The sequence below is a fragment of the Bradyrhizobium sp. IC3123 genome, from assembly GCF_020193625.1.
In the GTDB taxonomy this organism is placed as follows: Bacteria; Pseudomonadota; Alphaproteobacteria; order Rhizobiales; family Xanthobacteraceae; genus Bradyrhizobium; species Bradyrhizobium yuanmingense.
Genome location: NZ_JADYVF010000002.1, coordinates 392,877 through 612,367 on the forward strand (window position 1 = coordinate 392,877; position 219,491 = coordinate 612,367).

Sequence of the window (219,491 nt, forward strand, 5' to 3'; positions counted from 1 at the left end):
CAAAGCAGCTGCTGGCCGAATGGACGCCGGCGCTGACCTCGCTGCTCCCGACGACCTCGTTGTTGTCTGCGACACCGCAGCAAAGCGCGCCGGTCGCCGCCGCCCAGGCTGCGCCGCCCGCAGCGGAAGCCACGCCCAACCAAACCGCAGATCAAGCTGCGACGCCGCCCGCGGCTCAGCTAGCTGCGACTGCGCCCGCGGCACCACAGTCGGTCGACGCGGCGCAATCGGTGCAATCGATGACACGCGATCTCGCCGCCATGGCGCAGCAGATCGAGCAGCTCAAGGCCAACATCGCCGAGTTGAAAGCCGGACAGGAGCAGATGGCGCGTGAGATGGCGAGGCCTCCCGCACCGAAGCCGGTCACCGAGGCGAGGCCGCCGGTCGATCCGCGCGCACGTGCTGCCGCCCTCCCGCCGCAGCCTGCGGCGCCGCCGGTTCGCAAGCCCAAGCCGCCTGTGACGCGGACCTACATGCCGGCCTCTTCGCCCGCGCCGCTCGCGCCTCCGCCGCCGCTATCGCAGGCCGCCGCCGCCACGCCGCCGGCTGCGCCGACCACGACGACGCAAGCCGTTGCTGATGACGACGGACCTATCGTGCGCCCGCCGATGCCGCTGCGCTAGAGCATGATCCGAACCCGAAGGGCCGCGTAAGCGCAAAGTGCGCAGCGGTTTTCCGAAACGATCATGCTCAAACAACAACAACCTGAAGCGCGATGACGATTCATCCTGATCGCATCGCGCTTTAGAGCAACGACGCAGCCTTGCTGTCACGCGCTCACGCACGCTGTCCGAGTCGATGTGAAGCGTTAACTCCGGGCGATTACGGTGAGCGACGTCTCGCTCAAGAGAAAAGGCCGTCGGGATCTATGCCGGCGGCCTTCTCTTGCAGCTGCCGGTTCCCGGAGCCCGGTTCTGCTGCAATTCCATGCCTAATGATCGCGCGGGTATATTTAATAAACTCTTAACGAGCCCGCACGTTGCACATCATTTCTGCGCCATAAGCCCAGAGATTGCGCGCTCTGTTCATTCGATAGATGTCGACTCAGTGGTACCATCCGACATGTGTTGAGACTTGCACTGAAGCTCAGATCGTCACACCGGGGAATTCGCATGCCCTACTATTCTTTCGATCTCGTGGTTGGTGGTGAGTTCAAGAACCAGGGTGGAATCATCCTCGAAGACATCGAGGTTGCCTCCGATCGCGCCGACCAATTGGCTTGCGAGCTGTCGCAGGTGAAGCCCGAACTGCAGCAGAAAGGTTGCGCGGTGCGCGTCACCGATCGCGATCACAACGAGGTCTATCGCACGCCGCTCGATCCGGTGCCGGCTTGGCAGCGCTAGGCTAATCCAGCACCGGCGCCTCGAACCAGTTCGTCAGCGACAATCCGCCGTCGACGACGAAGGCTGCGCCGGTGACGTAAGCGGACAGCTTGTTCGACAGCACCGTGAGCGCCATCGGTGCGAGATCCCCGGCCTCACCGAGGCGTCCGAGCGGAATGTGCCGCGCCAGCGCGGGATCGGCGACGAACCCGCCGGCTGCGATCGCGCCGGGGACCAGCGCGTTGACGCGGATGTCGTAGCGTCCGAGCGTCTTGGCCAGCTCCTTCACCAGCATCGCCATGGCGGCCTTTGCCGTCGAGTAATGCGCCAGGTTGCGCGGCGTGCCCGCATGTAGCGAGGTCAGAAACAGGAACGAGCCCGGCCGCTTCGCCGCGATCAGCCGCTTGGCGAGCCCGCGCGCCAGGTGAAAGCCGGCATCGAGATTGACGGCATGCATCTCCTGCCAGGTGTTGCGATCGACTGCGAGCAAGTGATCCGCCTCGCGCCGCGGCGGCGAGGCGCTGTGGACCAAATGCGTGACCTCGCCCAGCGCGGAATGCGCTGATGTCAGCAGCTCATCGCAGGCCTCGAGGCTGGCAAGATTGCCGACCCAGGGCACGGCGAGACCTGGCCTCTCGCTCGCGCCGATCGCGGCACGCACCCGCTCCGCGCTGACATCCGCGAACACGGTGCGGACGCCCTCGCCGACCAGGCCGAGCGCGATCGCGCGGCCGATGCCGTTGCCTGCGCCGGTGACGAGCGCGGTGTCGCGTGTGGGATCGAACGGCGTGCTGAACAGGCTCATATCGCGCTCCGATGCTGGGGAGCGCAGGTTAGCCTACTGGGCCGATCGGCGACAATTGTGTCCCGATCCCATTGCCGAGCGGCGCGCCGGACGCTAGCCTCTCGATAAAATGGAGGAGGTCCCAGGGATGCGCACCGGTTTTCTGATGACGGGCCTGTTGCTGTTGGCCGCGCCGGCCCTCGCGGGCGATGCGCCGCCGCGATCGACCTATGTGACGATGGTCTTGCAGGCCTTCGCCGCCAAGGTCGAGTGCCCCAACACCGATCTCGCCTATCAGGACCTCGTGCAGAGGGCGCAGCAGATGCACCTGCCCGACGGCACCACCGAGAAGGTGCGCAAGGCGATCGCCTGGCTGCATACCGGCGGCAAGATGGGCGAGAAGCAGGACGATGACCTGATGGCGGAGGTCGCGATCGCGACCCAGGCGACCGACATGGACCAGCGCCGCCTCGGCATGTCCGGCTGGTGCGAAGCCCAGAAGACCAATCTCGCCGGCCTGATCCGCAGCAAGGGTGGCTAGCGCGCCGCCCCGTTAAGCACGCCGCGACGGAACCTCTGCCGCGGCCCAAAATCGTCATAATTTTTCACAGCATGCGGCCTCCTTCCGAATTCGAACAGGAGGTCCTCATGCGGAGTATCCATTTCGTTTTCGCCGGCGCGATTGCAGCCGCCGCGGTGCTGACTGCGCCCGCACTGGCGAGAAATTCCGACGCCCAGAAGGGTGGGGAAAAGTCCACCTCGCCGTCCTGCAGTGCCTATCAGCAGGCGCCGGACGGCTCGTGGGAACCCCTGCCCTGCAAGGAATCGGGCGAGCGCGCGCAGCCGCAGACACAGAACCGCAATTCCTCCCAAGGCGGCGATCGCGGCGAGCGTTGAAGGGGCTCGCGCCTTCGGATGTCAGCTCTGATGCGGGCCGCGCATGATCTTCATGGCGTCCACGATGTGACGCCATTCCCTGGCCTCATCGGCCTCGCCGCGGCCCTCGCAGGCCTGGGCCTGCTCAGCGGCCTTCGCGATGGCAGCAAAGCCGTGCTGTTCGAGCATCTGCCGGGCAAGTGTATGGACCTGGACCTCGGACATCATGGGCGCTCTCCCGTCTGACCTGCCGCGGTGCAACGCTGCCGCGGGTGGTTCACAACGATCGAGGCGCGGGGCGCGTTCCGTCCCAATCGATGTGAACGGCAAGACAAAGGCGGCCCGCCATGCCCGGCGGACCGCCTTCTCACCCACCCCAAAACGGCAGTCTGCGGGCCGCGTCCCCTACGCGACCGCCACCTTCTTGCCCTCGAAATCGTTGGGCACCTCGATGTCGACCTCGAGGGTCGAGACCTCGTCGCCGCGTTCGAGCCGGACGATGACCTTGGTCGGGTCCAGCGTCACATGTTTGGACACGACAGCGAGAATTTCCTCACGCAGCACACCGAGCAGGTCGGGCTGGCCGCGCATTCCACGTTCATGGGCAAGCAGGATCTGCAGCCGTTCGCGCGCGACGGGTGCTGTGGCCTTCTTGCCGCGGAGGAGTCGAAGCAGACCCATGCTCATGCAGCCCTCCGTCGCAGCAGCCGGTCCATAAATCCTCTGCGCTCGGCAGGAACGTGCATTGTCACGTTCTCGCCGCAGAGGCGCTTGGCGGCGTCCATATAGGCTCGTGCCGGCGCTCCATCGGCATTCGACAGAGTCACAGGCGTGCCGACGTTGGAGGCCTTCAACACGTCCTGGCTCTCGGGGATGATGCCGAGCAAGGGCGTGGCAAGGATCTCCAGGATGTCGTCGATGGTCAACATCTCGCCGCGCGCGGCGCGTGAGGGATCGTAGCGAGTGATGAGAATATGCTTCTCGACGCGCTCGCCCTTCTCGGCCCGCACCGTCTTGGAATCGAGCATGCCGATGATGCGGTCGGAATCGCGCACCGAGGAGACTTCCGGATTGGTGACGATCACGGCCTCGTCGGCGAAGCGCATCGCCATGGAAGCGCCGCGCTCGATGCCGGCCGGGCTGTCGCAGATCACCCAGTCGAACCGGCTGCGCAACTCGGCAATGACCTTGCCGACGCCCTCCTCCGTCAGCGCGTCCTTGTCGCGGGTTTGGGACGCCGGCAGCAGCCACAAATTCTCCAGCCGCTTGTCCTTGATCAGCGCCTGCGGGAGTTTGGCGACGCCCTGCACCACGTTGATGAGATCGAACACGACGCGGCGTTCGGCGCCCATCACGAGGTCGAGGTTGCGCAGGCCGACGTCGAAATCGACGACGACCACCTTGTCGCCGCGCTGCGCCAAGGCAGCTCCCAGCGCGGCGGTGGTCGTGGTCTTACCGACCCCGCCCTTGCCTGATGTCACGACCAGTACCTTACTCATCTGAAATGTCTCCTTTGCTGGTCAGTTCAGTGCTGTAATTCGCATGGTATTCCCCTGCAGCCAGGCCTGCGCCGGCTTGCCGCGCAGGGCCTCGTCGATGTCCTCGGCGGTCTGATAAAATCCGTCGATTGCAAGCAGTTCGGCTTCGATCTTCTGGCAATAGATGCGCGCGCTGGTGTGTCCATTGACGCCCGCCATGGCGCGGCCGCGCAGCGCGCCGTAGACGTGGATGGAGCCGCCGGCGACGACCTCGGCGCCCGAGCCGACCGAGCCGAGAATGGTGACGTCGCCTTCCGGGAAGATCACGGTCTGGCCCGAGCGCACGGGGGTTTCGAGCAGCAGCGACGTCGGCTTGGTCTCGACCTTCACCTCGGCCTTCTTCGACGCGCTCGGCTCGACCACGCAGCTGCGTCCGCCCGACAGCAGCGGCGGCATCGTCGGCGTCAGCCTTCCCTCCTCCACGCCCTCGATGCCGAGCACGCGGATGTTGCGGTCCTGCAGGCTGGTGAGCAGATGGCCGATGCCGGCCTGGCTGAGATCGACCGAAGACAGGTCGATCACCACCGGCCGGCCGGCGAAAAAGCCGGGCGAGCGCGCAATCGTGGCGTCGATCTCGTGCAGCCAGTCCTGGACCGGAACCGTCGGCGTGAACACGAAAGCCACATAGGAGCGCCCGCGCAGGCGCACCATCTGACGTTGGACCTTTGCTGCAGCCTCCATGGCGGCCGACTCGTTCCCTGTTATTGAATGGTTAACGATGCGGCCGATATGGTTAATGGCTGGTTAATGTCTCCGCGCAGTTACGTGAGTGGAGGCGCGGTCCCGTAGCCTGGATGGAGCCAACGGTCGGCGCGAAAGCGCCGCCCGTTTGTGCAATCCGGGTCTCGCGCATCACCCGGCACTCTCCCGGATTGCGCTGCGCTCCATCCGGGCTACGAAGCTGGGCGCGGCGTAAACACCGCGCCCTCGCCTCTTCCGCTCAGGTCTTGCTGCGCGTCTTGCTGAGCAGATAGTTGTCGTAGAAATTCTCCGCGATCTGCGTATAGAACAGCACCTCCTTCATATACGCGTCGTGGCTCTCCTTGGTCCGCTTGAACAGGTCGCTCTTGGCGGCGAGCTCGTTCAGATGGTCCTGAGTCGCATTGTAGCAGGCCTCCAGCACCGGTTGCGGGAACGCCTTCAGCTCGGTGCCGTTCGCAATCAGCCGCTTTAGCGCACCGGGGTTCACGCTGTCGTATTTCTCGAGCATCCACGCACCGGCCGCCGCGCCCGCCTGGTTGACGATCGCCTGATATTGCTTAGGCAGCGAATTCCATTTCTCGTCGTTGACGATCATGTGCAACATGGCACCGCCTTCCCACCAGCCGGGGAAGTAGTAGTATTTGGCGACCTTGTAGAAGCCGAGCTTCTCGTCGTCGTAGGGACCGACGAATTCGACCGCGTCGATCGTGCCCTTCTCCAGCGCCGGATAGATATCGCCTCCCGCGATCTGCTGCGGGACGACCCCGAGCTTTGCCAGCACATGGCCACCCATGCCGGCGATGCGGAATTTCAGGCCCTTCAGGTCGTCGACGGACTTGATCTCCTTGCGGAACCAGCCGCCCATCTGGGTGCCGGAATTGCCGCAGAGGATGGCGTGCGCCTTGAAGGGTTTGAGCGCTTCGTTGGTGAGGTCGGCGCCGCCCCCGAAGTGCCACCATGATTCCTGATGCCGATGGTTCATGCCGAAGGGCGCGCCGGTGGCATAGGCCAGCGCCGGCTCCTTGCCGATGTAAAAATAGAGCGGCGTCTGCGCCATCTCCACTGATGCGGTGCTGACCGCATCGAGCGCCTGCAGGCCGGGCACGAGCTCGCCCGCCGAGAAGGTCTGGATCTGGAATTTGTTGTCGGTGGCCTCGGCGACATATTTCGCGAAGGTCTGCGCCGTGCCGTAGATGGTGTCGAGCGATCTCGGGAAGCTCGACGTCAGGCGCCATTTGATCTCGGGCATGCTCTGCGCGATCGCAGGGGCCGCAACCAGCGTGGTCGCGCCGGCGACCGCACCACCTTGGAGGAATGTACGGCGTTTCATGATGGGTCTCCCTTGAACTCAGCGTCGAATGGATGGCCTGGGCCACGGTTTCTTGGCGAACCGTTTGCCCGTTCCGGGAGCGGAGTTCAAGCGACGGAAAAGAAAGGTCGGGCTTGCACCGGATACCGTGGACCAGCTGGACCCAGCATGTCGCGGCGGACCCGCCCGCTCGGCCCGGCCTCGCCTCAGGCGGCCGCTGCTTCCTCGTACAGGCCGGCGATGAAATCGCTGAACGTCGGTGCTAGCGGCAGGACATAGCCCCATTGATCGGACATCGCCTGCGCCAGTGTCCAGGGCTTTTCGTATTCGGCCATCTCGTGGTCCATGAACCAGATCTCGCCGAAATGGGCCTTGTCGATCGTCATGCAGATCGGATTGCCGCCGTGGTCGCTCATGATCCACAACAGCTCATCGACGGTCGGCCATTGCGGCGTCTGGCGCATCTGCACCAGCGAGCACTCGTCGGACCGCAATCCCAGGACCTCCTGCACCGAACCCGCCCAGTCCCCATGCGGCCAGTTGAAGTCGGCGCCCCCCTGATGATAGCCGCCGGCGCAGGCCAGCAGGAAGCGGCGATAGTCGTCCGGCAAGCGACAGCCGATGGACGTCTCGAAGGCGGTGAGCGCGGCTTCGGTTGGTTGCTCCGCGCCAACGTCGATGCCTGCAATGAATTCTGCCAATTTCATATTCCCTCTCCCTGGCGCGGACGCGCAAGCCTTCGTCGCACCCGCCTTGCAGTGGGTTCGAGGGCGACGGATCAGGCCAGAGGGAAAGATTCTCTCAGAGCAGCTTGGCGCTGACGAACAGCGCGCGCACGGCGTTGGTTGCCTGCACCGCCAGCATGGCGTTACCGGCGGCGCCTTCCAAGGCCGCGACGGCGTCCTCGTGCAGCGAGCGAAATTCCATCCACTCGACCGATTTGAAGTTGGTCAGGAATTGATAGGCCTGACCGACGGTCGCGATCGCCAGCGTGTCGCCGTTCAGCTTGATCTTGAACGTCGTGCGCAGCGGGGTCTCGGAATTGGATGGATCGCTCATGGGCTGCTTCTGGACGAGGACGGCTTAACGAAGGGGAAACGGCAGCCCCGCCGTCGCAGGCGAATATCAGGAATCGGTGCTCGCGCGCTGCGAGGCGGTCGCCGCGCCGCGCAGACTCGGCACCACGACCAGGCGGTTGAACTCGCCATTGTCGTAGGCCTTGATGAACCGATCATAGTCCTTGATCGAGACGCAGCCGTTGGAATCGCCGCGCGGCCCGAGCAGGTAATTGTGCGTGAGCAGCCCGACGCGGCCAAGCGCGCTGGTGCCTTCGACCGGGGTCATGCGCAGCGCACGGACGCCGTGGAACGGCTTTTCGCGCGGCTTCAGATCGTAGATCGCCGGCGGCGTCGCGCCGACCATCCGCCGGTCGACATGGTCAGGATTGTCCATCAAGGCGCCCAGGCCGGAATGGGCTTCCAGCGCCACGCCGCTCGGCAGATAGACCGCCTTGGCCGAGATGTCATAGACCGCGGTGCGCGAATCGTAGCCGAGCGCGGCGAGGTCCGGCCCCCTGCCGAGCAGGCCGTCGCCGGGCGTCAGCGAGGCCAGCTTGATCTTGTCGGTGAATTTTTCGAAGAAATTGCGGTTGTCGACCCTGAGATTGGTGTCCGCGTAGGCCTGGCTGGAGGCGATCTGAGCGGAGAAGTCCGCCTGGACCGGACGCGCGCGCGGCATGGGGATGGCATCGGCGCGCTGCGAGCGCCTCGCCTCCTCGGTCATGTACCGGTCGTCCTCGGTCAGGATCGAGCGCCAGTCGTCGCCCTGGAGCTTCTGGGCCAGCATCGCCTTGGCGTCCCGCAGCTTGAGCTGGGCCGCATTCACCGCGGAGCGCTCCAGCACCCGCAGACCAAGCTCGCGCGGCGACGGGCCGGCTGAGGCCGAGGCGAAACGGTCCTCGAATGAGGGGGCATTGGCCGGCGGCAACGCCGCGGAGACCAGCGGGGTCGAATCGCTGATATCGGCGACCCACGCGGCGGCGCCGAGCGCCAGCGCCATCGCGGCCACAGACAGCAGAATCGTTTCAGCCCGCCCGACACGGCGGCGCGACAACAGCCTCTCGGCGTGTGCTGCGTCGGAAACCATCAGATCCCCAAATCGACCCCCGGGGGCTTACCCACCCCCACCCGGAGAGACTCTATACCAGCTACCACATTGGGAGCCAAAAGTTAGGCATAATCGGGGCCGCGAAGGCCCTCCAAAGGTATCCCCTAAGGTATCCAATGACCGATCCGTTCGATCTCGATCGCTTTGTCCAGGCCCAAGACCCGGTCTATGGCGACATCTTGGGCGAGCTGACTAGGGGCCGGAAGCAGACTCACTGGATGTGGTTCATCTTCCCCCAGGTCGCAGGTCTCGGCGCCAGCGCCATGTCGCAGCGATATGCCATCGGCTCCCGCGCGGAGGCCGAGGCCTATCTCGTCCACCCTATCCTGGGCGGCCGGCTGATCGAATGCACCAGGCTGGTGCTCGCGGTCGAGGGCCGGACCATCAACGCGATCCTCGGCGCGCCGGATGACGCCAAATTCCGCTCGTCGATGACGCTGTTCGGCGCGGTCTCCGACGAGCCCGTCTTCGATCAGGCGCTCGCCCGATATTTCGCAGGCGAACGCGATGGCGCTACGCTGGATATTCTCGAAAGGCTGGATCAGGCTCGGCATTAGCAGGCGCCGATCAACGTCCTTGGAAGACGGCCGCGCGACGCTCGATGAAGGATTGGATGCCCTCCTTGGCGTCGGCACTGCCGAGCACACGATCGCGAATTTTCGGGATGTAGGCAATCGCAGCCGCTTCGCCAGCTTCGACATAGTTCGCCGCCGCTTCCTTGGTCACCTGGATGCCGAGTGGCGCATTGCGCGCGATCATGGCGGCGAGCGTCATCGCCCGCTCGATCTGCTCGCCTGCAGGCACGACCTCCTGGACGAGACCGATCGCATGCGCGCGCTGCGCCGAAAACTCGTCGCAGAGGAACAGATGATACATCGCATCGCCCCAGCCGGCCCGCGATAGGAAGCGGAAATGCGCGCCGCCCAGCGGTGCGATGCCGCGCCTCGCCTCCATTTGGCAGAAACGTGCATCGTCGGCCGCAACCACGATGTCACCGGCGAGCATCAGCTCGATGCCGATGGTGTAGACGATACCCTGCACTGCCGTCACGATCGGCTTGCGGCAGCGCTTGTTGAGCCCGAACGGGTCGACATTGCCGTCCTTGGTGTTGCGCTTCTCCGCGGTGGGACCGAAGAATTTGGGCATATCGAGACCTGCAGTGAAATCCCCGCCCTCGGCGCAGACCACGCCGACGCGATAGGCCTCGTTGTGGTGCAATTCGGTGAGTGCATCGGACAATTGCTCCATCATCGCAGGCGTGAACGCGTTCTTCTTCGCGGCGTTGGCGATGATGATTTTGAGGACGTGGCCGTGCACCTCGGTGCCGATCTGACCTTCGCTCATGTGCTCGTCTCCCGATTGTTGGTGTTGGCAGCAAGTCAGGCCGGCTGCTGAAGCGCCGCGCGGATCGCCTCGATCCGGGCCGGCGTGAACACGCCGGAATCCAGCAGCTGAAGGATCGAGAGCACCCCGCCGCGCGATCCCCAGCTTCCCTCATCGATGATCTCGAAATTGACCCACCAGGTCGGCGACGGCGCCGGCATGCCGCAGGCCTCCGCAAGTCGCGCCAGCACGTTGCGGATCACCTCGGCGCGCACCTCCGCCGGCCAGGCCGCGTTCATGACGGCGATGTTGACGGTGATGATGTCGCGCGGCTTGTCCTGGTCGCACAGCAACCGGCCGCCGATCGCCATGCTGTCGGGCGGCAGGTCGTGGAAATGCACCTGGAACCCCATTCGGGCCGCCGGCGCCTTCTGGCCGACCTCGGGCTCGAGCACGGCGTCGGTCAGGCTTTCCGCAAGCTGCCGGCGCTGCGGCAGGCCGAGCCGTCCGGCCGGTGCGGTGACGGTAATGATGGTCAAATCGGCACCTCTCCACGAATATGACACTCGTCATATCTCAGCACGGCTTGCCTATGTCAAGTGTCATAGTCTAGATGGAGATGGCCAATTGCAGGATTCCCGATGACTGCCACCACACGCGACAGGATGATCGCCGGCGCCGCCGACCTGATGAGCCGCCGCGGCGTCAACGCCACCAGCATGCGCGACGTGGTCCGCCACACAGCGACGCCGCGCGGCTCGATCAGCCACCACTTCCCCGACGGCAAGCCGCAATTGATCGCCGAAGCCGTGACCTTCGCCGGCCGGCAGGTATCCATTCCTCTGGAGAAAGCCATGAACGAACGCGGCGTGATCGGCGGCCTCAAGGCTTTTGTCGCATCATGGCGCCGCCAGTTGGAGGCAACCGGCTTCGAGGCCGGCTGCCCTGTGCTCGCCGTGGCGGTCGATCGCTATGTCGGTGAGCCCAGTGACAAGGACGACGCGGCCGCGCAGCAGCACCTGCTCGACCTCGCCGACGGCGTGTTCGCCGATTGGCGGCGGATCATGCAAGCAGCCTTGTTGCGCGAAGGACTGGCTGCCGAGCGCGCCGAGCGGCTTGCAACGCTTGTCGTCGCCTCGATCGAAGGCACGGTCGCGATGTGCCGCGCCAGCCGCAGCGCCGACGCGCTCGATCAGGTCCAGGAGGAATTGGAGATCGTCCTCGCAGCCGCCCTCGCCCGCACAAGCAAATAGATTGGAGACGCGCAATGGACTTGTCCCGACAACGCGAACTCGCCCGTCAGCTCGCCGATTTGCGTCGCGAGGGCCGGCAACAGAGCGGCCTCGACGAACGGCTGGTCCCACCGGATGCGGACACGGCGTACCAAGTCGCGCAGATGGTGGAAGAAGAACTCGGCTGGGATGTTGTCGGCTGGAAGATCGCGGGCATGAAGTCCGGGCTTCAGCGTCAGCTTCGCATCTCCGCGCGATCTATGGGCGGGTGTTCGCGCCCCTGATCAAGAGTTCGCCCGCCAGCGTCGAGCATGCCAGACAATGCAGCCCGATCCCTGAAGTCGAGTTCCAGGCGCGTCTCGGCGCCGATCTGCCGCCGCGCGCGAAGCCCTACCGGTGGACGAGGTCGGCGACGCCGTGGTCTCGTTGCATCCCGGCATCGAGCTCGCCGAGTGCCGCTTCATTCACGATGCGGCGTTTCCGCCGATGCCGGCGATCATGGCCGACGGCTCTGGATCAGGAACGATCGTGCTCGGAGAGCCCATCGCCGACTGGCGTAGCCGCGACGTCGCCACTCAAGATGTCGTCCTGAATTGCAACGGCATCGAGAGACGCCGCGGCTCCGCTGCAGAGGCGATTGACCATCCGCTGGTGCCGCTGGCCTGGCTTGCCAACGAGCTGTCGCGGACCGGCATCGGTCTCAAGGCCGGCCAGACGATCAGCACGGGCACGCTGACCGGTATGCTCCGGCCCAAGGCTGGCGAGACCTACGTTGCCGATTTTGGTCCGCTGGGATCGGTCAGCGCGACCTACAGCTGAGCCGGCCAGGGAGCGTAAACCGCAGATTAACATGGCCGCCCTATCGTCCGGGCAAAATACTTCTCCGTTATTTGCCGGACAGATCATGAAAATCGGTACGCTCCTGACCAGCGCCATCGTCTCGCTCTCGACCGTCGGCGGCGGTCTCGCCGTCTACGTCGCCGCGACGAAGTACCAGACCATGGAACGGATCACTGAAGCGCAGGGGCGGCTCGCAATCGTCCGTGCGGTCAGCGACATCCCGCGCTATCTCAATCCGGAGCGCGGCTTTTCCACCAACATCCTTTACGGACCCGCGGCCATCGACTCTGCGCTGCTGGCCGAGCAGGACAAGCTGCGCAAGCAGACCGACCGCGCCCGCGACAAGATGAATGCACTGCGCAAGGAGCTGCCCGGCCCGCTCGACGACGGCACCACGATCGGCAGCAACATCGACGGCATCAACGCGAAGTTCACCGCGTTGCGCGAGGCCATCGACAAGGCGCTGGCGGGTCCCGCCGAGGCGCGCAAAGACGCGGCCAAGAAGATCGTCGCCGACAATGCCGTGCTCAACGGCGGCGTGACTGCGCTGCTCAACGAGCAGGTCCGCCGCATGGCGATCCTGAACGGTGACGCCTACCGGCAGGCCAGCTACGCCAATGTCGCGATGACACTGCGCGACGTCGGCGGCTTCAACTCCAGCCTGCACAAGAATCTCCTCGGCGGAAAGAAGCCGGCGACCGACGCCGAGAAGGCCGACATTGCCCGCTCGCAGGGCCGCAACGATCAGGTCGTGATGTCGCTGCAGGAATTGCGCGGCAATCCAACAACGCCGGCGAATGTCGCGGAGGCCCTGGAGAAGTTCAACGCGATCTATGTCGAGGAGTTCGGCCGCGAGCTCAAGCTGGTGAAGGACGGCGCGATCACCGGCAAATACGAACACGACATGGACACCTATTACGCCGCCACGCAGCGCGGCCTCGGCACCATCATCGGCGTCCGCGACGCCTTCTACGACAACGCCGAGCAGATTCTCGCCGGCGCTTCGTCGGCCGCGCACACCAGCTTCACGATCGCGCTCGTCGGCCTTGTCGCCGTGCTGATCGCCAGCGCCGGCCTCATCGTGACGGTTCGCCGCCGCGTCTGCGCGCCGATCGTCGGCCTGACGACGCGCATGTCGCGGCTCGCCGACGGCGAGGTTGCGGAGAGCATTCCGGGCGCCGAGCGCTCCGACGAGATCGGCGCGATGGCCGCGGCCGTTCAGGTGTTCAAGGACAACATGATCCGCGCCGATCGGCTCGCGGCCGAGAAGCAGGCCGAGAACGACGGCAAGATGCGCCGCGCCCAAGCGCTCGACGATCTCACCCGCGCCTTCGAGGCCAAGGTGACCGAGCTGGTCGGCGGCCTGTCGCGGGCCTCTGCTGCAATGGAAAGCACCGCGCAGTCGATGACCTCGACGGCGGCGCAGACCAACAGCCAGGCCGCCGTGGTCGCCGCCGCCTCCGAACAGACCTCGACCAACGTGCAGACGGTCGCGAGCGCCACCGAAGAGCTGACCTCCTCGATCGCGGAGATCGGGCGTCAGGTCGCCCAAAGCACCGAGATCGCGGCCCGTGCCGTCGACAATGCCCGCCGCACCGGCGACACCGCGCGGACGCTCGCCGAAGGCGCCCAGAAGATCGGCGACGTCGTGACGCTGATCCAGAGCATCGCCGAGCAGACCAACCTGCTTGCGCTAAATGCAACCATCGAAGCCGCCCGTGCCGGCGAGGCCGGCCGCGGCTTTGCCGTGGTCGCCTCCGAAGTGAAGTCGCTGGCCGGCCAGACCGCCAAGGCCACGACCGAGATCTCCGAGCAGATCACCGCGATCCAGACCGCGAGCGACGAGACGGTGGCGGCAATCCGCAACGTCGCCGACGTCATCGCCGAGATCGACCAGATCGGCACCGCCATCGCCGCGGCGATCGAGGAACAGGGCTCGGCGACCAAGGAGATCGCCCGCAGCGTTCAGGAGGCTGCCCGCGGCACCCAGGAGGTCAACAGCAACATCTCCGGCGTGCAGCGCGCCGCCGACGACACCGGCGCCGCGGCAAGAGAGGTGCTGGGCGCGGCCGAGCAGCTCTCGACCCAGTCGCGCGATCTCGCCGGCCAGTTCGAGCGCTTCCTCGGTGAGGTCCGGGCGGCGTAGCACGCGAAGTCGTAGCCCGGATGGAGCGCAGCGCAATCCGGGACAGTGCCGTTGACGCGCGAGACCCTGGATTACGCTGTCGCTCCATCCAGGCTACGCGACCTCAATACGGCGGCGCCTTGCGCGCGCGCTGCGCTTTCGCCGCCTCGATCCACCAGGTCAGATCGTCGGCGAAGCGCGGGAACGAGCGCTCCAGGGCCTTGCCGCCATCGCCGATCGGCTCGCCGGCTTCCGACAGCGTCTGCGCGATCGGGCCGACACCGATGGTGCTCGATACCACCACCATGCCCATCTCCGAGAGGGTGCCGTGCCAGGCGGTCGCTGCGCGCGCGCCGGACAGCCGGCCGGCCGAATAGCTCACGATCGCGGCCGGGCGCCAGAACCATTCCTCCAGGAAATGATCGGTGAGGTTCTTCAGCCCGGGCTGGATGCCCCAATTGTACTCGCCGGTGACGAAGACGAATCCGTCGGCGCCGCGGATCTGCCCGGCCAGCTTCTCCAGCGCCTCCGGCGCCGAGCCCTTGGGATGTTCCTTGTACATGCGGTCCAGCATCGGCAGCCCGATCGCCTTGGCGTCGATGAATTCGACGTCCTCGCCGCGATCGCGCAGCCGGTTGATGACGAAATTCGCAAGGCGGATGCCCATGCGGTCGGAACGGTAAGAACCGTAGAGAACGAGAATGCGATTGCTCATGGCCGGACGGTAGCACGAAACCGGCGTCCAGCCCTACCCGATTTGTCGCACTACCTTCCGCGACCACGGCCCAGTGTTTGCGACGGCGTCTCGCCGAACTGGTCACGGTAACTTCTTGAGAAATCGCTGAGGTGCCAGAAGCCATACGCCAGCGCGACCGCCTTGACGCTATCGGCCCCGGCGAGAAGGCGCCGACGCACCAGCCACAGCCGATGCAGACGCAAATAGCGGTGCAGGCTCATGCCGCGATAGCGGCGCACGACGTCGTGCATGGTGCGAACGGACAGTCCGAGCCTGCGCGCGATCTCGTCGCTATAAATCGGCTCCGACAGGTCGTCAGACAGCAGCGCGCGGATGTCCTGGAATAGCCTGAAATTCCGTCCGTCGTTGGGTGCAAAGGTCCAGCGGGCCGGAACGATCGTCGCAAAGGCCTCGTCAACGGCTCCGAGCAGGGACTCCTTCATCGCCGCGCCCTTCAACAAGAGCTCCGGTGCCGAAATCGGCCCGGCCGCCTCGGCCAGCACCTCCCTAACCACGCCGCGCAACCGCTGCAAGCCGGCCGTGGAGATTTCAAAAATCTTGAAGCTCGAGAGCGTGGGCGGCCAGCCACGATCCCTCACCTCGGGCCGGAAAACCACCGAGGCGATTTGCCGCTGCACCTCCTCGATGGTGGTGTAGGCCGCCCCGCCGCTGCCAATGACCACGGCGGGTCGCGCCCGTTGCGAGCCGTTAAAGCGAATTGGCACGTTGAGATCATCCATCGTGAAGCCGATCGCCGTGCAATTCTCCACGAGTTGTGCGTCAACCACCCGCGGAAACGCGCGCGTCAAATTCACGTCGCAGCCCGGTAAGGCCAAGATCGTCTGCTCAGCCGAAATCTTCCGCACAAAAGGGGTGAATTCGAAATTCAGCCCGCGTATAGCGCTTCGAAATTCGTCGACGTCTGAAAAACGAAATGTTTTGAGTGCCGACCTCGGCACATCGTCAATGCTGTTCATGGAAATACGAAAAATGCCGCGCCGCTCTGAATGTGCGTCCGGCCGCGGGGTGCCGTTCGCTGCCTCCTTCGGTTTATTTCGTTAGAATCGATCCTAACGTGCCCTGATCAATTGGAGACGGGCCGGTTGAAAGAACAATCCGGGACAACCCTGTCTCGCCGAATTTCGATAGCGTTTCCTGCGATTGAGGCGGTGCGCCAATACCGAAGCCGTTGCCATTTAAGATTCAAATTAACGCCTTTGCGGCGGAATAACCGTCGTTTGATTGTGCAATTTATTTCATTTCAGGCTCCTGCCATGACGGCAAATTCGCCTGCCGACAAGCTGGCCGAATTGGAGAACGCGGTCGCAACGTGTTCGCTGGACCGGTGCGCCCGCATTCTCTTCGGCCTTTTGCAACTGCTCACAAGCAGCCGCGGTCGATCCCAGGAATTGCTCGCCGATGTGGTCGACGGCGTCCTGCTGCGACTGATCGAGCGGGTTGAGGCCAGCACGCTGATCGATGCCAGCACGGCGCTCGCAGAGCTCAAGGCGGCTCCGCCGGACACCGTGCGACGTCTCGCCTCGCACCGCGATCCGGAAGTCGCCTGCCCCGTTTTGCTCCGCTCGCAGTCATTGTCCACGGCCGATCTCACACTGATCGCAGCCGCGAGCGGCGTACGGCAGCAATGTGCCATCGCCGGCCGCGCGCCGATCGATCCACGGGTGGTGGAGACGCTGATCAAGGGTGGCACTTCCAGCGTTTGTCTTGCGCTGATCGGCAACAGCGAGGCAAGGTTCTCCGAAGCCGCTTACGTTGCGCTGGTTGAGAAGTGCCTGGTGGATGACGAACTCACCAAGGCACTGGCGCTCAGGCCCGACACGCCCGACACAGTCATGCGGAAGTTGCTGTCGGCCTCACCGGCGCCGAAATCCGGCATCGGCCCGAACGCCACCGTCTCGCTTCAAGCCGCAACGGCCGCACCCATCGTCACCAAGCTACCCTCCGCGGCGGCCTATGCGATCGCGCGACCGGAGATCGTTGCACTCAGCCGCATCGGCAAGCTGAACGATTCCACGGTGAACCGCTTCGCCATCCGCGGCGAGAGCGCCAACCTCATCACCGCGCTGTCGGTGCTTTCAGGCGCTCCCATCGAGATCGTCGAACATGTCATGACCGACGAGGATTGCGAGGGTCTCGTCATGGCCTGCCGCGCCTCGCGGCTGAACTGGCAGACCACGCTCGCCATCCTGAGCAACCGCTGCGGCACACGGCTTTCTTTCGCCGAGCGCGAACGCGCGCAGCACATTTTCGAGACGCTGCTGCTGTCGACCAGCCAGTGGACGGTGCGGTGGGGCGAAATTGCCGCAAACGCCAAGGAGTGCGGTCGGGGACATCGCGACGCAAAAAAGATGGGGGTTAGCCGATGAAGTTCGACGGTCGCAAAGCCTTTCGCGTGAAAATGGACCACAGGCAGCCGGTCAATCTCATGGGATCCGACGGCACCTGGCGGCGCAGCTGCGTCCTGCTCGACGTCTCACAGACGGGCGCGAAGGTCGAGGTCGAGGGCACGCTGGACGTGCTCCAGGCCAAGGAATTCTTCATGCTGCTGTCGTCGACGGGCCTGGCCTACCGACGCTGCGAGCTGGTCTGGATCGACGGCACCACCGCTGGCATCCACTTCGTCACCGCACAAAGCAAGAAGAAGCAGGCGATTACGCCGGCTGCCGCAGCGCAGAGCTCCGATCAGGCCAAATAGACCGAGAATTCGACCCATCGATTGGAGCCCGCGCTATTCCGGGGCATATCCGTGCAGAACGCGCAAACCACACTCAAACCCACCAGCCTTGGCGGCGTCGCGGTCGCTGCAGCGCCGCGCCCATTCGTTCATGTGCTGGCCGACACGTCCGACAAGCTGGCCGGTGTGTGCTCGCTCCTCGAGCAACGCTTCGCCGTCGCGGGCGAGCGGCTGGACGCCGAGGCCAAGCTGTCAGAGGTGCCGTCCGCCATCGTCATTCGCGCCGAGCTTCGCGATGTCGACAACATCGCGGCGATCAAGAAACGGGCGGGCAAGCTCGCAAAGGCGAAGAAACGGATTTTCCTGCTGGAGCACACCTCGCATGTCTCCGTTTCGCAGGCCTATGCGCTTGGAGCGACACTGGTCCTTCCGGGCACCATCAACCGGGCGAGGCTGCTGGCGGCGCTGTCTGATCCGCCTGATCCGCTCTCGGCTGCGTCGCGCGCGAGCGCGCAGTCGGACCCTGCCGTCGAGACCGCTGCGACCGCGATCGCATCCATGTTCACCTCCGTCACCCTGGGCCAGCCGCTTGACGTCAACGCCACCAAGGAAGCCGGTCGCCAGATCGCCGATCGCATCACCCGCCATGGCCTGACGGAGTGGCTCATGACGGTGCGGCGGCACCACGAAGGAACCTATCAGCATTGCCTGCTCGTCACCGGTGTCGCCATCGACTTCGGTCTGAGCCTCGGCGTCGGTAGGGCCGATCTGGAACGTCTCTACTCGGCGGCCATGTTCCATGACATCGGCAAGGCGCAGATTCCGCTCGCCATACTCGACAAGCCGGGCCGCCTCGATGCCGCCGAGCGCGCGCTGATCGAAACGCATCCCGCCGCCGGCTATACGTTTCTCAAGGACCATGACGGGATCTCGCCGGAGATTCTCGATGCCGTCCGCCATCATCACGAGTACCTCGACGGGAGCGGCTATCCCGATGCGCTCTGCGCCGAGAGCATTGGCGATATCGTCAGGATTCTAACGATCTCGGACATCTTCGCAGCCCTGATCGAGCACCGGCACTACAAGCCGACCATGCCGCGCGCGGAGGCCTACGACGTTCTGTGCGAGATGACAGGCAAGCTGGAGAAGGCGCTAGTCCGCGCGTTCAAGCAGGTCGCGCTCACGCGGTGAGCGCTGTGACCCGTCTCGAGCGCAGCCTAATGCGTCGCACGATGGCTGGCGCGGCGCGGGATGGAGCGGCAGGCCAGCCCGTCGGCCAGCAGCTTCATGTCCTCGTGCCGGCCGCTGCGAATCAGCCGACCGAACTCTTCGGGTGTGAAAGGAAGACTTGGATCATCGTCGATCTTAGGCCGCAGTCGCGGACCGAAGAACCGCCGAACCAGGCTAGCCAGCCGCCGCATATCAATTCCCTCGCGCCAGCAACAAACCTCTCAGTCCGCATATTGTTCCTCCCGCGACTTCGAGAATGCAAGAGGCCACTCGCGACACCGCACCAAAAATTTTCCGCCAGAGAATAATCTCCTCTTGCTCGTGCTAATCGGCAAAACCCACGTAACGCACGAACTGGTGGTTGTGCTCGCGGTCCGAGCGCACGGCGTTCGCGGCAAAGCCGTCGTCGGGATAGCCCATCGCGACACAGGTCATGATGACCTCGTCCTCCGGAATCTCGGCGACCTCGCGCACGATGTCGGAGCGCATGATGCCCTGCCCGTTGATGACCGAGCCGAGCCCGCGGTCCCACGCCGCGAGCACGATGCCGTAGCAGAGCGCGCCGAGATCGAAGTGGCAGACCGCGCCGGGATCGAGCACGCGGTCATAGGTCAGCACCAGCGAGACCGGCGCGTCGAACTGGCGAAAGCCGCGCAGCACCCAGTCCTGCCGCATCGGCTTGTCGTCGCGTGCGATTCCCATCGCGCCGAACAGCTTCTTGGCGATGTCGACCTGCCGGGTGCGATGCACGCCCTGGTATTCGCCATGGCTGACGATGTCGCGCTTGACCTTGGCGCCGCCGGCCATCTCCGACATGTTGCGGCGACGCACCTCCTCCAGCGGATGACCCGTGAGCACATGGACATGCCAGGGCTGGGTGTTCATCGACGAGGGCGCGCGCTTGGCGCTCTCGATGACCGCCTCGATCACCGCGCGCGGCACCGGCTCGTTCTTGAAGCCACGCACGCTGCGGCGCGACTGGACCAGCGTCTCGAATTCCACCTCGTGAACCTCCCTGCCCGTTCGTCCGGCCTTGCGACGCACGCCGGTTGCCGATGCGGCCCGCAAAACCTATGCTAAGGACCAAGCAAGACCAAGAACCCTGTGAGGAAAGTCCATGGCCGCACCGCTCGATCCCGTCATCGCCCAGATCATTCCGCTCATGCCGATGCGCGATCCCACGGTCATGACGCCACAGAGCGCCCGCGATTCCTTGCGCGCACTCGCTGCCTCGCGTGCCGCCATTCCGCCGCCGCCGGTCGATAGCGTCGAGGATATCAGGGTGAAAGGCGGCGCCGGTCTGCTTCCCGCACGGGTCTATCGGGTCGGCGCCGCGCCGGCACCGACGGTGGTGTTCTTCCACGGCGGCGGCTGGGTTGCGGGCGATCTCGAAACCCACGACCGGCAGGCGCGCAACCTTGCGATCGAGACCGGCGCGGTCGTCGTCTCCGTCGACTATCGCCGCCCGCCCGAGACGCGCTTTCCCGGCGCCTTCGAGGATGCTTTCGCCGCGGTCAGCGACGTGTTTGGCCGCGTCGCGGAATTTGGCGGTGACGCAACGCGCTTCGGCGTTGCCGGCGACAGCGCCGGCGGCAATCTCGCAGCGACGAGCGCGATCGCCTGCCGGGAGGCCGGCATCAAGCTCGCCGCGCAACTGCTGGTCTATCCGGTCACCGACGTCGTCGGCGCTTATGCCGATGCGCGCGAGAACGCGCGCTATCCCTCGCGCAGCGAGAACGCCGAGGGCTACTTCCTCACGCGGGCGACGATGGAATGGTTCTGCGGCCATTATCTCGCCGATCCCGCACACGCCGGCGACTGGCGCGTCTCGCCGCTGCGGGCCGCCTCCTTGGCCGGCGTCGCGCCCGCGGTCGTGACCACCGCCTGGTTCGATCCCCTACGCGACGAAGGCGCCGCCTATGCGCGGGCGCTGGAGGCCGCCGGCGTGAAGGTCAAGCACCATGAGGGCCCCGGCCTGATCCATGGCTATTTCGGCATGGGCGACGCCTCCGACGTCGCGCGCACTGAGGCGCAGCGCGCGCGGGCCGACTTCAAGGCGCTGCTGATGCGCGGCGCGTGAAGGCGATCAGGCGCTCTGCGCCCGCTGCGCCGCGGTGTGCCCCCAGGTCTCATCCCAGTCCTGGCCAGCGGCATCGACCACGCGGCCGTCGGCCTCGAAAAACTTGTTCGGCACCTGGAAGATCGCCAGAATCAACGCGCCGTCGGGGCACCAAGCGGCATGCCGGCTCCCCGCCTCGCGCCAGATGAATTCGCCGGCCTTGCAGGCAATGCCCTTGGCTGGACCGTCCTTGTCGACGAGCGCGCCTTCGATCACCCAGCTCTGCTCGATGCCGACATGTTCGTGATCGGGCAGCACCGATCCTGGCGCAAAACGCATCAAGGCGGTCATCAGCCCCGTACGGCGATCGAACAGTAGCGTCTTGGCCTCGCAGCCCGGAAAGCGCGTCTTCTGCCAATCCATGTCTTGGGGTCGAACCAGGTGGGAATGCCGATCGGCTGCCTGGTCGTGCGGGATCGCGGCGTCCATCACGATGCTTCCTCTCCATCTCAAGGGACCGACGCTAGCAGGATCGCCCGATGCGGTCAGCGAGCACTGCAACAGAGGCGACATCTTCCGAGCTGGCGCGCAAAAATCAGCGGGCGACCGGGCGGCCCAGTGCTCATCCTGCTTGATTGCGCCACGATTCCCGGCTCCACTCTCCCGGCCATTTCTGGTTCAGGAGACCCCCATGATGAAACGGATTTTCCTCGCTGCGATCGTTGCCACCTTCGCAGCGGGCTCGGCCCTTGCGCAAGAAACCTGCGAGAGCAAGGCCGTCGGCAAGGACGGCAAGCCGCTGGCCGGCGCCGCCAAGACCTCGTTTCTGAAGAAGTGCAAGGAAGACGCCTGCGCGCCCAAGGCCGTCAGCGCCGACGGCAAGCCGCTCGCCGGCGCCGCCAAGAACAGCTTCATGAAGAAGTGCGAGACCAGCGCGTAACGCGCAGTCCGTTCCCGGCTTTTTCAGCAAAGCCACAACCGAAATGCCGTCATGGCCGGGCAGAAGCGCGTCTTCGCGCGAGAATGTCCCGGCCATTTGCTTTTTGGTGCCTCCGCACCGCCAGTTTCCGACACGCGCCGAGCGCGTAAAGCAAGCGCGCCGCGACCCTGGACAGAACGCAGCGGCTGACAGATGATGCGGCGCTGAGCGAACCGGGGCGCATCAACGAGGCTTCCAGCAAAGGATGGACGAGATGTTGCAGTTCCGCGTGCGTGATCACATGATGGCGATAATGAGCGTGCTCTTTGCGCTGCTCATGATCGTTGACGTTGCCAACGCGAGAAGCCCCGGCCTGCCCAACGTCATGGTTCTCGCAACCGGCGGCACGATCGCCGGCAGCGGGGCGAGCAGCACCACCGTCATCGGGTATACCGCGGCCACGGTGGGCATCGAGACCCTCTTGAACGCCGTCCCCGAGTTGAAAACCGTGGCCAACGTCAAGGGCGAGCAGGTCTTCCAGATCGCCAGCGAGAATATGAACAATGATCATTGGCTGAAGCTCGCCAAGCGCGTCAATACGCTCCTCGCGCAGGACGACGTGGACGGGATCGTGATCACACACGGGACCGATACGATCGAGGAAACCAGCTATTTCCTCAATCTGGTCGTCAAGAGCAAGAAGCCTGTGGTCGTCGTCGGTGCGATGCGGCCATCGACCGCGATCAGCGCGGACGGCCCGATCAATCTCTTCAATGCGGTGATCCTCGCCGGCAGTGAAGAAGCCGTGGGCAAGGGCGTGCTCGTCGCCCTCAACGATCAGATCAACGCCGCGCGCGATGTCACCAAGAACAACACGTCCACGGCAGACACCTTTCGCACGCCTGAACTCGGCTTTCTCGGCTACATGCAGGGCAACAAGCCGTATTTCTATCGGCAATCGACCCGCCGGCACACGGCAGATTCTGAATTCGACGTGTCCAAGCTCGATGTCCTGCCGCAGGTCGACATCGTCTACGGCTACGCCAACATGAACCGGGTCGCGATCGATGCCTTTGTCGGCGCCGGCGCCAAGGGGATCGTCCATGCCGGCGTGGGTGACGGCAGCCTGGCCCGCCCGGCGGTCGAGCCGGCGCTCGACGAAGCCCGCAAGAAAGGCGTCGTGATCCTTCGCAGCAGCCGCGTCGGCAACGGCATCGTCGCGCGCAATGGCGAGGCCAAGGACGATGAGCACGACTTCGTCGTCTCCGATACGCTCAATCCCCAGAAGGCGCGCATTCTGCTGATGCTGGCGTTGACCAAGACGAGCGACACCAAGGACATTCAGCGGATGTTCTACACCTATTAGAGCCTAGTCGCGCTTGAAACGATAATCGAACGCCGCGCCGAACGGCTTGATCAGGCCAACCGTGGGCGTCGGAAAATGGATCGGCAGGATCAGCGTGTCGGTGTCGGCAACAGAGGCGAAGAACTTTCGTCGCGACACCGCCGACAGCTTCGCATCCCAATCCGGCTTCGCCGACCAATCCGGCTCACGACACTGAATCTGGTGGTGCATGAGGTCGCCCGCGACCACGGCGCGCTGGCCCTTCGAAAGAATGTTCACGCAACAATGGCACGGCGAATGCCCCGGCGTCGGCGTGAGCGTAACGGTGTCGTCGAGCGCGTAGTCGTCGTCGACGAGCAGCGCCTGCCCGGCCTCGGCGACCGGCCGGCAATTGTCGCGAAAGACGGTGCCAGGCGGATTGTTGCCCTTGGCATGCTCGGCTTCCCAGGCCGCATACTCGCCCTTGTGGAAAATATATTTCGCATTCGGGAACGTCGGCACCCAACGGCCGTCGCGCAGGGTCGTGTTCCATCCGGTATGGTCGATGTGCAGATGCGTGCAGAACACGTAGTCGATCTGCTCAAAGCCGATGCCGAGCGCAAACAGCTCATTGCGCCAGCGCGCCTTGCCGGGGAAATCGAACGGCGGCGGATGGCCTTTGTCCTCACCGGTGCAGGTGTCGACAAGGATGGTGTAACGCGGCGTGCGGACCACGAAGGTCTGGTAGGTGATCACCATCATGCCGCGCGCGGCATCGAACACCTCCGGCTCCATCGTCGGCAGATGGCGCTTGAAGACGTCTTCGTCATAGGTCGGGAAAAAGTCCTGGGGCCGCCGCCACGGCCCCTCCCGCTCGATCACCGCATCGATGGTGATGTCGCCGATCCGCAGCTGCTTCATGGTTGTTCGTTCCCATTTTGCGAAGCGTAACGAACGAACGGGAGGCATTCAAGACGCCGACCGTGCCGGGACGTCTTGCGCGGGGTGCCGCAAATCGACCTCAAACACTGAGGATGATGATCATGGAATGAGGAATGTCTGGTGGGCAGGAAACTGAAAGTGACCGCGGCGATCATGATCGCCGTCGCAGCTGCAATTTACGTCAACAATACAAGCCTTCTGGCGCCACATCGGGACGGCAAGCCGGTGCTGCTCGCCCATCGCGGCATGGCGCAGCGGTTCGATGAACGCGACCTGAAGAACGATACCTGCACCGCCGCGCGGATGCTGCCGCCGGTGCACGACTATCTCGAAAACACGCTGCGCTCGATGCGCGCGAGCTTCGCGGCCGGTGCCGACATCGTCGAGCTCGACGTGCACCCGACCAATGACGGCGAGTTCGCCGTCTTCCATGACTGGACGCTCGACTGCCGGACCGACGGCCTCGGCGTCACCCGCGCGCAGAGCATGGCAAAGCTGAAGACGCTCGATATCGGCTACGGCTACACCGCCGACGGCGGCAAGACCTTCCCGTTCCGCGGCAAGGGCGTCGGCATGATGCCGACATTGTCGGAGGTGTTCGCTGCCTTCTCCGACAAGCAGTTGCTCATCAACGTGAAGAGCCGGGACCCGGACGAAGGCGAGAAACTTGCCGGCGTGCTGACCGCGTTGCCGGCCGGGAGGCGCAGCACCATCATGGTCTATGGCGGCGACGAGCCCATCGACGTGATCCGTCGCCTCGTCCCGGATGTCCGCACGATCTCGCGCGCAGCCATCCGAAGCTGCCTGGTCCGCTATATCGGCTACGGCTGGACAGGCCTCGTCCCGCAGGCTTGCCGCAACGCGATGGTGCTGGTGCCAATCAACGTCGCCCCCTGGCTATGGGGCTGGCCCGATCGCTTCCTCGCACGCATGAATGGCGTCAACAGCGCCGCGTTCGTGCTCGGCCCCTACAGCGGCGGCGGGTTTTCTACGGGCGTCGACACGGCGGAATTGCTCGCCCGCCTTCCGCAAAGCTATTCCGGCGGCATTTGGACCAACGAAATCGAGACCGTCGCCAGACTGACGGGCAAAAGCCATGACTAGCTCCGCAACCCCGGCGCCTCCTGCCCGGTGCGCGCGACATATTCGGTGTAGCCGCCGCCATATTGGTGGATGCCCTCCGGCGTCAGCTCCAGCACGCGGTTCGACAGCGTCGCCAAGAAATGCCGGTCGTGCGAGACGAACAGCATGGTGCCCTCGAAATCCGACAGCGCGTTGATCAGCATTTCCTTGGTGGCGAGGTCGAGATGGTTGGTGGGCTCGTCCAGCACCAGGAAGTTCGGCGGGTCGAACAGCATCTTGGCCATGACGAGGCGCGCCTTCTCGCCGCCCGAGAGCACGCGGCAGCGCTTCTCGACGTCGTCGCCGGAGAAGCCGAAGCAGCCGGCGAGCGCGCGCAAGGAGCCCTGCCCCGCCGTCGGAAACGCGTCCTCCAGCGACTGGAACACGGTGCGCTCGCCGTCGAGCAGATCCATCGCGTGCTGGGCGAAATAGCCCATCTTGACGCTGCCGCCCAGCGCCACGGTGCCCTCGTCCGGCTCGCTCGCACCGGCAACCAGCTTGAGCAGCGTCGACTTGCCGGCGCCGTTGACGCCCATCACGCACCAGCGCTCCTTACGGCGGATCATGAAGTCCAGCCCGTCATAGATGCGCTTTGAGCCATAGCCCTTGTGCACGTTCTTGAGCGCGACGACGTCCTCGCCCGAGCGCGGCGCCGGCAGGAAGTCGAACGCCACGCTCTGGCGGCGCCGCGGCGGCTCGACCCGCTCGATCTTGTCGAGCTTCTTGACTCGGCTCTGCACCTGGGCCGCATGCGAGGCGCGCGCCTTGAAGCGCTCGATGAACTTGATCTCCTTGGCGAGCATGGCCTGCTGGCGCTCGAACTGCGCCTGCTGCTGCTTCTCGTTCTGCGCCCGCTGCTGCTCGTAGAATTCGTAATCGCCGGTGTAGGTGGTGAGCGAGCCGGAATCGATCTCGATCACCTTGGAGATCACGCGGTTGATGAACTCGCGGTCGTGCGAGGTCATCAGAAGCGTGCCTTCGTAATCGTGCAGGAATTTTTCCAGCCAGATCAGGCTTTCCAAATCGAGATGGTTGCTCGGCTCGTCGAGCAGCATGACGTCGGGGCGCATCAGGAGAATGCGCGCCAGCGCCACACGCATCTTCCAGCCGCCGGACAGCTTGCCGACATCCCCGTCCATCATCTCCTGGCTGAAGCCGAGGCCGGAGAGCGCCTCGCGCGCGCGGCCGTCGAGCGCATAGCCGTCGAGCTCCTCGAACCGGTGCTGCACCTCGCCATAGCGGGCGATGATCTCGTCCATTTGGTCGGCCTTGTCGGGGTCGGCCATGGCGGCCTCGAGCTCGCGCAATTCAGCCGCGACCTCGCTGACGGGGCCGGCGCCGTCCATCACCTCGGCCACCGCGCTGCGGCCAGACATCTCGCCGACGTCCTGGTTGAAATAGCCGATGGTGATGCCGCGATCGATCGAGACCTGACCCTCGTCGGGCAGTTCCTCGCCGGCGATCATCCGGAACAGCGTGCTCTTGCCGGCGCCGTTCGGCCCGACAAGGCCGATCTTCTCCCCCTTGTTGAGGGCCGCGGAGGCTTCGATGAACAGGATCTGGTGGCCGGCTTGCTTGCTGACGTTGTCGAGGCGGATCATGCGTGTCTTTTGGGGGATTTTTGCGTTGCAGCGTCATAGGCCATGCGGGGCGCGAGGGGAAGCCCGGGACAGGCCGGGATCGAGCCCATTCGCTCGTGACCGCTCGGTTCGGGGCCTACGGGCAAATGGGTCGGGCTAACTGCGTCCGGCACGGGCATCTATGCTTCGCTTGCCGGATATGTCGGCTTTTCCATCGGCTGGGTCGAAGGCCTGGAGATCAACGCCCGGTCTGTAAGAACTTTTCGCCGAACCTCGAAGAGACCTGAGACCGGCGCCGCCTCTCTATCTTACTGAGAACGGCGCCTGATACGGCCGCCCGAACGGCACGCCGTTGATGACGGTCTGGATCGGCTTGAGGTGGGCCTTCCCTTCCCTCCTGTTGTTGCGCGTGTCGACGAAGCTGACCGGTCCCTCCACCAGCTCCATGATCGCGACGTCGGCGGGCGCACCGACCTGCAGCGTGCCGATCTTCGGCGCGCGGCTGATGATCTTCGCCGGCGCGGTCGTTGCCATTGCGACCACCTGCTCCAGCGTGAAACCGAGCGTCATGAACTTGCTCATGACGTTGGGCAGGAAGGGAATCCCCGGCGAATTGCCGGAGAAGACGTGGATGTCCGAAGAGATGGTATCAGGAGCGCATCCGCCGGGGATCGCCACTTCCGCCACGGTGAAATCGAAGCTGCCGCCGCCATGCCCGACGTCAAACATGACGCCGCGCTGCTTGGCCGCGAGAGCCGCAGGCAGCAGCTTGCCGTCCTGAACGATATTCGTGAACACGCTCGACATGTTCGGGGCGCCCGAATAGGCATGCGTCAGCACGTCGCCCGGGCGCATCAGGTCGAGGATTTGCGACATCAGCTCCTTGGATTCGACGCCGCCGATATGCACCATCATCTTCGCCGGCCAGCCGCACATCTCGCACGCCTGGATGCCGCGCTTGAGCGGCTCGAGCCCATGCTTGAAGATGACGTTTTCCGACATGCGCACTTTGACCCCGAGCAGGAAGTCCGGATTCTCGGCCAGTGCCATGGCGCAGGCTTCGGTCTGCGCTGTATCGATGTTGTGGAGCTCGGCGACCGGGAACGCCGACAGGCCGTTGTTGGCGATGTGAACGAAGGCGTACATCCGCGCCCGCGTCTGGGCCACGATGAAGCGGCGCAGCGCCGCCAGATTGTTGACGCCGGCGTCGCCCGCCGACACGACGGTCGTCGTGCCCTGGAACTGGACCAGCTCGTCGGCGGGAATGCCGATGGCCGAGCCGTAGGGATAGACGTGACAATGCAGATCAATGAGGCCGGGCATCACCAGCTTGCCCGCGGCGTCGATGCTCTTCAGCGCGCGCTCCGCCGGGATCGCCTCCTGGATCGCCTCGATCGTGCCCCAGCGGATGCCGATATCGCGCCTGGCGCGCAGCGATTGGCTGGGGTCGAGCACCTCGCCGCCCCGGATCACCAGATCGTACTTGTCGTTCGGCCCCATCGCCCCGCGGGCGGGCGCGGCGAGGCCGACGGCGGCGGCCGCCGAAGAGAGTGCCAGGAAATCGCGGCGTGACAACGCAGGCATGATGATCCCCCTCTGTGCTTTTGTTCGCGGCAACGGCCGGGCTGGATGTCCAGATCTGCTTCCGCCGCCAAGGTCGAGTTCACAACGAACGGGATTGGAAATGAAGCCCGGAAGATCCGATCCTATGACGGCACGCGAGCCCTGAGGAGCCGCGAAATTTTCCAGAATCGCATCGGGCGGGCACCACTGGCTGAGGTCCGGCTGCATCTTTGCTGCGCCGCGACATGCGCGTGAATATCGAACTGCCTGGAGTCGAACGTCTAAGACCAATAATGCGACACCGGGGCTTGTCGGATGCCGGCAATGCGTCCAAACTGTGATCAAAGTCGCTGGAATGCGGCATACCTCCAGCGGTTCACAACGACAAGCGCGTCGAAACGCGTTCGAACAATCAGGCCGCCAGGGAGGACGTCCATGACTGCAAAGTCCGAAAAGACCAGAACAACTCGTCGCAAATTCCTGCTGACCGCCGGCGCGGCCGGCGCTGCCACCATCGCCATGCCGCAAGTCAGCCGGGCGCAGACAGCGACCCTGAAGATGCAGGGCTCGTGGGGCAAGGCCGATGTCTTCAACGAGATGGCCGAAGATTATGTGAAGCGCGTCAACGATATGGCCGGAGGCCGGCTGCGCATTGACTATCTGGTCGGCGGCTCGGTCGTGCATCCGTTCCAGGTCTTCGACGGCGTTCATGGCGGCCAGATCGACGCGGCACACACGGTGACGGTGTACTGGTACGGCAAGCACAAGGCCGCCTCGCTGTTCGGCACCGGCCCGGTGTTCGGCTTCAACGCCAACGAAGGCCTTGGCTGGATCCACAACGGCGGCGGCAAGGAGCTGTTCGAGGAACTCCAGACCAAGATCATGAACGTCAACATCAAGAGCTTCTTCGCCATGCCGATGCCGACCCAGCCGCTCGGCTGGTTCAAGAAGCCGATCACCAGCGACGCCGATCTCAAGGGCTTGAAATATCGCACGGTGGGTCTGGCCGCCGATCTCTTCCAGGCGATGGGCGCATCGGTCGCGCAGCTGCCCGGCGGCGAGATCGTACCCGCGATGGAGCGCGGCGTGATCGACGGGTTCGAGTTCAACAATCCGACCTCGGACCGGCGCTTCGGCGCGCAGGATGTCGCCAAGAACTACATGATGGGCAGCCATCATCAGGCGACGGAATATTTCGAGATCATGTTCAACCGGACGAAATTCAACGCGCTGCCGAAGGAACAGCAGGCGATCCTGCAATACGCCGCCGAAGCCGTGTCCTCCGCCAACGAATGGAAGGCAATGGATTATTATTCGAAGGACCTGCAGGAGCTGATCAACAAGGACAAGGTCAACGTCCAGCGCACACCGAAGTCTGTGTTCGACGCGCAGATCAAGGCGTGGGACGGTCTGATCGCCCAGCTCGGCTCGGATCCGTTCATGAAGAAGGTGATGGATTCGCAGAAGGAATGGGTGCGCCGCGTGGTTTACTACAACATGAACAACGCGACGGACTACCGCGGCGCCTTCGAGCATCACTTCCCGGGCGTGCTCAAGGTCTGACGGCTGTCGCGGGGGATCGCGTCAGGTCTTATCGCGAGGGCGGCGCAATTGAAGCGCCGCCCACGAGTTGGAGGGGGACATCCGGATGGACTGCTCGCAGCGAGTTCAGCTCGCATGACGAAATTCCTGTTCTTCATCGATGAGCTCAGCACGTGGGTGGGCAAGGCGTTCGCCTGGCTGATCCTCGTTCTCACCCTGGGAGTCAGCTACGAGGTGTTCGTGCGCTACGTGCTGCGTGCGCCGACCACCTGGGCTTTCGACATCAGCTACATCACCTATGGCGCGATGTTCCTGATGGCCGGCGCGTACACGCTCTCGCGAAACGGCCATGTCCGCGCCGACGTGGTCTACCGCCTCTGGTCGCCGCGCACCCAGGCGACGATGGACCTCGTCCTGTATATCCTCTTCTTTCTGCCGGCGATCGCGGCGCTGATGTATTCGGGCTGGAACTACGCCCAGATGTCGGTGCGCTTCCGCGAAGTCAGCATCTTCAGTCCGGCCGGCGTTCCGGTGTTTCCGCTGAAGGCGCTGATCCCGCTCACCGGCTTCCTTCTGTTCCTGCAAGGGGTCGCCGAGATCATCCGCTGTGTGCTGTGCATCCGCACCGGCCGATGGCCGCAACGTCTGCACGACGTGGAGGAGACCGAGAGCCTCGTCATCCGCGAACATCAGCAGCACGCGGCTGAGCCGCAGAGCGAGAAGGGACCAGGCGCATGACCGATCCTCAACTCGGCATGCTGATGCTGGGCCTCTTCATCTTCATCATCATGCTCGGCTTCCCGATCGCCTTCACGCTGATGGCGATGGGCGTCTCGTTCGGCTACTATGCCTACTACACCCCCGGTCAGGACTTCTTCCAGAACCGCATCTTCACGCTTCTGGTGCAGAAGACGTTCGAGGTCACATCCAGCGACGTGCTGGTGGCAGTTCCGCTATTCCTGTTCATGGGTTATTTGATCGAGCGCGCGAACATCCTCGATCGCCTGTTCTACTCGCTGCAGCTGTCGATGAAGAACGTGCCGGGCGCACTTGCCGTGGCCACGCTGATCACCTGCGCCATGTTCGCGACCGCCACCGGCATCGTCGGTGCCGTCGTCACGCTGATGGGGCTGCTGGCATTACCGGCGATGCTGCGAGCGGGCTACGACGCCAAGCTGTCGGCGGGCGTCGTCTGCGCCGGTGGCTGCCTGGGCATCCTGATTCCGCCGAGCATTCTCCTGATCGTCTATGCGGCGACTGCCGGCGTCTCGGCGGTCAAGCTTTACGCGGCGGCGTTCTTTCCGGGGTTCATGCTGGCCGGCTTGTACGTCCTCTATGCGATGACGCGCGCGATCATCAATCCCGCGCTCGCGCCGAAGCTGCCGCGCGAGCATACCGACGTGCCGACCTCGAAGGTCATCTGGGCGCTTGCCACGTCGTTCCTGCCGCTCGCGTTGCTGATCGTTTCGGTGCTCGGCGCGATCCTGTTTGGGCTGGCGACGCCCTCGGAAGCGGCCGCGGTGGGAGCCCTCATGAGCATCGTGCTGGCGGCCGCCTATCGTTCGCTCAACTACGAGATGATACGCGAATCCGTGTACCTGACCGTGCGCGCGACGGCGATGGTCTGCTACCTCTTCATCGGGTCCTGGACGTTTTCGGCGGTGTTTGCCGTCCTTGGCGGGCAGTCGGTGGTGGAGCAGTTCTTCACCTCGATGAACCTTTCGCCGATCCAGTTCCTGCTGCTGACCCAGCTCATCATCTTTCTGCTCGGCTGGCCGCTGGAATGGACCGAGATCATCATCATCTTCGTGCCGATCTTCCTGCCGCTGCTTCCGCAGTACGGCATCGATCCGATCTTCTTCGGCATCCTGGTCGCACTGAACACGCAGACGGCCTTCAACACGCCGCCAGTCGCGATGGCCGCCTTCTATCTGAAGGGCGTTGCGCCGCCTGAGGTGAAGCTGACCGACATCTTCTCCGGCGCGCTACCGTTCGTCGGCCTGGTCTTCCTCACCATGGCACTGGTCTACATCTTCCCGGGGATCGCATTGTGGCTGCCGAGCTATCTCTATGGGGCGCGATGAGCGGACACGGCAAACCGACGAGAGGCTGCGCATGAGTCTCAACGCGCTCGGCCTCGCGGAGGCTGCGGCCGGCATCCGCGAGGGCCGGCTCAGCTCGGTGGAGCTCGTCGGCGACTGCCTCAGGCGCATCGATGAGGTCGATCGCGATATCCAGGCGTGGGCGTTTCTCGATCGCGACCACGCGATGCGGCAGGCCGAGGCGGCCGACGATCATCGCAAGCACGGCAAGGCCACAGGCCCGCTGCATGGCGTGCCCGTGGGCATCAAGGATATCTTCGACACCGGCGACATGCCGACGGAATTCGGATCGGAGCTGTGGGCCGGACGCACGCCGCGGCGCGATGCGGCGGCCGTGGCGCGTCTGCGGGCGGCTGGAGCGGTGATCCTCGGCAAGACGGTGACCACCGAGTACGCGTACTACAATCCGGGCAAGACCCGAAATCCGCACAACCCAAATCACACCCCCGGCGGATCGTCCTCGGGCTCCGCCGCGGCCGTCGCGGCGCTGATGGTGCCGGGTGCCATCGGCTCGCAGACCAACGGCTCGGTGATCCGCCCTGCCGCCTTCTGCGGCGTGGTCGGCTTCAAGCCCACGCACGGCCTCATTCCACGCAGCGGCGCGCTCCAATTGTCGCGCACGCTCGATCATGTCGGCGTGTTCGGGCGCAGCGTCGAGGACGCGGCCCTGCTGGCGGAGGTCATGGTCGACTTCGACCCGGAGGATCCGGACACCCGGCCTGTTGCGCGCCCGCCATTCTCTGCGGTCGCGGCGAGCGAGCCGCCGTTGCCGCCGCGATTTGCCTTCGTGCGCTCTCCGGTCTGGGATCAGGCCGAGCCGGAGACGCGTGAAGCCTTTGCCGAGCTCGTCCCCGCTTTGGGCGAAGCGTGCAGCGAGGTCGAGCTTGGGCCGAGCTTCGACGGGGCCGTCGATATGCACCGCATCATCATGGAAGTTGATATGGCGCACAATCTGCGGCGCGATGACCAGCGCGGCGGCGACAGGCTGAGCACGCGGCTACGCCAGGCGATCGAGCGCGGCCGCGCGCATCTTGCGGCGGATTATTGCAACGCTCTGGCTGGGATTGCGCCGCTCAACCAGGCCCTGGACCACGTTTTCGATGAATACGACGCCATCCTGACGCCCGCCGCGCCGGGCGCGGCGCCCGGAATCGAAACGACCGGCAACCCGGCTTTCTGCTCGCTCTGGACCTATCTCGGCGTGCCCGCGATCAGCTTGCCCTTGATGCGTTCCGAAACGGGCCTTCCGCTGGGGGTCCAGCTCGTCGGCCGCCGCGGCAACGACGCCCGCCTCTTGCGCACGGCGCACTGGCTGATCAAGTCCATCGGGCGCACGCGTGGTAGCGGTCGGCGCAACGCCCCGAGCGCCGGATCGAACTCGGCTCCGGGCGCGGAGAAAAGGAAAGTGCGATGACCAATCTGATCACCGGACTCATCGGCCTCGCGCTCATGATCGCATTTCTTGGAATCCTGCTGGTCTGGATCAAGGCCATTCCGCTCATCATCATCGTTGTCTGCGTCGTGGTGCTGGCCGTGATCGATTTCGTGCGATCCCTGCGGACGAACGGCGCGCCTCGCTGAATGCCCCATGGCAAGAAGACGCTTCACTTCTCGGCATTGGCCGGAGCAGCCGGAATTACGACAAGAAGAGAGCTTTAGCGGCCAACCCGTTCGAGCTGCCACCTGGGATCGCCTGCGCAGCGCGCGTCGAGACCTTTGCTCAAGTCTGCGAGGCTCACCGCGCCCAACCGTTCGACCAGCAATGCTTCGGCATCGCGAAGGACATCGTCCACCGCTGCGTTGACGAGTTGCTCGATCGCACAGTCTGGATTGGAATGCTCGTTCCCGATCGCAAATAGCCGGGGACCACCAACCGCACGATAGACATCGAGAAGTGACACGCGCTCGAGGTCGCACGCGATGACCCACCCACCGCCATGCCCTTTGTCCGACCGGACATAGCCCGCATCGCGCAGCCCCGCCAATGTGCGGCGAACGACGACCGGATTGGTCCCCAGCATCGTGCCGATCGCCTCCGAGGTCATGGGGCCGTCATGTCGCGCCATGTGGAGCAGCACATGCAGCATTCGGGAAAGGCGGCTGTCGTTTCGCATCGGCTGATCTTTCGCATGCATCCCATCATTGGCAAGGGCACGCAGTCATGCTACATATAAAGTTACATGACACGGGAGCGATCGGAAGTGCGACAGTTCGAGGATCCGGACCACTGGGACAGCGCAGCCAGGCATTATCGAGAGACCGCGCACCCTTTCACCGCGCTGTTTGCGGAGGCTGCGCTGGCGCGCGTAACCCTGACGCCTCAGAGTCATGTTCTCGACGTGGCAGCCGGCACCGGCGCGCTCGCGCTGGCCGCCGCTCGCACCGGCGCACGAGTCCTGGCGACCGACTTCTCGCCCGGCATGGTCGGATGCATCGCAGCTGCTGGTCTGCCCAATGTGGAGGCGCGGGTCATGGACGGACAGGCGCTCGACCTGCCCGACGCGCATTTCGATGCCGTCTTTTCGATCTTCGGTGTCATCATGTTCCCCGATTGGCGCAAGGGTTTGGCAGAGATGCGACGGGTGACGCGCTCCGGCGGGCATGGCGTGGTCGCGACCTGGCAGGATCGGGGCGCGGCGACCTTCCTCCTGTTGGGCGAAGTGCGGCAAAAGCTGTTCCCTGATCGGCCGGGCATGGCAATGCCTGAAGCCGTTCAGGCCCTGAGCGATCCGGACGATTTCGCCCGCGCCCTCGTCAGTGCCGGCTATCGCAATCCCCGGATCGACACGGTGACTCATGATTATCTGCTCGACGTCGCGGCGCTCGACGCGCCTGACACGCTCTTTGGCATGTCGCCCGACTGGACCAGCCTGGACGACATCGAAAAGGCTGCGGTGATTGCCGAGGTGCGGGCCAGGGCCGATGGTCGTCCGGTGCTGCCGATAAACTCGACCGCACTCATTGGCGTCGCTGAACGATGAGGCTCAAACATAAAGCCTGGCGGGCCGTCACACTATCGGCCGATCTCTCGATCTCCCGAAACCGGAGCGTCTGACCAGTGAGCAGAAACTCGCGCCCGATTGCGACACATGGGTGGGGTGTGGTCAGTGAACTGGGGAGGGACAAACAACTATCGAGCCGCCAGCAAGTTTGATCCTTCCGGGAGATCAAAGCTTCATCAGAAGCGGCTTGTCTGAGCAGCGGTTGTCGTCCCAATCCATTTCTCAATGGTCAGAAGCATGCGAGTCGCAATCCATACACTAGGCACCCGCGGCGACGTGCAACCCTATCTCGCCTTGGCGCTCGGTCTGAAGCAGGCCGGGCACGAAGTGCTGATCGCCGCGCCCTCGCAGTTCGAATCGTTCGTCGTGAGCCGCGGCATCGCTTTCGCGCATCTTCCGAGTGAATATCTCGCCCTCCTGGAAACCCCGGAAGCCAAGGCGGCAATGGCGGGCGGTGCGGGGTTTATGGCTGGCTTCAGGATGCTGAAGCAGTTCAGGCCGATCGGCCGCCAACAGCTCAGCGCCGAATGGCAAGCCGCCCGACGATTTCGTCCAGAACTGATCATCTATCACCCGAAGGCCATCGCCGCGGCGCATATCGCAGAAAAGTTATCCTGCCCTGCCGTTCTGGCTTCTCCCCTGCCTGGCTTCACACCGACAGCAGCGTTCGCGAGCCCGCTCGTGCCGTTCCGCTCGCTTGGCCCCCTCAACAGACTCACGCACAGCGCGATGGCTCACAGCGCCTACGCCCTCTTTCGCGGGATGATCGGGGAATGGCGGGCCACCGAGCTCCACCTCGCAAACACGCCGGAGAAGAAGCTGCGGCCTCGCGCGACGCTCTACGCCTATAGTCCGCATGTCGTGCCCGTTCCGCCGGACTGGCCGAATACTGTCGCGGTGACTGGGTACTGGTTCCTGGGAGGCGACGACGTTTGGCAGCCTGACCCGCAACTCCAGCGCTTCGTAGAGGGCGATGAGCGGCCTGTTTATGTGGGCTTTGGCAGCATGCCAGGTGTCGACCCGACGTCCCTGACGAAACTCGTACTGGAGGCATTGGCCAAGGCTGGGAAACGCGGCGTTCTAGCGGTCGGCGGCGGTGCTCTTCGAGGCGATCTCGGAGCCAGTCACGTCCATTTCATCCAAGGCGCACCGCATGCGCAGTTGTTCCCGCTGATGTCGGCCTGCGTCCATCACGGCGGGGCCGGCACTACGGGGGCTGCGCTTCGAGCTGGCAAGCCGAATATCATTTGTCCCTTCTTTGGCGACCAGCCGTTCTGGGGAAGGCGCATCGATGATCTGGGCGTCGGACCAAGATCAAGAGGAGTGAGGAACCTTTCAGCCGATTGGCTGGCCGCCGCGATCGCAGAGGCCACCGGAAATCCGTTGATTCAGCAGCGAGCGAACCGCCTTGGCGAAGCGATCCGCGTCGAAGACGGCGTCGCAAGCGCGATTGGCTTCCTGCGAAGCCAACACCTTCTCAATTAGGCCCGAAATTGCACAGGCCGATTCAAAAGGCTCGAGTTGCAATGCAGGTGAGCAGCCCTTGCGGTCGCTCAACGATCTGGACCTGCAGGTGCCTGCTCCTGGTCCACTGCAGGGCGAACGTCAAAGCGCCGCCGCCACAGCGAGTGGGCACGCCGCCTTGATCACCGCTACTTCTTAAGGATGCCCGTGTTGGTGTTTCCAAGCTGCTGGACGGCGGCGTTTGCGGCTGGCGTGTTGTAAGACGGTCGAGATCCGCCGCCCTCCTGACCGGACGGGGTCACGCCGAGTCTCTGGCCCGTCGTTCCCTGCCCTTTTGCATTGAGCGTGTTGGGCCCGGGCGAACCGCCGGTTCCGCTCAGCGTCGTCCCGTTCGAGAGCGTCGAGCCACCAGCGCCGCCCGAACCGGTTGCGCCCGCCCCTCCAGCGGAGGAAGCACCTCCCGAACCGCCTCCTGAGCTTTGCGCCATGGAAAACGAGATGGTGCCCAGAAGGACAGTCGCGGCCAAAACCAGAAGTCTCATCGTCCACCCTTTCCTATGCCAGCGCCTGAAACCGCTTGCTTCTTGTCACAGTTCCTAGCGGCGGCGAGCGATCCATGCTCCGGCCAGGAAAGCGACGAGCAAGGACCGTAACGGCGCCCTCACCGTCACCTCGCGCAACTGGTCGGCCCATCGCTTCGCCGGCTCTGGCGACGGCGTGCGGGCCTGCGGAGCAAAAGCTCCTCCTTGCTCTCCGGAACCCGGCCGCGGGCCTGAAGTCCGCTCCATGCCGCCCTGATCGTCCGTCAGCCCGGAGGCTTCCGTCATTGCCGCGGCTTCCTTCATGTCCATGCGTGTGCTCCATCCGTTGCGGAACAACTCGATCGATCTCGTGCCCGCCCGACCGAGGTGACAGGCTCATTCGGCGACCGGGGGCAGCGGCTATGGCGTCGACATCGATGCGAACTATATGCTTGTCGAAGATCCCCGCCGTTACCGCTCCCTTGAAAAAGCCGTTGCTCATCTTTCTGTTCCTCCTCTTCGCACCGCTTGCCGCATCGGCGGCGAGATATTTTTGGCTGGATGATGGCCGCCAGAACTGGCAAACGGCCGACCGCTCCAGCGCGGGTCTATTGACCTCCGCGACCGACCACCGTGAGGCCGTCATCCGGGTGTTCGGAGCAAGAACGGTGAGATGGCGCGGCATCTTCGCGATTCACACCTGGATCGTCGTCAAAGAGAAAGATGCGCCGACCTACACAAGGTACGACTACACGGCCTGGGGCGAGCCGATCCGCACCAACGGCTTCGCTCCGGACGGGCGATGGTTCGGCGCTGTGCCTGAAATCGTCGTGGCCGTCGATGGCGAGCGTGCGGAGGCGCTGATCCCGAAGATCAGGCATGTGGTCGAAAACTACAGGTTTCGATCCTATGGAGATTACAGCGTCTGGCCTGGGCCCAATTCGAACACCTTCGTGCAGGCCGCACTCGATTCCGTCCCTGAGCTCCGGGCCGTCCTGCCACCGACCGCGATCGGCAAGGACTTCCCGTACACCGGCAAATGGTTCGGCGTAACGGCGTCCGGCACGGGCATCTACGCCTCGCTTGCCGGATACATCGGCTTCTCGCTCGGCTGGGTCGAAGGTCTGGAGATCAATTTCTTCGGCGCCGTTCTCGGCATCGACATCCGACGCCCGGCGCTCAAGCTACCTGGCCTCGGTCGGCTTGGGGTAACCCCCGGCCTGTCGTGATGGAGAGCGAACTGCTGGGTTGGCCGCACCGTTTGTGGACTGCTCAGTGCTTTCGTAAGAGCTTGGATCGATAGAAGAGCTGGCTGCTTACTGACGTGATGTTTGTTCCTGCCGAGCATCTGTTGCGCTCAAGCGGGACCAATCAGGACGACGGAGCCTGTCGCGCTCATCGCCCTTCCTCACGGTTGCGGAATGTTCTTCTGACTGAGCCATGTCCGCATCTCGCCGATCTCCCGCCTTTGGGTGTCGATGATCTCGCGAGCAAAGTGCTGGTTTCGAGAATCCTTGCCGAACTTGAGGACGATCTCGGCCATGTCGACTGCGCCTTGATGGTGAGGGATCATGCCGAGCACGAAGGCTGCATCGGGATCAGCGTTGGTGATGCCTCGCATCATCGGACCGTGCATGCGGTCCATGGCGGCGCGGTAGGCATCCGGAGCCGTCAACCCTATCGCCGCAGCGCCGTGCATGCCATGCGGATGTTCGGGGTTCGGCGTATGGGTCAGCCGCTCTCCAGCCAGCGTTCCGATGTCTCCTTCGAGGCCATAAATCGCAATGTGCAGTCCCCAGTAACCCGTTGTGAAAATGACTAGCGCCGCCGCAAGTCCGGCCGGGACGCCGGCAAGCCTTCGCTTGAGTGCGGGCAGGAAATGCACCTCACGACTATGATCGGCAGCAATGGCAACGACGACCGCCATGATGAGCGCGTGTCCGATCAGGTCGGTTCGCCCGAACGGATAGACGGCTGCGTTGAAGATGATGAAAAGAGCGATGGCCGACAGCCGGCGGACAAGCGGCGTCCAGATCAAGCCGAATCCCATCGTGAATTCGGCGACGCCTGCCATCGGAATAAATACGTCGCGCGGCATGCCGAAGGTCAAGAAGGGCTTTTCCTGCACGAGCGGGTAGAACCAGTCGGGATAGGCAAACTTTTCGAGGCTCGACCACATCAGCGCGATGGCGACGCCCCAGCGCAGCGCCTCGAAGCGATGGTTGCGCCATTCCGGATTGGATGAAGCCTCCAATACCAGATAGGCGGCGACACCGACTCCAAGCGCCAGGTAGTCCAGCAAATGGAAGACATCATAGTCGCGCAGCGCGAGTAGCCACAAGGCGATGATCCCGAGAGCCGCAAGTGGCTGGGTCTTGCGAGAAAAGATCAACCCGGCGATCAGGAGCTGGGTCCAGGACACCCATTCGGCCGGCGTTTTGAGATCTGGCGTCAGGTAGACGCCGCCGACGGCGAAGATCGCCACGAAGAAGGCGGCGATGACGACGCGCACGAAGTCGTCGAGGCGCATCCAGAGAGGGTCGGTGATGCGATCCATGGCCAGCAGGATCGTCTCGCCGGCGCTCGACTTCTCGATGGCTCGTGACGCGAGGAAGAATGCCAGCACGAGCGCAATGCCGGTCCAGAACCATACATTGGTCAACGTGGCCCCGATCGACTGTGGTGGCGCTCCGACAATATAGGGCGCAAACCATTTGACATGTGCGTGCGCCGGCACCGGCGCCGCGACCGGTGCGAGGATGATCAGGGCCAGCAGGCAACCAGAGGAGCGAGGCGGCGCGGGATGGTTCAATTTCTGCTCCTCAGGTGGTGAGGTGACTAAAGCGTGATTGAGGCGGGGCGGTAGGAGACGAGAACGCCAGAGCCTGATCAAGGCGATGGCTCTTGTGATAGTTTAGACGTTGCCAAGCGTGCTCCCTACTCTTTTTTCAATCGAGCTGCATCACGGCGGACGCGCGCTGTTGCCCAGAAGCTCCACGCGCCCAACCTGTCCCGTTTCGCTGGCTGATGCCGTGCAATGCTGAGCGCGCGTACCGCCGTGGCAGCGGGCTATTGCGGCAGGTAGCCGCCGTTGATCACAACTTCGGCGCCGATGATGTAAGCGCGTAAGCACGCGTCGAAGGAGGCTGTGAGCTGGTTCACATGCTCTCTTAGTTAAACGGAGTACGGTTGGAAGAAGCCGGATAAGAGAAGGGCATCGCGTCGGCGCAGCGTCCGCTGCCGGAATTGGGCTTTTTCGGTCCAAACGTTTTCAGAAAAGTCATTTGCCATGTGTATTTTCACAAGCCGAGCCCGGCGCGCGGCAGGTCATAACCAAGCAAGCCGACCTTTCCTCTACCTTTTGGCTTCCATACTCTCGGCGGCCTGCGTCATTTCCTTTGCGAGCGCCGCGTCCGCTCAATGCGCGGCGCGCGACGTGTTGCAAAACAAGCTGAAGCTCAAGACGCGCTCGGCTCCGGCGTCGCAACAGCCTATTAAGTCCGCGCGCGACGTTGCGACATGGAAAACGATCACAATAGGTACCTTCGCCGACTCTCTTGCCTTGCGCAACGAACTCGATAGCAAGGGCTGCAATGTCGGTGGTCAAGCCGCTGAAATCCTTGCTAGGCCGACGTTCACCGTTAGCTCTCGGAAGACATATGTGGAGCTTCTCGATCTATCGCCTGCGCAGCTTGGATTCACGTCCGATACCGTGACTTTGGCTAACGTTTACGCACGCGCCCAGCAGTTCGGCCTCGAACTCGCTGCGGCCGAAGTCGGCCCGCAATTGCGTCTTCAATATTTCGACCAGCCTGTCGGCGAATTTCTCATCATCGGAATGGACCCGATCAAGACATGGAGCGGCGAGCCGATCATTCTGAATGTGGCAAATGGCGGCGCCGGATTGATACTCATCGGCCAGGATGGTCGCTCCGAAGCGGATATACCCGTAGCATCTCGTTTCATTTTCGTTCGATCCCATCGACCGGCAGCTGGCCGCGACGTCGTCGGGCCAATAGCAGGAGCCTTTCCGCCGCCGTGAGCGGACCGACGCGCTTTTGCATCGAATGTCAGGTCAATTGGCCCTCAGCCGAACTGCCCATGACCGCCGCGAAGCCTGCTCTCGGAGAGAAACCGGACCGGACGAGCAGAGCGGTCGGACCGCAGCTTGTGACCCGTTGCGGTCATGCGACAACCCGCTCATTCAATCCGTTCCCTGCTGACGAACAGTCGTCGCGGATCGATGACTGCAGTATGACGGAACTGCTTATCGATGTGATAGGCGAATTCACCCGAAGCGGAGTTGCTGTGGTCGCAGAGACGACCATTGCTCCTCTCGCTTCCGATTGCGGCCCCCGCACTGCCGCGCGGATCATCTCGCGAGTCGTGATACTCGAGGCCGAGCGGACCGAGCGCCGAGACCTGCGTGACGTACTCACCTGATTTCGCCCAGTGGAAATGCCAGGTCTCGCCCGGGAGGACAATGACGCTCCCAGGTGGATAGGCCTTGAGCTTGTCGTCATCGAAGGCTTCTCCAAGGCCGATATAGAAGACCCCGGATATGACCGTGTAGATCCGGTCCTCCGGATGCTTGTGCGGCATAAGCTTCGTTCCGCGGTACTTTAACCCAAATTAGGTACGGCCCCGGTTCGGCGGGGTGACCAACCATAACAGCTAGACGTGCGCCCGCTGGAAACGCCGGGAACGGCTCCCACGTAATTTCTTCCGGCAGAATCGCTCGGAATGTATCCTCATCCAATTGATGCTCGAGGATCATAACCTCTCCTCTGCTAGCGAAGACCTGAGAGGGGGCCGCCTCGGGGCAGCCCCTTGTCGCGGATTCGGATGGTTAGTTGTTCAGCCGGCCGACGTGATATCCGAGCCGGTTCTCAACATCGCCCGGCCGATGGAAGCCACGATCGAGCAGGATCTTGATTCGGCTCTGGCTGGCCGGACGCTGGACCGACGCGAGGAAAGCGTCCCATTCGGGCGCGATGTCCGCATCCGACGGCAGGCTCGCGACGTTGACCAGCCGCTTTGTCTCGGCGATCGCTTGCTTGTCGAAGGAGGCGATTCGTCTGGCCAGGGCGTCAACGAAGCCGTCGAGTTCTGCGTCCGTCAGCGATCGATTGACGTAACCGTAGCGTTCCGCAAGATCCCCGCTGATGTCATCGGCGCCTAGCAGCACCTCAAGGGCACGACCCCGGCCGATCAAGCGCGGGAGCCGCGCCATTGGGCCGCCGCCCGGCACGAGGCCAGCGCCGACTTCCCATTGCGACAGGATCGCATTTTCGCGGCTCGCAAAGCGCATGTCGCTTGCCAGCGCCAGTTCGCTGCCAACGCCGGTGGCGCGGCCACGGACCATGGCGATTGACGCGACCGGCGCGCGACTCAGACGGACCAGCAGGTCAGGTAGCGCCTGCAGTCCGGTGGCCCCCGGCGGAATCTTCGTCGACTCCTCCAGCGGGGCGAAGAAATTGTAGTGCGTCAGGAAGAAGCCCTCGACTGCGCTGTCGAATACGACAACCTTGACCTGCGGGTCGGTCTCGATCGCCGTGATGATTTCGTTGAGCTGCGGAATGTTCTCGGGCCCAAAGATATTCAGCGGCGGAAGGTCGAAGGTGACGCGCCAATAAGATGGCGTGCGGCGTTGCAGCCTGATGCCGCGGGTGGCTGCAGGCTTCAGGAGCTTGAGCAGCGCCTCGGCGCCGGCCTTTGACGAGGCTGGATTCTGGCCGGTGACGAGCCTTCCGTCGGTGATGACAAAGCTCTGCCAGTCCGGCGCCTTTTCAAATAGCCCGCCCAGCCGCCTCAATTCGTCTTCGACAAGGAACGGCACGACCTTCGTCAACCCAACCGCTTCTTCCTCACTGTTGGTGAATCCGGCCACGCGCTTGCCCTTCACGATCGGCTCGCCGTTGTATGTGACGTGCCGGAGCACGCCCGGCGCATGGCAGACGGCCGCCACCGGCTTGCCGGCGTTGTAGAAGGCTTCGATCAGCGCGACGGAATCCGGATCCTCGGCGAGGTCCCACATAGGGCCGTGACCACCCGGATAGAATACCGCATCAAAGTCTGCGGGCTTCATCTGCGACAGCTTGCGCGTATTGGCAAGAACCGCCTGCGCTGCGGGATCCTGCTTGAATCGCCTGGTCAGGTCGGTCTGACCTTCCGGCGTATCGCTGACGGGATCGAGCGGCGGCTGACCGCCCCGGGGCGAAGCTACGGTGATGTCCGCGCCGGCATCAAGGAAGGTGAAGTAGGGCGCCGCAAATTCCTCGAGCCAGAAACCGGTCTTGCGGCCGGTGTTACCGAGTTGATCGTGCGAAGTCATGACCATCAGGATTCTCATTGGAAACTCCCATTGTCGGCGCCATCAGGTGAACACGCCGTGTTTGGTTTGAGTGGCAAGGGGCGTCAGGTGCTGATGGGGGCGCGCAATATCCTCGCGCGCCTCCATTTTTCAGGACGATTGACGCAAAGAGCGGAACGAGGCGCGCATCTCCGCGCTGAACAGCTCGGGCTGCTCCCAGGCGGCGAAGTGTCCGCCGCGATCAAGCCGGTTGAAATGGATCAGCTTGGGATAGGCACGTTCCGTCCAACTCCGTGGGGCGGCGTAGATCTCGTCCGGGAACACGCTCACTGCGACCGGAATAGTGACATTCTTCGGCTGGAAGAACTGAAGCTTGTTCTCCCAATAAAGTCGCGCCGATGACATTGCCGTGTTCGTCACCCAGTACAGCGTTATGTTGTCGAGGATGTCGTCCCGCGTGAGCCCGGCGGTCTCGCCGCCGAAGACTCGGGCAATAAGCTGATGGCTGCGTGTATCGTGGTCGAGGATCCATGCTGCGAGGCCGACCGGCGAATCCGTGATGCCGTACAGCGTCTGCGGCCGGTTGGCCATTTCGATAGCGTAGCCGAGGCCGTGTTTGTAGAAGAAGTCGAGCTGGTTCCACGCGTTCTGCTCTTCGCCGGAGAGACCTGACGGCTGCTTCCCACCGGCCTGGAGCGAAGCCGCAACGTCGTCAGGAACAGTTGCAGGCATGTTGGTGTGGATGCCAACAAGTTCGGGTGCGCCGAGAAGCGCCATCTGTTCGGTGATGGCGTTGCCCCAGTCGCCGCCTTGCGCGACGAACCGCATGTAGCCGAGCCGCTTCATCAACACGATCCAGGCGCGCGCGATGCGCTGCGGATCCCAGCCGGTGGTCTCGGGCTTGCCGGAAAACCCGTAGCCGGGGATCGACGGGATCACCACGTCAAAAGCATCCGACGCTGCCGCCCCGTGGGCAAGGGGATTAACCAGGCGATCAACGATCTTCAGCTGTTCGATGATCGAGCCGGGCCAGCCATGCGTTACGATCAGCGGCAGCGCATTGTCGTGCCGGGACCGAACGTGAATGAAGTGGATGTCAATCCCGTCAATCTCGGTGATGAATTGCGGCAGTGCATTGAGCCGTGCTTCCACCTTGCGCCAGTCGTAGTCCGTCTGCCAGTACTGGACCAGCTTCTTGACGGTCGCGAGCTGCACGCCCTGACTGTCGTCAGTCACGGTCTCCTTCTCCGGCCACCGCGTCGCGCCGAGGCGGTGACGAAGGTCGATCAAAGTGGCCTCGGGAACATGGACGTGGAAGGGGCGGATTTCGCCAGCGGTCTTGCCCGAGGCGGGCTGCAACGGCAGAAGGCTGACGGCTCCCGCGGCGACGATGCCCATGGCGGCGGTACCCAGCAGTTGGCGGCGATCCTGGTCGATCGTTTCGGAAGTGGACTGCGCGATCATTTTAATCTCCTTGGTTTGCGGGCCGTCGATATGGCCGGCCAGGCGGTTCGTGACGCCGCCACACTTGCGCAGAACCTGGGAGATTGCTCGTTAGGTGATGTAAAAGCGCGTTATGCTCCGCCGGGCCGCTTGCTTGCCTCGCGATAACGCGAAGCGTCGCCCACCGAGAATGATCAGGACTGGAGCAGGCCGCGAGCCGACTGCAAATCGGCTGTCTCAAGCCCCTCACTGAAGCGAGCCAACGTCTGGGCTAAAGCCGTCAGCGCGGATTTCTTGCCCTGTTTGCCGGAAAGCACGACCAGCGTAATCTCGGAGCGCAGCCGCCAGGACAACGCGCCTTGCGTCTCGGCGAGTTCAATGGATGATTTGAGGCTCTGCCTCGCGCCGTCTTCGTCGCCGCCCTGGGCCTTCAGCTTGCCGCGAAGCCGGAGCAACTCCGGCATATCAAAAATCTCACCGCCGGCGGATGTACGGGACATCGAGTTGTCGAGCGCTTCAAGCGCTTCCTCAACCCGCCCTAGCCGGCCTAGCCCTTGCGCTAGGTCGGCGCTGAACCCGGATGCGTAGAGTTCGTAGCGGTCGGCGTGCAGGCGGGGCAGCACGTCGTGGAGAAGATCGACGCCGTCCTTCACGTCGCCGCGGGCTACCATCACCTGACCACGGAATCCGTCGGCCACGGCCTGATACGGAACGAAGCCGTGCATCAAGGCGTGTTCGCTCAGGCGCGCGGTCAATTTTTCCACGCTCGCCCAATCGCCGACCCAGCCAAATACTGATGCAGCCCAGCACAGCGCGATGCTGTACATCACAACGTCTTTTGGCGCGGCATCATTGGTGACCGCACGGGCGAGTTCCACCGCTTGATCAGGAAATCCCCGCAACCACAATGTTCGCGCCAGCGGAATGCGTGGCGTGCGCGCAAAGGCGAAGTGGCTGGGACCGGCAACGCGCAGCGCGATGTCGTTTTGCATGGCCTTTTCGAGGTGATGCTGCGCAAGGATCTGATTGCCGGCCAAATGATGGGAAACGCCGAGCAGGACGCTTGCTCCGGCAAGTCCTGCGGGATCGCCGATCTCGCGTGCCACTTCCTCGGCCGCCTCCGCGGACGGTACCAGGCGGTCGCATTCGCCGGTTCGCCGGTAGAACATGTTGAGGCGCGACAGCAGCCGGAATTGGTTGGGTCGATCCGACAATTTCCTTGCGACGGAGAGCCCTCGTAGCAGCGCGGCCTCGGCCTGCTCGCTGTTGCGCTCTGTGAACATGGCTGCGTGACCGAGCGCCGATTGCAGTTCGATTTCCCAGATTCCGCCGCGGTTGGTGTCGTCGAGCGCTCCGAGGGCGCGTTGCGCCACCCGGCTGCACTCGTTGAGCAGGTTCAGTTCGACGAGCAGCGGAGCACTAGCGCCGCTCAAGGGAACGCGCAATTCTGCCGCACCTTCATCCGAATAGGCCCATGACAGCGCGGCACGCACGTCGCCGAGCAGTTCGGAGCGCGCCGGCAGGCCTAGGGCATTTCCGTTCGACCCGCTACGGACCAGCGCGCTCATCACGTATTCCGCGTGCCGTCGCGCGATGGTATTGGCCTCGCCGCTTTCGCTGAGCCTTTTCAGCGCGTAGGTCCGGGTGGTGTCAAGCAACCGATACCGCATCGACGATTTGATTGGCCTGGCTGACAGCAGGGACTTGGCGACGAGTTGCCCGATCATGTCGATGACCTGCTCGTCGTCGGGCTCAGCTCCGGCAACCGCTATTGCAGCTTCCAGGGTGAACGCCCCGGCGAACACGGCAAGCCGCCGAAGCGCCAGCCGTTCGGCGTCGGTGATGAGATTGTAGCTCCAGTCCAGCATTGCGCTCAGCGTCTGGTGGCGCGGCGGTGCCGTACGACGCCCCCGCCATTCCAGTTTCAGCCGACCGTCCAGCAGCGCATCGATCTCGCGCAGGCCGTGCGCGCCGAGGCGAACGGCCGCGAGCTCGATGGCGAGCGCGATGCCGTCGAGTTTCTCGCAGATGCCGGCGAGGAGCCGCATATTGTCGGGACTCATCTCCACGCTGTATCCGGCCGCCGTCGCTCGTTCCGTAAAGAGCCGGACCGCCGGATAGGCCAGCATCTCCTCCGATGTGAGCGCCTGGTCCGCGGGGGGGGTTGCGAGCGGCGGCAACTCGACGATCTGCTCTCCCTGAACCAGCAAGGATTCTCGGCTGGTGGCAAGAATGCTGGTGCCAGGCGCCTGCAGATAGATGGCTTCGGCGAGCCGTGCGGCATGTTCGATGACGTGCTCGCAGCTGTCGAGAATGAGCACGACGCGCCGGCCGCCCAGGAATTGCACGATACTTGAGGTCGGGTCCGCGGTTTGCACGACCAGATTGAGCGCCGAAGCGACGGTGCTTGGAACAAGCTCGCCTTCCTTCAGGGGCCCAAGATCGACGAAGCGCACTTCCTGCGCGCGGCCCGACAATGCGTGGGCAACCGCAAGCGCAACCGTCGTCTTCCCGATGCCGCCAGGTCCCCGCAGCGTAATGAACTGCTCGGCGAGTAATCGCTCCGAGAGGCGCTGAACCACATCTTCCCGTCCGATCGTGCGGGTCAGCAGCAGCGGAAACGACGGTTCGCCCGAGACCATTGCCGCCGGCTTCGGGGCATCCTGCGCCGGCTGGCGCTGTTCGATGGTCGCAACGAAGCAGTATCCCCGATTGGGTACGTTGGTGATGAAGCGCGCACCGTCCTTGCCGTCGCCGAGCACCCTTCGGATCTCTGCGATGTGGACGCGGAGACTGGCCTCGTCCACCGTCAGGTTCGGCCAGGCGTGCGCCAGCAACTCGTCCTTGTGAATAATGTCTCCCGCACGACCAACCAGCAGGCACAGAATGTCGAGCGCGCGGCTACCGATCTTGACGGGACCCTGATCTTTTTCGAGCAATCGGGATTTTTCGTAAAGACAAAACCGGCCGAATCTTACGCCCAGGGAATCAGGCTCGCTCGCGCGAGATGGCTGTGCGCCTCTGTGCTTTGCTGGGAGGCTGGAAGGCATCGCCCGCTACTTCGACAATCGTCGCGATGCAATCCGCGGCGCGCGCGTTGCTTCATTGCCGTTTATTTCGCGCATTTCACAACTATTCCGGGAAAATTAGCAGTACTGCGGTCGAGGCCAATGAGGAAGCATGTCGCGGGCGGAGCTTCAAATCAATACACAGTTAGGTCATGGGGGATGCGCCCAATATAGGGTCACGATCCGGCATTCGACTCGGCCGGGCTGAAACGAACCACAGATAGATCTATGCCGACCATCAGATCTTCCGGGATCGGCTTCAAATCACGGTCGCGCAGATAGGCGCGCTGCCTGGTCGGAATCGTGATGCCATCGATCACGACCGGCTCGGAGAAGTATTGGGCGGCAGGAAAATTGCCGGCGATCTGCACGTGATAGTCGTGGCGCCTGATCAGCATGTCGGGTCCGAAATAGAAGTCCTGCTCGAGGCTGTGGCTGGCTAGCCTCTCCGGAAACACGGCCCGCAATCCGCGCCAGATTTCCGCGCCTTCGCGCCATGGTTCGATCTCGCGCAGCGTGAAGCCGCGCATCGTGAGCAGGAATGGCACGGTCAGGCAAGTCCAGAGCGCGTAGCCGCCGAAATAGGCCCGGTGCAGTAGATCCCAGGCGGTACGCATGTCGTGGCCATCGAACGATGCGCGCGGGTTCCTGCGCTCGGCGATTGTCCTGCTGCCGCCGGACAGGATCGCGACGCGGTCGGGGGTGAAGTCACTCCGTTGTCCAGGTTTGCCGATATCGTCGACAGACGCCCATTGCCGGTGCAGATCGACATGCACCGTCCTTGGAAGGCCACTCTGGTGCACGCATTTCAGGTCCCAGAGTTCGCCCGTGATGACGAACGATGCGCTGAGACGGCCGTGCGCCCGCCAGCGGCTTTCGCCACCATGAGCTTCGATCGCTTCGGCCAGGAGCGGAATCATGTCTAATTCTCCCCGTTTCAACCTGGCCATGGTGCCGCCGCCTACGCGCGCGGCGCGAGTTCATAGATGTAAAGCGATGTTAATGGCCGCCCGCGGAAGGCTGGACCGGCATGCGAACCGCCGGAATGGCGCCGTTTCGCGCCAAATAACATCAGTTAACGAGCGGAAATCGCCGTGTCGTTGCACAGTGAGCTCGCAACCAAGCTCGACCGAAAGCTGGACGGGCCAACGACAGGAAAATTACCATGTCAGACAAGATCGACGTTCAGCGCCGCAACTTCTTCGGCACCGCCGCGATGACGCTCGCCACGGCTCAATTTGCTCTGGCCGGCACCTCGCAGGCTGGCCTTACCAAGCTGACCGCCGCAGCCGATGCGGATCTCAACCGGACGAAATCGGGCAGCCTACCAGCGATCAAGCCGGGCACGAATACGGCTTTCTCTGCCCTCAAGCAGATCGATGCTGGCCTGCTCAATGTCGGCTATGTGGAGACCGGCCCGACAAATGGACCCGCGGTCCTGCTGCTGCACGGCTGGCCCTATGACATCTACAGCTTCGTCGATGTCGCGCCGCTGCTCGCCGGCTCCGGCTATCGCGTGATCATCCCGTATCTTCGCGGCTACGGATCGACGCGGTTTCTCTCCCCGACATCCTTTCGCAACGGTCAGCCTTCGGCGATTGCGCTAGACATGATCGCTTTACTCGATGCGCTTAGGATTGAGAAGGCTGTTGTCGCCGGCTTCGACTGGGGCGCGCGGACCGCCAACATCATGGCGGCGCTGTGGCCGGAACGCTGCAAGGCGATGGTATCTGTGAGCGGGTATCTGATCGGCAGCCAGCAGGCCGGCAAGATGCCGCTGCCGCCGAAAGCGGAACTGCAATGGTGGTACCAGTTCTATTTCGCCACCGAGCGCGGCCAGCTCGGCTATGACAAGTATCGCCGGGAATTCTCCAGGCTGATCTGGCAGCTGGCGTCGCCGAAGTGGAATTTCGACGATGCCACTTTCGAGCGCAGCGCGAGCGCCTTCGACAATCCGGATCATGTCGCGATTGTCATTCACAATTACCGCTGGCGGCAGGCGCTTGCCGATGGCGAGGCTAGATACGAGGACATCGAAGCGAAACTCGCGCAGGGTCCTGCCATCGCCGTGCCTACAATCACCATGGAAGGCGACGCCAACGGCGCGCCGCACCCGGAGCCGGCCGCCTACGCCAAAAAATTCTCTGGCAAGTACGAGCATCGGACCATCTCGGGCGGCATTGGGCACAATCTGCCCCAGGAGGCGCCGCGCGCATTCGCAGGGGCGATCATCGATGTCGATGGCGAAGCCTGATCCCGTCGAGCGAACGAGGAGAATGTGACCATGCGCAAGACAAGTGTTCTGGCGGCACTCGCCCTCATCGCGTTGCTCATGCTGATCCAATTCAGCCCGCCGTTTCTCTATGGTTAGGAGATCGGTATGAGCGTGCGGGCAACAAATCGCGATCTGCGTTCGACACGACAGTCGATCGCCTATCGCAGCATCGAGATCGAAGGCCTCGAGATCTTCTACAGGGAGGCAGGGTCGGTCGATGCGCCGACCGTGCTGCTGCTGCACGGCTTTCCATCCTCATCGCGGATGTGGGAGCCGTTGCTGCCGCTCCTTGCCGATCGATATCACCTGATTGCGCCTGATTATCCCGGCTTCGGTCACAGCAGCGCGCCGCCGACATCCGATTTCACCTATACGTTCGACCGGCTCGCGCAGATCATGGACACGTTTGTGACGAAGCTCGGCCTCGCCAAGTATGTCCTGTTCGTTCAGGACTATGGCGGGCCCGTCGGCTTCCGCCTAGCGCTCGCTCATCCCGAACGGGTGCGCAGCATCGTTGTCCAGAACGCGGTGTCGCATGAGCAGGGTTTGAGTTCGCTGTGGGACGCCCGCCGCAGGTACTGGGCCGATCCGGCCGGCGAACTCGATAACCTCAAGGCCAATTTCACCTCGCTGGAGGCAACCCGGCTGCGGCATGTCGGGACCAGCCCGCATCCCGAGCGGTATGATCCGGATAGCTGGACCGACGAGCACGCGTTTCTCTCCCGTCCGGGTCAGGCGGATATTCAGGCGAAATTGTTCCTGGACTATCGCAGCAACGTCGCATCCTATCCGCGCTGGCAGAAATGGCTTCGCGAAGTTCAGCCACCGATGCTAGTGGTCTGGGGAAAGTACGATCCTTCGTTCACCGTGGCGGGGGCAACTGCGTACGTCGACGATGTGCCTGACGCGGAGGTCCACCTGCTTGAAGCAGGTCATTTCGCGTTGGACGAGGCGACCGATAAGGTCGCCGAACTGGTTCGGCGCTTTCTTGCTAATTGCTAGGTGTGGTTGGTTAATGGCCTATGGCCCAATGCGGACATCCAGATGCGCGACTTGATTGTCGCCTCCGGAGCAGACGCGACAGAACGATCGGCGCCCTACGCTCTTCGCATCAGCTTGAGCGACGCCGTCAGCCGCAGGCTCCGCTTTCCCGCGAGCGCGATGCCTTCGAGCTCGCCGCTGTCTTCCGTGCAGGTCCCGGAGAAGCCGATGCCGACCTCGAGGCCGCCGAACACCGGGTTCTCGCCTTTCGCCGGCGTGTGCTCCTGGTTCAGCATCTCGCCCTTCCAGCGGCCGTCCGCCGAGGAATAGGCGCCGAGATAGTAGAAGAACGCATCGCCTCCGAGGATGCGCCCGTCGATCAGCAGCATCACGCCGGACAGTCCAGCATCGACGCCGTCGAGCGCGCGCAAGCCCATCCCATAGAGCCCGTTGGCGATGCCGCCCGGTCCGACCGTTCCGCTCGGCGGCAAGCCTTCGTCGTCGAGGCGCGTGAGATTGGCCCAGAACCTAGCGCCAGGCATGGTGTCCGCACCGCCCTCGAGACGGATCTGGTTGCCGTAGAGCCGGCCACGCGCTCCGATCGAGGCGACGTCGGCGCCCATCAGCGGCTTGTAGCTGGGGTCGAGGTTGTGCCGCTCGGTGATGACCTGGGCGATGATCTCGCCGTCGCGCTCGACATAACTGCCGAGATGCGCGAAGCCCGAATTGCCGCCAAGCATCCTGCCGTCGTGCAAGCACATGATGCTGCAGCCGAACCCATCGTTGACGCCGTATTCAACCTTGTAGAGCCCGTCCAGCAACGTCCTGAACCTGCAAATTGAGAATGAATTGCGGGCTACCTAGCATCGACGCCACAGCGAAGCCACCGGCTTTTCCGCGCATCGCCACCCCGGGGACCTCCGCCCGCCATGATGCCATTATGCTCCTGTTTTGCCCGACGGGTCAAAACTTCACTTCGTAAAACCCGCAGTCAATGATTTCAGGGACTTGGGTACTGTGCATGGGGTTGTTTTGGAGGTTTGTTTGCCGGTCTCCGAAAAAAGCTCCCTCAGCCGATCGGCGCCAGGCTCGAACCTGCTCCCACGGACGCACGACCAATCGCGCATGGACACGCAATCAGCCGAGGACGAGCTCAGCGCGATCATCGCCGGCGCCGCGAAGCAGCCGCTGCTCGATGCCGCCTACGCGCTCTGGCGCCAACGCTACCGCCTGGAGGCCATCGCGGGCCGCCCCACCGCCGAAGAGGTCCGGGTCAATCGCACCTTCTCGCCGGAGGAATTCATCATCCAGTACCGCCATGAACGCGCCCACGCCCATGAAGGGCCGATGTTCGGCTATGTGAAGCGCGCTCATCCGCGCGCCGACGATCAGGCGATCCGGCAAGCCATCATCACGGCGGTCAAATTCGAAGACGCCTACAACAAGCACTTCGACTGGAACGACGATTTCGAGGATTGCGTGGCGCGCGCGGTGAAACAGGCCGCGCGGAAATATCCGCATTATCTCGAGACCACCTACCGCGATGCCCGCAACGATCTCGCCTACTACATGAAGTGAACTAGAGCATGATCCGGAAAAGTGTGAAGCGGTTTTCCGAAAAGATCATGCTCAAACAATAGGCTAAAGCGCGATGACGATTCAATCCTGATCGCATCGCGCTTTAGAAGCACAGCGTGGTGACCAGCCTGCCCTGCTTGTCCTTGATCGCATAGGGACAGCGAATGCGCTCCAGCGCCTTCTTGGCATCCTCGTCGCCGAGCGCGGCAGCGCGCTCGTAGTAGGCCTTTGCGGCGTCCTTGTCCTTCGCACCGCCGCGCCCCTCCTGCGCGAAGGCGCCCATCCGCTCCAGCGCGCCTGGATGGTTTTGCGCCGCCGCCTTCTCGAACAGCGCGCGCGCCGCGACATCGTCCTTTGCGCCGCCATCGCCTTCAGACAACATCAGGCCGAGCTGGTACTGCGCTTCCGCATTGGTCTCGGCGGCCTTGCCGAGCAGCGCACGGGCTTGGGCGGGATCGGCCGGCGCGGCGCCACCTGCGCCACCGAGCGCTGCGAGATTGCTGACGCCGCGCGGGTTGCCGGCCTGCGCCGCCTTCTCGAAAAGCTTACGCGCCTGCGCCTCGTCCTTGGCGACGCCCGAGCCGGTGGCGTAGGTAACACCGAGCTCGACCATGGCCGCACTCGATCCCTTGTCGGCCGCCTTGCGCCAGGCCGCGATCGCCTCTGCGGTCTGCCGGTTGGCCGCATAGGCGCGGCCGAGTGCGAACATCGCACGCCGCGAGGAATTTGCCGCCTGCTTGCAGAATTTGATCGCTGTCGCGACGTCGGACGCCGCGATGTCGGTTACGCCCTTCACGTCAGCCGGCTTGTCGGGATCGCTGGGATCGGCGGCGAGACGGTCACACAACACGAGGTCGGCCGATTGCGCCTGCGCCGTCAGGGGCGCGGCGAGCGCAAAGAGAATGGCAAGGAGGAAAGTCCGCATGATCGTCACGTTGCGTCTGTGGCCCGGCAAATTCAAGGCTCAAGTCGGTTCGCGTCTGCGATGGGTGGCTCAGGCGCGATGCATCAGCTTGAGCGCTGCGGTCAGGCGCAAGCTCCGCTTGCCGGCCAGCGCGGTTGCCTCCAGCACCGCCTGCTCCGCGTCATAGCTGCCGGAGAAGCCGATGCCGACCTCGTGGCCGCCGAAGATCGGATCGTCCTTGGCCGGCGTGTGCTCCTGGTTGAGGATCTGGCCCTTCCAGCGTCCCTTCGCGGCGGTGTAGCTGCCGAGATAATAGAAAGCCGCATCGCCGCCGAGGATGCGGCCCTGGTTCAGCAGCATCACGCCGGTGAGTCCGCCGTCGAGGCCGTCGAGCATGCGCAAATGGATGGAGTAGAGACCGTCGCTGATGCCGGCTTCGCCGACGCCGCCGGCGATCGGCACCTCCTCGTCAGTGATCGGCGTCATCAGCGACTGAAACGGAACGCCCGGCAGCTCCTTGAGCTCGCCTTTGAAGCGATAGAGATCGCCGTCGGCCCAGCCCTTCGCGATCAGGGTTGCATCGTCGGTGCCGGCCATGGCGCGGTAGCTCGGATCGGGATTATGGCGGACGGTCTTGATCACGATGTCGACGCCGCTGCCCGTCTTCTCGTAGCTGCCGATATGGGCGAAGGCCGAATTGCCGCCGAGCATCTTGCCTTCGCCGGCATGCATCACGCTTCGGCCGACGGTATCGCCGAGCTGAAATCTCACTTTGTAGAAGCCTTCAATCACCAGCCGTGTCCCCGGCCCTGCGCGCATCCGGATGCACTCTATCCCGCTTTCGGCGGCGATGGACAAGTTTCGCGGCGCCCGGGTCGGCAGGCACAGGAACGGTTGTCATCAAAATGCAAAAAATCCGCCGGAGCCTTCGCTCCGGCGGATTGCAAGCCAACCCGGGCCAGCCCCCAGCCCGGGCCGGGAGGATCTTAGGCCGCGGCCTTCTTGTCGGTCGGCACGGACGAGATCGTCTTCAGGATCTGCGAAGCGATCTGGTAGGGGTCGCCTTGCGAGTTCGGACGGCGGTCTTCCAGATAGCCCTTGTAGCCGTTGTTGACGAAGGAGTGCGGAACGCGGATCGAGGCGCCGCGATCGGCAACGCCGTAGCTGAACTTGTTCCACGGCGCGGTCTCGTGCTTGCCGGTCAGACGCTTGTCGTTGTCCGGGCCGTAGACGGCGATGTGGTCCATCAGGTTCTTCTCGAAGGCGGCCATCAGCGCCTCGAAATACTCCTTGCCGCCGACTTCGCGCATATAGGCGGTCGAGAAGTTGGCGTGCATGCCCGAGCCGTTCCAGTCGGTGTCGCCGAGCGGCTTGCAGTGGAATTCGATGTCGATGCCGTACTTCTCGGTGAGGCGCAGCATCAGGTAGCGGGCCATCCACATCTGGTCGGCAGCGGTCTTGGAGCCCTTGCCGAAGATCTGGAATTCCCACTGGCCCTTGGCGACTTCCGCGTTGATGCCTTCATGGTTGATGCCGGCAGCCAAGCACAGGTCGAGATGCTCTTCGACGATCTTGCGGGCGACGTCGCCGACGTTCGAGTAGCCGACGCCGGTGTAGTACGGGCCTTGCGGCGCCGGATAGCCGGCGGTCGGGAAGCCGAGCGGACGGCCGTCCTTGTAGAAGAAGTATTCCTGCTCGAAGCCGAACCAGGCGCCGGAATCGTCCAGGATGGTGGCGCGCTTGTTGGACGGATGCGGGGTCTTGCCATCGGGCATCATGACTTCGCACATCACCAGCACGCCGTTGGTGCGCGCACCGTCCGGAAACACCGCGACCGGCTTCAGCACGCAATCGGAGCTGTGGCCTTCGGCCTGCTGGGTGGAGGAGCCGTCGAAGCCCCAGAGCGGAAGCTGCTCGAGCGTCGGGAACGACGCGAATTCCTTGATCTGAGTTTTGCCGCGCAAGTTCGGAGTCGGCGTATATCCGTCGAGCCAGATGTACTCGAGCTTGTACTTGGTCATTGAGCCTCTCTGTAGATGATGCGAAAGGTTGGGGGCCCGGGAGGGCCCCCGCACGTTTGTACCCGGCCATCATCGGCCAGCCTTTCCCAAGCATTTCGCGTGCCAAAAGGCCGCAGTACGGGCGGTTTTCCACCGCTTCCGCCTCCTCTTCGCCACAGACGGGCCCTCCACGGCACCGTGCGTCATAGCCGCGCACCTTGGCCCGAAGCTGCGCTGCAAAAATCCGGCGGAAAACGCCCGATTTAGAAGCAGCGGACGCCGACCGCGCATTGCCGATCAAACGCGCATCAACGTCCGGTAACTTTCGCAAACTCCCCCACCCCTCCTCAGCAACCTTCGGAATGGCCCACGCGTTGGTCAGCGGTAGCGTGCCTTGGAGGATTGCAGAAGGCTTCCTGCCTACAAATTGAGCGGAAACTGATTTCCTTTTCAGCACTTTCCAATCGGGGATGAGCGGCCGATATGGGGATTCCAGTAACCACAATCGAACGAGTCGGGCGCACCATGGAGGCCAAGGCGCTTCGACCAAGGAGAATCGCAATGATGAACAATGGTCTGAGTCACGGATCTGCAAAGATCTACCAATTCCCCGTCGGCGGCCGTGCGGCCCTCGCCGGACGCCGCTATGGCGAGACCCGCCTTCCCGCCGATCAGGCTTCGCTGCCCGCGAACGTCTCGATCTGCAGCGACAGCTGGTATCACCAGGATGCGGTCGACGAAGCCAAGCCCAAATGGGAACGCTGATGCCAGCTGCTGGTCTGACAGTGCCGGGCTTTCGCAAGCGGCAGCGGCAGTTTGAAAAAGGGTCGAAACAACGGCGTTTCGGCCCTTTTTGATTCCAGGCGCGCCCGCGCCTAGATCCCGGGCTTGTCGACCACCGCGCAGGCCGTAACCGGCCGCTTCAGGTGTTTGACCGTAGCGGGCCCGGTCTTGGGAATCCTCAGCGTGACTCCCGCCCCCGAATAGCGCATCCCCGAAACCGCCAGCCGCTTGGCGAGCGTAACCGGCTGGCCATCGATCTGGACGAAGGCCCGCTTGTCGTGGTCATAAAAGCCTAGGATGAACTGCGTACCATCGGCGCAGCGGTAGGTTTGGACGGTCTGCGCATCGGCCTGCCGCGCACCGAGCATTGCGCCCGCCAGCATGCTGACCGTCAAAACAATGGCCTTGTGCCGGCCCATGATCGCCCCCTGTAATAGACCGCAAGGACGCCAAACGTGCATCCGGTGGAACCATAACCCAAGCTGATCCCATGCAAGACTCCTCCCTGAAGGACTCCCCCGCCCGCCATCTCGCCCTTCAGGGTGCGAGCAATTTCCGCGACCTCGGCGGCTACCCGACCATTGATGGCCGCACCACACGCTGGCGGCACATCTTCCGCTCCAACCATCTCGGCCAGCTCACTGCTGCCGACATCGAGGTCGTCCGCGCGCTTGGCGTGCGCAGCGCGTTCGATTTCCGTGGCCTGGAGGAGCGCGCGGCCGGCATCTGCGTCGTGGACGAGATCACGGTGCATTCGCTGCCGATCGAGCCGACCGTCTTGGCCGGGCTGCGCGCCGAGCTCGCGAAGGGCACGCTGACCGCGGCCGTGGCGCTCGAGCTCATGCGCGAGTCCTATCGCAATTATGTGCGCCACAACACGCACAGCTTCCGCGCGCTGTTCGGTCATTTGCTGGAAGATCGCGCGCCGCTCGTGATTCACTGCACCGCCGGCAAGGACCGCACCGGCTTCGCCAGCGCGCTGATCCTGCATGCGCTCGGCGTGGCGGACGAGGTCATCGCCGAGGATTATCTCTTGACCAACCGGCACTACAAGCGCGACCCGTCGAACGTCTTCGATCTGCCCGCCGACGTCCTCGACGCGATCGGCAGCGTCGAGGCCTCGTACCTTGCGGCCGCATTCGAAGCGGTCGGCAGCGAATATGGCGATCTCGAAACCTATTTGCGCGACGGGCTCAAGCTCGGCACGGCAGAGCGAGACGCGCTGAAGGCGCGCTATCTGCAAGCATAGGGCGGCTGTGCCGGGAGAACGATCATGCAAGGCAAAATCTTGATCGTGACGGGCGCAGGCGGCGCGCTCGGCCAAGTAGTCGCGGAAACGGCGCTGGTACGCGGCGCGCGCGTGGCTGGCATCGATCACGCGTCTTCGCAAACCGCCGCAAGCGCTGACCACATCGACATCGCGGGCGTTGACCTGTCCGACCCAGCGCAGGCGAAAACGGCCGTCGATGCGGCGGCAAAGCATTTCGGCCGGCTCGACGCATTAATCAACATCGCCGGCGGCTTTGCCTTCGAGACCGTCGGCGACGGCGATATCGCGACGTGGCAACGCATGCATGCGCTGAACGTGCTGACCGCGCTCAACACCTCGCGTGCGGCGTTGCCGCACCTTGCCAAGTCCACGGCCGGCCGCATCGTCAATATCGGCGCCATGGGCGCACTGCAGGCCGGCAACGGGATGGGCCCCTATGCCGCGTCGAAAGCCGGCGTGCATCGCCTGACCGAGGCCCTCGCAAACGAGTGGAAGGGCAAGGTTACCGTCAACGCGGTGCTGCCCTCGATCATCGACACCGCGGCCAACCGCGCCGACATGCCGAAAGCCGACTTTTCCAAATGGGTGACGCCCCAGGAGCTCGCCGAAGTCATCCTGTTCCTCGCCAGCGATGCCGCGAGCGGCGTCACGGGCGCCCTGATCCCGGTCGGTGGCCGGGTGTAGTCGCGTTCCGATCAAAACGTTAGAGGCACCGGCTCCGATTCAATCGGGGCCGAGAACGCTCTAGACTGGCTGCAACTGATTCTCCGATCGGACGTCCCTTGGAAACCGCGCTTTACCTGCCCGTCAAACGCTTCCTCGAAGAGCTCGGCTTCACGGTCAAGGGCGAGATCGGTGGTTGCGATCTCATCGGCCTCAGCGCGGGCGATCCGCCAGTGGTGGTGATCGGCGAGCTCAAGCTTGCCTTTAATCTCGAGCTGATCCTGCAGGCGGTCGATCGCGCGCCGGCCGGTGACGAGGTCTGGATCGCAGCGAAGATGTCCGCGCGCGGCAAGGGACGCGAGAGCGACGCGCGCTATCGCAATCTCTGCCGCCGCCTCGGCTTCGGCATGCTCGGCGTAACCGATCGCGGCCAGGTCGAAGTGCTGGTGAAGCCGCCGACCGCGGCGCCGCGCCGCGAGCCGAAGGTGCGCTCGCGTCTCGTCGCCGAGCATCAGCGCCGCCAGGGCGACCCCGTGCTCGGCGGCAGCACCCGCGCACCGATCATGACGGCCTATCGCCAGCAGGCGCTGGCCTGCGCGTCGGCCCTTGCCGACGGGCCGAAGCCGGTGCGCGAGCTGCGCGAACGCTGCCCCGATGCCGGCAAGATCTTGCTTAACAATGTGTATGGCTGGTTCGAACGCACGGAGCGGGGAATCTACCGGCTCACCGAAGCTGGACACGCCGCCCTGAACCGTTGGCCTCAGCAACGGTTGGAGGTCGGCGCAGGTGCTGCGTCACCGCTGTGACACCAGACCGTTGCATAGCTGAGATGCCGCACCGATTTCATATTGCAATGCAACATTGGCGGCACTAGGTATCCCGGCATCAAGATGAGGCCGTTATGAGCGCAGACTGGAATACCAAATATGGCACGCGGCGCGTCCGCCACGATCCCCCGACCCTGGACGAGGCGATCTTCGCCGCTGTCGGCATCACAGACGACCAGGCGCAGCAGGCCGAGATCGCCGCAGCCTTGATGGGGATGCCGCTCGACGTCGTCCAGGCCGAGGTGAAGAAGCAGGCCCGCTCCAACAGCCGCATCACCGCCACCCGCGTGATCGCCGGCGAACAGGGCGCGCAGCGCTCCGTCGTGGTCGAACGCCGCGTCGTCCGCCGCTTCGGCGCCGGCACGCGCAGCTGAGCATTCCTTTCATCGCACCGAACACGAAAGCGGACCGGCCTGGCCGGTCCGCTTTTTGATTCCTGTCCGCAATTTCCCGGTTATGCGGCGCGATTGCCGTACATGCTCGAGATCAGCTTCCAGCACGTGCTGTTGAAGCTGAGAAGCGCGCGCCCAGCCGTGAACGGCGAGGCCGCGAGATCGGCAAGCTCGGCCTCGGGCGTCTTGGCGAGGTCGATCGTGCCGGTCGATTCACCATGGCGGAAAGCCAGATGGGCCCCGAACTTCCTGGCGAGCGCCCGCATCGCATGATTGTCCGCGCCCGTCGTGATGCGCAGCTGCTTGTAGCCCTTCCAGCGGGCCTCTGCGATCAGGCGGCGGAACAGCACGGTGCCGACGCCCTGGCGGCGCGCGGAGGCTTCCACGCTGAAGGCGACCTCCGGCAAGGAACCGTCCTCCGGCGGGTGCAGCTCGGCCGCGCCGCGCACCACGCCTTCGACGATATAGGCAACGATGACGGTGCCGTCCTCGGCACAGCGGGCGGCGTAGCGCTCGATGAAGCTGTCGTCGAGAAAGCCGTTGAAACGGTCGTGCCGGCTGCCGGCATCAAGCCTCAGCAGGTGATCGCGCAGGAGCGGCAATTCTTCCTGCTGGATCAGGGTCCGCACATAGCCGGGAACGGTACGGACGGTGTCTTCAAGTACCACGTCAGAACTCCTCTTGGTGTCCCTCGAGGAGGCGTTCGAATCCCTAGGCCTCCTATATTGTGCATCGCACCATGATTTTCAAGACGGAGACCTGCCCAAGTTTCGGGCACCGAAGCGACCAATTCGTTATTAAAATCAAAGTCCGGCAGTTTCACAGGACCAGCTGGGTCTGGGTCACCACCGCAACCAATTTGCCGTCCTCGGTTTCCAATCTGGTGGTCCAGACCTGGGTCCGCCGCCCTCTGTGCACCGGGGTCGCGGTGGCGATGACCGTGGCCCCCTCCTTGGCCCCACCGATGAAATTGGTCTTGCTCTCCAGCGTGGTCGTCCCCTTGGCGTCCTCGGGCAGATTGATCACGGTCGCTGCCGCGCCGACGGAATCGGCCAGCGCCATCACGGCCCCGCCGTGGATGGTGTGGTGAAGCGTGCAGAGTTCGGGCCGGACCGTCATCCGCGCCACCACGCGGTCCTTCTCCGCCTCGACAAATTCGACGCCCTTGAGTTCGGCGAACGGCATCTTCATCGCTTTAAGTTTCTCGAGCGGCGTCATCGGATCTCCTCCCAACTTCTTGTTGGCTCAACGTGAATTGCTTCAAGCCGCAAAGCAATGACGTCCGAGGTAATGGCGATGCTGACATCGGCGCGCAGAGCCGGGAAGCGCTGCACTGCGTCCGGGGCACGAGACCACCCTCACGTCACTGCATGCACGACCTGATATTCCGGCCGTCGCCACACCTCCCCTGAAATCACCTCTTCGACGATCTCCGCGGCCCGCACGATCTCGCTCTCGCCGATGTACAGCGGCGCGAGGCCGAAGCGCATGATGTCGGGCGCGCGAAAGTCGCCGACGACACCGCGGGCGATCAGGGCCTGCATCGCGGCGTAGCCGCCGGCGAAGGCGAAGGAGACTTGCGAGCCGCGCAGCTCATGGTCGCGCGGCGTCACGAGCTTGAGTTGCGGACAACGGCGCTCGACTTCACCGATCAGGAGATCGCCCAGCGCCAGCGAACGCGCACGAACCTCGGTAATATCGACCTTGTCCCAGATATCGAGCGAGGCCTCCAACGCCGCCATGGCGAGCACCGGCGGGGTGCCGACGCGCATGCGCTCGACGCCGCCCGCGGACGCATAGGCAAGCTCGAAAGCAAACGGTTTTGCGTGGCCCATCCACCCCGACAGCGCGGCGCGCGCGCCGTCGGCATGGCGCGGTGCGACATAGAGGAAGGCCGGCGCGCCGGGGCCGGCGTTGAGATATTTGTAGGTGCACCCGGCGGCGAAATCGGCGCCGCTCCCGGCGAGATCGACCGGCAGCGCGCCGGCGGAATGGGCGAGATCCCAGACCGTGACGATGCCGAGCGCATGCGCTTTCGCTGTCAACTTCGCCATGTCGTGGCGGCGGCCGGTGCGGTAGTCGACCTCGGTGATGTACAGAACGGCGATCTCCTCAGACAATGCGTCCTCGATCTCCTCCGGTGCTACCAGGCGCAATTGATGGCCCCGTCCGAGCGTCGCGATCAGGCCTTCGGCCATGTATAGGTCAGTCGGGAAGTTACCGGTATCCGACAGGATCACCTTGCGCGAGACGCTCATGTCGAGCGCGGCAGCTAGCGCCTGATAGACCTTGAGCGACAGCGTGTCGCCGACCATGACCGAGCCGGCCTCCGCGCCGATCAACCGCGCGATGCGGTCGCCGACATGGCGCGGCTGCACATACCAGCCTGCACTATTCCAGGCGCGGATCAGCTCGTTGCCCCATTCCTCGGTGATCACGCGGTTGACACGCTCGGCAACGCCCAGCGGCAGCGCACCCAGCGAGTTGCCGTCGAGATAGATCACGCCGTCAGGCAAATGGAACAAGGCTCTAGTATCGTCGTAGACGCGAAGCCGGGTCATGGACATCCCTACAGAATCGTACGCACGCGCCAGAGTTCGGGAAACAGTTCGACCTCGAGCATGCGCTTGAGATAGCTGACGCCGCCAGTGCCGCCGGTGCCACGCTTAAAGCCGATGACGCGCTCGACCGTGGTGACGTGGTTGAAGCGCCAGCGCCGGAAATAGTCCTCGAAATCGACCAGCTTCTCGGCCAGTTCGTAGAGCATCCAGTGGGTTTCCGGCGCCTCGTACACGATACGCCAGGCCTGCAGCACGCCTTCGTTGAAGCTGTGGGTTTCGCGAACGTCGCGCGCCAGCACCGCAGCAGGCATCTTGAGCCCGTTGCGGTCGGCAAGCCGCAGCACCTCGTCATAGAGGCTCGGCGTCGCGAGCTCGGCTTCGAGCAGCTTGATCGTCTCCGCATCGTGCGCGTGCGGCTTCAGCATGGCGTGGTTGCGGTTGCCGAGCAGAAATTCGATCAGCCGGTATTGCCGCGACTGAAAGCCCGAGGATTGTCCGAGTTGCGAGCGGAAGCGGGTATACTCGCTGGGCGTCATCGTGCGCAGCACGTCCCAGGCGCCGTTGAGCTGCTCGAAGATACGCGACATCCGGGCCAGCATCTTCATCGCGGGTTGCACCTCATCCCGTGAGATCGCACGGCGCGCAGCGGCGAGCTCGTGGATGGCGAGCCGCATCCACAGTTCCGTGGTCTGATGCTGGATGATGAACAGCATCTCGTCATGCGCCTCCGACAGCGGATGCTGCGCACCGAGGATCGCGTCCAGCGCGAGATAATCACCGTAGGACATGCGCCGGGTGAAATCGGTCTCGGCGCCTTCGCTTGTGGGATCGTAATCGCTGGACGTCATGGCTGGCCCCTCTCGATCGATCGTCCCTGGCCTCATTCATCGAGGCCGATCAGGCGCGCGGTGATCTGTGACGACGGATCCTTGAGCCCGTCGATCACCGTGAAATGGTTGAGGCCGGGCTCGACGACGAGGTGCGTCGGCACGTCGAAGCCGGTCCAGATGTTCGCCATCAGATCGGACTGGCGGATGAATTCGGGCCGCTCGCTGCCGCCGACCCAGGCCGTCACTGGCGAACGCCCTCGTGGCAGATGCAGCGCCGCGCTTTCCAGCGTCGCCTCCTCCATCGTCATGCGCAGCGTCTCGTTCATCCCCGTCTTCAGGAGCGGACGCAAGTCGTGCAGGCCGCTGATCGAGAGCGTACCGGCGATGCGGTTGTAGACGGCGGACTCGAGCCGGCTGTCGCCGCACAGCATGCGTGTGACGAGGTGGCCGCCGGCGGAATGGCCGGCGAGCCGGATCGGCCCCGAGACGAGCGATGCCGCTTTGGCGATCGCGGCGGTGATCTCCGCAGTGATATCGGAGATGCGGGCAGCTGGTGCCAGTGTGTAGCTCGGCAGCGCCACCGTCCAGCCATGGTGCCGCGCACCTTCGGCGAGATCGGTCCAGGTCGATTTGTCGAAGCGCATCCAGTAGCCGCCATGGACGAAGACGACGAGACCCTTGCTGTCGCCGTCAGGCAGGATCAGATCGAGCCTCTGGCGCTCGCCGGCGCCGTAGGCGATGTCGGGGCGAAATTCCTTCAGCCCGGTGCGGTAGGCCGCCGCCCGCTCCGCCCACAGAGCCGGCAGCTTGTCTGAGCCCGGGATGTGGGCCGAATTGGCGTAAGCGTCATCCCAATCGCGCATCGTTGCTCCCGAGGACTAACCGAACGCCAGTCTGCCACCGGTCAGGGCGGCATCCTAGTCTTTCTTTTAAGCTTAAAGGATTGAGGGAGCCGGTGGATTGGGCAGCGACCGCTACGAGGGTACAGGGTGGGCAAAGCGGAGCGTGCCCACCATCTTGGTTCATCCGAGAGAAAGGTGGTGGGCATGGCGCAAGTGCGCCTTTGCCCACCTACCGCAGTGGCGATGGGGAGACCGCTACGCCTTCTCCACGCCGCACCATTCCGCGATGAACAGCGCCATCGCCTTGGTCGCCTTCTTCAATGACTCCAGGTCGACGAACTCGTTGAAGCCGTGCATCTCGCCTCCGCTGGCGCCAAAACACAGACTCGGGATGCCGTGGTTGAGGCCGTAGAAGCGCGTGTCGGTCAGCGCCGTGAAGACGAGGTCCTCTGGCGTACCGCCATAGACCCTGTTGAAGGCCTTACCGAACGCAGCCTCGGGCTCCGCGGCGTTGGTCAGCTCATAGCCTTCCGACAGGAAGCCGGACCATTCGACCTGCGGCGGATTGTTGGCGAGGAAGCGGTGGTTGCGCGAAGCGGCGGCGACGCAAGCCATGATCTCCTTCTGGTGATCGGCGATCGACCAGCCCGGCAACACCGCAATCCGGCAGTCGACATCGCACCAGGCCGGCACGCTCGAGGCCCAGTCGCCGCCCTTGATGATGCCGGCGTTGAAGTTGACGGGATGGTCGAGCGTCTTGAAGTGACGGTCGGCCTTGGCCCGCTCGTTCCATTCGATCTCGAGCTTTTGCAGCGCCTGGATCAGGTGATATGCCGCCATGATCGCGTTCGCGCCGGAGCCTGCGAAGGCAACGTGGGTCGGATGCCCCTTCACGCGGAGGCGGAACCAGATCACGCCGACCTGGGAGCGCACCATCTTGCCGCCGGTCGGCTCCGGAATGAAGCAGGCGTCCGCGCGATAGCCGCGTTGCAGCGTCGAGAGTGCGCCGACACCGGTGCTCTCCTCCTCGATGACCGATTGGAAATGGATCCGCGCCGTCGGCCTGAAGCCCGCGGCCTTGATCGCGTCCAGCGCATAGAGCGCACCGATCGTCCCGGACTTCATGTCGCAGGCACCGCGGCCGAACATCTTGCCGTCCTTGATGACCGGCGCGAATGGCGGCGTTTCCCACAATTCCAGCGGACCGGCCGGCACCACATCGCAGTGCCCTTGCAGGATCAGCGACTTGCCGCCATTGGTTCTCGGACGGTAAGTTCCCACCACGGATCGCGCCTTCGAGAAGTCGTGCTCGATCGGACCGAAGCCGCGCAGATCCTTCAAATCCTCGACGTCGATATGCCAGTCGTCGACCTCGTAGCCACGTTCGCGCAGGAGATCGCCGATCATGTCCTGGCATGGTCCCTCCGCCCCGCGGGTCGAAGGGATCGCGACGAAATCGCGGGTGGTTGCGAGCTGAGCCTCGAAGCCGCTGTCGACGGCGTCAAGAATCCTCTGCTGCGTTTCGGCATTCATTCGGGCGACTCCAGACATTCCAATGGTCCCAGGGAGCGCGCAAACTAGCCGATTTCAGCCGTTCGGGTACTCCAGAAAATATGCATCCCGCAATGCATCTTCGAGCAGCCGGCCTTCGGAATAGCCGTTCAGAGTCGCAGGCCGGCTGACACCATCGAGCAGGCGCGGGCACGGTTCGGGGGCGCCGAGCACGGTGCGGACCGGAATGCGCTCCGCATAGATCGGCAGCGCATAGTCCTCGTCATCGTCGGCGACGCCCTTGGCGCGGATCTTGGCCGAGGCTTCCTCGATTTCCATTGCGATGAAGGACGTCGCCTTGATTTCCTGCGTGGTGCTCTGTCGCAGGCCGGCGGTGCGATCCGGGAAGAAGCGATCGACCATCGCGATCACCGCCCGCTCCTTCTCATCGGGGTCGGTGACGAGATAGGCTATGCCGAACGCCATCACGGCGCGGTAGTCGGCGGAATGGTTGAAGCCGCAGCGTGCCAGCACGAGGCTGTCGAGATGGGCGACCGTCAGGCAGACGCGCTCGCCCTTGCTCTGGTTGCGCAGCATGCGGCTGGCGCTCGATCCGTGCCAGTAGAGCCTGGTGCCCTCGCGCCAGAAGAAGGTCGGCGTGCAATAAGGCTGGCCGTCGATTGCGTAGGAGACGTGGCACAGCATCGAGGAATCCAGGATGCGGTGAACCGTGTCGTGATCATAGAAGCCACGGTCGTGCCGGCGCTTCACCTGGTTGCGTGCCGATGTCGGATAGGAATTCGAGGTCTCGGTCTGGCTCACGGCCGCTCCTGCTCGGATGGAAGAAATCCGGAGCAGTTGTAGCGGCGCATTTGGTCTGCGATAGTTCCAATTCCATGCGAAAAATTCCGACCAATTCGTCGTCCCGAACCACGCCCGAGCTTCCGCTCGACCTCAGCGGCCCTCACGTCACGGCCGGCGCTTCCGCCGCGCACCGGCTCTATCAGGCGCTGTGCGAGATGATCGTCTCCGGCCTGGTCAGGCCGGGCGAGCCGCTGCCGCCGTCGCGGACGCTGGCCAGGCAGACCGGATTCCGCCGCAACGCCGTCGTCACCGCCTATGAGCGCCTGATCGCCGACGGCTTTGCCGACGCGACGGTCGGCTCCGGAACGTTCGTCGCGGCACGTATCCCCAAGCGCGCCGCCGAGCCGAACAAGCCGAAGGTCGTTCTCGAAGCTCCAAAGCAGGGCGCGTTTGCGCTTGGCTTCACCCATATCGACGAACGCGCCGTGCAGCGTTTTCGCGCTTTCGTCGGCCGCCGCATGCGCGCATTCGGAACTGAGCACCTGCATTACGGCGACCCTCGCGGCAGCCGCGAGCTGCGCGTTGCGATCGCCGACCATCTGTTGTCGGCGCGGGGGCTGCGTTGCGATCCCGACCAGATCATGCTGACCTCAGGCACGCTGCACGCGCTGCGCATCGTGCTGAGCGCGATCCTGAAATCCAGCGACCATGTCTGGTGCGAGGATCCGGGCTATCCCGCCGCGCGAAAAACCATCGCCCATTGCGGTTATCGCGCCGTGCCCGTCCCGGTGGACGAGCACGGGATGCGCGTCGCCAAAGGCCGCATCGCGGCGCCGTCCGCGCGCGCGGCCTACGTTACGCCGTCGCACCAGTTTCCACTTGGCGTGCAGATGTCGATGCCGCGACGGCTTGAGCTTCTGGACTGGGCCAAACAGGCCGGCGCATTCGTGCTCGAGGACGATTACGACAGCGAGTTCCGCTATGACGGCGCGCCGCTGATGTCGCTCGCCGGCATCGATCGCCTCCAGCGCGTGATCTATCTCGGCACCTTTGCCAAGACGCTGTTTCCGGGCCTGCGCATCGGCTATTGCGCGCTGCCCGAACGCCTGATCGCGGACGTGACGACGGCGCGGGCGGCGCTCGACCGCTTTCCCGGCACGCTGATGGAGGGCGCGGTGGCGGACATGCTCAATTCCGGCGCCTTCGCCGCGAATCTGAAGCGCGTGCGGAAACTCTATCGCGAGGCGCGCGACGTGCTCGCCGAGAGGCTGGAAGTCGCATCCGGTGGCGCGCTTTCGGTGCCGGTGCCCTCACAAGGCCTGCATCTTGTCGCCCGGTTCGATCCTGCCGTCGATCCGGCGGTGGCGGCGCTGTCCAAGCAGGCGGCCGGCGCTGAAGGCTGGCTATTGGCCGACACTTATTCGCGCGGGCGTCCCCTGCCCGGCTTCGTGCTGGGATTTTCCGGACATCCCGTGCCGCAGCTCGTCGCCTCCGCCGAACGTCTCGCGAGGGAATCGCGCGCGGCCTTGGCCGCAAAAGGAAGACCGACCCGTCGGGCCTGACGAAGCTTCACTATCAGAATCGCCCGCCGCTCCCTAGATTGCGGCATTGATTCCGGGACCTCACATCATGCTGCTGCGCCGTGCGACCTGCCTCTCGCTGCTGATCTCCATCGCGCTTGTCTCGACGGCACGCGCTGCCACAGTCGGACGCGAGCAGGACATCGGCGATCTGAAGCTCGGCCAGCGCGTGCTGGTGGATGACGGAACCTGCCCCGCCGGTCAGCTCAGGGAAGTGCGCGGCGCGAAGATGACCGACAAGGGAGTCTCGCGCACGAGTTCCTGCGTGCCGCGGCACGGACCGAAAACGAAGTAAGGATCCGGGACTATTTCGCCGGATCGAACATGCACTGCAGGGTCGGTTTGGCGATCTTGGTGAAGGTCGGGCCGATCTCGCTGTGCTTGGAGGCCGGTACCCAATCTGTCTCGATGGTGGGCACGCCGGTCTCGCTGATGCCGCGCAGCAGCGCTTCGCGCAGATCGCGATCCTCGACGGCCGCGGCGGCGTGATCGTGCAGGCAGCCGCAGACCGCTTCCGGATGCTGCCAGCGCCCGAGCATGTGCGGCGCACACTGGCGCACGAACTCGCCACGAGGATCGGGTAGCCTGGACGGTGAGCGGACCTGCGCATAAGCGAAGCTGATCGTCAGAAGGGACACGAACGCTGCGGCGCAGAGACGAAGCAACATGATTGGCTTTGCCGGCTGTTTGTTGTGTGCGGTCAGAAGCGCGCGGCGACCATGATCGGCTGAGCGGCCGGAACCGCAACGGGCGAGCCGCTGTACTGGAAGGTACCGACACCAGGGAGATTGCCGTCGGGCGCACCCGCCAACGAGGAGCCGGCGAGCACGAAACCGAAAGCAAGGATGAAGCTGAGCGCGCGCATGATCTGTGTCCCAATTCTGTGGCCGGCGGTGCGCCGTCGTCGTTATGAGCCTGATAACCATGGGCGGTTTCGCGCGTGATGCGCGAAAAACTGAAAATCGTTTCGTCTTCGTGAGAATTGTTTCGTCCCGGCCGCGGCGACGAAACAATTCTCGGAAAATGCCAGTTATTTCAGATAGGTCTGGCGGCAGGCCAGAGTCGCCTGCCAAGTTCCGGCGCCGGCACGGACGTGCACCCCGCCCAGGCGTCGTCACGCGGCCGCCGCGCGCGCTTCACATGCATTTTACGTTTTTCTGCTGAAAGGGCGGCAAAAGAAGGCTGGATCCTGTCGAACCGGAATTGGTTCGGCAACGACCCAAGCCATCGAAACCGAGACGCCCGGATCATCGGGCGCATTCACGTGAGGGATGGCCATGATGGCGGGAAATCGCGCAACGCCGCGCGATGAAAATCCACCGACGGAGCGCGTAGATCAACCGATCATTCGCGGCAGCACCGGCGCAATGGCGCTGCAATCGAGCCGCGGCCTCGAGGCGGCGCCGCAGACGTTCGTGCGACTGACCGGATCGCGCCTTGCGACGCCGCGCGATCGCCGCCGGGTGAACGCGAGCGCGTTGCAGGAGTGAACGCGGAGCGCCTCATTGCGTGAAGAACTCGCCGCACTTCTGGACGTTTGCGTCCGCCGGTCCCCACGGCATGATCGGCACGGTCGAGGTCGAGTTCTTGGGCGAGCCTTCGATCAGCTTGTCTGAATAGACCATGTAGACCAGCACGTTGCGCTTGGCGTCGCAGCCGCGCACGATCTGCATCTTCTTGAAGAACAGCGACCGGCGCTGGCGGAACATGTCGTCGCCCTGCTCCATTTTGTGCTTGAACTTGACCGGACCGACCTGGCGGCAGGCCAGCGAGATATCCGAGACCTCCTCGGCAAGGCCGAGCCAGCCTTTGAAGCCGCCCTTCTCCGGCACCGTGAAATGACAGGCGACGCCTTCGACTTCGGGATCGTCGAGACCATAGGTCGCGAGCTTGTCGTTCGGGCTCATCCATTTGAACACGGTAGAGCGGCGGAAGATCAGATCAGGTTCGTCGGCCGCAGATGCCGAGGCCATTGGCGCGGTCAGAGCCAGGAGGAATAATGCGAGGCCTTTCAGACGGATGCTCGAAAGACCGGGGAAACGAGATGACATGAAGTTCTCCGCTAACAAGTCCCCGCAATGTAGGAACGCAAGCGGCGGTCAGGAAGGCGGCAGAGGAGCGGACCAGGCCGCCGTTTACCGCTCCGTGAGGCTTTTTTGCTACGCCTTGGACAAAAGTAGCTGATGGCAGAACCGCGCTGCTGGTGAACGCGTATCCCCTTTGCGAGACTAACGTCTGATTTGGATAATGGATTCGAGGATGAACAGCGTGAACGGGTGGGGTTCGCCTGCCAAGCCGGCACGGCTGTGGCAGGTCGCCATGTTGACGGCGGCGGGTGCGATCGGCGCAACCAGCGAAGCAAACGCAGCATTTTATTACTGGACGGACTATTCCGACCGGCCCTACTACGCCCGGCCGAACCGGCTTCCCGAAATACCGCGCCAGAAGCCGCAAAAGCGCGGCGCCGCAAGCAAGAAGGACGTCGTTGTCGAGAAGGAAGCCGGCACCAAGCCGCAAGGGCCACTCGTCATTGTCGTCTCGATCGACCGGCAGAAGATGACGGTCTACGACAAAGCCGGCGTGTTCGCGGAATCACCGGTGTCGACGGGCATGAAGGGCCACTCGACGCCGATGGGCGTGTTCAGCATCATCCAGAAGCACAAATTCCACCGTTCCAACCTCTATAGCGGCGCGCCGATGCCGTACATGCAGCGGATCACCTGGTCCGGCGTCGCGATGCATGCTGGCGCGCTGCCGGGCTATCCGGCCTCGCATGGCTGCATCCGCATGCCCATGGCGTTCGCGATGAAGATGTGGAACTGGACCAGGATGGGCGCGCGCGTGATCGTGGCGCCCGGCCAAGTGTCGCCGCAAAGCTTCTCCCATCCCGTGCTCGCCTCCATGCGCGTGCCGCCGCAGCCCGCCGCGAGCCTCGCGCCGCAGACCAATGTCGCTGACAAGGCCGATAAGGGCACGACCGAAGCCAAGCCGGTCGAGACCAAGACGGCCAGCGCCGACAGCGTGGTCGAGCTGCGCACCTCGGTCGGCCACACCGTGTTGTCGGACGTGACCACCGGCCATGCGGCTGCGCGCGAAGAAGCCGCGGCGACGGCCGACGAGGTCAAGACGGCCGAAGCGGCCAAGCCTGCGTCCGAAGACGCCGCCAAGCCGGCGACCGAGAACAAGCCTGCCGACAAGGTCGACCCGGTCAAAACGGAAGCCGCGAAGGCACCCGATGCGCCGGCGCTCGCCACCGCACCCGATGCAAAGAAGGACGAGGGCCGCCTCACCGATCCTGCGCCGGCGGCAAAGCCGGACACACCCAAGCGGGCCGGCCAGATTGCCGTCTTCATCAGCCGCAAGGATTCCAAGCTCTATGTGCGGCAGAATTTTGCGCCGCTGTTCGAGGTGCCTGTCACGATCGCCGCGAGCGACCGGCCGCTCGGCACGCATGTCTTCACCGCCGAGCTCGACAAGGCCGATGCCAACACGCTGCACTGGTCGGTGGTGTCGCTGCCCGTGTCCGCCCGTTCCGTGGCGCGCGAGGACGACAACCGCGTGGCGCGCCGCCAGCGCGGTGCCGCCGTGATCCCCGTCGCCGCAAAACCGGTGGTGACGCCGGACAGCCCAGCCGAAGCCCTCAACCGCATCTCGGTCCCCACTGAGACCATGGCGAAAATCAACGAGATGCTGACGTCAGGCGGCTCGATCATCGTCTCCGACCAGGGCATCAACCAGGGCGAGACCGGCGAAGGTACCGACTTCATCGTCCGCCTGTACTAGCTCTCTCGCAGGACCGATAACGCGGTGTTGACGCGCGAGGCCGCAGTGGCGGAGTAATCTGCCCTCGGATCATCTCGGGGGACGCCGTCATGATGAATCGCAGAACCGTGCTGAGCGTCACGCTTGCGGGCGCGTTCGCGCCTGTCACGCGCGCCCTCGCCGATGGCGCCCTGAGCCGGATCTCGGCCTACGCCTTCTCCTTCCCCGCATTGTCAGGCGACGACATCCGCCTCGCCACGTTCACCGGCAAACCGCTGCTGGTGGTGAACACGGCCTCGCTCTGTGGCTACACGCCGCAATATGCCGGCCTGCAGGAAATCTGGAACGAGTTTCGCGGGCGCGGGCTCACCGTGATCGGCGTGCCGTCCAACGATTTCGGCGGCCAGGAGCCCGGTGGCAGCAGCGAGATCACGCAGACCGCACACCACCAATATGGCGTTACCTTCCCGATCACGGCCAAGGCTGCGGTGGTCGGTGCGCGGGCGCATCCCTTCTACAAATGGGCCGCGGAAGCCCGACCGAAGGAAGTTCCGCGCTGGAACTTCCACAAATACCTGATCGGCCGCGACGGCTATATCGCCGAGGTATTTCCATCCGCCGTCGAGCCGGCCGACACGCGGATCAAGACCGCCATTGCAAGGGCCCTGGCCGACACTTGACTCACGTGCACGACTCAAGTGCACGCCATCCGGCTGGGCACAATTGCGACGCGGCATCAAACAGCCGTTGCAATGGCGATGGCCCACCATCTAGGCTAGGATTGTTTTGGGCAGGACGGTTTTTGCCGCAGGCGAAAAGCCACGGCGGAACAACGGGATCAATCTCGAGGGACATCACCATGCGCGTGGCGGCAGGACTGATTTTAGCAGGTGCGATGTCGGTGGCGCTCTCCGGCGCCGCATGGTCGCAGACGCCGGCCGCGAAGCCCGCGGCCGCACCGCAAGCCGCGCCGGCGGCAACACCAGCGGCTGCAACGTCCCCAGCTCCAGCGCCCGCAGCAGCGGCCGCGGCGCCGGCGGGTTTCGTCAATCCGCCTCCGCCGAAACAGCCGCCGCAGCCGGCCCGCGCGGCCTGCAACACACCGGGCGCACTCGGCGTCGCCCGCACCGTCGAGATCGACACCACGGGCGGTCCCGGCTTCGGCTTCGAGCATTTCAAGGAGCTCGACTTCCTGCGCGACAAGGAGGTCGTGCTGACCTTCGACGACGGCCCCTGGCCGCGCAACACGCCCGCGGTGCTGAAGGCGCTCGCGGACGAATGCACCACCGGAATCTTCTTCATCATCGGCAAGCACGCGACCTACGAGCCGGAGGTCCTCAAGCAGGTCTACGCAGCCGGCCACACCGTCGGCGCCCACACTTGGTCGCACGCCAACCTCAACAACAAGAAGCTCAACGAAGCGCAGCGCAAGGACGAGATCGAGAAGGGCTTTGCGGCGGTGAAGTGGGCGCTCGGCGGCATCTCGCCCGCGCCGTTCTTCCGCTTCCCGGCGCTGCAGCATCCGCCCGAGATGGTCACCTATCTCGGCAACCGCAATGTCGCGAGCTTCTCCTGCGACATCGACTCGTTCGACTTCAAGGCTTCCAAGCCCGAGAAGATCGTCGAGACCGTGATGAAGAAGCTCGACACCAAGGGCAAGGGCATCATCCTGATGCACGACTTCCAGAAGCACACCGCGGAGGCCCTGCCCGAGCTGCTCAAGCGGCTGAAGGCCGGCGGCTACAAGGTGGTCGCGATGCGCGCCAAGTTCCCGGCCTCGACGCTGCCGGAATACGACCAGGAGCTGCTCAAGGACCTCAAGCTGCCGACGGTGAGTCAGCGCCCGGTCAATTCGGTGGTGACCACCGTTTCCGAATAGTAGGCCATTGTCTTTCCGCTTCGAAGGCTACGTCATCGTCTCCGCGGACGGCATGCTCGCCGATCCGTCGCACATCATGCCTGAGACGTTGAAATTCGAAGGTGACAAGCGGTTCTTCGAGCAGGCGCTCGATCGCGCCGCGCTGATCGTGCACGGCCGCAACTCGCACGAGCAGCAGCCGAATTCGGCCAGCCGCAAGCGGCTGATCCTGACCCGCAAGATCAGGGACCTCACCGTCGATCCGGAGATGCCGAACGCGACGCTGTGGAATCCTGAGCATGCGAGCTTCGAGCAGGCCTGCGCCTTCGCCGACGTCGCCTCCGGCATGGTCGCCGTCATCGGCGGACCGGTCGTGTTCGACCTGTTCATGGATCGCTACGACACGTTCTGGCTGTCGGAGGCTCCGCATGTGCGGCTGCCCGGCGGCGAGGGCTGCTTCGTCGGCGTACCCCAGCGGACGCCTCACGAGGTGCTGGCTGCGCGCGGGATGAGGCCGGGTGCGCCCTACCTCCTCGACGCGGCGCATGAGGTGACCGTGACCCCGTGGCGGCGGGGGTAGCCTGCCGGCAGTGGCGGCGCTTACGCCGGCTCCGACTCCAACTGGAAAAACAACCCCATGCACAGTACCGGCAACATCATACCGCTCCACATATTGCTGGTGTGCCGTTCTAAAATTGGTCCCGCCGCCGGCCAGCGCAAAGCCGGCTAGCATATTTGCCGAGACCCTAAAATCGGCCCCGACGGCGGTCGTGGCGCTATAGCCAACGTCCGAGGCGCGGCGTCAATACGGGCCAACGGCTGCGACACACCGCATCAATAGACTGAGACAAAAGAGCAAAAACTAACCCACGGCCAGAATGAGCGACGACTGCACGACGACTAGTCCGACGGACGCTTCCGGATTGAATGACGATGTCGCCCCGATATCGTCCCTGCTGCCGGCATTCGGCTTCAGCGCCGATCAGATGGAGACGGAGGCGAACATCGCAGCGTGGCGGGAAGCCGTCGCCACGCTGTTCGAGGTGGACGAGCTCGCCGCCGCCGAACCGGGCCCGTTTCGCGCCGACCTCAGCTCCTACGCCTTGGGACCGGTGCTGATCGGGCTGAGCCGTGCCAGCGGCCAGCGTTTCCGCCGGACGGCCGAAACGATCGCGCGCAGCGGCGTCGACCACATCATCCTCCAGCTCTATCTGAAGGGCGGCTATGACGGCGTTGCTGGCACACGGCCGATGCGCGTACGCGCCGGCGACATCTGCCTGTTCGATCTCGCCCAGACGCTGGAAACCAAGGCCACGGCGTTCGAGAATGTCACGCTGGTCGTGCCGCGCCCGATGTTCGCCGCCCATCTCTTGCGGGTTGATGATATGCATGGCCTGGTCCTGCCGGGCAGCAGCGTGATCGCACGATTGCTGGCGGGGCACCTCACCGCCCTGTTCGAATTTGCCCCGCGCATGAGCCTCGACGAATGCCAATCCGTGGTCGAGGGCACGGTGTCGCTGCTGGCCGCGTGCCTTCGCAACGAAATCGAACGGGGCGAGGCCGATGCCGACCATGGCGTCGCGGCAAGCCCGTCCTTGATGCGGATCCGCCAATATATCGAGGCTGGCCTTGCCAGCGAGGATCTGTCGGCCAATTCGATCGCCGCCCATTTCGGCCTGTCCCGGGCCTCGCTGTACCGGCTGTTCGCCCCGGTCGGCGGCATCGCCGACTACATCCGCAGCCGCCGGCTGCACCGCGCCTTCTTCGACCTCGCCAATTCGGGCGCGCGGGGCCCCCGGATCAGCGAGGTGGCACGGCGCTGGCAGCTCGGCACCGACGCACATTTCACGCGCTCGTTCAAGGCCGCCTACGGCATCACGCCCCGCGCCGCACGGGAGGCCGCCCTGCTCGGCCGACAGCGCGGCAGCGATGGAGCGAGCAGCGCGACGATTTCCCGCTGGATGCGCGAGATCGCGCCGCCGAGAGCGGAGTGACCGCTAGACGTCGCCGTAGGCCGCCTCGGCCGGACGCGTGGTGCGGCCATAGCCGATGATCATGCAGAGCGCGCCGATGATCGAGAGGTTCTTGAGCGCGTCGACCAGCATCTTGGCGTTGTCGGGCGCCGCCATGTTCCAGAAATCGTAGAACAGGACGGTCGCGACGGCGACGTAGACGATCAGCAGCATCGCGAAGAAACGCGCGCCGAAATTCAGCGCGATCATCAGCCCTGCAATGATCTCGAGCCCGCCGATCGCGATCGCCAAGAGCTGCGGCGTGGTCATGGCGGTCGCCGTCTCGACCTGCTGGGCATAAGGCGCGACGACATCGGGCACCACGAGCTTGGTTGCGATGACGTCGGCGGTGGCCTGGATGGCAAACAGCTTGGTCGCGCCCGTGTAGATGAACAGCACGGCGAACAGGATTCGCCCGAAAGTCACGAACGCTGGCATGATCGGCCTCTTGGCAAGCTCAGAGCGCAGAACGCTTGAGGAGATTATGGAGAGTCGTGCGCCGGTTTACAAACGGGGAAATGGCGAACTGATAGGAATTCAAAATTGCCGGTCTCTTCCCTTCTCCCCCTTGTGGGAGAAGGTGGCTCGCCGCGAAGGGCGAGACGGATGAGGGGTATCTATCGGCACGGGCAACTCGCGAGATCCCGACTCGCGGAAACAGCCCCCTCATCCGGCGCCACGGCCGAAGCTTCGCTTCGGCGTCGCTAAGAACGGCGGCCGAAGGCCGCCTATGCCACCTTCTCCCACAAGGGGAGAAGGATTGCACCTCCAGCGGCGCGACAGCGGTGCCTTACGTAAACAACGTCGGTTGCTGCCGCGAGGCGCGTTCCTGCGCTTCCACCACGGCGACTGCGGTCATGTTGAGGATGCCGCGCGCCGTCACCGAGGGGGTGAGGATATGCGCGGGCCGCGCCGGGCCGACCAGGATCGGGCCGACGGGCAGCGCGTCCGCGAGCGACTTGATCATCTGATAGGCGACGTTGGCGGTATCCAGGGTCGGCATGATCAGGATGTTGGCCTCGCCCTCCAGCTTGGAATGCGGCAGCACCATCCTTCGCGCAGCTGCGGAGAGTGCGGTGTCGCCCTGCATTTCGCCGTCGGCCTCGATCTCCGGATGCTTGTCCTTCAGAAGCTGGGTCGCCAGCCGCATCTTGCGTGAGGAATCGGTGTCGTAGCTGCCGAAATCCGAATGCGAGACGAAGGCGATCTTTGGCTTGATGTTGAAGCGCTGGACGTGGACCGCGGCGAGCGATGCGATCTCGGCAAGCTCCTCCGCGCTCGGATTGGGGCGAACTTGCGTGTCGGCGATGAAGAAGGCGCCTTTGCTGGTGATCAATAGCGCCAGCGCCGCATAGTCGCTGATTCCAGGCGAGAAGCCGACGATCTCGCGGACATGGCGCAGATGGCTCATGTAGCGGCCCTCGACGCCGCAGAGCATGGCGTCTGCTTCCCCGCGCGTGACCGCGAGCGCGGCGATCACCGTATTGTTGGTGCGCACCACGGTGCGGGCTGCATCCGGCGTCACGCCGCGGCGACCGGCGACCTCGACATAGGACTGCACGTAGGAGCGGTAGCGCGGATCGTCCTCGGGATTGACGAGGTCGAAATCCTTGCCGGCCCGGATCGAGAGGCCGAAGCGCTTGATGCGCGCCTCCACGACCGACGGACGGCCGACCAGGATCGGCCGCGCCAGCTTTTCCTCCAGCACGACTTGCGTGGCGCGCAGCACGCGCTCGTCCTCGCCTTCGGCATAGATCACGCGCACCGGCTGGGTCTTGGCCTTGGCGAACATCGGCTTCATGACGAGGCCGGAGCGGAAGGCGAAGCGCTCGAGCAGCGCGGTGTATTCGTCGAAATTGGTGATGGGGCGCGTTGCGACGCCCGATTCCATCGCCGCCTTCGCCACGGCCGGCGCGATGCGCAAGATCAACCTGGGATCAAAGGGGCTCGGGATCAGCGAGCCCGGACCGAAGCCCTGCGTCTCGCCGGTGTCGAAACCCTGCGCGACGGCATCCGACGGCGCCTCGCGCGCGAGCTGCCCGATCGCCTCGACGGCGGCCTGCTTCATCTCCTCGTTGATCGCGGTGGCGCCGACGTCGAGCGCCCCACGGAAGATGAAGGGAAAGCAGAGGACATTGTTGACCTGGTTCGGGTAGTCGGAACGGCCGGTGCAGATCATGGCGTCGGGGCGCGCCTTGCGCGCCTCTTCCGGCATGATTTCCGGCACCGGATTGGCGAGCGCCATGATCAAAGGCTTGTCGGTCATCGCCTTGGCCATCTCCGGCTTGAGCACGCCCGGCGCCGAGAGCCCAATGAAGATGTCGGCGCCGCCGATCACGTCGGCGAGCGTGCGCTTGTCGGTCTTCTGCGCATAGACCGCCTTCCAGCGGTCCATCGAGGTGTTGCGGCCCTCGTGCACGAGGCCGTCGATGTCGCAGACCCAGATGTTCTTGCGCTGCGCGCCCATCGAGACCAGGAGATTGAGTGTCGCGATCGCCGCGGCCCCTGCCCCCGACGCGACGATCTTGACCTCGGACAGCTTCTTGCCGTTCAGCCTGAGGCCATTGGTGATGGCGGCGGCGACGATGATCGCAGTGCCGTGCTGGTCGTCGTGGAAGACCGGAATCTTCATGCGCTCCTTCAAGCGCGCTTCGATCTCGAAGCATTCCGGCCCGCGGATGTCCTCCAGATTGATGCCTCCGAAGGTCGGCTCCAGCGCGGCCACGGTCTCGACCACGCGGTCGATGGTGTCGGCGGCGATCTCGATGTCGAACACGTCGATGCCGGCGAATTTCTTGAACAGGACCGCCTTGCCTTCCATCACCGGCTTGGAGGCCAGCGGACCGATATTGCCGAGGCCGAGCACCGCGGTGCCGTTGGAGACCACGGCAACCAGGTTGGCGCGCGTGGTGAGCGTGGCCGCCTCGGCCGGATTCTTGGCGATCTCGGTGCAGGCCGCGGCGACGCCCGGCGAATAGGCCAGCGCGAGGTCGCGTTGATTGGCAAGCGGCTTGCTTGCCTGGATCTCGAGCTTTCCAGGGCGCGGCAGACGGTGGTAGGCGAGCGCCGCCTGGTGGAGATCATCAGAATAGGACGACATGCGGTGTCTCGCCTCGCGTTACCGGCCTCAAAAATGCGATTCGACGGCCCAAGCGGACCGTATTTCCGGGTCATGGAAACGGGATGAAGCACGGCCGAAGGCCCGGTGGCAACATCCGATTGCATCCCCGTCAACAGGGCGCGCCGTCAAATATTTGAAACCATAGCTTTCTCTGGACCGCGCGGCGTTTCGCGAATATGGCAGGTTGCGCGATCCAAAATCGGCAATCGGAGCTGGGAATGAAGCGAATCCTGATCGGCCTCGTCGTGGCAGCGGTGCTCGCCGCGGGCGGATGGTTCGGCTTCAATCTGTATGTGCAGAACCGGGCGACCGCCGAGGTCGAGGCGGTGTTCGCGCAGATCCGCTCGGGTGGGGGCAAGGCGAGCCATGGCAAGATCGGGTTCGAGCTCGCGACCCGGACGCTGACGGTGGAGGACATCAAAGTCGAGCCTGCCCAGGCGCAGCTCGCCACCTTGAAGGTCGCCAAGATCACGGCCGTCGGTGTGCGCCAGCCGGACGAGGCTCGTTTCTCGGCCGACAGCATCGAGGCGTCGGGCGTCGAGGTCGGCTTTACATCCACCGAGCGGATCACCGTGAAGGCGAACTACAAGCTCCCGCAGATCACCGCGCGCAATTTTTCCGGCCCGACCCGCGCAGAGGGCACGCCGGTGACCGGCTCGATTATCGACATGTACCGCTTCATCCTCGCGCAATACGCGAACATCTCGGCGTCGGAGATCGCGGTGCCGACCCTCGAGGTCAACGTCGATGCGGGCGGCAATGCCGGCGGCGGTGATTATGTCTATTCGGGCGTGTCCATCCAGAACGTCAACCGGGGCAAGATCGAAACGGCGAAGATGGACCGCGTCGCCCTTACGGTCGACCTGACCCAGCCGGGCAGGCCCGCGAAGATGACCGGCGAATTGTCCGGCCTGGCCATCTACGAATTCGACCCAACCGCCGTGAGGGCTGCGCTCGATCCGCAAGGATCGAACGACGACAATTTTCACAGGATCTATCGGCGCATCTCGGTCAACTCCTATGTCGTGACGGCGGCTCCCGGCATGCGCATGCAGGTGGACGGGTTCACCTTCGACGACATTGCCATCCGGCCCTCGAAATTCCGGCCGGCCGAGATCATCGCGCTGGTGCCGGCCGACGGCTCGATCCCAACGCCGGCACAGTCGCGTGACATGATCGAGAAGGTGGCCGACCTCTTCGACGGCTTCCAGATCGGCAAGGCCGAAATTGGCCGGCAAACGGCCGAGACGCCGCAAGGGACGGGACGGCTCGACGCGGTCAAATACGATCAGGACAGAATAACGCTGGAGGGCCTCGACATCCCGATGCCGCAGGGCCAGTTCAAGATGGACCGCTTCGCGTTGAAGTCCTTCAGCGTGGCAAATCTGATGCGCTGGGCGGCGAGTCTCCAAACGCCGGGACGGCCGCCCTCGCCCGATCAGATGGTCGGCCTATTCCGCGTGCTCCAAGGTGCCGAGATCAAGGGCGTGGTCTCGCCGTACAAGACGACGCGGCAGCTCTTCACCATCGATACGATCAGCCTGAACTGGGGGGAGTTCGTCGGGCCGATCCCGAGCAAGGTCAATCTGGTCGTGAAGATGGTCGCGCCGACCGATCCCGCCAATCCGGCGCTGCAGCCGCTGATCGTGGCAGGCGTGGACAAGCTGGCGATCGATCTGGATCTCGGCGCGGCCTGGACGGAATCGTCGGGCGCGTTCGCGCTCGCCCCCGCTACGCTCGATCTCGGCAACCTCGCCAGGCTGCAGACCCGCGTCGCGCTCGTCAATGTGCCGCGCGGCCTGTTCACGACCGACCCGGCGCAGGCGATGGGTCAGGCAGCGCTGGTCGAAACCGGCGCGCTTGAGGCCTCGCTGCGTGACGGCGGCGTGGTCGATCTCGTCGTGGCGCAGTTCGCACGCATGCAGAATGTCAGCCGCGATGCTGCCCGCAGCGCCATCGTCGCGATGATCAGGGCGCAAGGCGAGAAGATCGCAGGGACCAATAGCGATGCCAGGGGCGCGGTCGACGCGCTCGCCGGATTCGTGGAAGCGCCGGGGCAGACGCTGACCATCAAACTGACGCCCCGCGCCAAGGTGCCGTTGATGCAATTGATGCAGCTCTCGCAAACCGACCCGCAGAGCGCGCTGGCGCAGTTCAGGATCGAGGCCTCGACGGGGCTGTAGTTCGATCTCCCGGATGCGGCTCGGGAGGGCTTCAACTCGTGTCGTCAGTGAAGTCCCGTCGGTCCGGGGCGACCGGGCATGCAGTCTTTCATCGTTCCCCCCTTCAGGAGGCGGCAGTCCCAGTAAAAGTCGAGCATCATGCCGGCGATAAGCAGCGCAATCACTGCCAAGACTAGGGCGGCGACGCGACTGTTGCTCATTGAGCTCTCCGTCCACGACGCGACCTTAGATCGATGTCACGATTAACGTCAACTTGAACACGACGAAGACGAAAAGAGCAAGTTCACCGGAATTCTTGGGCCCCAGCTCAGCAGCGCATCACTCGCGTGCCGCGCTGCGTCCGGGGCACCAGACTAGAAACCGTCAAATTCACTTCTGCGGCAGGTTGACCCGCACATGCAGCTCGCGGAGCTGTTTTGTGGTGGCTTCCGACGGGGCGCCCATCAGGAGGTCCATGGCCTGCTGGTTCATCGGGAACAGCGAGATCTCGCGCAGATTCGTGGTGCCACAGAGCAGCATCACGATGCGGTCGACGCCGGCGGCCATGCCGCCATGCGGCGGCGCGCCGTACTGGAAGGCGCGGTACATGCCGCCGAAGCGGTCGACCACTTCCTGCTCGCCGTAACCTGCGATCTCGAACGCCTTCACCATGGCTTCCGGCACGTGGTTGCGGATGCCGCCCGAGGCGATCTCGTAGCCGTTACAGGTGATGTCGTACTGGAACGCCTTGATGGTCAGCGGATCCTGCGACTTCAGCGCATCGAGCCCACCTTGCGGCATCGAGAACGGGTTGTGCGAGAAGTCGACCTTCTTGTCGTCCTCGTTGTACTCATACATCGGGAAGTCGACGATCCAGGCGAGCTCGAACCGCTCCTTGTCGGTGAGGTTCAATTCCTCGCCGACCTTGTTGCGGGCGAGACCTGAGAACTTCCAGAACTTGTCGGGATCGCCGGCGACGAAGAAGGCGGCATCGCCTTCCTTGATGCCGAGCTGCGCGCGGATCGCGGCGGTGCGCTCGGGCCCGATGTTGTTGGCGAGAGGACCTGCGCCCTCGCCGCCCTCGCGCCACATGATGTAGCCGAGGCCGGGCTGGCCCTCGCCTTGCGCCCACGAATTCATGCGGTCGCAGAAGGCGCGGCTGCCGCCGCCCGGTGCCGGGATCGCCCAGACCTGGTTCTTGGGATCTTCGAGCATGCGCGCGAACACCTTGAAGCCGGAGCCGCGGAAATGCTCGGAGACGTCCTGCATCTCGATGGGATTGCGCAGGTCCGGCTTGTCGCTGCCGTACTTGCGCAACGCCTCGGCGAACGGAATCCGGCGCCAGCCCTTGGTCACCGGCTTCCCCTTGGCAAACTCTTCAAAGACGCCCGTGATCACAGGCTCCATCGCCGCGAAGACGTCTTCCTGCGTCACAAAGCTCATCTCGACGTCGAGCTGGTAGAACTCACCGGGCAGACGGTCGGCGCGCGGGTCCTCGTCGCGGAAGCAGGGCGCGATCTGGAAGTAGCGGTCGAAGCCCGACATCATCAGCAGCTGCTTGTACTGCTGCGGCGCCTGCGGCAGCGCGTAGAACTTGCCGGGATGGATGCGCGACGGGACGAGGAAGTCGCGCGCGCCTTCCGGCGAGGACGCGGTCAGGATCGGCGTGTTGAACTCGAAGAAGCCCTGCCCCTCCATGCGCCGGCGCATCGACTTGATGATCTCGACGCGCGTCATGATGTTCTGGTGCAGCTTCTCGCGACGCAGATCCAGGAAGCGATACTTGAGGCGGATGTCTTCGGGATATTCCTGGTCGCCGAACACCGGCAGCGGCAGGTCGCCGGCCGGTCCCAGCACCTCGATCTCGCTGATGTAGACCTCGACCTTGCCGGTCGGCAGATCGTCGTTGTCGGTGCCCTCGGGGCGGCGGCGGACCTTGCCGTCCATCTTGACCACGAATTCCGAGCGCAGCTTTTCGGCCAGCGAGAACGCCGGCGAGTCCGGGTCGACCACGCACTGGGTCAGGCCGTAATGGTCGCGCAGGTCGATGAACAGCACGCCGCCATGGTCGCGGACGCGATGGACCCAGCCGGAGAGGCGGATGGTCTCGCCGATGTTGCTCTCGCGGAGCGCGCCGCATGTATGTGACCGGTAGCGATGCATGGTCGTCCCAAAATCAATGTCTGAAGGAAGCGAATCGAACGGCCCGTGATGGCCGGTCCGAAGTTGCGGCAGGGTTTACCCCGGCAGGACGGGGGCGGCAACCAAGGGAACGGCCGGATTTGGACCTCAGGTGCCCATTTTTGGCTTATCCGGGGGCGAACCTTTGCCGATTGACGTTCCAGCCCTATCTTGAGGTCATGACGGTGCATTTCCCCTTCCAGAACTCCTATTCGGCGCTGCCGGACAACTTCTTCGCCCGCGTCGCGCCGACCCCCGTCGCCGCGCCCCGGCTGATCAAGCTGAACCGGCCGCTGGCGGTCCAGCTCGGGCTTGATCCTGATGTGCTGGAGACCCCTGAAGGCGCGGAAATCCTGGCCGGCAAGACGGTTCCCGCCGGAGCGGATCCCATCGCCATGGCCTATGCCGGGCACCAGTTCGGGCATTTCGTGCCGCAGCTCGGCGACGGCCGTGCCATCCTGCTCGGCGAGGTCATCGACAAAGACGGCGTCCGCCGCGACATCCAGCTCAAGGGAAGCGGCCCCACCCCATTCTCCCGCCGCGGCGACGGCCGCGCGGCGCTCGGCCCGGTCTTGCGCGAATACATCGTCAGCGAGGCCATGTTTGCGCTGGGCATCCCGACCACGCGCTCGCTCGCCGCGGTCGTCACCGGCGAGCACGTCATCCGCGAGACCGCGTTGCCCGGCGCGGTGCTGACCCGCGTCGCCTCCAGCCACATCCGCGTCGGCACCTTCCAGTTCTTCGCCGTCCGCCGCGACACCGAGGCGATCCGCCGGCTCGCCGATCACGTCATCACGCGCCATTATCCGGACCTGCTCCACGCCGAGCGGCCGTATCACGCACTGCTCGCCGCCGTGGTCGCGCGCCAGGCCGAGCTGATCGCGCGCTGGCTGCTGGTCGGCTTCATTCACGGCGTGATGAACACCGACAACAGCTCGATCTCGGGCGAGACCATCGATTATGGTCCGTGCGCCTTCATGGATTCCTACAATCCTGCCCAGGTGTTCTCCTCGATCGACGAGATGGGCCGCTACGCCTATGCCAACCAGCCGCGCATCGGCTTGTGGAATCTGACGCGCCTCGCCGAATGCCTGCTGCCACTGTTTTCGGACGAGCAGGAGAAGGCGGTGGCCGAGGCGCAGGACATTCTCGGCGCGTTCTCCGATCAGTTCAGCGCCGCCTATCAGGCCGGCCTGCGGCGGAAGGTCGGCCTGTTCACCGAGCGCGACGGCGACGATGCGCTGATCCAGGACCTGCTGGATGCCATGGCCAAGAACCAGGCCGATTTCACCCTCACCTTCCGCAAGCTGGGCGACGCCGCGGCCGATGAGGGCGCCGACGTGCGCGCGCAGTTCATGGAGCCCGCAGCCTTCGACGAATGGGCCGGCCGCTGGCGCGCGCGCATCGCGCTGGAGCCACAGAGCGCAGCCGAGCGGCAGGCCGCCATGCACGCGGTCAACCCGATCTTCATCCCGCGCAACCACCGCGTCGAGGCCGTGATCCAGGCCGCGGTGAACGACGAAAATTACGCGCCGTTCGAGGAGCTGGTGAAGGTGCTGGCGAAGCCGTTCGAGGACCAGCCGGAGTATGCAGCCTACGCCGATCCGCCGCTGCCGGATCAGCGCGTGTTGCAGACGTTCTGCGGGACGTGAGGCAAGCGGAATATGCATCCCGAATGGCGCCTCGAAGTGGCGGAACTACTTGTTGCCCGACGCTATTCGGAAGCGCTCACGCTGGTTCGCCAAGCGATCGAGGAAGGCAACATGTCCGCACGCGTGATTCTCGCGAAGATGGGCGAGAATGCAGGCCTCGTGCGTGATGAGGTCGATCGTCTGATCGATGAGGTCGAAACTACCATGGCCCCCGCAGACGTCGAAACGCATCTCGAATTGAGTAGCGCGTATGACCGAAGGCTCGGCAACCTCCCCTATCTCGAGAAGGACAGGCGGTGCTTCGATCACCTGCTGAAAGCGGTCGAACTCGGAGCCGGACCGGTTTACACGACCGCGCTGGCCATCAAATACGGGATGGGCACGCTGTCCGTTGAGGCCAATCAGGACGAGGCCGTCCGCTGGCTCAAACATGCAATCCAGCAAGGTAGCGTTGAAGCCGCCGATCAATTGCAGAGGCTCTATCGACACATCGAGCAAACGCGGCGCAAACGCGAGATCTCCGGCAGCAATGCGTCCGCCCACTCGGTCACTCTGGTCCAGCGAACTGAGAGCGATCGGTCGTGATCACGCAACTCCCGGACGACTTTCGGTTCTCCGGACCCGAAATGCCGCTCTGCTCCCTCGCAATTCGGATCGCAGACCTCGCAAAACGCTTCGGCTTCACGTTGATCCATTATCAGGACGACGGCCTCGGCTGGGCCGCCTCGATGTTCGTGAGGCTGGAATCCGGGCGGCCCCTCTTTCTGACCGAGCACGCGCATGCAGTCGAGCACCTCGGCGCAAAGGGCCCTGTGGTCGAGGTTGATGCGCAAGATATCGCGGAGATCGATGTCAAACCATTTGTCGGCGAAGTGTTGGAGGCTTTCCAGCTGTCACTCCAGGATGCCGACTGGATCACGCCGGTCGACAGGGCCTATGCGCGCGATTGGATCCGCTGGTGGGCCGACCATGTTGCGAAGCGAGATCGAGCGGGCAACGGAGAGTCGCCGACATGAATGATCCACTCACTGCCGACGAGATCGAGGCGATCAAAGCGCGATGCGAACAGGCTACCGCCGGTCCGTGGAAATCGTTCATCGAGACGCGCGAGAATATCAGCGGATCTGACTTCATCCAGACCGAAGGTGAGGATATTTACCTCACCGGCGCAACGGAAGCCGATCAGGACTTCATCGCTCACGCGCGGCAGGACATTCCAAGACTGATCGCCGAAATCGAGCGTTTGCGCACGATCGATCGTTAACCCCCTACTTCGTCGCCTTCCTGACGCCGCCGAACGATGCCACGTCGAATTTCTGAGGATCGACGGTCTCGTAGCGTGACCACTCCATGTCCGGCATCTTGCCGTAGCGTTCGCTCCAGGCCTTGTCCGTCGTCGTGTTGCCGGGAGCGACGGGGCGAAGCTCGAAATGCAGCACCTTGCTCGGGCCGATCTCGCCGATCGTGTCCTTCGCTTTAACGGTTGCTCCCACCCTAAGTGTCTCGCCTTTCGGACCGACCACGCGGCCGAGCTGGACGTAGCGCGTGTAGACGATGCCGCCATTGGGATAGGTGTGCTTGAGCACGACGTATCGGCCGCAGCCGCCGATCCCGGGAAAATCGGCCGGGGCCTGCTCGCCGGCCTCGATCTTGACGATAACGCCGTCCGCCATCGCTGCCACCGGAGCGCCCGGCTTGTCGGCGGTGAAATCGACACCGGGATGCTCGTCGTGGGTCCAGCATCCGCAGGATGTCATCGTCGTGTCCGCCGGCTTGTCGGCACGTGGAAAGCTGCGCGGGGTCAGGAATTCGTTGACCAGCAGTCCCGGCCCGTCGGGCGAGGTGAAGGCATGGATCGCATAAAGCGAGAGCTTGCCGCCGACCGGCACCTCGTTCGGGAGAAACCCGTAAACCACGTCCTGCATGAAGACCTTGAGCTCGCGCCCCTTGGCGGAGCGCACCGTGATGCAGTTGGTCGCCTGCAGGCTGTCGGCATCCTGCTTGGGCATGCCGCTCATGATCAGAGACCGCTTGAGCGCTCCATTGGCACACGGCTCGCCGTGAGAGGCCAGCGTGACATCGAGCTTCAGCGGCGACATTGGGTAGACGTCCATGCCGGTGGCGGGCCGCCGGCGCGCCAGGAATTCGTCGAGATCGGTCTCCTTGTAGCGGGCGAAGTTGAACTCGGCCGCGGTCGCACGCGGACCGGTGCTCAACACGGCAAGCAGGACGGAGAAAGAAGCAAGCAATCCCAGCTTGCGGAAGACTCGCGGCGGCATTGGGGAAACTCGTGATGCAATGAGGCTTGGACCAGCAAACCATGACCGTATCTTCACGGCAAGGTAGCTTCTCCACTGCAGCGCAATCGTGAGGCGCCGTCCCCGTCGCATCTGCCCGCCGAAGCGTGTCCACATGTTCAGCAGGCCACGGGAACCGCTGTCATCAAACTGAAACACACGCGCTCTAACGGGCTGAGAGCGCCGTCTTGCCGGAGGCGCCGATCCTCCAACCGTCCCGATTTAGGCGCGCCATGCCCTTCAAATTCATCCACCTCACCGACACGCATCTCGCGAATCCCGGCTCGATGCTCTACGGCCTCGATCCGCGCGCCCGGCTGGATGCGGCGATCGCCGACATCAACAAGCATCAGTCCGACGCTGCGTTTGCGGTCGTGACCGGCGACCTCACCCATTGGGGCGAAGCTGAATCCTACGCCAACTTCGCCGATGCGATGGCGGCGCTGAAACTTCCCTACATCGCGATGGTCGGCAATCACGACAAGCGCGTCACCTGCCTGGACGCGCTGAAGGCGGCGCCGCGCGATGCCAACGGCTTCGTGCAGGGCACGCGCACCACCGAGCACGGCCTGTTCGTCTTCCTCGACACGCTGGACGAGACCAGCCATGCCGGCGAGATGTGCGCAAGGCGCCTCGGCTGGCTGGCGAGCACGCTCGCCGCCGCATCCGCCGACCAGGAATTCGTCGTGTTCATGCACCATCCGCCTTTCCCGGTCGGCGTCCACGCCATGGACGAGATCGCGCTGAAGCAGAGCGCCGAATTCGCGGAAGTCATCGCGCCCTATCGCGCGCGGATCCGCCACCTTTTCTTCGGCCATGTGCACCGGCCGATCTTCGGCAGCTACGGCAAGATCCCGTTCTCGACGCTGCGCGGCACCAACCACCAGGTCTGGTTCGAGCTCGACGTTGCGGCCAGCGAGCATCTCGCCAGCCACGAGCCGCCGGCCTATGGCGTCGTACTGATCGACGACGAGAACCTCGTCGTGCACAGCCACGATTTCCTCGACCAGAGTCTGCGCTTCCCCTTCGAGCCGCCGGCGGGAGTGGACGGCCGCGACTACGCGCTCAATTTCCGGGCGCGATGAGATGAGCCTCGCTGAACCCGCGGCTCTCCCGGTCGCGACGTCGGCGGCACCGCGTCTACACCTCCTGAAGCGGTTCACGAGCCGCGTCAAGGCTTCGCTGCCGGCCTATTTGCTGCTCCTGCCCTCGCTGGTCTTCCTCGCGCTGTTCACCTATGGCGCGATGGGGCGCGTGCTGATCGATGCGCTCTATCAGCGCGCGACGCCGAAGGCGCCGGTGCGTTTCGTCGGCTTTGAGAACATCAGCGCGGTGCTTGCCGATCCCGCCTTCGCGGGCGCCGTCGTCAACAATTTGATCTACGCCGTCGGCACGGCGGTGCCGAGCATCGCGCTGGCGCTGCTGTTCGCGCTGGCGCTGGCGCGCACCAACGCCGTGACCAGCGCGCTGCGCGCTGCACTGTTTCTGCCGGTGCTGATCCCCATGGTTGCGGCGTCCGCACTCTTCCTGTTCATCTTCCTGCCGAATGTCGGCCTGCTCGACTATTACATCGGCCGGCTGCTGCCGGTGCTGCCGAACTGGCTCGGCGATCCCGACATCGCGCTCTATGCGATCATGGTCATCACGATCTGGAAGAATGCCGGCTATTACATGCTGTTCTTCCTCGCCGGCCTCCAGGCCGTGCCCGAGGACGTGATGGAGGCCGCGCATCTCGACGGCGCCGGACCGTATCGGCGGCTGCGCCACATCATCCTGCCGGAGCTCAAGCCCACCTTCCTGTTCGTCACCGTCATCGCCACGCTGAATGCGGTGACGCAGGTCGACCACGTCTTCGTCATGACCCAGGGCGGGCCGTCCAACGCGACCAATCTCGTGCTGTTCTACATCTACCAGCAGGCGGTCGAGCACTACGACATCGGCAAGGCCTCGGCGGCGACGCTGCTGACGCTGGCCGCGCTGATGGCCCTCACCGCGCTGTCCTTCCGCACCATGGCGAACCGCGAGGGCGGGCCATGAAGCTGTTTGATACGCTGTGGAAGGACGCCCCGCTCGCCACCCGCGGCGAGATCACGCCCAAGCTCGGCTTCGCCCTGACCGTGCTGCTCGCAATGGTCTGGCTGATCCCCTTCCTGTGGATGGTCGTCGCGACGCTGCGCCCGGCCTCCGACGGCATCAACGCCATGGCCGAGCTGATGCCGAGCCTCAAGCCCACACTCGACAATGTCAGAGACGCCTGGGAGATCGGCGACTTCCCGCGCTACACGCTCAACACCACGATCATCTGCACCGGCATCCTCCTGGTGCAGTTCGTCACGATCACGCTGGCCGGCTTTGCCTTCGCGCGTCTGGATTTCGCCGGCAAGACGCCGATCTTCTACCTGTTCCTGATGCAGCTGATGCTGGTGCCGGTGCTGCTGATCGTGCCGAACCTGTCGCTGGTGGCGCAGCTCGGTCTCTACGACACGCTCACCGGGGTGATGATGCCGTTCTTCGCCTCGGCCTTCGGCACCTTCCTGATGCGCCAGGCGTTCGAGGCCATTCCGACCGAGCTGGAAGACGCAGCCCTGATCGACGGCGCGGGCCTATTCCAGCGCATCCGCCACATCTACGTGCCGCTGTCGATGCCGAGCTTCTCGGCCTTCGCCATCATCTCCGTGACCAGCCACTGGAACGACTTCCTGTGGCCCCTGATGGTGATCAATTCGCCGGACAAGCGCCCGCTCACGATCGGCCTCTCCGTTTTCACCAAGACCGCCGAAGGCACGCAGGCCTGGGGCACCATCGCCGCCGGCACGCTCATGGTGATCGCGCCTCTGCTCGTCGCCTTCCTGATCTTCCAGAAACGCTTCATCAGCTCTTTCGTCACCTCAGGCATCAAATAGGAGATTTTCCGATGCTGTTCTCCCGCAGGCTCATGCTCGGCCTTGCCATGGTAGGCACCATGGCAGGCGTCCTCGCCATTCCGGCCAAGGCCGAAGGTCCGACCGAGGTCGACCTGTTCTTTCCCGTCCCCGTCGACGGCAAGCTCGCCCGCGACATGGGCACCCTGATCAAGGAGTTCAACGAGACTCATCCCAGCGTCAAGGCGACTGCGGTCTACACCGGCTCCTACGACGACACGCTGATCAAGACGCGCGCCGCGATCAAGGCCGGCAAGCCGCCGGCCGCCGTGATCATGTCAGCGAACTTCCTGCTCGACATGCAGATCGAGAACGAGCTCACCAATCTCGATGCGCTGATCAAGGCCGACGGCACCACCAAGGAGCAGTTCCTCGGCCAGTTCTTCCCGGCGCTGCACGGCAATGCCGTGATCAACCGCTCGGTCTACGGCGTGCCGTTCCACAATTCGACGCCGCTGCTCTACATCAACGCCGACAAGGCCAAGGAAGCGGGCCTTGATCCGAGCAAGCCGCCGCAGACCTGGGCCGAGGTCACCGACTGGGCCAAGAAGCTGACCAAGCGCGAGGGCGACAAGGTGACCCAATGGGGCATCGCGATCCCCTGCGCCTACGACTATTGCGGCTGGATGATGGAAACGCTCACCATGAGCAATGGCGGGCGCTACTACAACGAGGAGTTCGGCGGCGAGGTCTATTACGACACGCCCTCGATGCTGGGTGCACTGACCTGGTGGAACGACCTGATCTACAAGCACAAGGTCCACACGCCCGGCGCTACGCCTGGTCCTGCCGTCAGCACCTCCTTCATCTCGGGCAATGCCGCGATGATGATGCTGTCGACGGGCTCGCTCACCTATGTGCGCGACAACGCCAAGTTCCCCTACAAGGTCGCCTTCATCCCGCGCAACGTCCGCAACGCGGTGCCGATCGGCGGCGCCTCGCTGATCATGCCGGCCGGGCTTGAGGCCGACAAGCAGAAGGCCGCCTGGACGCTGATCAAGTGGATGACTTCGCCCGAGAAGAGCGGCTGGTGGAGCCGCGCCACCGGCTATTTCGCGCCGAACATGGCCGCCTACAAGACGCCGGAGATGGTCGAATTCCTGGCCAAGAACCCGGACGCCAAGACCGCCGTCGAGCAGCTCGACGTCGCAAAGCCGTGGTTCGCGACCTACAAGACCGTGCCGGTGCGCAAGAACCTCGAGGACGAGGTGATGCTGGTCCTCAACGGCAAGAAGCAGCCGAAGGAAGCTCTCGCCGCCGCCCAGAAAGCCGCCGACGAGACGCTGAAGCCATACAACGCGGAGACGTCGCTGAAGCTGCCGTAAAATCGGCTGTCCATCGCACGAACAAGCTTCGGCGCCCCGTCATGCGGGGCGCCGAATGCGTTGGGAATGCGCTCGATCAGATCGTCACCACGATCTTGCCGAACTGATCGTTCGACTCCAGAAACCGATGCGCTTCGACGATGTCCTCGAAGCGGAACGTCCTGGCGATGACCGGCTGCAACGTGCGATCCGACAGCCCGTCGAGAATGAACGCCTTGGCCTGCGCAAGGCGCGCCGGATCGCGGATGATCTCGTGCACGAGGTAGCCGCGCAACACCAGGCTCTTCGTTAACACGTTGAATAGCGGAAACGGCGTCGGCTCAGGACTCAATCCACCATATTCGATCAGGATTCCGCCCGGCGACATGGCCGCGGTCAGCGGCTCGAACGCGGGACCACCGACGGCGTCGAAGACGACGCGGACCCCGTTAGATCCGGCGATGGCCTCCAGCCGCGCCCGAATGTCGTCTTCGTCCGAGGCGACGACATGGGCCGCGCCGGCATCGCGCAAGGTTCCAAGCTTGGCCGAGGTCCGCGTCAGCGCGACCGCCGTCGCGCCGACCCGGTTCGCAATCTGAATCGCCGCAATCCCGACGCTGCTGGATGCAGCGGTGATGGCGACAATGTCCCCTCGACCAAGTCGGGCGATGTCGACCAAAGCGCCGTAGGCCGTCAGATACTGCATCCACACGGCCGCCGCCTTCTTGAAGCCGAGCTCCGGCGGATGTTTCACAATGAGTTCGGCCGGAAACGTCGCGAGCTCGGCATAGGCCGGCCATCGCACCATCGACAGCGGCGGCACGATGCTCACGATATCGCCTGGCACAAAGCTCGTCACATCGTCCCCGACCGCTTCGACGATGCCGGCCGCCTCCAACCCCAGCCCCGACGGAAATGTCGCGCGCTCGATATAGGTCCCCCTTCGCAACAGGGCCTCGGCGCGATTGAGGCCGAGTGCCTTGACCCGGATCTGCACCTCGCCCGTCGCCGGTGGCGGAACATCGATGGTCTCGATGCGCAGCACGTCGGGACCACCATGGCGATGAAAGCGAACGGCGCGGGCCATGGATGCACTCCAAAACAGTTGAACTGAATAGAGCTATGCCGTTCCGTACGAAGGGGATAAATCGCCGAAGCACGCCAACAGTCGAAACCAGGAGTTTCCAATCATGGACCGCCTGACCAGCATGGCCGTCTTCGTCAGGGTCGTCGATCTCGGCTCGTTCGCGGCTGCGGCCGACGCCCTGGAGATGTCGGGGCCAATGGTGGGCAAGCACGTCCGCTTCCTCGAAGAACGCCTCGGGGCACGGCTCCTCAACCGCACCACGCGGCGCCAGAGCCTGACCGACGCCGGCCAAGCCTACTACGAACGCTGCCGCGCGGTGCTGAGCGAGGCCGACGCCGCAGATAGCGTCGTTGCCGACCAGTTGTCGGAGCCGCGCGGCAGGCTGCGCGTCACCATGCCGGCCCTGCTGGGACGGCACTGCATTGCGCCGTTGCTGATGAAGCTCGCGCGGAAATATCGGCATCTCGAACTCGACCTCTCGTTCGGCGATCCGATTGCCGACATCGTCGAGGCCGGCTACGATCTGGCAATCCGAACCGGCGATCTCGACGACCAGTCCGGCCTGATCGCACGGCGCATCGCAAGCCAGCGCATGGTGGTATGTGGCGCGCGGTCGTATTTGCGCACGAGCGGCAAGCCGAAATCGCTCGACGATCTCGCCGCCCATCAAGCGATCATCTATCGCGGCTCAGGGCGTGTCCGGCCGTGGCTCTTTCCGCAGGAGGGCGCGCCTCCGCGCGAGATCATGCCATCGGGCCGGCTCCGACTCGACGACCTGGAGGCGATTGCCGATGCCGCGGCACAAGGCATGGGTCTCGCCTGGCTTCCCTATTGGCTGGTCCGCGAGCGCCTCGACACGGGTGCGCTGGTCAATCTCTTCAGCAGTCAGCCCCAATTCCTCTACGAGTGCCACGCTCTCTGGCCGCGCTCACCCCGGCTGCCGCCGAAGGTGCGCGCCGCCGTGGACATCCTCGCGACCGGCTTGCCGAAGCTGATGGCGTGACCATGGCTGCGCCCAATTAACTTCTCGTCCACCATCCGGCCCGGCCTGGCGCCGGTAACCACGAGAATTAACAGACCCTCAACGCACCCCCGACAAATCTATCAATGTTTCTGGAGATTTCGCCGTGGATCTGTTGGTTTTCGAGTTCCTGGGATTGGCCTTGGTCGCCATGTGCGTGATCGTGGTGGCGCTGCCCTGCGCCCGCAAATCCTCGCACCGGATCCGTTACGAATAGGAATTTCGTCGGAAAGGGACGATTCCGGCCCGATGCAAGGCTCGAATTCGCTTAGAGCCCCTTGACATCACAGCACTTTCGGCGGAACGGCTGATACCAAGTGTCATGGGCCGTTCATGGATTTAATTACCACCACCGCTGACCTCGCGGCTGCCTGCAGCCGGCTGGCCAAGCACCCCGTCATAACAGTCGATACCGAATTCCTGCGCGAGACCACTTACTACCCGCTGCTGTGCGTGGTGCAGATGGCCAGCGCCGAGGAAGCCGTGGTCATCGACACCCTGGCCGAGGGGATCGATCTCAAGCCGTTCTTCGAGCTGATGGGCAACGAGGGCGTGCTCAAGGTGTTTCACGCCGCCCGCCAGGACATTGAGATCATCTGGCACCAGGCGGGCATCATCCCGCACCCGGTGTTCGACACCCAGGTCGCTGCGATGGTGCTCGGTTACGGCGACAGCATCGCCTATGACGCGCTGGTCGAGAAGGTCACCGGCCACCGCCCGGACAAGACCCACCGCTTCACCGACTGGTCGCGCCGGCCGCTGACCAAGGAGCAGATGCATTACGCGGTCTCCGACGTCACCCATCTGCGCGACGTGTTCGCCGCGCTCGACGCCGACCTGAAGAAACGCCGCCGCAGCGAATGGGTCTCCATCGAGATGGAGGTCCTGACCTCCCCCCGCACCTATGATTTCCATCCCGAGCGCGCCTGGGAGCGCCTGAAGACGCGGGTCCGCAAGCCCAAAGACCTCGCGGTGCTGATGGAGGTCGCGGCCTGGCGCGAACAGGAGGCGCAGAGCCGCGACGTGCCGCGCGGCCGCGTGCTGCGCGACGAAGCCGTCACCGATATCGCGACCCACGCGCCGACCACGCTGGAGAAGCTCGCCCATCTGCGCTCGGTGCCGAAGGGGTTCGAGAAATCCAAATGGGGCGCGGACATCATCGCCGCGGTCGAGCGGGGGCTGGCGCGGGACTTCTCGAAGCTGCCCAAGCTGGAGAAACCGCGCAACAATTCCAACGGCGCCGCCATCGTCGAGCTGTTGAAGGTGCTGTTGCGGATGACCGCCGAGCGCCACGCAGTCGCAAGCAAGGTGATCGCGACCGTCGACGACTTAGAGGAGATCGCGGCGGACGATGAGGCCGACGTGCCCGCCTTGCGCGGTTGGCGCCGCGAGCTGTTCGGCGACGCCGCGCTGAAGCTCAAGCGCGGCGAGCTCGCGCTCGCGATCGAGAAAGGCCGCGTGATCGGGGTGCAGCGGGCGTAGGGGCACGCTGTCGCGCCGATTTCCCGTCATTGCGAGCCAACGGCTCCGCGCGAAGCGCGGCCCGATGACAGGTTCAGGGAAGCAATCCAGAATCCCTCGTCGGAAACAGTCTGGATTGCTTCGTCGCAAGAGCTCCTCGCAATGACGACGGAGAGAGCGACGAAGCCTTACGCCGGCGTCAGCTTCGCCACTTCGCTCTTCATGTCGTTCAGCACGCCGGAGATCGCGTCCACCAGTTCGTCGATCTGGGCCTTGGTCGTGATCAGCGGCGGGCAGATCGCGATGGCATCGAGCATGTTGCGCGAGATCACGCCGCGCTCCTGGAGCATGCGGCTGGCGATGCCGCCGACGGCGCCCGGCGTAGTGGCGGCGGTCTTGCGCGCCTTGTCGAGCACGAGCTCGAGCGCGGCGATCATGCCGACGCCGCGGACCTCGCCGACCAGCGGGTGGCTGGCGAGTTCACGCAAGCGGCCCTGCATGTAGCCACCGAGCTCGGCCGCGTGTGCGACGAGGCCGCGCTCCTCGATGATCTTGAGGTTCTCCAGCGCAATCGCCGAGCCGACCGGATGGCCGCCCGCGGTGAAGCCGTGGCCGAGCACGCCGATCTTGTTGCTCTCGTCCGCGATCGGCTCGAACATGCGGTCGTTCAGGATGATCGCCGAGAGCGGGAAATAGCTCGATGTGATCTGCTTGGAGACGACGATCGCATCGGGCTTGATGCCGTAGGTCTCGCAGCCGAACATCTTGCCAGTGCGGCCGAAACCGCAGATCACCTCGTCGGCGACCAGGAGAATGTCGTACTTCTTCAGGACCTTCTGGATCTTGTCCCAATAGGTCGCCGGCGGCACCACGACACCGCCCGCCCCCATCACCGGCTCGCCGAAGAACGCCGCGATCGTATCCGGCCCTTCCTTCTGGATCAGGGCGTCGAGCTCCTCGGCCCGGCGCGTGGCGAAGGCTTCCTCGCTCTCGCCGGGGGCGCCGTCCTTGTAGAAGTGCGGCGAGCCCGTATGCAGGATGTTCGGCAGCGGCAGGTCGAACGAGCGATGGTTGTTCGGCAGGCCCGTGAGGCTGGCGGATGCGATGGTGACGCCGTGATAGGCACGCAGGCGGCTGATCACCTTCTTGCGCTGCGGTTGGCCGAGCGCGTTGGAGCGATAGGCGATCAGCTTCAACACGGTGTCGTTCGCTTCCGAGCCGGAATTGGTGAAGAACACCTTGCTCATGGGCACCGGCGCGAGCGCGACCAGTTTCTCGGCGAGGTCGATCGAGGGACCGTGCGATTTGGCGGAGAACGTATGGTAGAACGGCAGCGCCTGCATCTGCTTGTGCGCCGCCTCGACCAGTCGCTTCTCGTTGAAGCCGAGCCCGACGCTCCACAGGCCCGCCATGGCTTCGAAATAGCGCTTGCCCGACGCGTCGAAGACGTAAGGCCCCTCGCCGCGCTCGATCACCAGCGGACCGGCCTGCTGATGCGTGCGCGCATTGGTGTAGGGATGGAGCTGATAGGCCACATCCCGGGCCTCTTGCGAATTGGGCAGCATGGACATTTGCGATGATCCCTAAAAGCGTCACGCCGCCGGCGGGCCGGCGTCATCACTCGATGGCGAGTACTTGTCTCAAGTACTTGGCTATTGCCACGACGCAAAACTTGCAATGCCAATTCGTCGGCGGCAAGCGCTCAGCAGCGATGCACAAAGCCGCACATGACAGGACCGCGGATCGCAGAATCGGGCTGGGCAGCTCTCACGCCGCGCCGTCGTCGTCCACTTCGTCGGTGGCGGAAACGGCTTCCCTCACCTCCATCAGCGCCATCGAGAGCAAGTAGACCGTGGTAGGCAGCCCAAGCCTGCGCGCCTTCTCGGCGGCATGCGACAGATCGCTCGCCAGCTCCTTGAGCTCGTCTCCCCGCGACAATTCTCAACCCCATCGACCGGCCGCGGCCGCCTACACCGCAACGGCGCCGCTGGTTCTGATCAGTTCGGCGCTGGACTGGACTGTAGCAAAATTCGCAATGACATCCACTACCGCATGCCGGTAGGCCGCGGCATCGTCCGTGCCGGGCTGCCGGCAAGCCACCGCGTCGGTGATCACATGGTAGCGATGACTGCGGTGAAACCCCTCGACGGCAGTGGCCAGGATGGTCTCGTCCAGGGAAAAGCCGATCAGGATGCAGCGTGTGGTGCGGATAGCGGACATGTGGCCGCCAAACCGCGACGAGCTGTAGGCGGACGGCAGCGGGTGCTCGAACGTCATCTCGCCCGGTTGTGGCCTGGTCTCCGCGATCCAATCGGTCAGCCTGGATGACGGATTGAACCAGGCCGCCTGCGCGATGCGCTTCAGATGCATCACCGGCCATAGATTGCTGCGCCACAGCGTCAGGAGTTCCAGGCAGCGCGCCGCCGTCGCATCGCCGTCGCGGATAACGTGACGGCGGCCGGGAGTCAGGTACTCGACCTGAAGATCCGCACAGACCAGGATCGGCGGATCATCGTGCATTGAAACCAGCATCGAGTTGCGCGCAGCTGCACCTGTTTCAGCGGTCGGCGAGCGCGAGGTCCCGCAGCGGCGAGGTCACCGCCCGCCCGGCCGAGGCATCGAGCACGCCAGGACGGTCCCAATCGCCCTCGGGACGAATAATCACATAGGGATCGCTATCCAGCGTGATGGCGTCCGGGCCCGGCTCGATCTCCAGCAGCATCTCCGTGTAGGAGAAATCCGAGAACGTGATCTTGCGGTTGTGACCGAGCGGCTTGGCACCGAAATGGGCCCAGAAATCGACCAGCCGGTCCTGCGCCTGGCCGTAGATCTTGCGAAAGCCCTTGCGCTTCACATAATCGACACTGGCCTGCACCAGCTTGAACGAGACGCGCGAGCGCCGATATTGGTGACGCACCGCAAGCCGCTCCACCTTGGCGAAATCGCCGAAGAAGCGCACCCGCAGGCAGCCCGCAGGCTCGTTGCCGACGAAGCCGATGAAATGCGCCGCGACCATGTCGTTGCCGTCGAACTCCTCCTCGAACGGACAATCCTGCTCGGCGAGGTAGACCGCCGAGCGGATGGCGGTCACCAGCATGAGATCGCTTGGGTCGCGCGCGAGGCGGATGGTGATGGCGCGGGAACAGGGCTTGGCGACTGGAATCCTAGTACCGTGCATCTGCAAAGCTCCTTGATTGGATGATCGCTCCCGGCATGCGCATCGGCTGTCGATGCCAGGGCCGCTCGTAGCACCAAAGGTCGGGTTGGAAGCTCGGGACGGGCGCAAAGCCTGTCGCCTTCATGATGTCGCGTCCGGCCACCGTTGACGGCTGCGCATAGCAATCCGCACCGCGAAACCTTATCTGCCGCAGATGAGCCGCGGCCTTACCGAGACCGGCGATGCCGCGGCCCGTCGCCGCGATCGCCCAGATGTAGATGGCAGCGACGTCTTCGTCTGCCGATGCGAGATAACGCGTCTCGGGCGCTGTGAGGCAAATCTCGTCGAGCAGCAGCGCATCATGTCCGCGGTCATTGAGAAACAGGAAGGCCATGCCGCCGACGAGCTTGCCTTTGCGGCTAAATGTCAGGATGCTCTGGGGATCGAAGACGTAATATTTGGCAAGCGCCGCCGTCCCGATCTGCACGCCCGGCACCAGCCGGTGCGCCATCTCCGAAAGCGCTCCAATTTCGGAAAATTGCGCACAGCGGACGTCGACGTCCGGGCTCAGCGGCAAGGCATCGAAATCATGCCTTGCGGCAAACGTGCCCCTTTCCATACTCATGTCGCGCCTCTATCGTTCGAGGCTTTCATGCCCCGCTACGACGAGCTTAGCGGTTGGGGATCAGGAGTATGCAGCAGTTATTGCACCGGGGTGCTGCGATGATGCAGCACCGTGAAGAAGCCCTGGGCGCGTCCTGGGATGATTTGAAGCTGTTTTTAGCGTGCGCAAAATTTAAAAGTTTTCGGAATGCCGCCGAAGAGCTCGGCCTCACCTCCACCACGCTGATGCGCCGCATCGACCGGCTCGAGGAGAGCATTGGGTGCAAGCTGTTCCTGCGCGACCAGAGCGGGCTGACGCTCAGCGACGAAGGCGCTGCGATGATCGCCGACGTCACGCATATGGAGCGTCATGCCTTCAACGTCTTCCGCCGCGCGGCGCGGTCCTCGAACGACACCTCGGGCACCGTTCGCGTCGCGGTGACGGAAGGCCCCGGCAATTTCTGGATCCTGCCGCGGCTGATCGACTTCCAGAAGACGTACCGCAAGATCACGGTCGATCTGCGCTGCGCGATGGAGCAGGCCGACGTCGCGCGGCTCGAATCCGATATCGCGATCCAGCTCGAGCCGCCGACCAATCCCGATCTGATCGTCGCCAAGCTCGGCCGCCTCCACATCTATCCCTTCGTCTCCAAGGAGTATGAAAGCCTCTACGGCGTGCCGGCAACGCTCGCCGAACTGAACAATCACCGCATCATCAAGCAGAGCGCGCCGCAGGTCGACGACGGGGCCTATGCCCGCGTGCTCGGGCTGAAGTCGCTCGAAGGCATCGTCGGGATCAAGACCAATTCGTCGGTGGGCGTGCTCTACGCGGTGGAGCGCGGCGCCGGCATCGGCTTCCTGCCGACGGTATCGATCGCGCTCGGTGCGCCGCTCGTTGCGGTCGATCTCGGCGTCAGCCATCACGCCGATCTCTGGCTCACCTATCACAAGGAGTTCCGCAGCTCCGAGCGGCACAAGATCGTGGTCGACTGGCTGAAGAAGATCTTCGATGCCAGGACCTATCCCTGCTTCCGCGACGAGTTCATCCATCCGAACGCGCTGGTGCCGATGATGACGGCGGCGCGCGAGGGCTTTGGCCTGGCGGGATACGTGGCGACGGCGCCGACTTAACGCAGGCGAGCGTCAGCTCACCATTTGTATTCGAAGCCGAGCGTGCCCTGGTGCGAGGTGAGCTCGTTGCGAAATTTGCCGTCGTAATTGACGTAGAGCCTCGCCACGTTGGTCAGGCTGAGCGAAGCCGAGGCGCCGGCATCCGCGCCGTAACGGCTCTCGCCGATGCCGGGGACGATGATGTTTTGGGCGCCCAGACTGACCTGGATGGATCCGAGGTCCTGGTGGAAATTGTCGACGAACTTGCCGTAGGCCGAGAGGTCCAGGATCTTCTGGTCGATGATGAAATAGCGGCCGACCTCGGCCCCGAGCATGATGCGCGCGCGCGAGAGCGCCGACGAGCCGACGTTGAGCGGATCGAGCCCGCCGGTCTCCTGGAACGCGGCGCTGGTGGCACGCACATATTCCAGCGCGCCCTTGGGCACGATGCGCATCTCGTCCTTGGTCCAGTAATAGCTGATCTCGGTCAGCGCGCCGTCCACGGCGGCGCGATAGCGCGCGGTCGCAAGGCCAAGGCCGGTATCGCGGCTGGAATGGACCTTGCCGAAGCCGTGCACCACGGCAAAGGCCCAGGTCCACGGGCCCTTGTCGACCGAGCCGCTGAAGCCGAGCTGGGTCAGGTCGAGGGTTGCGGATTGCAGCGCCAGCGGCACGTCGATGTCGGTGTGGCTATGGTCGACGGAGAAGCCGATGTTGACGCCGGGTGCGAGCCGCGCGCCAAAGCCGGCAACGCCGCCGAAGGTCTTGCGCTTGTCGCCGACGAAGTCGCCTTGCGCATCGGTGCGGACCGAAAGGCCATAGCCCTCGAACCAGGTGCGGTAGCGCGGATCTTCCGCAGCCGCCGAGGCGCCGCCGCCGCCCGGATTGGTGCGGAACGCCCGGTTGACGCCGCCGGAGGCCTGATTGCCGAGCCGCTCCAGAAAGCCTGAGCCGAAATTGAGCATGCTGTTGCCGGCTGACTGATTTTGATTGGTCGAGGTCGGCGACGGAATCGGGGTCGGTGACGGCGTGGGTGTCGGCGTGGGCGTAGGGGTCGGTGTGGGCGTGCTTTGCGCGAAGCCGGGGCTCACGGCCGCCATCGTCACTACCAGGGCAAACGCCATCGCAAGCGCAGCCGCGATCCGGCGGACGCAGTCCAACCCGATCGTCTGCCGTGTCCCGGAGAGCTGCGCGGCGCAGCGCATGCGATGAATCCCGAAAGCGAAGTGGCGGCGCGCAAAAATGCAACACGGTCTGCGGCGCTTGCGGCGATTTGGGCCGAACTGCCACGAGGGGTCAACCGGTTGGCGCATAACGGCCGAGGCTATTGCACCGATTGTGGTTCTGCTGCCACAGGTCGCAAATTGCGCTTGAAGGCACCTGGCTTGCCCTTGAAATCCGCGCGCGGCTTGCTAGCCGGCGAATTTCATGTTGCAATAACGTTCACAATCGGAATTGGCCGTTTGCTGTGCGTTTCGCGACATTGCGCCTCAAGACTCGAACAGACTTCCGGGAGCCCGTTTGTGGCGTGGCACGCGAAAAAGCGGCCGCGTCGTTTTTATATCTAGTGGAGGAGACGAGCGATGCCGCAAAAGGGCACCGTCAAATGGTTCAACCCGACAAAGGGCTATGGGTTCATCAAGCCGAATGGCAGCGACAAGGACGTGTTCGTCCACATCTCCGCCGTCGAGCGTGCCGGACTCTCTACCCTCAATGAGAACCAGGTGGTTGAATTCGACCTCGTGGAGAACCGCGGCAAATCATCCGCGGAGAACCTCAAGGTTTCCTGATGTCTCTCGCGGCATGCGAGCGATCATGACGTTGCCCCCCGGCTCTGCCGGGGGATTTTGTTTCGGCGGGCAGATGGCTCAGCAATCCGACTACTATTCGGTCGCCAATGACACAAAATGGCGTGAACTGTGCGTGGCCGTGCTTGAGCTAGCTCCGTCCGAACAACCCCGATTCCACTGCAAGAACCTGGAAACTGGATACCTGAGCCAGTGGGATGGCGAATGGCACTATCATTGGACGATCGGCGGATGGGATTGGATGGAATGGGCTGAACTATCTGTCGAGACGGCGGCTCAGCGCGAACGTGTCCGCACAATCCTGAAACGCATCCGATTTGCCGGAGAGGAAACGACTGAGGGGTTTCGCATCTACGGATATGTCCGCAATGGCGAGACGGCAGATTTCGTCGAATAAACCAGACCGCGTTTCAGCTCACCACCGGCGCAACCAGAAAATTCTCCGACGCTGCGCTTCCCGCCGTCCTGCAGACATCGCCCTCGATGCGGACCTTACCGGCCGCGAGCAGCCGCAGCGCCTCGGGATAGATGCGGTGCTCGACTTCGAGGATGCGCTCGGACAGCGTCTCCGCGGTATCGTGGTCGCTGACGGGAACCGCGCCCTGCATCACGATCGGGCCGGCATCGGTCTCGGGAATGACGAAGTGGACCGTCGCGCCGGAGAGCTTGACGCCGGCGCGCAGGGCCTGGCCGTGCGGGTCGAGGCCGGGGAACGATGGCAGCAGCGAGGGATGGATGTTGAGCATCCGCCCGTACCAGGCCTTGGTGAACTCGGCCGTGAACAGGCGCATGAAGCCGCCGAGACAAATCAGCTCGATGCCGTGCTTGTCGAGCGCGGCCTGCAGCACCGTCTCGAAGCCGGCGCGGTCCCTGCCGAACGGCTTGCTTTCGATCACCTCGGTGGTCACGCCGCTCGCTCTGGCACGTTCGAGCCCGGGCGCATCCGCCTTGTTCGAGATGACGAGCGATATCTCCGCCGGGAAATCCGCGGCGGCGGCTGCCCTGATCAGCGCAGCCATGTTGGAGCCGCGCCCGGAAATCAGGATGGCGACGCGGCGCTTCATCACAGCGCCAGTCATTATAGCGCCACGTCGAGGTGGCCGTTATAGACGACGCGGTGCTCGCCCTCGGCCGGAATCACGGTGCCGAGCTGCGCCACGGTCTCGCCAGCGTCGGTGAAGACTTCGACGACCTTGTCGACCTTGTCGGGCTCGACGATCGCGATCATGCCGATGCCGCAATTGAAGGTGCGCAGCATTTCCAGCTCGGCGATGCCGGCTTGGGCCGCCAGCCATTTGAACACCGGCAGCACCGGCAGGCGTGCCAGGTCGATGCCGACACCGAGATGCTTCGGCAGCACGCGCGGGATGTTGTCGGTGAAGCCGCCGCCCGTGATGTGGGCAAGCCCCTTCACCGCGCCGGTCTCGCGGATCGCGCGCAGGCAGGATTTCACGTACAGCCTGGTCGGCGTCAGCAGCGCGCCGCCGAGCGTCATCACCGGCGCGAACGGCGCCTGCGCCTCGAAGCCGAGGCCCGACTGCTCGACGATCTTGCGGACCAGCGAGAAGCCGTTGGAATGCACGCCGGACGAAGCGAGACCGATCACGGCATCGCCCGCGGCGATGTCCTTGCGCGGCAACAACGTACCGCGCTCGGCGGCGCCGACGGCAAAGCCGCCGAGATCGTAGTCGCCGTCCTTGTAGAGGCCGGGCATTTCGGCAGTCTCCCCGCCGATCAAAGCGCAGCCGGATTCGCGGCATCCCTCCGCAACGCCCGCGACGATGGCGGCCGTGGCCTCTGGATCGAGCTTGCCGCAGGCGAAATAGTCCAGGAAAAACAGCGGCTCGGCGCCCTGGACCACGAGGTCGTTGACGCTCATGGCGACGAGGTCGATGCCGATGCCGCCATGCAGGCCGGTCTCGATCGCGATCTTGACCTTGGTGCCGACACCGTCGGTCGCGGCCACGAGGACCGGATCCTTGAAGCCGGCCGCCTTGAGGTCGAACAGGCCGCCGAAGCCGCCGATCTCGGCATCGGCGCCCGGCCGCGCGGTGGCGCGCACCATCGGCTTGATCAGGTCGACCAGGCGGTTGCCCGCGTCGATATCGACGCCTGAATCGGCGTAAGTGAGGCCGTTTTTGAGGTCGGTCATGCCCGATTTCCAGTGGGTTTGCGGCTGGTTACGTTGAATTCCGGGGACGCGCAATGGCTCGCATGGCGCTCCCCGCTATACTATGTAGACATATCAACCGGTTCAGCCTGCAACGGGCCGGATTTGAGGTCAGAACCGGTGCCGGGAAGCGCTTTCGTGAGTATTCCGAATATCATTACCTTGGGCCGCATCATGCTGGTCCCGATCATCGTCTGGGCCATCGTGTCGAGCCAAATGGAGGTGGCGTTCGCCGTCTTCCTGATCGCCGGCATCAGCGATGCCGTGGACGGCTTTTTGGCCAAGCGCTTCAACATGACGAGCGAGCTCGGCGCCCTGCTCGATCCGCTCGCCGACAAGGCGCTGCTGGTCTCGATCTACATGGCGCTCGGCATCTGGGGCGCGATCCCGCGCTGGATCGTGATCCTGGTGGTCTCGCGCGACATCATGATTGTCGCCGCCGTGATCGTGTCCTGGTTGTTCGACCGGCCGGTCGAGATGAAGCCGTCGAAAGTCTCCAAGCTCAACACGGTGGCACAAGTGGCATTCGCAGCTTTGGTGCTGGCGGCGCTTGCCTTCGGCTTCAAGCCCGCGCCTTATGATATCATCCTGATGGGTCTCGTCACGATCTTCACGCTCTCCTCCGTGTCGCTCTATCTCGTCGAGTGGCTGCGGCACATGAGCACGATCGAGGCCAAATGAGCGGGGAAGCAGCCCAGCAAAAGGCCAAGTCCCGCACCATCAAGTCCAATCTCTACAAGCGGGCCGGCGCGCCGGCATGGAGCAGAGCAAGCGTGGCAGGCCGCGTTCATCCCCGACAATTGGCGTTTGCGCTTCCGCATGCGGAGAGCCTCAGCCGGGACAACTTCCTCGAAGGCCCCGCCAATGCGGCCGGTCTAGGCCTCATCGACGGCTGGCCGGAATGGCCGAACCGGATCATGTGGCTGGCGGGCCCGGAAGGAAGCGGCAAGAGCCATCTCGCCGCGATCTGGGCCGAGGAAGCCGGCGCCCGCTCGACCACCGCCAATGCGCTGACCGCGACGGACGTGCCCGGCGCGCTCGCCACCGGCGCGCTGGTGGTCGAGGATCTCAAGGCTGGGGACTTCGACGAGCGTGCCCTGTTTCACCTGATGAACCTCGCCCGCGAGGACGGCGCCTACGTCCTGTTCACCGGCCGCGAGGCGCCGGCCGCGCTTCCGATCGAGCTTCGCGACCTGCGCTCGCGCCTGCGGGCCGTTCCGGCGGTCACGCTGCTGCCGCCCGACGACCAGCTGTTCCGCGGCCTCATCGTCAAGTTCTGCGCCGACCGCCAGCTCAATGTGGACGAGAGCGTGGTCGGCTACCTCGCGACGCGCCTGGAGCGGTCCTCGGCTGCCGCCCGGCGGGCCGTCGAGCTGCTCGACAGCGAAGCCCTACGGCTCGGCCGTCCCGTCACCCGGGCGCTGGCCGCCGAGCTGCTCCGGGACGCCTGACAGGCTCGCAGGCCTCCCCGAAGTCCGCTTGACGCGGCGCAGGGGCGGAACATCAATGTCATCGAAACGTCATCGCTCTAACACATGCTCCCGCCGATTTTTGCGCTTGAGTCGCAATTGGGGTGAACTGGATGGACCGACTTCTGATGGACTCTGCGCAAGCTGTTGAAACGAAAGAGAAAGCCCCGGAAACCGAGAGCCTTCCGGCGATCGCGTCCAGTCCCGAGCGGTTCATCAATCGCGAGCTGTCCTGGCTGCATTTCAATCGCCGCGTCCTGGAGGAATCAGTCAATCCCAGCCACCCCGTGCTGGAGCGGGTGCGATTCCTGTCGATTTCGGCCAATAACCTCGACGAGTTCTTCATGGTTCGCGTCGCCGGCATCAAGGCCCAAGTCCGCGAGGGCATCGCCGAGCGCAGCCCCGACGGCCTGACGCCGTCCGAACAGCTCGCGCTGATCAACCGCACCGTCTCCCAGCTCGCTTCCGACCAGCAGGCGATCTGGCGCGACCTGCGCGCCACGTTGGCCGAGGTCGGCATCGTGCTGGTCGACGGCAAGGACGTCACAAAGGCGGAACGAACCTGGATCGAGGACTACTTCCTCCACAACGTGTTCCCTCTCCTGACCCCGCTGGCGATCGATCCGGCCCACCCTTTCCCGTTCATTCCGAGCCTCGGCTTCACCATCGCACTGCAGCTCACGCGCGCTGCCGACGGCAAGCAGATGAACGCGCTGATCCGCATGCCCGGCAAGATCGACCGCTTCATCCGCCTGCCGGCGGATGGCACGGTGCGCCTGATCTCGCTGGAGCAGGCCACCGCCCTGTTCATCAACCGCCTGTTCCCCGGCTACAATCTGCACGGCCAAGGCGCCTTCCGGATCATCCGCGACTCCGAGCTCGAAATCGAGGAGGAGGCCGAAGATCTCGTCCGCCTGTTCGAGACCGCGCTGAAGCGCCGCCGCCGCGGATCGGTGATCCGGCTCGAGATCGACGCCAAGATGCCGGAGCAGCTGCGCAGCTTCGTGCAGCACGCGCTCTCCGCCGCCGACGACGAGATCTTCCTGGTCGACGGCGTGCAGGCGATGAACGAGCTCTCGCAGCTCACCCGCCTCGACCGGCCCGACCTCGAATTCACCCCTTACGTGCCGCGCCACCCCGAACGCGTGCGCGAGCATGGCGGCGACATCTTCGCCGCGATCCGGCAGAAGGACCTGATCGTCCACCATCCGTACGAGTCGTTCGACGTCGTCGTGCAATTCCTGCAGCAGGCCACGCGCGACCCCGACGTCGTTGCGATCAAGCAGACGCTCTACCGCACCTCCAACAATTCACCGATCGTGCGCGCGCTGGCCGAAGCGGCCGAGGCCGGCAAATCAGTCACCGCGCTGATCGAGCTGAAAGCGCGGTTCGACGAAGAAGCCAACATCCGCTGGGCACGCGATCTCGAACGCGCCGGCGTGCAGGTCGTCTACGGCTTCCTCGAATTGAAGACGCACGCGAAGCTCTCGATGGTGGTGCGCCGCGAGGGCGGCAGCCTGACGACCTACGTCCATACCGGCACCGGCAATTATCACCCGGTCACCGCGCGCATCTACACCGATCTCTCCTACTTCACCTCGGACCCGACGATCGGCCGCGATGCCGCGCGCGTGTTCAATTTCATCACCGGCTATGCCGCGCCGAGCGATCTCGAAAAGATGGCGGTGTCGCCGCTGACCTTGCGCAAGCGCATCATCGAGCACATCCAGGGCGAGACCGCACATGCGCGGCATGGCCGTCCCGGCGCGGTCTGGATGAAGATGAACGCGCTGGTCGACCCTGATATCATCGACGCGCTCTACGAGGCCTCGCAGGCCGGTGTCCAGGTCGAGCTCGTGGTGCGCGGCATCTGCTGCCTCAGGCCCGGCATTCCCGGTCTGTCGGAGAACATCCGCGTCAAGTCGATCATCGGCCGCTTCCTGGAACATGGCCGAATCTACTGCTTCGGCATGGGCCAGGGACTGCCGAGCGCGAAAGCGGCTGTGTATATCTCGTCCGCCGACATGATGCCGCGCAATCTCGACCGCCGCGTCGAGGTGCTGTGTCCGCTGCAAAATCCGACGGTGCATCAGCAGGTTCTCGAACAGATCATGGTCGCGAACCTGAAGGACAATGAGCAGAGCTGGCAGTTGTTGCCGGATGGGTCTTCAACGCGTATGAAGACCGCGAAGGGCGAGGAGCCTTTCAACGTCCACAACTACTTCATGACGAATCCGAGTCTGTCTGGCCGTGGAAAGTCGCTCAAGGAATCCTCGCCGCGTCGTCTCACGCGCCGGAACGAACGTCATCAATCCTGATCGGGGGTTTGCGACGTGAAGCGGCCGCGCAAGCGCGGCTCGAGCGTCGCGGTTATCGACATAGGCTCCAACTCGGTCCGCCTCGTCGTCTACGAGGCGCTGGCGCGCAGCCTGATCCCGATCTTCAACGAGAAGACGCTGTGCGGCCTCGGGCGCGAGGTGCAGAGCACGGGCCTGCTCGCGCCCGACGCCATCGACAAGGCGCTGACCTCGCTGAAACGGTTTCGCGCGCTGTGCCGGGTGATGAAGGTCGGACGCGTGTTCGCGATCGCGACCGCCGCATGCCGCGACGCCTCCAACGGCCCCGATTTCATCGCCAGGGCCGAGCGGATCTGCGCGGTGAAGATCGAGATCCTGTCGGGCTCGCGCGAAGCACGACTGTCCGCGCTCGGCGTGATCTCCGGCATCCACCATCCAGACGGCATCGTCGGCGACCTCGGCGGCGGCTCGCTCGAGCTGATCGACGTGCGCAGGAACGCCGTACGCAGCGGCGTGACGCTGCCGCTCGGCGGCCTCGCACTGCAGGACCTCGCCCACAAATCGCTCAAGCGCGCCGACCGCATCGTGCGCGAGGAGATCGACGGGGTCCAGTTACTCACTGCCGGCCGCGGTCGCACCTTCTATGCCGTCGGCGGCACCTGGCGCGCGCTCGCGCGCATCCACATCATCCAGAGCGGCTATCCGCTCCAGGTGATGCACGGCTATTCCATTCCGGCTGCCGAGGCGCTCGACTTCTCGCGCCGCCTGCGGCGCCTCGCCGTCGCCGACATGCTTGCCGACATCGAGATCGTCGCCGATGCGCGGCGCCCTCTCCTCACCTATGCGGCGCTGGTGCTCGAGCACATCATCCGCGTCGCGAAGCCAAAGAACATCGTGTTCTCCACCTTCGGCGTGCGCGAGGGCCTGCTGCACGAGAAGCTGCCCGAGACCGAACGCAACAAGGACGGGCTGATCTGCGCGGCGGAGGAGCTGAACCAGCTGCTGTCGCGTTCGGCCAGGCACGCGCGCGAGCTGATTGCCTGGACCGACCGCTTGGTGCGCGTCGTCAAGCTGCGCGAGACGGAAGTGGACCGCCGCCTCCGCCACACCGCGTGCCTGCTCTCCGACATCGGCTGGCGCGTGCATCCCGATCATCGCGGCGAGCAGACGCTCAGCCTCGTCGTCAACGGCAATTTCGGCGCGATCACCCACACCGAACGCGCCTTCGTCGGCCTGTCGGTGTTCTATCGCTATGCCGGCCTCAGCGAGGAAAACCAGCCGCCGGTCACCATGCAGGAGCTGCTGACGCCGGCCCAGCTCGAACGCGCGCGCCTCCTGGGCGCTGCGTTCCGCGTCGCGCATCTGATCTCGGCCGCACGTCCCGGCGTCCTGCCAGCCACGCATTTCCGCAGCCAGGGCCGCAAATTGATGCTGGTGTTCGAGCACCGGCTCGGCGACCTCGTCGCCGACCGCGTCGGCAGCCGCTTCCGTCAGCTCGCCCGCCTGGTTGGCCGCGCCGGTTCAATCGTCAGGCGCTGACCTCTCAGCCGGGCCTCATCCTCCCGGGCCGTCTCTTGAGCCACATCATCGCGCCGCTGACGAAGAGGACTAGCGGTGCGAAGCCGGCCGCGAACACCAGTAGGCGTCCTGCGAATCCGAACGTCGCGCCATTGTGGAGCCAGAGCTGCTCGGCCAGATAGCGATCCCCCATCGACAGGGTGCCCGGCGTGCGGTCGTGCACCACAGCGCCGCTCCACGGATCGAGCCAGATCGCTCCACGCGACCGCACCGCGGGATCAGCTCCATCAGGACGGAATTGCACCCGCCAGGTGTTGCGCGTTGCGGTCGGCGGATTGAGCATGGCGACCGTCGCACCGGGCTTGACCTCTTGCGCGCGTCGCATGATCGCGTCAGGTGAGAGCACCGGCGTCCCTGCCGGAGGCGGCATTTCGACTCGCGGCGAGCGATCAGGCGTCGGCTGCGACACGAGGCCGACGATGGGCCGCACCAGGTCGGGAAAAACGATGCCGACGCCGGTGATCGAGATCAACAAGAGCACGGCCAGCGCCCAAAAGCCTGCCGCACCGTGAAGGTCCAGAACAAATCGAAGCAGCGAGACGTTCTTGCGCACCGAGATCGATCGCCAAAATCGCCCCGGCTTCGGCCACCAAAGGAAGAGACCCGAGACCGCCAAGCCGAGCAGCACGAACCCGGCCACGCCGACCAGTTCCTTGCCCCAGAACTCGTAGAGCAGCAGCGTGAAATGGAGACGGTAAACCTTGAGCGCGAACGCGTTGGCGTAGTCACGCTGCCCGAGCACCTTGCCGTTGGAAGGATCGACCATAGTCGTCCACCGGTTCGGGTAGCTGCCTGGCGTGGTCTCGTGCGAATGGATCACGATCCAGACCGGCCAGGTCCGGTCTGGCGCCAGGATCGTCGCGATCGGCGCGGGATCCGCTGCCGCGGCGGCGTGCATCACCTCCGCTAACGTGACGCTCTGCTCCGGACCGGCGGGCGCATAGAGCGCCGGATTCAGGGCGACATCGATCTCCCGGTAGAAGACGATGAAGCTTCCAGTCAGGCCGATCAGCACCACGACGATGCCGCCGATCAATCCGAACCAACGGTGCACCCACAGCAGCGCGTGCTGCACGCGTCCGGGCATCATCCTGGATCGGGCGGGCGCCGAGCCGCCTCGACGTGGTGCCCTGATTGTTTGGTCCATTCAGAGCATCCGTCGTCTGCGCCCGATCCAGCTCCGCAGCCGGCCCGAGGAGGCCAAAGCTCAGAAGTCGGTCGACATCGACAAGAGCAGGGTTCGGGGCGAGCCTTGCGCTAGCGCAGAGAAGCTCGCGACGCCAGCCCAGTAGTTGGTGTCGAACACATTCTGGACCAGGGCCCGAACCGTCACTGGCCGGTTGTTGATGCGCGTGGTGTAGCGCGCGCCCAGATCGAGCCTCGTCCAGGCCGGAACAACCTGCGTGTTTGCCCCATTCAGATATTGGTGCCCGGTATAGATGGTGTTGGCGACCAATGTCAGCCCTGGTGCGAACGGGGTGTCCCATTCGGCGGACAGATTGGCCTGCACCTCGGGCACTCCGATCGGCGTCTTGCCGAAATTGGCCAGCGTGCTCGTCTTCGTCAGCTCCGCGTCGATCAACGTCACGCCGCCAAGAACGCGAATGCCCGGTTGCACTTCTCCGAACACCGTGAATTCCACGCCGCGATTGCGCTGCTCCTGATCAGCCCGGAAGACGTTGCCGGCACCCGTCTGCCCCGACGGCTTGGTGATCTCGAACAGGCTGATCGTGGTCGCGAGCGTGCCGAAATCGACCTTGACGCCTGCTTCCTTCTGCTTGCTCAGATACGGCGCAAGGACCTCGCCTTGATTCGCCGCCGTCGTCGGTGCGGTATCGCCCCTGCTGAGCCCTTCGATATAGTTGGCGTAGAGCGAAACGTTGCTCCAGGGCTTGACGACCACGCCGACCATCGGTGTGAACGCCGTCTGGTCGTAGGCCGAGCTCACGGCGCCCGTGGTGGTGTTGTAGTTGTTCGACCTGACGCCCTGCTGCCTGACGCCGACCGTCAGCTGAAGCCGCTCCTGGAGAACCGACATGGTGTCGGCCAGCGCAATGCCGGTCAGCTCGGTGTCCGACAGCCGCGGCACGGTCGCGGGAGCCGCAACGAACTGCTGGGGACGGGCGATCGGCGCATAGATGTTGGACAGCACCGGCGTGCCGTTCACCAAGCCGCGCGCAACCTCGTCCATGTAGTAGCTGCCCTGCAAGCTCACGGCATGGCTGATCGCGCCGGTCTCGATCCGGGCCCGCACGCCGGCGTCGGCCACGTTCCTCTCGATGTCGAATTTCGCCCGTCCCGGCGTCGATGTGGTGTTGCCAGCCGCGTTCAGGATCGTCGGCGTCCCGAACAGACGGTCGACCTGGGTCCTGCCGCCGCCGACATTGGCGAACACCGTCACTGCGTCAGTCACGTCGTATTCGGCGCGCGCCAGAAGCGAGTTGTCGTGAACCTTGGCAAATTCCCAGGATTGCGTGACGTTGCGCCGTCCGACCGGCGCGGTCGGAACGGCGACGCCGGTTGCGACCAGGAACGGTCTCGTCGGCGCGTCGAACTTTTCCTCCTGATCGATGAAATCGAGCGAGGCCCTGAACTTCTCGCCGCGATAATCGAACGCTGCGGAGCCGACATGCGCCTCGCGGGACTGATTGTCCAACGGCGTATCGCCGTTGTGATAGCTGCCATTGACGCGAATGCCGAATTCGCGGTTCTCGCCGAACCGCCGGCTGACGTCGAGATGCGTGCCGAGCTGGGTGTTTGACGCGTAGTCAGTCGTGACCCGCGTGAGATCGACATCCCCGGCACGCTTCGGAACGATGTTGATGGTGCCGCCGACACTGCTGTTCGGCGCCATCCCGTAGAGCAGCGCGGTCGGGCCTTTGACGATCTCGATGCGCTCGACGTAATCGGTGAACACGCGGTAGTTCGGTGCAACGCCATAGACGCCGTGGAAGGCGATTTCCCCGACATTGCCTTCCCCGATCGGAAAGCCGCGGATGAAGAAGGAATCGAGAATGCCGCCGGTCTGGCCGGTGAAACGGACCGAGGGATCGTTGCTGACGACGTCGGCGACGGTGACGGCCTGTTGATCTTCGATCTTCTTCGCCGTGTAGCTTGTGATGTTGAAGGGCGTATCCATGAAATCCTTGTTGCCGAGCAAACCGACCTGGCCTCCACGTGCCACCTGCCCGCCTGCGTAAGTCCGCGGCAGTGCACCGGGCCTCGCAGCCGTCGGGGTCGCTTCCGCCTGCAATTTAGCCCGCTCGTTCGCGGGCGCGCCGCGGCCCGCCCTCCTGACTGGATTGGCTCGTGGACGCGCGCGCGGCTTCGGCGCGTCTGCGGTGACGGTCACCGCCGGCAACGTGCTTCCCCCCACGGCCTGGGGCGCAGCGCTCTGCGCGCTGCTGGCGTGCAGGACGCCGTCGCTGCACAAGGCAATGGAGACCACGGAAACCGTGAAGGCTCTCGGGCTGGCGCACGTCAGAAGCGTCTTGATGCGAGCGGCAAGAACGGCAACAGGACGACAAAACACTTTCGACGACATCGCACCTTCCGATTTCATGAACATGAACGTCGGGGCGAGGTGCCGTGGGAACCCTCGTCGAGTCAACGAAAGCACCCATGAATCTCAGTAGTTTATAATAAGACAAGGTCTAAATCGCGTGAGGGTTGCGAACGACCACTCTCCACGCAACGCCCGCGCGCACGCGCGCGCGACGCGAGCTCTCGCGAAGCGTGATGCGCGCCGGTCATACGAATGCAATGATGGGAGGATTCGGACGAACCCCTGGCCGGTGATCGCTCGCGTCCTGCCAACGCGGGAAGCGCCCCAGTGATGTGGACGCCTCTCGTCGCTGGAGGGGCGGCCGCACCGATCAGCGCTTCAACGTCACTCCGCGGAGGCCTTGGCGTGCCGTTCGGAGGATTCGAGGGCGGCCGCGGTGAGACTGCGCCGGCGCCAGATGGTGCCGACCACCAGCACGACGACGACTCCGATCACGGCACAGAAATACTCGCCGCCGGCCCCGCCATGGCCGAATTGCGGCGGGATGCGCGAGACCCCGAGCATGGCGTCGAGCGAGGCGCCGAACGGCCCCTCGAACAGCGCGTGCAGCCGCGGCGTGACCCCGGGATCGGTCGCCATCACCTCGCCCGCGATCCAGCCGAGCAGCGCCGCACCGGCCCAGACCAGCACCGGGAGCTTTGTGAGCAGTGCCATGATCAGCGCGGCGCCGGCGACGATCAGCGGCACGCTGATGGTAAGGCCGAGGATCAGCAGCGGCACGCTGCCATTGGCCGCGGCAGCGACAGCAATGACGTTATCGAGACTCATGACGATGTCGGCCACCACGACGATCTGGATGGCGTGCCACAGATGCGCGGCAGCGTCGACGTCGTTCTCGTCCTCGTTCTCCGGCACCAGGAGCTTTGCCGCGATCACGATCAGCGCAAAGCCGCCGACCAGCTTGAGGTACGGCAGCTCCATCAGGGTGGCGACGATGCCGGTGAAGATGATCCGGAGCATCACCGCTGCGCCGGCGCCGAAGATCATGCCCCAGAGCCGATGCCGCGGCGACAGACCGCGGCACGCGAGCGCAATCACCAGCGCGTTGTCGCCGGAGAGCAGGATGTTGATCCAGATGATCTTGCCGACCGCGATCCAGAAAGTCGGTGCGGCCATCTCGTTGCGGAACTGGGTAAAGAAGCTCCCGATCGTAGCGGGATCGAAGATCTGCCAGAGCCAGTCCACAATGAGTCCCTTCGCCGGTCGCCTCTAGTCTGCCGACTGGATCAGCCGACGATCTCGTTACCCGAGAAGAACTGCGCGATCTCGATCGCGGCGGTCTCCGGCGCATCCGAACCGTGCACCGAGTTCTCGCCGATCGACTTAGCGTAGAGCTTGCGCACGGTGCCCTCGGCAGCCTTGGACGGATCGGTCGCGCCCATCACCTCGCGGTACTTGGCGATCGCGCCCTCGCCTTCCAGGACCTGAACCACGACCGGGCCGGAGGTCATGAATTCGACGAGCTCGCCGAAGAAGGGGCGCGCCTTGTGGACGGCATAGAAGGTCTCGGCCTGCTCCTTGGTCATGCGGATGCGCTTCTGCGCGACAATGCGCAGGCCCGCCTTCTCGATCACGGCGTTGACTGCGCCGGTCAGATTACGCTCGGTCGCGTCGGGCTTGATGATCGAGAAAGTGCGTTCGATGGCCATGATCTTGTCCTTGGGGAGAAAGCGGGGGTTCGGGGTTGCGGGGCTTATATCGGCGCCTTTGCCGGACGGCAAGCGACCGCGGAACAGCCTCATAGGCGGTTTCCGCGAGGGGATGGCTCCCGATCCGCTGGATGACAACAATTTCACCCAGATGAACCCAATCTGAAACCGCCGTCAGGATCCGGTTCAGCTTCCCCGGCGTAAGGTTGGGCCCATCGAAACCGAAGCCTGACCTCAGGCGGACCGTTTCGGCGGCCTTTCCATCGGCGCGATAGCCCCGCGCTGGCAGTCTTCAGGAGATAACCATGTTGAGGAAACTTTCGCTTGCCGCCGTCGCCGCGGTCGCGCTGGGAGCTGCGCTGGCGCCGACCTCGGCCTCCGCTCATTGGCAAGGCGGCGGGCATGGCGGTGGCCGGCACCACGGGCACGCGCACCATCACCACGGCCATCACCACGGCCATGGCTGGGGCGGACCGCGCTTCTACGCTGGCGGTCCCGTCTCCTACGGTTATGGCGGCTGCTATGTGCGCCGGCTGGTCCCGACCCCCTGGGGACCCCGCTGGCGGCTAATCAACCGCTGCTACTGAATCCGTCAGCACCTTCCGAAGGCTACCTAAGCCCCCCAGGTACCTTCCAAGAGAAGCCCCGGCGCCCCCCTCGCCGGGGCTTTGCCTTGAGCGTACAAAGCGCCGCTCATACAATTTTTACGAGAATACCCGGCTTTCCCCACAGCCAGCGAAACCATTTCGCCGGCAATGACTTGGTACCGTGTCTTTACTTCGAGAACACGGAACCTTGCGATGGCTGGGCTTTTTGCCAATGACAGCGAACAGATCGACCGGCGCACCAGCCGCTCGATTTGCGATGCCGTGGGCGAACGGCTGCAGCAGAGCCTCCGGCCCGAGCCGCGGCTTCCGACCCATCTCGAGCAGCTCCTGAACGAGCTGCAGCGGCGCGAGCGCGAGACGCACTAACGCAAAAACGAGTTGCGTTCGCCGCGCCTTGCGGTGACAAGGCCGCATGCTCGCCATCACCGACCTCTCCATCCGCCTCGCCGGACGCCTTTTGATCGACCAGAGTTCCGTGCAGATCACGCCCGGATCGCGCGTCGGCCTGGTCGGACGCAACGGCACCGGCAAGTCGACGCTGTTCAAGGTGATCCGCGGCGAACTTGCGGCCGAGCACGGCTCGGTCACCCTGCCGCCGCGCTGGCGCATCGGCAGCCTTGCGCAGGAAGCGCCGAACGGTCCCGAAAGCCTGATCTCGGTCGTGCTCAAGGCCGACCTCGAACGCGACGCGCTGCTCAATGAAGCCGAGCACGCGACCGATCCGCACCGCATCGCCGAGATCCAGACCCGCCTCGTCGACATCGACGCCCATTCGGCGCCGAGCCGCGCGGCTGCGATTCTCTCCGGCCTCGGCTTCTCCGCCGCTGATCAGCTCCGCCCCTGCGCCGAGTTCTCCGGTGGCTGGCGCATGCGCGTTGCGCTCGCGGCAACGCTGTTCGCGGCGCCCGACCTGCTGCTGCTCGACGAGCCCACCAATTATCTCGACCTCGAAGGCACGCTGTGGCTGGAGGATCACCTTGCGCATTATCCGCGCACCGTGATCGTGATCAGCCACGACCGCGACCTCCTGGAAAGCTCGGTCGACCAGATCCTGCACCTGGAGCGCGGCAAGCTCACGCTCTACAAGGGCAGCTACTCCTCGTTTGAAGAGCAGCGCGCCGCGCGCGAGCTGCTCGACGCCAAGGCGGTCAAGCGCCAGGAGGCCGAGCGCGCCCGCCTGCAGTCCTTCGTCGATCGCTTCAAGGCCAAGGCCTCGAAAGCCCGGCAGGCACAGTCGCGCGTCAAGATGCTGGAGCGGCTGAAGCCGATCACGGCGCTGGTCACCGAGGACGTGCGCGAGATCAGCTTCCCGGCACCGGAGAAGATCTTGTCCCCACCGATCATCGCCGTCGACAACGCTTCGGTCGGCTACGACCCGGCGAGCCCGGTGCTGGGCCGCGTCACCTTGCGCATCGATAACGACGACCGCATCGCGCTGCTCGGCGCCAACGGCAACGGCAAGTCGACGCTTGTAAAACTGCTCGCCGGACGGCTCGCGCCGTTCTCGGGCAAGGTGACGCGCGCGGACAAGCTGTCGATCGCCTATTTCGCGCAGCACCAGCTCGACGAGCTCAACGAGGACGCCTCCGCCTACGACCACGTCCGCAAGCTGATGGGCGATGCGCCCGAAGCCAAGGTGCGCGCCCGCGCCGGCGCGATCGGCTTCTCCGGCAAGGCGGCCGATACCAAGGCCGGCAAATTGTCAGGAGGCGAGAAGGCGCGCCTTCTCCTGGGCCTTGCGACCTTCTTCGGCCCCAACATGATCATCCTGGACGAGCCGACCAACCATCTCGACATCGACAGCCGCGGCGCGCTTGCAGAAGCGATCAATGAATTTCCCGGCGCGGTGATCATGGTCTCGCACGACCGCTACCTGATCGAGGCCTGCGCCGATCGGCTCTGGATAGTCGCCGATCGCACCGTGACCAATTACGACGGCGATCTCGACGAGTATCGCCGCCTGGTGCTGTCCACGCGCAACGCGGAAGCCCCGCGCGAGCGCAGTGCGCCGCCTGAAAAGCCGCAGCGGCCGAAAGCGGACAATCGCGGCTCGCTGAAGAAGCGCATCGCCGAAGCCGAGGCCGAGATCGCCCGCGTCAGCGAGATCATCGCCAAGATCGACACGGCGCTGGCCCTGCCCGACATTTTCACGCGCGATCCCAAGCAGGCGGCGCAGCTGTCCAAGGCGCGTGCCAATGCCGCCGACGCGCTGGCGCGCGCCGAGGAGCAATGGCTCGAGGCGAGCGCGCAGTTCGACGGGGCGGCGGGCTAGCGCTCCTCCGCGCTTCAACCAAACGTGCAAAACAACCCCATGCACAGTACCGGCACTATGACACCGGCAAGCGAGCCTTTGAACAAGCTGCTTTTTGCCCGCTCGGCCTTCAAGCCCGGCGGGACGCAATAGCTCAATCCGCGTATTGCCCGGCGGCCTTGATGATCGGCGCCCAGCGGTCGATCTCGCTGGTCAGCATCGCGCCCAACGCCTCCGGTGTCGCCTTGTCCTGCGGGACCGGCTCGGTGTTGATGTCGTTGAACCGGGCGATCAGCGCGGGATCCTTGAGCGCGGTCTGCAGCGCCGCCGTCAGCTTCTGAACGACCGCCGGCGGCGTGCCCTTGGGCGCATAGATGCCGTGCCAGACACCGAGCTCGAAACCCTTCAGGCCGGCCTCGTCGGCCGTCGGCAGATCGGGCAGGCTCTTCAGCCGCTCCTTGGTGGTGATCGCGTAGGCCTTGACCTGCTTGGCCGTGATCGGCCCGGTCGTGTTCGTCGCCTGGTCGCAGGTGAGATCGATCTGCTTGCCGAGCAGGTCGTTCATGATCGGGCCGTTGCCCTTGTAGGGCACCGTGGTGAGCTGCTTCTGGATCGCGGTCATGAACAGCATGCCGCACAGATGGGAGGCCGCACCCAGGCCGGCGTTGGCGTAGGTCAGCTTGTCGCCCTGCTGCTGGGCGTAGGCGACGAGCTCCTTGAGCGTGTTGGCCGGGAAATCGGGCCGCGCAATGATGGTCATCGGCGCGTTGGTCACGAGCCCGATCGGCGCAAAGGCCGTCTTGGTGTCGTAGCTGAGGTTGCGGTAGAGCGTCGCCGCGGTCGAGATGCCGACGTGATGGATCAGCAGCGTGTAGCCGTCCGGCTGGGCGCGCGCAGCGCGGGTCGTGCCGATGGTGCCGCCGGCACCGGTCGCGTTCTCGACGATGACCTGCTGTCCCAGCGATTTCGCCATGCCGGCCGCGGTCAGGCGCGCGATGGTGTCGGTCGGCCCGCCCGCGGCGAATGGAACCAGCATGGTGATGGGCCGGGTCGGATAGTCCTGGGCAAACGCCGCGCCAGACGACACGAGCAGAGCCGATACGAGGGCTATGAACCGCATTAGTTTCCTCCGGATTGTTTGTTTGCGCCATCAAAGCGCATTCCGGGGCGCGCGGCCATCACGAAAGCAACGTCGTCAGGAACATTGCAGCGGTCGAAGGTGCACCGATGCCGACCACACTGCATCCGGTGTGCCCGCGCGACCTTGCCGTTCGCCCAAGGGCTACGTCTGCTGCTCGGCATCGCTCTCGAGCTTGTTACGGAGTGCCGCGACGATGCGATGAACCGTTTGCAGATCCTTGACCGCAAGCCCTTCGGAAAGGCTGTTGACCCACGGCATCTGCAAAGCCATGGCGGCGTCGAAAGCGCGCCGCCCCTTGTCGGTGAGGACGACGAGCTGTGCGCGGCGGTGATGCGGATTGGCCTCGAAGGCAACGAGGCCTTCCGCATGGAGGTCGTTGACGATCCGCTGCACGTTCTGGCGGTTGCCGCCGAGATCGCGGGCGAGCCAGGCTACCGGCTGCGGTCGCTCTGCCTGCACGATGGCGCCGAGAATCTGCCAGCGGGCGCTGGTGAGCCCGAGCGGGGCCACCAAACGGTCCCCTGCGGTCAGGAGCAGGCTGTTCAGCCGGAACAAGTCAAGCATGAGGTTCGTCAGGGCATCGCCGGCCGGCGTCCGTTGGGATTTCCGCATCCGTCACCATAGACAGTTATTGACATCATGATGTCAAATTACTAGATTGCATATAGTACCATATTGACATCATAAAACCATCTCGACGGAGTTCGTCATGGCACGCTTACGCCCACTGGACCCTGACTTTCCCATCGAGCGTCAGCTCGGCATCGACACCGGCCCTTTGGTGCTGGTGAATCTGTTCACGCTCGACAAGGCCGACGAACAAAGCTTTCTCCAGGTCTGGCAGGACGATGCCGCCTTCATGAAGCGGCAGCCCGGCTTCATCTCCACCCAACTTCATCGGGCGATCGGCGAAAGCCCCACGTATCTGAACTACGCAGTTTGGCAGACGAATGCCGACTTCCGGGCTGCGTTCACGCACCCCGAGTTCAGGTCGAAGATCTCGGCTTACCCTGCATCCGCGGTCGCCTCCCCGCACCTGTTCCAGAAAGTCGCGGTGCCCGGCATCTGCGTCGCGTAGCTCGCTTCGAAAACGGCAGAACCATGACCAAGATCATCCACCCAGTCGCGGGAGCGGTCGCACTGATCACCATTGCGACTTTCTGGCTTTCCACGGCTCTCACCGAGCTGTTTGCGTCACACGAGACCATAGCCATGGTGAAGACCGCCATACCGTGGGGCTTCCTGCTGCTCATTCCGATGCTTGCGGCGACGGGAGGCTCGGGATTCGTCCTGGCAAAGCAGCGGCGCGCCGGCCTGATCGGTGCGAAGATCAAACGCATGCCGTTCATTGCCGGCAACGGCATCCTGATTCTGATTCCCGCCGCGTTGTTTCTTGCCTCCAAGGCGAAGGCCGCGGAGTTCGACACCACGTTCTACGCCGTGCAGGCTCTCGAGCTGGCCGCCGGAGCAGCGAACATCGTTCTGCTCGGTCTCAACATGCGTGACGGCCTCAAGATGAAGGGCCGTTTCCGCGTTCGCGAGCCTGATCGCTTGAGCACCAAGCCGATCCTCTGAGCGCGAAGATTCTTTCACTGCTGCGGAAGTGATCCCCGCCTATGCCTGCTTCTTCTTCCCCTTGGCCGCCCTCGGCACCGGCTGCGGGTCCGGATTGCCTTCGATCGAGGACAGACGTCCGGCGGTGAACGTGTAGATGCCGGCGCGCGGACCAGTGGTCCAAGTGACGACGGCGACGCGGCGGCCGCCAGCGTCGTTGGACAGGTTGACGGTCGAGGGCGCGCCGATGCCGCGCACCACGTCGCATTCGGTGTGGCCGAGCGCGACCGTGCCGCCGATCGGCGCGGGCGTCGTCGAGGCATTGGCATCGGCCGGTCCGGGCGGCGGCGCCATGCCGGGACAGGCGCCGTCGGCGCTGACGAGATCCTCAGCCCGCACCGGCTTGTCGGGGGTCAGCGGCGGCGATTCGATCGAGATGTTCTTGATGAAGAGGCGGCCGGGTTTCTGGAACCATTCGGCATCCTTCGACAGCAAATCGGCCCCGCCCGCGCAGCCCGCGACCAGCGGTGCTACGGCAGCCAACGCAATCAAGAGCGAGCCGGGAAGCTTTTGATGTCGCACGATAAACGAATTCCCCACGTGAAGGACCAGCCCTAAGCGATTGTCCCAACATCCCTTTGCGGCATGAAGGTGGCCGAAGCCAGCATCGCCCGAAAAGTGCAAATTATCATTAATTGCGGCTAATTGCGCTTCTGCCACCGGCCGCGGTCGTCGGCCTGCCAATAGGTGACATCAAATCCCCGCGCCTTGCAATCCGTCCAGGCGGTGCGGGCGAGCGCAAGCGCGTCGGGATCGTCGCCGTTGAACAGCAGCACCATGCGCTCATAGCCCTGCGCGTCCTCCGGCAGCGCGGCGTTGTCGACCAGGAAGCGGACATTGGCCCCATTGGGATTGCCGCCCTCGATCGCCAGCACGATCGGCTGGTCGGCAACATCGTTCACCCGCCATGTCGCGTGCGGCAGGAATGAATCGTCGCGATAGGTCCACAAGTGCGAGTCGAGCGCATCGGCGCGCTCCTCCGAGGTCGACTGCACCACGACGCGCCAGCCGCGCTCGAGCGATTTCTCGAGAAGCGGCGGCAACACATTCTCCACCGTCATGTTTTGCAGATGGTAAAACAGCACTTCAGTCATGTCGGGTCATTTGCGCTCGTAATGGTCGGCGACTAGGCGGTCCAGCAGGCGAACGCCGTAGCCGCTGCCCCAGCTCTGGTTGATGTCGGTCTTCGGCGCGCCCATGGCGGTGCCGGCGATGTCGAGATGGGCCCAGGGCACGCCGTCGACGAAGCGCTGCAAGAACTGCGCGGCGGTGATCGAGCCGCCATGGCGGCCGCCGGTGTTCTTCATGTCGGCGAACTGGGAATCGATCAGCTTGTCGTATTCCGGGCCGAGCGGCATGCGCCAGACCTTCTCCCCGCTCTCGATGCCTGCCGTGAGCAGCCGGTCGGCCAGTTCATCGTTGTTGGAGAACATGCCGGCATGCTCGGTGCCGAGCGCCACCATGATGGCGCCGGTCAGCGTCGCAAGATCCACCATGAATTTCGGCTTCACCTTCTTGGCGACGTACCAAAGCACGTCGGCGAGCACGAGGCGGCCCTCGGCGTCGGTGTTGATGATCTCGATGGTCTGGCCGGACATCGAGGTGACGATGTCGCCCGGCCGCTGCGCGTTGCCGTCGGGCATGTTCTCGACGAGGCCGATGGCGCCGACCGCGTTGACCTTCGCCTTGCGCGCGGCGAGCGCATGCATCAGGCCGACGACGCAGGCCGCGCCGCCCATGTCGCCCTTCATGTCCTCCATGCTGCCGGCCGGCTTGATCGAGATGCCGCCGGTGTCGAAGCAGACGCCCTTGCCGACGAAGGCGATGGGGGCCTCGCCCTTCTTGGCCCCGTCCCAACGCATGATCACGGTGCGGCTCGGCCGCGCCGAGCCCTGGCCGACACCGAGCAGCGCGCCCATGCCGAGCTTCTGCATCGCCTTGACGTCGAGCACCTCGACCTTGACGCCGAGCTTGCGGAGCTGACCCGCTCTGCGGGCGAACTCCTCCGGGAAAAGCACGTTCGGCGGCTCGTTGACGAAGTCGCGTGCGATGATCACACCGTCGACGACATGGCCGGCCGCGGCGAACGCTTTCTTCGCCGCACCGGCATCGCCGACCGCAAGCGAGACGTCGGCGCGCGCGCCGCCCTCCTCACCGTCCTTCTTCTTGGTTTTGTAGCGATCGAACTTGTAAGCGCGTAAGCGCAGGCCCGAGGCGATCGCAACCGCCTGCTCGCTGGTCAGGGCGCCACCCGGCAGCTCCGCCAGGATGGTCATGGCGGTGGTGCCGGCGGGCAGCTTGCTGGCCGCCACCCCGCCGAACTTGAGGAAATCGTTGGCCTTGAGGCCGGTCGCCTTGCCGGCGCCGATCACGATCAGCCGGGTCGCCTTCACCCCCTCCGGCGCCAGAATGTCCAGCGCAGCACCACTCTTGCCCTTGAAGGCGGCCGCAGCCGCCGCGCGCTTCACAATCTCGGCAGCGCCGCCGAGGGCCTTGACCGTCGCCGGACCGAGCTTCAGGCCGTCGTCGCAGAACACGACCAGGATGCCACGAGGGGCGGCAGACAGCGGGACAAAGCCGACCTTGATGGCATCGGACATGGATAACTCCTCCAAAAGATGGGGCTTTTCGTCGTTCGGGCGTTCCAGCCACAACCGGAGCTGAACGGCGATTCACTGAGGCGTCCCCCACTATGGGCCACCCGCCCGGCAGATGCCAAGCTCCGCCGTGGCCCCCACGCCACAACAGCGAAATATTATCCATATGATGAGGGTGCCACGGGGCAGCCATTTTGTTGACGGATCAAAGGGATGGTAGTGAGAGGATGAACTGGCGGAAGAGCTGTTGGCCGACCTTGGGGATCCCCTGATCGGGGATTGGTTGGGCAGCCGGAATTCCGATCGGAATTGGGGCTTGGTGGGAATTCGTGCGGTAGCGCATGGGGTCGATCGATAGGTATATCTTCCGCACGACGCTGGCGTCGTTTGCGTTGGTCCTGGTTAGCCTCACCGGCGTGATCTGGATTACGCAGGCGTTGCGCGGCATCGACCTGATGACGAGCCAGGGTCAGACCATCCTCACCTTCCTCGGCATCACCAGCCTCGTGATCCCGGCCCTGGTCCTGATCATCTCGCCGATCGCGCTGATGATCGCGATCTCGCACACACTGAACAAGCTCGCGACCGATTCCGAGATCATCGTGATGAATGCCGCCGGCTTCTCGCCGATCCGGCTGTTCGTTCCGTTCTTCTATGCCACCTGCGTGGTGGCGCTGCTGGTCGCCTTCATCGCGGCCTATCTCGCCCCAGACGGGATGCGGCGCATCAAGCAATGGGATGCCGAGATCACCGCGGACGTGCTCACCAACATCCTGCAGCCCGGCCGCTTCGCCCGGCTCGACGAGAACCTCACGATCCGGATTCGCGAACGCCAACCGGGCGGCATCCTCGCCGGCATCTTCATCGACGACCGCCGCGATCCGAACGAGCGCGTCTCGATCGTCGCCGAGCACGGCGAGGTCGTGAAGAACGAGACCGGCTCGTTCCTGGTGCTGGAAACCGGCAATCTCCAGCGCTTCGAGGCGGGCAAGCGCGATCCGGCGCTCGTGGCCTTCGGCCGCTACGGCTTCGACATGTCGAAATTCGCCAAGGGCCGCGACGTCACCCTCGGCATCCGTGAGCGCTATCTCTGGGAGCTGTTCTCGCCATCCGACAACGATCCCGTCTACAAGCAGATTCCAGGGCAGTTCCGCGCGGCCCTGCATGACAGCCTGCTCGCGCCGATGTATCCGTTCGCCTTTGCGGTGCTGACCTTTGCCTTTCTCGGAGCGCCGCGCACCACTCGCCAGAGCCGCAACTTCTCCATCGCCTCCTCGATCGTGGCGGTGTTCGGCCTGCGCATGGCCGGTTTCGCCTGCTCGGTGATGGCGGTGAAGTCGCCGGGCGCGGTGCTGGCTCAATATGCGATGGTTTTCGGCGCCATCGGCGTCGGGCTGTGGATGATCATCCGCGGTGTCGTGGTCGAGCCGCCTCCCGGCCTGATGGAGGCCATCAACCGGTCGAACGCACGGATCGCACGGCTGTTCGGACGTCCGGCCACCGCATGAGCATGCTCACCAACACACTGGGGCGCTATTTCGCCGGCCGCTTCGTGGTCGCGGCGCTCGGCGTCTTCGGCGGCATTTTCCTGCTGCTGGTGCTGGTCGACTACATCGAGATGGTGCGCAAGACCTCGGGCCTTGCATCCGCCTCCGCGCTCATGGTGGCCGAGACCTCGCTGTTCCGGGTGCCGCAGCTCCTGGAGAAGCTGACGCCGTTCTGCATGCTGATCGGCGCCATGACCTGCTATCTCGCCCTCTCCCGCCGGCTCGAGCTCGTGGTGGCGCGCGCCGCGGGCATCTCCGCCTGGCAGTTCATCGCGCCCGCGCTCGGCAGCGCGCTTCTGATCGGGGTGATCGCCACCGTCGCCTACAATCCGATGTCGGCCAATTTGCGCGAGCTGTCCAAGCGCATGGAGGCCGAGCTGTTCGGCTCCGCACCCGGCGGCGGCATCCAGGACGCCTCCGGCTTCTGGCTCAACCAGATGACCAGCGACGGGCAGACCATCATCAATGCGGCGCGCAGCGAGCAGCAGGGCATCCGGCTGACCGGGCTGACGCTGTTCCGGTTCGACCAGGACCAGCACTTCAAGGAGCGGGTCGAGGCGCGCGAGGCGACGCTGGATGCCGGCCGCTGGCTGTTCAAGGGCGTCCGCCGCTTCTCGCTGGACGGACCGCCGATCGACCAGGCCACCCTGGAAATTCCGACCACGCTGACCGAGGCGCAGGTCCGCAACAGCTTTTCCACCCCCGAGACTGTGTCCTTTTGGCAACTACCGAGCTACATCCGCTCCTCCGAAAGCTCGGGCTTCGCGACAGCGGGATACCGACTCCAGTATCAGAAGCTTCTGGCGCAGCCGTTTTTGCTCGCAGCCATGGTGATGCTCGCGGCCTCCGTGTCGTTGCGCTTCTTCCGGATGGGCGGCGTGCAGAAGATGGTTTTGAGTGGCGTGGGCGCAGGCTTTCTGCTCTACGTTCTGTCGAAAGTAACTGAGGACTTGAGCAAGGCTGAGTTGATGCATCCGATCGCTGCGGCGTGGTTGCCCGTTGTGGTGGGCGGCCTCACCGGCTTTTTGGCCTTGCTCTATCAGGAGGACGGATAGTGACTGCCGTCCGCCGAGGGCTCGTGTCTCGTTTGACGCGGCGCACATGGGTGCGCGCGAACGGGCGCGACTTGTCCGTCCGCAGGCTCCTGATTGCCGTCGTCGCGGCTGCCTCGCTCGGCGGCTTGATCGACGCTGCCGCCGTGGCGCCGGCGAAGGCCCAGAGCTTCACCTACAATCCGCTGCCGCCGCGTGCGAAGCCGCCAAAGGCCCCCAACGACAACCAGATGCTGGTTCAGGCCACCGAGGTGAACTACGACTACAACAACTCGCGCGTCTCCGCGGTCGGTAACGTGCAGCTGTTCTACAACGGCACCAGCGTCGAGGCCGACCGGGTCATCTACGACCAGAAGACCAAGCGGCTGCATGCCGAGGGCAACATCCGCATGACGGATGCCGACGGCAAGATCACCTATGCCGAGATCCTGGATCTCTCCGACGATTACCGCGACGGTTTCGTCGATTCGCTGCGCGTGGACACGGCGGACCAGACCCGCATGGCCGCGAGCCGCGCCGACCGCTCCAGCGGCAATTACACGGTGTTCGAGAATGGCGTCTACACGGCCTGCGCGCCGTGTAAGGACGATCCGAAGAAGCCGCCGCTGTGGCAGGTCAAGGGTGCCCGCATCATCCACGACCAGCAGGAGAAGATGCTGTACTTCGAGACGGCACAGATCGAGTTCTTCGGCGTGCCGCTCGCCTACATGCCCTATTTCTCGACGCCCGACCCGACCGTGAAGCGTAAATCCGGCTTCCTGATGCCGGGCTATATTTCGGGCACGGACAGAACGGGCTATGGCGTCGAGGTCCCCTATTACTGGGCGATCGCGCCCGACATGGACGCAACCATCACCCCGCGCTTCTTGTCGCGGCAAGGCGCGCTGCTGCAGGGCGAATTCCGCCAGCGCCTGATCGACGGCGCCTACCAGATCCGTGCCTACGGCATCTACCAGCTCGATCCCGGAGCATTCGCCGGGCTGCCCGGCGACCGCGAGTTCCGCGGCGCCATCGACACCAAGGGTCAGTTCGCCCTCAACGACAAATGGGTCTGGGGCTGGGACGGCGTGCTGATGTCCGACTACTACTTCTTCTCGGACTACCGGCTCTATCAGTACCGCGATCCGCTCGGCTCGTTCCTGTTGCTGCCGACGGAAGCGCTGTCGCAGCTCTATCTGACCGGCGTCGGCAACCGCAGCTTCTTCGATGCGCGCACGATGTACTGGCTGAGCTATTCGGGCAACCAGAGCCAGGTGCCGATCGTCTACCCGGTGATCGACTATTCCAACGTGCTCAACTATCCCGTCTTCGGCGGCGAGGTCAGCTACAAGACCAATTTCGTGAACCTGTCGCGCGACGATGCGGTGTTCGACCCGATCACGACGCTCGCCAACACCAACAGCCTGTGCACCACGGCATCGGCCGATCCGCTGGCGCGGATGCCCTCGCAGTGCCTGCTGCGCGGCTTCCCCGGCACCTACACCCGCCTCACCGCGGAAGCGCAGTGGCGCAAGTCCTTCACCGACCCGTTCGGCCAGATCTGGACGCCGTTCGCGAGCCTGCGTGCCGACGCGATCAGGTCCTCGGTCTCCAACCAGCCCGGCGTGTCGAACTACCTGCCCGTCGGCGACACCGAGGCGTTCCGCCTGATGCCGACCCTGGGCCTGGAGTACCGCTATCCCTTCATCAACGTTCAGCCCTGGGGCTCGACCACCCTCGAGCCGATCGCGCAGATCATCATCCGGCCGAACGAGACCTATGCCGGCAGGCTGCCGAACGAGGACGCCCAGAGCCTGGTGTTCGACGCCTCGAACCTGTTCAGCGTCGACAAGTTCTCCGGCTACGACCGCGTCGAGGGCGGCGGCCGCGCCAATGTCGGCGTGCAGTCCACCACGCAGTTCGACAGGGGCGGCGCCGTTAAGGTGCTGTTCGGCCAGTCCTACCACCTGTTCGGCCTGAACTCCTTCACGGTGCAGGATGCCATCAATACCGGCCTCAACTCCGGCCTCGACAAGCCGCGGTCGGATTACGTTGCGAGCGCCAACTACTCGCCGAACAGCACCTACACGTTCAGCGTCCGCTCCCGCATGGACGAGCAGACCTGGAACGTGCAGCGCTTCGAGGCGGAAGGCCGCGCCAACTTCAATCGCTGGTCGGTCAGCGTGTTGTACGGCAATTACGCAGAGCAGCCGGAGCTGGGCTATCTGACCCGCCGCGAAGGCATCCTGACGACGGGCTCGCTGAAGGTCGCGACCAACTGGGTGGTGTCGGGCTCGGCGCGCTGGGACCTCGAGACCAACAAGATCAACCAATATGTGCTCGGTGCCGGCTATGTCGACGATTGCTTCGTGCTGGCGGCGAATTACGTAACTTCGTATAGCTATTCGGCGGGCACCGCACCGCCCACGCTGAGCCACGCGTTCATGTTCCAAATCGGCCTGCGCACGCTGGCGAACTCAACGACGTCCAGCAGTTCCGCCGGCCTCCAGTAAATGGTTTGAAGTGCCGGCCGCGTTTGCCCTATCTCGACGCGGCCGACATGCGAGCGACATCATGACGACGCCATTGCCTGTCTTCCGCCTCCTTCTCGCCATCGGTGCCGGGCTGATCTTGGCCGCCCTGCCCTCGCCGTCGCGCGCGCAGAACATCGCCGTGATGGTCAACGGCGATCCCATCACCGATTTCGACATCGAGCAGCGCATCAAGCTCGACCAGCTGTCGACACAGAAGACCCCCAGCCGGCAGGAGGTCATCAACGTGCTGATCGACGACAAGGTCAAGATCAAGGAAGGCAAGAAATACGGCGTCGATCCCAGCGTCTCCGACATCAACCAGTCCTATGACGGCATGGCGCAGCGCATGCGCATCACGCCGGATCAGCTCACCAAGTCGCTCGAATCCAAGGGCGTCCGCCCGGAGACGCTGAAGAGCCGCATGAGGGCCGAGATGGTCTGGGGCAGCCTCGTGCGCGGCCGCTTCAAGGAGAAGCTGCTGGTCGGCGAGCGTGACGTCGCGCAGGCCGTGCAGGCGCAGACCGGCGAAAAGCTTCAGATCGAGGGCACCGAGTACAAGATGCAGCCGATCGTGCTGATCGTGCCGCGCGGCTCGTCGGCGGCGTTCCTGGAAACCCGGAAGAAAGAAGCCGAGTCCTATCGGGCCCGCGTCGGGAGCTGCGAGGAGGCCAATTCGCTGTTCCGCTCGACCCCGAACGCGACCATCCGCGACACCGTCACCAAGACCACCGCGGAGCTGCCGGAGCCGCTGCGCAAGGTGCTCGACGACACCCCCATCGGCCGCCTGACCGCGCCCGAGATGACCAAGAACGGCATCGAGATGGTGGTGCTGTGCTCGCGCAAGCCGACCATGATCGACACGCCGAAGAAGCGTGAGGTCCGCGAGAAGATGTATCAGGAGAAGTACGAGAAGACGCAGAAGGCCTATCTCGACGAGCTGCGCAAGGCGGCGATGATCGAATATCGCAACCGCTGATGGCCAAGCCCTTCTCAGAGCCCACCACCGAGTCCGCAGCCAAGCCTCTTGCAACCAAGCCCCTTGCAGCCAAGCCCCTTGCCCTCACCCTGGGAGAGCCCGCCGGCATCGGCCCCGACATCACGATCGCGGCCTGGCTCAGGCGGGGCGAGCTGAACCTGCCCGCCTTCTATCTGCTCGGCGACGAGGCCCTCATCGCGCGCCGCGCCAAAGCGCTCGGCGCCGATATCAGGATCGCCGCGGTGGGCCCCAGTGAAGCGGGTTCCGCGTTCACGGACGCCTTGCCCGTGGTCGCGACCGGCGAGCGCGCCACCGCCGAGCCCGGCAAGCCCGATTCATCCAGCGCGCCGGCCGCGCTCGCCTCGATCCGGCAGGCGGTCCTCGACGTGCGCGCGGGCCGTGCCGGCGCCGTCGTCACCAACCCGATCGCCAAGAGCCTGCTCTACCGCGCCGGCTTCCGTCATCCCGGCCATACCGAATTCCTCGCCGAGCTCGCCGCGGAGAACGGCTGCGTGCCGCAGCCGGTGATGATGCTGTGGTCGCCCCAGCTCGCCGTCGTGCCCGTGACCATCCACGTCTCGCTGCGCGATGCGCTGGGCGAGCTCACCAGCGAGCTGATCGTCTCGACCGTCCGCATCGTCGCCACCGAGCTGAAGTCCCGCTTCGGCATCGCAAGGCCGCGCATCGCGGTCTCCGGTCTCAATCCCCATGCCGGCGAGGACGGCTCGCTCGGCCACGAGGAGCAGACCGTCATCGTCCCGGCTCTGAAAGCGCTGCGCAACGACGGCATCGAGGCCAGAGGGCCGCTGCCCGCCGACACCATGTTCCACGAGGCGGCGCGACGGACCTATGATTGCGCGGTCTGCATGTATCACGACCAGGCGCTGATCCCGATCAAGACCGTCGCCTTCGATGACGCCGTCAACGTCACGCTCGGACTGCCCTTCATCCGCACATCGCCCGATCACGGCACCGCCTTCGACATCGCCGGCACGGGCAAGGCCAATCCGGCGAGCCTGATCGCCGCGCTGCGGCTCGCCAGCCGCATGGCGGCTGCGACAAGCTGATGAGCGCGATCGACGACCTCCCGCCGCTGCGCGAGGTCATCCGCCAGCACGCGCTGTCGGCGCGCAAATCGCTCGGCCAGAACTTCCTGCTGGACCTCAATCTCACCGCGCGCATCGCGCGTGCGGCCGCACCGCTCGAGGATTCCACCATCGTCGAGATCGGCCCCGGCCCGGGCGGGCTGACGCGGGCGCTGCTCGCGCTCGGCGCCCGCCGCGTCATCGCCATCGAGCACGACGAGCGCGCGATCCCCGCCTTGCAGGATATTTCCGCGCGCTACCCGGGCAGACTCGAGATCGTGCATGGCGATGCCATGACCTTCGATCCACGCCCGCTGCTCGCGGGCGAACGCGCCAAGATCGTCGCCAACTTGCCCTACAACATCGCGACCCAGCTTCTCATCAACTGGCTCGTTACCGAGCCCTGGCCGCCCTGGTACGAGATGATGGTGCTGATGTTCCAGCGCGAGGTCGGCGAGCGCATCGTCGCGCGCGAGGACGAGGAGGCCTATGGCCGGCTCGGCGTGCTCGCCAATTGGCGCTGCGAGACCAAGATCCTGTTCGACATTGCGCCGTCCGCCTTCGTGCCGCCGCCGAAGGTGACCTCCTCCGTCGTGCGTCTCAAGCCGCGCGCAGAGCCGCTTGCCTGCGATCGCAGGATGCTCGAGCAGGTCGCCGCCGCCGCCTTCGGCCAGCGCCGGAAAATGCTGCGGCAAAGCCTGAAATCATTGAATGTCGATCCGGCGCGGCTTGCACGAGCCGCCGGCGTCGACGCGACGCGGCGCGCCGAGACCATTCCCATCTCCGGCTTTGTTGCCATGGCGCGTGAATTGGCGGATATACGCAGCGAAAACTGAGTAACCAAGAATTCCGGAGGAAAGAAAATGGCGTTGATGCGTCGGCAGTCCCTGGTCAAGTTCGATGCGCCGCTGTGCGAGACCATCGTCGAGACGCCCAAGCCGCAGGGCCGTGAGGTCTTGGTCCGCATCGAGCGCTGCGGTCTCTGCCATTCCGATCTCCACATCCAGGACGGCTATGCCGATCTCGGCGGCGGCAAGAAGCTCGACACCACGCGCGGCATGACGCTGCCCTTCACGCTCGGCCACGAGATCGCGGGCGTCGTCGACGAGGTCGGCCCCGATGTTCCGGCCAGCCTCGTCGGCGCCAAGAAGGCGGTGTTTCCGTGGATCGGCTGCGGCCAGTGCCGCGACTGCGCCAATGGCGACGAGAATCTTTGTGTGAAGCAGCGCTTCCTCGGCGTCTCCATCGACGGCGGCTTCGCCACCCACGTTCTGGTCCCCGACGCCAAATATCTGCTCGACTACGATCCCCTGCCCGTCAACCAGGCCGCCACCCTGATGTGCTCCGGCGTCACCGCCTATGGCGCGCTCAAGCGCCTGGTCGACCGTCCGCGCCAGCGCAATTTGCTGCTGATCGGCCTCGGCGGCGTCGGCATGATGGGCCTGTCGTTCGCGCAGGCGATGTTCAAGCAGCCGATCACGGTCGCCGACCTCTCGCCGGCCGCGCGCGAGACCGCACTCAAGAACGGCGCCGCCGTCGCCTACGATCCGGCCGAGCCCGACGTGATCAAGCGCATCCTGAAGGAGACCGAGGGCGGCTTCGACGAGATCGTCGATTTCGCCGGCAACGAGAAGTCGATGGCCTTTGCCGTCGCCGTTGCCGCGCGCGGCGGCAAGATCGTGGTCTCCGGCCTGATGGGCGGCCAGTTCACGCTGCCGATGGTGCAATGGGTCTACAAGCGCATGACCATCGAAGGTTTCATGGTCGGCACGCTCGCGGAGGCTCACGAGCTGATGGCGCTCGCCCGCGCCGGCAAGATCAAGCCGACGCCGATGCGCGAGGAGCCGATGGGCGACGTGCAGAAATGGATCGACGAATTGCGTGCCGGCAAGGTCGTCGGCCGCATCGTCCTGAAGAACTGACCGCGGCGCGGCGGGTCCGACGCAAGTCTCGCCCGCCGCACGGAACGCCTGCGGCCGCGCCGCGTTGGCTGCGCATGTCGATCCGTTGCACCGTCGAAAGCGCATTCTTCATCGCCTGGAGCTGCCTGGAGAAGAGCGGCGAGCTCGGGCCGCCGGACGCGAGCGCGAACTTCCTGCTCGACGCCATCGAGGCCCAGCTTCGAACCGGTGAGCGCCGGCAATTGATGCTCGCCAACCGGGCGATCGACGCTTACCGCGCCGCTGCGTCACAGGGCCGACTGACGGGGGATCGCGAAGTCCGCTGCGGCTGACGATCCTCGCTGCCGTCCAGCCCGCTGAAGCCGCGACGCCGTGCTCTGGTTTTCAACGTTCGAACGTCCGTTGTGTGCACTTTGGAACCGTCGGTTCCGCCGCGGAAACGTAGGTTTGCCGCTGGCGCCGATTCCCGGCCCGCCCAAGAGAACGCAATGTGACCGGTCGGCCCAAGAACGATCTGCTCCGGCAGCTCAATCATCAGGATTTCGAACTGCTCGCGCCTCACCTCCAGCCGATCGACGTCGGGGCGAGTCAGGTCCTGCATCACGCCGGCGACGACATTGCCGCGGTGCATTTTCCATGCGGTCCCGCGCTGGTGTCGTTCGCCGTGCCGGTCGAGGACGATCGCGAGGTCGAAAGCCTGCTGGTCGGGCGCGAGGGCGCGGTCGGCATCGCCGCCGGCCCCAGCCCTTCGCTCGCCTATTCGCGCATGGTCGTGAAGTTTGGCGGCACCCTGGTGCGGCTGCCGTTGCGCGCGCTCGAGCAGGCGCAGCAGAGATCGGCGACGCTCCAGGAGGCCTTCGCGCGCTATGCCGACTGCCAGTTCGCGCAGCTCTTGCAGACTGCGGCTTGCAACGCTGCGCATTCGATCGAGCAGCGGGCCGCCAAGTGGATCATGTCCGCGCAGGAACATATCGGCGGAGCCGAGATTCCTCTCACCCACGAGCAGCTCGCCGGCATGCTGGGCGTCTCCCGCAGCTATGCCAGCCGCGTCATCCAGATGTTCAAGGCGCGGCGCATCCTCGCGACCCGCCGCGGCGCCATCCTGATCCTCGACGCAGCAGCGCTCGAAGCGAGAGCCTGCTGCTGTAACGATTGGGTGAAGAAGCATTTCCACGAGGTGCGCGGTGGAGCGGCACCCGCGGAGGGTTGATGCCTCCGCCTCACGCATGCGGCGGCGACTGCCGCTTCAGATGCAGATAGGTCGGACTGAAATCGCCGAGCCGCTGCAGCTCGCGCCATTTCAGCACGACCAGCTCGCCATCACGAAGATCCATCGCGCCGCTGCGCCTGAGATCGGCGAGCGTCCGGTTCACCGTCGCGATCGCCATGCCGAGCGTCTCGCCGAGCTGCGCGAGACTGATCGGCATGCGGCAACGATTGCCGTGCACCAGCTGCGCCGCGCGGGCGCGGTAGAACAGCTCGCAAAACAAGTGCGCCATGCGGGTCTGCATCGGCCGGGCACTGTTGTTGGTGATGGCCTCGCGAAAGATCGCGGCATCGAGCAGCGTCTCGCGCCAGACCGCGAGGGCGAAGGTCGGCCGCCGCCGGAACGCGATGAACAGTTCGCGGTGCGGGATGAACGCCACCGACGCCGGCCCGAGCGCACTGAGCCCGTGATCCATCTGGTCGATGAACAACCCCTGCGCATCCGGAAGATCGCCGGTGAGATGGAACGCCAGATATTGCCGCCGCCCGCTGCCGAGCAGGTGATAGCGGGCAACCATGCCGGAGACGACCAAAGCGGAATGCTCGGGCTCATCGCCTTGACGGATGAAATCCTCATTGGTTGCGAAATCGCGCAGCATGAAGGTCAACGCGCGAATCTCGCCAATATCCTCCTCTGCGAGCGCGGTGTGCTCGCCGAGGTTCCGTATCAGCACGTCGTGAGCCTTTTCCATGGAGCCGCCAAAAATCGCGCCGGTTCTATCAAATGATACGTCCGGCTTGCGTTCAGCGGACTAGAACGCAGATCGGAAGCACAGGTTGCTAACCGGCTTGCGACGCATCGATCGCAGCCACCCCCATCCCCCCATTCGGACCAGCCGGCCTTAACATGAAAAGCACCACTCTCCTGGAGCGCATCCGGCGCCTGTTCGCATCCGATGCCGGCGAGCATCTGGACAGCATCAGCGACGCCTTGCTGAAGGGAACGCTGAGGGAGCCGGTCCGGCCGATGTCGGATCAGGAGCTCGCTCGCGCCATCCGCGAGTTCCGCTCCGTGCCGGTTTCCGACTGGACGCTTGCGAAACTGTCGCGTCGCCTGGCCGAGGCGTCCGTGCCGCGGGACGGCTGAAGCTGCACGCGAGGCCCATGCCACATCCGAAATTCATCGTCCGTCTGCAGACGATCGAAGGCCTGTCCGAGGACGAGCGCCGCCAGATCGCGGGCTTGCCGTCCACGCTGCGCCAGGTCGCGGATGGCGAGATCGTGCTGCGCCAAGGCGAGGCCGCGAGCCGCTGCGTCTTCGTCGTCAGCGGCTTCCTCTACCAGTCGCGCATCGTCGGCGATCGCAGCCAGACCCTCGCCTTCCATGTTCCCGGCGACATGCCATGCCTGCACACGCTGCTGGTCTCGCCGATGGACGCGGATCTCGTGGGGCTCGGCCCGACCATCGTCGGCACCGTCGCCCACAGCCAGCTCCGCCAGCTGCTCGACAGCTCGATCCACCTGACCCGCGTCTTCTGGCGCGAGACGCTGATCGACGCGGCCATCTCGCGGCAATGGATCGCCCGCCTCGGCGCGCAGGCGGCGCTGCCCAAGGTCGCGCACCTCATCTGCGAGCTCGCCGCAAGGCTGGAGATCGTCGGCCTCGTCAAGCGCAACTGCTTCCAGATGCCAATGACGCAACGCCACGTCGCGGACGCCTGTGGCCTGTCCATCGTCCACGTCAACCGCACCATCCAGGAGCTGAGGCACCGCGGATTGATCGCGTGGGAAGGCAGCGAGATCGAGCTGCTCCAGCCCGACGAGCTGCGCAGACTTGCGGATTTCTCGCCGGATTATCTAAGCTGAGCGGACCGCCACGCGGCGAGCAGCGGTCCGCCGCTCCCCAGCACGGGATCCGTCTTCGGCTTGCGGACCTTGGCGATGCGCTTGACCGCGTCGGGACGCTGGCGTGTGTCGGTGCACTCGTCATAGGTGCCGTCCTGCGGGTAGGCGCCGACGACCATAAAGTCCCGGCTGGATTCGATCAGCCGGTGGCCGGTGCCCGCGGGCAGGACCAGCACGTCCCCGGCTTTCAGTTTCAGGATGCGGCCCTTGATCCCGCCGCACTCGATCCTCGCCGTGCCGCGCGCCACGCCCATCACTTCATGGATCTGCGAATGATAGTGGACGAAGTCGTACACGGTGTCGCGCCACGATCGGCCCCAGCCATTGGTGTCGAACAGCGTATCGATGACGACCTCGGGCGGAAAGCGCCGACCGTTCAGCTTCACCGCGCCGCGATAGAGCAGCGCCGGGAAGCGCGGATGGTTCGGCACGATGCCGTCATCGCGAAAGTGCATGGCCGTGGGCTTGCGGGCCCGTACCAGCCCCCGCAGCGTCGCTGCATCGGGCTGCTCCTCTACCAGCTTCTTGGCGAAGTTCTTGATCTGATCCTTGACCGGCATGACGTCTCCTCAGCCGCGAAATAACGGCTGCGGAGGTGAGAAGTTTCCGGGCCCGATCGGAGCAAGGCCCGACAGGGCCTCTCCTCGTCATGACGCGGCGTCGGAAGGAAGCGCGTCAACGCTTGGCGGCAATCAGTTCGGCAAACTGCCGCAGATAGAGCGGCCAACCCTGATCGCTGTCAACGCCGCTGCGGACGCCTTCCCAGCCCTCGCCATGCCGATCGAGGCGACGGTGCTCCAGCTCCAAGCGGGTCCGGCTTGGTGTCTCCGCAATGAACCGGACCTCCCATTCACTCGTCTTGGCGGGATCGGTCTCGATTTGCCAGCGCGGGCTGATGTCCCAGCTCAAGAGGACTCGATTGGGTGGTTCGAACGCCAACACGCGCGCCCAGCGGCATTCGCTGCCGTCGATCCCCCGATCATAAATGCTTCCGCCCACCCGAGGTTCGAATACGGTCTCTGCGATGGGAACGGCGAGCAGATTGTGCTCGCGCGGCTTGAAGCTGCCGAAGTCTTCGGTGAAGACCTTGAACGCGCGCTCGATCGGCGCCTCGACGACGATGGAATGTTTGACGGGCGCAATCGATACACGTGTGTTCATCTGGATCCCTCCGATGGTTTTTCGACGGCTAGTTTGTAAGCGGCCAACGTGTCGCTCCAGAACCGGTCGAGCCAGGCTCGCATCTGGCCGAGTCCCGCCGGATCGACGTAATAGACGTTGCTGGCGCCCTTCGGCTCTGCACGAACCAAGCGGGATTCGCGCAGCACCTTGAGATGCTGTGAGACGGCCGACTGGGACACGGGCAGCTGTCGCGTGATCTCGGCGACCGTGCGTGGCCGTGCACCGACAAGCTCGAATATCCGCCTGCGGGTGGGATCGCCGAGTGCGGCCAGTTGTGCGCTGTCCTTAGCCATAGACACTCACCGCTCCATGCCACGCTTGTCATAAGTTACTACTAATGATTAGTACTGACTTATGATCGTGTCAACCGGCTCAGGTCGTGGCGTGGAACTCTGATCGTGACGTTGGGAGAGTCTCATCCGGGGCGGAACGAACGTCGCGCAGGCCCGATTCAAGCCACATCCTCTCCGGATTTGCGGCTCATTGCCACCCAAGTCTTTGACGAGAAGGGGCTCGTTGAGAGTTGCGTCATGCGTAACCGGGAGACCAGGATGGGCAACCGCGCCGCAAAGTTCATTTCGACCCTCGTCGCCAGCATCCTCGCGGGCGCGCCATTGGCCGCGGTATCGCAGAACGCGCCGACGCCATCGAGCACGGCCGCCGCGGCGCCCGACTGCCTGGCTTCGCCGAAGGATGCCACGCCGCAGGGCCAGCACTGGTACTACCGCCTCGATCGCACGACGAAGCGCAAGTGCTGGTATCTGCGCGCCGCAGGCGGCAAAGCCGCACAGACCGCGCAGGCGACGACCGATACATCCGAGCCGGATGCAGCACCGCCGCAGGCCGTGCAGAACGCGCGCGCGGAATATATCGCGCCGCAGACGAGTGCCGCAGCGGGCACGCCGAACATGGCCGCGCCCGCGCCGGCTGCAGCGAATGCACCCGCGGTCGCGCCGCAGCCGCCGAGCAGCGTCGCCGAAACCAACGCGCAGCAGCCGGCCGTGACCGCGCGCTGGCCCGAGGCCTCCACAGCGTCCACCGCGCCAGCGCCTCAGCCGGCGGAAACCACGGTTGCAGCAGCCGCGCAGCCAAACGCGAAGCTGTCAAAATCCCCTGCTCCGCTCCCGCCCGCGGCCGATGGCACGACTGACAAGTCCGGCGGTTCGCTGCAGATGCTGATGCTTGTGATCGGCGGTGCGCTGGCGCTCGCCGGCATCCTCGCCAGCGTCATCTACCGCTTCGCCGGCGGACGGGTCCGCGCCAGGGCCGCCGACCGCCGCGGGCATTGGGACGATTGGGCGCCGCAGGACCATGACGGAAGCCACGCGCCCTGGCGCGATTCACCGCCGGCCGCCGCCCAGCCGCCCCGCCCGATCGACTTCGATGCGGCACGTCCGCAACCGACAAGACAGGCGACGAAACTCGCCGCGATCGGCCGCGAGATCGAGCTGATCGACGCACGCAGGCAACGTGCCGCCGCTCCGGCCGCAAAACCGGTCGAGTCCAGAAGCGACAAGGTCGAGATCAAGTTGTTCGATCGGGCTGCTGCACCCAAGCTTGCCGCCAACGAAATTGAGGCGGATCGCGATGACGCGCCGGCAGGTCGGGATACCGATGCCGTCGATGTCGACGCGATCACGACGATGCTGGAGCAGCTGGCGAAGGAAGGGCCGCGCCTGTCGCGGCCTAACCTTGAAGCTGACCTTGCAAACTTCGCACGAAGCCTACGAGGCCAATCCGCCGCTCGCGCTTGAGACGCTCGGCCTTCAGGATCGACTGCACCTCGGCGAAGGCTTCGTCGACCGCGTGGTTGATCACGATGTAGTCGTACTCGGCCCAGTGACTCATCTCGTCGCTGGCGCGGCTCATGCGCTTGCGGATCACCTCGTCGGAATCCTGCGCGCGCGAATGCAGGCGCTTCTCGAGGTCGGCGGCCGAGGGCGGCAGGATGAAGACGCTGACGACATCGGCGCGCGCCTTCTGTTTCAATTGCTGGGTGCCCTGCCAGTCGATGTCGAACAGCACATCCTGGCCGGCCGACAACGCCGCATCCACGGGGCCGCGCGGCGTACCATAGCTGTTGTCGAACACCGTCGCCCATTCCAGCAGTTCGTCGGCCTTCACCATGGCATCGAACGTCGCCTTATCGACAAACGTATAGTCCTTGCCGTTGACCTCGCCCGGCCGCATCGCGCGCGTGGTCGCAGAAACCGACATTTTCAAGCCCGGCATCCGGTCGATCAGCATGCGCGACAGCGTCGTCTTGCCCGCGCCTGATGGCGAGGACAGCACGAACATCAATCCGCGCCGCTCGACACCGTCAGTTCCGTGACCGCCCGTCGTCATCGATCACTCCAGATTCTGCACCTGCTCGCGGAACTGCTCGACCACGTTCTTCATGGCGAGGCCCGTGTTGGTCAACTCGATGTCGTTCGACTTCGAGCAGCAGGTGTTGACCTCGCGGTGAAACTCCTGCGCCAGGAAATCCAGCTTGCGCCCGATCGGGCCGCCCTTGCCGATCAGCTCGCGCGCCTGCGCGATGTGGGAGGCGATGCGGTCGAGCTCCTCGCGGATGTCGGCCTTGGTCGCGATCAGGATCGCCTCCTGCATCAGGCGGTCGGAGTCGAAACGGTCGGAGGTGTCGAGCAGCGCTGCGATCTGCTCAGCGAGCTTCGCCTTGATCGCCTCCGGCTTGCGGCCGGGCGCGGCCTCCGCTCTCTTCGCCAGCTGCTCGATCTCGTCGACGCGCTGGGTCAGGATCTGCCCAAGCGAAGTGCCCTCGCGCTTGCGCATCGCAACGAGCTCGTCGAGCGCCTTGTCGAAGGCCTCGGCGGCAGCAGTGCGCGCTGCCTTGTCCTCCTCCTCGTCGCCCTCGGGCTCGGCGACCTCGACGACGCCCTTGATGGCGAGCAGGCCGTCGATGCTCGGCGCCACCGCGTCGACCTTCCCCGAGATCAGCGCGGCGGCCTTCAGCACCGCGTTGAGCACGTCCTCGTTGATGCGGACGGTGGCGGCGGCATTGGTGCGCTTGACGGTGAGATTGGCATAGACGGTGCCGCGCGAGAGCAGCTCGCCCGCGCGCTTCTTGGCATGGGCCTCGAGCTCATCAAACCCCTGCGGCAGCCGCACGCGCAAGTCGAAGCCCTTGGCATTGACCGACTTCAACTCCCATTCGAACGTATACGGCCCGCTTGCGCCGTGGCATCTCGCAAAGCCGGTCATGGACGACAGCGCCATCAGTTCAAATTCTCCAGGAACACGGGATTCGCGAGGCTATCAAGCCACGCGAATCTTAAGACTATTTTGCCGGAAAGTGGAATCGGCAATGTCCGCAAGCCGATCTGCGCGCAAGGCTCAGCGCTGAACCACCGGCGGCGAGCCCTGCACCGCGCCCTGCCGGGCCGGTGGGGGATTGGCTGGAGCAGCCGGGCGTGCTGCCGGCGGCCTCTTCTGCTGATTGGGCCGTGCCGGCGTGGCCGCGGTCGGCGCGTCGGCAGCGCCAGGCGCGGCAACGGCCGGCGGCTGCGCGTCCTCGGGCGGCTCGACCGTGTCGTTCTGGATCTGCTTCTCCATCGCGCGGAGCTTGGCGACGTTCTTCTGGTGCGCGTCGTAGGTTTCGGTGAAGGCATGCCCGCCGGTGCCGTCGGCGACGAAATAGAGGTCGCGGGTGCGGGCCGGGTTGGCGGCAGCTTCGAGCGAGGCGCGGCCCGGATTGGAGATCGGGCCCGGCGGCAGGCCGTCGATCACATAGGTGTTGTAGGGCGAGGGCTGCGTGATCTCGCTGCGTTTGATCGGCCGGCCCAGCGTTCCCTTGCCGCCGACGAGGCCGTAGATGATGGTCGGATCGGACTGCAGCTTGATCCGCTGCTTCAGCCGGTTGACGAACACCGCGGCGACACGGCTGCGCTCGTCCGCCTTGCCGGTTTCCTTCTCGATGATGGACGCCAGCGTGACCAGCTGCTCCGGCGTCTTGACTGGAATGTCCTGATTGCGGCGCTCCCAGATCTCCGACAGCACACGCTTGTGCGCCTGCTGCATGCGCTGGACCACCTGCTCGCGCGGGGTGCCGCGCGGGAATTTGTAGGTCTCCGGGAGCAGCGTGCCTTCGCGCGGCAGCTCGCGCACGCTGCCGGTGAAGATGTCGTTGTCGGACAGCCGCGCCACGATCTGCTCGGAGGTCAGGCCTTCGGGAATCGTCACGGCGTGCTGCACCACCTTGCCCTCGACGATGGTGCCGATGACGTCGCGCAGCGAGGCGTTCTTCTGGAAGGAATACTCACCCGGCTTGAGGTCCGAGCTCGCCTTCAACGCGGCGACGCTGGCGATGAACACCCAGGGATTGACGTCGGTCACGCCTTCCCGGTTCAGCGTCTCGGCGATGTCGCGCTTGCCCGCACGCTGCGGGATGTTGACGATCTTGTCCTCCTTCAGCGGTCCGGGCGCCTCGAGCACCTGGCGGCCGTAATAATAGACGCCGCCGGCGCCGAGCATGGCGATCAGCAGAAGCGTGATGATGGCGTTGCCGACGACGACGAACGGATTGCGCGCGCGGTCCGACCGCTTGGGCGGCGGCGGAAGTTGCTCGGGCTCGAGCGCGGCCCGCGGACTCCGGGGTGAAATGGGCGGCCTTTCACTCATCGAAACAACCTGAATCCTGCCGGTTCAATAGCGGCCCGACAATCGCTTGCCCTGCCAAAAACGCACGCGCCCACGTCCATGACTATCGCCGAATACGGCAAAACGGTGGATTCGTCTCAAACACAAACTAACTGACTAGGCGCCGGACGATCACCGACGCATTGGTACCGCCAAAACCAAAAGAGTTCGACAACGCGACGTTGACCTCACGCTGCTTCGACTTGTGCGGCACGAGATCGATCGCGGTCTCGACCGACGGATTGTCGAGATTGATCGTCGGCGGCACGACATTATCGCGAATCGCCAGAATCGCGAAAATCGCTTCGATCGCACCGGCCGCGCCGAGCAGATGGCCGGTCGACGACTTGGTCGAGGACATCGCGACCTTGGAGGCGGCGTTGCCGAGCAGACGCTCGACCGCGCCGAGCTCGATCTCGTCGCCGAGCGGCGTCGAGGTCCCGTGCGCATTGATGTAATCGAGATCGGACGGCGTCAACCCGGCACGCTTGAGCGCGGCCGACATGCTGCGGAAACCGCCATCGCCGTCGGGCGACGGCGAGGTGATGTGATAGGCATCACCCGACAGACCATAGCCGATCACCTCGGCATAGATCTTCGCGCCGCGCCGCCTGGCGTGCTCCAGCTCCTCCAGCACGAGGACGCCGGCGCCCTCGCCCATCACGAAGCCGTCGCGGTCTTTATCGTAGGGACGCGAGGCCTTTTCGGGAGTCTCGTTGAAACCGGTCGACAGCGCGCGCGCGGCGTTGAAGCCGGCAATGCCGATGCGGCTGATCGGCGACTCGGCGCCGCCCGCGACCATCACGTCGGCATCGCCCAGCGCGATCAGGCGGGCGGCATCGCCAACCGCATGCGCGCCGGTCGAGCATGCCGTGACCACCGAATGGTTCGGCCCCTTCAGCCCGTGCGCGATCGAGACGTAGCCGGAGGCGAGATTGATCAAGCGGCCGGGAATGAAGAACGGCGACACCCGGCGCGGCCCGCGCTCCTTCAGCAGGATCGCGGTATCGGCGATGCCGTTGAGGCCGCCGATGCCGGAGCCGATCATGGTGCCGGTCGCGCATTTGTCCTCTTCGGTCTCGGGATGCCAGTTGGCGTCGTCGAGCGCCTGACCGGCCGCGGCCATGCCGAAGATGATGAAGTCGTCGACCTTGCGCTGGTCCTTCGGCTCCATCCACTTGTCCGGATTGAAGCTGTCGTTCGAGCCGTCGCCGCGCACGACCGTGCAGGCGATCTTGGTCTGCAGATCGGAGACATCGAAGCTCTCGATCCTGCGCGCACCGCTTTCGCCGTTGAGGATGCGCTTCCAGGTCGGCTCGACGCCACAGCCGAGTGGCGAGACCATGCCGAGACCCGTGACGACAACCCGCCTCATATCCGAAAACTCCGCATCGAAAGAATCACGGCCAATAACAAGAAACCGGCTGACCGCTGCGAAGCGGCCCGTCCGGTTTCAATGTTGTCCCCGCGAAATTGAAGAGCCTTAGCTCTTCGCGTTCTTCTCGAGAAACTTCGTAGCGTCGCCGACGGTGAGAATCGTTTCCGCAGCGTCGTCCGGAATCTCGCAACCGAATTCCTCTTCGAACGCCATCACCAGCTCGACGGTATCCAGACTGTCGGCGCCGAGGTCGTCGATGAAGCTCGCGTTGTCGACAACCTTCTCGGGTTCAACACCAAGGTGTTCGACCACGATCTTCTTAACCCGCTCGCCAATGTCACTCATTGCTTAACCTCGTGTTGTTCCCTGTAGACCCGACCCCCCGGGACGATACGAGCCGTCGTGGTCGTTTGACTGCCTTCGCTTACGAACTTTGATTTGGCCCATCCTAACCGATGGAGGCCCCGGCGAACGACGGCCAAAGGCTCCGCATCGCCAATATACAGGGTTTCAAAAACCTGCAATGGCGTTCTTTGCCCATCCGTTGGAGGTCCGGTTATCATACTTCAATTGCCTTGACTACAAGCCTCATTTCGCTCCGGAAACGGCCGTTTGCCGCATGCCGCACCGCCGTGACAGGCGACGCGGCACGAGATGTCAGATCATGGCCATGCCGCCGTTGACGTGGATGGTCTGCCCGGTGACGTAGGCTGCTTCGTTCGAGCTCAGATAGACGGCGGCCGCTGCGATGTCCTCGGGCGTCCCCAGGCGGGCGGCCGGAACCTTGGTGAGAATCGTTTCGCGCTGCTTGTCGTTGAGCGCATCGGTCATCGGCGTCTTGATGAAGCCCGGCGCGATGCAGTTCGCGGTCACGCCACGCTTGGCGTATTCGGCCCCTAACGTCTTGATCATGCCGATCAGGCCGGCTTTCGACGCCGTATAATTGCCCTGCCCGGGATTGCCGGTGACGCCGACCACCGAGGTGATGGCGACGATGCGGCCGAAGCGCTTGCGCATCATCAGCTTGGTCGCGGCGCGCGCCAGGCGGAAGGTCGCGGTCAGATTGACGTTGATAACCTCGTCCCAGTCCTCGTCGCGAAGCTGCACGAAGAGATTGTCGCGCGTGATGCCGGCATTGGCGATGAGAATGTCGACCTGGCCCATCGCCGCTTCCGCAGCGGGCACCAGCGCCTCGACCTCATCGGCCTTGGAGAGATTGCAGGGCAGCACGTGGGCGCGCTCGCCGAGCTTGCCGGCAAGCTCGTCCAGCACCTCCTTGCGCGTCCCTGAAATGGCGACGGTGGCGCCCTGCGCGTGCAGCGCCTGCGCGATCGCGCCGCCAATGCCGCCGGTCGCGCCGGTGACGAGCGCCTTTCGGCCAGTCAGATCGAACATTGATGGACTCCTTTAAGCCTGCTTCGCAGCGGCCAATGCATCCTTGGCGGCGGCAATATCGTTCGGGCCGCCGACCGCAATGCCGACGGCACCGTCCGCGATACGCTTGACGAGACCGGTCAGCACCTTGCCGGCGCCGATCTCGAAGAAGCGGGTGACGCCCTGCCCGGCCATGTAAGCCACCGACTCGCGCCAGCGCACCGTGCCGGTGACCTGCTCGACCAGGCGGCGGCGGATCTCGTCGGGATCGGTGATGGCGCTCGCCAGCACGTTCGACACCAGCGGGGCGGCCGGCGCCTTGATCGTAACCTTCGACAGCGCCTCCGCCATGGCATCCGCAGCCGGCTGCATCAACTTGCAATGGAACGGGGCGGACACCGGCAGCAGCATCGCGCGCTTGGCGCCCTTGGCCTTGGCGATCTCGACGGCGCGATCGACCGCAGCCTTGTCGCCGGAGACGACGACCTGGCCGCCGCCATTGTCGTTGGCGGCCTGGCAGACCTGCCCCTGCGCCGCCTCGCCCGCGACCTCCATGGCGGCCTCGTAGTCGAGACCGAGCAGCGCGGCCATCGCGCCGGCGCCGACCGGGACCGCCTTTTGCATTGCGAGACCGCGGGTGCGAAGCAGACGCGCGGTATCCGAAACCGTCAGGCTGCCGGCCGCCGCCAGCGCCGAATATTCACCGAGCGAGTGGCCGGCGACGAAGGCCGCGTCTCGTCCCACGGAAAAACCAGCCTCGGCCTCGAGCACGCGCAAGGTCGCGATAGACACGGCCATCAGCGCCGGCTGGGCGTTCTCGGTGAGTTGGAGAGTTTCGGCCGGACCTTCCCAGATGATGGCCGTCAGCTTCTCCCCGAGCGCGGCATCGACCTCGTCGAATACGGCGCGCGCCACCGGAAAGGCGTCGGCCAGGGCCTTGCCCATGCCGACAGCCTGGGAACCCTGCCCAGGAAATGTGAATGCAGCCGTCATCGGCGCTCCCTGCTGTCAGGCATGATCCCTGTTCCGAACCGGCAGCCGATTTACGCCCGGCCTTAGGCCGTGGTTCCTTGGGCCATGGTTCCGGATCATGCTCCAAAGGGGGCCGTAGACACCGTCCGGGGCCGCACTGTCAAGCCGAGACGGGAACTTGGAGCAGCATTCAACGGGGAATAAGCCCCTCAAAACCCGCCGGCGGTCTGGTTGGCATCGACGTCCGCTCCTGCCCGCGCTCGGCGCGCACTGTTCACCAGTTGCCCCGGCCGATCCTCGCGGTTCGGCTTTGCCGTGGCCAGCCGCAGCACCGAAGCGTAGTTCGGCTGCACTTCCATGCGATCGGCGTACCGGCTCGCACTCAGCAGCCGGTGCACCTTCGGCAGATTGTAGCAGGGCACGTAGAACAACAGATGATGCTCGAGGTGATAGTTCACGTAATACGGCGCGATGAACAGGCGCTCGAGAAAATTGGCATGCGTCGTGCGCGTGTTGCGCAAGGGGTCGCTACTATCGGGGACGACGGCGTGCTCGGCGATATTGCGGATGCGGGTGATGACCATCATCCACGTCAAGAGCGGCACCAGCCAGAGCAGCGGATAGGCCCACCACACGCCGGCCGCGGCGAGCGCGGCAAACATGATCCCGTTGACCACACATTGCGGGCCGAGCATCTCCCAGAAATGCGCTGCACGTTGCCGCCATGACCAGTCCTTTGGCCCGAGCGCGTTGAGCAACTGCGCCTTGCGCTGCTGGTAGCCGGTCTGCCCGGTGATGTCGCGGATGAACTTGCGGCGATAGCTCAACTTGGTGATCGGAAACGGCGCCGACAGCACGAGGTCGGGGTCGTCCTCCTGCTGGGTGCGCGCATGGTGCTGAAGGTGATAGCGCCGGTAGCTGCGCGTCTCCGCAAACAGCGGATAGGCGCAGAACCACTGGCTCAGCGTCAGATTGGTTTTCTCGTCGGCGGACAGGCAGCCATGTGCGCCGTCATGCATCAGGATCGCAAGGCCGAGCTGGCGCGAGCCGATGATGGCGACGGCGAAGATATAGGTGAGCGGATTGGGCCGCCACGCGACCAGCGCGATGGCTGCAATGATTAGCGTCCAGGCGTGCGCGATCAGCGCAGCGCCTTTCCACGTCGCGCGCTGGCGCACCTCGGCCAATTGATCGTCGGTCAGGAAATCGCGGGCACGCATGCGAAGCGTGGTCATGGCCTAACCCTTTCCATTCGAATTGTCGGATGCCTCGCGCGCCTCGACGAGACGCAGGCGGGCGGTGTCTTCAGTAGATTTCGCCTGCTCGCCCAGCACGCGCAGCATCTCGGCGCAGAGCGCCTCGGGCGAGCGGCCCATCGCGTAGCCCTCGAGAATGACGCCGATGGCGACGGCCCAGAACCGCCGCGAGCTTTCGTCGGGCGCGCGCAGCGAGCGCCAGCCGTGCCGCGCGACCTGCCCCGCATAAGCGCGCGCACCCTCGCTGTGCAGGCGCTCGATGGTGCGCTCCACCAGTGGCGCGAGATCCTGGCGACGCCGCGTCAGCGTCAGCGCCTCGGCGAAGAAGGCGACCGAATCGCTCGCCGTCACGGTCTCGGCCAGCGCGTGGGTGTATTCCCCGGGCGTCCGCGCCTTGAGCGCCGCCTGCTCGGTGGCCCGTGCCAGATACAACAGATCGCGGCAGGCGCATTCGACAAACAGCGCCTCCTTGGTGCGGAAGTAATAGGTGATCTGGCTCGGGAACGCGTCCGCGGCGGCCGCGATGTCGGTAATCGACGTGCCTGACAGCCCCCGCTCCCGAAACAGCGGGCTCGCAGCATCCAGGAGCAGTGACCGCATCTTGCGGCCGGCCGAGCGCGTCGCGCGCGCAGTGTGCTTGGGGTCGCCTGCCGCTTCGAGCGGCGCATCGGCCGACGCTTCTGCCATGGGATCCTCTTCGCTGATTTATTTGTATGTTATACAAACAAACAGATCAAGCCAAATCTTGGTATGGAGGATGGGGTTCTTGTTCCCGTTGGAGGGCGGACCGGCTCGGCTCGAAGATGCCCCTCCACCTTGCAAAGCCGGCCAAAATCCGTATAAGGCGCCCATCCGCAGACCCCGGCCGGGAGCTGAACGGACGGTCTCAGCAAATCATTCGTGATTTTGGTGTGGCAGGGCCAGTCGGCCCGTCGTCCCGTGTTTCCGCCTTCTGAGCTTGATCCCAGAGTCCTTTCCGAAGGCCTCTTAAGGGTTTGACGCCGGGCGATGCGCCAACATGAGGAAAGGACGACCATGCCTCTTTACGAGCATGTTTTTCTCGCGCGTCAGGACGCGAGCCCGCAGCAGGTCGAAGAGCTGACTGCGCAGATGACCGGTATCGTCGAAGGTCTCGGCGGCAAGATCACCAAGACCGAGAATTGGGGCGTGCGCTCCCTCACCTACCGGATGAACAAGAACCGCAAGGCGCACTTCGTGCTGCTCAACATCGACGCGCCGTCCGCGGCGATCGCCGAGATCGAGCGCCAGGAGCGCATCAGCGAGGACGTGATCCGCTATCTCAGCGTCCGCGTCGAGGAGCTCGAGGAAGGCCCGTCCGCGATGATGCGCAAGGCCGATCGTGATCGCGAGCGTGACGATCGCGGCGGCGGCTTCCGCGGCGAGCGTGAAGGCGGCTTCCGTGGCGACCGCGAGGGCGGTTTCCGCGGCGATCGCGGTCCGCGCCGTCCGCGCGACGAAGCTGAAACCACGGATGGGGAGTAAGACCAATGGCTGAAGCTGGTGCACGTCGTCCGTTTTTCCGTCGTCGCAAGAGCTGCCCGTTCACGGGCGCCAATGCTCCGAAGATCGACTACAAGGACTCCAAGCTGCTGATGCGTTACGTCTCCGAGCGCGGCAAGATCGTGCCGAGCCGCATCACCGCGGTGTCCGCGAAGAAGCAGCGTGAGCTCGCCCGCGCCATCAAGCGCGCGCGCTTCCTGGGCCTCCTGCCCTACGTCATTCGCTGATACGACCAATTCGACCGGCGGACGCTAGCGCCGCCGGTCGCGACTTTTCGAACTCATAAGGCTTCCGGGTCGTCCGGTCGCCGATGGTTGGGGCAAGCGACGCCTCTAACCGCTCGAAGGGAGCGGGACAGCTGATGATGGCCTTTGGACTGATAGCCCTGATCGCCGGCGCTGCGTCGGCCCTGATGTTCGCCTCGATCATCTCGGGGGCGCTGATCGCGCTCGTCCTGTTCTATCTCGCTCCGCTCCCCCTGATGGTCGCCGCGATCGGCTGGGGCCCGCTTTGCGCGAGCATTGGTGGCATCGCCGCCGCGATCGGCCTCGGCGCCCTGTTCGGCCTGCCCTACTGCATCGCCTTCGCCGTCACCGTCGCGTTGCCGGCGTGGTGGCTCGGCCATCTCGTCCTGCTCGGACGTCAGGTGGGAAGCGCCGCGTCTGCCACCGGCACAGCGCCCTCCGCGGAGCCGGAGGTCGAGTGGTACCCGGTCGGCCGCATCCTGCTCTGGATTGCAGGCTTCGCGACGCTGACCACGATGGCCGCTTTGCTCACTCTCGGGACCGACGCGGAGACCATCACCGGCACGTTGCGCCGTGGCCTGACGCGCCTCCTGCGCGCCACCGACCCGCAAACTTCGGGCGAAGCCAGCCAGTTCGTCGACGCGCTGGTGCGCATCGCACCCGCCGCCGCCACGATTGCCGCGACGATGACGCTCACTCTCAACCTCTGGCTCAGCGCCAAGGTGACCGCGACGTCGGGCCGGCTGCGCCGTCCCTGGCCGGACCTCAAGACCACCGAGCTGCCGCAGATGACGCTGGTGGTGCTGTGCATCTCCCTCGCCTTCTGCTTCACCGGGGGGCTGCTTGGCATCGTGGCGCAGATCGCCACCGCCGCGCTGATGATGAGTTATGCGCTGGCCGGTTTCGCCGTATTGCATACGCTGACGCTCGCGCTGAACGGCCGCACGTTCTGGCTCGGCTCGACCTACGCCGCCGTGGTCGTGTTCGGATGGCCCGTGGTCGCGATGGTGATCCTTGGGCTTGCGGATGCCTTGTTTGGCTTGCGCGAACGCTTCCTGCGCAGCCGGCAGCCGCCGCCACTGCCTACACCTTGAGTTCAACCCCGAAACTGAAACCTTCGAGAGCACTTCAAAAGGAGAACGAATATGGAAGTCATTTTGCTGGAACGCGTCAACAAGCTCGGCCAGATGGGCGAAGTCGTGAAGGTTCGCGACGGCTACGCTCGCAATTTCCTGCTCAAGCGCGGCAAGGCGCTGCGCGCCACCGCCGACAACCGGGCCAAGTATGACGGCATGAAGGCCGAGCTCGAAGCGCGCAACCTCGCCTCGAAGGCCGAGGCGTCCAAGGTCGCCGAGAAGATCGAGGGCAAGAACATCATCGTGATCCGCCAGGCCTCGGAAGCCGGCCAGCTGTTCGGCTCGGTCAACGTGCGTGACATCGTGCTCGCGTTCGAAGCCGACGGCGTTTCGCTCGCCCGTCCGCAGATCCAGCTCGACGCGCCGATCAAGACCATCGGCAAGCACTCGATCACCGTTGCCGTTCATCCCGAAGTCGAGGTCGAGATCACCGTCACGGTTGCCCGCAGCCAGGACGAGGCCGAGCGCATCAACCGCGGCGAGGACATCTCGACCCGCAATGAGGATCGCGATGCGGCCGCCGAGGCGATCGCCGCCGCCGGCGAGTTCTTCGATCCGGAAGCCCAGCACGACGAGGTCGCGCCGGCGCCGGCTGCGGAAGAGAAGTAAGCAGCTCAACTCGTCATTCCGGGACGGTCCGCAAGACCAGACCCGGATGACGATCCCGATCAAAGCCCGGCTGCCTCACGCGGCCGGGCTTTTCGTTTTGGCAGCGATGTCCTCGCTCAGCATCGCGATCGAGGCCAGCGCGGTGGCCGTATGCTTCTCGACGCCGTCGCTGACGCAGAACACGTCGGCGGCGACCACCGCGACCTGGCGGCCCGGCTTGATCACCCGGGCGCGGCAGATCAGCTTCTCGCCGACCGCGGGCGACAACAGATTGAGCTTGTATTCCGCCGTCAGCGCCGGCTGGCCGCGCGACGTGGCGGCTGCGATCGTGGTGGCGTTGTCGACCAGGAAGGCGGTGACGCCGCCATGGAAGAAGCCGTGCTGCTGTAACAGCTCCGGCCGGCGCTCCACGGCGATGGTGCAGGTGCCGCGCGACAATTCGGAGAGCTCGGCGCCGACCAGGTTCATGAAACCCTGCCGGCCGATATTGGCGTGGATGCGCTCGGCAATCGGCGCAAATTCCGGATCAGCTTCGGCCCGCATGCGATCTCCCCTTATTGCTTGTTGATGCGATCGAACGGCCTCAGCGCACGATTGGCGCAGGCGATCAGCGTGTCCGCCTCGATGCGCGGATCGGTTCGCTCGCGACCCGACAGGAAGGCGCGGCAGAAGATCTGCGCCGGACCGATCAGCTGGCTGACGAACATCACCGGCGTCATCGGCAGAAGTTCGCCGCTTGCCACCAGCGGCGCGCGCCAGCGCTCAATGCCTTCGGCAAGCCGCGCATTCTGCGCCCGCTGGGCGTCGCGCACGTCTTCGCCCCACTCGCTGCGCGAGATCTCGAAGAGGTAGCGCGCCTCGCGCCGGCTGGTGACGACCCAGTCGAGATGCGCCCGGATCAGGCGATCGATGCCCCGCTCGGCGTCGGGGCCGGGATCGAGCGCGGCCAGTATCGCGGCGTGATAGTGCCGCAAGACCTCCAGAAACAACGCACCGGCAAGTTCTTTCTTCGAACCGAAGACGTGGAAGAAGCTGCCGTTGGAAGCCCGCGCGCGGGTGCGGATCGCAGCCACCGTCGCGGCTTCGAAGCCGACGCGGTCGAACACGGCAAGGCCGGCCGCCAACAGATCGTCTCGTACGCTCGCCGCCATGGGCGCCTCCTAGAGCAATACTCTAGAGCACTACTCTAATGGCGGTCAAGTCGATGCGAAGGCCGCGGATGGGCGCGGCCTTCGCATCGTCGATCGAAAGATCCGGGTGACTTAGCGCGAGATCGGCGGCACCGGCGGACCGGAGGACGCAGGCGGCGCCGGCGGCGGCGGGGCTGCAGCGGTCGCGGGCGGCGCCTGTTCCTGCGGCTTGGCCGCGGGGGCCGGCTCGGCAGGTTTCGGAGCAGCCTCTTCCACCGGCTTGGGCGCGGCCGGCTCAGCGGGCTTGGCGGCGGCTGGAGCGGCGGGCGTCACCTGCGGGACCGGATCGGGCCGCAGCGCCGGCGTCTCGCTGCGCGGCTCGACCTTGGCGCTGTCAGGCTTGACGGGCTCCGGCTTCGGCTCGGTCTTCTTGTCGTCGGTCGTCGGCGCCGCGGCATCGACCTTCGGGGCTTCCTCCGTGCCGGGCTTGGCGCGCCGCTTGCCTTTGCGTGCCTCGGGCGCAGCCTCTCCCTCCGGCTTGGCACCCTCCTCGGCCGGCCGAGCCGCACGCTTCTGGCGCGTACCCTCGGCGGCAGGAGCAGCGCCCTCGCCCTCCGGCCTCGCGGCATCCTGCGCGCGCTGGCGTCGACCCTGTTGTTCAGGCGCGGCGCCGTCCTTCTTGGCGTCCTTGGCCTGATAGCGCGTGTCGGTGGCACCGTTCGAGATCAGATAGGCGGAGAGGACGCCCGCCATATCCGAACTCGTCGTGTAGTGCTGGCGCAGGAATCCCGGCAGCGAGCCGGGCGACACGGACTTCAGCAGCCCGCGCGGGCTCTTGTGGCAGACATTGCAGGTCTGCGAGAACAGCTGCGACGGGGTCTTGCCAGCCTCGAGGTTCGTCGCCTGCGCAAGAACGGAATTAGCCGCACCGAAGCCAATCAGAAGCAACACCGTCGCGAGGCTGAGCGCTCGGCTCGACATTCCCATCATCTCCGTTGAATTTCCGCAAATGCAGCCGGCATCCGGCGCGGCGGCGGTCACCTTTTAACCGATTGAGCCGCGAATGGAAGCAGGTCCGCGCGCAAGGATGTGATTAAGCGGTTTTCGAATATCTACTTTGAACACAGTGCAATAGCGCAGCCGGAACCGGCTCGCTAGATTTGAATGCAAACGCATAGGAACCGCTGCGGCGCCTGGGCGTCAGTTATAAAGGCCGGGTAGTCGCATCTTTCGGGTTCGCTCGAGAGGATTGCCGATGGACCGTTTGTTGCGTCGATTTCTGTCCCAATTCATCCGCCGCGGGTCGTTGACGGTGACCAGCGCGAGCGGGTCGAAGTTCACCGTCGGCGACGGCTCCGGCGAGCCGGTCGCAGTCCGCTTCGTCACTGCGGACTCCGAGCGGAGGGTCCTCGTCAATCCCGAGCTGGGGCTGGGCGAGGCCTACATGAACGGCGAGTTCGTGGTCGAGCGCGGCACCATAGCTGATGCCCTCGCGATCCTGCTCGATCAACCCGACCCATTGCCGCAGTGGGCAAAGCCGTGGTGGCACCTGCGCTACCTGACGCGGCACCTCAAGCAGTTCAATCCCCGCCCGCGCTCCCGTCAAAACGTCGCTCATCATTACGATCTCGACGGCCGGCTCTATTCGCTGTTTCTCGATGCCGACAAGCAATATAGCTGCGCCTATTTCGAGACGCCCGAGATGTCGCTGGACGACGCGCAGCTTGCCAAGAAGCGGCACATCGCGGCGAAGCTTCTCGTCAGCAATGGCCAGCGCGTGCTCGACATCGGCTCCGGCTGGGGTGGCCTCGGGCTCTATCTCGCCGAGATCGCGAGCGCCGACGTCACCGGCATCACGCTGTCGACCGAGCAGCTGGATGTCGCCAATGCGCGCGCCGCCGAAAAGGGCCTGACGGGCTCGGCCAGATTCCAGCTCCAGGATTATCGCGACGTCGAAGGTACGTTCGACCGCATCGTCTCCGTCGGCATGTTCGAGCATGTCGGGGCGAGGTTCTACGACGCCTACTTCCAGCGCTGCGCCGAGCTGCTGAAGGAAGACGGCGTCATGCTGCTGCATTCGATCGGCCGTTCGCAGGGCCCGGATTCGACCAATCCGTGGATCGCCAAATACATCTTCCCCGGCGGCTACATTCCCGCGCTCTCGGAGGTGCTGCCGGCGATCGAGCGCGCGGGCCTGCTGGTCTGCGACATCGAGATTCTGCGCCTGCACTACGCCGAGACGCTGAAGGCCTGGCGCGAGCGGTTCATGGCGCGGCGCGAGGAAGCCGTGCAGCTCTACGACGAGCGCTTCGCCTTGATGTGGGAATTTTACCTCGCGGCCTGCGAGATGACGTTCCGCAAGCAAGCCATGATGAACTTCCAGATCCAGATCACCCGTCGCCAGGGCGTGGTGCCGATGACCCGCGACTATATCCCGCAGGAAGAAGCCCGGCTGCGGGCCCGGGAGGGCGCGGCCATGCCGAAGCTCAAGCTGGCTGGTGAATAGGTCCGGATCCTAGTGACGCAGGGTCGAAATCCCGGACGTCCGGAAAGACGCCGTTAACGCCAATTGCGCCCGCAATTCCAGCAGGATTTCGGGGGCGACCGGCTGGCGACGTACCTCGGGCCGCTCCGCGTGCTTCATAGCCGCGATCAGCCCCGACAGCCAAAGCCGGCTGCCTGCCTCGCTTCGCCAGTTCTGGTGCTGCCGTTCTGGCTGCATCGCTCGCCTCGTATCCCTGTTGGCGGGGAATGAGATAATCCCCTGCCCATCCGCCTGTTCCGACATGACACCCGAAAGAATCCGGGGAGATGTGATCTGCTTCACAGAAGTCTGGTCGGCCCTGGCTTAGACCGTCGCCATGAGCAAAGAGACCCAAACCTCATTCGACGTGCAGGACGACCTCCGCACCGACTACGCCCTGATCGTCACCGGCGTTGGGGCGGCTCTGGTTGCGCTGGTCTACCTCCTGCTGGTCTGAAGCCGAGCCGAATCGGTCAGCGTGCGTCATTTCGCGCGCCTCTCGATAGGTCTGCGCGTCAGCCCCCAGGGTTCACGGGTATCAGGATTTTTCCGCCGCGCGATCACAGCCCTCTGCGCCGAGCGAGTTCCGCCAAAATCCAGTCAAGCGCGGCGCGTGCTGCGACTGCTAATCATCCACCATTTTAACTGAGCGGTTGATAGCGGTCAGCTTTTGCTTCCGCTTTGACCTGCGGCGGCGCTTTATCCCGGCCCCGCATCCGCCCAAGAAAATTGCTAAGCACGTCCGACCATGGCACTGACTGATTCGAACGTTCTCAAACTCGCGCCCGATGCCGGAACTCCCGCCTATCGGAGCGCACCGCACAATATCGAGGCGGAACAGAGCCTTCTGGGCGCAATCCTGGTCAACAACGACGCCTTCTACCGCGTCTCCGACTTCCTGGAGGCCAAGCACTTCTTCGAGCCGCTGCACCAGACCATCTTCGAGACCGCCGGCAGCCTGATCCGGATGGGCAAGATCGCCACCCCGGTCACGCTGAAGACGTTCCTACCGGCCGATACCGATGTCGGCGGCATGACCATCGGACAATACCTGGCGCGGCTTGCGGCCGAAGCCACCACCATCATCAACGCCCAGGACTATGGCCGCACCATCTACGATCTGTCGTTGCGCCGCGACCTGATCGGCATCGGCGAGGACATGGTCAACGTCGCCTATGACGCCCCGGTCGACTTCCAACCGCGGGCGCAGATCGAGGACGCCGAGCGCAAGCTGTACGAGCTCGCCGAGTCCGGCCGCTATGACGGCGGCTTCCAGAAATTCTCGCAGGCGCTCACGGTCGCGGTCGATCTCGCGGCCAAGGCATTCCAGCGCGACGGCAAGCTGTCGGGCATTTCGACGGGCCTGCGCGACCTCGACACCAAGATGGGCGGCCTGCAGCATTCCGACCTCATCATCGTCGCGGGACGCCCCGGCATGGGCAAGACGTCGCTGGCGACCAACATCGCCTACAACGTCGCGCAGGCCTACGTGCCGGAGCTTCAGGCCGACGGCACCATGAAGGCCGCCAATGGCGGCGTGATCGGCTTCTTCTCCTGCGAAATGTCGGCCGACCAGCTCGCCACGCGTATCGTGGCCGAGCGCACCGGCATTCCCTCCTCCCACATCCGCCGCGGCGGCATCACGGAAGCCGATTTCGAGAAGATCCGGCAGGTCTCGATCGAGCTGCAGTCGCTGCCGTTCTACGTCGACGCCACCGGCGGCCTCTCCATCGCGCAGCTGATGGCGCGCGCGCGCCGACTCAAGCGCCAGAAGGGCCTCGATCTCCTGGTGATCGACTACATCCAGCTGCTCTCGGGCTCGGGCAAGCGCGCCAGCGACAGTCGCGTGCAGGAAATCACGGAGATCACGACCAGCCTGAAGGCGCTGGCCAAGGAGCTCAACGTTCCCGTGATCGCGCTGTCGCAGCTCTCGCGTCAGGTGGAATCGCGCGACGACAAGCGGCCGCAGCTGTCGGACTTGCGCGAATCCGGCTCGATCGAGCAGGACGCCGACGTCGTGCTGTTCGTGTTCCGCGAGGAATATTACCTCGCCATGAAGGAGCCGCGCCCCGGCACCGAAGAGCATGCCAAATGGCAGGCCGACATGGAACGTACCGTGGGGCGCGCCGAAGTCATCATCGGCAAGCAGCGCCACGGTCCGACCGGCACCGTCGAGCTGCACTTCGATGCCTCGGTCACGCGCTTCGGCGACCTCGCGCATGACGGCCAGCTGCCGGACCGCAGCGACTACTAGATTGTTCCCCGGGTTGAACGGGGCCGGTCTCTTGCGTAAAACGACGCCATGACAATGGCGTCCGCCCCGAAATCAATCCCGCAATCCGGCCCACTCTCCCCGGAGGCCAACCAGGCTGCCGCGCTCGCCGCCTTCGGCGGCGTGCTGACCGTCGATCTCGATGCGATCATCGCCAATTGGCGCAAGCTCGAGAAGACCGCGGTGCCGGCCGAATGTTCGGCGGTGATCAAGGCCGACGCCTATGGCTGCGGCGCCGAGCAGGTGTCGCGCGCCCTGAGCAAGGCCGGTTGCAAGACCTTCTTCGTCGCCACCATCGAGGAAGCGCGCAAGGTGCGCGCCGCCGTTCCGGAGCCCACGATCTACGTGCTCGGCGGCTATTTCCAGAACACCGGCGAGCACTACGCCAAGATCAATTGCCGTCCGGTGATCGGCGATCTCAACGAGCTCGCCGAATGGGACGTGTTCTGCCGCCGCACCGGCTGGAACGGGGGCGCCGCTGTTCACATCGACACCGGCATGAACCGGCTCGGGCTGACGCTGTCGGAGGCGCAGGCCATCATCCCCCGCATCAACGCCGGCGATCACGGCATCACGCTGGTGATGAGCCATCTGGTCTCGGCCGAGCAGCTCAACAGCCCGATCAATGCCAGACAGCTCGCGACCTTCCGCAGCATCGCCAGTGAGTTCACAGGCGTGCCGGCGGCGCTCGCCAACTCCTCCGGCATCTTCCTCGGCGCGCCCTTCCAGTTCGACCTGGTGCGCCCGGGAGCTGCGCTCTACGGCGTCAACCCGACGCCGGAGGCCGACAATCCCATGCAGCAGGTCGTCGACCTCAAGGCGCGCATCGTGCAGATCCGCAGCATCGAGCGCGGCGAGACCGTCGGCTATGGCGGCACCTGGACCGCGCGGCGGCCGACGAAACTGGCGATCATCGCGGTCGGCTATGCCGACGGCTATTTCCGCGCCGCCAGCTCCAATGACGGCACCCGCGGCGCCGATGTCATCGTGGCGGGCAAGCGCTGCCCTGTCGCGGGCCGCATCTCCATGGACCTGATCGCGATCGACATCACCGATCTGCCGCCGAACGCGGTGCGGCGCGGCCACATGGTGACGCTGCTCGGCGAAGGCATCACCGTCGACGAGCTCGCGCACCATTTCGGCACGATCGGCTATGAGGTGCTGACCAGCCTCGGCCGCCGCTATGCCCGCGTCTACAAGGGTGGCAATGTCGAGGAGCCGCTGACGAAGCCGGAGCCCGTCTCGAACGCCGGGCAGCCGCCTTCCCCACCGTCGATCGAACAGCCGTCGGCGTTGCCGCCGCTGCCGAGTTAAACCACCCGCACCTACTTCTTCTTCCGGCTGTCCAGCGCCGTCTTGCAGGTGGCGGTGAGCTGGTCGCGCTTGGCGTTGAGGCAGGCGACGATGCCGCCGCCCGGCGCGATGCCGGCGCAGAATTTGTCGTAGTCCGCCTTGCACGCGCCGCGCGTTTCGGCTGACTGTGCCGTGGCCCCGGAGAACGCGACGATGAAGGCGGTAGCGGCAAAGCTCAACTTGGACATTGTATCTCCGGGGACGAAAGGCAGAGCCGGTAGCTCTAGATGAAGATCGCGACATTCAACATCAACAACATCAACCGCCGCCTGCCCAATCTGTTGGCATGGCTGCGAATGGCGAGGCCCGATGTCGTCGCGCTCCAGGAGTTGAAGGCAAGTGATGGCGAATTTCCGGCAGCCGCCATCGAAAGGGCCGGCTATGGCGCGGTGTGGCGTGGACAAAAGACCTGGAACGGCGTCGCCATCCTCGCCCGCAATGCCGAGCCCGTGCTGACGCGCGACCGTTTGCCGGGAAAGCCTGCCGATCTCGAAGCGCGCTACATCGAGGCCGCCGTGCGTGGCGTCATCGTCACCAGCATTTATCTGCCCAACGGCAATCCGCAGCCGGGACCGAAATTCGACTACAAGCTCGACTGGTTCGCGCGGCTGCGGCGCCACGCCAACACCTTCATCAAGCAGGACCTGCCGGTGGTGCTCGCCGGCGACTACAATGTTGCGCCCACCGAGATCGACATCTATCCGACGCGCTCATGGGACAAGGATGCGCTGATCCAGCCGAAGAGCCGCGCAGCCTTTGCCGCGCTGGTCGAGCAAGGCTGGTGCGACGCGATCCGCGAGCTGCATCCGGACGAGCGCATCTACACGTTCTGGGACTACAAGCGGAACCGCTGGCCGCGCGATGCGGGCCTGCGGCTCGACCATCTCCTGCTCAGCCCTGCCCTCGCCCCGCGCCTCGCCAAAGCCGGCGTCGACAAGAAGATCCGCGGCGAGGACGGCGCCAGCGATCACGCGCCGGCGTGGGTGGTATTGCGGTGACCCAAACGCAGTCAGCAGCGGGCCGCCCGATAAAACCTGAGAAACAACCCCATGCACAGTAGCTGGCCCCAGTCCGCTCAATGACTTACGGGTAAACCGAAATCAAAGTTGATCCGTCGGGCAAAACACTGGCATGATGTCACCATCGAAGGCGTCCACGTGGCGCCGAGGGCTCTTCAGATCGCCCCTTCATCGGGAATGTTGAGGACGGTGCCGCAAGCCTTGCAATGCACCGCGTCGGCATCGTGCCTCTGGAGCCCGCACGTCGGGCATGGAAACCGCACCTTGTGGGGACTGAGGAGCGCGCGGGCGAGATTGAAGAACAGCGTCACGCCGAAAATCATGATCACGACGGTGATCAGACGACCGAACGTACCCGCCAGCGTGATGTCGCCGAAGCCGGTCGTCGTCAGCGCCGTGACGGTGAAATACAGGGCATCGGCATAGTTCCGGATCTCGTCGTTGCGAAACTTCTGGGTCTCGTACACGATCCCGGTCATGACGAAGATGAAAACGGCGAGGTTCGTGACGGCGAAGATGACCTCTTCGTTGCGACGAAAGAACGGGGAATCGATGCGCAGCCTCACCAGCATCTGGTAGTCGCGAAGCAGCCCCAGCGTTCGCAGGATCCGGAGAAAACCGCCCGCCTCGCCGGCAAGCGGCGCCAGGAAGGATACGATCGCGACCATGTCAGCCCAGGTCGCGAGCTGGGTGAATTTTTGAAACGGATGCCGATCGACCAGGAGCCGGGCGGAGAAGTCGGCCAGCAGAATAACGCCGAACAGGACGTCGAGCGTCTCGACGATGTCACTGGGCGGCAGGAACGAGGTCGCAATAATGAACAGCACCGTCACGATATCGAAGATGAGCAGCGCATAACGGAAGCGCACGCCGTCCGGCGTTGCGCCCTCGTAAAGGAGTCGGACGTTGCTTTTGAGAGACGTGAGGGTCACTGCACCATGATCGCGGTTTGCACGGATGATGGCAACTCGGAGCGTGTGCCGCAACCGACGCTCTGTATAGCTAGAGTGGGCCTCGCGATTAGGAACCCGGACCGCGACGCGGTGTTCAGCTCTCTTTGGGGGCTGAATGCTCAAACCCGACGATTGTCGCAAGCTTGCGGAGCAATATCGAGCGCGCGCGAATGATGCCACATCGGCGAAGCGCCTCGCCAATGTGCTTCTGAGCGTTTCCAACGCCTATCTCGCTCTGGCGAGCCAACTGGAGCTCCTTGCGTCCGTCGAACATCAGGAGCACGCGAGGAGAGCCGGTCGGAACGTTCAAGGCTGAGCCGTCAGACGAAGATGCAAAGCGAGCCGACGGCGGCGCCATGAAGCCTCATCATTGCGGTGCCCCGCGATCGAGTTCGCCCCGCTGATCACTCGGAGGGAAGCCTCTTGACCTCCGCGGCCTGGTAAGCATACTGGTCTGACCACGATCAGACCAAGAGACGGGGATGGAGTTCAAGCGAGCCGCCGACGGCGAAAAGGGGTTCGAGAAGGTATTTGCCTTCCTGCGCGAGCGCCTGCTTACCGGCTCGCTCAGGCCGGGCGACCGCCTGATTTCGGAGCGCGAGCTCGCCACCCTGCTCGGCGTCAGCCGGCCAATCGTCCGGGAGGCGCTGCGCGCCCTCACCGTCCTCGGGATCGTCGAGATCCGCGACCGCATCGGCACCGTCGTGACGCGGCCAGATGTCTCGGTGCTGAACGACTTCTTCACCTTCGCCCTCGCCCAGCAGGCCGACATGCTCGAGGACGTCATGCAGGCGCGTGTCGCGATCGAATGCCAGGCGATCCGGCTCGCCTGCGAGCGCGCCAACATCGCCGATTTCGAACGGCTGCAGCGCGCGCTGACGAAGATCGGCGAGACCATCGACGAAGCCGATGCCGGCGGCATGGCGGATTTCGACTTCCACCGCGCGATCGTCGTCGCCTCACATTCGGAGACGCTGAGCGTGCTGCACGCCTCCATGGCGGGCCTGTTGACACATTCGCATCGCAGCCGCCGCGAGCTGGTGCAGGCCTTCCCGTCGATGAAGACCTACCTTGTCGACGATCACCGCCGCATCTTCGAAGCCCTCATTGCGCGCGATCCCGAGCGCGCGGATGCGACGCTGCGCAAGCATTTCGCCATCGGCGACGAATACCGCAGACGCGCCGTCGTCGGCGACATCGACAAGACCAGTGCCTCGGGCTGATCGCGCACAGCCCTTCAATCAAGACGCCAATTAAACAAGAAACGGACTGACGACATGGGACGGAACGACAAGGGCAAGGTCGGCTTCATCGGCATCGGCACGATGGGGCGGGAGATGGTGCGCAACCTGCAGGCGGCGGGCCACGCGGTCCGCGTCTTCGATCTGAACGAAGCCGCGCTGGCCGACAGCGTCAAGGAAGGCGCGACGCGTGCCAAAAGCCCTGCCGATGCCGCGCAAGGCACCGATATCGTCATCACCATGCTGCCCGACACGCCGCACGTCGAGGCGACGATCTACGGCGAGCAGGGCCTGCTGAATTCCCCGCCGCCGGGCAAGCTGATCGTCGACATGAGCACGATCTCGCCGGTCGCCGTCCGCCGCATCCATTCGGACCTGCAGAAGACAGGCGTCGGCTTCATCGACGCGCCGGTCTCCGGCGGGCCGGTGGGCGCCAGGAACGCCGCGCTCTCGATCATGGCCGGCGGCGATGCGGACACGTTCGCCAAGGCCGAGCCGTTCTTCCGCGCGATGGGCACGACCATCACCCATGTCGGCGCATCCGGCGCCGGCCAGACCGTCAAGCTCTGCAATCAGCTGATCTGCGGCATCAACATCCAGGCGATCTGCGAGGCGCTCGCGCTCGGCCGCGCTTCGGGCCTCGATCTCAACCTGCTGCGCCGGGTGCTGCTCGGCGGCTCCGCCGCTTCCTGGATGCTCGACAAGCTCGGCCCCGCGATGATCGCCGGCGACGTCTCCGCGGGCTTCCGGATCGATCTGCAGCTCAAAGACCTTCGCCTGGTGCAGGAGCACGCACAGGCCCTGAACGTGCCCCTGCCCGGCACCGCGCTCGTCACCAGCCAATATGTCGATGCGCGCGCCCATGGCGAAGGCAGCAACGGCAATCAGGCGCTGTTCCGCGTCTATGACCGCATGACCAACCAGACCACCGGCTGACCCTGGAACGATGAGCCTCCAACTCGACTTTCCCGCAGTGCTGGAGCGTTGGCCGAGCTTTCTGGCCGGCGCCGTCCTCACGCTTGAGTTGGCATTCTTCGCGACCGTGCTAGGCGCTTTGCTCGGCACGCTCGCGGCGGTCGGGCGCGGCGCGCACAATTCGCTCATTGCAGGTGCCTGCAAAGTCTATGTCGAGACCATCCGCAACACCCCGCTGCTTGTGCAGATCTTCCTGGTCTATTTCGGCCTCGCCAGCCTCGGCCTGAAATACTCCGCCTTCACGGTGGCGGTGGCGGCGCTGACCATCAATGTCGGCGCCTATACCGCTGAGATCATGCGGGCCGGCTTCGAGGCGATCCCGCGCGGGCAGATCGAGGCCGCCGAGGGGCTGGCGCTGTCGCGCTTCCAGATCTACTGGCACATCATCCTGCTGCCGGCGGTCGAGAAGGTCTATCCTGCGCTCACGAGCCAGTTCGTGCTCCTGATGCTGGCCTCCTCGGTCTGCTCGCAGATCTCGGCCGAGGAGCTCACCGCGGTCGCCAACTACATCCAGTCGGACACCTATCGCGCGTTCGAGACCTACATCATCGTCGCCGTGCTCTACGTCATCCTGTCGCTGGTGATGCGTGCCGGCTTCTGGGGCCTCGGCCTCCTCCTGTTTCCGCGCCGGCGCCGGCTCGGCACGCCGTTGTGAGATGACCATGGGCGGACATCTCAACATCAATCACCTGATGTTCCTCGGCCAGGGCGCGCTGTGGACCATTGGTCTGTCGCTGATCGCGCTGATCGGCGGCGGCATCGTCGGCTTCGTGATCGCGCTGGCGCGCATCTCGCCGCTGAAATCGGTGCGGCTCGCCAGTGCGATCTATGTCCAGTTGATCCAGGGCACGCCGCTGCTCGTCATCCTGTTCCTCGGCTATTTCGGTCTTGCCGCGATCGGCCTGAAGGTCTCGCCGCTGGTCGCGGCCGGTGCCTCGCTGACGCTCTACGTCGCGGCCTATCTCGGCGAGATCTGGCGCGGCTGCATCCAGTCTGTGCCGAAGCCGCAATGGGAAGCCGCCGAAGGCCTGGCGCTGAGCCGCACCCAGCGCATGGTCAAGGTGATCCTGCCGCAGGCGATCCGCATCGCGACGCCGCCGACCGTCGGCTTCATGGTGCAGATCATCAAGAACACCTCGCTCGCGTCCGTGGTCGGCTTCGTCGAGCTGATGCGCTCGGGCCAGATCGTCAACAATTCGCTGTTCGAACCGTTCGCCATCTACGCCATCATCGCCGTCACCTACTTCGCCATGTGCTATCCCCTGTCGCTGTTCAGCCAGAGGCTGGAACGGCAGATGGGTCGTGGCAGGTCCAACCTCGCGCCAACCTGACATGCAGCAAAACGCCCCCTCCTCCGAACCGATCGTGTCGCTCCACAACGTGCAGAAGAGCTTTGGCGCGCTCCGCGTGCTCGACGGCGTCTCCTTTGCCGTTGCACGTGGCGAGGTGCTCGCCCTGATCGGCCGCTCCGGCTCCGGCAAGAGCACGGCGCTGCGCTGCATCGACCGCTTCGAGAAGGTCGACGGCGGCCAGATCGTGGTCTGCGGGCATCGCGTCGACCGTCCCGACGTGAACTTGCGTGCGCTACGCCAGGACGTCGGCATCGTGTTCCAGAGCTACAATCTGTTTCCGCACCTCACCATCGAGCAGAACATCACGCTCGCGCCCTGCGCGGTGAAGGGCATGGCGACGTCGCAGGCCAAGGATCTCGCACGAAAAGTTCTGGCGCAGGTCGGGCTGGATGAAAAGCTGCACGCCTATCCCGAGCAGCTCTCGGGCGGCCAGCAGCAGCGCGCCGCAATCGCCCGCTCGCTCGCCATGCAGCCGAAGGTGATGCTGTTCGACGAGGTCACCTCCGCGCTCGATCCCGAACTCACTGGCGAAGTGCTGAAGGTGATCGAACAGCTCGCGGCTGACGGCATGACCATGGTGATGGTTACCCACGAAATGGGCTTCGCCAAGGGCATCGCCGACCGGATCGTGTTCATGCATCGCGGCAAGGTCCACGAGACCGGACCTGCCTCGATCCTGACGTCGCCGACCACGCCCGAACTCACGCAATTCGTGGGGACGGGGAACCTAAAATCATAACAGGGAGAGGAGAACCAAGGAATGACCAACAGAATGGTGCTGGGGACTGCCGCCGCGTTGTGCGGCCTCATCATGATGGCGGCAACGCCCGCGTCGGCCGATCTGCTCGACGACATCATGAAGGCGAAGAAGATCCGCATATCGACCGACCTCGCCATCCCGCCCTCGGGCATGATGGATTCCACCATGAAGCCGACGGGCTCCGATGTCGAAGTGGCGCAGATGCTCGCCAAGGATTGGGGCCTCGAGCTGGAATTCATCCAGACCACCGGTGCGACCCGCATCCCGAACGTCCTGACCGGCAAGGCCGACATCATCATCTCGACCCTGTCGGTGACGGCCGAGCGTGCCAAGGTGATCGACTTCACCAAGCGCTATGCGACGCTGCAATCCGACGTCGGCTGCCTGAAATCGTCGACCGTGAAGGACTGGCCGGACCTGAAGGACAAGTCGATCGGCGTCTCGCGCGGCACCACGCAGGACACGACCTTGTCCAACATGAAGGACAAGGACCTCAAGATCGCGCGCTATGACGACGATGCCACCATGGTGACGGCGGCGGTGTCGGGCCAGGTCGACTGCGTCGGCTCGTCCGCGACAATCATCAACCAGATCGGCGTGAAGAATCCCTCGCGCGTGTTCGAGTCCCGGATTCCACTGGCGACCTTCGACCTCGCGATCGGCCTGAAGAAGGGTGAGCAGCCGCTGATGGACAAGCTCAACGCCTGGATCACCGACAACGTCAAGAACGGCAAGCTCAACGCCATCTACAAGAAATTCCACGGCGTCGATCTGCCGGCGGACATGCGCAGCTGAACCACGGGGAAAGACATCGTGACAGCCGCGCGCGGCTGTCACGATCAATGCAAAGATCAAGAAGGACAAAGAATGCGTCTCGTCATCGGATCCGACCACGCCGGCTGGCCGCTCAAACAGACCGTCATCGACCACATCCGCAAGCTCGGCCACGAGGTCATCGACGTCGGCTCCTATGACGACAAGCCGGTGGATTTCCCCGACATCGCCCGCGCCGTGGCGGCGAAGGTGACGTCGGGCGAAGCCGCGCGCGGCATCATGGTGTGCGGCACCGGCGTTGGCGCCTCGATCGCCGCCAACAAGATGAAGGGCATCCGCGCCGCGGTCTGCCACGACGTCCACTCCGCGCATCAGAGCGTCGAGCATGACGACGTCAACGTCATGTGCATCGGCGCGCAGATCGTCGGCGCCTGGCTCGCTGTCGATCTCGTGTCGTCGTACCTGTCCGCCGAATTCTCCACCGACGAGGATTTCCGCCGCCGCGTCGAGAAGCTGCGCGTCATGGACGAGGAAGGCTGAGGGCTCTCCGCCATGATCCTGGTGTTCGGATCGCTCAACATCGATCTGGTCGCGCAGGTCCCGGTGATTCCAGGTCCCGGCCGAACGGTGCTGGCGCCGTCCTACTGGACGCATTTCGGCGGCAAGGGTGCCAATCAGGCCGTTGCCGCCGCGCGGATCGCCGGGCCTGGACGCGTGAGCATGGCTGGCCGCGTCGGCCGGGACGGATTTGGCGACAGCGCGATCGAGAACCTCAGAGCCAACGGCGTCGACGCCGACCGCGTCATCAGAGCCGACGAGCCGACCGGCTGCGCTTTCATCACCGTCGATCAGGCCGGCGAGAACGCAATCACGGTGGCGAGCGGCGCCAACATGACGGCGCGTGCCGGCGATCTTGCGAGCGAGCTGTTCAATTTGGACACCGTGCTAGTGCTTCAGATGGAGGTGCCCTTTGCGCACGCGCTGGAAGCTGCCCGAAGAACCGCCGCGGCCTCCGGCACCGTCATCTGGAACCTTGCACCCGTTCCGGAGCAGATGACGCGTGAGATGGTCACCGAGCTTCTCGCCGTCACCGACTATCTCCTCGTCAACGAGCACGAGGCGCGCGACGCCGCCACCGCCATCGGCCTGGCGTCCGCCGACTACGAAGCCGCAAGCGCCGGACTCGCGAAGTCCGGCAACCTCACCTGCATTGTCACCGCCGGCGCACAAGGCGCGCTCGCCGTGACGGCGGAAGGCACCCGCCTGCGGGCGCCCGCCCAGCGCATCACGCCGGTGGACACGACCGGCGCCGGCGACACCTTCGTCGGCGCCTTTGCGGCGATGATCAGCGAAGGCGTGTCGCTGCAACGCGCGCTCGAAGTGAGTTGCGAAGCGGCGGCTTTGAAATGCCTCAAGGCCGGCGCCCAGACCGGCATGCCCATGCGCAGCGCGATGGGCTCCCTCGCGTAGGACTGATCGCCCGCATCGCTGCCCGCGGCTAAACTCTCCCGATTCCTGGAGGCTGTTTTGGCCTTTCTCTTCGTCCTCGCCGTCGGCCTCGTCGCCGGCACCATCTCCGGCATCGTCGGCACCGGCTCGTCGATCATGCTGATGCCGGTGCTGGTCTATGCCTATGGGCCGAAGGAGGCCGTGCCGATCATGGCGGTGGCCTCCGTCATGGCGAATTTTTCGCGGATCCTGGCCTGGTGGCGCGAGGTCGATTGGCGGGCCTGCGCGGCCTATTCGGTCACGGGCATCCCGGCGGCGGCGCTCGGCGCGCGGACGCTGCTGGCACTGCCCTCGCATGCCGTCGATCTCACCATCGGCCTCTTCCTGATCGCGATGGTGCCGGTGCGGCACTTTCTGGCGCGGCACGAGCTCAAGGCCAATCTCTGGCATCTCGCCATCGGCGGCGCGCTGATCGGCTATCTCACTGGCATCGTGGTCTCGACCGGGCCGCTCAGCGTGCCGTTGTTCCTGTTCTATGGCCTGTCCAAGGGCGCGTTCCTCGCCACCGAAGCGGCCTCCTCGCTCGGGCTCTATTTCGCGAAGTCGGTGACTTTCGAGCGTTTCGGCGCCCTGACCGGGGAGGTCTTCATCAAGGGTCTGATCGCGGGCGCCTCACTGATGTCGGGCGCCTTCATCGCCAAACGCTTCGTGCTGCATCTGAGGCCGGAAACCTTCCGCCTGCTGATGGACGCGATCATGATCGCGGCGGGGCTCTCGATGCTCTGGACCGCAACGCAGCCGTGACCCAGCCGCTACTCAGACGGCGAATTCGGGGGTGATCGATGGGCTGTCAGCGACGACGCGGCTCACCACGGCCGGCTGCCCGTCGAGCCATTGCAGCACGGCCCCGAGCGGCTGCGGCCGCTGATAGAGGAAACCCTGCCCGAGCCTCACGCCCATCTCACGCATGGCCTCGGCCTGCTCGGCGCGCTCGATGCCTTCGGCGACCAGGGTCAGCCCCAGCGTGGCGGCAAGCGATGCGATGACGCCGACGATGGCCTTGTCCTCGGCGCTGTCGGGGATCTCGCTGATGAACGCCTTGTCGATCTTCACCTTGTCGAGCGGAAACCGGCGCAGATGGGCGAGCGAAGAGTAGCCCGTGCCGAAATCGTCGAGCGCGATCGTGGCCCCCAGGCGCCGCAGGCGATGCAGCGTTTCGGAGGCGCTGGCGATGTTGTTGATCAGCGACCCTTCCGTGATCTCGAGCTCGAGCATCGATGCCGCGACACCGAAGCGCGCACAGGTCGCGCGTAGCTCGGCGGCGAGCGAGTGGTCGGCAAGCTCGGACGGCGGCAGATTGATCGCGATCCGCAGCTGCGGCCTGCCCGCAGCGGCCAATTGCTGCAAGGCCCGGCAGGCATCGGTCAGCACGTAGCGGGTCAGCCGCGCATTGTTCCCGCTGCGCTCGATCAGCGGCAGGAATTCGCCGGGGCCGATCACGCCGTGCTCGGGATGGCGCCAGCGGATCAGCGCTTCCAGACCGACGACCTCATGGCTGTCGAGATCGACCTGGCTCTGGTACCAGACCTCGAACTGGCCCTCGGCGAAGCCGGTGGGAATTGCGAGCTCGAGATCCCTGCGGCGGCGATAGTCGCGCTGAAGCGCTTCGTCCAGCACGGCGACCGTGCCGGGCGCCTTGCTCTTGGCGTGGTAGAGCGCGATGTCGGCGAGCGTCGGCAGATGCGACAGTTCCGGATCGTCGGCGTGGCGCACGGCAAGGCCGATGCTGGCGCGCGGCACCACCTGCTTGTCATGGAGGCGGATCGGCTCGGAAATGGCATCGAGCACGCGTTGAGCGAATGCGTGCGCGGCCTGCTCGTCGCTCACCTCGGGGCGAATGACGACGAACTCGTCGCCGCCGAGCCGGGCGACCCAGTCCTCGGCTTCGACCGCGCGACGAAGGCGCTGCGAAATCTGGACCAGGAACGCATCGCCGGCCTCGTGACCGAAGGTGTCGTTGATGCCCTTGAAGTCGTCGAGATCGATGAAGCAGAACGCGACCAGCGTATCCGGCGCGCCTCCATTCTGGCTCGTCACGGCGAGGCGCTCGGTCAGGGAGCGCCGGTTCGGCAGCCCGGTGAGCGGATCGTGCGTCGCCATGTGCCCGAGCCGGTCCAGCGCGCCGGACGTCGTGTGCTGCATGGCGTTGAAAGCGCGCGCGAGCTGCCCGAATTCGTTCGAGGACGTGACATCGGCCGGATAGGCCCGGCCGTCCTGCTTGCTGCGCTGGATCGCCGACATCATGGCCGCGAGCGGCCGGCCGATGAAGATGTTGGCGGAGATGCGCATGGCGATCAGGGTCGCGAACGTTGCCAGCAGCCCGACGACGAGCAGCAGCAGCAGGCGGCTGCCCGCATCCGCGTACAGCGTCGCACGCGAATAGGCGATGGCGATGCGGCCGGCCTGAACGGCCATATTGCCGTTGCTGTAGTGTATCGGGTGCGAGACTTCGGCGACCGACTGGCCTTGGGGGCGCGCGACCACGCGGGCGATCGCAGCGCCGGTATCGTCATAGACGGCCGCCGCCGCAATGGTCTCGTCGTGCATGATCTCGTTGAGCACGCCCGTGACCTGGTCGTAGCGCATCTTCCAGAGCGGCTCGGCGATCAGCTCGGCCCGGCTCTCGGCGACGCGGGCCATGCGGGCGTCGAGTTGCCTGAGCTGCGACCAGAAGCTCGATGCCTCGACGCCGGCGGAGGCGAGCAATTGCACCAGCAGCAGAACGGGCACGGTGGCCCAGATCATCGCGTCGACGACCGAGCGCAAGCGCGGCGGCGCTGCCTGCTCGTTGCGATCCGGCTCGGTCATCGCCTCATCCTTGCGCATCAGTCGGCAACGCCTTCGGCGACCGGCAGCGACGAGATGAGCGCATCGAGGGAAAAGTCATATTGACCGCAGCGCCAGGCCTTCGCCCGGAACCGCGCGAAGTCGATCCGGTCGAACGCACGGGTCTTAATGAGGTCGGCGACCGAAGCGAGATTGTCGCGCGTGATCGCCGACGTCTTGACCTCGACGCGGGGCGAGACGGCAGCAAAATCGCAGCCATCGGCATAATCGCGCAGGAGAACGACGGACCAGCCGCCGAGCAGGAAATGCCCGCCATCGGTCAGGAGCATGCGGCCCGCCTTGATCTCGCGCAGCGCATCCTCCGACCAGTTGAGGCCGACCACCTGGATGTTCTCGCCGGGCACGAGGCCGGCGGCGATCGTCGCGCGCAGCGCGCCGAGCGCCATCGGATCGTTTCCGGCCCAGATCCCGGCGGGCCGGATCTGCTTGCGCGCGGCCCAGCTCAGGTAGTTTGCCGTGACCCGCTCGGCCTCGGACTTCGTCCAGTTGGCGAACAGCATGCGGTCCACCACGACGTCGGACGCAGCATCCACCGCGAGCGTGAGGCCGGCGTTGCGGGCGATCGAGGCAGGCGTGGTCTCGTCGCCACCGATGCCGAGAATGTGGATCTTGCCGTCCGCGCTCTGCCATTTCTCGGCACGCGCCGCGGTGATCAGCGCATTGGCCATCCGCGCGCCCGCGGTCTGAAGATCGGTCGTGATGTCGCCGAGCCAGGTCTTGAGCTTTTGCCTCGGCGGTCCAAAGCGCACCGCGTCCTCGCCGATCAGCGTGTTCGAAAGCAGCAGCGTCTTGACGCCCGCGGCTTCGGCCGCCTCCAGGATGGGAACGGCGGCGGATTCCTCGTTCGACAGGATGAGGAAGTCGGGCTTGTCGGGACGGGCCACCACGCCGAAGCCGAGCTCCTGCATGGTGCGGTGGTTCCGCTCGCTGGTCAGCACCTCGACATGGGCATCGAGCTTGCGGCCGGCGGCCTGCATGGTCTGCGCGACCATGTCCCAATAAACCTCGCCGGACTTGCCGGGATTGACGAAGACGATGTTGAGGGGCTTGGCGATGCTACCGCCAACGGACCCGAAGACGCCGCAGGCCATGCCCGCCGCGAGCAATATTCGCAGGAATCTCGTCAATTTCGCCGCCCCCATTGGTTCCGAGATTGGACCCACGTCCGCTAAGAATTGGCAAAATCGCACCGGGCACAGCGGCGCAGGGCTAACGAAAGGTATATCTCCCGTGCCGAATTGAGATATTCGAAGCGCCGGCGATCGGCCTGCCAATCCGTGCTATCAGCACATCTGAAACCCGCGACTCGCGCTCCCCATGGCCAAATCCACACTGTCCTTCGTCTGCCAGAACTGCGGCGCGGCCTATAACCGCTGGCAGGGCAAGTGCGAGTCCTGCGGCGAGTGGAATACGCTGGCGGAAGAAGACACCAGCGGCAGCGTGCCGGTGTCGATCCGCTCCAAGCGCAAGGGAAGAACCTTCGCGCTGGAGAGTCTCGCCGGAAAGAGCCCGGATGCGCCGCGCCTGTCCTCGGGGATGACAGAGCTCGACCGCGTCACCGGCGGCGGCTTCGTGCGCGGCTCGGTGCTGCTGGTCGGCGGCGATCCCGGAATCGGCAAGTCGACGCTGCTGACGCAAGCGACCAGCCTGCTCGCGCGCGCCGGCCACCGCGTCGTCTACATCTCCGGCGAAGAGGCGGTCGCCCAGGTGCGCCTGCGCGCCGAGCGGCTCGGGCTGTCGGACGCGCCGGTGCAGCTCGCGGCCGAGACCTCGGTCGAGGACATCGTCTCGACGCTGTCGGAGGGCGCGGTGCCCCGGCTGATCGTGATCGACTCGATCCAGACCATGTGGACCGACACGGTGGAATCGGCGCCCGGCACGGTGACGCAGGTGCGCGCCTCGGCGCAGGCGCTGATCCGCTTCGCCAAAAAGACCGGGGCCGCCATCATCCTGGTCGGCCACGTCACCAAGGACGGCCAGATCGCCGGCCCCCGCGTGGTCGAGCATATGGTCGATGCGGTGATGTCGTTCGAGGGCGAAGGCTCACAGCAATTCCGCATCCTGCGCGCGGTGAAGAACCGCTTCGGACCGACCGACGAGATCGGCGTGTTCGAGATGACGGGCCTCGGCCTGCGCGAGGTCACCAACCCGTCCGAGCTGTTCCTGTCGGAGCGCGACCTCGGCACGCCCGGCACCGCGGTCTTTGCCGGCATCGAGGGCACGAGGCCCGTGCTGGTCGAATTGCAGGCACTGGTGGCCCCGACCTCGCTCGGCACCCCGCGCCGGGCCGTGGTCGGCTGGGATCCGAGCCGGCTCTCAATGGTGCTGGCGGTGCTGGAGGCCCATTGCGGGGTCAAGCTGTCCGGCCACGACGTCTATCTGAACGTTGCCGGCGGCCTTCGCATCCACGAGCCCGCGGCCGACCTCGCCGCCGCCGCGGCCCTGGTGTCGTCGCTGGTTAATGCGCAGTTACCCACCGATGCCGTCTATTTCGGCGAAATCTCGCTGTCGGGCGTGGTGCGCCCGGTGGCGCAGACCCCGGCCCGGCTCAAGGAAGCGGCAAAGCTCGGCTTCCAGCGCGCCGTGCTGCCCGAATCGGCACGGGGCGATGCGGGCGGCGATGCCGGACTGTCCCTGAACGCGGTGAACAGCCTGACGACATTGGTGGCCGAGATCGCAGCGCGGGGCTCCCGCCGGGGCGAATCCGGTGCACAGCCAGAGAAAAATGCCACACCGGCCAGATTCCGCCGCGGAGAGGGTTAGGTGGAGGTGACGCCGGAGGCCTCCGCCGCTATACAGCCGTCACAAAAGCAGCATGGGATTGCGTGGTTGCGGCCTTGCCGGGAACGCCGTCTGCCCTTCTTTTAGGGCAGCGGCCAAGCACCGATTCGCTAGAGCACCTTTGAAGTACGAGCGGACCAGACCAGCCGATGCCAGTAACCATCCTCGACCTGATCCTGCTCGGTGTGATGCTGATCTCGGGCCTGCTCGCGATGGTTCGCGGCTTCATGCGCGAAATTCTCTCGATCGCGGCCTGGGGTGCCGCGGCGATCGTGACGCTGTATTCGTTCTCGAAGCTGCTGCCGACCGCCAAGACCTATTTCAACAACGACACGGTCGCGAGCGTCGTCGTGGTGGCCGGCGTGTTCATCGGCACCCTGGTCGTAGTCTCCGTCATCACGGTCCGGATCTCCGACATGATCCTGGATTCGCGGATCGGCGCGCTGGATCGGACCCTCGGCTTCCTGTTTGGGCTGGCTCGCGGGCTTTTGATCGTCGTGGTCGCGTTCCTGTTCTTCACCTGGCTGGTGCCGGACAAGCAGCGCCCCGACTGGGTCAGCGGGGCCAAGTCCCGCGTCGTGCTGCAGGGAACCGGCGATTGGCTGATGGCCCTCTTGCCTGACGACCCCGAGAACACCATCTTGAAGAGATTCAAGAAAAACAAACCAGATGATGATCAAGCTGAATCCGAGCAGCAGCCTTCGGGCAGTGGCGACGGGTACAGTAAGTCGGCTCGTGACGGCATGAAAAAGCTGATCGAGAAACCTGCGGCGCGTTGATAGGGCCCCAAAAGAGAGGCGAGAACGAGATGCGACACCCTGACCAGGACGCCCTGCTTGATCTCGATCCAAACGCCGGTCCAGGCCCGGCGGCGCTTGAGCTTCAGGACGATCTGGAAGGCGATACGCTGCGCGAGGAATGCGGCGTGTTCGGCATCTACGGCCACCCTGATGCGGCCGCCATCACCGCGCTCGGCCTTCACGCGCTCCAGCACCGCGGCCAGGAGGCCGCCGGCATCGTCTCCTACGACGGCAGCCGCTTCCACTCCGAACGCCGCCTCGGCCTCGTCGGCGACACCTTCTCCCGCCGCGAGGTGATCGACCGCCTGCCCGGCAATGTCGCGGTCGGGCATGTCCGCTACGCCACGACCGGCGCGACCATCCTGCGCAACGTGCAGCCGCTGTTCGCCGAGCTCAATGCCGGCGGTCTCGCGGTCGCTCACAACGGCAACCTCTCCAACGGCCTGACGTTGCGCCGCGAGCTCGTCAAGAACGGCGCGATGATGCAATCGACCTCCGACACCGAGGTGATCCTGCACCTGGTGGCGCGCTCCAAGCGCGTCCGCTTCATCGAGCGCTACATCGACGCGCTGCGCGAGATCGAGGGCGCCTATGCGCTGGTCTCGCTGACCAACAAGAAGCTGGTCGGTGCCCGCGATCCGCGCGGCATCCGCCCGCTGGTGCTCGGCGAGCTCGACGGCTGCCCGATCCTGACTTCCGAGACCTGTGCGCTCGACATCATCGGCGCGCGCTTCGTGCGCGACATCGAGCCCGGCGAAGTCATCGTGTTCGACGAGAACGGCCAGGACATCCACAAGCCGTTCCCGCCGATGGCGCCGCGCCCCTGCATCTTCGAATACATCTACTTCTCGCGGCCGGATTCCATCGTGCACGGCCGCTCGGTCTACGAGGTGCGCAAGAATTTCGGCGCGCAGCTCGCGCGCGAGAGCCACGTTCCGGTCGACGTCGTGGTGCCGGTGCCGGATTCCGGCGTGCCGGCCGCGGTCGGCTACAGCCAGTATTCCGGCGTGCCGTTCGAGCTCGGCATCATCCGTAACCATTATGTCGGCCGCACCTTCATTCAGCCGACGCAGGCGATCCGCGAATCCGGCGTGCGCATGAAGCACTCGGCCAATCGCGCCGCGATCGAAGGCAAGCGCATCATCCTGATCGACGACTCGCTGGTGCGCGGCACCACCTCCAAGAAGATCGTGCGCATGATGCGCGATGCCGGTGCCAAGGAAGTGCACTTCCGCCTCGCTTCGCCCCCGATCCTCTATCCCGATTATTACGGCATCGACCTGCCCGACCGCGGCGGCCTGCTGGCGGCGACACATACGCTGGAGGAGATGCGCGAGCTCATCGGCGCCGACTCGCTCGCCTTCCTGTCGATTGACGGCATGTACCGCGCCATGGGCGAGCCGGGCCGCGACCCCGCCAATCCGAAGTTTGCGGATCACTGCTTCACCGGCGCCTACCCGACCCACCTCACCGACCAGACCCAGACCGAGCCGCAGCCGCGGCAATTGTCGCTGCTGGCGGAGGCGAGCTGACGCGAGGCCGCGACGATGCAGGTTGCCATCGCCATAGTCTGCGGACTGGTGTTGATCGGCTTCATTGTCTTCGCCTTCAGGCAAGGCCTGAAGGTGACGCCTGATAGCTCGGGAAATGGACCCAACAGCAACAACATTCAGTAAGGCGGCCGCGGGGCAAAATTCCGTCACGGCCGGCCTTGTCCCAGCCGTCCACGGCTGTAAAACCCCGCCATGACAAAGCCCCTCGCTGACCGCATCGCTCTCGTCACCGGCGCCTCGCGCGGCATCGGCTATGCCACCGCAATCGCACTGGCCAAAGCCGGCGCGCACATCGTTGCGACGGCGCGTACGCAAGGAGGGCTCGAGGAGCTCGACGACGAGATCCGGAAAGAGGGTGGCAGTGCCACCCTGGTGCCGCTCAATCTCACCGATTCCGACGGAATCGCGCGTCTCGGCGCCGGCCTGCACGAACGCTATGGCAAGCTCGACATCCTCGTCGGCAATGCCGGCGTGCTCGGCTCCTCCTCGCCGATCGGCCATATCGAGCTGAAGACCTTCAACGACGTGATGGCGGTGAACGTGTCCGCGAACTTCCAGCTGATCCGCTGCATGGAACCGCTGCTGAAGCAGTCCGATGCCGGCCGCGCCGTGTTCATCACCTCGGGTGCCGCCAACAAGGCCACCGCTTACGTCAGCCCCTACGCCGCGTCCAAGGCCGCACTGGAGACGCTGGCGCGTGCCTGGGCGCAGGAAACCGCAAACACCAAGCTGCGCGTCAACCTGTTCAATCCGGGCCCGGTGCGCACCCGCATGCGCGCCACCCTGATGCCCGGCGAGGATCCGGCGACGCTCGACACGCCCGAGCAGGTCGCAGAATTCATCGTGCCGCTGTGCGCGCCCGACTGGACCGAGACCGGCAAATTCTACGATTACAAGACCCGCACCCTGATGAGCTTCCGCGCGCCGGCCTGATTGCCCTCCGACGCCTTGGACGTCATGCCGGCGGTAATGTCCGTACCGCCGAGTCCGATACCGGAAAGCACATTTATAGAATTTCAAGCCGACATCGAGCGCGCTGAAATAGCGTCTCAACGCATTTTGCCCAAAAGTTAACCGATGGATGACGCTACGACGCAGCGTCATCCGGCTTTAGGTGCATTGCCGTCGGCCATGGGACACTGTAGAGCGTCAATTGGAACAAGGCTCCCGAAGAGAGCCGTCCGCATATTTGACAATGGAGGAAGCCTTTATGACGATGCCCGCACGCCGCGCCGCGGCTCTTCTGGCCTGTGCCGCTTTCGGCTTTGCCACATCCGCCTTCGCGCAAGACAAGACCATCAAGATCGGCGTGCTCAACGACATGTCGAGCCTCTATGCCGACATCGGCGGCCCGAACTCGGTGGCGGCAGTGAAGATGGCGGTCGAGGATTCCGGCCTGAAGGCCAAGGGCTGGACCATCGAGGTGCTCTCCGGCGATCACCAGAACAAGCCCGACATCGGCGTCAACATCGCCCGGCAATGGATCGACGCCGACAAGGTCGACGCCATCGCCGACACGCCGAGCTCCGGCGTCGCGCTCGCGGTGAGCAACCTCGTCAAGGAAAAGAATGCGGTGCTGCTCAATTCGGGTGCGGCCACCGCCGACCTCACCGGCAAGGCCTGCACGCCCAACACCGTGTCCTTCACCTACGACACCTACATGCTCGCCAACGGCACCGGCAAGGCGCTGACCAAGGCGGGCGGCGACAGCTGGTTCTTCCTCACCGCGGATTATGCCTTCGGCCATGCGCTGGAGCGTGATACCGGCGCGGTCGTCACGGCGACCGGCGGCAAGGTGCTCGGCGGCGTCAAGCATCCGCTGAACACGGCCGACTTCTCCTCCTTCCTGCTGCAAGCGCAGTCCTCCAAGGCCAAGATCATCGGCCTTGCCAATGCGGGCGGCGACACCACCAACGCGATCAAGCAGGCCGCCGAGTTCGGCATCGTCCAGGGCGGCCAGAAGCTCGCCGCGCTGCTGCTGTTCATCAACGACGTGCACTCGCTCGGCCTGAAGACCGCGCAGGGCCTGACCTTCACCGAGTCGTTCTACTGGGACCTCAACGACCAGACCCGCGAATGGTCGAAGCGTTTCCAGAAGGTCTCGCCCAAGGGCTCGATGCCCTCGATGACGGTTGCGGGCCTCTACGCCGAGATCCTGCATTACCTGAAGGCGATGGAAGCGCTCGGCAGCAATCCGCGTGACGGCGCCAAGGTCGTCGCCAAGATGAAGGAGCTGCCGACCGACGATCCGCTGTTCGGCAAGGGCCCGCTGCGCCAGGACGGACGCCGCCTTATCCCCGCCTATCTGTTCGAGGTGAAGAAGCCCGAGGAGTCGAAGGGGCCGTGGGACTATTACAAGCTGGTCGCCACCATCGCGCCGGAAGATGCGGCCAAGCCGCTCAAGGACAGCGACTGCCCGCTGGTGAAGAAGTAGGATCGTAGGGTGGGTTAGCATGCGGCTGCGCAAAGCGCAGTCCGCTGGCGTAACCCACCTCTTCCGCCTCCGCGGAAATGAAAGAGGTGGGTTACGCCTCGCGGTTTGCGCTTCGCGCGAACCGCGAGGCTAACCCACCCTACGAGACTGTCCTGGTCGCACCCAGCGACCGCACCGCGATCGCCACGCACACCACCATCAGCACCGCGGCGAGCAGGAACGGTGCGCCGGGCAGATGCAACGGCGCGCTGGCGCCGATGAAATAGGAAAATGTCAGCGTGAACAGGAACGGGCCGACGAGCTGCGACACGCTCTGCACGCTCGCGGTTGCGCCCTGCAGCTGGCCCTGCTGATCCGGCGCGACGAGCCGCGTCATCAGCGCTTGCGAGGCGGCGCCGGAGATGCCCCACAGCGCCAGAATGGGAATCCCGAGCCACGATAGCAGTCCGGTCGGCGCAGCGCCGAGGACCACGAATCCGACCGCGCCGCAGCAGAGGCCGAGCAGGAGCGCGTTGCGCTCGCCGAGCGCATGCACGATGGGGCCGATCGCAAAGCCCTGCACCACCATGGCGCAGATGCCGACCATGGCGAGCGTCAGGCCCACCGTCTTGGCATCCCAACCATAGCGATAGGTCGCGTAGAGCACGAAGGTCGAGGGCAGCACGACGTGCGCGACCTGCGCGATGAAGTTGACGATCGACAACGCGGCAAGTACCGCGTCGGAGCGCAGCAGATGCAGCGCCCCGAGCGGACTGGCGCTGCGCCAGCGCAGCGGCGCGCGCTTGTCGGGCGCCAGCGACTCCGGCAGCACGAACAGGCCATAGAGCGCGTTGGCGAAGCTCAGGGCCGCCGCGGCCCAGAACGGCAGGCGCGGATCGATATCGCCGAGCAGGCCGCCGAGCGCTGGCCCCAAGATGAAGCCGGCGCCGAAGGCCGCGCCGATCCGGCCGAAGACCGCCGCACGCCGTTCCGGCGGCGTGATGTCGGCGATATAGGCGAAGGCGGTCGAGATGCTCGCCGAGGTGATGCCGGAGATCACGCGGCCGATGAACAGCCACGCAAGCGACGGCGCCAGCGCCATCAAGACGTAATCGGCCGCGAGCCCGAAATTCGACAGCAGCACCACCGGCCGGCGTCCGAAACGATCGGACAGCGCACCAAGCACCGGCGAGAACACGAACTGCATCAAGGCCCAGGCGGTGCCGAACAGGCCGAAGATGCGCGCGGCATGTGCGGTGTCGTTGTCGACGAAGCTTTCGATCAGCTTCGGCAGGACCGGCATGATCACGCCGAGCGCGACCATGTCGAGCAGGATGGTGACGAAGATGAAGGCGACCGCGCCGCGCGGGGCCGGCGCTGCGTCCTGCACCACCGCCTCGCCGGCACCGTCGCTCACGATGGCCGCTTGCGCTTGTGCGCGAAGGGATTGGCCTTCTCGCGCAGCGTGATGCGCACCGGCGTGCCAGGCAGCTCGAAGGTCTCGCGCATGGAATTGGTGAGATAGCGCAAGTAGGATTGCGGCACGGCGTCGGCACGCGAGCAGAACAACACGAAGCTCGGCGGCCGGGCCTTGGTCTGGGTGATGTAGTTCAGCTTCAGCCTGCGGCCGGAGACCGCCGGCGGCGGGTTGGCCTGGATCGCCTGCTCGAACCAGCGATTGAGCGCCGAGGTAGGCACGCGCCTGTTCCAGATCGCATAGGCGTCCTGGATCGCCAGCATCAGGCGATCGATGCCCTCGCCCATCAAGCCCGAGACGGCGACGATGGGCACGCCCTTGAGCTGCGGCAGCCAATGGTCGGCATCGCGGCGCAGGCCGGAGATCGCGCCGCCGCCCTTGGTCTCCATCAGATCCCATTTGTTGACGGCGAGCACGACCGCACGTCCCTCGCGCTCGATCAGGTCGGCGATGCGCAGGTCCTGCTCCTCGAAGCGGATCTGCGAATCCATCATCAGCACGACGACCTCGGCAAAGCGCACCGCGCGCAGTGCATCCGCAACCGACAGCTTTTCCAGCTTCTCCTCGATGCGCGAGCGCCGGCGCAGGCCCGCGGTGTCGAAGACGCGGAAATCGCGGCCCTTCCAGTTGATCTCGACCGCGATGGAATCGCGCGTGGTGCCGGCCTCGGGGCTCGTCAGCAGGCGCTCCTCGCCGAGCAGATGGTTGATCAGCGTCGACTTGCCGGCATTGGGCCGGCCGACGATCGCGACCCGGATCGGGCGCGTCGCGGCCTCTTCCTCCGAGATCGGCGCGTCGTCCTCATCGTCGTCTTCCTCGACGGGTTCGGGCATCAGCCTCGCGAGCGCGTCGTAAAGCTCGCCCATGCCCTCGCCATGCTCGGCCGAGATCTGGATGGGATCGCCGAGGCCGAGCGCGAACGCTTCCATCGCGCCGGCATCGCCGTGCTTGCCCTCGCTCTTGTTGGCGATGAGCAGCACCGGCTTGTCGGCCTTGCGGGCGAAATCGGCGAAGGCGCGATCGGTCGGCGTCAGGCCGATGCGGGCATCGATCACGAAGAACAGCGCGTCGGCCTGCGCGATCGCGGTCTCGGTCTGCTCCTGCATACGCGCGGTCAGCGAGCCCTTGGCGCCCTCGTCGAGGCCGGCGGTATCGATGATGGTGAAGCGGAGATCACCGAGCCTGGCCTCGCCTTCGCGGCGGTCGCGGGTGACGCCCGGCAGGTCATCGACCAGCGCGAGCTTCTGCCCAACCAGGCGGTTGAACAGCGTCGACTTGCCGACATTGGGCCGGCCGATGATGGCGATCGTGAAGGACATCGGTCTTTCGTGCGCTGCCGAGGCTGCGCCTGTCAATGCAACGGGAAATATTGTTTGAGCATGATCTTTTCGGAAAACCGCTTCACACTTTGCGCTAGCGCGGCCCTCCGGGTCCGGATCATGCTCTAGCGCGAGAAGCTGCCGCTCGGCAGCGGTGCCGGGAAGGCGCTCTGCGATTGCTGCTGCGGGAGCTTGGTCGGCTGCGCCTGCTGGGTCGGCTGCGCCTGCTGGGCCGGCTGATCTGGCGGCGGCGCGGTGGTGCGCCTGCGGACGATCTTGTGCTTGGGCGGCGGAGCGGACGTCGCTGGTGCTGCCTCCGGCTGGGCCTCGCCGTCGACCTCGCCGACGGGTGCTTCGGCCGGCGCGGCGGACTGCTTGGTATTCTTTGCCTTGGCCCCCTTTGCCGGCTTGGCCGGCTCCGGCTCCGCAGGCAGGGCCGCGACGGCAGGTGCGTTCGGGTCGGGCTGCTGCTGCTGTGCGCCTTTGTAGAGATCCCTTGGCACGCCCTGCTCGAGCCCCGGCACCCCCTCGGGGAAAACCGGCTTGCGGTCGCCCGGCAGCTTCTTCTTGGTGTCGAGGAAGTCGAGCAGATCGCTCGGATCGAAGCTGGAGCAGCCGCCCAGGGCGCCGGTGAAGGCGATCAGGACGGCGGCTGCGATCAAGCGTGGCGTGCGGCGCATCTTGCTGTCTCGTTACGTCAGAGAACCGTCGTCAGCTTTTGGCGACGGGTGGCAACAAAGCCTGGAGCGCCTCGGCGCGAGAGCGCAGGCCGGGCGGCGTTTCGCCGTCTCCGTCAATCGCCTCGAGCCATTTGCGGGCTGCAGTCATGTCGTTGTTACGCCAGGCCGACAGCGCCAGCATCTCGCGGGCGGTGTGGCGGAAGGTCGATTTCGGCGCGGCGGAAGCTTCCAGCCGCTGCTGGATGTCGGCATAGCCGGCGCTGTCGAGCAGGAGCCCCGCGGCGCGGATCTTGGCCAGATCCTGCCACTCGCCGCCAATGCTGCGGTCGGCGGCGATGTCGTCATACATCTTCGCGGCCGCCTTGGGATCGCGGCTCGCGGCCTCCGCCGCAGCACGTAGCCGCGCCAGGGTGCGATAGCCGGACGGCGCCTTGGCGGCGAGCTCGGTGAAGGCCTTCTCGGCGTCCTCGTGCTTGCCCTGCTCGGACAGCTCGGCGGCCTTCTCGAAAGCGGCGCCGGCCGCGGCGGCCTTCTGGGCCTCCAGGTACCTATACCCCTGCCAGCCACCGGCGCCGGCGACGATCAGCACCATCAGCGCGATGAAGTAGATCGAATACTTGTCCCACAGCTTCTTGAACTGTTCGCGACGTACTTCCTCGTTGACTTCGTCAAATAATTCAGACACTTATGCCAATCCCATGCCCGTCCGGGTGCGCGCGCCAAGGCGTTCGCGTCAGGAATCCCGTCCCCGTGTGGCGGCGAGGTAGCCTAACGATATGGCGGTGGCAAGGCAAAGCGAGCCCGATCAAGGCGTTAACCACCCGGGACATCCCGGATGCCCCTGCCCGGCTCAAGCTCCCAGCAGCTCCCGCAGCTGTCGCTTCAGCACCTTGCCGTTGGCGTTGCGTGGCAGCGGGTCTGCCGTGATCGCCATGGTTTCGGGAACCTTGTAGTCGGACAGGCGCTCGGCGCACCAGGCGCGCAGGTCCGTATCGGTCACCGGCTGTCGCGTCACCACCACGGCATGGACGCGCTCGCCCAGCACCGGGCAAGGCCTGGCAATGATCGCGCTCTCGACCACGGCGGGATGGCCGGCCAGCACGGATTCGACCTCGGCCGAATAGATCTTCAGGCCGCCGCGATTGATCATGTCCTTCTGCCGGTCGAACACGCGAACGAAGCCTTCCGCATCGACCGAGCCGAGATCGCCGGAATGCCAGAATCCGCCCGTGAAGCTTTCGGCGGTGGCCTTCGGGTTATTCCAGTAGCCCTTGATCACGGAGGCGCTCTGGATCCAGAGCTCGCCGATCTCGCCGGGAGGCAGCTCGCGCCCGTCCGGGCCCATCACAGCGATGCGCGCGCCGGGACACGGCAGACCGACGCTGTCGATATGGCGCTCGGTCAGCTCGCCCGGCATGATGGTCGAGGGCGAGGTCGTCTCGGTCGCGCCGTAGCAGTTCATCAGCTTCAGGCCAGGAATCTTCGCCTTGAGCTTCTCGATGGTGGCGACCGGCATCGGCGCGCCGCCGAAACCGCCGATGCGCCAGCTCGAGAGATCATAGCCGTCGAAATCGGGCTGGAGCAGGCAGAGATTGTACATCGCCGGCACCATCACCGTGTAGGTGACGCGCTCGCGCGAGGCGAGCTTGAGGTAATCGGCGGCCTTGAACTCGGGCATGATGATCAGCGTCCCGCCGCAGCGGATCATGGTCGTAATGTTGGCGACGACGCCGGTGACATGGCCGAGCGGCACCGCTGCGATCGAGCGATCGGCTTCCGTCAATTGCAGGCAGGATACGAACACCATCGAGGAATGGACGATGTTGCAATGGGCCAGCATCGCGCCCTTCGGCTTGCCCGTGGTGCCGGAGGTGTAAAGGATCATCGCGGTGTCCTCTTCGCTCACCTCGATCGGTGCCGATGCCGGAGCGTTTTCGGCGAGCGAAGAGAAGCTCGACCGCGCGGCATCGTCATCGATGGCAATGCGATGGATCACACCGGGCACGTCCTTTGCGTCGGGCAGTCGCTCGCCGAGCGAGGCCTCGTGGATCAGGATCTTCGCGCCGCAATCGGCGAGCACATAGGCGATCTCCGGCTTCTGCTGGCGCGTGCTGAGCAGCACGGTCGCCAGCCCCTCATGTGCCGCGGCAAACAGCAGCAGCGGAAACTCTATGCGGTTGCCGAGCAGGATGGCGAGGCGATCGCCGCGCTGCAATCCGAGCTTACGCAATCCCGCAGCGATCCGCGCCGCCTGCTCCGCTGCCTGCCGCCAGCTCAGCCGGACATTGCCGCAGATCAAGGCTTCGCCATCGGCATTGCGGCCGCGCGCCTCCGCGATCATCGCCCAGAGGCTCGATGGCCGATCGCAAAATGCCGGCACCACCCGCTCGCCAAAACGCGCCTCGCGCCGCATCGGCGGGATCTGAGATTGCGACCAGTCCATTGGGATGCCCTCGGCTTGTTGCTCTCGTTATCTTCCCCGCATGGTCAGGCGAGCCCCGTCTTGCGCTGATCGGCTAGACCCCGATCACGGGCACACCGATCACCACCGGATGGAAGGCGAAGGCCAGGGCCAGATAGGCGACCACGCCGACCGCGACCGCGATCAGATCGTTGGTGGGGCCGCCGACCGGAATCGGCGGGGCACCGGCGTCGGTGCGAGCTTTCAGCGAGATGCGGTCATAGACCGCCCAGGCGAGGAACGAGCCGAACAGGACGATGGAGCCGAGATCGCCATTGGCGAGCAGATGCGCCGCCGCCCACAGCTTGATGCCGGCCAGCATCGGATGCTTCAACGTCGCATAGATGCGGCCACGCATGTAGGACGCCACCACGAGGATGACTGCAGGCAGCATCAAGGCCAACGCGATGTGCTTCATCGCCTTCGGCGGATACCAGACGTCGATCCAGCCGGAGCTGCGGTAGTGGGCATAGCCCCAGATGATCAGCGCCAGCCCCGCGAGTGAGACCGCCGAATAGAGGAGCTTGTAAGTCCCCTCGCCCAGCCTCGCGATCGCCTGCGCGCGGGCCTTCCGTCTGGTTGTGAAAATATGGGATGCAAAAAACAGCACCAGCCCCAGGATCATGACCAGCAGACGCACGACATCCTCCCCGCAAAGCAGCCCCCGCCACTGAGGTATCATCGATCGGCCGATGCTCGCAACTCGCGCGCTATTTGCCGAGCTCCCGATTGTCGACATAACGGATCGCGATGGGCCGCCCGGCCAACGCCCCGCCGAGCCCGCTGGTCAATTTCAGCGGCAGACAGGCCTTCAGCGATGCATTGATGGCATTCAGATAGGTCGTCCGGGTGTCCGCCGGCACGCCCGCAGTCGCGTATGTGAGGCGCGGCGGGCCGATCAGGCCGCCGGCCTTGTTGAAGCTGAAACGCACCGACATCTGCATGCCCGCGCGCGCATGGTCCGATGGCGGCGACCAGCAGCTGCGCAGCGCGGCGAAGAGGTCGCCGATCGTGTCGAGATCGTGATCGGGCTTCCGGTATTTGGCGCGGTCGGCCTCGGCAGGCACGCTCTCGATCGTGAGCTGGAGGTTCTGGCCGTAAGGGTAGTCGATCTCGGGAATACAGGGGCCGGGCTCGAGCGGGCTGCAATAGGATGGCGTGCAGGGCTCGCCGTCGAGCACGCTGCAAGGCTCGTGCGCGAACGGAATCGGATTGATCTGGCGTCGCTGCGCGTCGGCGGCGATCGAGGTCATTGCCAGCAAGGCAAGAACAAGAATGCAGCGCCACATGTACCGGGACCGCAATGGCATTTGCAACAGGTGGCGACGGCTATGAAAGGTTCAAGGCTGGCCGCGATGGTTCGCTTCACTCGACAATCTGATCCGCTTGCGCCACCAGCGTGGGCGGTAAATTCAGCCCCAACGCATTGGCTGTCTTGAGATTGAGCAGGAACTGGAATTCATTCGGTTGTTGGACTGGCAAGTCTGCGGGACGGGTTCCTCTCAAGACGCGATCGACATAATCCGCCGAGCGACCGACGAGCTGCGTAATCGAGACTCCGTAAGACATCAGCCCGCCGTCCGTGACGAAGGACGGGAACGGATACATCGCCGGCAGACGATGCGCGGCCGCCAAGTTCAGAATCAATTGCCGATGAACGAGTGGAAATGCGTCGGGAAAGATCAGCAGCCCGCCGTCTGGCTGCTCTGCAAAGCGGGAGATCGCCTGTTCGAGCTCGGCGGCGTTGTGCGCCGGCGCCGGAACGAGCTGGAGCTGGACTGCCGGAATGGCCGCCTGCACGGACGGCATCAAGATCATGGGCGCCGTGCGCGGATTGAAGACTGCGGCAACCCGTCGTATCGCCGGGGCCGCCTGCTTGAGCAATTGCAGCCACTTGCCGGCCATTTCAGGCTCCGCCCGGCTTGCCCAGGCTTTGGACGAAACCGGCACCCACGGGATCGGCAACGACCGTGAAGATGATCGGCAAGGTCGGCGCGCGTCGCCTCAGGGCTTCCACAGAGGGAGTGCCGATTGCCAGAAGCACATCCGGCCGCAACTCCACGAGCTCAGCCGCTTGAGCATCGGCGACATTCGGATCGCCGGCCCACCAGCGATACTCGATATGGATGTTGCGCCCCTGTTCCCAACCGAGTTCACCCAGACGCTGTCTCAGTTTCTGGTAGCCGGCCTGGCTCTCCGGATCGCTCGACTTGCCTCCCGCCAACACACCGATCCGCCGCACATTCCCCTGCGCGGATGTGCTCAGCGGATAGGCCGCCGCGCCTGCAACGAGCATGATGAATTCGCGCCGCCTCATGACCGTCGACCTCGCTGTCCTGCTTCACGGAAAAGGTCTGGGAAACATTACCCCTTCTTCTTGACATCCTTGACGTTGCTGAACTCGATGCCCTCGGCGCGCTCCCGGGTGTAGCCGAGGTAGAACTCGTTCCGGGCGAGATAGACGGGATCGCCATCGACATCGTCGGCAATGCTCGAATTGTTCGCGGCGATGAAGCTGTCGAGCTTCTTGCGGTCCTCCGAGGAGACCCAGCGCGCCAGCTGGAACTCGCTGACCTCGAACTCGACCGGCAGCGAATATTCCGCCTCGAGCCGGGCCTTGAGCACGTCGAGCTGCAGCGCGCCGACCACGCCGACCAGCGCCGGGGCGCCGTCGCGGGGGCGGAACACCTGCACCACGCCCTCTTCCGACATCTGCTGCAGCGCTTCCTTCAGCTTCTTCGCCTTCATCGCGTCGGTGAGACGGACACGGCGGACGATTTCCGGCGCGAAGCTCGGCACGCCGACGAAGTTGAAATCCTCGCCCTCGGTCAGCGTATCGCCGATGCGCAGCGTGCCGTGGTTGGGAATGCCGACGACGTCGCCGGCGAAGGCTTCGTCCGCGACCGAGCGGTCCTGCGCGAAGAAGAATTGCGGGCTCGACAGCGGCATGCTCTTGCCGGTGCGCACGAGCTTGGCCTTCATGCCGCGGCTGAGCTTGCCCGAGCACAGGCGCGCAAACGCGATGCGGTCGCGGTGGTTGGGGTCCATGTTGGCCTGGATCTTGAACACGAAGGCGCTCATCCTGGGATCGGTGGCCTCGACCTTGCGCTGGTCGCTGTCCTGCGCGCGCGGCTCGGGCGCGAACTTGCCGAGGCCCTCCAGGAGGTCGCCGACGCCGAAATTACGCAGCGCGCTGCCGAAATAGACCGGCGTCAGATGTCCCTCGCGGAACGCGTCCAGCTCGAACGGCTTCGACGCCTCGGTGACGAGCTCGAGCTCGTCCTTCACGGCGGAGACGTCGAGATTGGCGTTGAGCTTGGCGAGCTCTTCGATCTCGATCTCGAGCGCCGCGCCGGTCTTGGCGCCGCCGCCTTCGAGCAGGCGCACGCCGCCATTGACGACGTCATAGGTGCCGAGGAAGTCGCGGCCGCGGCCGACCGGCCAGGTCATCGGCGTGGTGTCGAGCGCCAGCGTCTTCTCGATCTCGTCGAGCAGCTCGAACACGTCGCGGCTCTCGCGGTCCATCTTGTTGATGAAGGTGATGATCGGGATGTCGCGCAGACGGCACACCTCGAACAGCTTTCGGGTGCGCGCCTCGATACCCTTGGCCGCGTCGATCACCATCACGGCGGAATCGACCGCCGTCAGCGTGCGATAGGTGTCCTCCGAAAAGTCCTCGTGGCCCGGCGTGTCCAGCAGGTTGAAGACGAGGCCTTCGAACTCGAAGGTCATCACCGAGGTCACCACCGAGATGCCGCGTTCGCGCTCGATCTTCATCCAGTCCGAACGCGTGTTGCGCCGCTCGCCTTTGGCCTTGACCTGGCCGGCGAGGTTGATAGCGCCGCCGAACAGCAGCAGCTTTTCGGTCAGCGTGGTCTTGCCGGCGTCGGGATGGGAGATGATCGCAAAGGTCCGCCGCCTCGCCACCTCGGCGGCAAGCGGGGAACGGGCCGGCGATTCGGCTGTGGTGGCGGCGATGTCGGACATGGCGGGAGCGTGTGGCAGGGAAAACGGGCCTGATCAAGCCTCATTTGGTGATTGCGGAGACTTCCGGCCAGCCCCATATCCCCCTTTTGGGAGGACGACCTCCCTGCCCATCAGCACACCAGCCGCGGGGACGACCCTGCCTTGAATGGAGGGTCGTCATGGCCTGGAGCATCCTGTTCGTCGCCGGTCTCCTCGAGATCACCTGGGCCATCGGCCTGAAATACACCGAGGGCTTTAGCAAGCTTGTCCCGTCCGCGGTCACGCTCGCGGCCATGGCCGGCAGCGTCATCCTGCTCGGATTTGCGCTCAAATCCCTGCCCGTCGGAACCGCCTATGCGGTCTGGACCGGCATCGGCGCGGTCGGCACCGCGACGCTCGGCATGGTTCTGTTCGGCGAGCCGGCGACGGCCTTCCGCCTCGCCAGCATCGGCCTGATCGTCGCCGGCATCGTCGGACTGAAGCTCGTCACTTGACGAGCTGGACCACCCACCAGGTCAGCGCGGCCACGATGCCTGAGGCCGGGATCGTGATCACCCAGGCATAGACGATCGAGCTTGCGACGTTCCAGCGCACGGCCGAGACGCGGCGGGCGGCACCGACGCCGACGATGGCGCCGGTGATGGTGTGGGTGGTCGAGACAGGAACCCCGAGGTAGGTCGCCATGAACAGAGTCACCGCGCCCCCGGTCTCGGCGCAAAAGCCCTGCATCGGGGTCAATTTCGTGATGCGCAGGCCCATGGTGCGGACGATGCGCCAGCCGCCCATCAGCGTGCCCAGCGCCATCGCCGCCTGGCACGACAGCACCACCCAGAACGGCACCGAGAACTCGCTGCCGAGATGGCCCTGCGAATAGAGCAACACCGCGATGATGCCCATGGTCTTCTGCGCGTCGTTGCCGCCATGGCCGAGCGAATAGAGCGAAGCGGAGACGAATTGCAGGATGCGGAAGGCGCGGTCGACCGCGAACGGCGTCGAGCGCACCGAGGCCCAGGACACGATCGCAACCAGCGCCATTGCGAGCAGGAAGCCAACCAGCGGCGACAGCACGATCGCCAGCACGGTCTTGGACAGGCCGCTCCACACCGCGGCCGAAATACCGGCCTTGGCCAAGCCGCCGCCGACGAGCCCGCCGATCAGCGCGTGCGACGACGACGATGGAATGCCGAGCGCCCAGGTCACGAGGTTCCAGACGATGGCGCCGACGAGGGCTGCGAAGATCACCTGGGCGTCGACGACCGCAGGATCGATGATGCCGGTGCCGATGGTCTGGGCGACGTGCAGCCCGAACACCAGGAAGGCGATGAAATTGAAGAACGCGGCCCAGAACACCGCGAATTGCGGTCGCAGCACGCGGGTCGAAACGATGGTCGCGATCGAATTGGCGGCGTCGTGCAGGCCGTTCAGGAAATCGAACAGCAGCGCGACGGCGATCAGGCCGACCAGGACGGGAAAAGCCAACGCAGCATCCACGGCGGCCCTGCCCTACACTTGCTCGATGACGATGCTGTTGATCTCGTTGGCGACGTCGTCGAAGCGGTCGGCCACCTTCTCGAGATGGTCGTAGATCTCGACCCCTACGATGAAATCCATCGCATTGCCGTCGCGATGCTTGAGGAACAGCTCCTTCAGGCCGATGTCGTGGAGATCGTCGACACGGCCCTCGAGCTTGCCGAGCTCCTCGGTGATCGCGGTCAGCATGGCGACGTTCTTGCCGATCTCCTGCATCAGCGGCAGCGCACGGCCGACCAGATTGGCGCATTCGATCAAGAGTCCGCCGATCTCGCGCATCGGCGGCTCGAAACTGCGCACCTCGAACAGCATCACGGCCTTGGCCGTCTGCTGCATCTGGTCGATGGCATCGTCCAGCGACGTGATCAGGTTCTTGATGTCGCCGCGGTCGAACGGGGTGATGAAGGTGCGGCGCACCGCCGTCAGCACCTCGCGGGTGATATTGTCGGCGTCGTTCTCGAACTGGTTGACGCGCTGGCAATAGACCGGCGTCTCCTCGCCCCCGTTGAGCATGCCCTGGAGCGCGACCGCGCCCTGGATCACGGTCTGGGCATGGCGGTCGAACAGGTCGAAGAACCGCTCTTCCCTGGGCAGGAACGCACGAAACCATCGCATCATGGGGGTAGGCTACCGGTTGGAAATGGTCAGGCCCGTGAGGGCTGTCATAAAACTGTCATAGACCATTTTCGATCCGCGCGCGTGTCGCCTCACGCCCGCGGAGCCGGGTCATCCACCGCTTTCATGCATCAATGAAACTGATGCAATATCAGTTACTTAGAGCGAACGTCGGAAGTAATGCGCGATTTCGCCGACGACGCCGCGGCGGAAGGTGAGCACGCAGACCACGAAGATCGCGCCTTGGATCACCGTCACCCACTGGCCGAAGCCGGCCAGATATTGCTGCATGGCGATGATCACGAAGGCGCCGACCACGGGACCGAAAACGGTGCCGAGCCCGCCGACCAGCGTCATCAGCACGACCTCGCCCGACATCGTCCAGTGCACGTCGGTGAGCGAAGCGTTCTGCGCCACGAACACCTTCAGCGCACCGGCAAGGCCGGCGAGCGTCCCCGACAGCACGAAGGCCAGGAACTTGTATTGGTCGGTGCGGTAGCCGAGCGAGATCGCGCGCTGCTCGTTCTCGCGGATCGACTTCAGCACCTCGCCGAACGGCGAGTTGATGATGCGGAAGATCAGGAGGAAGCCGGCGAGGAAGCCGACCAGCACGACATAGTACAGCACCGTCGGCTTGGACAGATCGAGCACGCCGAACATGCGTCCCTGTGGGATGCCCTGGATGCCGTCCTCACCATGGGTGAACGGGGCCTGGAGATAGATGAAGTACAGGAGCTGCGACAGCGCCAGCGTGATCATCGAGAAATAGATGCCCTGGCGTCGGATCGAGATGTAGCCGGTGACGATCGAGAGCACGAACGCCGCGGCGACGCCGACGAGAATGCCGAGCTCGGGCGGCAGCGCCCAGACCTTCAGCGCATGCGCGCTGCAATAGCCGGCCGTGCCTAAGAACATCGCGTGGCCGAACGACAGCAAGCCGCCATAGCCGACCAGCAGATTGAAGGCGCAGGCGAGCAGCGCAAAGCACAGCGCCTGCATCACGAAGAACGGATAGACGCCCGTGAACGGCACCGCTGCGAGCAGCAGCGCCATCACTGCGAATACAATCATCTCGTCGCGCATTGCGCGCGGGGTCACAGGAAGCGTGTCGTCCGTCAGGGTTGTCATCTCAGGCCGCCCTTCCCGTCAATCCCGTCGGCTTCACCAGCAGCACCAGCACCATCAGCACGAACACGACGGTGTTGGAGGCCTCGGGGTAGAAATACTTGGTCAGGCCTTCGATCACGCCGAGCGCAAAGCCGGTGATGATGGAGCCCATGATCGAGCCCATGCCGCCGATCACCACCACCGCGAACACGACGATGATGAGGTCGGCACCCATCAGCGGCCGCACCTGGTTGATCGGCGCCGAGAGCACGCCGGCAAGCGCGGCAAGGCCGACGCCGAGACCGTAAGTGAGCGTGATCATGCGCGGCACGTTGATGCCGAAGGCACGCACCAAGGTCGGATTTTCGGTCGCGGCGCGCAGGTAGGCGCCGAGCTGCGTCTTCTCGATCAGGAACCAGGTCGCAAGGCACACCGCCAGTGAGAACACGACGACCCAGCCGCGGTAGATCGGCAGGAACATGAAGCCGAGATTCATGCCGCCCCTGAGCTGGTCGGGGATGGCGTAAGGCAGGCCCGAGGAGCCGAAATAGTTCTGGAACACGCCCTGCACGATCAGCGCGATGCCGAAGGTCAGGAGCAGACCGTAGAGATGATCGAGCCCGGTCAGCCATTGCAGCATGGTCCGTTCCAGGATCATGCCGAAGATGCCGACGATGATCGGCGCCAGCAGCAGCGCCCACCAATAGTTGATGCCGCCGAGGTTCAACAGGAAATAGGCGACGAAGGCGCCCATCATGTAGAGCGCGCCATGGGCGAAATTGATGATGTTGAGCATGCCGAAGATGACGGCAAGCCCGAGACTGAGCAGCGCGTAGAACGAGCCGTTGATCAGTCCCACCAGTAGCTGAGCGTAGAGAGCCTGCATCGATCCCGCACCCGGTCCCTTCTATTCCTCAACAACAGGCCGGCACCGCTGCGGCGCCGGCCCGCATCGTTCACCGTTACTTCTTCACCAGCGGACAGGCGCTTTCCGACAGCGGCCGGAAGGCCAGGTCGCCGGGGGTCGTGCCGATCAGCTTGTAGTAATCCCAGGGCGCCTTGGATTCCTCGGGCTTCTTGACCTCGAACAGATAGGCCGGATGCAGCTTGCGACCGTCCGCACGGATCGTTCCCTTGCCGAACAACGCATCGTCGGTCGGCATCTCCTTCATCTTGGCGACCACCTTGGCCCCGTCATGCGGATTGCCGCCCATCGCCTCCAGCGCCTTGAAGTAATGCAGCAGGCCCGAATAGACCCCGGCCTGCACCATCGAGGGCATCGCCTTGTTCTTCATCCGCTCGGAGAAGCGTTTGGAGAAGGCGCGCGTGCCGTCGTTCATGTCCCAATAGAAGGTCTCGGTGAAGTTCAAGCCCTGCGCCACCTTCAGACCGAGCGAGTGCACGTCGGTGATGAAGAGCAGCAGACCCGCAAGCTTCTGGCCGCCCGAGACGATGCCGAACTCGGACGCCTGCTTGATGGTGTTGGTGGTGTCGCCGCCGGCATTCGCCATGCCGATGATCTTGGCTTTGGAGGCCTGCGCCTGAAGCAGGAAGGACGAGAAGTCAGCGGTATTCAGGGGATGCTTGACGTTGCCGATCACCTTGCCGCCCGACTTCACCACCACCGCGGCGGTGTCGCGCTCGAGGGCATGGCCAAAGGCGTAGTCCGCGGTGAGAAAATACCAGGTGTCGCCGCCCGCCTTCACCAGCGCCTGCCCGGTACTGTTGGCCAGCATATAGGTATCATAGACCCAGTGGACCGTATTCGGAGAGCATTGCGCGTTGGTGAGATCCGACGTCGCCGCACCTGTGTTGATCAGGATGGAATTCTTCTCTTTGACGATATTGTTCACCGCCAGCGCAACGCCGGAGTTCAGGACATCCATGAAGATGTCGACCTTCTCGACGTCGATCCATTGCCGAGCAATCGTGGAGCCGATGTCGGGCTTGTTCTGATGGTCGGCGGAGATCAGGTCGAGCTTCCAGCCCTTGGCAGCGAGCCCGGAATCCTCGATCGCCATCTGTGCGGCGACGGTCGAGCCGGCGCCACCGAGATCGGCATAAAGTCCTGAATTGTCGGTCAGCACGCCGATTTTGATGTTCTTGTCCTGCGCGACCGCGCCGCCTGCCGCGCCGAGCGCCAGGGCCGTCCCGAGCAACATTGCCGAAATGCTGTGCTTCATAATCCGACCTCCCAATATTCCTTTGATAGTTACTCTCGATCGTCCGGCCTGCTCGGCTACACACCGAGATAGGTGTGGAGCTTGTCCATGTTGGCGGCAAGCTCCGAATTGGAAAACCCGTCAATGATCTTGCCGTGCTCGACTACGTAATAGCGGTCGGCGACGGTGGAAGCGAAGCGGAAGTTCTGCTCGACCAGAAGGATCGTGAAGCCCTCCTTCTTGAGCCGCGCAATGGTATGGCCGATCTGCTGGATGATGACGGGTGCAAGACCCTCGGTCGGCTCGTCCAGCATCAGAAAGCTCGCGCCGGTGCGTAGGATGCGCGCGATCGCCAGCATCTGCTGCTCGCCGCCCGACAGCTTGGTGCCCTGGCTGTTCAGCCGCTCCTTCAGGTTCGGGAACAGCTCGAAGATCTGGTCGAGCGGCAAACCGCCTTCGCGGACAACCGGCGGCAGCATCAAATTCTCGCGGACGTCGAGGCTGGAGAATATGCCCCGCTCTTCCGGACAGAAGGCGACGCCCATGCGCGCGATCTTGTCGGAGGTCGCGCGGATGATCTCCTGGTTGTTGAACTTCACCGAGCCGGTGCGCTTGCCGATGATGCCCATGATCGACTTCAGCGTCGTCGTCTTGCCGGCGCCGTTGCGCCCGAGCAGGGTGACGACCTCGCCCGCGTTCACGTCGAAGTTGATCCCGTGCAGGATGTGAGACTCGCCGTACCAGGCTTCCAAGTTGCGGACTTGCAAGATGTTCCCGCCAGTCGCAGCCCTGGCCGGAGCCTCGGCGATCGCTGTATCAGGCATGACCGGCTCCCAGGTAAGCTTCCTTGACGCGCTCGTCCTTGGTGAGCTCGGAGTAGTGGCCTTGCGCGAGCACCTGCCCGCGCGTCAGCACGGTGATGATATCGGAGAGGTTGGCCACGACGCTTAAGTTATGCTCGACCATCAGGATGGTGTATTTCGCGGAGATGCGCTTGATCAGCGCCGCGATCTTGTCGATGTCCTCGTGGCCCATGCCGGCCATCGGCTCGTCGAGCAGCATCATCTCCGGGTCGAGCGCCAGCGTGGTCGCAATCTCAAGTGCACGCTTGCGCCCATAGGGCATCTCGACCGCCGGCGTGTTGGCAAACTCGTTGAGGCCGACATCGTTCAACAGCTCGCGCGCGCGGTCGTTGAAGCGGTTGAGCACCGACTTCGAGCGCCAGAAATCGAACGAAGAGCCATGCTGGCGCTGCAGCGCGACACGGACGTTCTCGAGCGCGGTGAGATGGGGAAACACCGCCGAAATCTGGAACGAACGGACCAGCCCCATGCGGGCCACATCCGCCGGCGCCATCGCGGTGATGTCCTGCCCTTTGTACAGGATTTTCCCGGCCGACGGCTTGAGGAACTTGGTCAGAAGATTGAAGCAGGTCGTCTTGCCGGCCCCGTTCGGGCCGATCAACGCATGAATGCTCCCACGGCGAACCTTGAGCGCAACGTCGCGGACGGCGAAGAAGCCCGCGAACTCCTTGGTCAAGCCTTCCGTTTCGAGAATGAACTCATCGGCCAAACAGTTTTCCCCCTGCCCGCGCGCGGCGCGTGGCTGTCCTTGTTGCTTCGGCTGTCCGGAGGACTTGCAGCCCACCGGGGCGCCGCCTCCGGGCGCGGAATATGCCGGAGGTGACGGGGGTTAGGCAAGGCGGAAAGCTGAGCAGGTCAGGCCTCCGGCCGGGGTACAAATGCTCCCTTAGTCGCAGAGGTCGATGTCGTGCCTGCCCGGCCTTTCCGGTTCGCAAGGCACCGGCCATCAAGCCGTCGTTAACGGTCTTTCGTCTCCCGCGCCAGCCTTCATCGAAAATTTTCCCGCAAGCCCGATCATCCCAGGGTTTTCACGCGCGGAGAATATTGTCTTGGATTTTGCAAGCGCCGCTCCCTCCGTCGTCAAGTCGATCCGCCAGCGTGATCTCCTCAACACGTGGCTGCGACTTTATGCGCGCCAGCAGATCGCTCCCGCGATCTGGGAGTATCAGCCCGCGCGGCTCGAGGAGGAGCTGTCGGATCTCATCTATTATACGGTGGAGCTTTCGACGCCGACGCCGCGTCTGGTCATCCAGAGCGAAGGCACGCGCATCTCGCGCGCCTATGGGCATACCGGCAAGGGCGTTTCGCTCGATGATTACGTCGGGCCGCGGCTCGCACCATACGTGATGCCGATCTATCATGAATGCGTCGCGCGCGGCCTTCCGATCTACAGCGTTGCCGACGTCGACGACGCCTATGGCCGAATCGTCGCGTATGAGCGGCTGCTGCTGCCGTTCCTGACCGACGGCAGGGTCAGCCACGTCATCGCGTCAGTAAAGACCTTCTGCGAGGACGGCGGCTTCGAGATCAAGAATCTGATGCGCGGAAATGACGCGCTGCCGCGCCCGAAGCTGCGGGCCGTGATCGATCGCGAGCTGTTTCATCGCGCCCCCGGCCGCATCGCACCCGCCGATCCGGTCGAGTTCTCGGACCAGCCGGGCCGCGCCATCTCCAACGAGATCATTGAGCTGAACTAGCCGTCAGCGCGCCTTGCCGCCGACCTCCTTGGCATAGATACCCGGCTTGAAGCCGACCAACAGCTTGCCGCCGATTTCGAGCACCGGCCGCTTGATCATCGATGGTTGCGCTAGCATCAAGGCCAGCGCCTTCTTCTCGGTGAGGCCTTCCTTGTCGGAGTCGGGCAGCTTCTTGAAGGTCGTCCCGGCGCGATTGAGCAGGGTCTCCCAACCGACCTTGTCGCTCCACTGCTTCAGCCTGTCCTTCTCGACACCCGCCGCCTTGTAGTCGTGAAACGCGTAAGCCACGCCATGGCCATCGAGCCAGGCGCGGGCCTTCTTCATGGTGTCGCAGTTCTTGATGCCGTAGATGATGGTGGGCAAGACGGTCCTCGCGCATGGCGTAGCGGTGATGTGCGTGGCGTTGTACGAAACTCCGCGTCGCGCGACAATGTCGCGAGACGCGTCACCCCACCGAACGGACATCCCATGCACGTCACCCACGATCCCGCAGCGGCGGCCGCACCGACCATCGACTTCGACACATTCCTCGCGGTCGACGTCCGTGTCGGCACCATCGTCGACGCCAAACCGTTTCCGGAAGCGCGCAAGCCGGCCTGGCGGCTGTGGATCGATTTCGGCCCCGCCATCGGCGTGCGCAAGAGCTCGGCCCAGATCACCGAAAACCACCCGCTTGAAAGTCTCGTGGGCCAACAGGTCGCGGCCGTCGTCAATTTCCCGCCGCGCCAGATCGGCCCGGTCGTCTCCGAGGTGCTGACGCTCGGCTTCCCCGATGCCGACGGCAAGGTGGTGCTGGTGCAGCCGAGCAAGCCGGTGCCGAACGGCGGACGGCTGTTCTAGAGCATGATCCGGAAAAGTGTGTAGCGGTTTTCCGAAAAGATCATGCTCAAACACTAACCTAAAGCGACTTAGGGCCGCTGCGGAATGTTCAATCCGCGCTGCACCGCGGGGCGCGCAAGCCCGCGCTCGAGCCAGGCGCCGACCGCCTTGAACTGACTGAACTCGACGAGATCGCCGGCGCCATAGAAGCCAATGAGATTGCGCACCCAGCCGAGCATGGAGATGTCGGCGATGGTGTAGTCGTCATCCATGAACCATTGCCGGCCGGCGAGATGCACCTCCATCACGCCGAGCAGGCGCTTGGCTTCGGCGACGTAGCGGTCGCGAGGCCGCTTGTCCTCGTAATCCTTACCGGCGAATTTGTGGAAGAAGCCGACCTGGCCGAACATCGGCCCGACGCCGCCCATCTGGAAGTGCAGCCATTGCAGGGTTTGATAACGCCGCGCGGCATCCTGCGGCAGCAGCTTGCCGGTCTTCTCCGCGAGATATTGCAGGATCGCCCCGGACTCGAACAACGGCAGCGGCCTGCCGCCTGGGCCGTTCGGATCGAGGATCGCCGGGATCTTGCCGTTCGGATTGAGCGAGATGAATTCGGCCGTCTTCTGATCGTCCTTGCCGAAATCAACCAGGTGAACCTCGTAAGGAAGCCCGATCTCCTCCAGCATGATCGAGACCTTGACGCCGTTCGGCGTCGGCAACGAATAGAGCTGGAGCAGTTCGGGGTGCTTGGCGGGCCAACGTTTGGTGATGGGGAAGACGGACAGATCGGACATCGGGATCCTGGGCGCATGGACTGAGGCGTGCTCAATCTAGGCAAGATACCGCACCGCGCAAGTGACTTCCGGCTGTGCTTAGGGCGGCAGCGTCGCCATCGTTACGAACGGGGGCAATGCGTCACGCTGCAGCCGAGACTCGATGAATCGTTGACCCGTCACCAACAGCAGGGCCGTAAAGGCGATCGCGAGCATCGCGGTCGCCAATTGGCACACGTCGTACATGGTATTATGTCCCTCACAGCCTCTGGCGTAGAACGTCGGCTCAGGCGCTATGTTCCGAGGCGGCACTAGAATGTTGCCGTTTTTTCCCGATCCTACAGCGAAGCGATCGTGCTGTTCCGGCGGCTTGCGCGGGGACCAATGGTCCCCTCGCGCGTTGTCACGCGATGAACATCGAGAAGCGCGCCCTGCTCGACCACGCTGAACGCTGTCGCCGCGTCGCGAACGATCTCGCGCACAGCAAAGCCGCGCAGCGGTTGCGGACGATGGCCGACGAGTATGAAGCGAGAGCAACGAGGCTGGACGACGACAGCGGCAGCGCGCATCCAGGTCACAGCAGCCGCGTGCACCTCGAAGGCGACGTCGAGGGCTGATCGCCTTCAGAAGTTGATCTCCATCCGTAGTCCGCGCGGATCGATCCTGCCGTCACCAACGGATTGCGTGCTGTCGCGCGCTGCGACAGCGCAGGCACAGGCGTCGATGAGATCGTCGCGACCGATCCCGGTGCCGTGGCGAAGCGTGAGCCATCTCTTGACCTCAGTGAAGCCGCGGCCTCTCAAAAGCGCGATACGCTGCTCGCGGCCCCGCGGCGAGGTCTTCGGTTCGAGCCGCACGCGTCCTGCCAGATTCCAGAAGATCAATTCCGGATGCGCTTCGCCGATCGTCGCCTGCCGCGCCGGCGTCATGGCCTCGTCGACCTCCCTCATCTTGTCCCTGATATTCCAGAGCTGCGCCGACACGCCCCTGCCCTCGCCTTCGTGCTTCCAGTAATGGCGATTGGCCGCCGCCATGTCGTGGAACGCCCAGAGGTCGCGGCGCGCGCCGAGAAACACGGATGGGCCGATCAGTTCGCGTGCGCGCAAATCGCAGGCGCGGTAGCCGCTCGCGTTCAGTCCGATCGGCATGTCGATCATCGCGCGGGCGTGCGGGATTGCGAGCAGACGCATCAGGCTTGGCGAATAATCGAAGCCTTGATCGCCGCGCTCGTCAATCCACGCTGCGACCCAGCCGAAGCGAAATCCGTCGAGCCCCAGATAGTTTTTGCAAGTCATGCGTCCGTCAATTTCAGTTTCCTCGCGCGTCTCGCTTGACATCCGCAAGTTGCGGGCGTATGTCCCGCGCCCTCGCAAGCACTTCCGTTTGCGACAGACACCATGAACCGAGCGATGTCGTACCGCTACGAAAGAATTATCCGCATACCGAATAGCCCAAAGCTGTTCGATTGCGCATGCCCGGCTCATGGGAGCGATCTTGCCTGACCGCGAGATCGACAGTCCGCTTCTCACGGACCCTCCCGAGCCTGCCGCTCCGGAGGGTTTTTTGTTGCCCGCCGCGCGGCTCCACCGAACATCCCGGCAATGGCCGGAACGAGAGACCCGGATCTCGGGGCTCGCGCTGGAGAGGCGCGTGCCCAAATGCGCGGGGCCTGCCGGAGGGAACGAGGCGATGAGCCGGACACCGATGGCAGAGCGAACCCAGTGGGTTCGCAATGTGCGGCGCGTCGACAGCGCCGCGATCGAATTTTTGTAACTCGGTTTGCCGTGAGGGATCGCGGCTCAACCGACGCTGGTGGTGAAGATGTCGGATACTTCTCCACACGGCACAGCGGGTATGCCTCCCGCCTTTGACACACGCACCGGGATGCGGCCTCGGAAAAGGCTTGCACGCGGCCCGGCGCAGGATCTGTCCGTTGGGGACAGAGACTGTGTTGTTGTCACTGAAAGCCGATATCGCCCGTTCCCCAGCCTACCCATCAATGGCCGATGCGAAAGCACCGGCCTGGCGGTGGTGAAGATGTCTGTTACTTCGTGGTAAAGGCGTGAAAGCGCCGAGCAGGTTCGAACCCTGCGCGCCGAAAGGCGGATCGCCCGCAAGGGCAGCAACAGCATCGATCGTTCCCCGCCAACCCATCACGATCCGTGGTGAAGATTTCTGTTACTTCGCCTGCAACGCGAGAGGTCGCGGGTTCGAATCCCGCCCGGTGTCCCATGCACCGGTAGCTCAGAGGATAGAGCGCTTTCCGGCGAGCTTCGGCTCGTCGGGTACAGCAATCGCCCGTTCCCGGATCGTGTCCCCTAGCCACCGCCGGTGGTGAAGAGCGCTGTTACTTCGGATCGCAATGTCGAAGGTTCGACTCCTTCCGGACGAAAGTCCGTAGCTCAGCGGTAGAGCATGTGACTTGCCCGCAAGGGCAGTACAGCCTCGCCTGTTCCCCGGCACCGTTTCCATCCCCATCAACCCAAGAGGAGGCCATCATGGTCAGGCTCAACAAGATCGTTCGCGCCTTCACGCGGGAGGGCGCACGCGCAATTCGCTTCACGCCCGAGATGGAGCTGAAGCGCGCGCTGATGAACTGCCTCCTGTGGGAGGACCAGTTCTACGAGGATGGCGTCGCCATCGCCGACCGCATCAAGGCCCTCGTGCCCAAGGTCGCGCCCGCGCGCGTCGCGCAGCTTGCGATCGAGGCGCGCGAGGTGATGAAGCTGCGGCACGCACCGCTCCTCGTCATCCGCGAGATGGCGCGGAACGAGAAGCACCGCACCCTCGTTGCCCACACGCTCGCCCAGGTGATCCAGCGTCCCCACGAGATGACGGAGCTGCTCGCGATCTACTGGGCGGATGCGCTGGGGCCGATGCAGCAGCGCAAGCGCCAGCCGGTCTCGGCACAGGTGAAGAAGGGTCTTGCCCGCGCGCTGACCAAGTTCGACGCCTATCAGCTCGCCAAGTGGGACCGCGACGGCGCGGTGCGGATCAGGGACGTTCTGTTCCTGGTGCACGCCAAGCCGAAAGACGCCGATCAGGCGAAGGTGTGGAAGCAGCTCGTCGATGGCGAGCTCGCCTCCCCCGACACCTGGGAGGTTTCGCTCTCGGCCGGCAAGAACAAGCGCGAGACCTTCGAGCGGCTGATCGCCGAGCGAAAGCTCGGCGGCCTGGCGCTACTGCGCAATCTGCGCCTGATGCAGAACGCGCAGGTCCCGCGCGAGATCATCGCAGGCGCGATCGAGGCGATGCGGACGGATCGTATCCTGCCCTATCGCTTCATCACGGCGGCACGCTATGCGCCGGACTTCGAGCCCGAGCTCGAGGCCGCGATGCTCAAGTCAATCAAGGACCATGTGCGGCTTCCGGGCCGCACCCGGCTCCTGATCGACGTGTCCGGCTCGATGTTCGCAACGCTCTCCGCGCAGTCGGAAATGACGCGCGCGGAGGCGGCGTGTGGCCTTGCCATTCTCGCCCGCGAGATCTGCGACGAGGTCGAGATCTTCACCTTCTCCAACGAGGTCGTGAAGGTCCCTCCCCGCCGCGGTTTCGCGCTGCGGGATGCGATCATCAACTCGCAGCCGCATGGCGGAACCTATCTCGGCAATGCGGTGACGGAGATCGACTGCAAGGGCGATCGCCTCATCGTCTTCACCGACGAGCAGAGCCACGACCAGGTGCCCGAGCCGAGGGCGCGCGGCACCATGGTCAACGTGGCCTCGTATCAGCACGGCGTCGGTCACGGCGCCTGGACCCGCGTCAACGGCTTCTCCGAGGCCGTGGTCGCGTGGATCGCGGCGTCCGAGACGGCGTTGAACTGACGCGCAACAACAATGGCCCCGGACGCGAGATGCGCCCGGGGCCAGCGAAATCTCTGAAATGATCCGCCCGCCCCCGTTATGGTGCGCGCGGAATGACAAGGATCTACGACCATGCGACGACCCGATCCCTACATGGAACGCGCCCGCGAGCTCTGCCTCGCCGCCGGTGTCGACCCCGACTCGCGCGTCGGCGAAGGACGCGGCCAGCCGGCCTGGTGCCTGTACAAGGACGCCGCGCGCAAGGAGCATCTTGCCCGCGAGGCCAATGCGACCGCGAGCTCGATTGCCGCGTTCCGGACGCAGGACGCCCGTTTCCAGAATGCGCCGCTGAAGGTGTTCGGCCCGCATGAGGAGGCGACGATCGCGCAGATGCGCAATTGCATGGCCATCGGCAATGTCGTCTCCGGCGTGATCTGCGCCGACGGCCATCTCGGCTATGCGCAGCCGGTCGGCGGGGTGATCGCCTATGAGAAGCAGATCAGCATCTCCGGCGTCGGCTTCGACATTGGCTGCGGCAACATGGCGGCTCGGCTCGACACGCGCTTCGACGACATCGCGGGGATCGCTCCCACGATCATCCGCGACGTCGCCAAGGTGATCTCGTTCGGCGTCGGACGTGCCAACGCGGAACGGGCCGAGCACGACCTGTTCGACGACGGCGAGGCCTGGCGCGAAAGCGACATGGAGGACTACCGTCAGAAGGCGGTGAAGCAGCTCGGCACGGTCGGATCGGGCAACCACTATGTCGACCTCATGCGCGACGAGGAAGGCTTCGTCTGGATCGGCGTCCACTTCGGCAGCCGCGGTCTCGGGCACACCTCCGCGACGCGCTACCTCAAGGCCGCCGGCGGCAAGGACGGCATGAACGTCCCGCCCGCCGTCGTCGACGAGGACAGCGAGCTCGGCCGCCGCTACATCGCGGCGATGCAGCTCGCCGGGCGCTATGCCTATGCGGGCCGCGAATGGGTCGTCGAGCGCGTCCGCCAGATCATCGGCGGCAGCGTGACCGAGAGCGTGCACAACCACCACAATTATGCCTGGCGTGAGACCCACGACGGCAAGGATCTGTGGGTGGTGCGCAAGGGCGCGACGCCGGCGTTTCCCGGCCAGAAGGGGTTCGTCGGCGGCTCGATGGGCGACGACGCCGTCATCCTCGAAGGCGTCGACAGCCCGGAAGCCAAGGCCTCGCTCTACTCGACCGTGCACGGCGCCGGCCGCCTGTTCGGACGACGTGAGGCGAAGCGGCGCTTCTCGCGCGAGGAGATGGACCGTTGGCTGAACGAGCGCGGCGTCACCTTGATCGGTGCCGACCTCGACGAGAGCCCGATGGCCTATCGCCGCCTGCCGGACGTGCTGGCCCAGCACGCCGGCACCGTGCGCGTGCTGCACACGCTGCGGCCATTCGCCGTCGCCATGGCCGGCGAAGGCGAGTTCGATCCGTGGAAGGACTAAAGCGAAACCGTGGGCGGGAGGCGACGTCTCCCGCCCACGTCACTCCGTTTTTTTCCTTTGAATCTGGTTGTCTCTCATCTCGTCAGATATTCGCGCATCAAGGCGCGGGCGCGATGCAGCCGCGCCTTCACGGTCTGCCTGGTCGCGCCGAGCGCGGCGGCAATCTCATCGATCGTCATCTCCTTGACGTCGCGCATCAGCGCGACATCGCGATAGTGCGGCGGCAGGGCCTCGAACGCCGCGGCGACGTCGAGCCGCAGATCGGCCTCAGGGCGCAACAGCAGTGCGGCCTCCGCCTCGCCCTGATCGACTGCCGGTACAACGCCGGCCCGGCGCGCGAGCCGCAGGCATTCGCGCCGGACCACGCTGAACAGCCAGGCCGACAACTCCAGCAGCGAACGGATCGTGCCGACGTGGCGGAACAGGATCCACAGCGCCTCCTGCGTCGCATCCTCGGCGTCCGCCGAGCTGCGGCAGGTCGCGCGCGCATAGCGACGAATATCCGGCTGCGTCGTCTCGAGCAGACGCGCAATCGCCTCGGCATCGCCGAGCCGCGCGGCCTCGAACAGGTTTGGCGAGATCGCCGCCGCGCTCACGACATCCCTCCCTTGCCGATGCCTGCCATCGCGCACATCGGGCAATAACCGACGAAACCGGTCAGCGCGAAGCCGGCGCCACCGAGCGCGACCAGCCATGCTGTCGCGCCGGCAAGATAAACGAACGCCGCAGCCGCCACCGCAATCCCCAGGACGACCCGCACCACCTGATGCAGTCCGCCGATGTTCTTCCGATAGAATCCCATCACATCCTCCGATATGGGCCGAGACCGATTGCCTCGACCAACAAGAGGACGCGATGGCCAAGAAGGATTCGCGCTGACGGAAGATTTTTTTGCGATCAGGCTCCGACCGCCTGATAGGCCAGGCGCTTGAACTCGAAGAAGAACGGATTCCAGAAGCCCATATAGCGCTGGGCCATCAGCACGCCCGCCGTATTGGCTTCCGGACAGATCCACCAATGGGTCCCGGCCAGGCCGCCCCATTGGAATTCACCGGTCGAGTTCGGCGGATCGAACGGTGTCGGCGCGAAGGTGACGGCGCCGCCGAGGCCAAAGCCCTTGCCGGGAATCGGGCCGAGATTGGCAAAGCGGATGGTCTGGCCTGCGGGCAGCTGGTTCGTCATCATCTGCCGCAGCGTTTCCGGCTTCAGCAACGCATCGGACCCGGGCAGCAGCGCACACACCAGCGCGAGCATGTCTGGCAAGGTCGAGACCAGACCGCCGCCGCCCGAGAGCCGCGGCAGCGGCCGCCGATAGGCTTGCGGGTAAGGCAGATGGTCGGCCCGCGTGAGGCCGGGCTTCATGGGGTCGAGCACGTCGGCGCCGTTGTAGAGCGCGACCAGCCTGCCCTGCTGTGTCTCGGGGACATAAAAGCCGGTGTCGGTCATGCCGAGGGAATCGAAGATGCGCGCCTTCAGGAAGGCGTCGAGCGGCTGGCCCGAGACGACCTCGACCACACGGCCGAGCACGTCGGTCGCCACGGAATATTCCCAGGCCGTGCCAGGGTGATAGGACAGCGGCAGGTCGGCGAGCCTGTCGATCATGTCGCTGAGCGGCGTTAGCGGATTGAGCACGCGCGCCTCGTTGTAAGCCTTGAACAGCACCGTGCCGGGATCGAAGATACCGTAGCTGAGACCGGAGGTGTGGGTCAGGAGCTGGCGGATCGTGATCGGACTCTTCGCCGGCTCGACATCGGCAAGGCTCGAAGCGCCCTGCTTCAGCACCTTGCGATTGCCGAGCTGCGGCAGGAATTTTTCGACTGCGTCATCGAGCCCGATGCCGCCTTGCTCGACCAGCAGCATGATCGCGCAGGTGACGAAGATCTTGGTGTTGGAGAACGCGCGGAAGATGTGGTCGGGCCGCAATGCGGTGTTGGCCTCTCGGTCGGCAAAGCCCACGCATTGCTGATCGACCACCTCGCGGCCGCGCAGCACGGCCCAGGATACGCCGGGAATGATCTCCTGATCGACGTAGCGCTGCATCGCCGTCCGTACGGCGGAAAAATCAGTCGTTCTGGCGTCCATGTGCTCCCCCCCGATTTGTGGTTGGAATCGATATAGCGCGATTTCTCAGGATATGAAGCCCACGGTGCAGCTCATCCCTGCTTCATCAGCACGGTGACCTGCAGCCGGCGCCGAATCCGCATGCCCTGCCGCTGGTACAGCGCGATGGCAGACGTATTGCTCGCGAACACGTGCAGGAACGGAATTTCGCCGCGCGCCTCGATCTGGCGCGCGATGGCGGCGAGCAACGCCTGTGCGTAACCGCGACCGCGATGATCGGGATGCACGCAGACCGCCGTCATCTCGGTGAAATTGCCCGGCTTCATCCGCTCGCCGGCCATGGCGACCAGCTCGCCGCGTGCACGGATGCCGAGGAATGTGCCGAGCTCGTGCGTCCGCGCCGCAAACGGCCCGGGCTTGGTCAGCTCGGTCAGCGCCATCATGGCGGGAACGTCAGTCGCGCCGAGGCGGACGATCTCGGCATCGCGCAGCGAAGTGTCGGCGGGCGAGCCGATCAACTGCTCGCCGGGCTCCGCGAGCAGCACCTTGAAGCTGGCGGGAATTTCGACGGGCTCGGGCGTGAACAGCACCGCGACTTGCGAGCCCGACATGAGATCGCCGAGCGCCGCAAAACTTGCCGCGGACATGTCCGCCATATCGGCAAACGGCGTCATGTCCACGGGATAGCGCAGAGCCCGCGGGCCGCCCTCGGCCAGATGCTTCTGGCTCGTCGTCAACGCGCTCCAGATCGGGCGATCCAGCAGCGCCTCATCGCTCGCGGACATCGGCCTAATCCTTGTCGAAGCTGACGATGACGGCGGCATTGGCGATCAGGATGGGATCGTTGGCCACTTCCGTGGCCGAGGGGATCTCCAGCCCGCCCTTGACCGCGGTGACGGTCACGGTGCCGTAAGGCAGCTCCTTGGCGACGGCTTCCTTGTCGACGGCTTCTGGATTCGGCACGCCGATCGTGACGTCCACGTACATGTCGTTCGCGGTCTTGCCGATCATCCGGAAGAAGCCGAGGCTGGAATGCCTGATGGCATCGGAGACCGCGCGCTTGGCCGCCTTGGTGGCGTCCCTGCCGTGGACGTCGACGCCCATGCCCATCTCGGTGACACAACGAACGCGAGGCATGCTTTATTCCTGTGGCTGGTTGGGTAGTGGAGAGTTTCGACGATCGGCACGCCCAACACAAGTGTGGTTGTCATGTTGAACCGAGACGTGCGCCACAGGCTCCGTCATTGCGAGCGCAGCGAAGCAATCCAGAATCTTTCCGCGGTGACAGTCTGGATTGTTTCGTCGCAAGGGCTCCTCGCAATGACGAACGGTGAGAGCGTCGCACAAAATTCACGCCTTCGCCTTCTCGTGCGCCCGCAGCTCGTCGACCAGCACCCGTACGTTCTCCGAATAATCGATCGGGACCACGACCAGATGCACGCCGCCTTCCCTGAAGGCGGCATCGAGCGTCGTGCCGAAGCTGTCGATGCTTTCGATTCGATGACCCTTGGCGCCATAAGCCTTGGCGTATAGTGCAAAATCCGGATTGCCAAACGTCATGCCGTAATCGGCAAAGCGGTCGACGGCCTGCTTCCAGCGGATCATGCCGTAGGCCTTGTCCTCCAGCACCAGCACGACCAGGTTGAGCTTGAGGCGGACCGCCGTCTCTATCTCCTGGCTGTTCATCATGAAGCCGCCGTCGCCGGCAACCGCAAGCACGCGGCGGTCGGGATAGAGCATCGCGGCCATCATCGCCGACGGCAGGCCGGCGCCCATGGTCGCCAGCGCATTGTCGAGCAGCAGCGTGTTGGCGACGCGGGTGCGGTAGTTGCGCGCAAACCAGATCTTGTACATGCCGTTGTCGAGGGCGACGATGCCGTTCTCCGGAATCACCTGGCGGATGTCGTGCACGATGCGCTGCGGCGTGGGCGGCCAGCGCGCTTCGGTGGCGCGGTCGGCGATGTGCTTCAGTATCTCTTCGCGCAGCGGCAGCAGCGCCCCGGCCTGCGGCAGCTTGCCTTCGAGGCGATCCGCCAGCAGCTCCAGGCTCGGGCCGACGTCCCCTACGACCTCGGCATCGGGGAAATAGACCTGCTCGACGCTCGCCGGCGTGTAGCTGACGTGAATGACCTTCGGGCCCGAGGGCCCCATGATGAAGGGCGGTTTCTCGATCGGGTCGTGACCGATCGCAACGATCAGGTCGGCAGCGTCAATGGCATCATGCACATAGTCGCGCTCGGATAAGGCGGCAGTGCCCATGTAGAGATTGGTGCCGCCGGGCACGGTGCCCTTGCCCATCTGAGTCGTGAAGAACGGAATGCCGGTCCGCCGCACGAAGCTTGCGATGCCGTGTGTCGACCGCGGCCGGCTGGTCGCAGCGCCCATCATCACCAGCGGGCGCTTGGCGGCCATGATCATCTCGGCGGCGCGGTCGAGCGCGGCGCGATGGGCGACCGGGATTTCGATCGGATGGACCGGGATCACGGGGACCGCAGGCACCTCGTCCCCGGCAACGTCCTCGGGCAGTTCGAGATGCACCGGCCCGGGCCGCTCCTCCATCGCGACGCGAAAGGCGTCGCGCACCACGGTCGGGATGCTGGAGGCGCTGACGATCTGCCGCGAAAGTTTCGTGAGCGGCTTCATGGTCGCCACCACGTCCACGATCTGAAAGCGGGCCTGCCGGCTGCTCATGATCGGCTTTTGACCGGTGATCAGGATCATCGGCATGGCACCGAGATGCGCATAGGCGGCGCCCGTCGACAGGTTGAGAGCACCCGGGCCGAGCGTCGACAGACAAACGCCGGGCTTGCCGGTCAGCCGCCCGTGGGTGGCGGCCATGAAGGCCGCGGCCTGCTCGTGGCGGGTCAGGATCAGCTCGATCCTCGAAGCACGCAGCGATTCGACCAGATCGAGATTCTCTTCGCCGGGGATGCCGAAGATGCGGTCAACACCCTCATTCTCCAACGCCGCGACAAACAGGTCCGATCCCTTCGCTTTGCGTTCCATCCCGCCCAATGCCGCCTCCGCTCGTTGTGAATTCAGACTCCCCGAGCGGCCGCATGGTAACGGCTCGCGACACGGGAACAACTCACAAAGAGGCGCGCAACTGCAACTCGATCAGCTCTCGCTCGATTGACAAGCCGCGATATCTGACTAAAGTCAGATATCATGCTCGATCCCGTCTCCCGCGTTCGCCGCTTCAACCGCGCCGTCACCTCTGCGGTCGGAGCGCTCGATACGTCGTTTCTCGGGCGCGGCCGGCCGCTGGGTGCCGCGCGCGTGCTCAATGCGATCGGGCACGGGCGATCGGACGTGGCGGAGATCCGCGACTATCTCGGTCTCGATTCCGGGCTGATGAGCCGGCTGCTCCGCAGCCTCGAGGACGAGGGGCTGATCGAGACCGCCGCACGCGAGGACGATGCGCGGCGGCGCATGGCAACGCTCACACGGGCGGGCCGGCGCGAGTTCGCAGCCTACGAGGCGCTGTCCAACGCGCAGGCCGAAGGCCTCCTCGCGCAACATTCGCAACGCGAGGCGTTGCTGGCGGCGATGGACCTGATCGCCTCCGCGCTGACGCGCGAGCGCGTCGCGCTGGAGGAGACGGATCCGCGCTGCGAGCAAGCGCGCTACTGCCTCGGCGAGTACTATGCCGAGCTCGGCCGCCGCTTCAGCCAGGGCTTTGAGGTCTCGCTGTCACGCGACCCCGACGCCAAGGACATGCGCCGGCCGCGCGGCACATTCCTCGTTGCGATGTCGGACACGCTGCCGATCGGCTGCGTCGGCTTGAAGGGCACCGATCACGGCTACGCCGAGATCAAGCGGCTGTGGGTCGCGCCCGCCGCGCGCGGGCTGCGGCTCGGCCGCCGCCTGATGGATGCGGCCGAGAGCGCCGCGCGCGAGCTCGGCATCGCGCTGCTGCGGCTCGACACCAACAGCGCACTGCCCGAAGCCGGTCAGCTCTATCGCAGCACGGGCTGGCGCGAGATCCCGCGGTTCAACGACGATCCCTATCCGGACCTCTTCTTCGAAAAGCGCCTCTGACGCTGGACCGGTTCGCGGTCCTCGCGCGTTGGTCGAGGCCGTGGGAGCTTCGATAATGATGAGAGACGACCTCGCCGACATCTACCGCGCCTACATCGCTTGCCTGAATCGGCGGGATTGGCCGGCACTCGGACAATTCGTGCATGAGGAGGCCACCCACAACGCGCGGCCCCTTGGGCTTGCGGGCTATCGCGCGATGCTGGAACGGGATGTTCGGGAGATCCCCGATCTGCAGTTCCATATCGAGATGCTGATCTCCGATCCTCCCCGCATCGCCGCCCGATTGAAGTTTGACTGCACACCGGTCGGGACATTCGTTGGTCTTGCGGTCAACGGGCGGCGCGTGTCCTTCTGCGAAAACGTCTTCTACGAATTTCTCGACGGCAAGATCCGGCAGGTCTGGTCGGTGATCGACAAGGCCGCGATCGAGGCGCAGCTCTGACGCCACGCCTCGATCTCGAATTCACGCCGCCGCGGGCGCCACCTCGCCTTGCGGCTTTGCGAAGGGGCGGAACGTCATCGCCATCAGGAAGGCCCCTAAGCCCATCGCCCAGGAGGCGATGTAGAGCCAGGCATAGCTGGAGAAGGCATCGTAGATCAGGCCGCCGGCGAGCGGGCCGGTCGCCATGCCGAGGCTGCCTGCCATCGCCGTGCCGCCGATCACCGTGCCCATCATCTTGAGCGGGAAGTTCTCGCGGATCAGAACGGCATAGAGTGGCATAGTGCCGGCATAGATGAAGCCGAAGATCGCGCCGACCGCATAGAACGTCGTCAGCTGTTGCGCGAAGACATAGGCGAGCGCGCCGAAGGCCTGCAGCAGCAGGCCCGAGACCAGCACGCGCTTGGCGCCGAAGCGGTCGCCCATCAGGCCGAAGGCGATGCGCCCGCCGAGGCCGGCAAATCCCTCGATGCTGTAGATCGTCACCGCTGCGACCAGCGGGATGCCGCAACTCACGGCATAGCTGACGGTGTGGATGATCGGGCCGGAATGCGTCGCGCAGCAGAAGAAGTTGGTGGCGAGGAGGATCAGGAATTGCGGCGAGCGCAACGCCTCGCCCATCGACATCTCGTTTTGTCCGGCGGTTTCGCCGGCGGGCGCGGCCGGACCTTGCGCGAGCGCCGGCGGACGGCGCACCAGGAACGAGACTGGGATCATGATGGCGCCGACCACGAGCGCGATGATCTGCATCGAGGTGCGCCAGTCGTGGCCGGAGACGAGCCAGGCCGCCAGCGGCGACATCGTCATCGGCGCCATGCCCATGCCGGCGGAGACCAGCGACACGGCGAGGCCGCGATTGGTGTCGAACCAGCCCGTGACGGTCGCCATCATCGGCGCGAAGATCGCAGCGCAAGCGGCGCCGACCAACAGGCCGAAGACGATCTGGAATACGAGAAGCGAGGTGGCGTGGCTCGCCGCGAACAGGCTGAGCGTCAGCACGACCGATCCGGTCAACACCACCGGCAGCGGCCCGAACCGGTCGGACAGCGTGCCCCAGGCCATGCTGGTGAAGGCCATCGCCAGAAAGCCGATCGTCATCGCGCTGGAGATGCCGGTCACCGACCAGCCGGTGTCCTTGGTGATCGGCTGGAGGAATACCGGCAGCGAAAACATGCCGCCGATCGCGACGCAGCCGAGCACGCCGCCGGCGGCGACGATCACCCAGCGATAGTTGGACGAAGTCATTTCAGTCTCCCGTCAGGTCTGTCTCGCGTGAAAGACGAACGGGAACTGCGCCCGCCGACAGGCCGACGTCATTTTTGCCGCACGCTTTCGTGAGCGGCCAGCAAAACTCGAAAAACAACCCCATGCACAGTAGCCGGCGCTAGCGGGATCAATGACTTACCTACCAGGAACGACAGCTCAGCGGCTCCCTGTCCTCGCGCGACATCATCACAGATCGGTTTGACACGTCGGGCAAAACAGCCGCAGAATGACAGCATCCCACACATATTGATCTGGTCCGCGATGTTCATCGTGATGATGCTTCGCGCCGCCGGTCTGTTGGTGGATTGCAGGGAGTCCCACATGCCAAAGATCGACGTCGCCACCGTGCCGGCTCGCAAGGGCTCCGGCTATCCGGCGCCTTTCAATGCGCCTTGCGCCGAGCGCATTCGCAAGCGGCTCGGCGATGCCGGAGGCTTGTCGGATTTCGGCGTCAACCTGATGCGCCTGCCGCCGGGCACCTGGTCGAGCCAGCGGCACTGGCATTCGCACGAGGACGAGTTCGTCTACATTCTCGAAGGCGAAGTGACGCTGATCGAGGATGGCGACGAAACCGTGCTGCACGCCGGCGATTGCGCCGCCTTCCCCAAGGCCAGCGGCAACGGCCATCACATGATCAACAGGTCGAGCGTGACGGCGGTCTATCTCGAGATCGGCTCACGCTCGCCAGCCGACCTCATCACCTGCTCCGACATCGACATGATGAGCCCGGCATCGGACGGCCGCTTCCTGCACAAGGACGGCACGCCCTATCTGTAAGTGACATTGCGGCTCACAGGGCCGCACTACGGCGCCAGTCGCCGACCGTGAGCCAGACCGCCGAGACCAGGAAGTAGATCGCGCCGACGGCGGCATAGCCCGCGACATTCGCAATCGACGGCACCGCAGGCGTCGCGGCCTGGAAGATGAAGAAGCCGCCCGCCAGGGCCGACTGGCCACCGCTGAGCACCATGGCCCATTGCGCGCCGAGACGCTTCCAGCGCCGCACGGCCGTGCCGAGCTGGAGCAGTCCGGACAGGATCGCCCAGGCTCCGAAGATTCCGAGCACCCAGTTCATACTGACCTGCAAGGCCAGGATGACCGCAATGGTGGTGGCGAGGCTGACCAGCACGTTCAGGCCCTGCGTGCGGTTCTGGTTCAAGCCACCGCTCCAGAGCGCGTCGAGATAATTGGCGGCAGCGTCCTACGCCGGATAGGCAACGAGCAACGTCGCTGCGATCACTGCCGATGACGGCGCGATCGCGAGGGCCGCAATGACCCAAGCGACGGAAAACGCGGCACGCATGAAGTAGTACTGTTTCAGCCATTCCGCCTGGTCGGCGCCCAAAGCCATCTCGCTGGTTCTCATTTTCTGTTCCTTACCTACTAGTTGGTAGTTTACGTACGGCGCCGAAGCACCGGCCTGCCCGGCCTGTGCCGATCTCGTCAGTGCCTGGTGGAAAGCCGCTCCAGCAGCGGCCGGGTGATTGTCCCGAAGATTTTTGGATCGCCATAGGCCCGCGCCGACAGCATCGCGCCGTGAACGGTTGCCATGAATCCCTCCGCCTCGGCCCGCGCGGTGCCGGAGAGATGGAGCCGGCCTTGCCGCTTGCCGCGCTCCATCACCGAAGCCAGCCACGACGACACGGAGCGGAAATGCGCGCGGACTTCGAGCGCCACTTCCTCGGGCAGAATCGGAAGCTCACTGGCAAGGAGCGCGCAGACGCAGAAGGGAGCCGTCGCATCCTTGATGCACGCCTCCCAATAGGCGATGTAGCTTTTGAGCTGCTCGGCGGGGTCGGCGACATTGCGCTCGAGCGCCGACAGCCCTGCCTGGGCCTCCTCGCGATAGCGCGACACCAGGGTGCGGACCAGATCGACCTTGCTGGCAAAGTGGTGGTGGATGCTCGGCTTGCGGATGCCGACGACATCGGCGATGTCGGCGTAACTGAAGCCGTTGTAGCCGCCCGCGATGATCAGCGTACGGGCGCAGCCAAGAATGTCGTCGGCGGTCGAGGAAGCGGTGCTCATGGCGCTTAGCTACCTTCCAGTAGGTAGGCGGTCAAGCGAGGATGCTTCAATGATCCGTGAGTGAGTGGTAGGAGCCCTGCATGACCATCCGCCCGATCGTGCGCTATCCCGACCGCCGGCTTGCGCTGCCGGCCCGCCCCGTCACCGCGTTCGACGATTCCTTGCGCGAGCTCGCGCAGGATCTGCTCGACACAATGCGCGCCGCGCCCGGCATCGGCATCACCGCGCCGCATATCGGCGTGCCCTTGCGCGTCGTGGTGCTGGAGCTCGACGCGAAGGACGGCCCGCAGACCTACGTCAATCCGGAGATCACATGGGTCTCGCCGGAGATGATCATGCACCGCGAAGGCAGCGTCTCGATGCCGGGGATCAACGACGAGGTGCAGCGACACGCGCGGGTGCGGATCAGCTATCGGGATCTCGACGGCAACATGCACACCGAGGAGTCCGAAGCCCTGCGAGCTGTCTGCCATCAGCACGAGATCGACCAGCTCGACGGCATGTTCTGGATTCAGCGGCTGTCGCGGCTGAAGCGGGAGCGGCTGGTGAAGAAGTTCGAGAAGATGTCGCGGAATTCGTAGGGTGGATTAGCGCAGCGTAATCCACCTGAGTACGACAAAATGAGAGAGATGGTGGATTACGCCGCCCGCTGCGCTTCGCGGCGGCCTGCTAATCCACCCTACGCTACTGCCTGTGTGGGACACCCCGGATTACGCTGCGCTCCATCCAGGCTACGGAGCCCGATTACGCCCTCTTCCCTGTCCGCTTGATGATCGGCGCCTTGCGACGCTCGCGCTTGCCGCGCGCGATCTCGGTGGCGAGCGCGTCCAGCTTCGGCTCCCAGAAAATCCTGAACTGGCCGACCCAGGCATCGACCGCTTGCAGCCCGGCGGCGTCGACCGAATAGAGGCGCCTTTGCGCCTCCGCCCGGACGCTCGCAAAGCCGCTCTCGCGCAGCACCTTGAGGTGCTGCGAGACGGCCGCCTGGGTGATGCCGAACTCGGCCCCGATGACTTCGACGACCTCGCCGGACGCCATCTCCTTGAGGCCGAGCAGCTCGAGGATGCGGCGGCGCACGGGATCGGCGAGGACCTCGAAGGCGTGCATCAGCTTCCGGTGCCGGGACGAACGATGTCGGGCGGCATCTCGCCGCGATAGAATGCGATGGTGCGGTCCGAGCGCTGCTTCGCCTCGTCAGGATCGACCCCGCTTGCGACATGCGCCGCACGCCAATATTCGCCGCTCGTCGTCATGAAGTCCTTGCCCTCGGGCGAGACCATCCACGCCTCCGCCGTTTCATGATCGACCGATGCCCCGGTCGCAAGATATCGCTCAAGTCCCGCAAGCGCGAGGTCCCAACCGATACCGACCGCACCCGGACCGAACTGATTCCAATGATCCTCGATGATCGCGGTGTGCTCAAGCGTCAGGCGCGCCTGGCTCCGCTCGGCTTTCAGGCTGACGTCGATCCAGCTCGTGGCGCCGCCGAATTCCCAGGTCGCGGCGAAATGGGTGGGCGGCGTGCAGGACGTGATGGTGCCGCCGGCATTGCCCTTGACCTGGTAGCGTCCGCCGAGCCGGAGGTCGCCCTCGACCGGCGCAAACCAGCGCGGGATCCGCTCCCTGCTGGTCACGGCGTCCCAGAGATCGTCGACGCTGGTGTCGTAGAGCCGCGTTAGCGTCACCGCGCTAGCCGGCTTGCCGTCTCTCTCCAAGCTCCTCACCGAGCGCGTCACAAGCCCCAAGACCCTGGCGACGTCGATCTGCATTTCCGGTTCTCCCTGTGGTTCATCCGCCGAACAAATATCGATCGCGACTAATATAAGTCAATACTTATATTGCGCGACGTTCCGCTGCGTCAAACCGCCCGCGAGGCGGAACCAAACAACGGCCACGGCGTCTATCGGTGCCCTCCCCCAGCCCCACAAGACGGAATGACCTCATGAAAGTTCGCAAATTCGCCATCGCCGACGCCTCGCTCGAGCGCTCACCGGGACAGGACGGCGATATTTTCGTCGCCAACATGGTCGACCAGCGCCAGGGCGGACCTATCACGATCGGCTTCGGCCGCTACGCGCCGAACCAAAATCTCAAGGAGACGATGAAGGTCGACGATGTCATGATCGTCCTCGAAGGGAAGCTGTCGGTGACGAGCGACGGCAGCACCGTGAGCGCGGGGCCCGGCGAGATCGTCCATATGCCGAAGGGCGAGACGGTCACGATCCGCTCGCACGAGCAAGGCGCCGTCACCGCCTATGTCACCTATCCGCATTGGCAGGAGGCGCATGAGTGAGGCACGAGCTGCGACGCCCTACCCGCCGGGCATCAGCGCCTTCGCCAGCTCGTAGGGCGGATTAGCCGAAGGCGTAATCCGCCATTGCCGACACGGCGCGGCGAGAGATGGTGGATTACGCCAGCGGACTGCGCTTCGCGCAGCCGCAGGCCAATCCACCCTACGCACCGACCACTAGCGCTTTGGCTAGCGCCATGTAGGCCGGCAGCGTCACGGGATCGTTGGCGGCGTTGCCTGCCATGGGATGCGAGGCGTAGCGTGCGATCACCATTTCGGCCTTGGGATCGATGTAGATGCCCTGGCCGTAGACGCCGCGCGCCATGTAGGCGCCGTGCGCGTTGTGCGTCACCCACCATTGATTGCGGTAGGAGGCACCCGGCAGCGTGGTGTAGCCGGCCGGCTTGAATTTGTCGGGATCGCCGCCGCGCGCGATGTCTTCGACGACCTGTGACGGCACGATCTGGCGCCCGTTGAAGCGGCCGTGATTGCGCATGGTCTCGCCGAAGCGGGCGAGATCGCGCAAGGTCGTGGAGAGACCGCCGCCGCCGCTCTCGGTGCCGATGCGATCGACGTGATAATGCGCATCCTCCTCTGCGCCCATCGGCCGCCAGATCCGCTCGGACAGGAGATCGGACAGCGTCAGGCCGCTGGCACGCCGGCAGATCCACGCCAGCACGTCGGTGTTGACGGTCTTGTAGGCAAAGGACTTGCCGTGCTCGCCCTGCTTCTTCTGCGCGATGAGGAAATCGAAGATGGTGGTGGGGCCGTCATAGCCCGGGGGGATCGGCGCCATGCCGTTGGCGCGCCGCAGGCCCCACACGTCGGAATTCTTGTCGGTGTAGATTTCGGTGTAGGCGAGCCCCGTGGTCATATCCATGACCTCGTGCACACGCGCATCGCCGAACGCGCTTGGCTTCAGCTCCGGCACATAGTCCGTGACGGGCGCCTGCGGGTCGATCCTGCCCTCGGCGACCAGAATCCCCGCGAGCACGCCGGTGAACGACTTCGTCACCGACATCGCGATATGCGGCTTGTGCGGCTTCAACGCGCCGAAGTAGCGCTCATAGATCAGCCTGCCTCGGTGCAGCACGGCGATGCCGTCAGTGTAGGTCTCCTCCAGCATCTTTTCGAACGTCATGGGTCGGCCGTCCATCGTGACCGAGGCAACCCGGCCGATGTCCTGCTCCGCCCGCGGCAACACCGACGCCGGCCCTGCCCCGCGCCAGACGTTTACGGTCGGCACGAGCTGGCGGATGTTGCTCCAGGCCCAGCGCAACTCGGGGAAGCTGCGGAAGGAGCCGTCCTGGAAGGTAATGAGGCGGTCGGGAGATGGCGGGAAGCCGCGCATATAGCCGAGGGTTTCGGGGTCGGTTTCAGCGGCAGCAGGCTGCTGGCTGGCGGCAGTCGCGACGGACATTAAGCGGGCTCCTTGGAGACGATGCGGATGTCGTATCACGGGAGCAGAGGTCGGGCATCCGACGTTTGTGCCGGGGAGCTACGCACAGTCGGGATGACGTGGCCAAGCATGGCACGCGAGGGGCTCGCAGCGCCGCACTATGCCGAAAGAGGAGTGGCAGCCTGCCGATCCTGCCCGCTCCGGATTCCTCATCCCGCCTTGAGCAACCACCGGATCGGCAATGCGATCACGAAGAGCGTGGTGACACCTGCAGCCCACAGCGTCACGAACCATAGCAGCTGCCTCCAAGTCCGCGATGCGCGCAGCATCAGTGATACCCCTCGCCGTGCCGCACCTTGCCGCGGAAGATCCAATAGACGTAGCCGGTATAGACAAGGATCACCGGTACCAGCACCGCCGCGCCGACGAGCAGGAACAACTGGCTGCTGGGATGCGTGGCTGCCTGCCAGATCGTAATCGAGGGCGGCACGATCATCGGCCACATGCTAATGCCCAGCCCGGCATAGGACAGCAGGAAAAAGCCCAGCGCGCACAGGAACGGCATCCCATCCTCGCCCTTTGCGAGCGCGCGGTGAAAGCGCCATGCCAGCAGGGCCAAGAGACCTGGCACAGGCGCTGCGTAAAGCATGTTCGGCAGCGTCAGCCATCGCTCCCGGAACGCAGGGCTTTGGATGACCATCATCAGTGATATGAGGCCGATGAAGCCGAGTGTCGCAAATCCGAGAACGCGTGCGTAGTTGCGGCAGCGTGCCTGAAGCGCGCCGTCGGTCTTCCAGATCAGCCAGCATGCGCCGAGCAGGCCGTAGCCGACGACAAGAGCAATACCGGTCAAAACCGAGAAAGGTGTCAGCCAGTCCCACCACCCGCCGGCGTAAGCACGCCCCTCCACGCGGATGCCCTGCACGATGGCACCAAGGCAAACGCCCTGGAGCAATGCGGCCGCAAAGCTGCCCCAGGAGAAGGCGCGGTCCCACCATATTTCACCAGCCGACGTCCGCGCTCGAAACCGCATTTCGAAGGCTACTCCGCGGAACACCAGCGCCAGCAGCATCAGAATGAGCGGCATGTACAGCGCAGGAAAAATCGTCGCGTAGGCCAGTGGAAACACGGCGAACAATCCGCCGCCACCGAGGACGAGCCAGGTTTCGTTGCCGTCCCAGACCGGTGCCACCGAGTTGACCATGACATCGCGATCGGGCCTCGCCACCTCGGCCGGAAACAGGATGCCGACGCCGAGGTCGAAGCCGTCCATCACGACGTAGAGCAGCACGGCCGTGGCGATCAGCAGCGCCCAAATCAATGTGAGGTCGATGCTCATGGCCGGATCCCCGCTTGCCGCGGCTCTGCTCTGTGCGTGTCTGACCCTGCTATCAAGGCTGGCGCCGGCGTGATGCCGGCCGTGCGGACCGGCTGGCCTTGTGGCGGTCCGTGCTCGCCGGCTTCAGGGGTCTGGCGGAAGAGGTGAAACAGATAAGCAATCCCCGCGCCGAACACGACAAAGTACACGACAACGAATGCCGCCAGAGACGCGGCCACCGCCGGCGCTGCGATCGGCGCCACGCTATCGGCGGTCCTCAGCAGTCCATAAACCGTGAATGGCTGGCGTCCCGCTTCCGTCACTGTCCATCCAGCCGTCACAGCGATCAGCCCCGACGGCCCCATGGCCACGGCAAAGCGGTGCAGCCATGGCGTGTCGTACAGAGCGTCGCGCCAACGCAGAACGAGCGAGGCCATGCCGAGCACGATCATCAGAATCCCCAAGCCGACCATGATGCGGAACGCCCAGAAGACGAGCGGAATGTTGGTCGGCCAGGTGTCTTTCGGGAAAGCCTTGAGCCCCTTGACCTCTCCATCAAGGCTATGCGTGAGATAGAGGCTCGCAAAGCCAGGAATGGCAATTTGGCCGCGCGTCACCCCGGCTTCGGCGTCCGGCATTCCGAACAGGATGGAAGGCGCGCGGCGCTCGGTCTCGAAGTGACCCTCCATGGCGGCGACCTTGGTGGGCTGGTGGTGATACGAATTCACCCCATGCAGATCGCCGATCAGAAGCTGTAGCGGGGCCACGATCGCGGCCATCCACATCGCCATTGAGAACATGATGCGAGCGCGTTCGTTCATCCTGTTCCGCAGCAGGTGCCAGGCGCCCACGGCTCCCACGATCATCGCGGTGGTCAGGTAAGCCGCGGTGACCGTATGGGCGAACCGATAGGGGAACGACGGATTGAAGATGATCGCGAGCCAGCTCTCGGGGATGAATTGGCCGTCCGCTCCCATCGCGTGTCCTGCCGGCGTCTGCATCCAGGAATTTGCGGCTAGAATCCAGAAGGCCGAGAGCAAGGTGCCGCCCGCGACGAAACAGGTCGCGACGAAATGCAGGCGCGGGCCAACGCGTCCCAGGCCGAAGAGCATGACTCCAAGGAAGCCGGCCTCGAGAAAGAATGCCGTCAGCACCTCGTAGCCGAGGAGCGGCCCGAGCACCGGGGATGTCTTGTCGGCAAACACCGACCAGTTCGTGCCGAACTGGTATGACATGACCAAGCCCGACACCACGCCCATGGCGAAAGCGACGGCGAAAATCTTAAGCCAATAGCGGTAGGTATCGAGATAGGCGCCGCGGCCCGTCCACAGCCACAGCCCTTCGAGCACGGCAAGATAGCTCGCCAGTCCGATGGTGAAGGCCGGAAACAGGAAATGCCAGACCACCGTGAAGGCAAACTGGAAGCGCGCAAGATCCAACGCGCTGGGTAATAAGTCGGACATAGCTCCGCCCCCGACATCAAGTGCGGCCCGCAGCTAACGCTTTCAACCTACGCTTGTTCCAGCTGCCTCGAACATCCGATGTCGAGGGTTTTAAGCATTCTCTGCGGGCGCTGTCCTTGAAGGCTATCCTCGGCACATTACCATCTCAATATGCCGGAATGTCCTACCCCGCGCACGGCCTGCAACGGACGAGTTGCAGTTGAGTTCGACGCGCAGAGGCCGTTCTGCCGGCTTCGAAGAGCCGGCGCAGAGCTTATTTGATCAATGCAAGTTGCTGACGCGCTGCCGTTGGGCAAGCCTCACAAGAGGCCATTGTCCTTGAGCAGTTGAACTTCATCACCCGTAATCCAGCCGAAAACCTTCAGCAGCCCATCATTCTGCTCAAGCAGATAGGCATTGGTAAAAGGCACGTCGATACGCCTGCCATCTTTCTCGAATTCGCTGCTCCAGCCCACGTGGACAAGGCAATGTGTTTCATCGATTGAATGCATCTCGATCTCGGAGACGGTGACCGCCTTGTTTCCGATCTGACGGTAGCGCTCGTATCCTTTTGAAATCCGCTCGACAAAAGCGTGATCGTTGTCCCCTGCCATGACACCCTTCGGTCCTGCAGCGATATATTGGGTGGAAAAAAGCGAACGAAAAAACTCCTCATCAAGAGTACCGTCCAAGCCATCTCTGAAGGCTTGGGCATATCGTTCAAAGAACTGTTCCACTTCGCGTGTCGAGATGGTCATTCGCAGCTCCTCCTTCGACTCCGAGAAAATGTTGCCAGATCCGCCGCAAGCTGACGGTGCGCTACCTATCGATCTTGGCAAAGATGGGCCCTGTGCCAGCGACGCGAGTCTTGCCGGCGCTCGCAAGCACCAGCTTGAAAACGAAGAAGCCCGCATCTCTGCGGGCGTTCCAGGGTTTCACCTTTCTGGTTCCGGGCCGTGCCAACCAACCAGATCACTCCCACTCGATCGTCCCCGGCGGCTTGCTGGTCACATCATACACCACGCGGTTCACGCCCTTCACCTCGTTGATGATCCGCGTCGCGGTCTCCCCTAAGAACTTCATGTCGAACTGGTAGAAGTCCGCGGTCATTCCGTCGGTCGAGGTCACGGCGCGCAGGCCAACGACGTAATCGTAAGTGCGGCCGTCGCCCATGACGCCGACGGTCTTCACGGGAAGCAGCACGGCGAACGCCTGCCAGATTTCGTCGTAGAGGCCGTGCTTCCTGATCTGGTCGATGTAGACGGCGTCGGCTTTGCGCAGGATGTCGAGCTTGTCCCTGGTGATGTCGCCGGGGCAGCGGATGGCAAGGCCCGGGCCCGGGAACGGATGGCGGCCGACGAAGATTTCGGGGAGGCCGAGCTCACGGCCGAGCTTGCGCACCTCGTCCTTGAACAGCTCGCGCAGGGGCTCGACGAGCTTCATGTTCATGCGCTCAGGAAGGCCGCCGACATTGTGGTGCGACTTGATCGTGACGGAAGGTCCGCCGGTGAAGGAGACGCTCTCGATCACATCAGGATAGAGAGTGCCTTGCGCCAGGAAGTCGGCGCCGCCGATCTTCTTGGCCTCAGCCTCGAACACCTCGATGAAGAGGCGGCCGATGGTCTTGCGCTTGGCTTCGGGGTCGGTGACGCCCTCTAACTCGCCGAGGAATTGCTTGGAGGCGTCCACGTGCACGAGCGGGATGTTGTAATGGTGGCGGAAGAGGTCGACGACCTGCTCGGCCTCGTTGAGGCGCATCAAGCCGTGATCGACGAACACACACGTCAGCTGGTCGCCAATGGCCTCGTGGATCAGGACGGCCGCCACGGCCGAATCGACGCCGCCAGACAGGCCGCAGATCACCCTGCCCTTGCCGACCTGCTGGCGGATCTTTGCGATCTCCTCCTCGCGGAAGGCGCGCATGGTCCAGTCGCCGGTGAGGCCGGCGATCTTGCGCACGAAATTGCGGATGAGCTTGGCGCCGTCGGGCGTGTGCACCACCTCGGGGTGGAACATCAGGCCGTAATATTTGCGCTTCTCGTCCTGGATGATTGCGAAGGGCGCATTCGGCGAGGTGCCGGCGACGGAGAAGCCCGGCGGCATCCTGGTGATGCGGTCGCCATGGCTCATCCAGACCTGGTTCTTGCTGCCTGACGACCAGACGTCTGCGAACAGCTGGCTCTCGGCCTTCACCTCGACATCGGCGCGGCCGAATTCGCGGTGATGGCCGCCCTCGACCTCGCCCCCTAACTGGGCCGCCATGGTCATCTGGCCGTAGCAGATGCCCATCACCGGCACGCCGGAATCGAAGATGAGTTGCGGGGCGCGGGGTGAGCCGGCTTCATGCACCGACTCGGGGCCGCCGGAGAGGATCACCGCTTTCGGCTTCATCTCCTCGAAGGCGGCTTCCGCCTTGTTGAACGGGACGATCTCGCAATAGACGCCGTCCTCGCGCACGCGACGCGCGATCAGCTGCGTCACCTGGCTGCCGAAGTCGACGATGAGAATCTTGTCGTGCGCCGAGGCCACCGAGGGCGTCGACGCGGAGCGGTCGTTCTGTGCTGCTGTCATGGCCAGCCAATACGCTGGCGGCGCGCGGGCCGCAACCGCGGCGGTGGAGCGCCCACATGCTTCTTTGGGCATGGACACGAGGCGCTTAGGTAAGTAATATTTACCTAATTTGGTCAACGCAAACGTCGTCGCAACGCTAACGAGCGCTCCAAGAAAAAGCGGCCACATCGGGGCGACGACTCGCGCCCGCAATGACGGAGGCAACAGCGTGCGCTAACAAAAGCGGCGCCGGCTCCGAGACAGGATCGCCCCCATGAAACTCCCCACCTCCCCCTTCACCGTCACCGACTGGAGCAAGGTTGAGCCGACCACGCATCCGGGCGAGAGCGGCGAGGCCACATGGCGCACGCTCAACATCGGCGAACTCCGCGTGCGGATGGTGGAGTACTCGCCGGGCTATCTCGCCGATCACTGGTGCGATCGCGGCCACGTGCTCTATGTGCTGAAGGGCGAGCTCGACTCTGAGTTGCGCGACGGGCGCAAATTCAAGCTCACGGCGGGGATGAGCTACCAGGTATCGGACTTCGGCGACGCCGCGCACCGGTCCTCGACGACGACGGGGGCGACGCTCTTCATCGTCGACTGAAGCGCGCCGACGGTTAATTTGCACCGCGAAATAGCAAAGTGGCGGGACGTTTCGGGCCACGGGTGGTGCCTTGAAGTGGCCCCAAATTCTCGCTATATTGTGATCATCGATACTTGGCCGAACGACTGGGCCGCTTCGCTTCGTTGCTGACGGGCGCGCACGCTTCAGATGAATTCTCCAAACATCGACTCATCAGGGACTATGGGCGCAATGCTGCGTACCGGTCTGCGTGCGTACCTCTCTAACTAAACAAGGAAATTCCCATGGCTATGGGCACCGTGAAGTGGTTCAATACCCAAAAGGGTTATGGTTTCATCCAGCCGGATGACGGCCAGAAGGACGTGTTCGTTCACATCAGCGCCGTCGAGCGCGCTGGCCTCTCCTCCCTCAACGAGGGTCAGAAGGTCTCGTTCGACATCGTCGCCGACCGCCGCAGCGGCAAGTCGTCGGCTGACA

The 219,491-nt window shown here is 64.6% G+C and carries 234 protein-coding genes, 1 tRNA gene and 3 pseudogenes (2 of these 238 cut by a window edge); 114 read left to right on the top strand and 124 right to left on the bottom strand.

Annotation, left to right across the window (positions count from 1 at the left end; genetic code table 11):
• Together I6F20_RS07290 and I6F20_RS07295 are read left to right on the top strand one after the other, a co-directional pair.
• Positions 1-623, top strand: partial view of a hypothetical protein gene (locus tag I6F20_RS07290; RefSeq protein ID WP_225125613.1) — the 3' portion only. 451 nt of this gene lie to the left of the window's left edge; only the last 623 of its 1,074 coding nucleotides appear in the window; its start codon lies off the left edge, out of view; its stop codon occupies positions 621-623.
• A 489-nt stretch (positions 624-1,112) separates the two neighbouring features.
• Positions 1,113-1,343, top strand: a complete 231-nt coding sequence (locus tag I6F20_RS07295; RefSeq protein WP_057029028.1) for a DUF6894 family protein — start codon at positions 1,113-1,115, stop codon at positions 1,341-1,343.
• Position 1,344: 1 nt separating this feature from the next.
• Here I6F20_RS07295 and I6F20_RS07300 read toward each other — a convergent pair whose 3' ends face one another.
• Positions 1,345-2,127 carry an SDR family NAD(P)-dependent oxidoreductase gene (locus tag I6F20_RS07300; protein WP_036000254.1) on the bottom strand — a complete coding sequence of 261 codons (783 nt, stop codon included), beginning with the start codon at positions 2,125-2,127 and terminating at the stop codon, positions 1,345-1,347.
• Positions 2,128-2,254: 127 nt separating this feature from the next.
• On the opposite strand from I6F20_RS07300, the gene I6F20_RS07305 reads away from it, so the two are divergent.
• Together I6F20_RS07305 and I6F20_RS07310 are read left to right on the top strand one after the other, a co-directional pair.
• Positions 2,255-2,647 carry a hypothetical protein gene (locus I6F20_RS07305; protein ID WP_036000295.1) on the top strand — a complete coding sequence of 131 codons (393 nt, stop codon included), beginning with the start codon at positions 2,255-2,257 and terminating at the stop codon, positions 2,645-2,647.
• 107 nt (positions 2,648-2,754) lie between these two features.
• Positions 2,755-3,003, top strand: coding sequence for a hypothetical protein (locus tag I6F20_RS07310; protein ID WP_057029327.1), 249 nt, complete (start codon positions 2,755-2,757; stop codon positions 3,001-3,003).
• A gap of 21 nt (positions 3,004-3,024) precedes the next feature.
• Here I6F20_RS07310 and I6F20_RS07315 read toward each other — a convergent pair whose 3' ends face one another.
• From I6F20_RS07315 to I6F20_RS07350, 8 genes are all read right to left on the bottom strand, one after another.
• A complete protein-coding gene (locus I6F20_RS07315) occupies positions 3,025-3,210 on the bottom strand; it encodes a hypothetical protein (protein WP_036000257.1) in 186 nt (61 codons plus the stop codon).
• Between the two features lie 177 nt (positions 3,211-3,387).
• Positions 3,388-3,669, bottom strand: a complete 282-nt coding sequence (gene minE, locus I6F20_RS07320) for a cell division topological specificity factor MinE (protein WP_036033781.1) — start codon at positions 3,667-3,669, stop codon at positions 3,388-3,390.
• Complete coding sequence (gene minD, locus I6F20_RS07325; protein WP_036022837.1) at positions 3,666-4,481, bottom strand: septum site-determining protein MinD; 816 nt, start codon at positions 4,479-4,481, stop codon at positions 3,666-3,668. The genes minE and minD overlap by 4 nt, the downstream gene beginning before the upstream one ends.
• 21 nt (positions 4,482-4,502) lie before the next feature.
• Entirely contained in the window at positions 4,503-5,201 is a 699-nt protein-coding gene (minC, locus tag I6F20_RS07330) for a septum site-determining protein MinC (RefSeq protein ID WP_036033784.1), read from the bottom strand.
• 259 nt (positions 5,202-5,460) lie between these two features.
• Entirely contained in the window at positions 5,461-6,552 is a 1,092-nt protein-coding gene (locus I6F20_RS07335) for a TRAP transporter substrate-binding protein (RefSeq protein ID WP_036000267.1), read from the bottom strand.
• Between the two features lie 185 nt (positions 6,553-6,737).
• Positions 6,738-7,238 (bottom strand): SMI1/KNR4 family protein, encoded by a 501-nt coding sequence (locus I6F20_RS07340; protein WP_225125614.1) that lies wholly within the window; start codon positions 7,236-7,238, stop codon positions 6,738-6,740.
• Positions 7,239-7,332: 94 nt separating this feature from the next.
• Positions 7,333-7,590, bottom strand: a complete 258-nt coding sequence (locus I6F20_RS07345) for a hypothetical protein (RefSeq protein ID WP_036000273.1) — start codon at positions 7,588-7,590, stop codon at positions 7,333-7,335.
• Positions 7,591-7,656: 66 nt separating this feature from the next.
• Positions 7,657-8,607 (bottom strand): DUF2778 domain-containing protein, encoded by a 951-nt coding sequence (locus I6F20_RS07350; RefSeq protein WP_036000297.1) that lies wholly within the window; start codon positions 8,605-8,607, stop codon positions 7,657-7,659.
• 206 nt (positions 8,608-8,813) lie between these two features.
• Between I6F20_RS07350 and I6F20_RS07355 the strand changes: the two genes are divergently transcribed.
• Entirely contained in the window at positions 8,814-9,254 is a 441-nt protein-coding gene (locus I6F20_RS07355; protein WP_036000275.1) for a DUF1810 domain-containing protein, read from the top strand.
• 10 nt (positions 9,255-9,264) lie between these two features.
• Here the strand turns inward: I6F20_RS07355 and I6F20_RS07360 are convergent, their stop codons facing one another.
• Entirely contained in the window at positions 9,265-10,041 is a 777-nt protein-coding gene (locus tag I6F20_RS07360; RefSeq protein WP_036000278.1) for a crotonase/enoyl-CoA hydratase family protein, read from the bottom strand.
• A 35-nt stretch (positions 10,042-10,076) separates the two neighbouring features.
• Complete coding sequence (locus tag I6F20_RS07365; RefSeq protein WP_225125615.1) at positions 10,077-10,559, bottom strand: tautomerase family protein; 483 nt, start codon at positions 10,557-10,559, stop codon at positions 10,077-10,079.
• Between the two features lie 126 nt (positions 10,560-10,685).
• On the opposite strand from I6F20_RS07365, the gene I6F20_RS07370 reads away from it, so the two are divergent.
• The 4 genes from I6F20_RS07370 (at position 10,686) to I6F20_RS07385 (ending at position 14,238) form a co-directional block, all read left to right on the top strand.
• Positions 10,686-11,273 carry a TetR/AcrR family transcriptional regulator gene (locus I6F20_RS07370; RefSeq protein ID WP_225125616.1) on the top strand — a complete coding sequence of 196 codons (588 nt, stop codon included), beginning with the start codon at positions 10,686-10,688 and terminating at the stop codon, positions 11,271-11,273.
• Positions 11,274-11,287: 14 nt separating this feature from the next.
• On the top strand, positions 11,288-11,536 hold the full coding sequence (locus I6F20_RS07375; RefSeq protein ID WP_225125618.1) for a hypothetical protein: 249 nt from the start codon (positions 11,288-11,290) through the stop codon (positions 11,534-11,536).
• A 112-nt stretch (positions 11,537-11,648) separates the two neighbouring features.
• Positions 11,649-12,071: a 2-keto-4-pentenoate hydratase gene (locus tag I6F20_RS07380; RefSeq protein ID WP_225125619.1), complete on the top strand. Its 423-nt coding sequence runs from the start codon at positions 11,649-11,651 to the stop codon at positions 12,069-12,071.
• An 85-nt stretch (positions 12,072-12,156) separates the two neighbouring features.
• Positions 12,157-14,238: a methyl-accepting chemotaxis protein gene (locus I6F20_RS07385; RefSeq protein ID WP_225125621.1), complete on the top strand. Its 2,082-nt coding sequence runs from the start codon at positions 12,157-12,159 to the stop codon at positions 14,236-14,238.
• A 103-nt stretch (positions 14,239-14,341) separates the two neighbouring features.
• Here the strand turns inward: I6F20_RS07385 and I6F20_RS07390 are convergent, their stop codons facing one another.
• Both I6F20_RS07390 and I6F20_RS07395 read right to left on the bottom strand, forming a co-directional pair.
• On the bottom strand, positions 14,342-14,932 hold the full coding sequence (locus tag I6F20_RS07390) for an NADPH-dependent FMN reductase (RefSeq protein ID WP_225125624.1): 591 nt from the start codon (positions 14,930-14,932) through the stop codon (positions 14,342-14,344).
• 50 nt (positions 14,933-14,982) lie between these two features.
• A complete protein-coding gene (locus I6F20_RS07395; protein WP_225125625.1) occupies positions 14,983-15,930 on the bottom strand; it encodes an AraC family transcriptional regulator in 948 nt (315 codons plus the stop codon).
• A 297-nt stretch (positions 15,931-16,227) separates the two neighbouring features.
• On the opposite strand from I6F20_RS07395, the gene I6F20_RS07400 reads away from it, so the two are divergent.
• The 3 genes from I6F20_RS07400 to I6F20_RS07410 are packed head-to-tail and all read left to right on the top strand — an operon-like array spanning position 16,228 to position 18,839.
• A complete protein-coding gene (locus tag I6F20_RS07400) occupies positions 16,228-17,340 on the top strand; it encodes a DUF2336 domain-containing protein (protein ID WP_225126005.1) in 1,113 nt (370 codons plus the stop codon).
• Positions 17,337-17,669: a PilZ domain-containing protein gene (locus tag I6F20_RS07405; protein WP_036033812.1), complete on the top strand. Its 333-nt coding sequence runs from the start codon at positions 17,337-17,339 to the stop codon at positions 17,667-17,669. The genes I6F20_RS07400 and I6F20_RS07405 overlap by 4 nt, the downstream gene beginning before the upstream one ends.
• 51 nt (positions 17,670-17,720) lie before the next feature.
• Positions 17,721-18,839, top strand: coding sequence for an HD-GYP domain-containing protein (locus tag I6F20_RS07410; RefSeq protein ID WP_225125626.1), 1,119 nt, complete (start codon positions 17,721-17,723; stop codon positions 18,837-18,839).
• 26 nt (positions 18,840-18,865) lie between these two features.
• On the opposite strand, the gene I6F20_RS07415 is transcribed toward I6F20_RS07410, so the two are convergent.
• A complete protein-coding gene (locus I6F20_RS07415; RefSeq protein ID WP_036000317.1) occupies positions 18,866-19,069 on the bottom strand; it encodes a hypothetical protein in 204 nt (67 codons plus the stop codon).
• Between the two features lie 133 nt (positions 19,070-19,202).
• Positions 19,203-19,880 (bottom strand): nitroreductase, encoded by a 678-nt coding sequence (locus tag I6F20_RS07420; protein ID WP_225125627.1) that lies wholly within the window; start codon positions 19,878-19,880, stop codon positions 19,203-19,205.
• A 115-nt stretch (positions 19,881-19,995) separates the two neighbouring features.
• On the opposite strand from I6F20_RS07420, the gene I6F20_RS07425 reads away from it, so the two are divergent.
• Entirely contained in the window at positions 19,996-20,958 is a 963-nt protein-coding gene (locus I6F20_RS07425) for an alpha/beta hydrolase (RefSeq protein ID WP_225114114.1), read from the top strand.
• A gap of 6 nt (positions 20,959-20,964) precedes the next feature.
• Here the strand turns inward: I6F20_RS07425 and I6F20_RS07430 are convergent, their stop codons facing one another.
• Positions 20,965-21,426: a cupin domain-containing protein gene (locus I6F20_RS07430; RefSeq protein ID WP_057029014.1), complete on the bottom strand. Its 462-nt coding sequence runs from the start codon at positions 21,424-21,426 to the stop codon at positions 20,965-20,967.
• Positions 21,427-21,628: 202 nt separating this feature from the next.
• Between I6F20_RS07430 and I6F20_RS07435 the strand changes: the two genes are divergently transcribed.
• Both I6F20_RS07435 and I6F20_RS07440 read left to right on the top strand, forming a co-directional pair.
• A complete protein-coding gene (locus I6F20_RS07435) occupies positions 21,629-21,877 on the top strand; it encodes a hypothetical protein (protein WP_036000331.1) in 249 nt (82 codons plus the stop codon).
• Between the two features lie 292 nt (positions 21,878-22,169).
• The gene (locus I6F20_RS07440; protein WP_109145821.1) at positions 22,170-23,222 is read left to right on the top strand and encodes a type II asparaginase; all 1,053 of its coding nucleotides are present in this window, start codon (positions 22,170-22,172) and stop codon (positions 23,220-23,222) included.
• A 3-nt stretch (positions 23,223-23,225) separates the two neighbouring features.
• Here I6F20_RS07440 and I6F20_RS07445 read toward each other — a convergent pair whose 3' ends face one another.
• Entirely contained in the window at positions 23,226-24,101 is an 876-nt protein-coding gene (locus tag I6F20_RS07445) for an MBL fold metallo-hydrolase (protein ID WP_225125628.1), read from the bottom strand.
• Between the two features lie 141 nt (positions 24,102-24,242).
• Here I6F20_RS07445 and I6F20_RS07450 point away from each other — a divergent pair, with 141 nt between their 5' ends.
• Entirely contained in the window at positions 24,243-25,226 is a 984-nt protein-coding gene (locus tag I6F20_RS07450; protein ID WP_370141197.1) for a glycerophosphodiester phosphodiesterase family protein, read from the top strand.
• Here I6F20_RS07450 and I6F20_RS07455 read toward each other — a convergent pair.
• Positions 25,223-26,845, bottom strand: a complete 1,623-nt coding sequence (locus I6F20_RS07455; protein ID WP_109143956.1) for an ABC-F family ATP-binding cassette domain-containing protein — start codon at positions 26,843-26,845, stop codon at positions 25,223-25,225. The two genes, I6F20_RS07450 and I6F20_RS07455, sit on opposite strands and share 4 nt — an antisense overlap.
• Before the next feature lie 117 nt (positions 26,846-26,962).
• Between I6F20_RS07455 and I6F20_RS07460 the strand changes: the two are divergent.
• Positions 26,963-27,067, top strand: a pseudogene (locus I6F20_RS07460) (DUF3750 domain-containing protein); the annotation flags it as partial.
• A gap of 60 nt (positions 27,068-27,127) precedes the next feature.
• On the opposite strand, the gene I6F20_RS07465 reads toward I6F20_RS07460, so the two are convergent.
• Positions 27,128-28,408 carry an amidohydrolase family protein gene (locus I6F20_RS07465; protein ID WP_225125629.1) on the bottom strand — a complete coding sequence of 427 codons (1,281 nt, stop codon included), beginning with the start codon at positions 28,406-28,408 and terminating at the stop codon, positions 27,128-27,130.
• Between the two features lie 414 nt (positions 28,409-28,822).
• Between I6F20_RS07465 and I6F20_RS07470 the strand changes: the two genes are divergently transcribed.
• The 5 genes from I6F20_RS07470 to I6F20_RS07490 all read left to right on the top strand — a co-directional run bounded on the left by I6F20_RS07470 (position 28,823) and on the right by I6F20_RS07490 (position 33,612).
• Complete coding sequence (locus I6F20_RS07470) at positions 28,823-29,950, top strand: TRAP transporter substrate-binding protein (RefSeq protein WP_036000349.1); 1,128 nt, start codon at positions 28,823-28,825, stop codon at positions 29,948-29,950.
• A gap of 114 nt (positions 29,951-30,064) precedes the next feature.
• The gene (locus I6F20_RS07475) at positions 30,065-30,667 is read left to right on the top strand and encodes a TRAP transporter small permease subunit (protein ID WP_025035930.1); all 603 of its coding nucleotides are present in this window, start codon (positions 30,065-30,067) and stop codon (positions 30,665-30,667) included.
• Positions 30,664-32,013 (top strand): TRAP transporter large permease, encoded by a 1,350-nt coding sequence (locus tag I6F20_RS07480; protein WP_225125630.1) that lies wholly within the window; start codon positions 30,664-30,666, stop codon positions 32,011-32,013. The genes I6F20_RS07475 and I6F20_RS07480 overlap by 4 nt, the downstream gene beginning before the upstream one ends.
• Positions 32,014-32,044: 31 nt before the next feature.
• On the top strand, positions 32,045-33,445 hold the full coding sequence (locus tag I6F20_RS07485) for an amidase (RefSeq protein WP_036000428.1): 1,401 nt from the start codon (positions 32,045-32,047) through the stop codon (positions 33,443-33,445).
• Entirely contained in the window at positions 33,442-33,612 is a 171-nt protein-coding gene (locus tag I6F20_RS07490) for a hypothetical protein (RefSeq protein WP_157284651.1), read from the top strand. The genes I6F20_RS07485 and I6F20_RS07490 overlap by 4 nt, the downstream gene beginning before the upstream one ends.
• 74 nt (positions 33,613-33,686) lie before the next feature.
• Here the strand turns inward: I6F20_RS07490 and I6F20_RS07495 are convergent, their stop codons facing one another.
• Positions 33,687-34,145, bottom strand: coding sequence for an Rrf2 family transcriptional regulator (locus I6F20_RS07495; RefSeq protein ID WP_036000430.1), 459 nt, complete (start codon positions 34,143-34,145; stop codon positions 33,687-33,689).
• 87 nt (positions 34,146-34,232) lie between these two features.
• Between I6F20_RS07495 and I6F20_RS07500 the strand changes: the two genes are divergently transcribed.
• Together I6F20_RS07500 and I6F20_RS07505 are read left to right on the top strand one after the other, a co-directional pair.
• Positions 34,233-35,012, top strand: coding sequence for a class I SAM-dependent methyltransferase (locus I6F20_RS07500; RefSeq protein ID WP_225125631.1), 780 nt, complete (start codon positions 34,233-34,235; stop codon positions 35,010-35,012).
• 258 nt (positions 35,013-35,270) lie between these two features.
• A complete protein-coding gene (locus I6F20_RS07505; protein ID WP_036022807.1) occupies positions 35,271-36,518 on the top strand; it encodes a glycosyltransferase in 1,248 nt (415 codons plus the stop codon).
• A gap of 575 nt (positions 36,519-37,093) precedes the next feature.
• On the opposite strand, the gene I6F20_RS07510 is transcribed toward I6F20_RS07505, so the two are convergent.
• Entirely contained in the window at positions 37,094-37,348 is a 255-nt protein-coding gene (locus I6F20_RS07510; RefSeq protein ID WP_036022803.1) for a hypothetical protein, read from the bottom strand.
• 164 nt (positions 37,349-37,512) lie between these two features.
• Here I6F20_RS07510 and I6F20_RS07515 point away from each other — a divergent pair, with 164 nt between their 5' ends.
• On the top strand, positions 37,513-38,247 hold the full coding sequence (locus I6F20_RS07515; RefSeq protein ID WP_225126006.1) for a DUF3750 domain-containing protein: 735 nt from the start codon (positions 37,513-37,515) through the stop codon (positions 38,245-38,247).
• 179 nt (positions 38,248-38,426) lie between these two features.
• On the opposite strand, the gene copM is transcribed toward I6F20_RS07515, so the two are convergent.
• The gene (gene copM, locus I6F20_RS07520) at positions 38,427-39,830 is read right to left on the bottom strand and encodes a CopM family metallochaperone (RefSeq protein WP_225125632.1); all 1,404 of its coding nucleotides are present in this window, start codon (positions 39,828-39,830) and stop codon (positions 38,427-38,429) included.
• 477 nt (positions 39,831-40,307) lie between these two features.
• On the opposite strand from copM, the gene I6F20_RS07525 reads away from it, so the two are divergent.
• Positions 40,308-41,060 carry a hypothetical protein gene (locus tag I6F20_RS07525; RefSeq protein WP_225125633.1) on the top strand — a complete coding sequence of 251 codons (753 nt, stop codon included), beginning with the start codon at positions 40,308-40,310 and terminating at the stop codon, positions 41,058-41,060.
• A 158-nt stretch (positions 41,061-41,218) separates the two neighbouring features.
• On the opposite strand, the gene I6F20_RS07530 is transcribed toward I6F20_RS07525, so the two are convergent.
• From I6F20_RS07530 to I6F20_RS07550, 5 genes are all read right to left on the bottom strand, one after another.
• Complete coding sequence (locus I6F20_RS07530) at positions 41,219-41,620, bottom strand: cupin domain-containing protein (RefSeq protein WP_225125635.1); 402 nt, start codon at positions 41,618-41,620, stop codon at positions 41,219-41,221.
• Between the two features lie 247 nt (positions 41,621-41,867).
• Complete coding sequence (locus I6F20_RS38360; RefSeq protein WP_109143959.1) at positions 41,868-43,370, bottom strand: enoyl-CoA hydratase-related protein; 1,503 nt, start codon at positions 43,368-43,370, stop codon at positions 41,868-41,870.
• 111 nt (positions 43,371-43,481) lie between these two features.
• On the bottom strand, positions 43,482-44,795 hold the full coding sequence (locus tag I6F20_RS07540) for an epoxide hydrolase family protein (RefSeq protein ID WP_036022790.1): 1,314 nt from the start codon (positions 44,793-44,795) through the stop codon (positions 43,482-43,484).
• Positions 44,796-44,968: 173 nt separating this feature from the next.
• Positions 44,969-47,713, bottom strand: coding sequence for an ATP-binding protein (locus tag I6F20_RS07545; RefSeq protein ID WP_225125637.1), 2,745 nt, complete (start codon positions 47,711-47,713; stop codon positions 44,969-44,971).
• 305 nt (positions 47,714-48,018) lie between these two features.
• On the bottom strand, positions 48,019-48,762 hold the full coding sequence (locus I6F20_RS07550; RefSeq protein WP_036022789.1) for a hypothetical protein: 744 nt from the start codon (positions 48,760-48,762) through the stop codon (positions 48,019-48,021).
• A gap of 245 nt (positions 48,763-49,007) precedes the next feature.
• Between I6F20_RS07550 and I6F20_RS07555 the strand changes: the two genes are divergently transcribed.
• Positions 49,008-50,096 (top strand): alpha/beta fold hydrolase, encoded by a 1,089-nt coding sequence (locus tag I6F20_RS07555; RefSeq protein ID WP_036022787.1) that lies wholly within the window; start codon positions 49,008-49,010, stop codon positions 50,094-50,096.
• 126 nt (positions 50,097-50,222) lie between these two features.
• Positions 50,223-51,119 (top strand): alpha/beta fold hydrolase, encoded by an 897-nt coding sequence (locus I6F20_RS07560; protein WP_036022786.1) that lies wholly within the window; start codon positions 50,223-50,225, stop codon positions 51,117-51,119.
• A gap of 95 nt (positions 51,120-51,214) precedes the next feature.
• On the opposite strand, the gene I6F20_RS07565 is transcribed toward I6F20_RS07560, so the two are convergent.
• A complete protein-coding gene (locus I6F20_RS07565) occupies positions 51,215-51,919 on the bottom strand; it encodes a hypothetical protein (protein WP_225125639.1) in 705 nt (234 codons plus the stop codon).
• Between the two features lie 304 nt (positions 51,920-52,223).
• On the opposite strand from I6F20_RS07565, the gene I6F20_RS07570 reads away from it, so the two are divergent.
• Entirely contained in the window at positions 52,224-52,676 is a 453-nt protein-coding gene (locus tag I6F20_RS07570; protein WP_225125641.1) for a hypothetical protein, read from the top strand.
• 103 nt (positions 52,677-52,779) lie between these two features.
• Here I6F20_RS07570 and I6F20_RS07575 read toward each other — a convergent pair whose 3' ends face one another.
• The 3 genes from I6F20_RS07575 to I6F20_RS07585 all read right to left on the bottom strand — a co-directional run bounded on the left by I6F20_RS07575 (position 52,780) and on the right by I6F20_RS07585 (position 55,601).
• Positions 52,780-53,601 carry a tetratricopeptide repeat protein gene (locus I6F20_RS07575; protein ID WP_225125643.1) on the bottom strand — a complete coding sequence of 274 codons (822 nt, stop codon included), beginning with the start codon at positions 53,599-53,601 and terminating at the stop codon, positions 52,780-52,782.
• Between the two features lie 69 nt (positions 53,602-53,670).
• Positions 53,671-54,372 (bottom strand): GrlR family regulatory protein, encoded by a 702-nt coding sequence (locus I6F20_RS07580; RefSeq protein WP_036022782.1) that lies wholly within the window; start codon positions 54,370-54,372, stop codon positions 53,671-53,673.
• A gap of 194 nt (positions 54,373-54,566) precedes the next feature.
• Positions 54,567-55,601 carry a glutamine synthetase beta-grasp domain-containing protein gene (locus tag I6F20_RS07585; protein ID WP_036000382.1) on the bottom strand — a complete coding sequence of 345 codons (1,035 nt, stop codon included), beginning with the start codon at positions 55,599-55,601 and terminating at the stop codon, positions 54,567-54,569.
• A 540-nt stretch (positions 55,602-56,141) separates the two neighbouring features.
• Between I6F20_RS07585 and I6F20_RS07590 the strand changes: the two genes are divergently transcribed.
• Positions 56,142-56,345: a DUF2735 domain-containing protein gene (locus I6F20_RS07590; RefSeq protein ID WP_036022780.1), complete on the top strand. Its 204-nt coding sequence runs from the start codon at positions 56,142-56,144 to the stop codon at positions 56,343-56,345.
• Between the two features lie 110 nt (positions 56,346-56,455).
• On the opposite strand, the gene I6F20_RS07595 is transcribed toward I6F20_RS07590, so the two are convergent.
• Positions 56,456-56,782, bottom strand: coding sequence for an MliC family protein (locus I6F20_RS07595; RefSeq protein WP_225125645.1), 327 nt, complete (start codon positions 56,780-56,782; stop codon positions 56,456-56,458).
• Between the two features lie 86 nt (positions 56,783-56,868).
• On the opposite strand from I6F20_RS07595, the gene I6F20_RS07600 reads away from it, so the two are divergent.
• From I6F20_RS07600 to I6F20_RS07615, 4 genes are all read left to right on the top strand, one after another.
• Positions 56,869-57,612, top strand: a complete 744-nt coding sequence (locus I6F20_RS07600; RefSeq protein ID WP_225126009.1) for a tyrosine-protein phosphatase — start codon at positions 56,869-56,871, stop codon at positions 57,610-57,612.
• 24 nt (positions 57,613-57,636) lie between these two features.
• Positions 57,637-58,317 carry an SDR family oxidoreductase gene (locus I6F20_RS07605; RefSeq protein WP_225125646.1) on the top strand — a complete coding sequence of 227 codons (681 nt, stop codon included), beginning with the start codon at positions 57,637-57,639 and terminating at the stop codon, positions 58,315-58,317.
• Between the two features lie 98 nt (positions 58,318-58,415).
• A complete protein-coding gene (locus I6F20_RS07610; protein ID WP_225125647.1) occupies positions 58,416-59,102 on the top strand; it encodes a DUF2161 domain-containing phosphodiesterase in 687 nt (228 codons plus the stop codon).
• Between the two features lie 95 nt (positions 59,103-59,197).
• Positions 59,198-59,497: a hypothetical protein gene (locus I6F20_RS07615; protein WP_036000395.1), complete on the top strand. Its 300-nt coding sequence runs from the start codon at positions 59,198-59,200 to the stop codon at positions 59,495-59,497.
• An 80-nt stretch (positions 59,498-59,577) separates the two neighbouring features.
• Here I6F20_RS07615 and I6F20_RS07620 read toward each other — a convergent pair whose 3' ends face one another.
• From I6F20_RS07620 to I6F20_RS07650, 7 genes are all read right to left on the bottom strand, one after another.
• A complete protein-coding gene (locus I6F20_RS07620) occupies positions 59,578-60,183 on the bottom strand; it encodes a GNAT family N-acetyltransferase (RefSeq protein WP_036000398.1) in 606 nt (201 codons plus the stop codon).
• A gap of 151 nt (positions 60,184-60,334) precedes the next feature.
• Positions 60,335-60,733: a PaaI family thioesterase gene (locus tag I6F20_RS07625; RefSeq protein ID WP_036000401.1), complete on the bottom strand. Its 399-nt coding sequence runs from the start codon at positions 60,731-60,733 to the stop codon at positions 60,335-60,337.
• Positions 60,734-60,873: 140 nt separating this feature from the next.
• Positions 60,874-62,076 (bottom strand): kynureninase, encoded by a 1,203-nt coding sequence (kynU, locus tag I6F20_RS07630; RefSeq protein ID WP_036000460.1) that lies wholly within the window; start codon positions 62,074-62,076, stop codon positions 60,874-60,876.
• Between the two features lie 8 nt (positions 62,077-62,084).
• On the bottom strand, positions 62,085-62,924 hold the full coding sequence (kynA, locus tag I6F20_RS07635) for a tryptophan 2,3-dioxygenase (protein WP_036033884.1): 840 nt from the start codon (positions 62,922-62,924) through the stop codon (positions 62,085-62,087).
• Positions 62,925-62,956: 32 nt separating this feature from the next.
• Entirely contained in the window at positions 62,957-63,769 is an 813-nt protein-coding gene (locus I6F20_RS07640) for a hormone-sensitive lipase (protein ID WP_036000407.1), read from the bottom strand.
• Between the two features lie 234 nt (positions 63,770-64,003).
• A complete protein-coding gene (locus tag I6F20_RS07645; RefSeq protein WP_036000410.1) occupies positions 64,004-65,281 on the bottom strand; it encodes an ArgE/DapE family deacylase in 1,278 nt (425 codons plus the stop codon).
• A gap of 54 nt (positions 65,282-65,335) precedes the next feature.
• Positions 65,336-66,061: a pyridoxamine 5'-phosphate oxidase family protein gene (locus tag I6F20_RS07650; RefSeq protein WP_225125648.1), complete on the bottom strand. Its 726-nt coding sequence runs from the start codon at positions 66,059-66,061 to the stop codon at positions 65,336-65,338.
• Positions 66,062-66,135: 74 nt separating this feature from the next.
• Between I6F20_RS07650 and pdxR the strand changes: the two genes are divergently transcribed.
• Together pdxR and I6F20_RS07660 are read left to right on the top strand one after the other, a co-directional pair.
• The gene (gene pdxR, locus I6F20_RS07655) at positions 66,136-67,605 is read left to right on the top strand and encodes a MocR-like pyridoxine biosynthesis transcription factor PdxR (protein ID WP_225125649.1); all 1,470 of its coding nucleotides are present in this window, start codon (positions 66,136-66,138) and stop codon (positions 67,603-67,605) included.
• A gap of 67 nt (positions 67,606-67,672) precedes the next feature.
• A complete protein-coding gene (locus tag I6F20_RS07660) occupies positions 67,673-67,918 on the top strand; it encodes a DUF6719 family protein (RefSeq protein ID WP_225125650.1) in 246 nt (81 codons plus the stop codon).
• Positions 67,919-67,928: 10 nt separating this feature from the next.
• Here the strand turns inward: I6F20_RS07660 and I6F20_RS07665 are convergent, their stop codons facing one another.
• Both I6F20_RS07665 and I6F20_RS07670 read right to left on the bottom strand, forming a co-directional pair.
• Positions 67,929-68,291: a hypothetical protein gene (locus tag I6F20_RS07665; RefSeq protein ID WP_225125651.1), complete on the bottom strand. Its 363-nt coding sequence runs from the start codon at positions 68,289-68,291 to the stop codon at positions 67,929-67,931.
• Between the two features lie 32 nt (positions 68,292-68,323).
• A complete protein-coding gene (locus tag I6F20_RS07670; RefSeq protein WP_167361658.1) occupies positions 68,324-68,488 on the bottom strand; it encodes a hypothetical protein in 165 nt (54 codons plus the stop codon).
• Between the two features lie 412 nt (positions 68,489-68,900).
• Here I6F20_RS07670 and I6F20_RS07675 point away from each other — a divergent pair, with 412 nt between their 5' ends.
• The gene (locus tag I6F20_RS07675; protein WP_225125652.1) at positions 68,901-69,113 is read left to right on the top strand and encodes a hypothetical protein; all 213 of its coding nucleotides are present in this window, start codon (positions 68,901-68,903) and stop codon (positions 69,111-69,113) included.
• A 12-nt stretch (positions 69,114-69,125) separates the two neighbouring features.
• Here the strand turns inward: I6F20_RS07675 and I6F20_RS07680 are convergent, their stop codons facing one another.
• Positions 69,126-69,674: a CreA family protein gene (locus I6F20_RS07680; RefSeq protein ID WP_036000425.1), complete on the bottom strand. Its 549-nt coding sequence runs from the start codon at positions 69,672-69,674 to the stop codon at positions 69,126-69,128.
• 208 nt (positions 69,675-69,882) lie between these two features.
• On the opposite strand from I6F20_RS07680, the gene I6F20_RS07685 reads away from it, so the two are divergent.
• The 5 genes from I6F20_RS07685 (at position 69,883) to I6F20_RS07705 (ending at position 75,237) form a co-directional block, all read left to right on the top strand.
• The gene (locus I6F20_RS07685; protein ID WP_225114137.1) at positions 69,883-71,406 is read left to right on the top strand and encodes a L,D-transpeptidase; all 1,524 of its coding nucleotides are present in this window, start codon (positions 69,883-69,885) and stop codon (positions 71,404-71,406) included.
• Positions 71,407-71,495: 89 nt separating this feature from the next.
• Positions 71,496-72,065, top strand: a complete 570-nt coding sequence (locus I6F20_RS07690) for a glutathione peroxidase (RefSeq protein ID WP_225125653.1) — start codon at positions 71,496-71,498, stop codon at positions 72,063-72,065.
• Between the two features lie 179 nt (positions 72,066-72,244).
• Positions 72,245-73,264, top strand: coding sequence for a polysaccharide deacetylase family protein (locus tag I6F20_RS07695; RefSeq protein WP_036033905.1), 1,020 nt, complete (start codon positions 72,245-72,247; stop codon positions 73,262-73,264).
• A gap of 7 nt (positions 73,265-73,271) precedes the next feature.
• Positions 73,272-73,823 (top strand): dihydrofolate reductase family protein, encoded by a 552-nt coding sequence (locus I6F20_RS07700; RefSeq protein ID WP_225125654.1) that lies wholly within the window; start codon positions 73,272-73,274, stop codon positions 73,821-73,823.
• 298 nt (positions 73,824-74,121) lie between these two features.
• Complete coding sequence (locus tag I6F20_RS07705) at positions 74,122-75,237, top strand: helix-turn-helix domain-containing protein (RefSeq protein ID WP_225125655.1); 1,116 nt, start codon at positions 74,122-74,124, stop codon at positions 75,235-75,237.
• Between the two features lie 3 nt (positions 75,238-75,240).
• On the opposite strand, the gene I6F20_RS07710 is transcribed toward I6F20_RS07705, so the two are convergent.
• Together I6F20_RS07710 and I6F20_RS07715 are read right to left on the bottom strand one after the other, a co-directional pair.
• Positions 75,241-75,693, bottom strand: coding sequence for a DoxX family membrane protein (locus I6F20_RS07710; RefSeq protein ID WP_036000486.1), 453 nt, complete (start codon positions 75,691-75,693; stop codon positions 75,241-75,243).
• Positions 75,694-76,045: 352 nt separating this feature from the next.
• Positions 76,046-78,355 carry an NADP-dependent malic enzyme gene (locus I6F20_RS07715; RefSeq protein ID WP_225125657.1) on the bottom strand — a complete coding sequence of 770 codons (2,310 nt, stop codon included), beginning with the start codon at positions 78,353-78,355 and terminating at the stop codon, positions 76,046-76,048.
• Between the two features lie 239 nt (positions 78,356-78,594).
• Here I6F20_RS07715 and I6F20_RS07720 point away from each other — a divergent pair, with 239 nt between their 5' ends.
• The gene (locus tag I6F20_RS07720) at positions 78,595-80,559 is read left to right on the top strand and encodes an aq_1923 C-terminal domain (RefSeq protein ID WP_225125659.1); all 1,965 of its coding nucleotides are present in this window, start codon (positions 78,595-78,597) and stop codon (positions 80,557-80,559) included.
• Between the two features lie 44 nt (positions 80,560-80,603).
• Here the strand turns inward: I6F20_RS07720 and I6F20_RS07725 are convergent, their stop codons facing one another.
• Together I6F20_RS07725 and aspS are read right to left on the bottom strand one after the other, a co-directional pair.
• Positions 80,604-80,759 carry a hypothetical protein gene (locus I6F20_RS07725; protein WP_158284410.1) on the bottom strand — a complete coding sequence of 52 codons (156 nt, stop codon included), beginning with the start codon at positions 80,757-80,759 and terminating at the stop codon, positions 80,604-80,606.
• A gap of 169 nt (positions 80,760-80,928) precedes the next feature.
• Positions 80,929-82,701 carry an aspartate--tRNA ligase gene (gene aspS, locus I6F20_RS07730; protein WP_225125661.1) on the bottom strand — a complete coding sequence of 591 codons (1,773 nt, stop codon included), beginning with the start codon at positions 82,699-82,701 and terminating at the stop codon, positions 80,929-80,931.
• A 197-nt stretch (positions 82,702-82,898) separates the two neighbouring features.
• Here aspS and I6F20_RS07735 point away from each other — a divergent pair, with 197 nt between their 5' ends.
• From I6F20_RS07735 to I6F20_RS07750, 4 genes are read left to right on the top strand one after another with little or no spacing between them, the layout of a single operon-like run.
• Positions 82,899-84,371 (top strand): protein adenylyltransferase SelO, encoded by a 1,473-nt coding sequence (locus tag I6F20_RS07735; RefSeq protein ID WP_225125663.1) that lies wholly within the window; start codon positions 82,899-82,901, stop codon positions 84,369-84,371.
• Between the two features lie 12 nt (positions 84,372-84,383).
• Positions 84,384-84,956, top strand: a complete 573-nt coding sequence (locus I6F20_RS07740; protein WP_225114143.1) for an SEL1-like repeat protein — start codon at positions 84,384-84,386, stop codon at positions 84,954-84,956.
• Entirely contained in the window at positions 84,953-85,387 is a 435-nt protein-coding gene (locus tag I6F20_RS07745) for a hypothetical protein (RefSeq protein WP_225114144.1), read from the top strand. Before I6F20_RS07740 ends, I6F20_RS07745 begins: the two co-directional genes overlap by 4 nt.
• Positions 85,384-85,635 carry a hypothetical protein gene (locus I6F20_RS07750; protein ID WP_225114145.1) on the top strand — a complete coding sequence of 84 codons (252 nt, stop codon included), beginning with the start codon at positions 85,384-85,386 and terminating at the stop codon, positions 85,633-85,635. The genes I6F20_RS07745 and I6F20_RS07750 overlap by 4 nt, the downstream gene beginning before the upstream one ends.
• A 4-nt stretch (positions 85,636-85,639) precedes the next feature.
• Here the strand turns inward: I6F20_RS07750 and I6F20_RS07755 are convergent, their stop codons facing one another.
• Positions 85,640-86,650, bottom strand: coding sequence for a M23 family metallopeptidase (locus tag I6F20_RS07755; RefSeq protein WP_225125665.1), 1,011 nt, complete (start codon positions 86,648-86,650; stop codon positions 85,640-85,642).
• A 251-nt stretch (positions 86,651-86,901) separates the two neighbouring features.
• Between I6F20_RS07755 and I6F20_RS07760 the strand changes: the two genes are divergently transcribed.
• Genes I6F20_RS07760 through I6F20_RS07775 form a run of 4 tightly spaced genes read left to right on the top strand, consistent with a single transcriptional unit; the run spans position 86,902 to position 90,914 of the window.
• Entirely contained in the window at positions 86,902-87,753 is an 852-nt protein-coding gene (locus I6F20_RS07760) for a phosphodiesterase (protein WP_225125667.1), read from the top strand.
• Between the two features lies 1 nt (position 87,754).
• Positions 87,755-88,705 carry a carbohydrate ABC transporter permease gene (locus tag I6F20_RS07765; protein WP_225125669.1) on the top strand — a complete coding sequence of 317 codons (951 nt, stop codon included), beginning with the start codon at positions 87,755-87,757 and terminating at the stop codon, positions 88,703-88,705.
• Positions 88,702-89,571, top strand: coding sequence for a carbohydrate ABC transporter permease (locus I6F20_RS07770; protein WP_225125671.1), 870 nt, complete (start codon positions 88,702-88,704; stop codon positions 89,569-89,571). Before I6F20_RS07765 ends, I6F20_RS07770 begins: the two co-directional genes overlap by 4 nt.
• Positions 89,572-89,582: 11 nt before the next feature.
• Positions 89,583-90,914: an ABC transporter substrate-binding protein gene (locus I6F20_RS07775; RefSeq protein ID WP_225125673.1), complete on the top strand. Its 1,332-nt coding sequence runs from the start codon at positions 89,583-89,585 to the stop codon at positions 90,912-90,914.
• A 76-nt stretch (positions 90,915-90,990) separates the two neighbouring features.
• Here I6F20_RS07775 and I6F20_RS07780 read toward each other — a convergent pair whose 3' ends face one another.
• Entirely contained in the window at positions 90,991-91,980 is a 990-nt protein-coding gene (locus tag I6F20_RS07780) for a zinc-dependent alcohol dehydrogenase family protein (RefSeq protein WP_225125675.1), read from the bottom strand.
• A 103-nt stretch (positions 91,981-92,083) separates the two neighbouring features.
• Between I6F20_RS07780 and I6F20_RS07785 the strand changes: the two genes are divergently transcribed.
• Positions 92,084-92,983 (top strand): LysR family transcriptional regulator, encoded by a 900-nt coding sequence (locus I6F20_RS07785; protein ID WP_225125677.1) that lies wholly within the window; start codon positions 92,084-92,086, stop codon positions 92,981-92,983.
• A 351-nt stretch (positions 92,984-93,334) separates the two neighbouring features.
• Entirely contained in the window at positions 93,335-94,483 is a 1,149-nt protein-coding gene (gene rnd / locus I6F20_RS07790) for a ribonuclease D (protein WP_036000537.1), read from the top strand.
• A 167-nt stretch (positions 94,484-94,650) separates the two neighbouring features.
• On the opposite strand, the gene I6F20_RS07795 is transcribed toward rnd, so the two are convergent.
• The 5 genes from I6F20_RS07795 to I6F20_RS07815 all read right to left on the bottom strand — a co-directional run bounded on the left by I6F20_RS07795 (position 94,651) and on the right by I6F20_RS07815 (position 98,244).
• Entirely contained in the window at positions 94,651-96,033 is a 1,383-nt protein-coding gene (locus tag I6F20_RS07795; protein ID WP_036022740.1) for an aspartate aminotransferase family protein, read from the bottom strand.
• A gap of 196 nt (positions 96,034-96,229) precedes the next feature.
• On the bottom strand, positions 96,230-96,400 hold the full coding sequence (locus tag I6F20_RS07800) for a hypothetical protein (protein WP_167361657.1): 171 nt from the start codon (positions 96,398-96,400) through the stop codon (positions 96,230-96,232).
• A gap of 30 nt (positions 96,401-96,430) precedes the next feature.
• Positions 96,431-96,994, bottom strand: a complete 564-nt coding sequence (locus I6F20_RS07805) for an isochorismatase family protein (RefSeq protein WP_036000543.1) — start codon at positions 96,992-96,994, stop codon at positions 96,431-96,433.
• A gap of 25 nt (positions 96,995-97,019) precedes the next feature.
• Positions 97,020-97,640, bottom strand: coding sequence for a GNAT family N-acetyltransferase (locus I6F20_RS07810; protein ID WP_036000546.1), 621 nt, complete (start codon positions 97,638-97,640; stop codon positions 97,020-97,022).
• Positions 97,627-98,244 carry a hypothetical protein gene (locus tag I6F20_RS07815; RefSeq protein WP_192893231.1) on the bottom strand — a complete coding sequence of 206 codons (618 nt, stop codon included), beginning with the start codon at positions 98,242-98,244 and terminating at the stop codon, positions 97,627-97,629. Before I6F20_RS07815 ends, I6F20_RS07810 begins: the two co-directional genes overlap by 14 nt.
• A gap of 68 nt (positions 98,245-98,312) precedes the next feature.
• On the opposite strand from I6F20_RS07815, the gene I6F20_RS07820 reads away from it, so the two are divergent.
• Positions 98,313-99,353: a LysR family transcriptional regulator gene (locus I6F20_RS07820; protein WP_036000552.1), complete on the top strand. Its 1,041-nt coding sequence runs from the start codon at positions 98,313-98,315 to the stop codon at positions 99,351-99,353.
• Positions 99,354-99,370: 17 nt separating this feature from the next.
• On the opposite strand, the gene I6F20_RS07825 is transcribed toward I6F20_RS07820, so the two are convergent.
• A complete protein-coding gene (locus I6F20_RS07825; protein ID WP_225125680.1) occupies positions 99,371-100,537 on the bottom strand; it encodes an autotransporter outer membrane beta-barrel domain-containing protein in 1,167 nt (388 codons plus the stop codon).
• Positions 100,538-100,915: 378 nt separating this feature from the next.
• Between I6F20_RS07825 and I6F20_RS07830 the strand changes: the two genes are divergently transcribed.
• Together I6F20_RS07830 and I6F20_RS07835 are read left to right on the top strand one after the other, a co-directional pair.
• Positions 100,916-101,122 (top strand): cold-shock protein, encoded by a 207-nt coding sequence (locus I6F20_RS07830; RefSeq protein WP_027576280.1) that lies wholly within the window; start codon positions 100,916-100,918, stop codon positions 101,120-101,122.
• A gap of 25 nt (positions 101,123-101,147) precedes the next feature.
• Positions 101,148-101,537: a DUF6678 family protein gene (locus tag I6F20_RS07835; protein WP_225125682.1), complete on the top strand. Its 390-nt coding sequence runs from the start codon at positions 101,148-101,150 to the stop codon at positions 101,535-101,537.
• Positions 101,538-101,550: 13 nt separating this feature from the next.
• Here I6F20_RS07835 and purN read toward each other — a convergent pair whose 3' ends face one another.
• The gene (gene purN, locus I6F20_RS07840; protein ID WP_225126010.1) at positions 101,551-102,204 is read right to left on the bottom strand and encodes a phosphoribosylglycinamide formyltransferase; all 654 of its coding nucleotides are present in this window, start codon (positions 102,202-102,204) and stop codon (positions 101,551-101,553) included.
• Between the two features lie 14 nt (positions 102,205-102,218).
• On the bottom strand, positions 102,219-103,292 hold the full coding sequence (gene purM, locus I6F20_RS07845) for a phosphoribosylformylglycinamidine cyclo-ligase (RefSeq protein WP_225125683.1): 1,074 nt from the start codon (positions 103,290-103,292) through the stop codon (positions 102,219-102,221).
• A 156-nt stretch (positions 103,293-103,448) separates the two neighbouring features.
• Here purM and I6F20_RS07850 point away from each other — a divergent pair, with 156 nt between their 5' ends.
• The 4 genes from I6F20_RS07850 to ppx all read left to right on the top strand — a co-directional run bounded on the left by I6F20_RS07850 (position 103,449) and on the right by ppx (position 108,615).
• Positions 103,449-103,991, top strand: coding sequence for a CDP-alcohol phosphatidyltransferase family protein (locus tag I6F20_RS07850; RefSeq protein ID WP_028180509.1), 543 nt, complete (start codon positions 103,449-103,451; stop codon positions 103,989-103,991).
• A gap of 92 nt (positions 103,992-104,083) precedes the next feature.
• Entirely contained in the window at positions 104,084-104,761 is a 678-nt protein-coding gene (locus I6F20_RS07855; RefSeq protein WP_036000575.1) for a P-loop NTPase family protein, read from the top strand.
• A 146-nt stretch (positions 104,762-104,907) separates the two neighbouring features.
• On the top strand, positions 104,908-107,097 hold the full coding sequence (locus I6F20_RS07860; protein ID WP_036000566.1) for an RNA degradosome polyphosphate kinase: 2,190 nt from the start codon (positions 104,908-104,910) through the stop codon (positions 107,095-107,097).
• 15 nt (positions 107,098-107,112) lie between these two features.
• Complete coding sequence (gene ppx / locus I6F20_RS07865) at positions 107,113-108,615, top strand: exopolyphosphatase (RefSeq protein WP_225125685.1); 1,503 nt, start codon at positions 107,113-107,115, stop codon at positions 108,613-108,615.
• Positions 108,616-108,619: 4 nt separating this feature from the next.
• Here the strand turns inward: ppx and I6F20_RS07870 are convergent, their stop codons facing one another.
• From I6F20_RS07870 to ndk, 4 genes are all read right to left on the bottom strand, one after another.
• A complete protein-coding gene (locus I6F20_RS07870) occupies positions 108,620-109,744 on the bottom strand; it encodes a PepSY-associated TM helix domain-containing protein (RefSeq protein WP_225125687.1) in 1,125 nt (374 codons plus the stop codon).
• Between the two features lie 117 nt (positions 109,745-109,861).
• Positions 109,862-112,198, bottom strand: coding sequence for a TonB-dependent receptor (locus tag I6F20_RS07875; protein WP_518513048.1), 2,337 nt, complete (start codon positions 112,196-112,198; stop codon positions 109,862-109,864).
• A 345-nt stretch (positions 112,199-112,543) separates the two neighbouring features.
• On the bottom strand, positions 112,544-113,404 hold the full coding sequence (locus tag I6F20_RS07880; RefSeq protein WP_225114156.1) for a TerC family protein: 861 nt from the start codon (positions 113,402-113,404) through the stop codon (positions 112,544-112,546).
• 41 nt (positions 113,405-113,445) lie between these two features.
• Complete coding sequence (gene ndk, locus I6F20_RS07885) at positions 113,446-113,868, bottom strand: nucleoside-diphosphate kinase (protein WP_036000620.1); 423 nt, start codon at positions 113,866-113,868, stop codon at positions 113,446-113,448.
• A gap of 305 nt (positions 113,869-114,173) precedes the next feature.
• Here ndk and I6F20_RS07890 point away from each other — a divergent pair, with 305 nt between their 5' ends.
• The 3 genes from I6F20_RS07890 (at position 114,174) to I6F20_RS07900 (ending at position 116,748) form a co-directional block, all read left to right on the top strand.
• Complete coding sequence (locus I6F20_RS07890; RefSeq protein WP_074447892.1) at positions 114,174-114,455, top strand: sulfur globule protein precursor; 282 nt, start codon at positions 114,174-114,176, stop codon at positions 114,453-114,455.
• A gap of 213 nt (positions 114,456-114,668) precedes the next feature.
• The gene (locus I6F20_RS07895) at positions 114,669-114,842 is read left to right on the top strand and encodes a hypothetical protein (RefSeq protein WP_167361656.1); all 174 of its coding nucleotides are present in this window, start codon (positions 114,669-114,671) and stop codon (positions 114,840-114,842) included.
• 46 nt (positions 114,843-114,888) lie between these two features.
• The gene (locus I6F20_RS07900) at positions 114,889-116,748 is read left to right on the top strand and encodes an ABC-F family ATP-binding cassette domain-containing protein (protein ID WP_225125689.1); all 1,860 of its coding nucleotides are present in this window, start codon (positions 114,889-114,891) and stop codon (positions 116,746-116,748) included.
• 133 nt (positions 116,749-116,881) lie between these two features.
• Here the strand turns inward: I6F20_RS07900 and I6F20_RS07905 are convergent, their stop codons facing one another.
• Both I6F20_RS07905 and I6F20_RS07910 read right to left on the bottom strand, forming a co-directional pair.
• A complete protein-coding gene (locus I6F20_RS07905; RefSeq protein WP_057028977.1) occupies positions 116,882-117,847 on the bottom strand; it encodes a tripartite tricarboxylate transporter substrate-binding protein in 966 nt (321 codons plus the stop codon).
• Positions 117,848-118,009: 162 nt separating this feature from the next.
• Positions 118,010-118,480: a MarR family winged helix-turn-helix transcriptional regulator gene (locus I6F20_RS07910; protein ID WP_036000600.1), complete on the bottom strand. Its 471-nt coding sequence runs from the start codon at positions 118,478-118,480 to the stop codon at positions 118,010-118,012.
• Between the two features lie 97 nt (positions 118,481-118,577).
• Between I6F20_RS07910 and I6F20_RS07915 the strand changes: the two genes are divergently transcribed.
• Together I6F20_RS07915 and I6F20_RS07920 are read left to right on the top strand one after the other, a co-directional pair.
• On the top strand, positions 118,578-118,946 hold the full coding sequence (locus I6F20_RS07915; protein WP_036000602.1) for an antibiotic biosynthesis monooxygenase family protein: 369 nt from the start codon (positions 118,578-118,580) through the stop codon (positions 118,944-118,946).
• A gap of 23 nt (positions 118,947-118,969) precedes the next feature.
• Positions 118,970-119,443, top strand: coding sequence for a hypothetical protein (locus I6F20_RS07920; RefSeq protein ID WP_036022723.1), 474 nt, complete (start codon positions 118,970-118,972; stop codon positions 119,441-119,443).
• 39 nt (positions 119,444-119,482) lie between these two features.
• Here I6F20_RS07920 and I6F20_RS07925 read toward each other — a convergent pair whose 3' ends face one another.
• From I6F20_RS07925 to I6F20_RS07935, 3 genes are all read right to left on the bottom strand, one after another.
• The gene (locus tag I6F20_RS07925; protein ID WP_081494469.1) at positions 119,483-119,965 is read right to left on the bottom strand and encodes a hypothetical protein; all 483 of its coding nucleotides are present in this window, start codon (positions 119,963-119,965) and stop codon (positions 119,483-119,485) included.
• A 158-nt stretch (positions 119,966-120,123) separates the two neighbouring features.
• A complete protein-coding gene (locus tag I6F20_RS07930; protein ID WP_036000609.1) occupies positions 120,124-120,576 on the bottom strand; it encodes a DNA polymerase III subunit chi in 453 nt (150 codons plus the stop codon).
• 6 nt (positions 120,577-120,582) lie between these two features.
• Complete coding sequence (locus tag I6F20_RS07935) at positions 120,583-122,082, bottom strand: leucyl aminopeptidase (protein WP_074447891.1); 1,500 nt, start codon at positions 122,080-122,082, stop codon at positions 120,583-120,585.
• Between the two features lie 338 nt (positions 122,083-122,420).
• Here I6F20_RS07935 and lptF point away from each other — a divergent pair, with 338 nt between their 5' ends.
• The 9 genes from lptF to I6F20_RS07980 all read left to right on the top strand — a co-directional run bounded on the left by lptF (position 122,421) and on the right by I6F20_RS07980 (position 132,363).
• Entirely contained in the window at positions 122,421-123,587 is a 1,167-nt protein-coding gene (gene lptF / locus I6F20_RS07940; RefSeq protein WP_036000642.1) for an LPS export ABC transporter permease LptF, read from the top strand.
• The gene (gene lptG / locus I6F20_RS07945) at positions 123,584-124,681 is read left to right on the top strand and encodes an LPS export ABC transporter permease LptG (RefSeq protein ID WP_036000645.1); all 1,098 of its coding nucleotides are present in this window, start codon (positions 123,584-123,586) and stop codon (positions 124,679-124,681) included. Before lptF ends, lptG begins: the two co-directional genes overlap by 4 nt.
• A 50-nt stretch (positions 124,682-124,731) precedes the next feature.
• Positions 124,732-127,170 carry an LPS-assembly protein LptD gene (locus I6F20_RS07950; protein WP_518513053.1) on the top strand — a complete coding sequence of 813 codons (2,439 nt, stop codon included), beginning with the start codon at positions 124,732-124,734 and terminating at the stop codon, positions 127,168-127,170.
• A gap of 61 nt (positions 127,171-127,231) precedes the next feature.
• Complete coding sequence (locus I6F20_RS07955) at positions 127,232-128,167, top strand: peptidylprolyl isomerase family protein (protein ID WP_036000650.1); 936 nt, start codon at positions 127,232-127,234, stop codon at positions 128,165-128,167.
• Positions 128,167-129,234 carry a 4-hydroxythreonine-4-phosphate dehydrogenase PdxA gene (pdxA, locus tag I6F20_RS07960; protein ID WP_225125691.1) on the top strand — a complete coding sequence of 356 codons (1,068 nt, stop codon included), beginning with the start codon at positions 128,167-128,169 and terminating at the stop codon, positions 129,232-129,234. Before I6F20_RS07955 ends, pdxA begins: the two co-directional genes overlap by 1 nt.
• Complete coding sequence (gene rsmA / locus I6F20_RS07965; protein ID WP_109144000.1) at positions 129,234-130,088, top strand: 16S rRNA (adenine(1518)-N(6)/adenine(1519)-N(6))-dimethyltransferase RsmA; 855 nt, start codon at positions 129,234-129,236, stop codon at positions 130,086-130,088. The genes pdxA and rsmA overlap by 1 nt, the downstream gene beginning before the upstream one ends.
• Before the next feature lie 27 nt (positions 130,089-130,115).
• On the top strand, positions 130,116-131,174 hold the full coding sequence (locus I6F20_RS07970) for an alcohol dehydrogenase (protein ID WP_036000662.1): 1,059 nt from the start codon (positions 130,116-130,118) through the stop codon (positions 131,172-131,174).
• A 74-nt stretch (positions 131,175-131,248) separates the two neighbouring features.
• Positions 131,249-131,485, top strand: coding sequence for a hypothetical protein (locus tag I6F20_RS07975; protein WP_036000665.1), 237 nt, complete (start codon positions 131,249-131,251; stop codon positions 131,483-131,485).
• A gap of 158 nt (positions 131,486-131,643) precedes the next feature.
• Entirely contained in the window at positions 131,644-132,363 is a 720-nt protein-coding gene (locus I6F20_RS07980; RefSeq protein WP_036022715.1) for a Crp/Fnr family transcriptional regulator, read from the top strand.
• Positions 132,364-132,373: 10 nt separating this feature from the next.
• On the opposite strand, the gene I6F20_RS07985 is transcribed toward I6F20_RS07980, so the two are convergent.
• Positions 132,374-133,111 (bottom strand): Crp/Fnr family transcriptional regulator, encoded by a 738-nt coding sequence (locus tag I6F20_RS07985; protein WP_225125692.1) that lies wholly within the window; start codon positions 133,109-133,111, stop codon positions 132,374-132,376.
• 155 nt (positions 133,112-133,266) lie between these two features.
• Between I6F20_RS07985 and I6F20_RS07990 the strand changes: the two genes are divergently transcribed.
• Together I6F20_RS07990 and I6F20_RS07995 are read left to right on the top strand one after the other, a co-directional pair.
• Complete coding sequence (locus I6F20_RS07990; RefSeq protein ID WP_036000675.1) at positions 133,267-133,506, top strand: hypothetical protein; 240 nt, start codon at positions 133,267-133,269, stop codon at positions 133,504-133,506.
• 17 nt (positions 133,507-133,523) lie between these two features.
• Positions 133,524-134,225: a Crp/Fnr family transcriptional regulator gene (locus I6F20_RS07995; protein ID WP_225125694.1), complete on the top strand. Its 702-nt coding sequence runs from the start codon at positions 133,524-133,526 to the stop codon at positions 134,223-134,225.
• Here I6F20_RS07995 and I6F20_RS08000 read toward each other — a convergent pair.
• The 3 genes from I6F20_RS08000 to I6F20_RS08010 form a co-directional block, all read right to left on the bottom strand.
• A complete protein-coding gene (locus I6F20_RS08000) occupies positions 134,213-134,824 on the bottom strand; it encodes a cupin (RefSeq protein WP_036000681.1) in 612 nt (203 codons plus the stop codon). The two genes, I6F20_RS07995 and I6F20_RS08000, sit on opposite strands and share 13 nt — an antisense overlap.
• A gap of 115 nt (positions 134,825-134,939) precedes the next feature.
• Positions 134,940-135,425 (bottom strand): SRPBCC family protein, encoded by a 486-nt coding sequence (locus tag I6F20_RS08005; protein WP_036022711.1) that lies wholly within the window; start codon positions 135,423-135,425, stop codon positions 134,940-134,942.
• The gene (locus I6F20_RS08010; RefSeq protein WP_036000689.1) at positions 135,422-135,739 is read right to left on the bottom strand and encodes an ArsR/SmtB family transcription factor; all 318 of its coding nucleotides are present in this window, start codon (positions 135,737-135,739) and stop codon (positions 135,422-135,424) included. Before I6F20_RS08010 ends, I6F20_RS08005 begins: the two co-directional genes overlap by 4 nt.
• 258 nt (positions 135,740-135,997) lie before the next feature.
• Here I6F20_RS08010 and I6F20_RS08015 point away from each other — a divergent pair, with 258 nt between their 5' ends.
• A complete protein-coding gene (locus I6F20_RS08015; RefSeq protein WP_225125695.1) occupies positions 135,998-137,200 on the top strand; it encodes a hypothetical protein in 1,203 nt (400 codons plus the stop codon).
• On the opposite strand, the gene gmk is transcribed toward I6F20_RS08015, so the two are convergent.
• The 9 genes from gmk to I6F20_RS08060 form a co-directional block, all read right to left on the bottom strand.
• The gene (gmk, locus tag I6F20_RS08020) at positions 137,133-137,792 is read right to left on the bottom strand and encodes a guanylate kinase (protein WP_036000695.1); all 660 of its coding nucleotides are present in this window, start codon (positions 137,790-137,792) and stop codon (positions 137,133-137,135) included. The genes I6F20_RS08015 and gmk overlap by 68 nt on opposite strands.
• Before the next feature lie 3 nt (positions 137,793-137,795).
• Positions 137,796-138,683 carry a YicC/YloC family endoribonuclease gene (locus tag I6F20_RS08025; protein ID WP_109144007.1) on the bottom strand — a complete coding sequence of 296 codons (888 nt, stop codon included), beginning with the start codon at positions 138,681-138,683 and terminating at the stop codon, positions 137,796-137,798.
• A gap of 117 nt (positions 138,684-138,800) precedes the next feature.
• Positions 138,801-140,084 carry an endolytic transglycosylase MltG gene (gene mltG, locus I6F20_RS08030; RefSeq protein WP_036000702.1) on the bottom strand — a complete coding sequence of 428 codons (1,284 nt, stop codon included), beginning with the start codon at positions 140,082-140,084 and terminating at the stop codon, positions 138,801-138,803.
• A gap of 127 nt (positions 140,085-140,211) precedes the next feature.
• Positions 140,212-141,477, bottom strand: a complete 1,266-nt coding sequence (gene fabF / locus I6F20_RS08035; RefSeq protein WP_109144009.1) for a beta-ketoacyl-ACP synthase II — start codon at positions 141,475-141,477, stop codon at positions 140,212-140,214.
• A 108-nt stretch (positions 141,478-141,585) separates the two neighbouring features.
• A complete protein-coding gene (locus tag I6F20_RS08040) occupies positions 141,586-141,825 on the bottom strand; it encodes an acyl carrier protein (RefSeq protein WP_008551805.1) in 240 nt (79 codons plus the stop codon).
• 312 nt (positions 141,826-142,137) lie between these two features.
• Positions 142,138-142,875 (bottom strand): 3-oxoacyl-[acyl-carrier-protein] reductase, encoded by a 738-nt coding sequence (gene fabG / locus I6F20_RS08045; protein ID WP_025035827.1) that lies wholly within the window; start codon positions 142,873-142,875, stop codon positions 142,138-142,140.
• A 12-nt stretch (positions 142,876-142,887) separates the two neighbouring features.
• A complete protein-coding gene (gene fabD, locus I6F20_RS08050) occupies positions 142,888-143,847 on the bottom strand; it encodes an ACP S-malonyltransferase (protein ID WP_109144010.1) in 960 nt (319 codons plus the stop codon).
• Between the two features lie 188 nt (positions 143,848-144,035).
• The gene (locus I6F20_RS08055; RefSeq protein ID WP_225125696.1) at positions 144,036-145,061 is read right to left on the bottom strand and encodes a fatty acid desaturase family protein; all 1,026 of its coding nucleotides are present in this window, start codon (positions 145,059-145,061) and stop codon (positions 144,036-144,038) included.
• Between the two features lie 3 nt (positions 145,062-145,064).
• Positions 145,065-145,769 (bottom strand): TetR/AcrR family transcriptional regulator C-terminal domain-containing protein, encoded by a 705-nt coding sequence (locus I6F20_RS08060; protein WP_225125697.1) that lies wholly within the window; start codon positions 145,767-145,769, stop codon positions 145,065-145,067.
• A 348-nt stretch (positions 145,770-146,117) separates the two neighbouring features.
• Between I6F20_RS08060 and rpsF the strand changes: the two genes are divergently transcribed.
• The 4 genes from rpsF (at position 146,118) to rplI (ending at position 148,593) form a co-directional block, all read left to right on the top strand.
• On the top strand, positions 146,118-146,585 hold the full coding sequence (rpsF, locus tag I6F20_RS08065; protein ID WP_025035823.1) for a 30S ribosomal protein S6: 468 nt from the start codon (positions 146,118-146,120) through the stop codon (positions 146,583-146,585).
• Between the two features lie 5 nt (positions 146,586-146,590).
• Positions 146,591-146,830, top strand: coding sequence for a 30S ribosomal protein S18 (gene rpsR / locus I6F20_RS08070; protein WP_007592020.1), 240 nt, complete (start codon positions 146,591-146,593; stop codon positions 146,828-146,830).
• Positions 146,831-146,964: 134 nt separating this feature from the next.
• Positions 146,965-147,942, top strand: coding sequence for a DUF2232 domain-containing protein (locus I6F20_RS08075; RefSeq protein WP_057028958.1), 978 nt, complete (start codon positions 146,965-146,967; stop codon positions 147,940-147,942).
• A 51-nt stretch (positions 147,943-147,993) separates the two neighbouring features.
• Positions 147,994-148,593: a 50S ribosomal protein L9 gene (rplI, locus tag I6F20_RS08080; RefSeq protein ID WP_036000730.1), complete on the top strand. Its 600-nt coding sequence runs from the start codon at positions 147,994-147,996 to the stop codon at positions 148,591-148,593.
• A gap of 75 nt (positions 148,594-148,668) precedes the next feature.
• Here the strand turns inward: rplI and I6F20_RS08085 are convergent, their stop codons facing one another.
• The 3 genes from I6F20_RS08085 to I6F20_RS08095 all read right to left on the bottom strand — a co-directional run bounded on the left by I6F20_RS08085 (position 148,669) and on the right by I6F20_RS08095 (position 150,704).
• A complete protein-coding gene (locus tag I6F20_RS08085; protein WP_225125698.1) occupies positions 148,669-149,136 on the bottom strand; it encodes a PaaI family thioesterase in 468 nt (155 codons plus the stop codon).
• Between the two features lie 11 nt (positions 149,137-149,147).
• A complete protein-coding gene (locus I6F20_RS08090) occupies positions 149,148-149,744 on the bottom strand; it encodes a TetR/AcrR family transcriptional regulator (RefSeq protein WP_225125699.1) in 597 nt (198 codons plus the stop codon).
• A 111-nt stretch (positions 149,745-149,855) separates the two neighbouring features.
• A complete protein-coding gene (locus I6F20_RS08095; RefSeq protein WP_225125700.1) occupies positions 149,856-150,704 on the bottom strand; it encodes a hypothetical protein in 849 nt (282 codons plus the stop codon).
• A 274-nt stretch (positions 150,705-150,978) separates the two neighbouring features.
• Here I6F20_RS08095 and I6F20_RS08100 point away from each other — a divergent pair, with 274 nt between their 5' ends.
• The gene (locus I6F20_RS08100; RefSeq protein ID WP_225125701.1) at positions 150,979-152,229 is read left to right on the top strand and encodes a cyclopropane fatty acid synthase; all 1,251 of its coding nucleotides are present in this window, start codon (positions 150,979-150,981) and stop codon (positions 152,227-152,229) included.
• A gap of 9 nt (positions 152,230-152,238) precedes the next feature.
• Here I6F20_RS08100 and I6F20_RS08105 read toward each other — a convergent pair whose 3' ends face one another.
• Complete coding sequence (locus tag I6F20_RS08105) at positions 152,239-152,550, bottom strand: hypothetical protein (RefSeq protein WP_225125702.1); 312 nt, start codon at positions 152,548-152,550, stop codon at positions 152,239-152,241.
• A 445-nt stretch (positions 152,551-152,995) separates the two neighbouring features.
• Between I6F20_RS08105 and I6F20_RS08110 the strand changes: the two genes are divergently transcribed.
• Both I6F20_RS08110 and alr read left to right on the top strand, forming a co-directional pair.
• A complete protein-coding gene (locus I6F20_RS08110) occupies positions 152,996-154,501 on the top strand; it encodes a replicative DNA helicase (protein ID WP_036000744.1) in 1,506 nt (501 codons plus the stop codon).
• 54 nt (positions 154,502-154,555) lie between these two features.
• A complete protein-coding gene (gene alr / locus I6F20_RS08115) occupies positions 154,556-155,833 on the top strand; it encodes an alanine racemase (RefSeq protein ID WP_225126012.1) in 1,278 nt (425 codons plus the stop codon).
• Positions 155,834-155,844: 11 nt separating this feature from the next.
• Here alr and I6F20_RS08120 read toward each other — a convergent pair whose 3' ends face one another.
• Entirely contained in the window at positions 155,845-156,060 is a 216-nt protein-coding gene (locus tag I6F20_RS08120) for a cysteine rich repeat-containing protein (RefSeq protein WP_036000751.1), read from the bottom strand.
• A gap of 39 nt (positions 156,061-156,099) precedes the next feature.
• Between I6F20_RS08120 and I6F20_RS08125 the strand changes: the two genes are divergently transcribed.
• Positions 156,100-156,870, top strand: coding sequence for an exodeoxyribonuclease III (locus I6F20_RS08125; protein WP_036000754.1), 771 nt, complete (start codon positions 156,100-156,102; stop codon positions 156,868-156,870).
• A 176-nt stretch (positions 156,871-157,046) separates the two neighbouring features.
• Here the strand turns inward: I6F20_RS08125 and I6F20_RS08130 are convergent, their stop codons facing one another.
• Positions 157,047-157,823 (bottom strand): potassium channel family protein, encoded by a 777-nt coding sequence (locus I6F20_RS08130; protein ID WP_036000861.1) that lies wholly within the window; start codon positions 157,821-157,823, stop codon positions 157,047-157,049.
• Between the two features lie 503 nt (positions 157,824-158,326).
• On the opposite strand from I6F20_RS08130, the gene I6F20_RS08135 reads away from it, so the two are divergent.
• The 9 genes and pseudogenes from I6F20_RS08135 to I6F20_RS08175 all read left to right on the top strand — a co-directional run bounded on the left by I6F20_RS08135 (position 158,327) and on the right by I6F20_RS08175 (position 165,199).
• Positions 158,327-159,067, top strand: a complete 741-nt coding sequence (locus tag I6F20_RS08135) for a FadR/GntR family transcriptional regulator (RefSeq protein WP_036000760.1) — start codon at positions 158,327-158,329, stop codon at positions 159,065-159,067.
• Between the two features lie 48 nt (positions 159,068-159,115).
• A pseudogene (locus I6F20_RS08140) lies at positions 159,116-160,021 on the top strand (NAD(P)-dependent oxidoreductase); the annotation flags it as partial.
• Between the two features lie 10 nt (positions 160,022-160,031).
• On the top strand, positions 160,032-160,715 hold the full coding sequence (locus I6F20_RS08145) for an amino acid ABC transporter permease (RefSeq protein WP_225125704.1): 684 nt from the start codon (positions 160,032-160,034) through the stop codon (positions 160,713-160,715).
• Between the two features lie 7 nt (positions 160,716-160,722).
• Positions 160,723-161,391: an amino acid ABC transporter permease gene (locus I6F20_RS08150; protein ID WP_036000865.1), complete on the top strand. Its 669-nt coding sequence runs from the start codon at positions 160,723-160,725 to the stop codon at positions 161,389-161,391.
• A gap of 1 nt (position 161,392) precedes the next feature.
• Positions 161,393-162,151: an amino acid ABC transporter ATP-binding protein gene (locus I6F20_RS08155; protein ID WP_036000768.1), complete on the top strand. Its 759-nt coding sequence runs from the start codon at positions 161,393-161,395 to the stop codon at positions 162,149-162,151.
• Between the two features lie 21 nt (positions 162,152-162,172).
• A complete protein-coding gene (locus I6F20_RS08160) occupies positions 162,173-162,967 on the top strand; it encodes a transporter substrate-binding domain-containing protein (protein ID WP_036000770.1) in 795 nt (264 codons plus the stop codon).
• Between the two features lie 72 nt (positions 162,968-163,039).
• Complete coding sequence (rpiB, locus tag I6F20_RS08165) at positions 163,040-163,486, top strand: ribose 5-phosphate isomerase B (protein ID WP_036022692.1); 447 nt, start codon at positions 163,040-163,042, stop codon at positions 163,484-163,486.
• 12 nt (positions 163,487-163,498) lie between these two features.
• The gene (locus I6F20_RS08170) at positions 163,499-164,416 is read left to right on the top strand and encodes a ribokinase (protein ID WP_225125706.1); all 918 of its coding nucleotides are present in this window, start codon (positions 163,499-163,501) and stop codon (positions 164,414-164,416) included.
• 57 nt (positions 164,417-164,473) lie between these two features.
• Complete coding sequence (locus tag I6F20_RS08175; protein ID WP_109144015.1) at positions 164,474-165,199, top strand: sulfite exporter TauE/SafE family protein; 726 nt, start codon at positions 164,474-164,476, stop codon at positions 165,197-165,199.
• A 12-nt stretch (positions 165,200-165,211) separates the two neighbouring features.
• On the opposite strand, the gene I6F20_RS08180 is transcribed toward I6F20_RS08175, so the two are convergent.
• Positions 165,212-167,263 carry a putative bifunctional diguanylate cyclase/phosphodiesterase gene (locus I6F20_RS08180; RefSeq protein ID WP_518513049.1) on the bottom strand — a complete coding sequence of 684 codons (2,052 nt, stop codon included), beginning with the start codon at positions 167,261-167,263 and terminating at the stop codon, positions 165,212-165,214.
• Between the two features lie 17 nt (positions 167,264-167,280).
• Positions 167,281-168,393 carry an ABC transporter substrate-binding protein gene (locus I6F20_RS08185; protein ID WP_225126013.1) on the bottom strand — a complete coding sequence of 371 codons (1,113 nt, stop codon included), beginning with the start codon at positions 168,391-168,393 and terminating at the stop codon, positions 167,281-167,283.
• 226 nt (positions 168,394-168,619) lie between these two features.
• Here I6F20_RS08185 and radA point away from each other — a divergent pair, with 226 nt between their 5' ends.
• From radA to I6F20_RS08210, 6 genes are all read left to right on the top strand, one after another.
• Positions 168,620-170,065 (top strand): DNA repair protein RadA, encoded by a 1,446-nt coding sequence (radA, locus tag I6F20_RS08190; RefSeq protein ID WP_036022683.1) that lies wholly within the window; start codon positions 168,620-168,622, stop codon positions 170,063-170,065.
• A 167-nt stretch (positions 170,066-170,232) separates the two neighbouring features.
• The gene (locus I6F20_RS08195; protein WP_036000794.1) at positions 170,233-170,862 is read left to right on the top strand and encodes a CvpA family protein; all 630 of its coding nucleotides are present in this window, start codon (positions 170,233-170,235) and stop codon (positions 170,860-170,862) included.
• 29 nt (positions 170,863-170,891) lie between these two features.
• A complete protein-coding gene (gene purF / locus I6F20_RS08200) occupies positions 170,892-172,415 on the top strand; it encodes an amidophosphoribosyltransferase (protein ID WP_225125710.1) in 1,524 nt (507 codons plus the stop codon).
• A 15-nt stretch (positions 172,416-172,430) separates the two neighbouring features.
• A complete protein-coding gene (locus tag I6F20_RS37925) occupies positions 172,431-172,559 on the top strand; it encodes a hypothetical protein (RefSeq protein ID WP_275945375.1) in 129 nt (42 codons plus the stop codon).
• A gap of 69 nt (positions 172,560-172,628) precedes the next feature.
• Positions 172,629-173,369: an SDR family NAD(P)-dependent oxidoreductase gene (locus I6F20_RS08205; protein ID WP_225125712.1), complete on the top strand. Its 741-nt coding sequence runs from the start codon at positions 172,629-172,631 to the stop codon at positions 173,367-173,369.
• Between the two features lie 277 nt (positions 173,370-173,646).
• Positions 173,647-174,870, top strand: coding sequence for an ABC transporter substrate-binding protein (locus I6F20_RS08210; protein ID WP_036000868.1), 1,224 nt, complete (start codon positions 173,647-173,649; stop codon positions 174,868-174,870).
• 139 nt (positions 174,871-175,009) lie between these two features.
• Here I6F20_RS08210 and I6F20_RS08215 read toward each other — a convergent pair whose 3' ends face one another.
• From I6F20_RS08215 to I6F20_RS08255, 10 genes are all read right to left on the bottom strand, one after another.
• Positions 175,010-176,266, bottom strand: coding sequence for a TCR/Tet family MFS transporter (locus I6F20_RS08215; RefSeq protein WP_225125713.1), 1,257 nt, complete (start codon positions 176,264-176,266; stop codon positions 175,010-175,012).
• Positions 176,263-177,645, bottom strand: coding sequence for a ribosome biogenesis GTPase Der (gene der / locus I6F20_RS08220; protein ID WP_225125715.1), 1,383 nt, complete (start codon positions 177,643-177,645; stop codon positions 176,263-176,265). The genes I6F20_RS08215 and der overlap by 4 nt, the downstream gene beginning before the upstream one ends.
• A gap of 125 nt (positions 177,646-177,770) precedes the next feature.
• Positions 177,771-178,325 (bottom strand): hypothetical protein, encoded by a 555-nt coding sequence (locus tag I6F20_RS08225; RefSeq protein WP_225125716.1) that lies wholly within the window; start codon positions 178,323-178,325, stop codon positions 177,771-177,773.
• 31 nt (positions 178,326-178,356) lie between these two features.
• A complete protein-coding gene (locus I6F20_RS08230; RefSeq protein WP_036022675.1) occupies positions 178,357-179,010 on the bottom strand; it encodes a tetratricopeptide repeat protein in 654 nt (217 codons plus the stop codon).
• A 165-nt stretch (positions 179,011-179,175) separates the two neighbouring features.
• Complete coding sequence (locus I6F20_RS08235; RefSeq protein ID WP_225125718.1) at positions 179,176-180,768, bottom strand: class I adenylate-forming enzyme family protein; 1,593 nt, start codon at positions 180,766-180,768, stop codon at positions 179,176-179,178.
• A 73-nt stretch (positions 180,769-180,841) separates the two neighbouring features.
• A complete protein-coding gene (locus I6F20_RS08240; protein ID WP_225125720.1) occupies positions 180,842-181,426 on the bottom strand; it encodes an NnrU family protein in 585 nt (194 codons plus the stop codon).
• 70 nt (positions 181,427-181,496) lie between these two features.
• Positions 181,497-182,075 carry a UCP034077 family protein gene (locus I6F20_RS08245; RefSeq protein WP_225125721.1) on the bottom strand — a complete coding sequence of 193 codons (579 nt, stop codon included), beginning with the start codon at positions 182,073-182,075 and terminating at the stop codon, positions 181,497-181,499.
• A gap of 76 nt (positions 182,076-182,151) precedes the next feature.
• On the bottom strand, positions 182,152-182,691 hold the full coding sequence (locus I6F20_RS37930) for an ABC transporter substrate-binding protein (protein WP_275945376.1): 540 nt from the start codon (positions 182,689-182,691) through the stop codon (positions 182,152-182,154).
• A gap of 1 nt (position 182,692) precedes the next feature.
• Positions 182,693-183,103 carry an ABC transporter substrate binding protein gene (locus I6F20_RS37935; RefSeq protein WP_275945377.1) on the bottom strand — a complete coding sequence of 137 codons (411 nt, stop codon included), beginning with the start codon at positions 183,101-183,103 and terminating at the stop codon, positions 182,693-182,695.
• 47 nt (positions 183,104-183,150) lie between these two features.
• Positions 183,151-184,773 (bottom strand): peptide chain release factor 3, encoded by a 1,623-nt coding sequence (locus I6F20_RS08255; RefSeq protein ID WP_036022662.1) that lies wholly within the window; start codon positions 184,771-184,773, stop codon positions 183,151-183,153.
• 158 nt (positions 184,774-184,931) lie between these two features.
• Here I6F20_RS08255 and sugE point away from each other — a divergent pair, with 158 nt between their 5' ends.
• The gene (gene sugE, locus I6F20_RS08260) at positions 184,932-185,246 is read left to right on the top strand and encodes a quaternary ammonium compound efflux SMR transporter SugE (protein ID WP_036000830.1); all 315 of its coding nucleotides are present in this window, start codon (positions 184,932-184,934) and stop codon (positions 185,244-185,246) included.
• Here sugE and I6F20_RS08265 read toward each other — a convergent pair.
• The 7 genes from I6F20_RS08265 to I6F20_RS08295 form a co-directional block, all read right to left on the bottom strand.
• A complete protein-coding gene (locus tag I6F20_RS08265; RefSeq protein WP_036022657.1) occupies positions 185,239-186,243 on the bottom strand; it encodes an inorganic phosphate transporter in 1,005 nt (334 codons plus the stop codon). The genes sugE and I6F20_RS08265 overlap by 8 nt on opposite strands.
• Before the next feature lie 12 nt (positions 186,244-186,255).
• A complete protein-coding gene (locus I6F20_RS08270; RefSeq protein WP_036000836.1) occupies positions 186,256-186,900 on the bottom strand; it encodes a DUF47 domain-containing protein in 645 nt (214 codons plus the stop codon).
• Positions 186,901-187,056: 156 nt separating this feature from the next.
• On the bottom strand, positions 187,057-188,025 hold the full coding sequence (locus I6F20_RS08275; RefSeq protein WP_036022655.1) for a branched-chain amino acid ABC transporter permease: 969 nt from the start codon (positions 188,023-188,025) through the stop codon (positions 187,057-187,059).
• Position 188,026: 1 nt separating this feature from the next.
• A complete protein-coding gene (locus I6F20_RS08280; RefSeq protein ID WP_036000843.1) occupies positions 188,027-188,890 on the bottom strand; it encodes a branched-chain amino acid ABC transporter permease in 864 nt (287 codons plus the stop codon).
• A 76-nt stretch (positions 188,891-188,966) separates the two neighbouring features.
• Positions 188,967-190,187 carry an ABC transporter substrate-binding protein gene (locus I6F20_RS08285; RefSeq protein WP_225125722.1) on the bottom strand — a complete coding sequence of 407 codons (1,221 nt, stop codon included), beginning with the start codon at positions 190,185-190,187 and terminating at the stop codon, positions 188,967-188,969.
• Positions 190,188-190,243: 56 nt separating this feature from the next.
• Positions 190,244-190,990, bottom strand: a complete 747-nt coding sequence (locus tag I6F20_RS08290) for an ABC transporter ATP-binding protein (RefSeq protein WP_036022650.1) — start codon at positions 190,988-190,990, stop codon at positions 190,244-190,246.
• Complete coding sequence (locus tag I6F20_RS08295) at positions 190,983-191,738, bottom strand: ABC transporter ATP-binding protein (RefSeq protein ID WP_018317619.1); 756 nt, start codon at positions 191,736-191,738, stop codon at positions 190,983-190,985. Before I6F20_RS08295 ends, I6F20_RS08290 begins: the two co-directional genes overlap by 8 nt.
• A gap of 340 nt (positions 191,739-192,078) precedes the next feature.
• Between I6F20_RS08295 and I6F20_RS08300 the strand changes: the two genes are divergently transcribed.
• Positions 192,079-192,726 carry a hypothetical protein gene (locus tag I6F20_RS08300; protein ID WP_167361655.1) on the top strand — a complete coding sequence of 216 codons (648 nt, stop codon included), beginning with the start codon at positions 192,079-192,081 and terminating at the stop codon, positions 192,724-192,726.
• A gap of 3 nt (positions 192,727-192,729) precedes the next feature.
• On the opposite strand, the gene I6F20_RS08305 is transcribed toward I6F20_RS08300, so the two are convergent.
• Complete coding sequence (locus I6F20_RS08305; RefSeq protein ID WP_225125723.1) at positions 192,730-193,089, bottom strand: ArsC family reductase; 360 nt, start codon at positions 193,087-193,089, stop codon at positions 192,730-192,732.
• 105 nt (positions 193,090-193,194) lie between these two features.
• Here I6F20_RS08305 and I6F20_RS08310 point away from each other — a divergent pair, with 105 nt between their 5' ends.
• Positions 193,195-193,566: a tRNA-binding protein gene (locus I6F20_RS08310; protein WP_057028941.1), complete on the top strand. Its 372-nt coding sequence runs from the start codon at positions 193,195-193,197 to the stop codon at positions 193,564-193,566.
• A 68-nt stretch (positions 193,567-193,634) separates the two neighbouring features.
• Here I6F20_RS08310 and I6F20_RS08315 read toward each other — a convergent pair whose 3' ends face one another.
• Both I6F20_RS08315 and I6F20_RS08320 read right to left on the bottom strand, forming a co-directional pair.
• Entirely contained in the window at positions 193,635-194,339 is a 705-nt protein-coding gene (locus tag I6F20_RS08315; protein ID WP_225125725.1) for a glutathione S-transferase family protein, read from the bottom strand.
• 78 nt (positions 194,340-194,417) lie between these two features.
• The gene (locus tag I6F20_RS08320; RefSeq protein WP_225124203.1) at positions 194,418-194,564 is read right to left on the bottom strand and encodes a hypothetical protein; all 147 of its coding nucleotides are present in this window, start codon (positions 194,562-194,564) and stop codon (positions 194,418-194,420) included.
• Positions 194,565-194,728: 164 nt separating this feature from the next.
• Between I6F20_RS08320 and I6F20_RS08325 the strand changes: the two genes are divergently transcribed.
• Positions 194,729-194,935: a hypothetical protein gene (locus I6F20_RS08325; protein WP_225124204.1), complete on the top strand. Its 207-nt coding sequence runs from the start codon at positions 194,729-194,731 to the stop codon at positions 194,933-194,935.
• 6 nt (positions 194,936-194,941) lie between these two features.
• Here I6F20_RS08325 and I6F20_RS08330 read toward each other — a convergent pair whose 3' ends face one another.
• Positions 194,942-195,613, bottom strand: coding sequence for a DUF429 domain-containing protein (locus I6F20_RS08330; RefSeq protein WP_036034151.1), 672 nt, complete (start codon positions 195,611-195,613; stop codon positions 194,942-194,944).
• Between the two features lie 941 nt (positions 195,614-196,554).
• On the opposite strand from I6F20_RS08330, the gene I6F20_RS08335 reads away from it, so the two are divergent.
• The 3 genes from I6F20_RS08335 (at position 196,555) to I6F20_RS08345 (ending at position 199,594) form a co-directional block, all read left to right on the top strand.
• Positions 196,555-196,710 (top strand) — tRNA-Arg (locus I6F20_RS08335).
• A gap of 106 nt (positions 196,711-196,816) precedes the next feature.
• Complete coding sequence (locus tag I6F20_RS08340) at positions 196,817-198,142, top strand: vWA domain-containing protein (protein WP_225125727.1); 1,326 nt, start codon at positions 196,817-196,819, stop codon at positions 198,140-198,142.
• Between the two features lie 111 nt (positions 198,143-198,253).
• The gene (locus tag I6F20_RS08345) at positions 198,254-199,594 is read left to right on the top strand and encodes an RtcB family protein (protein WP_036022627.1); all 1,341 of its coding nucleotides are present in this window, start codon (positions 198,254-198,256) and stop codon (positions 199,592-199,594) included.
• Between the two features lie 74 nt (positions 199,595-199,668).
• Here I6F20_RS08345 and I6F20_RS08350 read toward each other — a convergent pair whose 3' ends face one another.
• The 6 genes from I6F20_RS08350 to I6F20_RS08375 form a co-directional block, all read right to left on the bottom strand.
• The gene (locus I6F20_RS08350; protein ID WP_225125729.1) at positions 199,669-200,190 is read right to left on the bottom strand and encodes an RNA polymerase sigma factor; all 522 of its coding nucleotides are present in this window, start codon (positions 200,188-200,190) and stop codon (positions 199,669-199,671) included.
• Positions 200,187-200,396 carry a YgaP family membrane protein gene (locus I6F20_RS08355; protein WP_036000902.1) on the bottom strand — a complete coding sequence of 70 codons (210 nt, stop codon included), beginning with the start codon at positions 200,394-200,396 and terminating at the stop codon, positions 200,187-200,189. Before I6F20_RS08355 ends, I6F20_RS08350 begins: the two co-directional genes overlap by 4 nt.
• Before the next feature lie 95 nt (positions 200,397-200,491).
• Entirely contained in the window at positions 200,492-201,676 is a 1,185-nt protein-coding gene (locus I6F20_RS08360) for a serine hydrolase domain-containing protein (RefSeq protein ID WP_225125731.1), read from the bottom strand.
• Between the two features lie 71 nt (positions 201,677-201,747).
• On the bottom strand, positions 201,748-202,440 hold the full coding sequence (locus tag I6F20_RS08365; protein ID WP_225125732.1) for a GNAT family N-acetyltransferase: 693 nt from the start codon (positions 202,438-202,440) through the stop codon (positions 201,748-201,750).
• 4 nt (positions 202,441-202,444) lie between these two features.
• The gene (locus I6F20_RS08370; protein ID WP_225125733.1) at positions 202,445-202,792 is read right to left on the bottom strand and encodes a Lin0512 family protein; all 348 of its coding nucleotides are present in this window, start codon (positions 202,790-202,792) and stop codon (positions 202,445-202,447) included.
• Positions 202,793-203,005: 213 nt separating this feature from the next.
• Positions 203,006-204,661, bottom strand: a complete 1,656-nt coding sequence (locus tag I6F20_RS08375; RefSeq protein WP_225125734.1) for an acetolactate synthase large subunit — start codon at positions 204,659-204,661, stop codon at positions 203,006-203,008.
• 162 nt (positions 204,662-204,823) lie between these two features.
• Here I6F20_RS08375 and I6F20_RS08380 point away from each other — a divergent pair, with 162 nt between their 5' ends.
• Both I6F20_RS08380 and I6F20_RS08385 read left to right on the top strand, forming a co-directional pair.
• Positions 204,824-205,696: a bifunctional helix-turn-helix transcriptional regulator/GNAT family N-acetyltransferase gene (locus I6F20_RS08380; protein WP_225112235.1), complete on the top strand. Its 873-nt coding sequence runs from the start codon at positions 204,824-204,826 to the stop codon at positions 205,694-205,696.
• A 55-nt stretch (positions 205,697-205,751) separates the two neighbouring features.
• A complete protein-coding gene (locus I6F20_RS08385) occupies positions 205,752-206,138 on the top strand; it encodes an ester cyclase (RefSeq protein WP_109144036.1) in 387 nt (128 codons plus the stop codon).
• A gap of 21 nt (positions 206,139-206,159) precedes the next feature.
• Here I6F20_RS08385 and I6F20_RS08390 read toward each other — a convergent pair whose 3' ends face one another.
• Positions 206,160-207,380 carry an MFS transporter gene (locus I6F20_RS08390; RefSeq protein WP_225125735.1) on the bottom strand — a complete coding sequence of 407 codons (1,221 nt, stop codon included), beginning with the start codon at positions 207,378-207,380 and terminating at the stop codon, positions 206,160-206,162.
• A gap of 68 nt (positions 207,381-207,448) precedes the next feature.
• A complete protein-coding gene (locus I6F20_RS08395) occupies positions 207,449-207,745 on the bottom strand; it encodes a hypothetical protein (protein ID WP_225125736.1) in 297 nt (98 codons plus the stop codon).
• On the opposite strand from I6F20_RS08395, the gene I6F20_RS08400 reads away from it, so the two are divergent.
• Entirely contained in the window at positions 207,723-208,178 is a 456-nt protein-coding gene (locus I6F20_RS08400) for a cupin domain-containing protein (protein WP_225125737.1), read from the top strand. The genes I6F20_RS08395 and I6F20_RS08400 overlap by 23 nt on opposite strands.
• 13 nt (positions 208,179-208,191) lie before the next feature.
• Here I6F20_RS08400 and I6F20_RS08405 read toward each other — a convergent pair.
• Positions 208,192-208,767 (bottom strand): annotated as a pseudogene (locus I6F20_RS08405) (DUF308 domain-containing protein).
• 77 nt (positions 208,768-208,844) lie between these two features.
• Complete coding sequence (locus tag I6F20_RS08410) at positions 208,845-209,429, bottom strand: TetR/AcrR family transcriptional regulator (protein WP_036000944.1); 585 nt, start codon at positions 209,427-209,429, stop codon at positions 208,845-208,847.
• Positions 209,430-209,509: 80 nt separating this feature from the next.
• Here I6F20_RS08410 and I6F20_RS08415 point away from each other — a divergent pair, with 80 nt between their 5' ends.
• Positions 209,510-210,010 (top strand): peptide deformylase, encoded by a 501-nt coding sequence (locus I6F20_RS08415; protein WP_036034193.1) that lies wholly within the window; start codon positions 209,510-209,512, stop codon positions 210,008-210,010.
• 163 nt (positions 210,011-210,173) lie between these two features.
• Here the strand turns inward: I6F20_RS08415 and I6F20_RS08420 are convergent, their stop codons facing one another.
• The gene (locus I6F20_RS08420) at positions 210,174-210,536 is read right to left on the bottom strand and encodes an ArsR/SmtB family transcription factor (protein WP_057028929.1); all 363 of its coding nucleotides are present in this window, start codon (positions 210,534-210,536) and stop codon (positions 210,174-210,176) included.
• Positions 210,536-211,198 carry an SRPBCC family protein gene (locus I6F20_RS08425; protein ID WP_225125738.1) on the bottom strand — a complete coding sequence of 221 codons (663 nt, stop codon included), beginning with the start codon at positions 211,196-211,198 and terminating at the stop codon, positions 210,536-210,538. The genes I6F20_RS08420 and I6F20_RS08425 overlap by 1 nt, the downstream gene beginning before the upstream one ends.
• A gap of 173 nt (positions 211,199-211,371) precedes the next feature.
• Here I6F20_RS08425 and I6F20_RS08430 point away from each other — a divergent pair, with 173 nt between their 5' ends.
• Positions 211,372-211,722, top strand: coding sequence for a EutQ-related cupin domain-containing protein (locus I6F20_RS08430; protein WP_225125739.1), 351 nt, complete (start codon positions 211,372-211,374; stop codon positions 211,720-211,722).
• Positions 211,723-211,882: 160 nt separating this feature from the next.
• Here the strand turns inward: I6F20_RS08430 and I6F20_RS08435 are convergent, their stop codons facing one another.
• The 5 genes from I6F20_RS08435 to guaA all read right to left on the bottom strand — a co-directional run bounded on the left by I6F20_RS08435 (position 211,883) and on the right by guaA (position 218,449).
• Positions 211,883-213,139, bottom strand: a complete 1,257-nt coding sequence (locus tag I6F20_RS08435; RefSeq protein ID WP_225125740.1) for a serine hydrolase domain-containing protein — start codon at positions 213,137-213,139, stop codon at positions 211,883-211,885.
• 307 nt (positions 213,140-213,446) lie between these two features.
• A complete protein-coding gene (gene cydB / locus I6F20_RS08440; protein ID WP_225125741.1) occupies positions 213,447-214,457 on the bottom strand; it encodes a cytochrome d ubiquinol oxidase subunit II in 1,011 nt (336 codons plus the stop codon).
• The gene (locus I6F20_RS08445; protein ID WP_225112227.1) at positions 214,454-215,899 is read right to left on the bottom strand and encodes a cytochrome ubiquinol oxidase subunit I; all 1,446 of its coding nucleotides are present in this window, start codon (positions 215,897-215,899) and stop codon (positions 214,454-214,456) included. The genes cydB and I6F20_RS08445 overlap by 4 nt, the downstream gene beginning before the upstream one ends.
• 299 nt (positions 215,900-216,198) lie before the next feature.
• A complete protein-coding gene (locus I6F20_RS08450; protein WP_225125742.1) occupies positions 216,199-216,636 on the bottom strand; it encodes a DUF6841 family protein in 438 nt (145 codons plus the stop codon).
• Between the two features lie 214 nt (positions 216,637-216,850).
• The gene (gene guaA / locus I6F20_RS08455) at positions 216,851-218,449 is read right to left on the bottom strand and encodes a glutamine-hydrolyzing GMP synthase (RefSeq protein WP_036000981.1); all 1,599 of its coding nucleotides are present in this window, start codon (positions 218,447-218,449) and stop codon (positions 216,851-216,853) included.
• Positions 218,450-218,702: 253 nt separating this feature from the next.
• Here guaA and I6F20_RS08460 point away from each other — a divergent pair, with 253 nt between their 5' ends.
• A complete protein-coding gene (locus I6F20_RS08460) occupies positions 218,703-219,035 on the top strand; it encodes a DHCW motif cupin fold protein (RefSeq protein WP_036000985.1) in 333 nt (110 codons plus the stop codon).
• A gap of 263 nt (positions 219,036-219,298) precedes the next feature.
• Positions 219,299-219,491, top strand: the 5' portion of a protein-coding gene (locus I6F20_RS08465) for a cold-shock protein (RefSeq protein WP_008141931.1). The gene runs 17 nt beyond the window's last position; 193 of the gene's 210 nt are visible here — the first part of the coding sequence; its start codon is at positions 219,299-219,301; its stop codon lies beyond the right edge, outside the window.

Bases quoted from the DNA above. Each gene is read 5' to 3' on its own strand.
- I6F20_RS07825 (WP_225125680.1), bottom strand. From the start codon at position 100,537: ATGCGCTGCGCCGCGCAGCTCTCCGGGACACGGCAGACGATCGGGTTG.
- I6F20_RS07915 (WP_036000602.1), top strand. From the start codon at position 118,578: ATGGCACGCTTACGCCCACTGGACCCTGACTTTCCCATCGAGCGTCAG.
- I6F20_RS08360 (WP_225125731.1), bottom strand. From the start codon at position 201,676: ATGGACGCCAGAACGACTGATTTTTCCGCCGTACGGACGGCGATGCAG.
- aspS (WP_225125661.1), bottom strand. From the start codon at position 82,701: ATGCATCGCTACCGGTCACATACATGCGGCGCGCTCCGCGAGAGCAAC.
- I6F20_RS07920 (WP_036022723.1), top strand. From the start codon at position 118,970: ATGACCAAGATCATCCACCCAGTCGCGGGAGCGGTCGCACTGATCACC.
- I6F20_RS08275 (WP_036022655.1), bottom strand. From the start codon at position 188,025: ATGACAACCCTGACGGACGACACGCTTCCTGTGACCCCGCGCGCAATG.
- I6F20_RS07900 (WP_225125689.1), top strand. From the start codon at position 114,889: ATGCTCGCCATCACCGACCTCTCCATCCGCCTCGCCGGACGCCTTTTG.
- I6F20_RS07665 (WP_225125651.1), bottom strand. From the start codon at position 68,291: ATGTTGCTTCGTCTCTGCGCCGCAGCGTTCGTGTCCCTTCTGACGATC.
- I6F20_RS07470 (WP_036000349.1), top strand. From the start codon at position 28,823: ATGACTGCAAAGTCCGAAAAGACCAGAACAACTCGTCGCAAATTCCTG.
- I6F20_RS07705 (WP_225125655.1), top strand. From the start codon at position 74,122: ATGAGCGACGACTGCACGACGACTAGTCCGACGGACGCTTCCGGATTG.
- I6F20_RS08385 (WP_109144036.1), top strand. From the start codon at position 205,752: ATGATGAGAGACGACCTCGCCGACATCTACCGCGCCTACATCGCTTGC.
- I6F20_RS07640 (WP_036000407.1), bottom strand. From the start codon at position 63,769: ATGCGCGATTGGGATGACGCTTACGCCAATTCGGCCCACATCCCGGGC.
- I6F20_RS07465 (WP_225125629.1), bottom strand. From the start codon at position 28,408: ATGCCTGCGTTGTCACGCCGCGATTTCCTGGCACTCTCTTCGGCGGCC.
- radA (WP_036022683.1), top strand. From the start codon at position 168,620: ATGGCCAAATCCACACTGTCCTTCGTCTGCCAGAACTGCGGCGCGGCC.
- I6F20_RS07430 (WP_057029014.1), bottom strand. From the start codon at position 21,426: ATGGACGCCGCGATCCCGCACGACCAGGCAGCCGATCGGCATTCCCAC.
- I6F20_RS08320 (WP_225124203.1), bottom strand. From the start codon at position 194,564: ATGTACGACGTGTGCCAATTGGCGACCGCGATGCTCGCGATCGCCTTT.
- der (WP_225125715.1), bottom strand. From the start codon at position 177,645: ATGTCCTTCACGATCGCCATCATCGGCCGGCCCAATGTCGGCAAGTCG.
- I6F20_RS07930 (WP_036000609.1), bottom strand. From the start codon at position 120,576: ATGACTGAAGTGCTGTTTTACCATCTGCAAAACATGACGGTGGAGAAT.
- I6F20_RS08280 (WP_036000843.1), bottom strand. From the start codon at position 188,890: ATGCAGGCTCTCTACGCTCAGCTACTGGTGGGACTGATCAACGGCTCG.
- I6F20_RS08380 (WP_225112235.1), top strand. From the start codon at position 204,824: ATGCTCGATCCCGTCTCCCGCGTTCGCCGCTTCAACCGCGCCGTCACC.
- I6F20_RS07710 (WP_036000486.1), bottom strand. From the start codon at position 75,693: ATGCCAGCGTTCGTGACTTTCGGGCGAATCCTGTTCGCCGTGCTGTTC.
- I6F20_RS07755 (WP_225125665.1), bottom strand. From the start codon at position 86,650: ATGCCGCCGCGAGTCTTCCGCAAGCTGGGATTGCTTGCTTCTTTCTCC.
- I6F20_RS08390 (WP_225125735.1), bottom strand. From the start codon at position 207,380: ATGACTTCGTCCAACTATCGCTGGGTGATCGTCGCCGCCGGCGGCGTG.
- I6F20_RS07685 (WP_225114137.1), top strand. From the start codon at position 69,883: ATGAACAGCGTGAACGGGTGGGGTTCGCCTGCCAAGCCGGCACGGCTG.
- alr (WP_225126012.1), top strand. From the start codon at position 154,556: ATGGCGTCCGCCCCGAAATCAATCCCGCAATCCGGCCCACTCTCCCCG.
- fabD (WP_109144010.1), bottom strand. From the start codon at position 143,847: ATGACGGCTGCATTCACATTTCCTGGGCAGGGTTCCCAGGCTGTCGGC.
- I6F20_RS08210 (WP_036000868.1), top strand. From the start codon at position 173,647: ATGACGATGCCCGCACGCCGCGCCGCGGCTCTTCTGGCCTGTGCCGCT.
- I6F20_RS07830 (WP_027576280.1), top strand. From the start codon at position 100,916: ATGCCGCAAAAGGGCACCGTCAAATGGTTCAACCCGACAAAGGGCTAT.
- fabG (WP_025035827.1), bottom strand. From the start codon at position 142,875: ATGTTCGATCTGACTGGCCGAAAGGCGCTCGTCACCGGCGCGACCGGC.
- lptF (WP_036000642.1), top strand. From the start codon at position 122,421: ATGGGGTCGATCGATAGGTATATCTTCCGCACGACGCTGGCGTCGTTT.
- I6F20_RS07400 (WP_225126005.1), top strand. From the start codon at position 16,228: ATGACGGCAAATTCGCCTGCCGACAAGCTGGCCGAATTGGAGAACGCG.
- I6F20_RS08205 (WP_225125712.1), top strand. From the start codon at position 172,629: ATGACAAAGCCCCTCGCTGACCGCATCGCTCTCGTCACCGGCGCCTCG.
- I6F20_RS07660 (WP_225125650.1), top strand. From the start codon at position 67,673: ATGCTGCTGCGCCGTGCGACCTGCCTCTCGCTGCTGATCTCCATCGCG.
- sugE (WP_036000830.1), top strand. From the start codon at position 184,932: ATGGCCTGGAGCATCCTGTTCGTCGCCGGTCTCCTCGAGATCACCTGG.
- I6F20_RS08435 (WP_225125740.1), bottom strand. From the start codon at position 213,139: ATGTCCGTCGCGACTGCCGCCAGCCAGCAGCCTGCTGCCGCTGAAACC.
- I6F20_RS08085 (WP_225125698.1), bottom strand. From the start codon at position 149,136: ATGCGGGCCGAAGCTGATCCGGAATTTGCGCCGATTGCCGAGCGCATC.
- I6F20_RS07550 (WP_036022789.1), bottom strand. From the start codon at position 48,762: ATGATTCCGCTCCTGGCCGAAGCGATCGAAGCTCATGGTGGCGAAAGC.
- I6F20_RS08245 (WP_225125721.1), bottom strand. From the start codon at position 182,075: ATGTGGCGCTGCATTCTTGTTCTTGCCTTGCTGGCAATGACCTCGATC.
- I6F20_RS08150 (WP_036000865.1), top strand. From the start codon at position 160,723: ATGGGCGGACATCTCAACATCAATCACCTGATGTTCCTCGGCCAGGGC.
- I6F20_RS07995 (WP_225125694.1), top strand. From the start codon at position 133,524: ATGCCACATCCGAAATTCATCGTCCGTCTGCAGACGATCGAAGGCCTG.
- I6F20_RS08310 (WP_057028941.1), top strand. From the start codon at position 193,195: ATGCACGTCACCCACGATCCCGCAGCGGCGGCCGCACCGACCATCGAC.
- pdxA (WP_225125691.1), top strand. From the start codon at position 128,167: ATGGCCAAGCCCTTCTCAGAGCCCACCACCGAGTCCGCAGCCAAGCCT.
- rplI (WP_036000730.1), top strand. From the start codon at position 147,994: ATGGAAGTCATTTTGCTGGAACGCGTCAACAAGCTCGGCCAGATGGGC.
- rpiB (WP_036022692.1), top strand. From the start codon at position 163,040: ATGCGTCTCGTCATCGGATCCGACCACGCCGGCTGGCCGCTCAAACAG.
- I6F20_RS08120 (WP_036000751.1), bottom strand. From the start codon at position 156,060: ATGTCCAAGTTGAGCTTTGCCGCTACCGCCTTCATCGTCGCGTTCTCC.
- I6F20_RS07585 (WP_036000382.1), bottom strand. From the start codon at position 55,601: ATGACCAAGTACAAGCTCGAGTACATCTGGCTCGACGGATATACGCCG.
- I6F20_RS07835 (WP_225125682.1), top strand. From the start codon at position 101,148: ATGACGTTGCCCCCCGGCTCTGCCGGGGGATTTTGTTTCGGCGGGCAG.
- I6F20_RS07765 (WP_225125669.1), top strand. From the start codon at position 87,755: ATGAGCCTCGCTGAACCCGCGGCTCTCCCGGTCGCGACGTCGGCGGCA.
- I6F20_RS07385 (WP_225125621.1), top strand. From the start codon at position 12,157: ATGAAAATCGGTACGCTCCTGACCAGCGCCATCGTCTCGCTCTCGACC.
- I6F20_RS37930 (WP_275945376.1), bottom strand. From the start codon at position 182,691: ATGGCCGGCAAGTGGCTGCAATTGCTCAAGCAGGCGGCCCCGGCGATA.
- I6F20_RS08010 (WP_036000689.1), bottom strand. From the start codon at position 135,739: ATGGCTAAGGACAGCGCACAACTGGCCGCACTCGGCGATCCCACCCGC.
- I6F20_RS08135 (WP_036000760.1), top strand. From the start codon at position 158,327: ATGGAGTTCAAGCGAGCCGCCGACGGCGAAAAGGGGTTCGAGAAGGTA.
- I6F20_RS07615 (WP_036000395.1), top strand. From the start codon at position 59,198: ATGAGCGCAGACTGGAATACCAAATATGGCACGCGGCGCGTCCGCCAC.
- I6F20_RS07890 (WP_074447892.1), top strand. From the start codon at position 114,174: ATGTTGAGGAAACTTTCGCTTGCCGCCGTCGCCGCGGTCGCGCTGGGA.
- I6F20_RS08255 (WP_036022662.1), bottom strand. From the start codon at position 184,773: ATGTCCGACATCGCCGCCACCACAGCCGAATCGCCGGCCCGTTCCCCG.
- kynA (WP_036033884.1), bottom strand. From the start codon at position 62,924: ATGACGTCCAGCGATTACGATCCCACAAGCGAAGGCGCCGAGACCGAT.
- I6F20_RS07905 (WP_057028977.1), bottom strand. From the start codon at position 117,847: ATGCGGTTCATAGCCCTCGTATCGGCTCTGCTCGTGTCGTCTGGCGCG.
- I6F20_RS07970 (WP_036000662.1), top strand. From the start codon at position 130,116: ATGGCGTTGATGCGTCGGCAGTCCCTGGTCAAGTTCGATGCGCCGCTG.
- I6F20_RS08100 (WP_225125701.1), top strand. From the start codon at position 150,979: ATGGACCGTTTGTTGCGTCGATTTCTGTCCCAATTCATCCGCCGCGGG.
- purN (WP_225126010.1), bottom strand. From the start codon at position 102,204: ATGAAGCGCCGCGTCGCCATCCTGATTTCCGGGCGCGGCTCCAACATG.
- mltG (WP_036000702.1), bottom strand. From the start codon at position 140,084: ATGAGTGAAAGGCCGCCCATTTCACCCCGGAGTCCGCGGGCCGCGCTC.
- I6F20_RS07485 (WP_036000428.1), top strand. From the start codon at position 32,045: ATGAGTCTCAACGCGCTCGGCCTCGCGGAGGCTGCGGCCGGCATCCGC.
- I6F20_RS08180 (WP_518513049.1), bottom strand. From the start codon at position 167,263: ATGACCGAGCCGGATCGCAACGAGCAGGCAGCGCCGCCGCGCTTGCGC.
- I6F20_RS08425 (WP_225125738.1), bottom strand. From the start codon at position 211,198: ATGCAGATCGACGTCGCCAGGGTCTTGGGGCTTGTGACGCGCTCGGTG.
- I6F20_RS08095 (WP_225125700.1), bottom strand. From the start codon at position 150,704: ATGTCGAGCCGAGCGCTCAGCCTCGCGACGGTGTTGCTTCTGATTGGC.
- I6F20_RS07395 (WP_225125625.1), bottom strand. From the start codon at position 15,930: ATGAACAGCATTGACGATGTGCCGAGGTCGGCACTCAAAACATTTCGT.
- I6F20_RS08155 (WP_036000768.1), top strand. From the start codon at position 161,393: ATGCAGCAAAACGCCCCCTCCTCCGAACCGATCGTGTCGCTCCACAAC.
- I6F20_RS08420 (WP_057028929.1), bottom strand. From the start codon at position 210,536: ATGCACGCCTTCGAGGTCCTCGCCGATCCCGTGCGCCGCCGCATCCTC.
- purF (WP_225125710.1), top strand. From the start codon at position 170,892: ATGCGACACCCTGACCAGGACGCCCTGCTTGATCTCGATCCAAACGCC.
- I6F20_RS07590 (WP_036022780.1), top strand. From the start codon at position 56,142: ATGATGAACAATGGTCTGAGTCACGGATCTGCAAAGATCTACCAATTC.
- purM (WP_225125683.1), bottom strand. From the start codon at position 103,292: ATGACCGACCTCAAAAACGGCCTCACTTACGCCGATTCAGGCGTCGAT.
- I6F20_RS08225 (WP_225125716.1), bottom strand. From the start codon at position 178,325: ATGCGCCGCACGCCACGCTTGATCGCAGCCGCCGTCCTGATCGCCTTC.
- I6F20_RS07555 (WP_036022787.1), top strand. From the start codon at position 49,008: ATGTCAGACAAGATCGACGTTCAGCGCCGCAACTTCTTCGGCACCGCC.
- I6F20_RS07985 (WP_225125692.1), bottom strand. From the start codon at position 133,111: ATGGAAAAGGCTCACGACGTGCTGATACGGAACCTCGGCGAGCACACC.
- I6F20_RS07815 (WP_192893231.1), bottom strand. From the start codon at position 98,244: ATGAGTATGGAAAGGGGCACGTTTGCCGCAAGGCATGATTTCGATGCC.
- I6F20_RS07860 (WP_036000566.1), top strand. From the start codon at position 104,908: ATGGACTCTGCGCAAGCTGTTGAAACGAAAGAGAAAGCCCCGGAAACC.
- I6F20_RS07870 (WP_225125687.1), bottom strand. From the start codon at position 109,744: ATGATGCCCGGACGCGTGCAGCACGCGCTGCTGTGGGTGCACCGTTGG.
- I6F20_RS07910 (WP_036000600.1), bottom strand. From the start codon at position 118,480: ATGCGGAAATCCCAACGGACGCCGGCCGGCGATGCCCTGACGAACCTC.
- I6F20_RS07820 (WP_036000552.1), top strand. From the start codon at position 98,313: ATGCAGCAGTTATTGCACCGGGGTGCTGCGATGATGCAGCACCGTGAA.
- I6F20_RS07770 (WP_225125671.1), top strand. From the start codon at position 88,702: ATGAAGCTGTTTGATACGCTGTGGAAGGACGCCCCGCTCGCCACCCGC.
- I6F20_RS07305 (WP_036000295.1), top strand. From the start codon at position 2,255: ATGCGCACCGGTTTTCTGATGACGGGCCTGTTGCTGTTGGCCGCGCCG.
- I6F20_RS07435 (WP_036000331.1), top strand. From the start codon at position 21,629: ATGATGAAACGGATTTTCCTCGCTGCGATCGTTGCCACCTTCGCAGCG.
- I6F20_RS08410 (WP_036000944.1), bottom strand. From the start codon at position 209,429: ATGAGCACCGCTTCCTCGACCGCCGACGACATTCTTGGCTGCGCCCGT.
- I6F20_RS07475 (WP_025035930.1), top strand. From the start codon at position 30,065: ATGACGAAATTCCTGTTCTTCATCGATGAGCTCAGCACGTGGGTGGGC.
- I6F20_RS08460 (WP_036000985.1), top strand. From the start codon at position 218,703: ATGAAACTCCCCACCTCCCCCTTCACCGTCACCGACTGGAGCAAGGTT.
- I6F20_RS07975 (WP_036000665.1), top strand. From the start codon at position 131,249: ATGTCGATCCGTTGCACCGTCGAAAGCGCATTCTTCATCGCCTGGAGC.
- I6F20_RS07760 (WP_225125667.1), top strand. From the start codon at position 86,902: ATGCCCTTCAAATTCATCCACCTCACCGACACGCATCTCGCGAATCCC.
- fabF (WP_109144009.1), bottom strand. From the start codon at position 141,477: ATGAGGCGGGTTGTCGTCACGGGTCTCGGCATGGTCTCGCCACTCGGC.
- I6F20_RS08005 (WP_036022711.1), bottom strand. From the start codon at position 135,425: ATGAACACACGTGTATCGATTGCGCCCGTCAAACATTCCATCGTCGTC.
- gmk (WP_036000695.1), bottom strand. From the start codon at position 137,792: ATGACGACGGGCGGTCACGGAACTGACGGTGTCGAGCGGCGCGGATTG.
- cydB (WP_225125741.1), bottom strand. From the start codon at position 214,457: ATGAGCATCGACCTCACATTGATTTGGGCGCTGCTGATCGCCACGGCC.
- I6F20_RS07740 (WP_225114143.1), top strand. From the start codon at position 84,384: ATGCATCCCGAATGGCGCCTCGAAGTGGCGGAACTACTTGTTGCCCGA.
- I6F20_RS07695 (WP_036033905.1), top strand. From the start codon at position 72,245: ATGCGCGTGGCGGCAGGACTGATTTTAGCAGGTGCGATGTCGGTGGCG.
- I6F20_RS07875 (WP_518513048.1), bottom strand. From the start codon at position 112,198: ATGTCGTCGAAAGTGTTTTGTCGTCCTGTTGCCGTTCTTGCCGCTCGC.
- minD (WP_036022837.1), bottom strand. From the start codon at position 4,481: ATGAGTAAGGTACTGGTCGTGACATCAGGCAAGGGCGGGGTCGGTAAG.
- I6F20_RS08195 (WP_036000794.1), top strand. From the start codon at position 170,233: ATGCCAGTAACCATCCTCGACCTGATCCTGCTCGGTGTGATGCTGATC.
- rpsF (WP_025035823.1), top strand. From the start codon at position 146,118: ATGCCTCTTTACGAGCATGTTTTTCTCGCGCGTCAGGACGCGAGCCCG.
- pdxR (WP_225125649.1), top strand. From the start codon at position 66,136: ATGCGAAAAATTCCGACCAATTCGTCGTCCCGAACCACGCCCGAGCTT.
- I6F20_RS08330 (WP_036034151.1), bottom strand. From the start codon at position 195,613: ATGACTTGCAAAAACTATCTGGGGCTCGACGGATTTCGCTTCGGCTGG.
- I6F20_RS08325 (WP_225124204.1), top strand. From the start codon at position 194,729: ATGAACATCGAGAAGCGCGCCCTGCTCGACCACGCTGAACGCTGTCGC.
- I6F20_RS08170 (WP_225125706.1), top strand. From the start codon at position 163,499: ATGATCCTGGTGTTCGGATCGCTCAACATCGATCTGGTCGCGCAGGTC.
- I6F20_RS38360 (WP_109143959.1), bottom strand. From the start codon at position 43,370: ATGAGAATCCTGATGGTCATGACTTCGCACGATCAACTCGGTAACACC.
- I6F20_RS07425 (WP_225114114.1), top strand. From the start codon at position 19,996: ATGGCCGCACCGCTCGATCCCGTCATCGCCCAGATCATTCCGCTCATG.
- I6F20_RS07895 (WP_167361656.1), top strand. From the start codon at position 114,669: ATGGCTGGGCTTTTTGCCAATGACAGCGAACAGATCGACCGGCGCACC.
- I6F20_RS07315 (WP_036000257.1), bottom strand. From the start codon at position 3,210: ATGATGTCCGAGGTCCAGGTCCATACACTTGCCCGGCAGATGCTCGAA.
- I6F20_RS08285 (WP_225125722.1), bottom strand. From the start codon at position 190,187: ATGAAGCACAGCATTTCGGCAATGTTGCTCGGGACGGCCCTGGCGCTC.
- I6F20_RS07375 (WP_225125618.1), top strand. From the start codon at position 11,288: ATGGACTTGTCCCGACAACGCGAACTCGCCCGTCAGCTCGCCGATTTG.
- I6F20_RS07750 (WP_225114145.1), top strand. From the start codon at position 85,384: ATGAATGATCCACTCACTGCCGACGAGATCGAGGCGATCAAAGCGCGA.
- I6F20_RS07625 (WP_036000401.1), bottom strand. From the start codon at position 60,733: ATGACGCCGCTCGAGAAACTTAAAGCGATGAAGATGCCGTTCGCCGAA.
- I6F20_RS07295 (WP_057029028.1), top strand. From the start codon at position 1,113: ATGCCCTACTATTCTTTCGATCTCGTGGTTGGTGGTGAGTTCAAGAAC.
- I6F20_RS07340 (WP_225125614.1), bottom strand. From the start codon at position 7,238: ATGAAATTGGCAGAATTCATTGCAGGCATCGACGTTGGCGCGGAGCAA.
- I6F20_RS37935 (WP_275945377.1), bottom strand. From the start codon at position 183,103: ATGAGGCGGCGCGAATTCATCATGCTCGTTGCAGGCGCGGCGGCCTAT.
- I6F20_RS07935 (WP_074447891.1), bottom strand. From the start codon at position 122,082: ATGTCCGATGCCATCAAGGTCGGCTTTGTCCCGCTGTCTGCCGCCCCT.
- I6F20_RS08340 (WP_225125727.1), top strand. From the start codon at position 196,817: ATGGTCAGGCTCAACAAGATCGTTCGCGCCTTCACGCGGGAGGGCGCA.
- I6F20_RS07570 (WP_225125641.1), top strand. From the start codon at position 52,224: ATGGACACGCAATCAGCCGAGGACGAGCTCAGCGCGATCATCGCCGGC.
- kynU (WP_036000460.1), bottom strand. From the start codon at position 62,076: ATGACCCGGCTTCGCGTCTACGACGATACTAGAGCCTTGTTCCATTTG.
- I6F20_RS07455 (WP_109143956.1), bottom strand. From the start codon at position 26,845: ATGATCCGCCTCGACAACGTCAGCAAGCAAGCCGGCCACCAGATCCTG.
- I6F20_RS08110 (WP_036000744.1), top strand. From the start codon at position 152,996: ATGGCACTGACTGATTCGAACGTTCTCAAACTCGCGCCCGATGCCGGA.
- I6F20_RS07310 (WP_057029327.1), top strand. From the start codon at position 2,755: ATGCGGAGTATCCATTTCGTTTTCGCCGGCGCGATTGCAGCCGCCGCG.
- I6F20_RS07525 (WP_225125633.1), top strand. From the start codon at position 40,308: ATGTGTATTTTCACAAGCCGAGCCCGGCGCGCGGCAGGTCATAACCAA.
- I6F20_RS07300 (WP_036000254.1), bottom strand. From the start codon at position 2,127: ATGAGCCTGTTCAGCACGCCGTTCGATCCCACACGCGACACCGCGCTC.
- rnd (WP_036000537.1), top strand. From the start codon at position 93,335: ATGGATTTAATTACCACCACCGCTGACCTCGCGGCTGCCTGCAGCCGG.
- I6F20_RS08430 (WP_225125739.1), top strand. From the start codon at position 211,372: ATGAAAGTTCGCAAATTCGCCATCGCCGACGCCTCGCTCGAGCGCTCA.
- I6F20_RS07645 (WP_036000410.1), bottom strand. From the start codon at position 65,281: ATGAATGCCGAAACGCAGCAGAGGATTCTTGACGCCGTCGACAGCGGC.
- I6F20_RS07505 (WP_036022807.1), top strand. From the start codon at position 35,271: ATGCGAGTCGCAATCCATACACTAGGCACCCGCGGCGACGTGCAACCC.
- I6F20_RS08450 (WP_225125742.1), bottom strand. From the start codon at position 216,636: ATGACCATCTCGACACGCGAAGTGGAACAGTTCTTTGAACGATATGCC.
- minC (WP_036033784.1), bottom strand. From the start codon at position 5,201: ATGGAGGCTGCAGCAAAGGTCCAACGTCAGATGGTGCGCCTGCGCGGG.
- I6F20_RS08025 (WP_109144007.1), bottom strand. From the start codon at position 138,683: ATGGCGCTGTCGTCCATGACCGGCTTTGCGAGATGCCACGGCGCAAGC.
- I6F20_RS07795 (WP_036022740.1), bottom strand. From the start codon at position 96,033: ATGTCCATGCTGCCCAATTCGCAAGAGGCCCGGGATGTGGCCTATCAG.
- minE (WP_036033781.1), bottom strand. From the start codon at position 3,669: ATGAGCATGGGTCTGCTTCGACTCCTCCGCGGCAAGAAGGCCACAGCA.
- I6F20_RS08145 (WP_225125704.1), top strand. From the start codon at position 160,032: ATGAGCCTCCAACTCGACTTTCCCGCAGTGCTGGAGCGTTGGCCGAGC.
- I6F20_RS08365 (WP_225125732.1), bottom strand. From the start codon at position 202,440: ATGTCCGCGAGCGATGAGGCGCTGCTGGATCGCCCGATCTGGAGCGCG.
- I6F20_RS07510 (WP_036022803.1), bottom strand. From the start codon at position 37,348: ATGGACATGAAGGAAGCCGCGGCAATGACGGAAGCCTCCGGGCTGACG.
- I6F20_RS08370 (WP_225125733.1), bottom strand. From the start codon at position 202,792: ATGCCTCGCGTTCGTTGTGTCACCGAGATGGGCATGGGCGTCGACGTC.
- I6F20_RS08345 (WP_036022627.1), top strand. From the start codon at position 198,254: ATGCGACGACCCGATCCCTACATGGAACGCGCCCGCGAGCTCTGCCTC.
- I6F20_RS07735 (WP_225125663.1), top strand. From the start codon at position 82,899: ATGACGGTGCATTTCCCCTTCCAGAACTCCTATTCGGCGCTGCCGGAC.
- I6F20_RS07540 (WP_036022790.1), bottom strand. From the start codon at position 44,795: ATGATCGCGCAGTCCACTTCCGAAACGATCGACCAGGATCGCCGCCAA.
- I6F20_RS08160 (WP_036000770.1), top strand. From the start codon at position 162,173: ATGACCAACAGAATGGTGCTGGGGACTGCCGCCGCGTTGTGCGGCCTC.
- I6F20_RS08015 (WP_225125695.1), top strand. From the start codon at position 135,998: ATGGGCAACCGCGCCGCAAAGTTCATTTCGACCCTCGTCGCCAGCATC.
- rpsR (WP_007592020.1), top strand. From the start codon at position 146,591: ATGGCTGAAGCTGGTGCACGTCGTCCGTTTTTCCGTCGTCGCAAGAGC.
- I6F20_RS08040 (WP_008551805.1), bottom strand. From the start codon at position 141,825: ATGAGTGACATTGGCGAGCGGGTTAAGAAGATCGTGGTCGAACACCTT.
- I6F20_RS07690 (WP_225125653.1), top strand. From the start codon at position 71,496: ATGATGAATCGCAGAACCGTGCTGAGCGTCACGCTTGCGGGCGCGTTC.
- I6F20_RS07720 (WP_225125659.1), top strand. From the start codon at position 78,595: ATGAAGCGAATCCTGATCGGCCTCGTCGTGGCAGCGGTGCTCGCCGCG.
- I6F20_RS07955 (WP_036000650.1), top strand. From the start codon at position 127,232: ATGACGACGCCATTGCCTGTCTTCCGCCTCCTTCTCGCCATCGGTGCC.
- I6F20_RS07810 (WP_036000546.1), bottom strand. From the start codon at position 97,640: ATGCACGGTACTAGGATTCCAGTCGCCAAGCCCTGTTCCCGCGCCATC.
- I6F20_RS07725 (WP_158284410.1), bottom strand. From the start codon at position 80,759: ATGAGCAACAGTCGCGTCGCCGCCCTAGTCTTGGCAGTGATTGCGCTG.
- I6F20_RS07670 (WP_167361658.1), bottom strand. From the start codon at position 68,488: ATGCGCGCGCTCAGCTTCATCCTTGCTTTCGGTTTCGTGCTCGCCGGC.
- I6F20_RS08375 (WP_225125734.1), bottom strand. From the start codon at position 204,661: ATGGAACGCAAAGCGAAGGGATCGGACCTGTTTGTCGCGGCGTTGGAG.
- rsmA (WP_109144000.1), top strand. From the start codon at position 129,234: ATGAGCGCGATCGACGACCTCCCGCCGCTGCGCGAGGTCATCCGCCAG.
- I6F20_RS07335 (WP_036000267.1), bottom strand. From the start codon at position 6,552: ATGAAACGCCGTACATTCCTCCAAGGTGGTGCGGTCGCCGGCGCGACC.
- I6F20_RS08060 (WP_225125697.1), bottom strand. From the start codon at position 145,769: ATGGCAGAAGCGTCGGCCGATGCGCCGCTCGAAGCGGCAGGCGACCCC.
- I6F20_RS07490 (WP_157284651.1), top strand. From the start codon at position 33,442: ATGACCAATCTGATCACCGGACTCATCGGCCTCGCGCTCATGATCGCA.
- I6F20_RS08415 (WP_036034193.1), top strand. From the start codon at position 209,510: ATGACCATCCGCCCGATCGTGCGCTATCCCGACCGCCGGCTTGCGCTG.
- I6F20_RS37925 (WP_275945375.1), top strand. From the start codon at position 172,431: ATGCAGGTTGCCATCGCCATAGTCTGCGGACTGGTGTTGATCGGCTTC.
- I6F20_RS07415 (WP_036000317.1), bottom strand. From the start codon at position 19,069: ATGCGGCGGCTGGCTAGCCTGGTTCGGCGGTTCTTCGGTCCGCGACTG.
- I6F20_RS08290 (WP_036022650.1), bottom strand. From the start codon at position 190,990: ATGCCTGATACAGCGATCGCCGAGGCTCCGGCCAGGGCTGCGACTGGC.
- I6F20_RS07775 (WP_225125673.1), top strand. From the start codon at position 89,583: ATGCTGTTCTCCCGCAGGCTCATGCTCGGCCTTGCCATGGTAGGCACC.
- I6F20_RS07675 (WP_225125652.1), top strand. From the start codon at position 68,901: ATGATGGCGGGAAATCGCGCAACGCCGCGCGATGAAAATCCACCGACG.
- I6F20_RS08235 (WP_225125718.1), bottom strand. From the start codon at position 180,768: ATGGACTGGTCGCAATCTCAGATCCCGCCGATGCGGCGCGAGGCGCGT.
- I6F20_RS08000 (WP_036000681.1), bottom strand. From the start codon at position 134,824: ATGCCGGTCAAGGATCAGATCAAGAACTTCGCCAAGAAGCTGGTAGAG.
- I6F20_RS07495 (WP_036000430.1), bottom strand. From the start codon at position 34,145: ATGCGAAACGACAGCCGCCTTTCCCGAATGCTGCATGTGCTGCTCCAC.
- I6F20_RS08445 (WP_225112227.1), bottom strand. From the start codon at position 215,899: ATGTCCGACTTATTACCCAGCGCGTTGGATCTTGCGCGCTTCCAGTTT.
- I6F20_RS07360 (WP_036000278.1), bottom strand. From the start codon at position 10,041: ATGAGCGAAGGTCAGATCGGCACCGAGGTGCACGGCCACGTCCTCAAA.
- I6F20_RS07445 (WP_225125628.1), bottom strand. From the start codon at position 24,101: ATGAAGCAGCTGCGGATCGGCGACATCACCATCGATGCGGTGATCGAG.
- I6F20_RS07715 (WP_225125657.1), bottom strand. From the start codon at position 78,355: ATGTCGTCCTATTCTGATGATCTCCACCAGGCGGCGCTCGCCTACCAC.
- I6F20_RS08090 (WP_225125699.1), bottom strand. From the start codon at position 149,744: ATGGCGGCGAGCGTACGAGACGATCTGTTGGCGGCCGGCCTTGCCGTG.
- I6F20_RS07355 (WP_036000275.1), top strand. From the start codon at position 8,814: ATGACCGATCCGTTCGATCTCGATCGCTTTGTCCAGGCCCAAGACCCG.
- I6F20_RS07595 (WP_225125645.1), bottom strand. From the start codon at position 56,782: ATGGGCCGGCACAAGGCCATTGTTTTGACGGTCAGCATGCTGGCGGGC.
- I6F20_RS08315 (WP_225125725.1), bottom strand. From the start codon at position 194,339: ATGTCCGATCTGTCCGTCTTCCCCATCACCAAACGTTGGCCCGCCAAG.
- guaA (WP_036000981.1), bottom strand. From the start codon at position 218,449: ATGACAGCAGCACAGAACGACCGCTCCGCGTCGACGCCCTCGGTGGCC.
- I6F20_RS08270 (WP_036000836.1), bottom strand. From the start codon at position 186,900: ATGATGCGATGGTTTCGTGCGTTCCTGCCCAGGGAAGAGCGGTTCTTC.
- I6F20_RS08125 (WP_036000754.1), top strand. From the start codon at position 156,100: ATGAAGATCGCGACATTCAACATCAACAACATCAACCGCCGCCTGCCC.
- I6F20_RS07575 (WP_225125643.1), bottom strand. From the start codon at position 53,601: ATGCGGACTTTCCTCCTTGCCATTCTCTTTGCGCTCGCCGCGCCCCTG.
- I6F20_RS07480 (WP_225125630.1), top strand. From the start codon at position 30,664: ATGACCGATCCTCAACTCGGCATGCTGATGCTGGGCCTCTTCATCTTC.
- I6F20_RS07530 (WP_225125635.1), bottom strand. From the start codon at position 41,620: ATGCCGCACAAGCATCCGGAGGACCGGATCTACACGGTCATATCCGGG.
- I6F20_RS07780 (WP_225125675.1), bottom strand. From the start codon at position 91,980: ATGGCCCGCGCCGTTCGCTTTCATCGCCATGGTGGTCCCGACGTGCTG.
- I6F20_RS08185 (WP_225126013.1), bottom strand. From the start codon at position 168,393: ATGGCCTGCGGCGTCTTCGGGTCCGTTGGCGGTAGCATCGCCAAGCCC.
- I6F20_RS07680 (WP_036000425.1), bottom strand. From the start codon at position 69,674: ATGTCATCTCGTTTCCCCGGTCTTTCGAGCATCCGTCTGAAAGGCCTC.
- I6F20_RS07605 (WP_225125646.1), top strand. From the start codon at position 57,637: ATGCAAGGCAAAATCTTGATCGTGACGGGCGCAGGCGGCGCGCTCGGC.
- ndk (WP_036000620.1), bottom strand. From the start codon at position 113,868: ATGGCCATCGAACGCACTTTCTCGATCATCAAGCCCGACGCGACCGAG.
- I6F20_RS08400 (WP_225125737.1), top strand. From the start codon at position 207,723: ATGCCAAAGATCGACGTCGCCACCGTGCCGGCTCGCAAGGGCTCCGGC.
- lptG (WP_036000645.1), top strand. From the start codon at position 123,584: ATGAGCATGCTCACCAACACACTGGGGCGCTATTTCGCCGGCCGCTTC.
- I6F20_RS08055 (WP_225125696.1), bottom strand. From the start codon at position 145,061: ATGACCACGCTTCGCATGCGTGCCCGCGATTTCCTGACCGACGATCAA.
- I6F20_RS08355 (WP_036000902.1), bottom strand. From the start codon at position 200,396: ATGGGATTCTATCGGAAGAACATCGGCGGACTGCATCAGGTGGTGCGG.
- I6F20_RS07370 (WP_225125616.1), top strand. From the start codon at position 10,686: ATGATCGCCGGCGCCGCCGACCTGATGAGCCGCCGCGGCGTCAACGCC.
- I6F20_RS07785 (WP_225125677.1), top strand. From the start codon at position 92,084: ATGGACCGCCTGACCAGCATGGCCGTCTTCGTCAGGGTCGTCGATCTC.
- I6F20_RS08075 (WP_057028958.1), top strand. From the start codon at position 146,965: ATGATGGCCTTTGGACTGATAGCCCTGATCGCCGGCGCTGCGTCGGCC.
- I6F20_RS07390 (WP_225125624.1), bottom strand. From the start codon at position 14,932: ATGAGCAATCGCATTCTCGTTCTCTACGGTTCTTACCGTTCCGACCGC.
- I6F20_RS07345 (WP_036000273.1), bottom strand. From the start codon at position 7,590: ATGAGCGATCCATCCAATTCCGAGACCCCGCTGCGCACGACGTTCAAG.
- I6F20_RS07990 (WP_036000675.1), top strand. From the start codon at position 133,267: ATGAAAAGCACCACTCTCCTGGAGCGCATCCGGCGCCTGTTCGCATCC.
- I6F20_RS07805 (WP_036000543.1), bottom strand. From the start codon at position 96,994: ATGCTGGTTTCAATGCACGATGATCCGCCGATCCTGGTCTGTGCGGAT.
- I6F20_RS07405 (WP_036033812.1), top strand. From the start codon at position 17,337: ATGAAGTTCGACGGTCGCAAAGCCTTTCGCGTGAAAATGGACCACAGG.
- I6F20_RS07440 (WP_109145821.1), top strand. From the start codon at position 22,170: ATGAGCGTGCTCTTTGCGCTGCTCATGATCGTTGACGTTGCCAACGCG.
- I6F20_RS07560 (WP_036022786.1), top strand. From the start codon at position 50,223: ATGAGCGTGCGGGCAACAAATCGCGATCTGCGTTCGACACGACAGTCG.